This window comes from Marinomonas sp. UCMA 3892 (assembly GCF_012726345.1).
In the GTDB taxonomy this organism is placed as follows: Bacteria; Pseudomonadota; Gammaproteobacteria; order Pseudomonadales; family Marinomonadaceae; genus Marinomonas.
Genome location: NZ_PTXN01000005.1, coordinates 1 through 230,686, shown reverse-complemented (window position 1 = coordinate 230,686; position 230,686 = coordinate 1). Strand labels below are relative to the sequence as shown.

Sequence of the window (230,686 nt, the reverse complement as noted above, 5' to 3'; positions counted from 1 at the left end):
GCAACCGGAAGCGATTTCTATTCGTGTATTGGCCATAGATTCAGACAAAGTGCTCGCTACAATGAGCGAAACCAATGACAAAGGCCTGTTTCACGCCGAATGGCCAAAAGAAAACACGCGTTTTCATTATCGTCTTGAAATTACTTATAAAGACGAAAGCACTTATACGCTGGTTGACCCATACCAGTTCCCTAGTACGACCTTTGTTGACCCCAAACATCATCAAGCGAACCAGTACAAAAGCCAAGGCGCGATTCGCGCTGGTGCTAAGGTAAACGATAAGCTCACCATTCAAGGCACACGTTTTGCGGTTTATGCACCAGCCGCCCGATCCGTATCTGTCGTTGGCGACTTTAATGCTTGGGATGGTCGTATTCATCCTATGTCGAGCAACGGTGATGGTATTTGGCGACTGTTTATTCCAGACGTTAATCACGGTGCTCGTTATAAATTCGAGATTCGCGCGAAATCCGGCGAGATTCTTCCTCATCGCAGTGATCCATATGCACAGCGTATTGAACAATATCCATCCTTTGCCAGCGTAACCTGTTTTGATAATAAGCACGTATGGCAAGACGACGCTTGGGTTAAACGCCCTATCGAAGACATCTATGAAAGACCCATGAGCATTTATGAATTGCACATAGGTTCATGGCGTCGCAAAGGTGACAATCAACCGCTGACGTATCTTGAAATGAAAGATCAGCTGGTTCCTTATATTCAAGAAATGGGCTACACACACGTCGAATTATTGCCTATTACTGAATACCCATTCGATGGATCTTGGGGCTATCAGCCTGTCGGTTTGTATGCTGTAACATCTCGATTTGGTACACCAGAAGATTTCAAAGCCCTTGTCGATGCGCTTCATCAAGCCAACATTGGTGTGATCATGGATTGGGTTCCTGCGCATTTTCCAGCCGACAGCCACGGTTTAGCAAACTTCGATGGTTCCAAACAATACGAATACCCAGACCCTAAAAAAGGCTGGCATCCAGAATGGAATTCGCTGATCTATGATTTTGGTAAAGAGCATGTAGTGAATTACCTAATCAGTAATGCGGTTTATTGGTTAGAAGAATTCCACATCGATGGTTTGCGCGTTGATGCTGTGGCATCTATGTTGTATTTGGATTATTCCCGTGAAGACGGTGAATGGATACCTAACAAAGATGGTGGCAATCATAACTACGAAGCCATTGATTTTTTACGCCGTTTAAACGAAACCGTGTACTTGAATCATCCGCGCTGCTTTACCGTAGCCGAAGAATCTACCGCCTTTCCAGGTGTGTCTAAACCAACTTATATGAATGGTTTGGGCTTTGGCTTCAAATGGAACATGGGCTGGATGAACGACTCGCTTGCATATATAAAGCGCGATCCGATTTATCGCCAGCATCATCAGGGCGAGCTTAGCTTTAGTATGGTGTACGCCTTTGATGAGCAATTTGTTCTGCCGATATCTCACGATGAAGTGGTACATGGCAAAGGCTCGATGATCACTAAAATGCCCGGAGATGCTTGGCAGAAATTCGCTAATTTACGCGCATTTTCGGCTTACATGTATTTCCATCCTGGCAAGAAACTCAACTTCATGGGTAACGAGTTTGCACAAGGTCAAGAATGGAGCCATGAACGCTCTTTGGATTGGCACTTGTTAGACACAGATTTCCATAAGGCTCAGCAAACGCTATCAAAAGACCTAAACCATCTTTATAAAAATGAAGCGAGTTTGCAGTTTGATCATTCTTATCTAGGCTTTGAATGGATCAGCTACGATGACAGCGCCAACAGTATTTTGGCCTTTGCCCGTAAAGCCAAAGACAGTGATGAACACGCGGTCGCTGTGATTAACTTTACACCAACCCCCCATGGCAACTACCGAATTGGTGTGCCAAAAGCAGGTCGTTACCAAGTCATCATAGATACGGATGAGACAAGCTATACTGGCAGTGGCTTTGCCAAAAGCAAAGAATACGATACGCAAACTATTGTCAGCCATGGCCGTGATCAAAGTATTGAACTGCAAGTACCACCACTTGCTGGCGTTTTATTAAAATGGCTAGGCGAGTCTTAATCTCTAGCATTAACAACATTTAGTAATAACAACAGCAACATAAATAGCATCTAGAGGTATTAATGAACCAAGCACACCAAATTTCCGATGGCTCCCCTTTTCCTCTAGGTGCCACAGTGACTGAAAACGGTGTTAATTTCGCCGTTGTTGCTGAAGACGCTATTCAGTTGTATTTATGCCTTTTTGATCAAGAAGGAAACGAACAAAAACCTTTGCCTTTTATTAATAAAAGTAACGGCATCTGGTACATGGAAGTACTTGGTTTAAAAGAAGGCCAAAACTATGGCTTAAGGGCGGAAGGTGAATTCAAACCTGAGCGTCAATTGCTCTACAATGAGCGCAAACTACTTATTGACCCTTATGCAAAAGAATTAAGCAGCAAATTGGTTTGGCACGAAGACCAAGCAGCGATAACAAAAGAAGGTCAAGCACATCCTGCTGACTCCGCATATTGCGTTCCTAAATCTATTGTCCGTACTATCGAAGCCAAAAAAAATCGTCCAGCAAGAGTCAAAGTCACGCCTTCAAGCCGCGCTTTATATGAATTGCATGTCAAAGGTTTCAGTAAGAACCTACCTATTGAAGACGCACTGCGAGGTACTTACCTTGGTGTTATTTCTGCTCCAGGTATCGAACATTTAAAAAGCCTCAACATAACAACCATTCAGCTAATGCCCTGTTTTAGTTTTATGACAGAGAGACACCTGCAACAACTCGAATTAAGCAATTATTGGGGCTACAACCCCATTAGCTTTTTTGCCGTTGAGCCCTCTTATGCCATAAAAGACCCAGTTTCAGAATTCCAACAGATGATAGACGGGCTTCGCCAAGCTGGCTTTGAGGTAATTCTAGATGTTGTTTATAACCACACAGCAGAAAGCGAGATAGATCAATCCAGCGTGTGTTACCGCGGCTTAGACAATGCACGCTATTATCGCCATCAAGATGGACAATATTTAAACTACACGGGCTGTGGTAACTGCGTCGATACCTACAATCCCACCAGCATCCGTCTTATCTGCGACAGTATGCGTTATTGGGTTGACGTGATGGGCGTCGATGGTTTCCGCTTTGATTTAGGTGTGGATCTTGGTCGAACAAATCACGATTTCACAGCCAAAGCCCCCTTACTGCAAGCCATCTTGCAAGACCCTGTGCTAAGCGAAACATGTCTCGTCATGGAGCCTTGGGACATAGGTCCAAACGGCTATCAAGTGGGACAATTCCCAAGAGGTTTTCTTGAGTGCAACGACAAATACCGAGACACGGTTCGCCGTTTTTGGCGTGGCGATGATGGCTTAGTTCCAGAATTGGCAACTCGCCTTATGGGGTCAAGAGACTATTTCCATAAAGGCCAGAAAAGTGCGCTAAACTCGGTTAACTACATCACTTACCACGATGGCTACACAATGAAGGATTTGGTGTCTTATCACCATCGTCATAATCTTGCCAACATGGAAGAAAACCGTGATGGTCATGGTGAAAATATCAGTCAAAACTTTGGTGCAGAAGGAGAAACAGACGACAAAGATATTCAAGCACAGCGCTTGAATCAGCAGCTTTGTTTTATGGCGACGCTGCTATTAAGCCAAGGCACGCCACATATTTTAGGTGGTGACGAACTGTCCCATAGTCAACAAGGTAACAACAATGCCTATTGCCAAGACAACGACATTACTTGGCAAACTTGGCTAGACGTAGACACAGAAACAAGCCTTGCAAGAGCGGCAATAAAAAACACCATAGCAACACTTATGGCATTACGAAAAGCCTATCCAATTTTTGCAGAAATCCGCCTGGAAGATGATCCGCTATATCAGCATGCGTCATCGGATAAAATCCATTGGCTCAACGAACAAAGTGAGCCTATGACAATCGAAAATTGGGCCGATGACGGTCGGCATTTCATTGCATTAACACTAACACCAGCCGATCTTTCTAGCAGTTTTTGGATAATATTCTATAGTGACGATGTGCCACTTAGTATTCCGTTACCTACAGAAAACAACATAGAAACACTTTATCAAACTCCTGGGTTATCCATTACAGAAAACAGCACACTCCATTGTGCTTATCGTGGAGTGTTTGTTGCTAAATTTTAATCTGATTGAGCGTCATCATGTTGATTAAACTGTAAGTCGGCTAATCGTTTATACAAGGCACAGGTTTCGAGTAATTCACCATGCGTGCCTTGGGCGATAATTTCTCCTTGATCCATAACGATAATCCGATCAGCATTCAGAACCGTTGCCAAGCGATGGGCAATTACCAAGGTGGTTCTGCCTTTCATCAAGGGTTCCAGTGCGGCTTGAACCTTATTTTCGCTTTCTGCATCGAGAGCGCTTGTGGCTTCATCTAATAATAAAATGGGTGCGTCTTTTAATATCGCCCGAGCAATAGCAACACGCTGTCTTTGCCCACCTGAGAGTCGAACACCATCTTCACCCAAGCGCGTTTCGTAACCTTGGTCTAAACGCGTAATAAATTCATGAGCATTGGCTTGTTCCGCCGCGTACTGGATGGATTCTTTGCTGGCATTACGATTGGCATACCCCAAATTGTCGTAAACGGTTTGATCGAAGAGAACTGTTTCTTGTGGCACTAGAGCAAAGTGCTGGCGCAGATCGTCTAAGGAGTACGCTTTAATATTCTCTCCCGCCAGATAAATACCGCCCTGTTGGGGATCATAAAAACGCAGCAACAATTCAAACAAGGTAGATTTACCGGCTCCTGACGGCCCAACTAAAGCCAGCATTTCACCCTGCTTGATAGAAAAAGAAAGATTCTTCAACGCCGCATAATCCGGTCTTGTGGGATAACGAAACTCGACATTATCAAACTTAATAACTTCTTCACCCTGACGAATGTCAGCCATGCGCTGAGAAGGAAACTCACTAGAACCACTTACCACCGCACTTTTGGCACTGAGCAACTCCATAATGCGCTCAGCTGCCCCTGCTGCGCGCTGCAACTCGCCCATTACTTCAGAAATGGCACCAACAGCGCCAGCGACAATAATAGAATAAAACAAGAAGCTTGCTAGATCACCAGCACTGATCGCTCCTGAGATGACGTCTTTACCACCAAACCACAACATCACCCCAATGCCACTCATCGATAACAAAATGACCATCAGAGTGAGCCAAGAGCGCTGCTGAATGCGTTTCACACTTACGTTGAAGGCACGGTCAACCGTTGCTGAAAAACGCTGCGCATCATGTTTTTCATGAGTGAAAGCTTGCACCACTTTTATGTGACGCAATGCTTGCGATAAATAACGCCCGACATTCGCTACTTCATCTTGGCTATCACGGGATAAACGACGCACTCGACGGCCAAAATACACTACGGGAACAATCACAAAAGGTACGCAGGTCAGCAAAATAAGCGTTAATTTAAAATGCATCACCAGCAAGAATAAAATCCCACCAATCAACATCAAACTGCTGCGTAAGGCAATCGACAAAGAAGAGCCAATCACGCTTTGTAAAAGCGTGGTATCAGAGGTAATACGGGATTGAATCTCACTAGGAGAATTATCTTCAAAGAAGGATGGCGACAAAGTGAGCAAATGCGCGAACACGGCTTGACGAATGTCGGCTACCACGCGCTCCCCTATTCATGACACCAGATAAAAACGACAAAAACTGCCGATTCCCAACAGAAAAACCAAGCCAATAAATATCATTAAAGCCTGCGTTAACCCTGCTTCCGAACCTGAGGCCAAGCCTTGATCAATAAGCAACTGCACGCCTTTGCCTAAACTCAACATGGTGCCAGCAGTGACCATTAAAGCGACCAAAGCAAGCACTATATGACGTCGATATGGACGCAAAAACGGCAAGAATGTTTTTATTCCACTATCAACTCTTTCCCTATCAACAACTGTGCTCTCAACATTTTCCGGTTTGCTCATCAGTCATAACCACCATGAAGTAATAACGACCGTCACTATAGCGTATCTATGTCTACACAACTGGGTAAATACCAAGTAGAGATTTCTTACTAGCTTTCACTATTAGATGAAACTGAAGACTTGAACCCCATGCGGAAACCACCCCAATGCTTACCATTTACAAAAATGGGCACAGAAAGGTCATGGAGAATTTCTCCCGTATCGCGTTTATAAGTTTGCAATAAAAAACTGTCCGTATGAGCACCACATCGGCTGCCAGTGGCATCATTAAAAATGCGTTTGCTACGGTTGTTCACCAAGTCTTTTTCATAATCGCCGCTTAATGGCTGACTAAATTTTTTATTATGGGTTGGAAAGTAGCCATTTACATCCACCGCACCAGCAAACATAACCTGCTCATATTTTTCTAGAACCGCTTCTTGAATAGCTGGAAAAGCACGGTCGCTAAAAGCATCATAGGAAGTATTGTATTTCTGTGGATTTGTATTATTGACTGGTCGGTAGTCTTTAGAAAAAACAGCTTGCTCTGTTAGCTCACCCTTTTTGATTGCCTCTTCAAATAGCTGACCAATGGCTTGTGCAGATGTTTTGGCAACCATTAGTAACTCAGAAAAGAATAATGATTGATCAACTTTGTCTAGCTCCCTAAAAACCACTTCAGCTCCGTTGCTTAAACCTGATGCTTCTTTTGACAATTTATCGCTGCGCTGAGAGATATCTTGCAGAGAATGACGAATACGCGAAATAGAACCATTTATCTGTGTGCTGGCTGCGCCTAATTCCTCTCCTGCACTTTCGACTTCCGACAATACGGCAGAAGCAGTTTGAACCTCTTCTGTTAAAGAAATAAACCGCTGCGTTTCTCCTAACAAGGTCGTTGATAAAGATTCGGTTAAGCCTTTTAATGACGACATTTCGTGATTGGTTAATTCGCTGTTACGGCGTACATCTGTCAATAAACTAGAAATTTGCTCTGACGCACTAGCACTTTTAGCAGCTAGCGCTCGTACTTCATCCGCTACCACCGCAAAGCCTCGACCTTGCTCACCAGCGCGAGCCGCTTCAATTGCGGCATTGAGCGCTAATAGATTGGTTTGTTCAGAAACGCCCTTAATAACCTCTGTGATACTGTCGATGTCATCAGCACTTTTGGTTAATAAAGCTAATTGCTCACTAGCGGTTTGGACTTTTCCTGTGAGCTCATGGATCTGATCGGCACTTTGTGACAAAGCTGTTTGGGCTGTTCTACTCGATGCTGCCGTTTCACTCATAGTGCGAGCTAGCTGACCTAGGTTAGTCGACAGCGTCAATCCAGTATCAGACAGCGTTTCTACTGCTTGAGAAATCTGTTCGCTATCATGATGAGTAAGATGTATGTCTTTACTTAACGTATCGACAAAATGAGACACTTCAGCCGCCCCCATGGCCATCTTTGATGTGGCACGAGTAGCTGTTTTACTCACTTCAGAAAACGAAGTTGACGCATTATCATTGGCGGCATCGGCCTCCTTAGGGCTCGGAGTAGGTGTACTTCGCACTATTTTTGGCAAGACTAAAAAGACACATAATAAAAGACCAGAACCAACATATGCTTGAGGAACAGTGCCTTGTATGTAACCTAAAATAAAAATTACGAGAAGCCCTACAACACCACACCAATGGAAATAAACCATCGTCCTTTCCTTCCTTTTCATTATTATTTATTCCCAGTGTTTAACTATGGCTGTTGAAGGTCAATATAAAACGAAGAACATAAGACTAAAGTCGCACTGAAAAAACGTAACATGCTTGTTATTGGAAAAATCCTATTATCAAAGACAACTATTTCCACCTAGCAATATATCTTCTCTTTAGGAAAGTATTCATTTATAGAAGTGCACACAGCATTCCTCAAAATTAGATAAATAATGCACAAAAATAGATATAAATGAATTTTCAATCCCATAAATTCGCTTTTCTACACATAAAAAGCAGAAAAAATCTCTCATAATCCAACTACACTAGAAAGCAAGCTCACGAAGCACGACAAAAATAAAAACGCCGTTGCGCACAATCTGCCAACGGCACATATTGAGGATAAATGTCATGATCACTAACAAAGTTAAAACAGAATCCTTCTACCTTGAATTGGGACAACTAACCCCTGATAGTGTTGATCACCTAACGCCTTCTTTTGATCATTTGCCACCAAATCCTTACGCTGATGGTGAGTTCCGTTTGCGTCGTTATTCTCGCTTTACATTTGAACAAGGGCAGCTAAAGCGTTTGCCTTCACAAGCGTTTGTCCAAGATGAAAACATCAACCATTTCCAAGGTAACGTTGTGCGCAGTTATGAGGAAATTGACGACAGAATAGTCATAGATCTAGCCTTCATTGAATTATTTGAACACTTTCAGAAAATGGCTAGTGTGGTTGATGGCACACCAATAGAAGTACATCAATTACGTATTTTTGCTGATCATAAAGTCGCTGAAGTTGCACCTGAAGGAGTTCACCAAGATGGCTTTGATCGTATCGGTATTTATGTAATGCAACGTCATAATATCGAAGGTGGTAATATCAATATACATCTAGATAAAAACAGCCCAGCACTCATTAGCCATGATTTTGATAAAGGGGAGTTTGTCGTCCTCAACGATCGTAAGTTTTTCCACAGTGCTCAACCCATAAAACCAATTGATGGCGACCAAGGCTATATGGATATTTTTGTACTGACAGCGAACTTAATGCATTGAGCATAAGTGAGATGCTCTAAAAACATTACTTCCTTATTAATTACAACTTTTCCTAGTTAAATCAATCTAAAAACACTAGGGCGACTCAGCCAAGCATGATATAAAACGAAAATGTAACCATTTGTAATTTTATTAGTTGTTTTGTAATAGATCAGGCTGGGAAAGTTAAACAGTGATAGATATTCGTACTGCAGAGGATAGTAAGAAAAATAGTGTAGAAAGTACTACAAAAAAATCAGTACTAATCATTGAAGACATGAATGAAATGCGCCTAATGCTGAGATCAATGATGCTCTCATTGGGCTACACAAACATAGAAGCTGAAGCCTCTGGACAAAGCGCACTCAAGCGTATAGCAGCTAAACATTTCGACATTATCCTTTCTGACTATAACCTTGGTGGCCGTATTAACGGCCAACAGGTTTTAGAAACCTCACGAAGAAATAACATTTTAAGTCATTCTACTATTTTCATTATGATTACCGCCGATACGGGCTATGACAGTGTCGTCAGCGCAATAGAACATCGCCCCGATAGTTATATGGTGAAACCATTTACTCCTGCGACTCTCCACAAACGACTCAGTCGTATTAAGCTCCAAAAGAGTATATTTTCTGAGGTGGATGAATATAGAGGAAAAATGAATTTTGAGATGATGGAAAGTGAGGCCAAAGCAATCATGCTTAAGCACCCTCAATACAGCAGTTTATGCCTGAAAATTATTGGCGAATCATTGCTATCCAGAAAAGAATACAAAGCAGCAAAGATACATTACATGCGAGTACTCAAACACAAACAGGAGACCTCTTGGGCTCACTTCGGGGTTGCACAGTGTGATTTAGGCTTAGAGCAACCATTATCTGCAGTGAAAAGCTTAGAAAAAACGATCAGCCTCACCCGTCATTTTTTACCTGCGTATGACACTCTTGCTAATACACAAGAAAGGCTAGGTAACTTAAAAGGAGCTCAAAAAGCAATGATAGCAAGCCTAGAGATAACTCCTAGATCTCTAGCAAGAACAAAAAAACTTGGAAAGATTAGCGTTCGACTAAAAGATTGGAAAATGGCAGAGCAAGCCTATTTCCGCGTCATTCGCTTAACCAAAGACACTCAACATGAAAAAATAGAATATTATTATGAGCATTTAAAATGCCTCATTGCGATACAAGAAAATGACGATCAAGCACCACAAACTGCTGAAAAACTTAAACGCTCATTGACAAGATTACGTATGTTAGGAAAAGACGACCCTATTGTTGTCTCAAACTCCTTTCGTGTAGAAGTTCAGCAACATCTTCATCGTGAGCGTAAAAATGATGCTATTAAATCATGGAAGCAATGGAAACAATTAATACTATCAGGGAAAGCCTCATCGATTTCGCATGATCAAGAACTCACTTTGAAAAGAAAGCTTGGCCTATAAATAATTGGCGTAAGAAGCTACTGTCGTTTCTTACGCCAACTCTGATGATCACAGAAAAGTTCAATTTCCCAAAAAAGTCTTATTATTAGATAAATGCCCCTTATAAATTACATTCTGTAACAAATCTAAATATCTCTTACCCCATTGATATTAAATAAAAAAAAACGAAAATCTCCAGACTTGAGCTATAAAATTACGATCACTATAAGTTTTTTCGTTTTTCAAGTGATATAAATAAGGCATTAGACTTATTGCAAGTTCATTAAAGTCAGGTAGTACCTTTGACAGATGTAATCGCCCTTGGCGTTGAAAACACAAACGATATCCATCAAGGACTTATCGACCTATCAAAAAAGCGTGTTTTGATCATCGAAGATATCGGTGAGATGCGACTCATGCTGAAGTCCTTAATGACGTCAATGGGCTATTCTAATATAGACGTGGAACCTTCTGGACAATCTGCTATCAAGCGAATTCTAGAAAGACCTTATGATGTCGTGTTGTCAGACTATAATCTTGGCGGCAGCATTGACGGCCAGCAAATTTTAGAGACATCTCGTAAGAACTACTCCCAAGACCATTCTACTATTTTTATAATGATTACTGCCGACACAGCATATGAAAGTGTTGTCAGCGTGCTGGAATATCAACCAGATAGCTATCTTGTTAAACCCTTCCCACCAGCGGCTTTTTTTCGTCGTTTCGAGCGAGTACAAAAACAAAAGAAAACTTTCGAAAGCATTAATACTGCTAGAAAGGAAAATGATTTTGAAAAAATGGAAGCGCAAGCCAAAGCAGTCATGCTGCAATACCCTCATTTTGCTAGTCAATGTTTAAAAATCATTGGCGAATCACTCTATGCTAGAGGTCGATACAAAGACGCCAAAAGCCACTACATGCTTATCATTCAAAAAAGCAAAAACCTAGCTTGGGCACATTACGGCATTGCATTATGTGAACTCAAACTCGGCACAGTTGCTGCCGCTATAAAAAAGCTAGAACACACGATTGCTTTAAGCCGTCATTATTTATCCGCTTATGATTTACTTGCCGACGCACACGAAGATTTAGGCAATCTAGAAGATGCTCAAGCGGCTATGATCAGCGTTTTAGAAGTCTCTCCACGCTCTACAGAACGCGCTCTTCGACTTGCTCAAATCAGTATGCAATTAAACGATTGGCCCACTGCTGAACAAGCTTACTCAAAAGTCATTCGATTAACTCGTGAAACCAGTCATGAAAAGGTCGAATACTATTATGAGTATTTAAAGTGCCTAACCAATATGATGACGAGCAGCTCAGACAACTCAAAACTGGCAGATAAATTTAAGCGTACACTTATTCGTCTACGAACCTTTGGAAAGACCAACCCTGCTGCGATATCTAACTCTTTTCGCGTCGAAATTCAGCAATATCTGGCTCGAGATCACGTTGGCGAAGCCATTAAATCTTGGAAACAATGGAGCCGTCTGATTAAGTCAGGACAAGCAACGCCTCTTTCCGACGCTCAAAAACAAACACTGAAAAAACGCCTCGGCTTGCTATAATCCCTTCACACCGTTATGGTCATGCGCTAATTTTCAAATTGGCGTTATCGTCACTTACACATTTTTATCCTTTAATATCAGAGCATCCATTATGACGGCTACTCATTCTTTTTCGTCCCTTCTTCCAGATGCCATTTTAGACGCTGTAGAGTCCACAGGACTATGGAGTGACTCTCGAATTTATCCATTAAACAGCTACGAAAACAGGGTTTATCAGATTGGTATTGAAGAGGCATCTCCTGTCATTGCAAAATTTTACCGTCCTGATCGCTGGAACGAAGCGCAGATTAGAGAAGAACACCAAACATTATTAAAGCTCAAAGCCGCAGGCGTTCCTGTTGTCGCCCCATTGGAATTTAATGGTGAGAGTTTGCTTCGTCATAACGACATGTATTTTTGCTTGTCTCCACGTCTAGTTGGGCAACACCCTGAAGCAGACAACCTTGATCAGCTTTATCAAATTGGCGAACTCATCGGTCAGCTTCACAAAACTCTATCGACAACTCCTTTTAAAGAGCGCATCAGTGTCTCTCCTTTATCACAAATGGATGATGCAGCTAATCAAATTTTAACGGGGCGTACTGTATTTGGGCATTCAGAACTAGCAGAAGAATTACAGTTGCCAGAATAGCTCAAGCCTATTTATATTAGACAAATCGCTACGCTGCGAGATATGTGCGAGACCAGCATTAAGAGTTATTGGCCAACTCGGTTGCGTCCAATTCATGGAGACAGTCACCGCAGTAACTTAATGTTGCACGACGACCAATTTCATTTATTAGATTTTGATGATTGCCAAAATGGTGTTGCCGTTCAAGATTTATGGTTACACATTACTCAAACAGAAAATCCAAGACAACAATTAAGCGAAATCATTGAAGGTTACGAGACCTATTTGCCTTTTGAAACTCGTGAATTGGATTTAGTCGATGTTTTTAAATGTGTGCGTGTCATTAGTTACACTGCATGGCTACAAAGCCGTTGGCATGACCCTGCTTTTACCAAAGCTTTTGCTTGGTTTGGCAGTGAAGACTATTGGATAAATCACTTAAACGAACTAAAAAATTGCGAACTAGAATGGGGGCAAATTTCACGATGATGCCTTCAAATACAACACATCTAGAACACTCGCTTCATTCTTTGTTCGGTTTCGACCAATTTCGTGAAGGACAACAGCAAACCATTAAACAGCTTCTGACCGGGCACTCATCGCTCGCAGTTTTCCCAACGGGTTCTGGTAAATCATTGTGTTACCAATTCACCGCCACTCAACTGCCAAATTTGACGCTAGTTATCTCGCCATTGATTGCCTTGATGCATGATCAATTAACATTTCTAACCGCAAAAGGCATTCCCGCTGCTTGCTTAGATTCCAGTCAAAGCAAAGATGAAAGCCAGGCTGTTATGTCTGGAGTACAGAGTGGCGCTATTAAGATTTTAATGATCTCGGTCGAACGCTTTAAAAACGAACGTTTTCGTCGCTTTATCAAGCGCGTTCCGATTTCTATGTTAGTCGTCGACGAAGCTCATTGTATTTCAGAATGGGGTCATAACTTCCGTCCGGACTATCTAAAACTCCCCTCTTATCAACAAGAGTTGGCCATTCCATTAGTCTTACTGTTAACTGCCACGGCGACACGCAGAGTGCAAAGAGACATGGCGCAAAAGTTTGCCATATACCCTGAACATATAGTGCAAACAGGCTTTTACCGACACAACTTAGATATTGATCTTATCCCAATACAACGTTATGAAAAGCTAAACACTTTAAAAAATGTCCTCAATGATACCCAAGGCGCGAGCATAGTATACGTGACTCAGCAGAAAACGGCCGAAGATGTCGCTCGCGCTCTACAAGCCGATGGCTACTCAGCAGTCGCCTACCATGCAGGCTTGAATAGTGATATTCGCAGCGCTATTCAAGCCGACTTTATGAATAGTAAAACACGCATTATCGTTGCGACCATTGCGTTTGGCATGGGCATCGATAAATCTGATATTCGTTTAGTCGTGCATTTTGATTTACCCAAATCAATCGAAAACTACAGCCAAGAAATTGGTCGTGCGGGGCGAGATAACCAACCAAGCCGATGTGTAATGCTCGCCAGTTTGGAAGGTTTAAGTACCCTAGAAAACTTTGTTTATGGTGACACACCTGAGCCACAAGACATCGACACTTTACTACGTTGCATTACCGAGCAAACAGTTGAATACGAATGGGAAACACAAGTGTACGGATTATCCAATCTCACTAACATTCGCTCTTTACCGCTCAAAACCTTATTGGTGCAGCTCGAATTATTCGGTGCGCTCACGCCAAAATACAGTTTTTACGCGGATATCAAAATTAAATGGGAAGGCGATAGAATCGCTTTTGCCAACCAAATCCCAACCGAGTGGCAAGCTGCCTACCAAGCAATTCTAAAAGGCATCCAATACAAGAAAATCTGGGGCACACCTGATTTTGATAAGCTATTTAACGAAGCGGGCTTATCACGAGGCGACGTATTGCAAGTCTTGGAATTCGCTGCGGATCACAATGTTCTGACGCTAGAAAGCAAAGGCCTGACTGAAGTGTATCAAGTCCATAGCGAGCATTTTCACCATCAGACATTAGCAAACCAATTGCATCAATATGTGGAAGAAAAACAAAGTGCTGAAGTTGCACGAATCGCTACCATGATTCGTTTCTTTCAATTAGATCGCTGTTTGAATAATAATCTAGCTCGATATTTTGGTGATCAAAATTCACCAGAACACTGCGGCCATTGTTCGGTTTGTCGAGGAAAAATTCTGGTATTTTCACAGCAAGCAGACCTAGATAGTGATGTGTCGTGGCAGGATAATTTAGCAGAGTACGCTCGAGAATTCGCTCAACATGTTGGAAACAAAAGCCCAGCGACTCAAATCACAGCGATATTGATTACGCGCTTCTTAACGGGTTTAACACAACCCATTTTCACAAAAATAAAAGCCCGCCAACTTAGCGGGTTTGGTGCGTATGAAGAAAAAAGTTATTTGTCAGTTCTAAAAGCGATACAAGACTTATAAACTAGAAAAGACATAGTGCATTCTATGAATGCACTATGTCTTGAAATTCAACGAAGATAAGGATTAAAAACAGCATTAAATTTCTCATCTAATGCTGATTCATACACTTCTTTAGCAGACTCTTGATTCTCCAAAGATACTCGATCACGCAGCGCCTTATCACTTAGCAAAGCATCCATTAGATTAGCTAATACTTGATTACTTTCGCCATCGTAGATAAAACCAGCCGATTCATTTTTCATAAGTTCGCTCGCACCAACCCATTTAGTCGTAATCACAGGTGCACCACAAGCCATAGCTTCAGCAACAACGCGCCCGAATTCTTCTATTCTCGCCGGTAAAACAAAGATATCTAGAGCATTAAAATATTCTTCGTCATTATTAATAATAGGAAGTTGTCGCACTCTATTTTTGTAGGGAGAACGGTCTAAAATCGCCTGAAACTCTTGAGTCAATTGATCTTTTCCGACGAAAACAAAGTGAGTTTTGTTAGCTATCTCTTCTGGCAAGAGACGAATGGCTTCAAAAAAACGGTCAATACCACGTTTTTTAAAATTACCTGAGGTAACCAAACCAACTAAAAGCTCATCTTCTTTTACATCCAGGTCTTTTCGAATTCTAGCTTTAACCTCGTTAGACAAAATTTTAAACTGGCTTTCATCTATGGCAGGATAAATAACCGATATATCTTTTTCAGGCACAGAGAAACGTGCAATTAGCTCATTTTTTGTCAAATAAGAGTTCGCCACAATATGCTTAAACTGATGATTTTGAAAAATAGGCGTATGGGTTAAATACATTTCATCATTTTTAGATAGTGGCTTATTATGAATTTTTTCTGCTGCTAAATGTACGCAGTTATGAATAAAATGAACGTCTGGATGCTGTAAATCCCCATGACCTATAAGTAAATCCGCTTTGATTTTTTTAGCTAACTTTAAAGTTTCATTACTAAATTGAATTCTACGCTTAAATTTTTTCTGCCAGAAAAAACGCTTTGATTTATGTGAAATGCCTCCGCTCTTTTTTATATCTTCTACATTAGCATTTTCTGAAATAGTATGTACTTCACACCCAACTGAAGAAAAAAACTTGATCTCTTCATGAACACTACGACAAGCGCCTGAATAGGTTTTCTCAAGATTCTGTTTCGCTATTAATACAGTTTTCATAGTCTTGCTGGGAGTCCCTTCAATAAATAAAAAGTAAAAAAATTCATGATAACAAGAAGTACCAAAAAAAGCGGCGCATTAACAAAAAATAGTGCCTGCCTTACTGACTCTTAGATGGTTTTATTAAACGGTTACTCTGCTTTTTCAGAATAAACACTGACTTCGATTAGGTTATTGTCTGGATCATTGAAATAGACTGATTCGATTGGCCCTAGTGCACCAGATTTCGTCACGGGGCCTTCTAAGATAGTCACCTTACAAGCTTTCAAATGAGTGACAACGTCGTCAATGGTCCAGTTGGTAATCAGGCATAAATCGCCAGATCCTTCCATTGCATGATTTCGCAGCTCTTGCCCCAGTAATTGGAAGTTGATCTTTTGTTGGCCAAAACGCATAGCCTTACGCCCATTTGCAAAGGTAATCGGCTCCATTTTCAACACGGTTTCGTAAAAAGACACAGCTTTGTCGATATTTGCCACGGTCAAAACAATGTGGTCAAAATGACTTATCATAGCTCCTGCCTCCCAGAGCAAGTCTCACAAAATATACGACATGCTACGAATGATCGACAGGAAAAACAAGCTTATATTATCTATTAGAGACTAGTCTCTTTTCGAGGTGATTGGCTTAATGCGGTTAAGTCTATTTTGCCTTCTATGAGACTCAGTTTTTGGCGTCGATTCAATTTTTTAACTTTATGCTCCAATACTAAGGCATCACTCTTTGAACCAACAGATTGATGCCATACTAATTCAAGCGGCCCTTTGCCTTTCAGATAGCGAGCTCCTCGCTTACTTACGCCGGAATGCTCTTTAAAGCGTCGATCAACATCGGTACTAATGCCAGTATAAAGCGTGTTCAAGCGAGTCTTTATCATATAAAGGCTCCACTCGTGATCCTTAGAGACACTTTGCTCTTCCTGTTTATCTGTCACTTGATGCTCCTCTTCCGGGCGTTTAATTACCAATAATCAGTAATAATGTAGAGGCTGTGGCAATCCCCATACAAAAATTAAAGATTCGTTGGCGTTTTTGATCAGTTAACCAACGTCGAATACTCACTCCAGCCCACGCCCAAATTGAAATTGCAGGAAACCCCATCGCAGCAAACAATACGATCATCCAAAAACCAGACTGAACATATAAATCTCCAGCAATTGCGAACGAGCTGACACAACCAATCGCCATCATCCAAGCTTTTGGATTAACGTACTGAAAAAGCAAAGCCTGCCACCAATTCATTGGTGAAGATGGTGCTTTTTTAGTCTCTAAATTTCCCACTGGCGCACTGCCAATTTTCCATGCTAACCAAAGTAAGTAGGCACAACCAACCCATTTTAAAACGCTGTATAGAGGTGGATACCAGGTAAATAACGCACCAAGCCCCATTAAAGTAGACAGCAGCAGACTTGCGACACCAAGAACAATTCCTAGCATATGCGGTAAGGTTCGACGAAAACCAAACTGCGCCCCTGACGCCAATAACATAATGTTATTCGGGCCCGGTGTCACGGAAGTCACAAAAGCAAACATGGCAAGCGCTAAGAAAAAAGATACATCTATCATGACATCTGCCCTTTATTTTTAATAAGGAACATCACATCTCGCATAAATCCAACAATAGTCGCTTGTGACAACTCAGCCTGATGGCGTTCTTTTGTCATGCCTATGTCAATCATCTGCTGAGGAGTTAGAGATGCCAATTTTTTACGCGTTTGGAAACGCTCTATACTTTGTTGAAGACAAGAAAATAAACTGACAACTAACATGACTATCTCCTTTTAGACCACTTGTAAACTGCACAGACTAGGGCTTAACAAGCACTATGTGTATGAGTAACCACTTTAAGAGAAGATAGGAATACGATACAGATTCAAAAAATCACTTTATTAAACATACAGTGAGAGGTTTTTTTACACTGTATGGCCGAATAAACCTAAATCTGTATGGTCATAAATGGCAAATATACACTTTATAATCAATACAGATACCAAGAAGGCTTTAAGGGAGATGCTATGACACTTTATCAGAAACTTGCCAACCGCTTACGTGAACACATACAACATGACTTTTATAAGTCAGGTGACAAGCTGCCTTCTGTACGCCAATTAGCCCAAGAACATGGTGTCAGCATTTCAACTGTACAAGAAGCTTATAGGCAACTTGAGCAAGAACTACTGGTAGAAGCTCGACCAAAATCAGGCTACTTTGTTTGCTCACGCAAAAAGGACAATCTGCCCAGCATCTCAAGACCACCACAGCGCCCTTTGGAAGTTTCCCAATGGGAAGAAGTTCTCAATATGTTGATGAATCGCAGTGGTAATCAAGGCGTACAGTTGCAGCATGCTATGCCAGATATGAAAGCAACAACCTTGAAGCCCTTACTCAAAACGTTGTCAGATCTTACCAAGCAAAAACCAGAATTAGGATTAGGTTACGCGGATATTCGTGGTACGGAAGAATTACGCACCCAGCTATGTCGTCTTGCCGTCGCATCCGGTTGTCAGTTACACCCAGACGACTTAGTCGTTACCTCAGGCTGCCAAGAAGCGCTATCAGTTTGCTTGCGAGCGGTGACAGAACCTGGTGATATTATTGCCATCGAGTCTCCAAGCTTCTACGGTTCTATGCAAGCAATTAAAGCAGCGAACCTTAAAGCGATGGAAATTCCAACGCACCCAGAAACAGGTATCAGTTTAGAAGCTTTAGAATTGGCACTCGATCAATGGCCCATCAAAGCAATTTTTGTCACGCCGACATGCAATAACCCGCTGGGGTACACCATGCCAGAAGACAAAAAAGAGCAGCTCTATCGACTCGCACAAAGTTATGATATTGCCATCATAGAAGATGACATTTACGGTGATATCTCGTATCAGTTTCCACGCCCTAAAACCATCAAATCCTTTGATACAGATGGTCGAGTTTTATTGTGTTCATCATTTTCCAAAACTGTTGCCCCAGGCATGCGGGTTGGCTGGATTGCACCAGGGCGTTATCGAGACAAAGTTACTCACATCAAGTACGTAAGTAGTTCTATGTGTCCAGTTCTTCCCCAGCTTGCGATTGCGAAGTTTATTCGCTTAGGAGGCTACGCTAAGCACATCCGCAAAATGAGACAAGACTACGAGCAACAGAGAGACCATTTACTTAGCGTGATAAAAAACTATTTACCCAGTGACACCAGAGTTAGCTACCCTGTCGGTAGTTTTATCTTATGGGTAGAGCTTCATCCCAGTATTGACAGCATGAAGCTAATCGAACGTTGCCGCGAAGAAGGCGTAGGCTTTGCACCCGGCCCGCTTTTTTCTGCAACGGGTAAGTATCGTAATTGCTTTAGACTTAACTTCAGTGAGCAAAGTATGGAGAGGCGCGAATGGGCAATCAAAACTCTTGCAAAAATTCTGAAACAATTCGCAGACCAAACCAAGCCCGTCGTCAGTAATCTAATGGCGAGCTAAATAAGCAAACTAGGAATGTAAATAAACGAAAAGAAAGTTAAAAACGCTAACGAATGACATAATAATCAGGTAAAAATACCGTCTTGACTGTAAAGTAAACTTACAAACGTTTTTTAAAGACCAAGACGGTCTTAACACTTACCTCATTAGGATTTCATGAATGCAGAATCGGCCTTTACGATACCTAGGGCTTCTCTTTGTTGTACTCACTCTAGCTGCATGCAGCTCAAACGAACCCCGCAAGCATTTTGCCTCACTTGCACAACAAGAACTGGATGCCATAAGCAATAAAAAAACATCCCAATGGGATGCCTTAGATACTGTGGCGCCTGCCAGCTACCTCACGGATCTCATCCAAGATCCAGTGTTGGATGAACTAATCAAAACAGCACTTGAGTCTAACCCAAATATACAAAGCACCCTGCTCACTCTACAATCCAGCTTATGGGAGCTGAAAAGTACCCAAAGCAGCCAGCTACCTTCAGTTGATGCCAGTGTTTCTTCGAAAAAGTCCAAAGACTCAGACACTAACTACAGTGCCGACATCAATGTTAGTTGGCAATTAGACGTTTGGGGGAAACTAGCCAATACAGAGCAGGCCGCCAGCAAAACCTTAGCCAGTGACGAGGCTCTCTATCAAGCTAGCCGAGACACTCTCGTGGCGAATGTAATGAAAACGTGGTTATCACTAACTGCTAAGCAACATGCCATTAACATCGAACAACAAAGACTAGAACTACTTGAGTCTAATGAAAAACTTATTATACAACGTTTTAAAAATGGTTTAGATAATCTCGAAAAAATGGACGAGGCTCGAACATCGACCTCACAATCCAGAGCTAACCTTGTAGAATACAAAGAAGACTTAGAAACCCAAAAACGTGAGCTAAAACTCCTGGTAGGTACCACCGAACCTCTAGCGTTAGCACCTAATATAGATTACCCTCGCGTCAGTTTAACGCTCGATGAATTACCAAATCAAAGCTTACAACGTCGACCAGATTTAAAATCTGCGTACCTTTCCATTGAAGCGGCAGACCTTAAAACAACTCTCGCCTATAAAAATATGCTGCCATCAATCAACTTGAGCGCTGCTTTAAGCCAATCAGCAGACTCACCTCGCGTAGCGCTCTTTACCTCACCCGTCTGGTCATTAATGACTCAGCTTACCCAACCATTGTACCAGGGCGGTAAATTAAAGGCCGAGAGAGAAATCGCTAAATTGAATACCGCCAAAGCGTACCAAGCGTATCGTAATACCTTGTTAACAGCCGTAAATGAAGTGGACAATGCCATCGGACAAGAAAAAGTCCTACAGCAGCAAGTCAGTCATATTAGAGAAGCTCTTGAAAGCTCTCGCAGCAACCTTGCTCAGTATCAAAAAAAATACCGTAGTGGATTAGTACAACTAAGCGATTTAATTGCCGCTCAAAAAACCACGTTTGATCTCGAAGCTCAACTCGACAAACTCATTTTTAATCACTTATCAAACAGAATCACCTTAGGCGTAGCATTAGGCCTTGGAGTAAAACAACCATGAAACCCTCTTCCCAATGGATACTGCTTATCCTCTCTTTGCTCATCGCGCTTGCAACCTATTTTTATATAGACAACGCCCTAAGCAAAAAGGCTTTTAGCCTTAATAAAGCATTGCCAGAAAAAAAAGAAGAAGCCTTAGATGTCAGCGTCATTTCAGTTACCGCATCAAGCCATGAAGCCATGATTACGGCTTCAGGCATTGCGAACCCAAGATATCAGCTCACGCTCAACAGTAAAGTCAGTGGCGAAGTCGTGAAGATGTCAGATCAACTTGAAGTAGGTCAACGAGTTAAAAAAGGCGATGTGCTTGTCACTTTAAGCAACAAAGAACTCAACAGCGCGGTTGCTAATGCCAAAAAAACCTTAGCCAGTGCAGAACTAGCCCTGAAAGAAGAAATACGTCAAGGCGATCAAGCCCGTTCTGAATGGAAAGCAGCCGGATTCAAAGGGGACCCTGACTCCGATCTGGTATTACGTGTCCCGCAATTGGCCAATGCTTTGGCTGAAGTAGATTCTGCCAAAGCAACATTATTGGAAGCTCAGGACAATCTAAAACACACTCAGATCGTTGCGCCCTTTGATGCGCTTATAATCAGCCGTGCCATTGCTCCGGGTTCCTATTTAAATTCTGGCGGTGAAGTCGCCACCTTGTACAGTACTGACCGCGCTGAAATTACGATCAATCTTGCCAGTAGTGATTGGCAAAAACTGCCAGAAATGAAAACACTGCTTAACCGTCGAACACCGGTATTTGTTCATAGCATAGACTCAGATGATCAGTGGCAAGGGTATGTTATTGGTATCGATCAACACATAAATACTACCACTAGAATGCGCAGTTTGATCGTCGGAGTGGATTCGCCATTAGATCAAACACCATCGCTCTTACCCGGATCATTTGTCACCACACAACTGGAAGGCAAAGCCATTGCTAATTTATGGAAGTTACCTAGCACAGCGTTAAGTCAAAAAAGTGAAATTTGGTACGTCAATGACGAGAATCGTCTAGATGCCTTTGATACCACCCCCTTCTTTGTAGACTCCCAATCCATCTACATTTTGGCTCCTGAAAACCTTAGAAATCGGCCTTACTTGGTAATTAAAAAGCCTTTTAGTAGCTATATAAAAAACACCCTTGTTAATCCGTCAGAGCTGTCGCAATAATGAACCCATTAGATCAACCTAAAGGTATTATTCCATGGTTTGCAGGTAACCCTGTTGCAGCCAACTTGTTGATGCTGCTTGTTATTTCACTCGGCGTAATCAACATGGGATCACTTAATAAAAAAAGCTTCCCGACACTGCCACCCAATGGCATAGACATCAATGTTAGCTATGACAGTGGTTCTGCGAAAGAAAGCGAAGAAGGCATTGCCATTCCCATTGAGCAAAAACTGCAAGGTGTGGAAGGCATTAAAAACATTATGTCGACCTCTTCGGCCAGTGGAGCCGAAGTCAACATTGAGGTCAAAGATGGCTATGAACTGGATAATGTATTTTCAGATATCAAAGACAAAATCGGCGAAATCAACTCTTTTCCCAGTGAAGCCGATCGTGCAGTAATCACTAAGGACACACGTTCCGAGCTGGCTATTATTATTCAGCTTTACGGTGATGCTGATCGCCGCACCTTACAAACACTAGCAAACGATTTAAAAACAGACCTACTCGCAGATGAGCAAATTAACTCAGTGAGTATTTCTGGCACCTTAGACCAGACCATGCTAATTGAAGTAGACAAAAATAAGCTCGAGGCTTACGGCTTAACCTTAGCAAATATTCGTACTGCTATTACTGCGGAATCAGCGACATCCAAAGTTGCCACTCTAAGTAATAAAGATGTCTATCTTAAAATTAGCGCCGCTGAGCAAGCTTATTTTAAACAGCAGTTTAGCAACATTATTGTCAAAACCAACACCACCGGTGGCAATATCAAACTGGGGGAAATAGCGACTATTCGCGACACCTTTGATGACGATAAATTTGTGCTGTCCCGTTTTAATCAAAAAGATAGCCTTTCAATTCGCGTTAATACCACAGGTAATGACGATATTATCAATACTGTGGAAGCGACGAAAAAAGTTGTGGATACATGGAAAGACAGCGACAGATTGCCATCTCAAGTACAACTTACTACGTGGAATGATCGCAGCGAATCCATTAACCAACGTTTAGAACTCATGATCAAAAACGCCCTCACTGGCGTGTTATTAGTATTTGTATTATTAGCGATTTTCCTCAATATTACCGTGGCATTTTGGGTTGCCATGGGTTTACCTTTCATTTTCTTTGGCACCATTTTCGCCATGGGAACAAGCAGCATCGACCTCACTTTGAATATGATTACGACCTTTGGCTTTATCCTAGCCTTGGGTATTGTGGTCGATGATGCAGTGGTGGTTGGAGAAAGTATTTACGCTACCCGAGCTAGAGATGGTGACACATTAGGCAATACCATAAAAGGCACAATGGAAGTTGCCGTGCCAACGTTATTTGGCGTGTTCACAACAGTAGCCGCTTTTTGGGCGTTATCCAATATTGATGGCCGACTTGGCCAAATTTATTCTCAATTCGCCATCGTCGTCGCCATCTGCTTGGTGCTATCGGTAATCGAATCAAAAATTATTTTGCCAGCCCATTTGTCTCATTTAAATACACGAAAATCAAAACCGAATAATATTGTGTCTTCATTCTGGGCAATGGTTCAAGGTGGCGCAGATAAAGGCTTACAGTTTTTTAGCGACAAACTCTATCGACCTGCTATCGACTTTGCACTACAGCAGCGCTACGCCATGTGTGTTATTTTTATCACTTTATTTGCCTTAGTTATGTCAATGCCTTTTACTGGCGACATTCGCATGAGCTTTTTCCCTCGAATTCCCGGCGATTCTGTACGCACCACATTAACCATGCAAAGCGATAGCAGCTATGGTGAAACGCAAAAAGCACTATTAATCATCGAGCAAAAAGCGTATCAAGCGGATAAAGAACTCATCCAAGAAGCAAAGAAAAAAGGTAAAATCCCAGCAGATACATCACCGCAAGCCACTGGAATTAAACATATACAAACAGCTTCAAGTGGCGACCAAAGCGGTAATTTTCGTGTCGAGCTGGTCAGTGGGTCACCCTATTACAACTCAAGACAATTCACCAGCAAATGGCAAGAGATTTCCGCACAAGTAGAAGGCGTAAAAAGCTTACGCATTCGCTATGGCCAAGACACGGTAGATGCACTGTATGTTGAACTAACTAGTAGCGACTCTAGCGCTTTAGACGGTGCCATGGAAACCTTTATTGAAAAGCTAAAAGCCATTCCCGCCGTCACAGGTGTGGAAAAATTTGATACTCCACCGGAGTCACGTTTAGCGCTAAATTTAACAGAACAAGGACGACTATTAGGGCTCAGCTCTACCGAGCTTGCTAGCCAAGTCGCACAAAATTTCGATGGCACCGTAGTACAAAAATACCAGCGTGATAACGACGAAATTGAAGTTCGAGTAGGCTTTCCCAGAGACCAACAAGAATCCCCCGCAGCGGTGATGAGCACCAAAATCGTCCTTGAGAATGGGGCAAGAATCCCACTGTCAACAGTAGCGAGTTTAACAAAAACCGAAGTTCAGACTGACATTATTCGTATTGATGGCAAGCGCTCGTATTACCTTTCAGCCGAAGTCGATAAAGACGTAATGTCTTCGACCGAAGTCGTCGAATATTTACAAAGTGCCGTGATGCCAAATATGAAAAAACAATTTTCTAGCGTGAATTTTGACTTTTCAGGAGAAGCAGAAGAACAAGCAGAAACGGAATCCTCTTTAGGAAAAATGTTTATGTTGGCCCTGCTTATTATTTACGCTTTATTAGCCATTCCACTAAAATCTTACAGCCAACCTATTATCATCATGATGGCAATTCCATTTGGTATTATTGGTGCCCTGTTAGGACACTGGATGAATGACCTTGCTTTGAGCATTTTCTCGCTCAATGGCATCTTGGCACTAAGTGGCGTGGTGGTAAACGACAGTCTTTTGCTGGTATCTCGTTTTAACGATATTCGCAAAGACACAGTGCATGTGAAACAAGCCATTCGCCAAGCCTGCCAAAGCCGATTACGTGCAGTCTTACTAACCTCTTTCACAACCTTTGCAGGACTGATTCCAATCTTGTGGGAGACATCAAGGCAAGCTCAAGCACTCATTCCAGCGGCGGTCTCTCTTGGTTACGGCATTATGTTCGCAACTCTTATCACATTGATATTAATTCCGGTGTTATTAATGATTAAAGAAGATATTCACACATTAATAGCTCGTTTGAAGAGCAAAACAGTAGATGTATTGGAACCTGTGAACACGGGTGACGAAAGATAGACAAATACACGAAACAAAGCCTTTGCTTTGATAAAGCTGAAGACTTTGTTTCGTTTAAAGACTAGGCTTAAGCAACCTCTTGCCATTCAGGAAATGGATCGGGCAAATTAGCCCACGCATTTTTACCTGCCAGCAATTCATCATCGCTTAACAAACAGGCATCTAACGCTTTAATAACCGCTTCTTTTTTCAAGTTCTGACCGATAAAAACCAGTTCTTGGCGCATGTCACCGAAAGGCTCTACCCATTGATCTGCTATTGATTCAAGATATTCTGGATCTTGTGGCCATTTATCCTTAGGTACCGCCTTCCAAAACATGCCAGCAAAACCATAATGAGCAATACCACCAGCCTGACTCCATTGACCAGCGAACTCTGGACGAGTAGCCAACCAAAAATAGCCTTTCGAGCGCAGCAACTTCCCATACGCCTCAGTGTTATGAAGGAAATCAAAAAAACGCTGAGGATGAAAAGGTTTTCTCGCCAAATAAGAAAAACTGCCAATACCATATTCTTCCGTTTCAGGTACATGCTCGCCCCGCATTTCTTTTAACCAACCTGCCGCTTGCTGAGCTTTTTCGAAACTAAATTTATGGGTTCCCAACAAACGTTTTGGCTCAATTTGACCTTGCTGAATAGGGATAATGTCGGCTTCGGTATTAAAGCTTCGTAGAATGGATTCTAACTGTTTTAATTCTGTTTCACCTATTAAGTCCGTTTTGCTGATCAAGATGATGTCAGCAAACTCGACTTGGTCAATTAACAAGTCAGCCACACTACGTTCATCCTCTTCACCGAGGGATTCACCGGTTTCCTGCAGGGATATTGCCGCGTCATAATCCTTCATAAAATTCACTGCATCCACGACAGTGACCATGGTATCTAGGCGAGCGATGTCAGAAAGACTGATCCCATCTTCATCTGCAAAAGTGAAAGTCTCGGCTACAGGTAATGGCTCAGAAATGCCGGTAGACTCAATGACCAAATAATCAAAACGATTATCTTCAGCTAACTTTCGCACCTCAATAAGCAAATCTTCACGTAACGTGCAGCAGATACAACCATTGCTCATTTCGACGAGCTTTTCTTCGCTGCGATTTAGCGACACTTCCTGTTTAATGGTTGCGGCATCAATATTGATCTCACTCATATCATTCACAATAACCGCGACTTTCAGACCATCTCGGTTATTCAGTATATGACTTAATACGGTGGTTTTACCGGCCCCTAAAAAGCCAGATAACACAGTAACAGGTAATTTATTTGTCTTGTTGTTCATGACGGTCTCCTCAATAGAAATGTTATAATATAACATTTCTATCAATTCAGATAGAAGCATTTTTACACCGAACAACTGGAGCACAAAAAACCTCATCAAAAAGACTAAAAAACCCTCTATAAAAAGGGCTTTTGCTGTAAAGGTTTAATGGCGATTTACACACCTATAGATGTGAGTTTATTTACTCATCAACGGAAATTTCCGATAGTAAATCAGGGTTCGTAACCAAGTTTCGCACACCATGAGCATGATCCTCTTGATACACATTTTGGCTATCACACCACGCCCCCATTGATTGAATATTAACCTTGGCGACTTTAGGTCGAACATTCCATGTCACTTCAAAAGGTGAGACTTTTTCATTGTAGGAAGGACCTGTTGTTGAACCTACATAGGTCACTGATTGACCGGTATTATTTGGAATATCAGTCGCTTGATAAAACCCATTACGAACTTGGTGTGACGTCATATCTCTAAAATCTAAGGCATTGCGATCATTCACTGCAACAAACACGAGGGACTCAACCCGTAGCTTTGGTGTGGCTTCCTCTTTGTTAATACACGCCCCAAGTGTTGGCCCGGGCTCTACTTGCCCAGTGGAATACACATAATGCAATTCGATCGTATCGCCCGGAAGCACTTCGCTGTATTTACTTTTGCACACAGCGTCACCTTTTAAAGGCATTAACTCTGCTTGATTGAGTTGACCAGCATAAAGATAGCCGGTTTGGTAACCTTTACCGTCTCCATTGCCAGCATAACGAGTAAACTCCCCTCCTTTGTGTTCAGCATTCTTATGGAAATGAATATTACAAAGATTCATTTCATTAACTGCTGGAGCATTGACAAACAGTTTTTCATTACGCCCAAACTTGATATCAATATCCCGAGGCGATTGGGGCCCAGCACCTTGCTCCTTTGCGCTCATTTCCAGTGCTCGACGCTGTTTTGCCATTTCGTCATCTGCCACTATTGCTGACTCACCGGCAAGCGCCAGACTCGACAAAAATCCAATACCAATAATACGAGCAGCACTTTGCACAACCATTTAATACTCCTTTAATTGCTTTATCCAAGGGTTGTTCTTTCACTATGACCTTTGTATTTGGTCGATCACGATTATAAAGAGACAAGACAACATAGAAACACGCGAGCCATAAACTTTAGTCACCCCTGACATTTAACCCTTAAGAATCCTTTTTTATTATAAAAAACAATCTTTTCGAAAATAATTTCTTATTGTTAGAAAAAACATGATTCCTCTTAATTGATGCTTCAAGCAACCATATTGCTTAGCTCCAGAAAAAACGAGAGAATATGGAATTATTTTCTAATTAAATAACAATATAGAGAACAAAATGCACTTAGATGAGATAGATTTGCAACTACTTGCCTTAATTCAGAGTGATGATAGTATTTCCACAGAGTCGATGGCTCAGCAGGTTGGCCTATCAAAAACACCTTGCTGGAGACGAATTCAAAAGCTCGAAAATGCTGGTTTTATTAAACGCCGTGTCGCGCTTTTAGACGCGGACAAGTTAGGGCTTGGAGTTTCTGTTTTTGTCCAAGTGAAAACCAATCAGCATGATGCAAATTGGGCAGAAGAATTCGCCCGCGTTGTTGCCGAGTTCCCTGAAGTGGTGGAGTTTTATCGCATGGCAGGGGAATACGACTACTTACTTCGTGTGTTGGTAAAAGACATTCCAGCGTATGACAAATTTTATAAACGATTAATTAGTGCCACCGCATTAACTGACGTCACCTCAAACTTCGCGATGGAGCAAATTAAGTGGACAACTCAGTTGCCCTTGCCCACCCCGAAATCATAATGTGACAAAAGTATTTATCTATGCGGCAAGCCCAAAAGGAAAGAAACATGTCCATTGCTGCCGCAGAGAACATAACCGATCAAAATGCCAATACGTCATTAGATAAAGACGCTTTGTTTGCCCGCATTCGTGATGGCATTATTGGTAAAGACACGCAAATACCAACACCTTTTGGCACCAGAACTTTGACTTACGCTGACTACACAGCCTCCGGCCGTAGTCTAGACTTTATCGAAGACGCCATTCGCCAACATGTCTTACCGCTTTATGCCAACACGCACACCGAAGCCAATGCCACCGGCCAACAAACAACGGCATTCCGAGAACAAGCACGCCAACAAATTAGACAAGCGGTTAATGCCAGTGAAGATGACCTAGTCATATTTTGCGGCAGCGGTGCCACCAGCGCGATTAACACCTTGATTAGCCAATTAAGTCTGCGCCAATTGAGTCCGTCTGAAAAGTCTGAAATCTGCGTTTTCATTGGTCCATATGAACACCATTCCAATGAATTACCATGGCGAGAGTTGGGCGTTGAAGTGATCCGTATTCCCGAGTCCAAAGACGGTGGTGTGTGTCTAGCCACTTTAGAAACAGAGTTGCAGGCTAAACAAGGTAAACGTCTCATCGGTAGTTTCAGCGCAGCGTCCAACGTCACAGGCATTTTATGCGACCAAGGTGCCATTACCGCCTTGCTCCATCGCTACCAAGCGTTGGCTTTTTGGGATTTTGCTGCAGCGGCGCCTTATGTTGCACTGAACATGAACCCAAATGCGTCCTCAGATCTGGCTAAAGATGCGATCTTTTTCTCCACTCATAAATTCATTGGTGGCCCAGGTACTCCAGGGATTTTAGTGGTTAAAAAAACCGTGATTCATAATTCCAAGCCCAGTCTGATCGGTGGTGGCACGGTATCTTTTGTTACCCCAGACGACCATACTTTTTTACCCGTTGGTGAACGCCGAGAAGAAGGCGGTACACCCAGTATTGTCGAATCGATTCGTGCTGGTTTGGTATTTCAGCTTAAACAAGCCGTTGGTGAAAAGGCTATCGAAGTGCGTGAACATGAGCTGGTGAAGATGATCGACCAGCGTTGGCGGAACCACCCAAGGATTGAGCGGCTAGGACACGATCAAGCGGCGCGCTTGTCCATTACCGCGTTTCGCATCAAAACGGATTTTGGCTATTTGCATCACGGCTTTATCACCGCATTATTAAACGACTTATTTGGTATTCAAGTTCGCGGTGGTTGCTCTTGCGCAGGCCCTTATGGACACCAACTATTAGGCATTGGCAAAGCTGAGTCTGAACGAATCCAAGAAGCGATGAAAAAAGGCGAGAAGCTAGTCAAACCGGGTTGGGTTCGTTTCAATTTGAACTATTTCTTAGATGAAGCAGAAGCCACATTTATATTAGACGCCATCGATTTTGTCGCGAAACATGGCACGACATTATTACCCTACTACGCATACGATCAAAAAAGCGATTTGTGGCGTTTTCAAGGTAAATCGGCAACACCTAAATCGCTCAACGACTTGTTATGGAAGGCACCAATCAAGGAACCAAAACTAAGTCCAGTAGAAGATAAAATGGCTTATTTAATCGCCGCAGAAGCCGTTGTAACAGACTGCTTAGCAGGAAAATATCAACCGCAAATTCAACCATTTAATACGGAGTTCAACGATATTAAACGCTTTGTTCTGGCAACTGACTTCGCTTAAATATCCTATCCTTTGATCCCAAGAAATACTATTTGCTGTTTCTTGGGATCAAATTAAATTGCATGCCTGTTCTTAATATTCCAGTACTTAAAACATTGGCTCTTAAACCACCACGATGAAGCCAAGCTCTCACGACTTGTGGTGATGATATAGAATCATTGGCTAGCGATTTTCCCAGCGAGCCACAAGGCTCACACAGTTCAACTCCGTAAAAACGTACATCACCAATAGAGAACTCTTGACCAACTAATTGGTTCAGTCGCACGCCTTGGGTCACTATATTTCTTCTAGTCGCTGATAGAGCAATACTTTGTCCAAAGTTAGCATTAAAAGCTGCGATCTCTTCACTTTCGACAAAGGTAATATTAGGGCCGTCTGTGCCCTTTTTTCCGTAATATCGGTCGCCTACGATGCCTTTACCCGCATCCACTTTGACAGCATCAATCCCTATCTGGGATTGTTTGGATTTTTTCGACACGAAAATTGCTTGAATCACTCTTTGTCTCCTAAGACAAGTCTGTCACTGGTCGATTATGACATACGCAATGATTAAAAACCCTCACCAAAAGATCAGTCATCAAGAAGGCTATTCTTCTTTAGTAGGACTAATATGGTACAGATTTAATGTAACCACTCCAATCCTTCATAAGGTTTAGTTTTTAAAGACTCAAGACGTGTAGCAAGGGAACCTGAATGCAGTTCTAACTTATGACCATCAGGGTCTTCAATATATAAAGAATCCCCTTCACTGCTATTTACTTGCCATTGCTTCACTGCTTGAAAAGCATTTTTTTGCTGAACACGAGACATAGCTGATAAGTCAAAACTAAAAGCAAAATGCGTATAATCCCGACTAGGTTTGGCTTCACCCAGCGATAAACAAAGCCAACAATCCCTGTATGACAAATAGGCGCCTGTATTCCAACGTACTTCTGCTTTAAAACCTAGAAGGTGACAATAAAATTCAAGAGAGGAATCGAGATTCGCCACACTCAAGGTTAGATGATTAAGGCCTTTATTTTGTTCAGCATAAGATGATTGAAATACTGATGAGTCATCAAGCGATACCACCATGGCATAAATCTTGGTGGCTTTTTCGAAGTGATTCAGTTGCTGTTCTTCAATCCACCAACGGGCAACAGCCATCAAGGTGATAGGATCATCATTTTTATTGGCAAAAAAAGCATAAAACGATACCTGAACACCATCACCTTTTTGTTTTATTTTTTCAGCACAAACCGAAAGAATCTTTTGTTTAATATTTATGTTCATTTCTCTTACTCTCTTTCGAAAGGCAATGAAAGGCAATATTACGTAAATCCCGCCTAGACATATATTGATTAAAAATCACTCTATTCGACTAAAGTCTGACTTCTTATTAGACAACTGCCTGCTAAATTAATAGGGCGTATAACAATAATTATAAGGAGATCTACCGTGTCAGATCATAATATTAATGCAGAAAAATACTGGCAAGCAAACCTCAGGCTGATACTAGGCAGTTTAGTGGTTTGGGCATTAGCATCCTACGGTTGTGCCATTCTACTTCGTCCCATGCTCTCAGGCATTATGATTGGAGGTGCTGATTTAGGCTTCTGGTTCGCTCAGCAAGGCTCCATTCTTGTATTCATCGCTTTGACCTTCTTCTACGCTTGGAGAATGAACAAGCTTGATGAAGAATTTGGCCTTCAGGAGTAAGTCGCATGGATCAATTTACTATCAATTTACTTTTCGTCGGCGGCTCCTTTGCGCTTTATTTTGGTATTGCATTTTGGGCTCGAGCTGGTTCGACAAAAGAGTTCTACGTTGCAGGCGGTGGCGTCCATCCGGTACTTAATGGTATGGCAACAGCTGCTGATTGGATGTCTGCAGCGTCTTTCATATCCATGGCGGGGTTGATCGCAGCAGGCGGTTACGCTAACTCAACTTATTTAATGGGTTGGACTGGCGGCTATGTATTACTGGCTATGTTACTTGCACCTTACTTACGTAAATTTGGTAAGTTTACCGTGCCAGACTTCATCGGCGATCGTTTCTACAGTGGTACCGCTCGTTTAGTAGCGGTTGCATGTTTAATCATTGCTTCAGTTACCTATGTAATCGGCCAAATGACTGGTGCAGGCGTAGCATTCTCTCGCTTCTTGGAAGTAGATAACAACACAGGTCTTTTGATCGCTGCGGTTGTGGTATTCTTCTACGCAGTATTAGGTGGCATGAAAGGCATCACTTATACGCAGGTTGCGCAATATGTGGTTCTAATCATCGCTTACACTATTCCTGCGGTTTTCATCTCCTTACAATTAACAGACACATTTATACCTGCTGTCGGTCTTTTCTCTAACCACACTGAATCTGGCATGCCGTTGCTACAAAAGTTAGATGAAGTGGTACGAGAACTTGGCTTTAGAGATTACACAGCCGATGTTGATAACAAACTGAATATGGTTCTGTTTACGCTATCTCTGATGATAGGTACAGCAGGCCTACCACACGTTATTATTCGTTTCTTTACTGTTCCTAAAGTGGCCGATGCTCGTTGGTCTGCTGGTTGGGCGCTAGTATTCATTGCTTTGCTATACCTAACAGCACCTGCTGTTGCGTCTATGGCTCGTTTGAACTTGTTGACCACCATCTATCCTTCTGGCCCAACAGCGGCACCTATTGAGTATGCTGAACGTCCTGATTGGGTTCAAACTTGGGAAACTACCGGTCTTATCAAGTTCGACGATAAAAATGGCGATGGTCGAGTACAGTTCTATAACGATGTTCCAGCTTTCAAAGACGAGGCAACTGCGCGTGGTTGGGCTGGTAATGAATTAACGGTTAACGGTGATATTCTTGTATTGGCAAACCCAGAAATTGCAAACCTTCCTGGTTGGGTAGTTGGTCTGATTGCTGCCGGCGGTTTGGCGGCAGCACTTTCAACCGCTGCCGGTCTACTATTAGCAATTTCGTCTGCAATAAGTCATGACTTAATAAAAGGATCAATAAACCCCAATATTAGTGACAAAGGAGAACTCAGGGTTGCAAGGATATCCATGTTCGTCGCCATAGCATTGGCTACTTACTTAGGCATGAATCCACCGGGCTTCGCGGCTCAGGTAGTAGCATTAGCCTTTGGTATTGCTGCAGCCTCTATCTTCCCTGCTCTAATGATGGGTATCTTCTCTAAACGTGTGAATAGCACTGGGGCAATCGCTGGTATGCTAGCGGGTCTGATTTCTACCTTGGTTTATATTTTCTTATTCCTTGGCTGGTTCTTCATCCCCGGTACAGCGTCGTTCGCCAATACTCCAGATAATTGGTGGTTTGGTGTATCACCATTGTCATTCGGCGCCATTGGTGCGGTGATTAACTTTGTGGTCGCGTTTACCGTCTCTTCGATGACAGCGCCACCACCAAAAGAAATCCAAGACCTTGTTGAAAGCGTTCGTTACCCTCAAGGTGCAGGCGGTGCTGTTGACCACTAAAATTTAACAAAAAGCACTTCCTATCAATTGGGCCTCACTTCTTTGTGAGGCCCAATTTCCTTATAATAAAAATCTACAAAATATCAAAAAAGAGAACGCTTATGTTTTGGGAACTCATTGCTACCGTTTTTGCCGGTATTGGCGGCGCAGGTATTGCTCTGTTGTTAAGAAAAATAACCAAACAAACCGCGCCGAAATGGCTGGTTCCTGTGTTTGCTGGTGTTGCCATGCTTGGTTTTCAAATTCAAGGTGAATACGACTGGTACGATCATCAAACGAGCTTACTGCCAGAAGGCGTTGTCGTTATAAAAGCTGTTCAAGAAGAAGCCCCATGGCGTCCTTGGAGCTACGTATTCCCACAAACTCTTCGTTTTATCGCTGCCGATGTAGAGAATTCTGCAAAAAATAAAATTGATCCGAACCTTGTTCTAGTCGACTTGTACTTTTTTGAACGTCGCCACATGGCGAAACGCGTTCCACAAATAGTCGATTGCGTACAAGGCGCCAGAACAGATTTCACTCAATCTTTTACAGCCTCCCCAGATTCAAAACAGCCATCAACTTCAACTTGGTATCCACTTGAAAGCGATGATTTATTACTAAAGGCGGTTTGTAGCGATCAAGCGTAGAAAAAATCTCTTTAACCCAAGTTTTCCTCATTGGCATAAAACATCATAACTCCTCATAATATCGATCTATCCAATTGCGAAAGTCGATATTATGAACATCACTCCAGAAGAGCGCGACGCAGTTTACAAGACCATATTTTCTCGTCGAGATGTACGACGAGAATTCAAACCCGATCCTATTCCGAACGATGTTTTAGAGCGCATATTATTGGCTGCACACCATGCGCCAAGCGTCGGTTTTATGCAGCCTTGGGACTTCATTCTTGTCACCAAAGCAGAATCCAAGACGCAAATTAAACAAGGATTTTTGCAAGCTCACGCCGAAGCAACCGAACTGTTTGAAGGCAAGCGTAAAGAGCAATATAAGAGTTTCAAACTAGAAGGCATTGAAGAAGCGCCACTGGGTATTTGTGTGACATGCGATCGCAGCCGGACGGGCTCTGTTGTATTAGGGCGAACCGCGAAGCCAGAAATGGATCTATTCAGTTCGGTGTGCGCGGTACAAAATCTATGGCTAGCCGCAAGAGCGGAAAACCTCGGTGTTGGCTGGGTCAGTATTATTCATGACAAGGTCATACGCGACACGCTTAACATTCCTGAATCCATCGATATCATTGCCTATTTGTGCGTGGGCTATGTGGACACATTTCATGACACGCCAGACCTAGAAAGGGCTGGCTGGTTACCAAGACGAGATGCTAGCTCTGCAATTCATTATGATTCTTGGCCAGAACCAACTAAAGAATAATTCACGTAAAAAAACAGCGAGTGCAGAGACAAAATCTACCCTCGCTCTAGTCCTATGAAAGCGCCTTATCTAAAGCCTCGATCAACTGATCCATTTCTTCGTCATTCGTATAATGAACAAATGACAAGCGAACCACGCCTGTACTTGTGTCCACCCCCATCGCTTCTAGCAAACGCACGGCATAGAAGTGCCCTGCTCCACAAATAATGCCTTGATCAACTAATTTCTGCGCCAGTTCCTGAGGTGTTTGTCCTTTGGGAATAATCGACACCGTGGCGGCTCTCTTCGCAGGATCTGCCGTTCCAAGTAAGGTCAACTTAGGATGTTGATCGACAAAGCGAAGCAACTTGGCCAACAAGACTTGTTCGGCATCATGGAACAAATTTCTCACGCGCAGGGCTTTTTCAGCACCAGAGTCCGTTGCATCGAAATGATGATCGTGCAAGGCATCAAAATAGTCCAACACTCCACTGCTTGCCGCCACTTGAGCATGATCAGGTCCTGCAGGCACAAACCATTTTTGACGATAAGCTTTGTTAAAATAATGCGCCTGATTACCCAATTTATCAGCCATGGCATCGCGAATGACCATCACACCAAGATGCGTTCCATACGCTTTATAAAGCGAGAATAGATAAATATCCGCACCCAATGCATCCACATCTGGCAAACCATGACCGGCAAAAGATACACCATCAACCACAGTCGCAATTCCCGCCGCTTTCGCTCGTGCGCAAATATCCGCTACTGGATTGATTTCAGCGACAATATTTGAGCAATGAGTAAAAGCTAAAAGCTTGGTTCGTTCCGTAAAAAGGGTCTCTAAGTTATTAATATCTAATGATCCAGTCTGAGCATCCACTTGCCATTCTTTAATCACGATTCCACGTACTTCTAATGCACGCCAAACACCAATGTTTGCTTCGTGATCTTGATTAGTGACAATGATCTCGTCGCCCGCTTTTAGAATCTTGCCAAAAGCTTGCGCCAATACATACGTATTCTGAGAGGTAGAAGGTCCAAGATGCACTTCACTAGTCTTCACATTCAAATAAGATGCTAAACGCTCGTGAGATAAATCCATCTGAGCACCGGCTTTTTGTGCTGCAGGATGAAGGTGATAAGGCTGCAGTTTGGTTTCTCGATAATATTGATCTAAATGATCAATCACCGCCTGACAAGCATAAGAACCACCCGCATTATCAAAAAACGCCTGACCCGCTAAAGAAGGTTCTTTAAACGCTGGGAATTGAGAACGCACAAACGCCAAATCTAACCTAGGTGCCATTACTTTATCTCCTTATCGAATGCAATCTTAAGCTTGTCATCTACAACAAACTTATATGATAAAAGTATAGATAATATGCCGCACAAGTTGTTTGCTATTTACAGGGAGAATCACTAACGTAATACAAGATTTTTGTTTAATTAGAGCCTTTTATGAAAGAAATCACCTTAGACCGCACCGATTACAAAATAATCCAAGCATTAGAAAAAGATGGCCGCCTTAGCAATACACAATTAGCTGAGAGTATTAATCTCTCACAATCGCAGTGTTTAAGGCGCTTACGCCAACTAGAAGAAATGGACATTATTAGTGGTTATCGAGCGCAGGTGAATTACCAAAAACTTGGCTACAGTGTCATGGCTTGGACATTAGTCACAGTCAGTAAAGACGTCCCGAATGCACGTGATAATGTAATGCGCTTTCTGCAACAGCAAAGCGCTGCTATAAACGTTCATGGTGTGACTGGAGACGTAGATTTGATGGTAGAAATTCATGCTAAAGACATGGCGCAATTCACTGACTTAGTAGTCAAACAACTTTATGCCCATGCAGACGTTGTGAGCACAAAATCCTACATACGTTTAGACACAGCAAAGCAAAATGGTAGCCCTTTGGACAATATATAAATAAGCTGAAAGCCTTTATATATCTTGTGTCCACTAACTTACATAATAGTTAACTGTCCGATTGATTAGTTTTTTTCAGGTATAGGCGTATTTTTTATCGTTTGTCTTATTTACCCATAGTTTCTAATATACAAGCATCAAAACGGAATAAGTTTTGATGCTTTTTGAAACAACCATAAACGAGGAATACATCATGAAAAACACTAAATCTATTGCTGAGCTATTAGAAAGCGTAAACACTTCTTTTCTTACTGATGCTGAAAAATACGAAGCTATCGCTCGTGCAGAACGCGCTGAATTTATCATTGCTAGCATCTCTGCTGCTGCTCAAGCCGTTAAAAATGTAGCAATCAAATTGAAATCAGCACTTGTATCTTCTTCTGCTCAACACGCTTAATAGATCAATAAGCTGTAACAGTTAAGTACACTAGAAAGTTATTGGGTAAGCGTCTGTTTCAAAACAGATATTTTGGCTTACTCCAACAGGCTTGTAAGGAAATGGCGCTAGAATAAAAACATTAAGCGCTTCCTGTTCCTACCTTATCTATCTAATCCGCTCCAAACAATTCTACTTCAATCTTAATTATTTGCTATTCTCAGCTTTATTTTGTTTTTCGCAAGAACGTTCTATTGCTTGTTGCCAATCCCGTTTTAGCCCTAGTAAAAACAATAGTTCAACAAAGACAAACAAAGGTCCAATAATCAACCCTGTAATATCGTCCAAAAATGCCGGCTTCTTACCTTCAAAATAATGCCCTACAAATTGAAATATCCAACCTACGACAAACAAACCAATCCCCGTGATTAACCATACGAATGTGCTTTGAACTGCAACAAACTCGGCGAACCCAATTATCAAAGCCAACAATATTGTCATTACGATGCCAATCATTTTGTTTAAGCGGACATAAAAAACACTACAGGCAAGGGCAATGATGAGAGCGGGCGTGAACACTATGTCGAGCAAGGTAAAGTGTGGACGAGACAGTAAAACAGCAATTCCAACAACTATCATCGGAATGCCAACAAAATGCGTTGCAACATTACGACGATCTTGGTGGTAAAAAGCATATTGGGACAAGTGTTCAAGCATGGTTTTCATTTTACAGACCTCTATTTTTATTATTTTATTGATATCAGTAAAACGTATTTCTAATGAATATTGAAGAAAATAATTGATATATCTTTAAAGGAAAAATTCATTTACTTAAAAAGAACCGTACCTGCAAATCACAAACAACCTCTTCACTTCCGAATAGTGTCCACTCAAACCAATTATTCCATTCAAGCACTATCGTTTTCTTGCCCAACACCAACTCATAGCAGTCATAGTCGATACCTTTATCAAAGGCAAAAGGACTGTATTGTGATTTCAACTTCCAGCCTTCCTGCTTTAACCTATCGATAAAGAAATTACCTTTTTCTGTTTCTATATTTTCGATAATCATTCGCTAATACATATTTTCCCTTTCAATGTCGTTACCGCTGAACCAATCAACTTCACTCGTTTATTATCTAAAAGCTCAACTTCTACAAAACCACCACGAGCCGAGGCTTGATAACCTTTAAGTCTATTTTTATTCAGTTTTCCCTGCCAATATACCGCTAAGGCACAATGCGCCGAACCTGTCACAGGGTCTTCGTTCACACCTACCCAAGGAGCAAAGTAACGAGAAACAAAATCCACTTCATTGGATGGTGACTTTGCGGTAACAACAACGCCACGACCCGGTAATGCTTTTAAGCCATCAAAATTGGGGGTTAAATCTAATAACCTATCGTTGCTGTCAATTTCGATAATAAATTTTGCATCAAAGCGACCAAAGAACACGACGTTATTTGGATTAATTCCAAGATGCTCTAAAAGTGTTGCATGATCATCAACGACAGTGCTAATAGTAGCTGACGGAAAGTCCATATCAATCGTTTTATCTTGTACTGTGACCGATAGCGCACCTGACAAGGTATCAAACATCAATGTTTCACCACACGAAACAAAGCCATTTTCCTTTAAAATATGTGCAACCGCTAAGGTTCCATGCCCACACAAGTTGACTTCAACCTTAGGTGTAAACCATCTTAATCTCATGTTACTTACAGATAAAAATGCCGTTTCGGAAACAGCCATTTCTTCCGCAATGGAAAACATGAGACTTTCATCAAGTTCATTTTCTGTTATGCATACTCCAGCGGGGTTACCTTTAAAAGGAACAGAAGTGAATGAATCGACTTGATATATGTCTAGTTCCAAAATTGCATCCTTATATTGAACAACGAGGTTACAGAGTATCTAAATGACAATACAAAGAACAGATTATCAGAGGAGGCGCCATCTTTCATGTTTATAATGTGGCTTCCTAGGCATAATATTGACCAGTAAAATTGAACAGATTCGAATAGGAAAAAAGAAATGATCACATGGCACTGTCAGGCATTTAGCGAGCTATCCAATTACACCTTATATGACCTACTGAAGCTTCGAAGTGATGTATTCGTGGTAGAACAAAACTGCGTTTTTCCTGATATGGATAATTTGGATACACTGCCTAATACGAGACACTTGTTTGCCTTACAAAATAACAAAGTGGTCGCTTATGTAAGACTTTTGGCAAAAGGTGATTGTTATCCAGATCATAGCAGCATAGGTCGAGTGGTAGTTGCGCAAGAAAGCCGTAAAGATAAATTAGGTCACGTGCTAATGACGAATGCGATTAAAGAAACCCTTAACCTTTGGCCAGACAGTCCGATTAAAATCGGCGCACAATCTCATCTTGAACGCTTTTATCAATCCCACGGTTTTATCACAGTATCCGAACCCTATATGGAAGATGGCATAGAGCATTATCTTATGACGAGAGAAACCGAAGTAAGCCTTTAATCCGCAATCTCAGCTCAGGCAAGACATCTGACTCAAACCAAGGGTTCTGCTTGAGCCAGCGATTGTTTCTTGGACTGGGGTGAGGCAATACTAATTTGCCTTGCTCTAGCCAATAACGCCATTGCTTTACTTGCTCAGTCACATTACCAGACTGACCTAAATGGTAGGCTTGAGCATAAGCGCCTAAGACAATCGTTAACTCAATATTAGTCAGCTGATTAAGCACAGCTTCTCGCCATTTGATCGAGCATTCAGGACGTGGCGGTAAATCACCTGATTTCTTTCCAGTTGACGGTCCGCTTTTATGAATACTATTCCCAGGAAAACAAAACCCCATTGGGACGATAGCGACTTGCTGCTCATCGTAAAATTCATCAGCAGATAACCCCAACCATTCACGTAAGCGATCTCCACTTAGATCATCAAACGGCCGACCAATATCATGCGTCTTTTGCCCTGGCGCTTGACCAGCGATTAATAGTTTTGCATTAGGGTGTATTTGCAGAATCGGCTTGGGGGGATAAGGCAGAACATCAGCGCAATGCTGACAGGAAAGAACCGCGTCTTTTAGTACAAAAAATGCATCATGAGACATAAAAATTACCGTATAGAAAAGCACTGCTCGTGCGCAGTGCTTTTCTGATTTGAAAGGCGATTACATGTTGTTTAAGTAAGCCTCGATAAACTGACCTTGATTTGGTGCTTTAGGTGCGGTTTTAAAATTCAATACTTGATCATTAAGTCGTAACTTAAGCTCATCGGTAAAGTCACAGCTAATCGCTTTAAAATCTTTTGCTGTTTCTTTGAAGGCTGGTTTTGCTGCGCATTGATCAGCCACTTTTGATGATACTTGTGCGCAATAAGCGGCAATGGCATAAGTACCCAAATCACTGTCAGAGATTTTATTCCAATCTACTTTGGTTGGTATCTCTGTACCACACTGCTTAGCGACATTGTCATCGGCTTCTTGTATTTTGTTTTTTTGATACGCTAAATGTTTTTCACGATTAAACATCGCTAATTTTTCTTGCACACCTTGCTTTAATTGCTGGTCATAAAGTGCAGAAATGGCTTGAACGGTATCCGCTTTCACTTCATCTTTTTTGCCAAGGTAAATACCATCTTTGGTGTCTGGCAAATATAAGGTATAAGAGCAACAGCCGTAGTTATTAGCGATATAAATCAACGATCTTTTTGAACCGTCAAAGGTGTATTTGAGCCTTTGATCATCGCCCTGTTTGTTAATTTCGGTAAGAAAAACCACGCCATCAATTTCGTGATTCACACCAGTTACTTTCACCAAAGCCTGTTTATTGTCAGTGGTCGGCGCAATGACGACGTTTACACCTTCGCCAGAAGTTAATTCCGTTGGATATTTAGCCAAGTCTAACGCGAAAACGGAATGGCTTAAAAAAAGTAAAAACACAGATAACGTCTTTTTCATCTCAAGTCCCTTTTAGATTGCGGTGCATTATTAAACAAGTAGCAAAATCGCCACAATGTAGATTTGGGCGATATTTAAACACTTATCTTTCTGCCTTTCTAGGAGTTTGACAAAGTAGAGACTTCGCAAAGTTAACTATCAAATTATTAAATGCAAAAAAAACGGCTTCTGAAACATAAATCAGAAGCCGCTTAATTATTTATTTAGTGCTTAGTGGTGATGGCCACCAGCGCCGTGAACATGTCCATGCTCTAGTTCTTCAGCCAACGCCTCACGAACTTCAATGATTTCAACATCAAAGTTCAATGTTTTACCCGCCAAAGGATGGTTACCATCTAGCATCACGCCATCGTCTTCTACTGCGATAACGGTTACTGGCTGTTGGCCGCCTGGAGTTTGTGCCATGAATTGCATGCCAACTTGGATTTCATCAACACCTTGGAAATTTTCAGTCGGTACTTTTTGAATCAATTCTTCATGAACAGCACCGTAACCGTCTTCAGGAGCAACAGAAACTGCAAGCTTGTCGCCAGCGGCTTTGCCTTGAAGCGCTTTATCTAGACCATCAATGATGTTTTGAGCGCCACTTAGAAACACTAAAGGCTCCTGACCAACGGAAGAATCTAGTTCTTGGCCTTGTTCGTCAGTCAACGTGTAGTGCATGCTAACAACGGTGTTTTCTGTGATTTGCATTGTATTCTCCTAATGAACCAATAATAAATAATGAGGGAACGAGCGCTTGATACAAGCAAATCTTACATTTCAACAATAAGCGTTACACCGCCACAACACGAACCCAAACAGTAGTTTGTGGCATTATGATAACGTCCCATAAGCTCAATAACTACCGTATAACCCTAGAAGTTTGGTACGTTCGACGATTTTTAAAGGGATATTTGACAAATATTTTGAAAAAAACGCAAAAATAATCCGAGCTGATCAAATTTAAAGCGAAATTTGATCAGCGAGTTAATCCTAAAATTGCAGGTCAATCCTAAAGTTGAAAGACAGATTGAATTTTTGTAGTCGTAAAACCTAACGAGGCATAAAACTTTTTCGCGCCATCGCGTGTGTCATTGGTACGAACTCGTAATACTATCTTCTCACCTAAAGCCCATTCTTTTGCTTTTTCGACCAAAGCTCGCCCCGCGCCTTTTAATCTTACTTGATCCGCAACGGACAAACCTAGGATTTCTATAAAATCCGCAGAAGCCAATCGAAAGGCATGCTGAGCGTGCAGCCAACCAATCAGTTGTCCATTGAATTCAGCGACCCAGATTTTGTCATTGCTAGATGCAAGTAATCGCTCAAGACGCTTTATAGCAAGATCTTCTGAAACCGTATTTTGGTAACCTAATGCGGCAGCTACATCGGCAATAGCATTGGCGTCTTCTATATCAGCTAATCGGATTTCCATTGCTTCTTACTACTCCATTTATTCATCAGTTTGCATAAAACTCATTCACTTGATGATATGAACTGGGAGACATCCAGCTCATAAGATTTACCCAGCCAGCTAATACCTTGAGTATGATCGACATACTCATTGCCTGTAAGTGGATGCACAAACACGTCCAATGATTGGCGATTTAACATCAACCATGGAACGATCTTACCAAAGGTTTCTGTAGCGAATGAAAGCTGACAGCTCCAAACTGGATGTGGCCCTACTGGCTTTTGATGGAAACGCCCAACACGAATTTCGAACAGCTCACTAGCTTTCTTTGCCACGTCCTTGGCCATTTCAACACCCGCTTCGTCTGTGTAATAGAGATGCGCATGGAACGCTTTGATATCGTCATTTAAAGGAAGTTGGGTCATCGTACCGCCTAACGTTAATAAGTAGTCAACTGAAGAAAAACAAGTTTAGCATTAGTTTCTAGTCTGCAAGAGTCTCTTAGCAAAACAACCTTCCTAATGAATTACACGACCTAAGTCGTAGAGGATTGTTGTATCGGCTATGTTACATTTATATAAAAATAAGACCCAAAAGTCTTAAGACAAACAATAATGACGTATCAGCCTAAGTTCAGGTGATTTATTCAATGACTGTTTTCTGGATTCTGTTAGCCATTCTGTATGTTCTCGGTCTATTCTGGATCGCCATTTGGGGCGACAAAGAAAGTCCAACAGCAAAAAAACTGACTCGTCATCCGCTCGTCTACAGTTTATCTCTGGCTATATATTGTACAGCCTGGACGTTTTACGGTTCGATTGGTGAGGCTTCACGATCAGGCTGGAGTTATTTACCTATTCTTCTTGGTCCAATTTTACTGTATTTATTTGCCTTTCCTGTACTCAGAAAAATGATTACGGTTAGCCGTAAACAAAATATTACTTCTATTGCTGACTTTATCTCTTCTCGATATGGCAAACGCCCAATGACCGCACCTTTGGTCATACTGATTAGTATGCTCGCGGTGATTCCTTACATTGCCTTACAGCTAAAAGCCATCGGCTCGAACTTTGCACTTTTTGTCAATCAGGATGAGTCTTCAACCAGTCTTGTTGTCTTAGTGGCGACTATTTTAATTGGTATTTTCGCCATGCTATTTGGCACTCGAAAAGTCGAAGTTACTGAATATCGTTCAGGTATGATGCTAGCAATTGGGGCTGAATCCTTATTTAAACTGATTTCCATTGTCGCAGTAGGTATTGTTGCGGTTCTTATGACTCAAGAGTTTGATATAAACAAACTCAGCAAAAATGTCGATTTCACGGTATGGAACCCAGAGCAGTTTTTATCCTTCACATTTCTAATGCAAACCTTCATGTCGGCAGCGGCGGTGATTTGCTTGCCTCGCCAGTTCCATGTCACCGTAGTTGACCATCAAAATAATCGTCAATCCAACATGGCGCGTTGGTTATTCCCTTTATATTTACTGATTTTTGCAGTCCTCATCCCACCAATAGCCATTGCAGGTCAAAATCTTTTCTCTGCTGATATAAACCCTGATACCTATGTCATTCAGTTCGCCTTAACGTCTGACAGCCTTCCCTTACAAATGTTAATTTTCCTAGGTGGAATGTCGGCTACTACCGCGATGATTATCATCGCTACTTTTGCCCTAAGCATCATGATCAGTAACGACGTAATCTTACCTCTGATGTTGGCGCGAGCCAGCGCGCAGCAACAAGCCTTACCTCTATATCGTCGTCGAATATTGTTGATTCGCCGCTTAGCCATGATGGGGATATTGTTGTTATCGTTTTTGTATTATCAAAAAATGGCCAATGCTGAGTCATTAGCAAACACAGGCATATTGGCTTTCTCTCTCGTGTTACAGCTTATGCCTGCGGTACTAGGTGGTCTTTATTGGAAGCGCGCCCATGCCCACGGAGTTTATACCGGCTTAACCTTCGGTTTTTTGTGTTGGGTATTACTCATGATGCTGCCTCTAACAGGCAATATGGATTGGGACTTAGAGAGTGCCCAATCGCGCTCAGAACTTATTAGCTATGGCGCTTTTATCAGTTTACTAGCGAATATTTTTGGCTATGTGGTCGGCTCTTTATTATCCACCGAGCGCTTAATTGACCGAATCCAAGCCACCGCCTTTGTTAGCCCAACCACAGAGCTGGAAAAAGGCTTTTTCAAACCCAAAAGCAAGGCCACTAATGGCGATTTTTTTGTTTTGCTGGAAACTTTTTTAGGTAAACAAAAGAGCCAGCAAGTTCTGTCGAATTTTGAACAAGATTACAGCCAAACCATCCCACCAAATGCATCTCCAAATCGTTTATTTGTTGACTACTGCGAACGCATTTTAGGTGGTGTATTAGGCGGTTCTTCGGCTCGTACCATCATTAATTCCATCTTGATTGATAAACAAATCAAGGTAGAAGAAATGGTAACTTACTTAGATGAAACCACCCAAGCCATCCAGTTCAGCCAAAACTTACTTTTCGTTTCCATGGATAATCTAGACCAAGGCATTAGTGTGGTCGATAAAGACCTGCGCATTGTGGCTTGGAACAAAACTTACCTGTCTCTTTATCCTTATCCAGAAGGCATGTTAACTGTTGGGTTGCCTGTGGAAGAGCTAATCCGCTTTAATGCTGAACGCGGAGAGTGTGGCGTAGGTGACATAGAAGAACTGGTTAACAAGCGTTTAGAGCATCTTAAAAAAGGTAGCACGCACCGATTCTTACGTCGTCGAGCAAGTGGTCGTGTCATCGAAATGGTGGGTAATCCTCTACCTGACGGAGGCTTTGTAACCAGCTTTACAGATGTTACAGAGCACATAGAGAGCCAGCAGGCCTTAAAAGAAGCCAACATAGACTTAGAAAAGCGTGTCGAAGCTCGTACGGTAGAAGTGCAAGGCGTTAACCACGAACTCATGCAAGAGATAGAACGACGAAATCAGGCTGAAAAAGCCCTGATCAGCGCCAAAGCAGAAGCCGAGCAAGCCAATGCGTCAAAGACAGAATTCCTCGCCTTAGCCAGCCATGACATTTTACAGCCATTAAACGCCGCCAAGCTCTATATGGGGATTTTGCAATCCACAGAGCTGCCAGACAACACCAACCAAGTCATTGAAAAATTATCCGATTCACTAGAATCAACCGAAGCACTTATCTCAACCCTACTAGAGATCGCCCGCCTAGACCAAGGTGCCATTCAACCCAAGTTAGTGGATTGTAATCTGCAAGATATTCTCGCGCCTATTGTTGCTGAATTTGGAGTTATCGCAGACAGTAAAAACATCCGTTTAACCACACATTTAAGGCCTTTTAGAGTTCATACAGATCCTATTTACTTACGCCGAATCATTCAAAATTTTGTCTCTAACGCGGTGAAGTACACGCAAAAAGGACGCGTATTAATAAGCGTAAGACCACGTGCTGGCGTCGTGTATTTACAAGTATGGGACACGGGTGTTGGCATACCAGCCACCGAGCAAAAGAATATATTTGATGACTTCTATCGCTGGGAAAATACCCAAGAGCCCGGCATGGGATTAGGACTAGGGTTAGTTCGTCGGATGCAGAAACAACTAGGCTTAGGTACCGAAATACATTCTATACCTGGCAAAGGTAGCTGTTTTAGCATCGGTATTCCTTTGGCTCAAAGTGATCACATTATTGATTTCTCAACTTCCCAAGTCACAATTACACCGCAAGAAAAACTGGCTCATTGCTATGTTTGGTGTATTGACGACGATAAAAATAACCTCAACGCCATGAATACTCTATTAACTCATTGGCAATGTGATTGTCGAACCTTTAACCGCTTTAATGATGCCTTAGAGGCAGAAGGAGAAGCAGAGTTACTATTAGTGGATTATCATCTTGATGGGGATAAAGATGGCTTATCTTTGATTAAAGCACTTCGAGCTCGTGTTGGAAAAAACATTCCAGCTGTATTGATCACCGCCCTACGCGATCCTGAATTAGTTGAGCAATGTAAGCAACAGAACATTACCTACATGGCGAAACCTGCAAAGCCCGCAAAATTACGGGCTTTGGTTCAACATATTCATCAATTGAGAGAAGACGCGAAATAGCAGGTTTTAATTCGTTTTAGGTAGACTTAGACCACAACCGGCTAGAATAATACCGCTCACGGTATCACCGATGCGTTGTAGGTCTTCATCTCCCAAAGACTTAATTCCACTTAAGGCTAAGACTTGCGCTTCAAAATCTGCATAATGCTGAGTGGTTGCCCAAATCATGTAGATGACACTAGCGGGATCGCATTGGCGCATTTTTCCTGCATCCATCCAAGATTGCAGCAAAGCCACGCGAGATTTAAACCATGGCTGTAACTCTTCTTTTAGGTAGTCGCCAATGTGCAGTGCTCCACCAATCACTTCCATAGCGAACAAACGAGAAGCAACCCCTTTATCAAAGCTTTGCTTAAGTTTAACGCGGATAAAACTGTCCAATACAGCGGCTGGATCATCGTTGATAGTCGCCTTATCAAACAAATCATTCCAACCCATCAAGGTCTGATCAAGTACTTGCTTGTACAAGTTAGCTTTAGATTGAAAGTAATAAATAATATTTGGCTTGGGTAAACCTGCGCGTTCAGCTATGTGCTGAAGGCTGGCACCGTTATAGCCTTTTAAGCCGAATTCAATTTCAGCGGCTTCTAATATTTTAACAAAGACTTCTTCACGGTGATTTTGACGTTTGCTCATGGGGGAGTTAAGTCCTAATTTGGAAAGATATTCTAATAACCAGACATTCCCTCTCTATCTTCCTAATATAGAAGAAAGAAATTAACCCTCTCTTTGAAGCTCTATCCCTTTGCTTCAAATTAGTGAGCGATTAAGTTCCCTCCCTTTATCTTCAAAAAGAGGTCTGGAGAGGAGCTGTTTTAATTTCTAATGGATTAAGCCAACAGCGCAGTTAACTCTTCCGCTGTCGATAGCTTACCCTCGTCTTCAATATTTGGAAAAACAGCTACAGTAATCTTGTCTGCCGCAAGACTTGGTAGCCATTCTGTTTTAAACGTCTCAAGGGAAACAGACACAGGCTCACAGTCGTCCCAATCTTCAATAGCCCACTGGCTGGCAAATTCTGCATCTGGCCAAACCATCACACAATCGCCATCGTCAGTTTCAACCATGACGAAACCTTCTTCGTTGCTTAAACTCCAGACTAGCTCTGTGGCTTTTGCTTGCTCAACAAAATACGCTAAACGTTCGCTGTCAGGCGCAACTAACAGTTGAACGCGTTCTTCCATTGATAATTCTTTCATCATTTAATCTCTTTATTAAAAGTAAGCAACTTCTTCTTCGGTTAATTCGCGAAACTCACCAGCTTGAATATCTGCATCCAGTGACAACAGACCAATTTGATCGCGGTGAAGCTCTTCCACTTTATTACCAACGGCAGCCAGCATGCGTTTTACTTGATGATATTTGCCTTCTTGAATCGTCAAGTAAATATCACAATCGCTAATACGTTCTGCGATCGCAGGTAGTGTTGGTTGTGACTCGCCGTTCAACATCACACCTTCTTCCAATTGCTTCAAATCTTCATCACTAATTGGATCCGCTAACATCATACGGTAGCGTTTGTTACAAGCATTACGCGGTGAGGTAATTCGATGCAGCCATTGACCATCTGTGGTTAGAAGCAGTAAACCAGTGGTGTCTTTATCCAAACGACCAACGATTTTCAATTCTTGCCCTAGATGCGAAGGTAAAAGATCCAACACCGTTGGATGATCTGGATCTTGGGTTGCACACACATAACCCGCAGGTTTATGCAGTAAATAGTATCCCTCAGATGGCCATGCCAAAAGGATATCATCTAGGCAAATCTGATCCCCTTCTTGTACGGTGTAATTGGCTTTTTTAACCACTTCACCATTTACAGTTACACGGCCTTTTGATGCTGCAATTTTTGCAGCTTTACGTGCCAATTCGGTCACGTGGGATAAATAAAAATCAAGTCTCAAGGGTATCGCCTATGGCTTTGTTAATTAAATTTAAGAGAATACTTCGTGGGTGGTTTCAATTTCTTTGTAGAAAAACGTCGCATTATACAACATACCGTTTGCACTACGAGTGTAACCAGGCACTTCACCAAACGGAATATAGCCCATATTGACATACATGTCGTGAGCTATGTCATCGCTTCTAACTTCAAGCATTAGTAACTGTCGCTGCATCGATGCTGCAACGCGCTCAACACCTTGCATCAGCATACCACCCAAGCCATGTTCTCTTGCTTGAGTGTGAACCATTAGCTTTTCCACATCACAACGATGTAATGCATTGGCTTTTGGTGACATGGCAATTTGCACACTACCAACTACTTTATCGTCTTCACGGATCAATAAAACTTGGCGGGCATTGGCTTGCAAATCATCGTTAATAGATAACCAATAAGCTTTAGCTTCGGATTCACTCATTGGCGGTAAAAAACCAATTGGCGCACCTGAATCGACGGCATCGCATAACAACTCGACAAGATCATCTAGGTAGGGGTTAAGGTTGTCTACTTTGAGTAATTCCAAACTCTTTTCCTCTGTCTTTTTGATTGGCGTAATAATACCTGAGCGAGGCTCAGTTAGGAAACGCCAGCATGAGTTAAGCAACCAGAAGACACAAAAATGATAAAAATACAGAACATTAACTATTGGTTTCGACTCTGATAGTCCCTTAAGAGCAACCTGTGGAGCATAAAGAACACTAAGAGGCTGAGCTTCACCATTTTTATTACTTTAAGGCACCATAAAACGAAGGAGCTTCCATACAAAAAAACAAGAAATACAACCAAAGTGAGCTACTGACAAAAAGTTATTTTAAATTAATTTACTTTTAACCTTGATCAAAACCGTTACATTGATTAAATTTGTTCGCATAACAAAGATAAATTCGCATTGCGAACACAAATTACTATAGCCATCACTTTTATTGATACATAACCATCTAATAAAAAGAGAATAATATTATGGAAGCAATAACCAATTTTTCCGTGCGTATTGTACAGCGATACTTGCCAAGTGCTTTTGTACTCGCTGTCATACTCACAGCTATCACCTTCGTATTAGGAATTGCTATTGCTGGCCAAAGCCCCATGGCTATGGTTGGTTATTGGGGAGATGGATTTTCCAAATTATTTACCTTCGGTATGCAAATGGTTCTAGTCTTATTAACTGGCTATGTTCTAGCAATGACGCCAATTGTAAAAAAAGCCCTCAATACTTTGGCAAAACAGGCCAGCACCCCCAAACAAGCCTTAGCCCTTACCATCTTAGTTAGCTTCGTTTGCTATTACCTAAACTGGGGCTTTGGTATGGTGGCAGGTGCCATTTTAGCAAGAGCAATGGGACGTAGTGTAAAAGTACATTTCCCTCTTATTGTCGCCGCAGCTTATGGTGGCGAGTTAGTACGTGGCCCCTCTTCTTCCATCCCTTTAGTTATTGCTACTCCTGGCCACTTTATGGAGAAATCAATCGGGATTGTTCCTGTATCACAAACGCTATATTCAAGCTGGAATATAGTGCTAACCATCATCCTTTTAGTCTTATTGATTGCCTTTTTTATGCTACAGAAGCAACCAAAAGAGATCATTTTGCTGGACGATAAGGAAGATGAAGATGTTGAAATAAAAGCATTTGAGGGAAAAATGTGCTTTTCTGACTGGATCGAGCACAGCCGACTACCCACTTTGTTTTTAGGTTTATTAGCCGCAAGTTATTTAATCGCTAAGATCATAAACGGCAGCTTTAGTCTTAATCTAAACAGCATGATTTTAATCTTTCTGGCGCTTGGATTAATACTTCATAGAAACTCCGCATCTTACCTTCATGCAGCTGAATTAGCGGTAAAAGCTGGGCGAGGCATCATCGTTCAGTTCCCACTTTATGCAGGCATAGCAGGCATGATGACCAAAGCCGGATTAGTCACCATTTTTTCCAATGCCATTATATCGGTCGCAACAGTCAAGACATTTCCAGTACTTACCTTCTTATGCGCAGGTATTGTGAACTTCTTTATTCCATCAGGTGGTGGCCAATGGGCGATTCAAGGTCCAATTATGATGCAAGCGGCCTATGAATTGGGAGCAGATCCGGCCCTAACCATTATGGCCTTTACTTGGGGAGACGGTTGGACAAATCAAATTCAACCATTTTGGGCGTTACCATTATTAGGTGTAGCAGGGCTTTCTGCACGTGACATAATGGGGTATTTAGTTATTTGGCTAGGGATTTCCGGTATTGCGATTGCTGGAACCTTTATGATACTGATGTAAGTATTTTCTTGATAAAAAAGTGCCTAACTTTATGGGGTCACTTCTGCCGCTTCATAAATAGGCACTTTTTTATTTATTCATTAAATACTTTTTGCCCCATTACGGTTTCAATTAAGTCCTTACCGGTTGAACCTTCAAATTTTTTCCATATCAGAGGCAATGCCCCAAATAGATAGACTAGAAGACCAAGCATTAGATTTAGAGCAATAAGAGTAGTCTCTCCTGACTTATTTCAACTATATAGAGATATATAATTCATGAAACCTTTTGTTTACAACGCTCTTCCATCACGCGTGATTTTTGGCTCCAATACTTTATATCAAATTAAAGACGAACTAAGACTGCTAGGAAAAAATCGCGGACTAGTCTTATCTACAGCAGGCCAACATAAGGCAGCCAGTCAAGTTTCTAATCTACTAGGAGAGTTTTCCGTAGGTTGCTTTAATGGTGCAGCGATGCACACTCCTACCACAGTAACAAATGACGCACTGAAAATAGTAATGGAAACTAAAGCCGATTGTATAATTGCCATCGGTGGCGGTTCCACTATAGGTTTAGCAAAGGCAATAGCTCTTCATACAAACCTACCACAAATAGTTATTCCAACGACCTACGCAGGTTCAGAGGCGACTCCAATCATTGGTCAAACTGAAAATGGAGTGAAAACAACTCAGCGCACCCTTAAGGTATTACCTGAAGTCATTATCTATGATGTAGAGTTAACTAAAACGCTACCGGTAGCTATAACAATCACATCAGCAATGAATGCGATAGCTCATGCTATCGAAGCCCTTTATTCTAAAGACGCCAATCCTCTTATCTCTATGTTAGCCGAACAAGGAATAGAAGCTTTGGCACATGCAATTCCGGTTATCTACCATTCTCCACTAGATAACTCAGCTCGCTCTGATGCTTTATTCGGTGCATGGGCTTGTGGTACGTGTCTTGGGGCAGTAGGGATGTCTATTCATCATAAGCTTTGTCATACACTAGGCGGTAGTTTTGGCCTTCCTCATGCCGAAACGCACACTGTAATTCTTCCCCATGCAGTAGCCTACAACGAGAGCGCTACAACTGAAGTAATGGCAAAAGTCGCCAAAGCATTAGGGGTTAGTAATGCTGCACAAGGTCTTTACGATCTAGCAGCTCAACATGGCGCTCCAACATCTCTCAAAGAAATAGGAATGAATGCTTCTGATATAAATTTAGCTGTCGAAATAGCCTGCGCCTCGCCTTATTGGAATCCTCGACCTATAGAAGCAAATGCTATACATAATCTACTAAGTAATGCCTTCTACGGTAAACGTCCTTGAAAAAGACACAGTCAGCAATAGCATTAATACACTACCAACTCTTTGAAAAAAAAGAAGGTAATTTTGCCAAGTTGCATTATACAAAGCGATGGCCAGTTTTACTTGACCACTACACTATGCCACTACAATAAAAACTACTCTTAAATAGATGTTTATGAAACGGCTTAAACATTCCCCATGTAACGCCCTGGTTTATGGTTTACTGCGATAATCATATTTAAAGCAATGGCGCCGACAAACGAGATAATGATTAAGGTGTAATCCACCACAAAAACAGACAACATCACAATCATACAATCAACAGCCATCTGGAATTTCCCCATGGAAATACCATATTTTTCAGCTAAATAACGCGCCAAAATATTCATGCCACCTAAACTAGCATTGTGGCGGAATAGCATTAAAAAGCCTACCCCCATCAAAAAGCCACCTGCAATACTGGCATAAAATGGGTTAACCTTATCAAAAGTAACTAGCATAGGCGTGATATCAGCAAAAACCGACAAACAAAATACTGAAAGGAAAGTTTTAATGGTGAATTCCCAACCAAAATGTAGGATCGCCAAAATATAGAAAGGAAGGTTTATCAAGAAAAAAGCCTGACCAAAAGTCAAAGGAGTTGAATACTTCATCAAGAAAGCCAACCCAGCAGAACCACCCGTTAACAAACCGGCATGAGTGAAAAGGTTCACACCTAATGCAATGATCAAGGTGCCAAGAATTACTGCTTGAACATCCTCAAGACGAGTATGTTTTTTCATTTTTGGTAGTTCTGCTATCGACATGTATTTCTCTTTGGGTAAATCAATTATTGGTATTTCAGGGGCGTGGATTTTAGAGAAAAACAGGTCTAAGACCAATATCAAAACAGAAAGCAATTTTTAGCTAGTTTTCTAAAACTGTCTTATTTTATGTACACCTAATTATGTGGCACAAATTCGGTGAATGACCTTTCCCACAACACGCCTTGGAGACACCCACCCAATCCGTTCTGATTGCAGACTTTTATTGCTTTCACCCCCTAGCCAAAGCTGACCATCTGGGGCTATGTGCAATACTTTTTTGATAATAAAACCGTACAAAGCATGATCAACTACAACAAGATGGCCTATTTTGAGTTTTTTATGCCAACGGCTGGTAAATACAAAATCCCCATCATTTAAAAATGGAGCCATACTCTCGCCTTGCACCTTAATTAAGTGAAGCATGATCCCTCCCTTATGCAATTTCTTTATTAGATTAATTTTTTCAAGCGCGGTTTTTAATTTTCAAATCTGGATAAATCACATCTAACATAGGTGGATAAGGACAAGGTGCTCGATAAGTTAGAACGTCTTTCGTAAACCAAAAGGCTTCTGCAAAGTTATTCACCAAAGTAACCAACTTCTCCCCTTCTACGCGATCAATTCCCTGTTTGCACTTTGAAGCTTGCAACATGATGGAATGAACTAAGTCATGGACATTAGGAACTTGCTCAAATTGCGGCGCTTTAAAATAATCTCCCCAAATAATTCGAACAGCTTCTTTCACTTCTGCACAAGCTGACTCTTTTTCGCTTACCAAACGAGAGATCTGGGCAAAATCAGCCACACCTAAAGACGCTTTTTCCTCTACTTCTTTAATTAGGTCCATAAGACGAACACAGCTCAGCGCCGCTAATTGAGCAGCAGAAGGATCATAAATTTTACACGGAATATCACAATGGGCCTGTGCGGTTTTAAATCCGATCACTTTATCTAATGTTTTTATCACACTATGCATCATGACCAATATCCTCTTTCTCAAGTTGTTTGCAACGACGTAGTAATTGCTTATAAACAAAACCACCGACAATAATTCCCCCCACTGCAAATATCGTTAGCGTATGAATTAACTCACTCGACCAGTGAGTATGATCATGGCCAGGATGCGCCCGTACAATTTGACTTATAAAAAGCAAAGTACCTGACAACATAGCTGCAATAATCAATTTCATATCATCACTCCTTGCTTTAATAACTGAAAATTAATGGTGAATCATAGAAGCAGGCATAGCCACCACGTTAGACAAAGACTGCATCAAGACTCTACTTTGCGCAGACATCTCTTTGTTATAACTTTGAGTAAACAAATCCCACTCAAAACGAATATGAGTTGCCGTTCTCATAATGAGATCACGCTGTTCATCATCCATATCAGGTCGGGCAATAATGGTTTGTAAGAAATTTACCGCGCTTTCAAATTGAGTATTGGCAGAAATAAAGTCACCCAGAGCGGTATAAGATTCGGCAATATTCAAAAAACTCACAGCTGCGGCCGCCACAGCAGATTCAGCATCTCGATAGAAATCTTCATCGAATGAACGCTCAGCTTGCATCAATGCTTGTCGATTTAAATCGACAGCATCAGTAAAAGCATGGTTTGAATAAGCTCGATTAGCTTGTCTCGTTAAACGCTCCCAGTCTTGCATTGTTTTCTCCACGATATGTCATGATGCCAAATAAAACTTAATGAGAATCATTATCACGTAAGAATTTAGAAAAATCCAGATAATTTGAGAATAAATCTCATTTTTATGTATTTTTTACATTATGAAGAATCCGCTTGGATCAAAGCAGTAGATAGAAAGGATAGTTAAAGAGAGGGAAATAAAATGAATCAGAAAAAGTAGCTCGCGATGCGAACTACCATTCGATTCCGACTTGAGCTTTTACACCATTTGCAAACGCGTGACGTTCATTGCCAATTTTACTGTGCGTATCAACACTGTCTAACAAGACACGTGGCGCTGTACGACCTGTCATCATGACGTTTTGGTGAGCTGGACGCGCTGCTAATGTGGTAATCAAATCGTCTTCGTTTAAATAGCCGTATTTATACATGTAGGTAATTTCATCCAACAAGACAAAATGTACACTGGGATCAGACAAAACACTCTTAGCCAAGGCCCACGCTTGTTCTGCGGCTTCTTTTTCCAACTCTGGATTACGTGTTTCCCACGTAAAGCCATGTCCCATAACGTGAAAATCGACTAATGGATGAGAACCAAAAAACAATTGTTCCCCGGTAGCCTTACGCCCTTTTATAAACTGAATCACCGCACATTTTTGCCCATGCCCTAAAGCACGAGCCATGGTGCCAAAAGCGCTAGAGCTTTTGCCCTTGCCATTTCCGGTTAGCAAGATGGTGACACCACGTTCTTGCGTCGCAGCAGCGATACGCTCGTCAACAACCGCCTTCTTCTTCAACAAGCGCGCTTCGTTCTTTTCTGCTTGTTCTGCATTTTGCTCTGGAGAAAGATCCGTCATAATTTGTCTCTTTGATGTCATCTTGTATTTTTTCTTGTACTACTTTTTCTTGTACAACAACCAACTTGGGTAATACAAATCTTTATGTATCGCAAACACCCTTAGTATAAAGACTAAAGCCACAGCGTAAATCGAGTTAAACTCATGTGTCGGGACGTTTTTTTCAAGTAGCACCAATAACAAGGCACCTAAAAATGCTGGAGTTGCGTAAAACTCTCGCCCTAAAACCAAGGGAGGACGATAGCTCAAAATATCGCGAATAACACCACCAGCCACACCGGTAATAATCCCCATAGTAATAGCAATGGTTGGCGGAAAACCTAAACTCAACACCTTTTCTGTCGCTACAACTGTAAACAAAGCCAAACCAAATGAGTCTGCATAATGAAAAACCGTTTGTCTATCTTCAATAAAGCGTACAGTAAAAAATGCCAACGCCGAAAATAAAAACGCTACCCACAGATAAGATGTGTCTTTTACCCAATAAACTGTTTCCACGGATAAAATAGTGTCTCGGATAGTTCCGCCTCCCAATGACGTAACCATACCAAGAAACACGACACTAAAAAGATCCATGTCTTTTTTAGCAGACGAAATAACCCCTGTGATTGCAAACGCAGCAATCCCAAACATACCCAAAAGATATAGCAACATTTTTTATTGATTCTCAATCGAACTTAAGAAGACCTAGCGAATACCAAGCCCAACATTAAAAGGTACTCGCTACTGAATAGATACCCAATCACCAGCACCCAAACGCTTTAGCATGACAAAATCTTCCTGAATGGAAAACTCCGTCAAACTACTGAAACCCACATCTATTCGGTGACATTGATCCAAAGGCCACTGACAGAGCATGCTGACAAATACCTTGATAACACCAGAATGGGCAACCAATACGCAATTCTCCATCGGCATATCTTTCACAGAAAGCCACCATTGCCAAACACGATCTGCTACAACTTGTAGAGACTCACCATTATAAGGTGCTGAGCGCACAATGTCGTCAGCCCACAGATCTATTTCTTGCTTTGGAATATCTTGCCAACACAACCCTTCCCAATCACCAAAGTCTAACTCTTTTAGCGCATCAACAACTTGTGATTTGCCATCACCGATATGTTCAGCTAATCGTGCTGCTCGGCTTAACGGGCTATGAAAACATACGTTCGACTCGCCATCAAATTCGATCGATAGAGCATTTTTTAATGCTTGTGCTCCCTCCTCCCAACCTTCGGCAAGTGGTACATCCATATCCCCGTAACAAAGACCTTTTTTAACCTCTGGCCTTGGATGTCGAATCAAATAAAGCTTCATGAATAAGATACCAACAGACACATAACAACCAATATTTCACCTATCTGCTCGCTCGCTCCTAAGGTATCACCATTAAAACCATCAATTTTTTTACGTAAATAAAGGCGTATCAAAAAAACTAAAACGGCGGCCAAAATAAAGGTGAGGATCAAATCGAACAAATTAAACGCCAACACACCAACCAGCAAACATGGCGCCAATGCCACTAACCACTGACTAGGATTCAACTTAGCAATCATACTAGATGCTTTGCTTTGTCCCATGGTCACATAATCAAGCGTATTCATTAAAACCAGAGGTATGAATCTCGCAACAATATGCACAACACACCAACCACTTAAGGTATAAACAAAACCTAGAAACGAGTCTGGAATCACCTGCAATAATTCACTCAACAATAACCATTTGAGTGTCAAAGAAAACCAAATAGACAAGGCAGCATAACTGCCAATGCGCGAATCTTTCATGATCGACAAGCGTTGCTCTTTATTCCAGCCGCCAACCAAACCATCGCAACTGTCCATCATACCATCTTCATGAAATCCACCGGTTAATAACACAGCACTCAACAACATCACCAACGCTTGCAAAGAGGTCGACCAATCAAACCATAATGGCCAAGCACTCAATAAGCCCACCACCAAACCAATCCATGGCAAAAAGCACACCGCGGGGATGTGCTCTATCTCATCACTCCAATCCACCTTCAAAGGGATTCGAGTATAAGTGGCAAGGCTACGTTTAAAACCTTGCCAATAAGTGCCGATAATCATGCCTTTCATTCTATTTCTGCTTGTCTAGTTATTTCTATTGGCAAATCGAAAGCTATTTAGAATCACTCACACCAGCACTTTCAAAGCTCGCCATCTTATTCAAAAACAGACACGCACTGTTGATTAATGGATAAGCTAAAATAGCACCAGAACCTTCGCCCAAACGCAGGTCCAAAGACAAAATAGGTTCCGCATTTAAATGATCAAGTAGCAACTTATGAGCTTTTTCATTTGATTGATGAGCAAAAATCGCATATTCACGCACATTCGGGGCAACTTTTTGTGCAAACAGCAAAGCCACTGAACAGATAAAACCATCCACCACGAAGGCCGTCTGGCGCTGTGCAGACTGCAACATCGCACCTGCCATCGCCAAAATTTCAAAGCCCCCTACCTGCTCAGCAAGGGTTTGGGCGCTCCAATTTGCCATTGGCTGTCCGGTTTCTTGCTCGGCACGTTTTAATGATTGCTCAATCACCTGAGCTTTATGAGAAACACCAGCCTGATCCAATCCTGTTCCGCGTCCAGCACTGTCGGCAGCGCTCACACCAATTAACGCAGTCATCATGCAAGAAGATACACAGGTATTGCCAATGCCCATTTCACCAAACATCAACAAGTTCACGCCATCATCAATAGCAAAATTGGCTTCGTCAACACCCGCTTGAATCGCTTGTTCAAGTTGCTGTGTCGTCATTGCGGCTTGTTGACTAAAGTCCTGAGATGAAAATGCTACTTTGCGCGCACCTAATAAAGGATGAGCAGCGAGTTCTGCATTCACTCCCACATCAACAATTCGCAGCGGCACATTATGTTGCTCACAAAAAACACTCACGGCGGCACCACCCATCAAGAAGTTCATCACCATTTGCGGTGTGACTTCTTGAGGAAATAAACTAATGCCCTGAGCAACAACACCATGATCAGCAGCAAAGATGATCATCTTAGCTTTTGAGGTATCAGGTGTTAACGTTTGCTGAATCTTACCCAGCTGAAAAGCAATGCCTTCCAACTCGCCTAAGGCACCTAAGGGCTTAGTTTTGTTATCTATTTTGCGTTGCAACTCTTCGGCAATATCAGCTGAAGGAGCTTGAATATTAAACTGCTCAAACAAGGCTTGATGCCCCTTAACCTTTGGCCTTAACAGCGCGCTGACGCACCACTTCGTAGAGACAAACACCTGTCGCTACAGACACATTCAAACTAGAAACCACACCAGCCATAGGCAGTTTCACAAGATAATCACATTGCTCACGAGTCAAGCGACGCATACCGTCACCTTCTGCGCCCATAACAATGGCCGTCGGAATGGTTAAATCTTGCTCATAAATGGTTTGTGTCGCTTCACCAGCAGTGCCAAAGATCCACACACCTTGGTCCTGCAACTTCTTCATGGTGCGAGCAAGGTTTGTCACCGCGTACACAGGAATGCTTTCAGCGGCACCACAAGCTACTTTACTTACAGTAGCATTTAGCGGAGCAGAATTATCTTTAGGCATCACAACAGCATGGGCACCAGCGGCATCGGCACTTCGTAAACAAGCACCTAGATTGTGAGGATCGGTCACGCCATCCAAAATAATGATCAGCGGCGTTTCATCTAAACCAGCTACCAAAGTATGCAAGTCGGCTTCGTTACCCGCTTTGCTCATCGCGGTATAAGCAACCACGCCTTGGTGAACCACACGATCTTTATTTGACGTAAATAACTGATCAAGATCACGGCGAGCGACCACGCTATGGCGTACTTTATTGGCTTTACAAAGCTGCATTAAACGCTGAGTTTTCTTATCGTCACGGCCTTCTTGAAAACGTACTTCTTTAATACGTTCTGGCTGTTGGTTTAAGGCATTTTCCACGGCATGAATGCCGTATATCCATTCTAAATCTGACATTATCTACTCTATTAATTTGGGGGGCATACGCCCCCCTTTACTCATCGAAAAAGTTATTCATCTAGCAAGCTTGCTTCAAGACTTCAGATCAGTCTTTTGCTTTTGGCTTAGCATTGCTCTTTTTGGGCTTCTTAGGCTTTTTTGGTTTTTTAGCCGCTGCCGTTGGCTTACCATTTGCCGAAACAGTACCCGACTTTTTCTGTCTGATACGTTTACCCTTAGACGCAGGCGAACGACGTTTTTTCTTCGCCTTACCATCCGACTCTTTACCATCTTTCGATGACTTAGCGTCTTTCGACTTGTCACCTTCTATTTTTTCAGCAGACTTCGGCTTAGGACGACCACCCAATTCAATTGGCGGCAACTGAGCTAATTGCATTTCAAGTTCAGACATGTCATTGCGCTCCACTTTCTTACGTGGTTGACGCGCAGCACTTTCATCCAAACTCAAATCAATCTTGCGTTGCTCCAAGTTCACATTAGACACTCGAACTTTCAACGTATCGCCAAGGCGGAATACTCGACCAGTTCGCTCACCAATAATTGCCTGATGCTCCATGTCATGAACAAAATAATCTTGCCCAAGCCCTGAAATATGCACCAAACCATCAACAAACAAACCTTGCAGCTCAACAAACAAACCAAATGAAGTCACTGCGGTAACAACACCGTCAAACGGTTCGCCCAAGTGCTGTTCAACATACTGGCATTTCAACCACGCTTCTACATCACGAGTCGCTTCGTCAGCGCGGCGTTCAGTCAAAGAACAAGAATCCCCTAAACCATCCATATCCGCATGGGTGTAACCGTAGATTTTACGTTCTTTTAGTTCTGGGCTGCCTGCCACACGATGCGCCTGACGCACAGTTGGGCGGCCTTCACCACGAATCAAATAACGAATCGCGCGATGAACCAACAAATCTGGGTAACGACGAATTGGCGACGTAAAGTGAGTATAAGCTTCATAATTCAAACCAAAGTGGCCCAAGTTATCCGCTTGATATACTGCCTGCGACATAGAACGCAGCATCATTGTTTGAATACTACGAGCGTCTGCACGCTCTTTAATGCTTTCAGACAATGCCGCGTAATCTGCTGGGGTAGGTTTTGTGCCACCCGTTAATTCTAAACCCAGCAAACCAAGGTAAGTACGTAAGGTTAACAAGCGATCGTCTTTTGGTCCTTCATGGACACGATACAATGCAGGTAAATCTGCACTAATCAACAATTCAGCCGCCGCCACGTTGGCACACAACATACATTCTTCAATCAGTTTATGAGCGTCATTACGTTCAACCGGAATAATGTGTTCAATCTTAGAATTCTCGTCGAATACCATGCGGGTTTCGATCGTATCAAACTCCATCGCACCACGTTCATCACGAGCGCCTTTTAATACATGATACAAACCTTTTAAGTCGTCAATGTGCGACACAATAGACGCATAACGCTCACGCAGCTCAATACCTTGCTCTTCTGGCTCGTCATCGATCATCTTAGCGACTTTGCTGTAGGTTAAACGAGCATGAGAACGAATAATCCCTTCATAAAACTTGAAGCCGCGCATCTTGCCTTTCGTAGTCAAGGATACTTCGGCTACCATCGCCAAACGATCTACGTCTGGATTAAGTGAACACAAGCCGTTCGACAATACTTCCGGCAACATAGGAATAACGCGACCAGGGAAATAGACAGAGTTACCACGTACGATAGCTTCTTCATCTAACGCTGTGTCTTTTTTCACATAATGAGAGACATCAGCAATGGCAACAAATAACTTCCAGCCACCCGGCGTTTTTTCACAATATACGGCATCATCAAAATCACGCGCGTCTTCACCATCAATAGTAACAAATGGCGTATCGCGTAAATCAACACGGTGAGCTTTATCTTCTTCCGCCACTTCGGTACTGAAGTTTTTAATTTGCTTTTCAACCGCTGCTGGCCACTCGTTAGGAATTTCATAACGATGCATCGCCACTTCAATTTCCACACCTGGCGCCATAAAGTCGCCAAGGATTTTTTTCACCAAGCCTTGGGCTGGTTTGCCGCGCTCGGCATAAGACACGATTTCTGCTAATACATATTGACCATGTTTTGGTGTTAAACCAGAGTCAGTGGTAATCAGAATGTCTTGCGCGATACGTGGATTTTCTGGTGTAACGAAAGCAGTGCGGCTTTCTTCATAGTAGCGGCCAACCAATTGGCTGTGCTTTCGCTCTATGACTTCAACAACCACACCATCTAAGCGACCTTTAACACTACGTCCAGAAAGACGTACTTTTACTTTATCGCCATCCATCACGTTCTGCATTTGACGGGCAGATAGAAAAATATCGTCATCACTTTGACGCAACAAGAAACCATGACCTTCTTTATTGCCTTGAACGTAACCTTCAATTAGGTCACTTTCTAAAATCGGCGAGTATTCGTCATTTTGGTTGCTGGTCATTTGATTGTCTCGACACATAGCGATGAGACGACGACGGAGGGCTTCGATTTCGTCTTCGCCAGTCAGCGAAAACTCTTTGCATAAATCTAAATGACCCATGCTTTTATTTTGGGTGGCAAGAAACTCTAGAATGAATTCACGGCTTGGTACGGGGTTATCGTACTTAGACGCTTCTCGCTGCATGTGTGGATCGTTAATTTTTTTATTACTCAATGTATTTTTATCCTTGGTTTTTTCAATAAGACGCCCTTTTATAAAATAGAAATATGAACATCTCACTATTTAGAACATTTGCAGTACTCGCTATCACTTCTGATAAGCCATTTCTGACAAGTCACTTCTAATAAGCCACTTTTGCCGAGTCACTGTCGCGCTCAATTAATCATCATTATAGAGCATATTCACCAAATACTCTCGAAGTTAGCGTAGCTCTTAGCATTATCTGCACACTCTCTTCGAGTTAATTTGGTAATTACACAACAAATAGCCCTTATGACTCGATATTTGTCTGTCTTTTACAAGCATTTGTAATGCCATTTTAGCCTAAGCGAAATATTTTCATTACTTAATTGTCTAAATTTCAAGCAAAAACAATGAACCCATCGAATTATCTGATCATTCCGCCAAGCATTTTTATTGCCTATGACGCACCAAATTCATTTCAGCCATCACTTTGGTGGAAATTTCTTCCACAGACAGTTTTGTCGAATTCAAAAAAGGAATGCGTTCTTGGCGATATAAAGACTCCACTTCGTCTACTTCATAGCGACATTGACGAGCCGAGGCATACTTACTTGCCGCCATTCGACCAGTACGAATCTCATGTAAGCGCTGAGCTTCTATGGTTAAACCAAACAGCTTCTTCTTATGATCCTTTAACACCTTAGGCAAACCGGGCGTGGAAAAATCATCTTCAGTGATCGGATAGTTTGCTGCCTTGATACCGTACTGCATCGCCAAATACAAACTGGTTGGCGTTTTGCCAGAGCGAGACACTCCCAGCAAGATAATATCTGCCTCGGCAAAATTCTTCACTGAAGCCCCGTCATCATTCGCCAAAGCATAGTTAATAGCGTCTATTCGACCATCGTAAACGCCCTCTTTCATACCATGAGCTTTTTGTGCTGTCGGCTGAGCCTTGACACCTAAGGCTTGCTCAATCGGCGACAACAAATCACCAAACAAATTGTAACAATGGCAATTACAAGAATCGATAATCTCGCGGATTGCCACATCGGAAATAGTATAAAATACCAGCAAAGCAACACCTTGCTGCACTTCCAAATTGATCTGTTGCTTCAAGCCTTCTGCCCGATCTTTGGTGCCCAAGAAAGGCACACTTTTGGTCTCTACCGCCACATCAAAAAACGACAACATTGCTGACCCAAATACCTCAGCCGTGATCGCTGTCCCGTCTGATACAAAATACACTTTCATGCGTTTTTTCCCATTTTTGTTGTTATCTAACGACATTCGTTTTTTCGATTGAAATAAAACTACATCGAATAATCGATTTTATTCAAAGCAACTACCCTACATACAATGAACTCAGACCAAGCGCTTTGACAAGAGCACACAGCAATTTGATGAGCGTCTGAAGTCCACTTGGCAAACCAGCCATCTTTTGGCCAACCAGCCAAATTCTTTTAATAAGAAAAAAATAATTGGAGTCTCTTGTGAGCAAATTTATTAAGTGGTTTAAAGATCTTCATATGGAAGATGTCGGTGAAGTAGGCGGGAAAAACGCCTCTTTAGGTGAAATGATTTCCAACCTGACAGACCTTGGTATTCAAGTACCTAACGGTTTCGCAACTACTTCCTATGCTTATCAAAGCTTCATCACAGAAAGCGGCCTTGACGAAAAAATCCATCAAGCACTAGACGCATTGGATGTGGACGATGTTCACGCCCTTGCTGAAACTGGCGTAAAGATTCGCCAATGGATTGAAGACGCCACTTTCTCAGCAGAATTTGACCAAGAAATCGAAGCAGCTTTCGCAACACTTTGTGACGACAACGCAGACGATACATCATTTGCAGTGCGCTCTTCTGCTACAGCAGAAGATTTGCCAGATGCGTCTTTTGCAGGCCAACAAGAAACTTTCCTAAACGTGAAAGGCTTGGCAGACATCAAAGCCTCTATCAAACGCGTTTTTGCTTCCCTATTTAACGACCGTGCGATTTCTTACCGCGTTCACCAAGGCTTTGAACACCAAGGAGTGTCTTTGTCCGCAGGTATTCAAAAAATGGTACGCAGTGACATCGGCGCTTCTGGCGTGCTGTTCACTCTAGACACGGAATCTGGCTTTGACGAAGTGGTTTTCATAACTGCCGCTTATGGCCTTGGTGAAATGGTTGTACAAGGCACCGTCAACCCTGATGAATACTACGTACACAAACCAACACTGGCTGCAAACCGCCCTTCTGTTGTTCGTAAGAGCCTAGGCAGCAAAGCACAAAAAATGGAATACGCCGAAGCGGGCAGCGAAGAATTCGTTAAAATCGTTCCAGTCGCTTTGGATGACCAAAACCGTTTTGCACTGACTAACGACGAGATTCAAGATCTTGCTCGCCAAGCCTGCATCATTGAAAAACACTACAAACGTCCTATGGACATTGAGTGGGCGAAAGACGGCATCGACGGCAAAATCTATATTGTTCAAGCGCGTCCAGAAACCGTTCGTAGCCAAGCCAATGCCCAAAGCATGGAACGTTACAATCTAAAGAAAACCTCTCAGGTCATGATCACCGGCCGCGCCATTGGTCACAAAATCGGCACAGGCGCCGTGAAAGTATTGTCCTCTATTACCGAAATGGATCGCATCCAACCGGGCGACGTTCTGGTTACCGACATTACCGATCCAGATTGGGAACCTATCATGAAGCGTGCTTCTGCGATTGTGACCAACCGTGGCGGTCGTACTTGTCACGCGGCGATCATCGCACGTGAACTAGGTATTCCAGCAGTCGTTGGTTGTGGCGACGCAACAGATGTATTGAAAGATGGCCAAATCGTCACAGTCTCTTGCTCGCAAGGCGACATGGGCTTTGTTTACCAAGGCGAACTGCCATTCGACATCATCACCTCTGAAGTCGGCAACATGCCAGAATTGCCAGTAAAAATCATGATGAACGTGGGCAACCCAAACCGCGCCTTCGACTTTGCCATGCTACCAAACGCAGGTATTGGCTTGGCGCGATTAGAATTCATCATCAACCGCATGATCGGCATTCACCCGAAAGCCTTGCTGAACTACGCAGAAATGACACCAGCGCTGCAAGAAGAAATCAACCACCGCATCGCCGGCTACAACAGCCCAGTGGAATTCTACGTCGACAAACTGGTCGAAGGCGTCGCAACGCTGGCTTGCTCTTTCTCTAAAAAACCAGTCATCGTGCGCTTGTCCGACTTCAAATCAAACGAATACCACAACCTTGTTGGTGGTCCGTTGTTTGAACCAGACGAAGAAAACCCAATGCTTGGCTTCCGTGGCGCCGCGCGTTACATCGACGCCTCGTTCCGCGATTGCTTCGCTCTAGAATGTGAAGCCATCCGCCGAGTTCGTAATGAAATGGGCTTAACCAACGTACAAATCATGATCCCATTTGTTCGTACCTTGGAAGAAGCACAACAAGTTACCGAACTGCTTGCGGAACAAGGCTTGGCTCGCGGTCAAAACGGCCTGAAAGTCATCATGATGTGCGAACTACCGTCTAACGCCCTACTGGCTGACGAGTTCCTAGAATACTTCGATGGCTTCTCCATCGGCTCGAACGACTTAACTCAGCTAACACTCGGACTTGACCGCGACTCTGGGTTGATCGCCGACAAATTCGACGAACGTAATCCAGCCGTCAAAAAACTGCTAAAAATGGCGATCACCGCCTGTCGCGAACAAGGCAAATACGTCGGCATCTGTGGCCAAGGCCCATCCGACCACGCCGACTTCGCCGACTGGCTCGTAGCGCAAGGCATCGAAAGCATGTCTCTTAACCCAGACACTGTAATTGAAACTTGGCTACACCTTGATGAAGTATTGAAAAATACCGAATTGAACAACAAAGCCATTTAAAGAAATATTCCCGTTACGTCGCAGTAATACCAGACATGGCGTATCGGGAAAACAGTCTGCGTTTGGTGTTGTGTTTTTAATGCAGCACCAGATCAGAATGCTGTGTAAAAGCAGCACGTGACCTTATCGTAGTCACTCCCTAGTTTTATAGCCCCGCTCTGCGGGGCTTTTTTTTGAATCCCTTCCCCTTTCCTGTAGGTTGGGCTTTAGCCCAACAACCCCAAAACAAATCTAGACACAGCAGCTTCCATTCAAACACTTTGCATTCCCAACCTTTATTCCGCCCTGCTGGGCGGGTAACTTTTGTCTAGCGACACAAAAGTAACCAAAAGGTCGCTTTGTCGGGCTATCGCCCAAACGTCTCATTCACTTTTTTAAGATTGGTTTAGCATGACGATTTTTATCGTAAGGCATAGATTGTTTTGCAGACTTAAGGAAGGGTATTTTTAACGGACTCTGAAACGCCATAGGGTCGCGCAACTTCGTCGCGTCGAACTGACTTCATCGGTGATACCGCTATTTCGTACTTTTGGTTCCATTCAAACACTTTGCATTCCCAACCTTTTATTCCGCCCTGCTGGGCGGGTAACTTTTGCCCAGATCCGCAAAAGTAACCAAAAGGTCTCTTTATCGGGCTATCGCCCAAACGTCTGATTCACTTTGTTTATTATTAAGTTTGGCAAGACGATTTACATCGTAAGGCATAGATTGTTTTTACAGGATTGAGAGAAGATATTTTTAACTGGCTCTGAAACTCCATAGAGTCGCGCAACTTCGTCGCGTCGAACTGACTTCTTGGCTGAATCAGCTCTTTCGTAGGGCGTGATAAGGGAGGCACGACCGTAATCCGCCGCTGAAAGCGAAGCTTTCACTGTAGGTCGCGGCTTTAGCCCGACGCGCAATTCATGTTCCATTCAAACGCTTTTAATTCGTAAAGAAGGCGCCACTGTTTTTCAAAAAAACGGTGAGTCAGATCAAAGAAGCGAAGAAATAAGGCTTGCCAACTGCGTTAAGCCAAAGTAAAAAGAGACAAGAAACAAAGTAAAGATAACGTATTAAAGCTGCCAGCAACCAGAAAATGACAGTAATACACCAAAAACCAACAGGGAAGTCAGATGATAAAAAAAGCAAATCCCATATATAGACAACGCAGCAGTTCAACAGTGGGTTATAGTCGCAGCTACGCGGCTGTATAACCCTTAATTGTTAGGCATCAGGAAGGTTTATGCCAACTAGATACATTATCGATACAAGTGTTTTGCTTCAGCACCCACAAATATTGTCTAGAGCTGGCAATCGGAAACTTGTTATTCCAAGAGCTGTAATGGAAGAGCTCTCTCAAAGGGGGAAAGGGAGCAAATGGGCTGATATCGCGGAGCTAGTCACGTCTTCTGTTCCTACAGGTGTAAAAATTGCTGATGCGCCTGAAAAGCTAAAAAACGATCTTATCCAATCTGATAGAAATGCCCAGCGTCTAAGCGGAGCTGATTTTGACATTGCTCGGATAGCGATCGCTTATGCCGAGGAGCAAAGGATTGATACTCCGTGCGTAGTAACAAACGATAAAGCTTTGGCCTATTTTCTATCTAGTCGCAATATTATGTCTATTACCGGCTCTGAATTTATTGGTGCGAGTAAAGGGGATTCTTTAAATAAAGACATCGAGGACAAAGCAGAGAAAGTTGTTTCATCTCAGAGACGTTACATCTTTATAAGCTTTTTTCTTGGTGTGCTCGCTTCTGTAGCCGGAAACACTGTTTACTCGAATATAGACCTGTTGGTATCCACAATCACTGTTTGGGGAACGATGGTCGGATTGCCTATTCTGGGCTTGGCGTTATTCTGGTATAGAGAAAATTTCCGTCTTTCGTACGGTGCCTTCGAACTCTGCGTCGGTTTAATCATGTCCTATTATGTCTTCTTTCCGACATTTAGCTATTCCGGTTTAGGAGTCACTGAAGGAATCCAAATATTGGGCGGTTTGTATGTAATGGTTCGCGGGTTAGATAATGTTGGCAAAGGTGTAAGTGGTACGAGACTTGAGACTCTTTGGAAAAAGTTGTTCTAGAACCCAAAATGCCTAACAAAGCGCAGCTGTCGGACAAGTTTTCGCGGCGCTATAAACTTGCCGCAGAGCGCGGCGCTATGTGGTCGAAAAAATAAAGGAATTACTTGAATGAAACAAATAATTAGCATGTTGCTTATTCCATTAGCAATCGGCTTGATCATTACGTACTTTGCTTTCAATTTAAATAAGGAATTCGTTGATCTGCGTTACACAATTTCAGAAAAGATTCCCACAAAATATATCGAATCCTCTACAGCTGAAACAGTTCAACAACTAGTTGTAAAAAACAACGGAAACATTCCTGCAGAAAAAATTCAAATAAAAATTACGGGAGAAATTGTAGAATACGATATTCTTAAAAACTCAGTTTCTGACAACGTTGCGGAGCACTATTCAAATGGACATTTTGAAGCTATATATCCGTCTCTTCCACCTGGCGCTCAATTCTCCTACATATTTAAAACAAACGGAATGGGGTTAACCAAAAGCCTTATTGAAATCACACACAATAAAGGTAAGGGGACAGAAGCACTATCAAGCGATGTAGTTTCCACTGCAAGCAAAGTTGGCTATTTTAGCCTTCTAGCTATAATATTTTTTTATTTCGCATTTTTGGTTATTCAAGTGCGCTCAATGGCAATTGACCGTCTTGAATCTCGTGGGAGTTATACAGGTTTTTATGAATATCTTAACAAATCAAAACCATTCTATGTGTCACAGGAAAAATGGAACTCCATTCGAAGAAAGTATATAGAAAAAATGAGCAAAGTTGAGTACTTCCACTCAACTGATATTGAAGAACTCGAAAGTTATAAAATCCTTAATCAAGATAAGCCAGACTATTTATCTGCTGATGAATGGGAGCTAATAAAAGAGAAAACTACGAAATGCTTGGTAGATTTCTTATCATATTCCATTAAGACAAGCAGCCATCTTGATAACCTTTCAAAATATTTCACAATAAAAAAACCCGTCAATTTCCCTGATAATCAATGGAAAGAAGTTACTGAGGACATAAGTAAAAGTTTCATCGTTTCAAAAAAACTTAATGAGCGGTTTTACATAAGCTCTGAAGACATTATCAAAGAATTAAACACTGGCATGCCCGATGGTATGCCACCTATGCATTGTGCGAATTACAAAGAATATTTATTAAAAAGATACTATGAAATTATATACCGAGAAATGCTTCGAGAAAGAGAACCAATAGTATTTTTAAGAGAAGTCGATTTGTCAATTTTGGTGAAGGAACAACAAAATAGCTTAAATGACCTGGCATATAAAATCCAACTCACTAATTTTGACGATATTTCATCAAGTTACGAGGCCGAACATTTTCTAAAAGGAGAGAAGCCTGAATGGATTAACAGTAAGGACCTAGCTAAACTTGTTAAAAGAGCGGAAAAATATATAGATCTTGAAAAATCAATTACTAGATATCAATCCTTATTAGGGGCTCTACACAACATAGCAAATAAGATCCCTTTAAAAGAAAAATCAGATGAAACAATAGAGAATAAAGAGTGGAATGACATTAGAGAACTTGAGTCCAAAACATCAGCTATAGCTATTAAAATCGAAGAAGACAAGGCAGAACTAGAAATTTCCAAAGAAGAAACGCAAGAGCTAAAAAATAAGATACTAAAGCAACTTGAAATTGTGAACAACATCCTTACGGATCCTAATTCTATCGATAGAATAGAACCATATGACAACCCCTTCTCAAAAGGCAATTTTGAGAATCTTCAAAAAATATCTAATTCATTGAAAATAAAAGAAAACATCACATAATCGTGGATATTAGGGCCAGATGAAAAATAGTATCTTTCATCTGGCCCTAAATTCACTAAATTCATTACTTATTGCGATACCATTTACTAGCGCTGTCTTTAAAGAAGCTAATACATTTATTTTCAAAATTGAGAAATAGTATAAAGTTTGACTGTTTGAAAAACGCTCACTCTCTCGCCATGGTTACGGGGTGAGTCTATCGTGCCAGTAGCCGGGTTTTCTAGAATGATGGGCGAAAGCAACGACCGTAATTGTTTGACTACTTGCTGTAGTCACCAAGGAGAAAGGAAACCTTTGAAGAATCAATTTTTTGGCTCCAAACTTGGCAGCTTTACCAATGACCGGTACGAGCGGTGGGTTTAGTTTGCTGAGCTTTGCCGTAGCCTGCTCAAAACTAGTAATGAGCTGCTCTCCCAGACCGGGTATCTCAAGTTCTTACCAAGCAGCGGCTTCGGTCAATTCAAATCAATAGGGTCAGAGTGTTTGATTTTTGGCCTGCTCACGAAATCAAACACTCTGACCCTATTGATACAGATTTCATCAACGTCGTCATATTCTGTGGCAGGTAGGTCTCACTGTTATTTCTCATAGTTAATAAGAATACGCCATAAGTGAATGACGTATTCTTTTCTAAGACGGGATGGTTGTCACTATTAGATTGTCTGGCCGCCTGACACTTCAATGCGTTGCGCGGTGACCCAGCGATTATCCTCGCGCAACAGGCTAGCTACCATCGGGCCAATATCATCAGGAACCCCGACACGGCCAAGCGCAGTCATATCAGCAAACTGAGCATTCACTTCTCTGTTGTCCCGTACAAGCCCCCCACCGAAATCGGTTTCGATGGCACCGGGAGCCACGGTATTGACAGTGATGCCACGTGGCCCAAGTTCTCGGGCCATATAAATACTCAGAATCTCTACAGCCGCTTTTGCTGCAGAATAAGCTGAAAACCCAGGATAAGAAACGCGTGTCAGCCCTGAAGAGAAATTAATAATTCGTCCGTCATTGGCCAGCAACGGCAGAAGCGTTTGCACCAGAAAAAATACCCCTTTAACATGGACATCAAACAATCCGTCAAATTGTGTTTCCGTGGTATCTGCCAGCATAGCAAACTCGCCATGGCCAGCATTATTTACCAAATGGTCGAATGTGTCGCGACCCCAGACTTCTGAAAGCTGGGTGCGCAGCACGTTAGCAAATGCTGGGAAACTTGCGCTGTCGCCCAGGTCCAGCTGCACTGCAACTGCTTTGCGTCCCAGAGACTGAACTTTAGTCACAACCTCTTTAGCCTGGGCTTCGTTGCCTCTGTAGGCCACGATAACGTCCCCGCCACGTTCAGCGATGGAGATAGCGGTATTGCGACCCAGGCCACGATTAGCACCGGTTACGAGAGTAATTTTGCTCATTATATATTCCTTACTGTTACTGATTTTCGGTCCACATATAGTAGGGAATTCTTAGAGAGCTACGTTGCCTGAAATTAGGCATTTTTTGCCTAATAGTATTTTTATGATGTTTTAAATAGCGAATTAAGCCAAAATAGCGCTGAAAATTCTAGCCTAAAAAAGTGACATGAATAACGAACTTCTGAATCTTTGCCGACGTTATGCCGATATTCACGCAGATCATAACGGTGTTGCTGCCTCGCCTGTAGCTGGGCTAACTATTGTACGCTCCTTGCGCCCGGGAGAATTACAGGTGGCGATATCCAAGCCACTTGTTGCCATACTACTTCAAGGGTGCAAACGCGTCACAACCGGTTTGAACAATTTTGAATATGGCCCCGGTGAAGCGATGATTATATCCGCGGATATTCCAACCGTTAGCCAGATAACAAAAGCCAGCGCTGGCGCGCCGTACTACTCACTGGTGCTGGAGTTGGATATTGAGACATTGCGTGAACTTCAGGCAGCGATGCCGGTTGAAATTCACGACACCGCAAACAGTATTCACGTGGAACCTATCCTTAGCGATGTGGCAGATACCGCATGCCGACTAGTAAGGCTGTTCAACGAACGCGAAGCATTGAGCATCCTCGGCAAAGGTCTTCTACGTGAGTTGCACTACTGGTTACTTAGAAGTGAGCACGGGGAAGCGGTCAGAGCCCTTGGCGTGGTAGACAGTCATGCAGCGCGAATCAATCGAGCGATAGCAATATTGCGTCGTGACTTTATGCACCCAATTAAAATCAGAGAACTTGCCAGCACAGCAGGCATGAGTGTGTCTGTATTCCATAAACATTTTAGAACATTCACCACGCTAACCCCGTTGCAGTTTCAGAAACAGCTCCGCCTCATCCACGCCAGAAATCAGATGCTATCAAAAGGGGTTACTATCTCTCACGCAGCTTCAGCTGTTGGTTATAGCAGTATTTCGCAGTTCACACGCGAATATGCAAGAATGTTTAACGTTCCACCGGGGCGAGATATCAAACGGCTAAAGTCCAGCATTCTCCATGAGTAAGCCGCTAAAGTGCCTGCGATGAAATCAGCTAAAGCCTGAATCAATAGGGTCAGAGTGTTTGATTTTAAATAAAGGGATTAAATTAATTCGATATTTATTCTAGCAAGGATTGCTTATGGCACGTTTACCAAGATTGTTTATCAAAGGTTGTCCCCAGCATCTCATTCAACGGGGTAACAATCGTCAAGCTATTTTCTTTTCTGATGAAGATTACACCGTTTATTTAGCTAAACTCAAAGACTTCTCCAAGCAATATGAAGTAAGCGTTCATGCGTATGTCTTGATGACGAATCATGTTCATTTATTAGTTTCGACCGAACATGAGGGTGCCATCAGTAAGATGATGCAATCGATAGGGCGTTATTATGTTTTATACATCAATAAAAACTATCAACGAACAGGCTCTTTATGGGAAGGACGGTATAGATCAACCATTGTCGATAGTGATAATTATTTATTAACGGTAATGCGTTATATTGAGATGAATCCTGTGAGAGCAGGCATGGTAGAGCATCCAGCAGAATACCCTTGGTCGAGTTATCAAGCTAATGGAGTTGGGAAAGTTATCGAGTTGCTCACGCCACATGAACGATACATAAAATTAGGTGAAAGCAATACTAAAAGGCTTCAACGGTATGTTAGATTGTTTGATGACTATCTATCAGACAACACTATAGAGTTGATTAGAACGGCAACGAATAAAGCATGGGTTTTGGGTAGTGAGCGTTTTAAGCGAGAAATTGAAACTCAGGTTAATAGACGAATAGAGCCAGCTAATCGTGGTGGTGACAGAAAATCGGAGAAATTTCGTGAGCAGGCCAAAAATCAAACACTCTGACCCTATTGATTCATGAGTATAAAGAGTCACATAGCTGCAAATAAGTCTCGTCTCATTGTCAGTGCACTATTTGGGCTTATTGCTGGCTCTTTAATAATGTATGTATCTTGGCAGCACAACTCCCAATGTGAAATACATTGTGAGGGCGTAGTGTATTGGGGCTATTGGTTTTCGTTGGGTGCGTTTGCTTTTCTACCAGTGTTTTTGGTTATATTCGTACTGTCTTGGGTTTTCGGCTATGTCAAAAACACATAACAAAGCGTTCAAACTCGTTCCGGGCCTTCGGCCCTACACTGGACAGCCAAAGCTGCGCTACTTTTGTGCATTTGCTTCGCAAATTATCGCACAAAAGCATCACAACTTTGTCTGCCGTTTAACGCGGCGTTATAAATCAAAAGTGAGCCTTGAAGTTTTTGGAGTAATTACCCCAGATAATAATTAAACTTATTTGTCTGACCATAATGCCCAACGGCGCATCACACTCCGCTCATGGTGCCCTACGCTTTTACTCTCCATCCAACAAAACCTGTTCACGGGTTTTATGTTGGGATATTAGGGTCAGATGAAAATTAAACACATTACTCAATTTGCTGGCGCTGTCTTTAAAGAAGCTAATACATTTATTTTCAAAATTGAGAAATAGTATAAAGTTTGACTGCTTTAAATAACGCTCACGCTCTCGCCATGGTTATGGGGTGAGTCTATCGAGCCAGTAGCCGGGTTTTCTAGAATGATGTGCGAAAGCAACGACCGTAATTGTTTGACTACTTGCTATAGTCACCAAGGTGAAAGGAAACCTTTAAAGAATCAATTTTTAACAATTAGGATCAGATAAAAATTAAACATGTTTAGGCACATCACGCTTCGCTTATGTGGACTCCCCCTTGTCAACAACATTAAAGATCAATTAAAGAATAAATGCGTGCTTATGTACGAGCTCTAATTGGGGAAGCTATCCCAGGCTCTATGATATTTACGCGAACTTGTTGTCAAATCTCATGGACGAGCTAACGGCTCTAAGCGAAGCACTGACTAAACAAGCTGATTTTCATCTTTTATTGAGCATTATTGTTGTTTAACAACTCTTTTAAACAGCCAAAAGCTCTGCTTTATATTCTGTACCATTTGCCAACATAGCAAAGGCCGTTCGTACCGTTTTGTTGGCTAACGCGACAGCAGCACACCGTTTTCCTTTGCGCTCAACCATTTGCTGTATCCATAAGTCTTTTTTCGTTTTTGCAGGACGTTTAGTCGCTTGATTAACCGCCGCCATCGCACCACTGACTAAGCAACTTCGAATGCTACTGTTTTTAACATGCTTACCGATAGAGCCCAATTTCACTTTTCCCCCTGAAGAATGTTGGATGGGGGTTAAGCCAATACAAGCAGAAGCATCTCGACCTTTATTAAAGGTCCCCATTTCCCCACAGCCTAGAGCAATATAAAGATTAATGGCGTTCAATGGGCCAACACCTTCGATAGCTTGTAACGCTTTACAAGCTGGATGTTGGTTTGCTGCTTTTTCTAGGCACAAATCATACTGCTGTATCGATTCAATACAGAGCAAAAGTTGTTGCCACGCCATATGTAATGCTTGGCGAAAAACCATCGAAAAGCCATTTTCAGCATCTTCCAGAACCGATTGAACGACGCCGTTTAAGCCACCTTGGCTGGGTGATACCCTAATATTAAACTCTAATAACAATGACTTAATTTGATTTTGCATGGCAACTTTATGTTTTACAGCAAGTTCTCGTAATCGAACTAAGGTTTGCAGCTCTTGCTGTTCTTTTGATTTACCGTTGATAAATGAAACGTCTAAAAGTTGAGCTGCCTGAGCAACAGCCAAAGCATCATTTTTATCCGTTTTTTGATTTTGTCTCACCGTGGCAACCAGTTTGGCAGAAATAATTTGAGCGTCATGCCCATATTTCAATGCAGATTGCTTCCAATAATTTGATGTGCTGCATGCCTCAAATACAATCGTCATAGATTTTGAGGAAGCCAACCAAGAAGTAAATTGTGACGGTGTCATTGCCTGATTAGACTGCACCTTGTTGCGTTTAGAGACGCAAACTTGAATTTCTTCTTTTGCTAAATCAACACCTGTGATTATATTGTGCATGTTGGACTCCATAATATTTTGTGTGTGAGAGCCAAAATATTAACCCAGCTCTAGGAGTTGGGGGAGTCCAATTATCTTATGAATACAAACGCATCGTGAGTTATCGTGGCTATCAGCGTACTCTGATGGTGGTGGATGATGATCCTGTGGTGCGTGGTTTGTTGTCTGATATTCTCGTGCCGCTTGGTTTTAATGTGTTGGAAGCCGCCGATGCTGAAAGCTGCTTGGATGAGCTAGAGTCCTGCTCACCAGATTTATTTGTCTTAGATGTGTCGATGCCCGGAATGGATGGTTTGAGCTTGGCTAAGCTGTTACGAGATCGCGCTTACAGCACCCCGATTATTATGTTGTCTGCCGATGCCAAAGAAAATCAACGTAAGCCTGACGAGCAAGCGGCGTTTAATCAGTATTTAGTCAAACCGGTGAACAACAGTGCTTTGTTAGATGCGATTAAAAACTGGCTGGTGCTGGATTGGGTGTATCAAGAAACAGACTCTGATTTAGTTGTCCCGATTGCTATTGAGAAGCTTTCGAGCAGCAGTGAAAAAACGGATCAGATCGTGTTAGATGGGCAACAACCAGTCGCCATTCCAGACCATGAAAGTGTGCGCGAGTTGATGGCGTTCGCGGAAATGGGTTACAAAAAAGGCGTGCGTGGCGTGTTGGACCAGTTGGCTAAAACAGACGTGATTGCTCCGAGGCATTTGCAGCAATTAGAGAGCTTGTATCAAAGTTTTCAGTTCGATGCGATTGCTCAGTATATACAGCAACATTCTTCATAATGAGCTCTATAAAGTGGAACCAGTGATGATAACCCCAAGCAATAAAAGTGACATTGTATTAGTGGTCGACGACTCACCAGATGCGTTGAGCCTAATTCATGACACCTTGGAAGCGGCTAATATGGATGTGCTTGTCGCCCTTGAAGGAAAACAAGCCTTAACCATCGCCCGACGGATTCGTCCTGACATTATTTTGCTCGATGCCATCATGCCGAATATGGATGGTTTTGAAACCTGTCGAGCGCTAAAAGCCGACCAAAGCTTGGCGTCGATTCCGGTTATTTTTATGACAGGTTTGAGTGATACCGATGATATTGTGCGCGGTTTAGAAGCAGGTGGAGTGGATTATCTCACTAAGCCAATTCAACCTAATGAGCTTATTGCTCGCATGCGTGTGCACTTGTCTAATGCTCGTTTGAGCAACAATGCACAATCAGCACTTGATAGTATGGGACAGTATTTAATGACGACAACCTATGCAGGGGAAATTGCTTGGGCAACGCCGCAAACTTATGCCTTGCTTGCCAAAGCACGCGCCAGCACAGAATGGCAAGCTACGGAACTGGCCTTGCAAATACGTCTTTGGTTAGCTCATCAACCTGTGGTGGGTAACCTGTTGAAACTTAGCGGTTTGGAATATCCTCTGGCACTGAAAATGATGGGCGTCACCGAGCAAAAAGAAGTGCTGTTAAGGTTGGAAGATGGCGATAAACCGACGGGCCCTGCTTTACTAAAGAAAGAACTGGATCTAACTGATCGCGAGTCAGAAGTCTTGCATTGGATCGCCAACGGTAAAACCAACCGAGAAATCGCGGAAATTCTCGAAATGAGCCCGCGTACAGTTAACAAGCATCTAGAGCAAATTTTTCCAAAACTTGGTGTCGAAAATCGTACTTCAGCCGCTGGTGTAGCGCTGCGAGTCTTGTCGGCTGAGCACTAATTTAAAGGGGCGTTAGCTATTCGGGCTTTATCTCTGCATTTATCACGTCGGTGGTTAAGCTGTCTGCGCATAAATGAATGAAGTCATAGGCGTATTGGCGTAAATAATGCCCTCGGCGTAAGCCAATTTTACTCCAGCTCGGTTCGAATAAATGTTGTGATGGTAATATAACCAGATCTGTATCGCGTTTTTCATCGTAGGCGACGGAAGCAATAATCCCCACGCCCATGCCCAATTCCACATACGATTTGATGACGTCCGCATCTAACGCTGACATGTCGATATTCGGTTTTTCTCCCGCATGCCGAAAGGCTTTTTCGATATTGGCTCGACCAGTAAACCCATCGTGATAGGTCACTATCGGATAAGCGTTGATGGCTTTTAATGTCAGTGGTTGTGGATGCTGATTCAATGGGTGATCTTTGGGCACGACGACGGTGTGCGTCCATTGATAGTAAGGGAAGCTCGCCAATTCGGCGATGTCGCCCAGTGTCTCTGTGGCAATGCCAATGTCGGCTTCGCCGGCGAGTAACAGCTTGGCAATTTCGCTTGGACTACCTTGATGTAACTTCAAATGGACTTTTGGGTACTTTTGCTTAAATAAGGTGATTACCGCAGGTAGGATATATCGCGCTTGAGTGTGAGTAGTGGCGATGGTGAGTTCGCCACTGTCGTTGTCGCGATAGTGATCTGCTAAGTTTTTGATGTTGTTGGCATCCAACAGAATCCGCTCGGCAATTTTGATTAATTCTTTACCCGGCTCGGTGAGTCCGAGCAGTCGTTTGCCTTTTCTAACAAACAGCTCAACTCCTAGCTCGTCTTCTAAATCTTTGATGTGTTTAGAAACACCCGATTGCGACGTGAAAAGGTGGTTGGCCGCCTCCGTCAGATTGAAATCCTGTCTGACGGTTTCTCGCAAAATACGTAATTGCTGAAAATTCACTGGTCGTTATCCTTGTTGTTCGCTAAGTCGTTGGGCTTGTGCTGATGTTTCTAGTTCTCTTGGGAAGAGCGCTAAAGCCGAGGGAACCAATTTGACCATTTGTCCAATGTGTAGAGGTTGAGTTTTTCGTTGTTGCTGAGACAAATGTACCTCGTAATGTTGTCCCGAACTTTCGTTGAGACCGTCTAGTTCTACTTTGGTTTCGATACCAAAGGATAATACACGGCTTATTCGTGCAGATACGCCTTCGTGATGGTTATTATCGACGATTTTTAATTCATGGGGTCTGGCAAAGGCAAATACATCTTCGGCATACCCATAAGGCTCATTATGGTGGCGCAATTGTTCATTACCAACTTGTAAGTGCTCTTGCTCTGCGCGGCCATGAAATACGTTCACCGAACCTAAAAAACTGTAGACAAACGGCGTCTGTGGGTGATTGTAAACCGCTTCTGGTGTGCCGACTTGTTCTACTTTGCCGTGATCCATTAAGACCACTCGATCAGCGACTTCTAAGGCTTCTTCTTGGTCATGGGTGACAAAAATAGAGGTGATATGCAGCTCGTCATGGAGTTTTCGCAACCAACGGCGTAGCTCTTTTCGTACTTTTGCATCTAAGGCGCCAAAGGGTTCATCTAGTAGCAATACACGTGGTTCTACTGCTAAGGCTCTCGCCAAGGCGATACGCTGACGCTGGCCGCCAGATAGTTGTGCAGGGAAACGGTCAGCCAGCCAATCTAATTGTACAAGGTGCAATAAGCTGAGTACTTTTTCGCGTATTTTTGACTCAGACGGACGTTGTGCTTTAGGCTTCATTCTTAAACCAAAGGCGACATTGTCGAAAATCGTCATGTGCTTGAATAAAGCATAATGCTGGAAAACAAAACCGACCTGACGATCTCTTACATGCGTGTTTGAGGCGTTTTCTCCGTCCAAAATAATATCACCATGATCGGCTTGTTCTAATCCGGCAATTATTCGTAATAACGTGGTTTTGCCGCAGCCAGATGGCCCAAGTAACGCCACTAATTCGCCTGATGGAAAGTCCAGTGATATATCGTTAAGGGCGGTAAATTCGCCAAATTGCTTGTGTATGTTATTTACGTTGATGCTCATATATCACCTATTATCCATTCGTTCTTTTGCTGATTTTATGTTCGACATAGCTTTTGATGACCAAGGTCAGCAAGGCTAATAAAGCCAATAAAGACGCCACTGCGAAAGCCGCCGAGAAGTTGTATTCGTTGTAAAGAATTTCCACATGTAAGGGCAGGGTGTTGGTTTCGCCACGAATATGACCAGACACAACGGATACCGCGCCGAACTCACCCATGGCTCTGGCGTTACAGAGAATTACGCCATACAACAGGCCCCATTTGATATTCGGTAAGGTCACGTACCAAAAGGTTTGCCAGCCTTTCGCACCCAGCACAATGGCTGCTTCTTCTTCCTCTTTGCCTTGTGCTTGCATGAGTGGAATCAGTTCCCGCGCGACAAATGGAAAGGTCACAAATATGGTGGCCAGCACAATGCCCGGTAAGGCGAAAATAACCTTAACGTCGTTGGCGATTAACCATTCGCCAAACCAACCATGAACACCAAATACCAATACCAAACTTAAACCAACAATGACCGGCGAGATGGAAAAAGGCAGATCAATAAAGGTGATTAAAATCTGTTTACCTCTAAACTCAAATTTTGTGATGGCCCACGCGGCTGCCACGCCAAAAAACAGATTAAGCGGCACTGATATCAGCGCGGCGGTTAGTGTAAGAGCAATGGCGGACAGGGCATCAGCATCCGTAAATGCAAGCCAATAAGTTTCTAATCCTTTGCGCAAGGCTTCAGTGAAGACAGCGATTAACGGCAATAATAAAAACAGCGCAAAGAAGCTTAATGAGATTCCTAGCAGTAAGTATTTTACCCAGTTGGGTTCACGTGTTGCGGCGTTCTTTTCAAAACGTGTTGTTTGTGAAGCGTGCGTTTGTATAGCAAGTGTGCTCATTTAAGCGTTCCTTCCTGTTTGTTTGGCTGTCCATGACTGCAATAAATTAATCAATAGCAATAAGATGAATGACACAATTAACATGACGGAAGCGATAGCTGTCGCGCCTGTGTAGTCGTATTGCTCTAGCTTGCTGATGATCATTAAGGGCGTGATTTCGGACACCATAGGAATGTTACCGGCAATAAAAATAACCGAGCCGTATTCGCCCACCGCACGGGCAAAAGCTAGGGCAAAGCCCGTCATGATGGCGGGTAACAAGACTGGTAGAACTACATAGTGACAAGCTTGCCAACGACTCGCACCTAGGCTTGACGCGGCTTCTTCCAATTCGGTATCAATTTCTTCCAACACGGGCTGTACTGTTCTCACCACAAAAGGCAGGCCGATAAACACCAACGCAATCAAAATACCAATCGGTGTAAAAGCCACCTTAATGCCAAAATAACCTTCAATGATTTGTCCAAGCCAACCGTTTTGTGCGTATAAAGCGGTTAAGGCGATACCAGCAACCGCAGTAGGCAAAGCAAAAGGCAAGTCGATTAAGGCGTCGACGATGCGTTTACCGGGAAAGGAATAACGTACTAAACACCAAGCCAGCAACACGCCGAAGACGGCATTAATGGCAGCCGCTAAAAATGATGTGCCAAATGACAATTGATACGACGCCATCACTCGAGGTGAGGTGACGACTTGCCAATATTCAGACAGGCTTAACTGACTGGTGAAGATAAAAATTGCGCTGATGGGAACCAGTACAATGAGGGATAAATACACCAAGGTGTAACCCAGAGATAAACCAAATCCGGGTAACACCGAAAATTGACGAAGCGTGTTCATTACTGACTCCAGAATGTCTAAAGTCTGTAGTTTATGGAGATGGTTTATGCAGCAGAACTAAGAATAAATGGGAAGCTTATGAAGAAAAGTGATTTAGCTTTTCTTGTACAACGGTCTCGTAAAAGTAAAACGTTAAATGCAAAACGGACGCTGATGACGCGTCCGTTTTGCATTTATGGTTACGAGATTAAGAAGTTAGAAGGCGATTGGCTTTTATTTAACGGTATAGATCTGGTCAAACTCCCCACCATCACTAAAATGAGTTTTCTGTGCTTGCTGCCAGTTGCCGAATTTTTCTTTGATAGTAAACGTTCTAACGTTTGGAAAACGCGCGATGTCCTCAGGATCTGCCAGTGCTGGCAAGACGGGACGATAATAATGTTTGGCCGCTAAACCTTGTGCTTTGGGTGAATATAAATAGGCTAAATAAGCTTCTGCTACGGCTTTTGTGCCATGTTTTTCAGCGATTTTATCTACCACAGTAACTGGCGGCTCCGCCAAGATAGATACCGATGGCACGATAATTTCAAATTGTTCTGGGCCTAGTTCATTAATGGCTAGAAAAGCTTCATTTTCCCAAGCTAGCAATACATCGCCTATGCCACGTTGAACAAAGGTATTGGTTGCGCCACGAGCACCGCTGTCCAACACAGGGACATTTTTAAACAGCTGTTTAATATAATCTTTGGCTTTTTCCTCACTGCCGTACTTTTCTTCTGCGTAGCCCCATGCCGCTAAATAATTCCAACGAGCACCTCCAGAGGATTTCGGGTTCGGTGTGATGACTTGGATACCGGGTTTGACCAAATCGTCCCAGTCTTGGATGTTTTTAGGATTGCCTTTTCGAACTAAGAAAACGATGGTTGATGTATAAGGCGCGCTGTTGTTGGGGAGTTTTTTCTCCCAATTTGGATCTATGTTGCCAGTTTTTTCGGCAATCGCGTCGATGTCGTAGGCCAATGCTAACGTCACTACATCAGCTTGCAGGCCATCAATCACTGCACGAGCTTGTTTGCCTGCGCCACCATGGGATTGTTTGATCGTTACGTCATCACCAGTACGCTGCTTCCAATAGTCGATAAATAGTGGGTTAAACGCCTGATAAAGTTCCCGTGTTGGGTCATAAGACACGTTGAGCAAGGTGATGTCTTTTGCAATAAGCTGTTGGCTAGCCACCGTAGCACTAATAATTAAGGGCAATATACTGAGTCGTTTTTTAAAAGTCATTTTCTGTTTTCCTTGATGAAATGAGGTCTAGCCTGAGGTGTTAAAGACAAGGAAAGGTTAAGTAAACAGTTATACAAACAAAACCAATTTAAAATGGATTGTTTATACGAAAAAATGCTAAATAATATCTTTGACGTAGCACTAGCTAACTTTAAAGGAGTCTGAATAATGTCCGTTGAGCAATCCACAGAACTGGCTATTACATATAAGGTAAATCAGGCGATTACGGCGGCTCAGTTTATTGAGCTGCTGTCGAAAACTACACTGGGCGCGCGTCGTCCTATTGATAATTTAGAGACCGTAAACGCGATGCTGGAAAATGCTAATTTGTTGATTACAGCATGGCAGGGGGAAGCTCTGGTGGGGGTGTCTCGTTCGGTGACGGATTTTGCCTTTTGTTGTTATTTATCGGACTTGGCGGTGGATGAGTCTGTGCAGGCATCTGGTATTGGTAAAACCTTGGTGCGAATGACCAAGGAAGCGTTGCAGCCTAAGTGTTCTTTAATTCTTTTGTCTGCTCCTCAGGCGGTAGATTATTACCCTAAAATTGGTTTTACCCAGCATAACAGTGCATGGGTGTTAACGGATATCCAATCTTTAAAGTAAACATAATCGATAGGTTCTTGAATTACATAAAGAATAAAAGATATGCTTTATGTGATCTTTTGTTATGTTTTAATGACAGTTTTTTGCAAATTTTCATCAATTTACACACAAACGCTTGAACGAGATAAGAATGTTCATGATGCCTTGTGTGCATTGTTTTGAGTCATTTTTCTTTTTATTATGAGGTCCTGTTGAAGGCCTTTAGATCTTAAATATATCGTCTAATCTATCGAATGGACTCCCTTCAAACCTTTTGGATTTCGCGAGTTTGGTAAAGCTTTACCAGACTCGACAATGAACCTGTTCTCTATCTTACTTTGTAGTTTTTTCTATTTTTTAAGTAGCGTCAGTAGCCCTTTTTTAGGGTGATGTTTCTTTAAATCGCTAAAGATTCATTCTGTACTTCCCTTTTTTTGGTGATGTCTCATTTTTGAGTCATCACTTTTTTTTGCTTAAATTTTTAAAAGGTTCTTGATGATGTTTCTATTATCGCGAGCTTTCGTTGTAAAAAAGCCCCGTTTTGCAGCGGGGCTTTTGTTATTTTGATCTGGAACTATCTCTTTCTGAAAATAGTTCAGTCCAGCTTTTTTAGTGATTAGAATTTATATTTGGAACTGGCCGACTTCTGTGTCGACTTGTTTAGCGAGTTGGCTAAGTCGTTTCGATTGCTCTACACCTGTTTTGCTTTCATCAGCTAAATCAGCTGCCACTTGGCGAATGATCTCGCTGTTTTGGCTAATTTCATTAGTTACAGCCGTTTGCTCTTCTGCTGCGGTGGCAATTTGTGTTGCCATGTCTGAAATGCTGATGATGGCATTAGCAATCTCTTCAAGGCTTTCTGTTGCAGCATCGGCATCGGCCACACTGGTTTGGGCTTTAATGCTGCTGTTTTGCATCGAGGTAACGGCTTTTGATGTTTGTTCTTGTAATAACTCAATCATCTTTTGAATTTCTTCTGTAGAAGAGTGAGTACGTTGTGACAAGGTACGTACTTCATCGGCAACCACGGCAAACCCACGACCATGTTCACCAGCACGAGCTGCTTCGATAGCGGCGTTTAGTGCCAGCAAGTTGGTCTGCTCTGCGATGCCTGTAATGGTTGATAAAATACCGCTGATTTGTTGAGCATGGTGGTCCAGAGCTGAAATTTGCTCAGTGGCAAGGCTCACTTCGTTGGCCAGCTGGTAAGTTGAGTTACGGCTCTTTTGCACTTGTGTGCTGCCTTTTTGACCAAGTTCCACCGAGTGGCTAGCGGCTTTTGCGGTTTGTTCTGCATTGCCTGCGATTTCGTGAGTTGCGGCCGCCATTTCAGTGACAGCAGAAGCAACCATGTCAATTTCTTGTTGTTGTGTGGCTACACGAGAAGCGCTTTGAGTAGAGGAATTCGAGACGTTATGCGCTTCGTCCGCTACATCTTTAGACAGTACTTTTAGACGTTCGACAACGCCGTGCATATGGCTAACAAAGTCGTTAAAACCTTGTGCCAGGATGCCAATTTCGTCATCTCGTTTTACTTCTATACGAGCACGTAAATCACCTTTGCCCTTGGATATATCCTGCAAGGCTTTGGATACTCGAATTAAGTCGCTAAAAAGCACTTTAAACAACCAATATAAGAAACAACTAAAGGCGGCCAATAGAGCCAAGGCTGTGATAGTTTGACGAACTAATACCGCATAAACAGGGGCCATTAGTTCACTTTTATCCATGGTGAAAACTAAGGTCCAATCCGTGTTGGGGATATTTTGAGCGTAGGCAAAGACTTCATTCCCATCTAAGGTTTCTTCTACCAGCTTATCTTCTCTTGCTAGCTTTGATAGGAGTTTAGGCGCAAAAATAGGCGAAATAGCTTCGGCCTTTGTCATCACCATATTTTTGTCTGCATGCGCAATAATATCGTTGTTAGATGACACCATCATGGCAGAGCCCGAACCTGGAATATCAAGTTCTGCTACCTGTTTAGATAATTGATTCAAACTTAGGTTTGCACCAACCATACCGAATTTTTGGCCATTTTTAGTCACAGGATTGGTTAAGATAATAACCAGTTCTTTTGTGGTGGAACTTAGATTTGGTCCAAGGGTGCTGGCTTCACCAATGCTCATGGCTTCTGTATACCAGCTTTTTTGACGAGGATCGTAACCTGGGCGTTTTGCGTCTAAATCTGGGTCTTGACGATACATTTTGCCGTCGTTATTACCGTAATAGGTTAGGGCAAATTGGCCGCTGTCATAAGCTTGTTTAATGGCAATATAAGGTGATTGATCAGGTGCTCGTTCTAATGTGGTCGCAAGAGAGGCCGCGATGACTTTTCGGCTGTTTAGCCACTCACTGGCGTTATCGCCATAGGCTTTTGAAAAATGACGAACATCTTTTAATAACGAATCGCGCATTTGCTGAGTCAAAGAGAGTGTTGTTTCTGTGACTAAGTAAGTTGTCGTAATAACGACTGCGAGAATGCTGACGCTCAGGATCCGAGCGCGCAATGAAAGAGTCATTTGGATATCTCCAATAAAAAAAGGGCGCAGCATCAAGCGATGCATACGCCCAAAGAGGTTTTTGAGTACTAAAGCACGAAGGTGATTAGCAAGTTAAAGATTAGAGCTGCTGCAAAGCCCAGTGGGGCTGCACGAAACAGAAGTTGAGGGAACAGTTTTGTTCGGCTTTCTTCTGTTGGGCAGGCACCTAGAATCAAACTTCCTCCAGAAGAGAAAGGTGATATTGCCGTGGCTTGCGCACCGACTACGACACAGATGAATAGCATCATCGGATCCAGTGACAAGCTTTGAGCAATTGACGGTACGATTGGGAAAAGTGCTGGTGTAACTACGCCCAATGTACTGGCAAATAGGGACATAAAGGCAGCAACAATACCAATTACAACAGGTACTAAAGCTGCGGGGATTGAGGTGCCGATCCAAGATGCTAGATCATTGATGGTTCCAGCTTTTATCGCTACAGAAATCAACATACCCACACCACAGATCATAATAAGCGTTGACCATGGCACAGAAGCAATAGCTTTACGTTCGTCACCTAACTTAAGCAAGAGTGCGATCACGGAGAACACGCTAGCAATCAAACCAATATCCATTTTGGAATTAATGAAGGTGATCGTCTGATTGTCTGGAAATAACAGATGTGAAATTGGTGCAAGCAAGACTAAGCCCATCATTATCAACGTTAACGTCAATGTTTGGCGTTGTTCTTTATTAAACGCTGTAGGAAGGTCTGCTTGGTAGCCGCCTTTTGCAATGGTGCTACGATGCTTAGTAAAGAAAACCAATGCCGTAATTACGATTAAAGGAATAACTGCGGTACTTAGGAAAATGCCAATAGAGTTAATGAATGCTTGGTTTTCCGTCACGCCAGCGTTTGCCATTATGCCGCGGAAAATAATACCACTTTGACTAGACATAAAGTTTGCGCCAGTCAGTGCGCCATAACCTACAGACATAGAACCAATCACCATGCTCATGCCAGTTCGTTGGCAAAGTAATAAAGTAATAGGTGCCATAAAGGCCAGAACGGTGTAATAACCTGCGCCTAATGCTGAAATGATAGTCGTCGTAATATAAATAGCGTATGGCAATAGATGAGGAAAGCGGCGGCAACGATACATAAGATGCTCGGCCAGCTTTTCTAACGTGCCATTGATAATGGCAAAGCTATAAAACAAGGAAACAGAGAAGATGATAAAGAAAATCTTCAATGGCCACATTTTGATGATGTCGTTAGGGCTTAATCCAAGCGCAAAACTACCAATTAAATAGGCGAAAGCGATGGCGAAAAGCCCGATATTAATACGGGTTTTATAACCAAGGATGATAGATAGTAGGATTGCTCCAACAACAAGTAGACTCATTTTATAGTTCTCTTTTACATTTCTTATTTGGTTGCCGGTTAAAACTTAAACAGCTTGCTTGGATTGGTAATTAGTACTTTATTCCGCTCATCCGTGCTGGGTAGTAAGGCTTCCATAAAACCGTATTGTTCTGTGTAATTTGTTTGCATTTCAAATTGTGTGTTTGGCCAATCACTGCCCCACAATAAATAGTCTGAGTGACTATAGGCTGAACGTAAAATAGCTAACATTTCCTGTGCTTGCTCAATATTGGCATTACAGCGATATGCGGCTGAAATTTTTGTCCAGATGGGAGCGCCGCTGCTTAGTAAATCTAAAAAGTCTTGGTGTGCTCGATTAGCTGGTTGGATTCCCTCCAATGTCCGGCCAAAATGATCGACAATGATCTCAACACCAGATTCTAAAATAGCGGGTAAAAAGCTTGCCAAATCGTCTAGTTCGCGCTGAATTTCAACAACCCATTTACGATTTGCTAATTTAGCTAAAAATGTTTGCCAAAGAGGAGATGTGTAATTTTCCAGTGGCTTATTTATCAAGTTTAGGCGAATACCTACTACGCCAGCAGCGTCTAGCTCATCTAATTCGTTATCGCTAATACTAGGGTCTACGACCGCAATGCCTTTAAGTTTCTGAGGATATTGACATAAAGCTTGCAGCATAAAACTGTTGTCAGTACCTAAAAAACTAGGCTGAACTAAAACACCATGCGATATGTTGTAATTTGCTAGCTGCATTAAAAAGTCTTCAGGCAGCGCATTATAGTCTGGAGCGTACCTTCGTTCTGCTGTCATAGGCAGATCGGTACGAAAAATATGCGCGTGGGTGTCTATACCTTTTACTGGCGAATTAGTATCAGAAATCATAAAGAAACCTTTACATTCATGCGGTTAAGTTCGTTCATTATGAGGAAAATTGTATATTTATGTAATTCATATATATGAATATATGTTTATATGAATATTAAGTCAACAATCGTAGACGCCTTACAGTATGGGTATTAGAATAATGTTCTTTACAAATGAGGGATCAAAATGGCGTTATTTAAGCAGGGGCGAGACCAACGTTTACCGCTATATCAACAGGTACGTGATGAGTTGCTAGAAAATATTAGCGCAGGAACTTGGCTACCTGATGCCCCAATTCCTACTGAAAGTGAGCTGACAAAAACCTATGGTGTTGCCATTGGAACGATTCGTAAAGCGGTCGACACCTTAGTTACTGATGGTTTACTTTACCGTAGTCAAGGTCGTGGCACTTTTGTGCGTCGCCCCGATTTTAATGCCTCTTTATTTCGCTTTTTCCGTCAGATGTCTTCTGACGGGCGTTTTGTTATGCCTGAAAGTCAGTTGCTATCCAGAACACTTAAAAAGCCCCCACAGCCAGTTGCTGATGCGTTAAAAATAGATGTGAATGACAAGGCTATTTGTCTTGAGCGTTTGCGCTTTTTGGAAGATCGAGTGGTATTAACAGAAGAAATTTGGCTGCCAGCGCCACTTTTTACCCGTCTTATCGAGATAGAAATATCTGAGTTTGGTAACTTGCTTTACCCATTTTATGAGCAGCAATGTGGCCAGCTTGTCGCTTCAGCGAAAGAAACCCTAACTATTAAATCTGCTAATACATATATTGCTGAAGCATTGAAAATTACAGAAGGTAGCCCTGTTGCCGTCATTGAGCGAGTGGCTTATGGTTATGACAAAAAACCTTTGGAATACCGTATTTCTCATGGTGCTGCAGAGACGTTTTGTTACCAAATAGAGATAGCTTAAACATCTTAAATATTGTTCTAATCTATTAATATAGTGCTTGACCAAAGTTCTTTGCTAACGCTTACTACTTAATATGTTATGCCGCTCAAATGGTGCGGTATTGTCTTGTTAATAGAAGGATTTTAAGGCGTTTTTATGAAGATTACAGATTTACCCTTTGGCATTACTGATTGGCAAGGTGTCGAAAAAACGACCCACAAAGGCGAAAGTGGATTCGCGTATTGGCAGACTAAACAATTTGGTGATATTCGTGTGCGAATAGTTACTTATTCTGCGGGCTACCTGGCAGATCATTGGTGCACCAAAGGGCATATTCTGTTTTGCATGAGTGGCGAATTGAAAACCGTATTAAAAGACGGTCGTACTTTTGTGTTATCCGCAGGCATGAGTTACCAAGTGGCTGATGATGCCGAACCACATCGCTCTTCAACCTCTGAAGGCGCAACGCTATTTATTGTAGATTGAGCGTTTTTGATCGAGAGCTGTAGATTGAACATGGCTAATAATAGATAGAAAAAGCAAAATCACACCTGAGGGTTTGCTTTTTTATTTTGTGCTACATAATTGCTTGATTAGCTTGTTATAGAAGATACAAAACGTTGGCGAAAAGCACTGGGAGTTAATCCCATAATCTTCTGAAAGGCTTTACGGCAACTGCCAACATCTTCATATCCTACTTGCAGGGCGATGCTCTCGAACGGCAGCGTTGTTTGTTCTAAGGCATCGCAAGCCGTTTGAATACGGATACGTTGCAAATATTCATTTGGGTTGAATCCAGTGCATTTAGCGAAGCGTCTTAAAAAGGTTCTCGGCGTTAATTTAGCAAGAGCGGCCATGCTTTCAGTGCGTTGCAGTTCGGCATAATGTCCTTGTAAATAATGCTGAACCGCCAGAATCGCCGCATCACCATGGTCGAAATTAGGTTGAAACTGCTGGTAGTAGCGTTGCTCTCTTTTACCTGTATCAATCACTAATGTTTTTCCTAACTGACGAACGATATTAGCATTCGTCAGTACTTGTACTAGTTCCATGGCCAAATCTACCCAAGACATCATACCGCCAGCACTGACTATATCGCCTTGATTAATCAATATCTTCGAAGTATCCATGGCTTGCTGAGGAAAACGTTCTTTAAACAAACCTTCCAACGCCCAATGTGTCGTCATTACGCGTTTATCTGTGAGGCCGGTGTAAGCTAAGAAAAACGCGCCTGCGCAGGCACTGCAAAGTATGGAGCCTTGTTGATGCTGTGCGATTAAAAAATCATTGATGCAGGTATTTCTCTCGCTGTAACTGGCTTTTTCTAAACTGGGAGGCAATAGCACCGCGTGATAAGGTTGTTGAGTCTCTTGGTTTTTGAGAAGGTCGGCTTCATGCAAAATATGGGTGGTGATACGAACTTCTAAGCCTGCTTCTTCACAGGCTTCATTGGCAAGCTTGAACGTCTCGGTAAAACCATAAACAGCGGATAAAAGAGAATGGGGGTAAGCAAGTACAGCGATTTGATAATGTTTCAAGGAATCACCTGTTTGTCATTTTAAGCCCTTAATATGTCAAATTTGACACTGTAATGGAATGCATGGTTTTGCGATTCTATATAGAGGCCTTTGCACGACGACTGTGCTTGCCAATACTATTTTTAATAGGAGCCAATTTATGAGCCGCACTGCATTATTAGTCATCGATCCACAAAACGATTATTTTGATAAAGGTAATTTTCCACTGTGGAATACTGACAATACGTTAAAAGAAATTCTTAATGCCATTAACGCAGCAAAAGAACAAAATGCCGCCATTGTACTTGTACAGCATGTAGCAGCTGGCGAATCGCCATTTTTTGTTGAAGGTACCGAAGGGGTGAAACTTCACCAAGCGATTCTAGACGCCGCACCTGATGCGCCAGTGATCACCAAAAAACACGCCGATGCTTTTCAAGAGACAAACCTAACGCAAGTGCTAGAAGAGCTAGCAGTAGATCGTCTAGTGATCTGCGGCATGATGACGCAAAACTGCGTGACTCATACTGCGATTTCTAATGCCGCCGATCTTTATCAAGTCAGCATCTTGCCAGATGCTTGTACCACTCGTGAACAGCTTTTACACCTGATCGCGTTAGAAGCCATTAAGACGAAAGTTACCTATACCGACATTCAACACGCTTTTGAGCGAGTTTAAATGAGTCGTTAACAATAAATAAAAATCGAGTAAAATGCAGAAAATTAGAGGGCTGAGTAATTATTTGGTTAAAAAATAGCCGGATAATCAACCACTTTCGAAGATTTATTACATATAATTTGCATGCACTTCTTGGCAAGCGGCAAGCATATCGATATAATCTGCAACGCTTTTAGGGCCTGTAGCTCAGTTGGTTAGAGCATCCGACTCATAATCGGCAGGTCCCCAGTTCAAGTCTGGGCAGGCCCACCATATAAAATAAGCCCCGATAGGTTAGTGAAAACTGACATATCGGGGCTTTTTTATTGTCTGTTAAATATAGTCAAGTAAGAGATAGGTTACCGCCTATTGCTAAGGTCAAATTTTATACATATCTCTCTGAAAAAAATTTTCTACATGGCTACTAAGTGTAGTAGCTCAGACCTCCCTTACTCGATCTTGTTTGATGACACCCTAGAGTTCAAATCTAGTTAAGCAAGGTATGTAATACTTATAAATAGTTTATTAAAATATATATTTTAATACTTTAAGTATTAATATTTGGTTTATAGTAAACAATATGGTTTGATATAAAGATTATTTTGATACTTAGAGTGTGAAAATGTCATCTAAAATAAACTGGCTTGTTACCCATACAGCTCCTGGGGCGCTTGTTCTTCAGCAGTGGCTGATTGAAAATGGCGTTAGCTACTCTTTAGCTCAGAAGTATGCACAGAGTGGTTGGCTGAAGAAGCTGTGTTCTGGTGTTTATTATCGTCCTGATGGAAATGATGAACTCAAGCCTAGCTGGGTTGATGCCATACAAGCTATTGATGGGCAGTTGCATTTCCCTGTTCATCTGGCTGGTTTGAGTAGCTTAACTCACCAAGGGCTAAGCCATTATTTACAGCTGAGCAAAGAGCAGGTTTGGATTGGTGTAAAAAATAAGCAATTGTTGCCTAAATGGTTTCGCGAGTTTCAAAATCAGAATTGGTTTTATTGTGGTAATTATAAACTACAAGTCGTTCCTGATAGAGACTTGAAGACAGTCGTGGTTAAAGGAAAAGAATTACCTGTGAGTTGTCCCGAGCTTGCTGCTTATGAAGTGGTTGATGCAATCGGCAAGCAAATTTCGTTTGAGCATGCGGCAGAACTTTTTCAAGGTTTAGTAAATCTTAGTCCTAGGAAGGTTCAATCTCTTCTTGAGCGAAGTAGTTCAGTTCAAACTAACCGAGTGTTTTTGTTTTTAAGCCATTATTACGGTCATCAGTGGGTTAAACGTCTTGATGAAAAAATGATCAAATTAGGTTCTGGTAAGCGACAAGTTGTAGAAAACGGGCGGTTTGATGAGGCTTATCAAATCACAGTGCCAGAAACGTTTAGTATCAAAAAAGGAGAGTAGAGCAATGGATAGGGATAGTCCGTATTACAATCAGGTTTCGTTACTTATTAGGGTGTTGCCAGTGGTAGCAACAGAGCCGGTATTCGCACTTAAGGGTGGTACGGCTATTAACTTATTTGTGAGAAATTTTCCTCGCTTGTCAGTGGATATTGATTTGGCTTATCTCCCACTTGAACCTAGAGATGAAGCATTAGCAAATGTAAGAGCGGCTCTGCAACGGATTACAGACTTAATCAATGTTCAGCCTTTGATTCGTGCCGTATTACAGGATCAAAAGATAGACGAGCTTCGGATTGTTGTAACAAGCCCAAATGCAACAATCAAAATTGAGGTTTCTCCTGTTGCGAGAGGTACATTACATCAACCTGAGACAATGTCTGTTCAGCCCTCAGTAGAAGACGAGTTTGGTTATGCCGAGGTGCAGGTTGTTAGTATTCCGGATCTTTATGGCGGTAAGCTATGTGCTGCAATGGATCGTCAGCATCCTCGAGATTTATTTGATGTCCGTATGTTACTTGAAGAGAGCGGTATTTCTCGGGAAATCTTTGTAGGATTTCTTACTTATGTTTTAAGTCACCCAAGGCCCATAAGTGAAGTGATGGCGCCTAATTGGCAGTCGCTTGATGAGACATTTTACAAAGAGTTTGATGGGATGACTTTTAAAACTGTTGATCTTGAAGATTTAGTTTCTGTAAGACCCGCTATGTTGATAGCTCTACAAACACACTTCACACTACAAGATCGCGCATTTCTATTGTCTTTTAAGCAAGGAAATCCTGATTGGTCATTGTTTGATTTTCCAGAAGTAGCAGAATTACCAGCCATACGTTGGAAACTACAAAACATTGCTAAGTTGGCTGAAAATCAAGACAAACACGCAGCCCAGCTACTTAAGTTAGAGGCAGTACTAGATGGGTGGCAGAAGCTGGCAAGCCCCAAAAATGGTAAATCCTAGTGTTCCGCAATGACTGCATACCTGTAAACTGACGGGCACAATTGGCTATTATTTCTAAGTGAGCGCTCCATGGATAATACAAAAACAGCGTTGGCTGGGTTGAAGGGGGAGGTTTTCCTATTAACCGAGCAGCATAAATCTTTTGCATCTGCGCAAATTGAGTTGTTGGCAGCTATTGATGACTGTGGTTCGATTTCTAAGGCGGCAAAGCAGGTGGGAATCAGTTATAAAACTGCATGGGATCGTATTGATGCGATGAATAATATGTCGGCTCAGCCTTTGGTAGTTCGTTCTACCGGCGGCGCACAAGGCGGCGGAACTTTGTTAACTGAGTTGGGCCATCGGGTTATTTCGGGCTTTCAATCTCTACAGGAAGAGCATCGGAAATTTATTGAGCGTTTAGGTGATAAGCTGCATACCTTGAATGATATCGCGGGTTTTATGAGGAGTGAGAGTATGAAAACTAGTGCAAGAAATCAATTTCGAGGTACGGTTAGTAATATTACTTTTGGCGCGGTGAATGCTGAGGTTGAGTTGGATATCGGTACTAATCAATCGATCATTGCGATGATTACTCAGGAAAGTGTTGAGCTACTTGCGCTGAATAAAGGTTGTGACGTAGTGGCTTTGATCAAGGCTTCTTCAGTGATTTTGAGTACTGATACAGGTGTTATCACCAGTGCTCGAAACAAGCTGGTTGGTACGATCTCGCGTTTGTTACCAGGTGCAGTCAATACGGACGTGACGTTAGATATTGGGGGCGGAAAGTCAGTATCTGCGATTATTACCAACATCAGTGCAACGGAATTAGCGCTAGAAGTGGGTAATAAAGCTTGTGCGTTATTTAAGGCTCCAAGCGTGATATTACTCAGAGACGAATAGATTCTCTTCGCTTCTGAGTCTCTTTAATCTCTTTTTCTGTTTATGTGATTACCTTACAAGAGCCACACTTTTAATTTGAGCCCATAGTACTTTTCCTTCTGTTAAGGCTAGGTGCTCAACGGATCGATAGGTCAATCTTGCTATAAGCGTATTTTGTTTTGTTTGTAATCGGACTAGCGCCATGGCCGGGTCCTTGTCTGCAACAATTTCGAGGACTTTTACTGGCAGTCGATTTAATATGCTGGAATCTTCATGATAAGTGAGCGTTAAACTTACGTCAGTGGCGAGTATTCTTACACGAACATTTTGTCCGAGAGTGTCGCCGTTGTTACGAATCCATAAGTCGCTACCTGCACAAGATACTTTTGATAAGTGCCACTTATCATCTTGTTCAATAATCTTGCCTTGCCAGATGACGCCAGTGTCACTATTCACCAGCAGAGGTGATTTAAGCTGCGAAAAAACCTCCTCTACATGCCCTTGAGTGGCCACTTTGCCGTCTTGCATCAGCACCACATGATCAGCCAGGCGCATGACTTCTTCCACCGAATGGCTGACATATAAAATGGGGGTTTTGAGGGTAGAACGAAGCTTTTCTAGGTAGGGCAGGATTTCTTGTTTTCTTGCGTTATCTAGTGATGCTAAGGGTTCATCCATGAGTAATATTTTTGGTTGAATCAATAAGGCTCGGGCGATGGCAACACGTTGTTTTTCACCGCCAGACAGTTGCTGTGAATTATGCGCCAGTACAGATTCAATGCCCATTAAGTCAATAACTTGTTCGTATAAATTGGGTGGTAAAGGAATGCCACTGCGTTTTATGGCGTAATCTAAATTGCCTTTTGCGGTTAGATGGGTAAAGAGGCTAGATTCTTGAAACACATAGCCTAATGGCCGTTTATGAGTCGGTAGGAAAATAGTATCGTTTTGCCATATCTCCCCTTTCATCATGAAGTGCCCTTGTTGTGCTCGCTCTAGTCCTGCAATACAGCGTAGTAGGGTGGTTTTCCCAGAACCGGATTGTCCAAAAATAGCTGTTACACCACTTTCCGGAAGAGTAAGGTCGACATTTAAAGCAAAACCTGATGATTTTGTATTTGAGTGTTGTAGGTGGAATTTGGCATACAGGCCTTTTTCGGTAGTTTCTATGCTTTCTGTATTCTCTGTTGTGGTGTTGTTTGTTGGCATGCTCACTTCGCTCCCCACAGTGTATTTTTTCGTTGAAAGCTATACAGACCGAGCAACACCAAAAATGAAAAAATCACCATTATAGCGGCAAGTTTATGGGCTTGGTCATATTCCAGTGCTTCAACATGATCGTAGATTTGCACTGATACAACGCGAGTCTGTCCGGGAATATTGCCGCCAATCATTAAGACAACACCAAATTCGCCGACAGTATGCGTAAAACCCAAAATCGCCGCAGTAATAAAACCGGGCTTTGCTAATGGTAATACAATAGTGAAAAAGCGATCCCAGCTGCCAGCTCGTAAAGTGGCTGCTACTTCTAATGGTCGTTCTCCAATTGCTTCAATGGCGTTTTGTATGGGTTGTACGACAAAGGGCAGAGAATAAAACACTGATGCGACTATCAGACCCCAAAAAGTAAAAGGTAGTGTTCCTATCCCCAATTCTTGAGTTAGTTGTCCAATAAAGCCATTGGGTCCCATTGCTATCAAAAGATAAAACCCCAGCACAGTGGGTGGCAAAACGAGTGGCAATGCGACTATGGCACCGACTGGGCCTTTTAGGCGAGAGCGGGTACGAGCCAACCACCATGCGATTGGGGTTCCAATGAGCAGTAAAATAACAGTAACAGTTGTTGCTACTTTAAAGGTTAGCCAAATGGCTTCTAGGTCTGACGCAGAAAGCATGTTGTGGTGTTATTCCGTTTTATAACCGTATGAATGAATGATGCTACGAGCTTTATCACTACGGAGGTAGTTAAGAAGTTCTTTTGCTGCAGTGCTATTTTCTGCACTTTTTAATAATACGGCATCTTGGCGTATAGGGCTGTATTGATCAGTGGGAATTATCCAACTTGAGCCTTTTGTAATTCGTCCTTCGCTCATTATTTGTGATAGCGCGACGAATCCTAAGTCTGTATTGCCTGTACTTGCAAATTGATAGGTTTGTGAAATATTTTCACCCATTACCCATTTGGATTTAGTTGATTCTGTTAGCCCTAATCCCTCCAATACTTCTGTTGCGGCAATGCCATATGGCGCAAGTTTTGGGTTGGCTAACGCCAATTTATTAAAATCACCGCTTTTTAAACGAGCATCATTGTTATCGATAAAATCAGGCTTGACTGACCATAATGCTAGGGCACCAATAGCATAGGTGAAACGAGTACCTGTAACGATTAATCCTGCTTTTTCTAAGGCATCAGGTTTGTTTTCATCAGCTGATAGAAATATCTGAAACGGAGCGCCATTTTGGATTTGGGCGAAGAATTTACCTGAGGAACCAAAAGATAGAATGACTTTGTTACCCGATTCTTCTTCGTACTGTTTGACTATGTCTTTCATAGGGGCAGTGAAGTTTGATGCTACAGCCGCATGAATTTCTTCGGCGTAAGTTGAGGAGTTAAGTGTCAAGAAGCTTAATAGCATGATGCTTAGCGAGGTGAATGACCGCATGAGTTTTATCCTTATAGAGTTGTCTGAAAGTAGGATTTATATCAATTCGTTATATATTGAACTATATAACGAATTGATGCAAGAGATCGGTGTTGCTCTATTTGTTTACAAGATGTGTTTTAAGTTAGTCTTCTAAGATGTGTTCTAGGTTAGTTTTCTAGGTTAGTTTTCTAGGTAAGGTTTTATGTTAACTATATCTATTTGCTCTTCTGGTAAGAATTTCTCGGCGTATTTTAAGTAGGTATTACTTTCTAAAAAAAAGCGGAATAGTTGTAAATCGAGATGCCCCTCTTGGCACATATTAAACATGATATCGATAGCGATGCTTATTGGTTTGGCTTTTTTATAAGGTCGATCTGAGGCTGTTAGAGCTTCGAATACATCGGCGATCATGAGGACTCTATCAGGAATACTGAGTTGTTCTGCATTGAGTTTTCGTGGGTAACCTTGGCCGTCCATTCTTTCATGGTGAGTGGAAGCGTAATGAGGGACTCGGCTTAGTTCAGGCGGGAATGGCAAGCTTTCCAGCATAGTAATGGTGCTAATGATGTGTTCATTTATTTTAAATCTATCTTCTTTTGTAAGCGTGCCTTTTTTTATTGTTAAGTTGTAGATTTCACCTTGGTTATATTGATGTTTTGGTATGGACATTTTTATGCCCAAGGAAGGTGGATAATAGATGTTTTTAACTCGTGGGATAATGTGCTCTAGTTTATCGGACAGTAAGGTTTCTATCACAGCTTGTTGGCCTAGCTGTTCACTTTCTAGATTGCCTGCTTGATCTTGTTTGACGAGCATCATTTCTTCTGCAGGGGATAAACCTAAGCGATTACTAAAATGCCGTGTCCATTTTTGCGCGCCAATTTCTTTTATTTTCTGTCTGTCTTTTTCGCTCATTAATTCACTGCCGATGTTTGCCTTGGCAACTAAAGCGAATTCTTCTTGAAGTATTGTTTGGCGTTCCTCCCATGTCGTTAAGGCGATGGTAGGATCTTGCTTTTCAATATGTACTTTATGTAAGTAATCTATTTCTGCATCACGCCATAAGACTTCGAAACGTGTGCGAATTTCATGAATGCGATTGTAAGTACATTCGAGCTTTGAGCCTTTGTCTATGATGTGTTCTGGCATAGTGATTTTCCCGCAGTCATGTAACCAAGCGGCAATGCGGAATTCTAGACGTTCATTGTCATTGGCAAATTGGAAGTTTTTATAAGGGCCTTCTTCGGCTTTTTCTAAAGCGTCAGAAAGCATCAACCCAAGCTCAGGAACCCGATAGCAATGACCGCCAGTATGTGCCGACTTGTCATCTATAGCCGTTGCGATTAGACGAATTAATGCCTCCATAAATCCTTTTTGGCTGGCTTCGTGCTGTTTAATATCTTGTGACATGGAGACAAAGGAGTTGGACAGTTGCCAGAGTTCTTTGATATTGGAATCGACAAATGCTACATCGTCAAATTGACGTAGTTTGATTTTCTCTGTTACTCGCTGTAATTGTCGAATGGGACGGACTATTGGTGTACTAAAAAGCCAGATAATCGGTAATAGGATTACCATTACTAAAGCACTTAATAATGCTGAGTGAAAAGCTTCTTTAGTTGCTTGTTGGAAAAGCATTTCCTCTGTTATGACAGCGGTAAAGTATTGTTTGGTGAATATGTCATTACCTATATTTTTGATGAAAATATAGTAGCGGGTATCGTCATTTTTTTTGATGATCAAGGGTTGTTTAGCGTTTGAATCATCGGCAGTTTTGATTAATTTTTTAAAGGGGATATCAAGATGATTCTGCATATATTGAGTATGCTGTTGTAGCCAAGCAGCATCTAGAGCATCTCGTTGAGCAGGTGTAATTTGACTTAATGCCTGATTTATTAAATCGAGCGCAAATTTTTGCTTTTCTTTTGTTACTAAATAAAAGTGATTGGGTACGAAATTGTTGATTTCTTTTAATTCATCGTACACTTGTAAGTCTTCAGCTTCCATTATGCTTATTGTTGATTTTAGGACAGGTGATGCACCTATAATGGCGTCATTTTGTCCGGATTGTAGGCGTGAAATGAGATCTTGTTCGGTGATAGACTCTTGCCATTTTATGTTGGGAAAGTGTGTTTTGAGCGTTGGGAGGACTGACCAGCGGCCAAGAAAGCCGACGTTTTTTCCATTTAAGTCACTTAATGACTTTGGTTCTGGCGTGATATTCTTTGTTGCAATGGCATACGGAATATCTAGCAATGGAACGCTGTATAATCCTTCAATATCTGTGTGTTGAGCTTTTTGTACAGACAGTAAAATATCAATCCCATCATCTTTGTATTTTTGGACAAGTTGTTCGCGGCTGAAGCCATTTATGTAGTCAAACTTAAGGCCTGTCATGGCGCTAATCATTTGCATCAACTCGATAAAGTAGCCTTTTGGCACTCCTGATTCGCTGAAGTCAAAAGGGCGCCAATCATTCTGATTAGATACTTTAAGGCGACCTAGATTGGTGATGGCTTCCTTTTGTTGCTGACTTAATAGTATTGGCTGTATTTCCGGTGTGATAACAGAGTGGGTGCTATTGATGTTCGAGGCAATAATTTCTCCATTTTGGCTAAACAAAAAAGCTTGTTCATGCCCATTAATTAATTTTGATGAAGACTGCGACAGTTGATCGGATAAAGACGATAAGAGAATGTCTAAGCCAACTACTTGGTCTGAATTACGTATTCGCTGAGCGTAGGTTTGCCCAGATATTTGTAGATGCTGAAAAAGGTAAGGCGGGGTTTTATAGATATCATTTTGTGCTGAAGCTGCGAACCATGGCCGTTCAGTTGGGTAGAAATTGCTGTTTTCCGTTTGCTGGTGATTAAGGTGAAAAGTAGAGGTGTAAAAGTAGGTTTGTCGTATACGTTTTTCATTACTGCCTGAGACTTCGACAACAGCCCAACGATCATCTGGCTGAGCACCCATTCGTTGTCTTATATCTTTGGCTGAGTCTAGGTTGATGAGCTGAAAAAAATGTTCTTGTTTGTCACCAATGTAAAGGCTGTATAACTCGGGGCGTTTATTTAAGAACTGAGCAAATAAACTGCTTTTACGTTCGATACTAGCATCTGATAGATTCGTGTCGATTAATTCTGCAAGTAAGCTGACAGTCTGTTTTGCATCATTCTCTAGGCTATAAACGCTGTCGCTCATATGGTCAGAAAGTAAATTCATGCTAGATAGCATATGACTGACGGCGATTCTTTTGTTGGCGCTGTACTGCAGTGAAATAGCAACAGAAGCTGTAATAATAATTGCCAGTAGGAACATATTAGCGACTAGAATCCTGATAGATAAGCGTTTGAATATCCGTTTTTTTCTAGTCACCATTCACATCCTTATAATAAGTTTTGAATGCCGAGTCAGGGATGGGGATTTCTACTTTCTTTAATACAAACCGAATTCATTCATTTGTGCAAATTAATATGTGTGATGATTTGTGATTTTGCGGGTTTTGTAATGCGTTCAAGTTTCATCCTTATACATTTTTCTTATATAAGTTAATCATATTTCCTTCTTATCCATTTAGTCAGCATTTTGTTAAGATAACGGCAACTTATCGATTCGCCTTGTTTATTGTTTTTTAGGTAGGCAGGAGGTCGGTGTTCTATGACTTGTTTTTTTAAGGTTTTCTTTCCATGTTGTATCCCATTATTAACTTAGCAGTTTTCGCTTTGTTGATCGCATTGTTGTTTAGACAGCAAAAAGCGAAAAAGACGTTATCCACACAGGTATTTACTGGTTTGGGCTTAGGTGTTGCTTTTGGTGCTGCATTGCAGTTTATCTATGGTGTTGGCAGTGCTGAAGCTAATGAGACCTTAGAGTATGTAAATATTGTTGGTTATGGTTACGTTAGTTTGCTGAAGATGATCATTATGCCGTTAATTCTGGTGTCTATTATCGGCGCTATTATTAAGGTGAAGGATACTGGTTCTTTGGGCAAAATGTCCGGTGGTATTATCGGGATTTTGTTAGCAACGACAGCTGTTTCTGCCTTGATCGGTGTTTTTGTTAGTAACTTATTTGGTTTGTCTGCGGACGGTATCGTACAGGGCGCTCGCGAAATGGCGCGTGGTGCAGCATTGGAAACACGCCTTGATGGACTAGCAAGTGTGTCGTTTGCTGACATGATTACCTCTTTCTTCCCTGGCAATCCTTTTGCCGATCTAACAGGTAGTCGTCCAACCTCGACTATTGCTGTGGTTATTTTTGCAGCTTTTGTTGGCATTGCTGGCGTGACGGTTGCTAGAACTGAACCAAAGTTAGGTGCAAGTTTTGAGCATTTTATTGATGTAGCTCAATCTATCGTTAGAACTTTAGTTCGTATGGTGTTAAGCCTTACGCCATACGGTATCCTTGCGTTGATGACCAAGGTTGTTGCGGGATCAAATGTTTCTGATATTTTGACTTTGCTTAACTTTGTTGTGGCGTCTTATGTTGGTTTGGCGTTGATTCTTGTTATGCATCTATGTTTGTTGGCATTTAATGGCATTTCACCGCTTCGCTACTTTAAGAAAGTATTGCCTGTATTGTTGTTTGCCTTTACGTCTCGTTCAAGCGCAGGAACGATTCCACTGAATATCGATACTCAGGTTAAACGTCTAGGTAACGGTGAAGGTGAATCCAATTTCTCTGCTTCTTTTGGTGCGACGATGGGGCAAAATGGCTGTGCTGGCTTATATCCTGCGATGTTGGCAGTGATGATTGCTCCAACAGTAGGCATTAATCCATTAGATCCAAGCTTTATTATTTCACTGGTTGCTATCGTAACCATTAGCTCATTTGGTATCGCAGGCATCGGTGGTGGCGCGACATTTGCGGCTTTGATTGTATTGTCTGCTTTAGATATGCCTGTTGCATTAGCTGGTTTGTTGATTTCCATCGAACCTTTGATCGATATGGGGCGCACTGCTGTTAACGTAAATGGTGCGATGACGGCCGGTAGTATTACCTCGAAGTGGCTTGGTCATACTGATTCGAGTGTGTTTGAACAGGATGAGGTGCCAGAAGCTGAGCTGAAAAATAGTTAATAGCAAAGCGTAACAACATCTTATTTATAGAAAACCACCTCCGGGTGGTTTTTTTTCGCAACGTATTAAATAAACTAAGAAAGAAAGTATAGGAGGTTAAGGGGAACGTAGCGAAATTTGGTTAATTTAAAAATTAAGTTCTGGGCATGCAAAATGCATAATTTGATCTAAGCTTGCTTAATAACAACGACAAGGAGAGGCTCGTGTCCTTATTTTCAAATCTTAAAGTATCTCAATCGGTGGCCATTGTTGGCATTTTACCATCTCTGTTTGCCATTATTATTGTGGCGTTTTTAGTTAAAGATTTAAATGCACGTGTTCATGAGGGACGTATTGCCGAAGATATGGTGAAGTTGTCGACTATTTTAGATGGTGTAGCGCATAACTTTGCGGTTGAACGTGGTTTAAGCGCTGGTTTCCTTGGTAGTAAGGGAAGCATAGGTAAAGACGCCTTGTTGGCGCAGCGTAAAGTCGCTGATAATGCAGAAGCGGCGCTTAAAAATATCGATAGCAGTGCTTTTGAGGTGTTAACACTGGATAGGTTAGATAACCTGCGAGCTCCTGTTTTAACAATGTTACAGGACAAAAATAAAGTTCGACAAAAGATTGATGTTTTAGCCGCTGATAATGGCGCTTTTGATTTTTATTCAGAGGTAAATCGCCAAGCGCTAAATTCAATTCAACGCGTCATTCTAGATATTAGCAATCGAGAAATTGCTAAAGCACTTGAGGCTCGTTTAAGCTTATTGTGGATGAAGGAACGGGTAGGTCAGTATCGCGGTGCGTTAAACGGTGTATATGTTGCTAAGTCTACAACCTTAAAACGTCAGTCTCAAATTGCGGCATTTATCGAGGATGAGAGTCATCAGCTAGAACATTTTACAGTGACGGCATCAGATAAAGAGGAAGCGTTACTGAATGCTGCCATGAAAGATGATAAATGGAAGGCGGTTGTTCAGGCGACTGATGTCTTTTTAGCGATGAAAGATGTTTCATCAGTGAGTGGTCCTGCTGATTGGTTTGCACTTGCCACTGCAAAAATAGGCTTGATAAAAGGTGTTGCGGATAAAATTAGCTCCGAAATTAATGTCCTTAGTTCATCATTAACCTCACGTAGCGAGCTTTATCGTAATGGCTTGATTATTGGTTTTATTCTATTAATTACTCCTGTTATTTGGTTGGCTTTTTCTCTTACTCGATCTCTTTCGAAACGTGTTGAACGTATTAGTGAAGCGTTATCGAACGTGTCTTCTGATCGTAATTTGGTCGGAAGAATTGAAAATACTTCTAAAGACGAGTTGGGTGAAATTATTCAGTACTTAAATATTCATTTGGACCACTTGAGTGAGTCTTTCCATCTGATGGTTGATATGGCGTCTGAATCCAAAGAAAGTATGAATGTTCTGAGTGGCTATTCAAGAAGTGCATTACAAGAAACTAAAGATCAGTTTAATCAAACCGATCTTATGGCGTCGGCAGTTGAAGAGATGTCTTTAACGAGTAATACCATTTCCCAAGATATGCAGTCCTCGGCAGAAGCGACGGAGAATATTCGAGAGCAAAGTACTCAAGGTTCAGCGCGGATGCAGACTATTCTGCAGTCTATCGCCAATTTATCTTCAGAAGTGGATGGCGGATATAAAGCGGTGCAGTCGGTTACTGGTCATACAGAGCAAATTAGCACTATCTTGCAAACTATTGAATCTATCGCTGAACAGACCAATTTATTGGCATTAAACGCAGCGATAGAAGCAGCTCGTGCCGGTGAACAAGGACGAGGCTTTGCTGTAGTTGCCGATGAAGTAAGAACGCTTGCTCAGCGTACACAAAACTCGACTGAAGAGATTCGTTCTATGATTGAAGCCTTGGTGGGGGCTGGTAAGAGTGCCCTACAATCCATGGATAAATGTTCCAGCATGGCAACACAAACGTCTAGTGTGGTCGGTGAAAATGTCACCATGATGCAAGGCTTATTTGATGCTATTGAGTTGCTTACTCAGACTATAGAGCGAGTTGCTACAGCCTCAGAAGAGCAATCTCAAGTATCTGAAGAAATTAATAAGAACATTCAGAATGTCAGCGAGCGTTCAGAGCGTATTTTGGACTTGGTCAATAAAACGGATGAAGGGTCTACTCAAGCCAAACAGCGTTTTGAAAATGTGCTGAAAGAGATCAGCTCATATAAATTGAGTTAGCTACATAACAGATCAAGCTTTCACGATAAGAGCTTGATCTGCTTTTAGACCTAATGAGTGCGCTTTATTTCGAAGGTCTTCATGAAAACATCATTACTAAATGTGCCTATAATCGCGCTAAACGTAACGGTAGCGTTTATGATGAAGATCAACCCGTTGGCGTATTCTTGGTCTGGCGGAGCTCCTCTTAAAATGTAAAGGCAAAGCGATAGTCCATATAGAAACAAGCTAATTTTGTTGGTTACGAAAAAGAAGGGAATCTCAAATGCCCACAACTCTTTTTTATTGCCAAATCGAATGACTAAATTCAGCAAAACATAAACCAATGTTGTTATAACCACAATCAAATAGGCTATAAATGATTGACCATCCTCTAATAGAGTATTTCCCATATAAATGGAAAATCCAGCAGCAATAATCCAAAAAATTAAAAGTGGTCCTAAAATCAATCCCATTATTTTACCCTTCTTTAGTTCATAGGTTTTCACCTATATTCACTTTGTATCTATTCGTCGGTGTTCTACTTCTATTTCTGCTTATTCAAACTCAATAAGTTTGCTCGATGTTGTGTTTTTCCATGAAGCTTTCACTACTAAATGAGCCAAGCAGTGTTCCTAATGAAATAGATAACGCGATAATGAAAATTAGAGATTTAATTGATGGGTTTTTAATGCGTTTTTTAAGAAAAAAGTAGGCTAACAACGCAGCGCAGTATAAAAGAGCGGCATCTAGGTTAAATAAGAAGAAAAATATTATTTCAAATACCCAGAGCGATTCTTTACCTTCAAACTGATTGATAGTGTGAGTCTTATACATAATAGCGAGAAGAATGGCGGCTATCGTTGGCAGTATCTTGTAGACAAATAGCTTCTCTTCTTTCAATAAGACATAGCCGATTCGAAGCGAGAAAAGAAAGCAGATTACCCAAAATAAAAAAAGAGGGAGGATTACTATTCCCATAACACGTCCTTGATGTTGGTGAATTTCGTTTATTATTTTTTCAAAAAAGCCACAGTGAGATAGTCTCACTATGGCTTTATTGATTCTAGCAGATTAGTTGGCGAGAATTAATCTGGTTTACGATTTCGACGTGCTGGCGCTAAAGGCTTGCTTCGAAGGCCTTGGCCTGGTGTCATTTCAGCTTTTGGTGCGCTAGGGCGACGGTTGCCAGACTTAGGCGCATTGCCTTGTTTCGCTGGATTACCACCTTGTTTCGCTCCATTGCCTTGTCTTGGACCATTGGTTTGCTCACGTGGTCTTTTGGGCTTGTTAGGCTTAATTGGACGTGTATCTAGAGTGGTATCAGGTAACATGTGCGTTGGCATGAAATCATCTTCGTAACGACGTTCAATTAGCTTCTGAGTCAAACGCTCGATGGCGCGTAATTGATCTAGCTCGTCTGCTGCCACCAAGGAAATTGCTTTGCCAGTTGCACCAGCGCGACCAGTACGGCCGATACGGTGAACATAATCTTCTGCTACATCTGGTAAGTCAAAGTTGACTACATGAGGTAGCTGTTCAATGTCCAATCCACGGGCCGCGATATCTGTCGCAACAAGAATACGTATACGGCCTTCTTTAAAGTCAGCTAGAGCGCGAGTACGTGCGCCTTGGCTTTTGTTACCGTGAATGGCGCTAGCACGAATGCCTGCGTCTTCTAATTGTTTGGTGATCTTGTTAGCGCCGTGTTTGGTGCGAGAAAAGACCAATGCTTGATCCCAACGACCGTCAGCGATAAGTTGAATTAATAGCTCGGTTTTGCGCTTCTTATCCACCGGATGCAGCCACTGCTCTACAGAGACCGCCGTCGCATTGCGTGGCGTAACGGAAATTTCGATTGGGTTGTTTACTAAGCCTTTTGCTAGCTGGCGAATTTCTGGGGAGAAAGTCGCAGAGAACAATAAGTTCTGACGTTTTTTCGGCAGGATAGCGAGGATTTTTTTGATGTCATGGATAAAGCCCATGTCCAGCATGCGGTCGGCTTCGTCTAACACTAGGACTTCTAGCTTGTCGAAACGTACAGCTTTTTGATTGTATAAATCCATCATGCGGCCAGGCGTTGCGATCAAAATATCCGCGCCGCGACGTAGTGCCATCATTTGAGGATTGATTTTGACGCCACCAAATACGACTGTTGATTTAAGAGACAAATGCTGACCGTAATTTTTGACGCTTTCTGCGACTTGTGCTGCTAATTCACGAGTTGGTGTTAATACCAAAGCGCGAACTTGATTGCTTTGTGCATTTTCGCCTTTACTTAGTATTTCAAGCAAGGGTAAGGTAAAACCGGCTGTTTTGCCTGTCCCAGTTTGGGCTGCGGCCATCACATCTTGGCCTTCAAGAATGGCTGGTATTGCCTGAGCTTGAATTGCAGACGGCTCAGTATAGCCTTGATCTTCAATGGCTTTTAGGATGGGGGCAGAAAGCCCAAGTTTGTTGAAACTCATAGATGTTCTCATGTTTTATAAAGGCAGGTGCAAAGCTGAAAGGTCAGGTTATGCAAGAATTTCGCGAAGCTTACCTTATATCGGCTCTACATGCTATGTAGTATGATCTTTGTGTGATAATTGCCATGGCTCAAATTGCAGTTAAAAACGAGGGAAAAGGGTCCTTGCATCGGCTTACCATGTCGAGCAAAGACTATTTGAATCTCCCCTAGTTTTTTGTTTAGACTCGTTTTACATCCACTGAAACGGCAAGCTGCTGAGAGCCGCCGCCTTCAAAGATAACGCCTTGCAGCGGTGTAACGTCGGCATAATCTCGACCCCATGCAGTGACGATATGCTGATCGCTTGGCATGAGGTCATTGGTTGGATCAAATTCCACCCAGCCTAATTCAGGGATAAACACCGCGAACCAAGCGTGGGATGCATCCGCACCAACCAATTTTTCTTGTCCTGGTGGAGGCAAGGTTTCTAGGTAGCCACTCATATAACGAGCTGGAATGCCAACTGAACGCAAGCAGCCAATGGCTAAATGAGCAAAATCCTGACATACACCGCTACGCTGTTTTAGTACTTGCTCAAGCGGCGTGGCAACGGTTGTGCTAGCCGGATCGAATTTGAACTCGGTGAAGATCTTATGAGTAAAAGCCAGCGCTGCCTGCAAGACAGGTTTGTCATCTGTAAAAGTGCTTAGAGCGTAGGCTTTTAAATCTTCTGAACAACGTATTTGCGGAGAATCCAGTAGGTACTCTTTTGCCATACGCAGTTCAGGTGTATTTGGATTAGTTAGTTGCGCGCGTAATTGACCACAAGTGAGCGTGCTTTGCATTTGCCATTGCAGTACATCCAATGGTGAAATTTCAAAGTCAGTGGTTACATCAATTACCAGTTTTTTATGAGCTTCTTGAATCGAAAAATAAAATGTTTGATTGCCGAAATAATCTTCGCCATCATTTTGATAAACGGGTGGCGGATTAATTTGTATTTTTTGATTCAGGCAGCGCTGATTGCGCGTATCTCGCGGTAGAAGGTGAGCCATGTTGTAGCATAAGCTCACTGGCGCTCCATAAGTGTATTCCGTTATATGGCGAACGCGGTATCTCATACATTTGTTCCTCTGATGGCTTCAGTCAATGACTGCGGGCCAGCGGTATGGTCAAAATACTTATCGCTAATGAGAACGGTGAATTGCTCAAGTTGAGCTAAAAGCTCGGTCATGAGTTGCTCGAGTTTTAGACGGCTTTGGCTATCAGGATCAATCTTGGCAAGTTCTTCCAAATCGGCAAGCTGAATATCATTTAGCGATTTTAAAATGATTTTATTTTCAGGGCTTAGGCCAGCTGTTGTTGTCTCATTTCTAGGTAATTCTCTGATGTATTTACGTAGCTGTTCTACTTGATAAAGTAAAGAGCGTGGATTCGTACCATCAATCATTAATAGATCTAATCCGTATGCAACGCGTACACGATTACGGTAACGGCGACGGAAGGAAATAAGGGCTTCTACACTTAATAAAACGGATTCTAAAATTTGCTGTTGAGGCCCGGATGATAGTGGCGTAGTGAGCGCAGAGCGTAACAAGGTTGCCGTTTGCAATGCGCGTTCGGTACGGCGACCAATTTCCTGAAACGTCCAGTCGAGACCGCGTAACATGCTTTCATGGTTCAAACCGGACAGCGCCAACAAAGAGGTAACAAGACTGTCTAACGATTCTTCCGGTGCAGAAGGCAAGCCATTGGTATAAGCGCGATCTAACTCATGGATATGGTCGCGCAGCTCATTGATGATGATACGTGTATCGGCAGAAAGCATTTCTTTCACTTGCTCGCCACAACTTAACATGGCTTGCAGGTTGGCTTTGACCGATCCCGCTCGGCTGCCATCCGTGATGATAGAAACGAGTTCAGCTTCAGGGTTGGTGAGCAATTTTTCGTCAGCTTCCATAAAGCCTGGCAAGCAGCCTGTTTGCGTAGATGCCATTTCAAGTAACATACGGCGGCTTTCTTCTGGTAATGGATCAATGCCATTCATCTGTTTAAAAATGGTCCGTAGTAAACGCATACTGATTTCTGCGCGTTCGGCATAACGGCCCATCCAGAATAAATTTTCTACCACTCGGCTTGGTAAATTTGATTGTAAGGCTTCGTCCTGCAGCATAACTTGATCTGTGATCAAGTTACTTGGTACTTCCGGCTCTGCTGCAATGATCCAAGTGTCTTTACTTTTTGAGCTAGACATATTGGTGACAATGGAATCTTTTGTTGATTCGCCAGCACGAGATAAACCGCCGGGCATGACAGTGTAGCCGGTTGGGTTAGCAACGGTGAAAGCCCGCAATAGGCTTGGCCTAGCTTGTATTTTTCCATTTAACCAAATAGGCGACATAGAGCCGGGAACATAACTTTGCGCTGCATATAGATGCGGGGCTTTTTTGATTTTTTCTATCGTATTAAGTTTTTGCTTTTCGCTTAGCGTGTGGCCATAAATACTGTTGCTGCTATGGCTACGAATTGCAGGCTTGATAATTAGGTTACTAAGATTGGCGATAACATAATTTAAATCGTCTTTATCACCACACCACCAAGTTGCTACAGAAGGTAAGGTAAGTTGTTCGCCTGTCAAAAACTCACTGATGGCAGGCAAAAATTTTACTAATGCTGGCGCTTCTAGAATGCCGCTACCTAATGGGTTAGCAAGTACGACGTTACCTGCACGAACTACTTCTAATAAACCTGGAACACCTAGGAAAGAGTCGGCTCTTAGCTCCGCTTGATCGCAGTAGGCATCATCGACACGACGTAAAATAACATCGACACGAGCCAATCCATTTAAAGACTTCATCCATACCGCACCATTACGTACGGTTAAATCACTGCCTTGGACTAATGGAAAGCCAAGATAGTTTGATAAGTAGGCTTGTTCGAAATAGGTGCTACTGTAAGCACCGGGAGACAGCATGACGATACGTGGAGTATCTGTCCATTGACTGGCAAGAGACGTCAGCATATTTTTGAAGGATTGGAAAAATCCTGCAAGACGACGCACTTGGCTGTCGCGGAAACTGTTCGGAATAACGCGCGATACAACGGTACGGTTTTCCAATGCGTAGCCTGCGCCATTTGGAGCTTGGGTACGATCGCCAATGACTTGGAATTGACCCGCATGGTCACGGACTAGATCTACCGCATGATGCAATAATTGATGAGCACCGGGAACCATAACACCGTGGCATTGACGTAAAAATCCTGGATGGCTAAAAATAATCTCAGAAGGAATAATGCCGTTTTTCAGTAGTTCTTGCGGACCATAGAGGTCTTTTAAGATCAGATCGAATAAGTTTGAGCGCTGAGCTAAACCTTGCTCTATCTCAAGCCATTCATCGGTCGGAATAATATTGGGAATAAGATCCAGCGACCAAACACTTGGCGTGAGTGGGTCGCTGGTTAAATTATAGGTAGCTCCGTCTTCACGAAGGATACGCTGAGCACGACGTTGTCGGTCGAGCATTTCCTCGTCTGAAAGATTGCTTATGTTACGCAGCAGGGCTTCCCAATGTGCGCGCGGTTGGCGATCTTCCGTGAAGGCCTCATCATAAGCATTTATCGGTTTATCATAGGCGGAAGATAACGTCGGTTTTTCATCTATCACCGACGTTATAAAAGTACCTGTTTGAAGTTGCATAATGTGCTTGAGCCTAAAAAAATTAATTATTAGAGAACATTATACTGCTTCCTTAGATCTAATGTATGCGGATATTCATTCATTGGCTCTTCTGCTGGTGGCGACATGGCACGAGGCTCGTCTCCATTTGGGTAAAAAGAGCGCAATGCACTGAAGGCTGGCGGTGGAGATAGCGTGCCTTGAGTGAAGCCGTGATCCCAAAAACGGTTCACACGACGAGCTTCCGCTTCGTTGCTATTGACCGGTACATTGTCATACGTACGTCCACCTGGGTGAGACACATGATAAGTACAACCGCCCACAGATAAGCCATTCCAGGTATCGATTAAATCAAATATTAGTGGCGTGTCTGTCCCTAGTGTTGGGTGCAGAGCAGATGGTGGTGCCCAGGCTTTGTAACGCACTGCACCCACGTATTCGCCTTTGCGACCGGTAGAACGAATCGGCACACGACGGCCATTACAGCTAAGTACATAACGTCCATCGGTTAAGCCAGATAATTTTACCTGCAAACGTTCTACGGAAGAATCTACGTAGCGAGCAGTACCCGATCCGGTGATTTCTTCACCTAGAACGTGCCAAGGCTCAATTGCCCAACGAAGTTCAATTTCCATGTCATCGATTTTTTGACGGCCATAATGCGGGAAACGGAACTCTTCAAACGGCGCTAGCCATTCTAGTTTGAATGGGAAACCATGGCGCTGAAGATCTTCGACCACTTCTTTCACGTCCTGCCACACAAAATGCGGCAACATGAATTTGTCATGCAAACTAGTGCCCCAACGCACCAAAGGCTTTTTGTACGGTTCTTTCCAGAAACGGGCCACGAGACAGCGCAACAGCAGCATTTGTACGAGCGACATATGCGGATGCGGTGGCATTTCAAAACCACGGAATTCCAATAAACCTTGTCTACCGCTGGCGCTGCCAGCTGCGTAAAGCTTATCTATGCAGAACTCAGAACGATGGGTGTTACCTGTGATATCAACCAGTAAGTTACGCATTAAGCGGTCAACTAACCAAGGATCTTCAACAAAGCCTTCAGGCATATTTTGGAAAGCAATTTCCATTTCATACAGAGCTTCATCTCGTCCTTCGTCTGGGCGAGGTGCTTGGCTAGTTGGGCCAATGAACATGCCAGAGAAAAGATAAGACAAACCTGGATGATGCTGCCAGAAGGTCACTAAACTCTGTAACAACTCAGGGCGGCGCAACAGCGGACTGTCTGCTGGTGTGCGACCACCTAGCGTTACGTGATTACCTCCACCTGTGCCAGTATGGCGACCATCTAGCATGAATTTTTCTGCGCCAAGGCGAGAAAGGTAAGCTTGGTGATACAAGGTTTCGGTATTGTGAACCAGTTCTTTCCAGCTCGCGGCAGGATGAATATTTACTTCGATAACACCTGGATCTGGCGTGATCAGGAACTTTTGCAAGCGCGGATCTTTTGGAGGCTCATAACCTTCGACAACGATTGGTTTATCAAGGGTTTTCGCAACCGCTTCAAGCTGCTCAAGAACATCTACAAAGTGCTCAAGATGTGTCATTGGCGGCATAAATATATGCAAGCGGCCATCGCGTGGTTCGATACACAAGGTAGTGCGAATTACGTTTTTCAACGTTTTTTCTGGCGCTAAGGCAGGTGCTGCTGGTTTTTTAGCGAAATGCTGCTTGGCAACGCTTTCTAATACCGCGTTGTCTTTTTTGTTCGCCAAAGGTTGGCGAGGATCAAACGGGTCACGCTCAGGTATGCGATCTTCTTCAGCTTGAGCAGGTAAAGAATTCAGTGGTAAACGATAACCCATTGGGCTGTCGCCCGGAATTAAGGTGATAACGTCACTGCGCATTGGCCAAAGGGAGCTATTCCAACGATTGTTTACCGTATCGAATTCTAACGGCAAAACGAAACCTGTTGTGGTGCTTAAACCACGGCTAAGCAGTTTTGCTAGACGACGGCGTTCTAGATCATCTTTTAAATCGGCTTTGGTTGGATCTGCATCCGCAGGAAGCGATTGCTCCATCCATAAATAATACAGCGTGTCTTCGTAGGTGCTTTGAAGGTATTGCTTATCCAAGGCGAGTTTTTCACACAACAATTCACCAAACGCTTGGGCGTCTTTGATGGTGTGTTTGTAGTCTTTGTCTACACGAGCTAAATATTTTGGATCATTCCACAAGGCTTCGCCGTCAGTGCGCCAGAAACAACCCAGCGCCCAGCGTGGTACTTCTTCGCCCGGATACCATTTGCCTTGCCCATAATGGAGTAGGCCGTTAGCACCAAATTCTTGCTTCATTTTAATTAGCAAATCTTTGGCTAGTTTTAATTTTTCTGCGCCCAATGCGCCAGTATTCCATTGTTCTGAATCCATGTCGTCGATTGAGACAAACGTCGGCTCGCCACCCATGGTTAGGCGAACGTCTCCGTCTTCAAGTTGCTTATCGACCGCAAAGCCAAGAGCTTTGATAGTGTCCCATTCGCCTTCTGCATAGGGTTTGGTCACACGCGGATCTTCATGGATACGAGTAACAATGTTGCTGTAGCTAAACTCACATTCACATTCGTCAACAAAACCTGTGATTGGGGCTGCCGAAGCTGGTTCTGGTGTACAAGCCAGAGGAATGTGACCTTCGCCAGCGAATAGGCCTGAAGTAGGATCTAAGCCAACCCAGCCTGCACCTGGTAAAAACACTTCACACCATGCGTGTAAGTCGGTGAAATCTTCTTCTGGGCCAGATGGACCGTCGAGAGCTTTTACGTCCGCAGTGAGCTGTACTAAATAACCTGACGCAAAGCGTGCAGCTAATCCAAGGCTACGAAGTATTTGAACCAGTAACCATGATGTGTCACGACAAGAACCTTTTTTCAGGGTCAGTGTTTCTTCACAGGTCTGAACGCCTGGCTCTAAACGAATTCCGTAACCAATATCCGCTGCTAAGCGACTATTGATCGCCACGAGAAAATCGTTAATCGGCGTATTTTTACGATCAACTGTTGATAACCATTTATCTAATAACGGGCAAGATTCGGTTACTTGTAAGTAAGGCTCGAGCTCTTTTTTAAGCGCTTTGTCGTAGGCAAATGGATATTCTTCTGCGTAGCTTTCAACGAAGAAATCGAATGGGTTGATTACCGTCATATCGGCGATAACTTCCACGTAAAACTCTAACTTATTAGTCTTTTCAGGAAACACTAAGCGAGTTTGGAAGTTGCCAAACGGATCTTGTTGCACATTGATAAAATGTGTTTCAGGCAAGACTTTAAGCGAGTAAGCATGAATTTTTGTGCGTGAGTGCGCCGCCGGTTGTAGTCTTAGTACGTGGGGAGCCACGTTGATAAAACGATCAAACTCGTAGGTAGTCTTGTGCTGTATTGCGACTCTAATGGTCATGCAGCGTCTCCTTGCCGAAAATGAAACCAGTTTTCGGTGATCTGGTGATTTATTTCGATAATGGCAATCTGTATATCATTGAGATGATTATGGAAGTCTTCATCCAAATCTTCTGAACTATTGATTGGGTAATCAAATTCTAAAAGTTTATCTACCTTAGCGGTAATCAAACCAGCGCGTGGTAATTTTGTCGCCGCTTCACCTATTTGACCTAAGCAGTAAGCTAAGGATCGTGGGAAACAAGGGTCATTCATCAAGAATGTAGTGGCCTTTGCTCCGTTGATAGACGTTCTAACAGTGCGGCGATAATCCAAATACGCACTTTGAGACTTTAATACTTTTGACCAAGTCACTTGTCCAAGTTGAATTCTTGCTTCGGGCTCAGATTTCAACATTAAAGACACGGCCGCATCGAGAATACGTGTTCCCATGTCAGCACGTTCTAAATAGCGTCCCATAATGAGGAAATGCCAGCCGGAATCACGACTCATTGCTCCAGCAAAGAGGCCGATGATTTTTTGGCAGCCTTCAATAATGGTATTCAAGAAAAGGTGACGTTCTGAACGATTAATCCCTTGCTTGATATTCTGTTGTGCGTATAGATCTAGTTCGTTTATTAGTTCCCATGTTTCTTTAGGAACCGCATCACGTGTGGTGCGGATGTTTTCTCGGACCATTTTTAATGATGACAGCATAGAGCTTGAGTTTGTGTCATCGGCTAAAAGAAACTTCACTACGTTACGTTCGTCTTTTACTTTATAACGTTGTTCGAAAATTTCTTCACCACTGAGTATCTCGATTAAGTTATACCAAGATACTTCAATGTTTTTTGGAAGGTCGAATAATAGGTCGTCATAAACACTGACCAAGCGGGCTGTGTTTTCAACGCGTTCCAAATACCGTGCGCTCCAATATAAGCGTTCTGCGACTCTAGATAACATGATTACTGCCCCTTTGTTTCAACAATCCAAGTGTCTTTACTACCACCACCTTGTGACGAATTAACGACCAAGGAACCTTTTTTCATAGCGACGCGAGTTAGGCCGCCAGTGGTGACGTAGGTTTCCTTAGCTTGCAAGATAAATGGACGAAGGTCTAAGTGACGAGGTTCTAAGACACCTTTGGATATAAGCGTTGGTGCGGTGGATAATTTCAACGTTGGTTGAGCAATGTAATTACGCGGATTTTTAGTAATTAACTCGGCAAACAGTGCTTGTTCTTTCTTCGTTGAATGAGGCCCGACTAGCATACCGTAACCGCCAGATTCGTTGGCCGGTTTAACAACCAGTTTGTCTAGGTTGGCGAGAACATAGGCACGCTGCTCTGGGTCATCGCACAAGAAGGTCTCGACGTTGTTAAGAATCGGCTCTTCGTTCAAGTAATAACGAATGATGTCTGGGACATAAGCGTAAACCACTTTGTCATCGGCAACACCAGCACCCGGCGCGTTTGCTAGTGCGACATTACCTGCTCGCCATGCGCGCATTAGACCAGCAACACCTAGGACAGATTCAGGGTCAAAGGCTTCTGGGTCGATGAATAAGTCGTCAATACGACGATAAATAACATCTACGCGCTCTGGACCATCAATAGTTTTCATGTAAACGCAGTCGTCGTTGTCGACAAATAGGTCGCTGCCTTCAACGAGTTCGGCACCCATTTGTTGTGCCAAGAAAGCGTGTTCAAAGTAGGCGGAGTTATAAATCCCTGGTGTTAATACCACGATCTCAGGGTTTTCTATGTCTCTTGGTGACAAAGAGGCTAAGGTGTCAAATAATTGCGAGGTATAAGAATCGATCGGCAAGATGGATTCGTTTTCAAACAGTTCTGGCAAGACGCGCTTAGTAATGGCGCGGTTTTCCAACATGTAAGACACACCAGAGGGTACGCGTAAGTTATCTTCTAAAACAAAGAAGTCGCCATTTTCATCTCGTACTAGATCGGTACCACAAATATGCGCCCATACGCCGTAGGCTGGTGAAACGCCAACGCATTCTGGTCTAAAATTTTTGGAATCTTTGATGATGTGTTCTGGGATGATGCCGTCTTTGATGACGTTTTGGTCGTGGTAGAGGTCGTTGATGAAAAGGTTAAGAGCGGTAAGACGTTGTTTTAATCCTGCTTCAGCTATTTTCCAGTCTGAAGCTTTTATAGTTCTAGGGACGATATCGAAGGGCCATGCTCTGTCTATATTGCCTTCTTCTGTGTAGACCGTGAAGCTGATGCCCATTTCTTGTATCGTTGCTTCTGCGGTGAGACGCCTCTTTTCTAGTTCGTCTTCTGAGAGACTATCTAAATATCCCAAGAGTTGTTTTGCAGGAGATCTTGGGGCGCCTTTGTCATCTATTAACTCGTCAAAAAAATCAGATGACTGATAATGGCTGGTTAGTTTTTCCATGTATACCTCGTTCTCTTTATCAAGCCGGAGGTGGGTGCCTTAAACTTGCACACGTTTGTGGGCTTTTTTTGTGCATCCGCCCCACATTGGGGAGACTTCTTTACTTTGTAAGGTTAAACCTAGCGATATCATTACCTTGATTTACTAGGCTGCCAGTAATGTTTTCGCACTACTGAAAGAATAAAGCAAGGATCGAGCCATAGTATTTGAAAAGTATTTTCACATTTTTTGTTCCATCATAAGTGATATAGATCGGTTTTATTTAGGTGGGAATTCGCTACTATGGCGCCTTTAATTCTTGCAAAAGCATCATTAACAAAGAGGAAAGATGAGTGGGTCAGGTTGATTGTGTTGTGATTGCTGGTGCTGGTATTGGCGGATTATGTGCAGCATTGGCATTGGCCAAGCAAGGTATTCAGGTAACAGTATGTGAGCAAGCTGCAAGTCTTGGAGAAGTTGGTGCAGGCCTGCAAATAAGCCCTAATGCTATGAGGGTGCTACGAGAACTTGGTTTAGAATCTGAGTTAAGTCAGTTTGTTTTTAAACCTCAATATGCTGCTATTCGCGATTATAAAACCGGCGAATATTACCTCAAATCGCCTTTAGGTAAGCAAGCTGAAGCACGTTATGGTGCGTCTTACTGGCATTTGCATCGTGCTGATTTACATCAGGTTTTAGCAGAAGCTTGTGCACAAGTTGGTGTTAAAATGGTGCTAAATGCGACGGTTGCGGGCTATCGTGAAAATACTGAGCTCGAGCAAGTCTATTTGTTGCTCGAAGATGGTCGTGAATTTAGTGCAGATTTGTTGATCGGTGCGGACGGTATTCGCTCAAAAGTACGCGAGCAAATGTTAGGACAAGAGCGTCCAACTTTTATGGGGCAAGTAGCATGGCGCGGCGTTATTCCTGTTAGTGATCTGACTGTTGATGTCAAACCTGATGCGTGTGTTTGGGTAGGGCCAGGCCGTCATTTTGTGACCTACTATTTACGTGGTGGAGACTATGTCAACTTTGTTGCTGTAGAAGAACGCAGTGATTGGCGGTCTGAATCATGGCGCGAAGAAGGTGATGTTGACGAATTAAAGCGCGTGTTTGCAGATTGGCATCCTGAAGTGAGGGAGTTGATAAAAGCTGCGAGCAGTACGTTTTTATGGGCATTAAATGGCCGCGATGAACTGCCTACCTGGCACAAAGGTCGAGTGGTTTTGTTGGGTGATGCTTGTCATCCCATGCTGCCTTTTATGGCGCAAGGCGCCGCAATGGCGATTGAAGATGGATATGTTTTAGCTAAGTGTTTGTCTAATTATGCTTTGGGCGATGCTTTGCTGAAATACGAGCAATCTCGTAAACCCCGAGCGACTAAAATTCAGCAAATGTCTAAAGCCAATGTTGGCTTATATCATATGCACGGAGGTGTACTGGGCATAATGAAATTAAAAGCGCTTCAAGCTGCCGGACGGTTTGTTCCTGATGTTATTCAATCTAAATTAGATTTCGTATATGGTCATGATGTGACTAAGAATTGAGCATTATCGCGGGTTATTGCTTTATAAATATGTAAGAAAAAAGTCTATTTTGTCATTTTATATTCTACACTTTTTCTTTGAGTTGTAATCATCTATGGTGAATAGGTGGTGCGATGGCTGCTCTGCGGTCGTTTTGCTACTTTTTCCTGAATTAATAAACGCACGAATTAAACTCGAAGGGATTGTGTCATATGATTGTTCTCTCGGTACTGTTTTTAGTCATTGGTTTGGCTTTGCTATTGGGTGGTGGCTGGCTTGTGTCACTTGATGGCAGTCTCTATTATGTTGTTGCTGGCATTGCTTTTATCGCCGTTGCTTTGTTGTTAAGAAAGCGTAATAAAATAGCGAATCTAATTTACGCCTTGCTACTAGTAGGAACCTTAATCTGGTCGATTATGGAATCTGGTTTGAGTTGGTGGCCTTTAGCATCTCGAATGGGGCTTTTCTTAATCCTCGCCGTTCCTCTTCTCTTACTGGCTTTCTTTAAGCGACGCAGTGGTGGACGTGTGTTATTGCCAGTTTGGTTAGCAACAGCTTTAGTTACTATTTCTCCTTTGTTCATGACGTCACCAACGACGGTTGAAGGCACAATGACGCGGTCAGTTACCATGTCTGACGCGGATACTGGTGATGTTAATCAGGGGGAGTGGAATGCATACGGACGTAGTAATTTAGGTCAGCGATTCTCGCCATTAGGTCAAATTACACCTGATAACGCTGATCAGCTGCAACTTGCTTGGCAATATCAAACAGGTGATAAAAAAGGTCCTAAAGATGTGGGTGAAACTACCTACGAAGCGACCCCTCTAAAACTCGGAAATGCTCTTTATGTTTGTACACCGCATAACTGGATTGTGGCATTAGATGCGGATACGGGTGAAGAGCAGTGGGTCTATGATGCGAAAGTGCCCGCAGAAAGTCAGCGTCAGCATCAGACTTGTCGTGGCGTATCTTATTTACCGCCCACTAATTCTGTAAAACTCCCACCTATTCAAAAATCATCTGTACCTGCTGAAAGTTTAGAAAGTATGCAGTGTGATGCACAGTTGTTCTTACCTACATCTGATGCACGTTTAGTGGCTGTTGATCCTACAACGGGGGCGCGTTGCGCTAATTTTGCGGATAATGGCGAACTAGATTTGATGCACAATATGCCGTTTAAGCAGTCGGGTTACTATTATTCTACGTCGCCGCCATTAGTGGCTGGTGGTGTGGTGATTGTCTCTGGGTCAGTGAATGATAACTATGATGTGAATTCTCCATCAGGTGTGATTCGCGCTTACGATGTGAAAACGGGTGAGTTGAAATGGAACTGGGATTCTGGTCACCCAGACGATACAACGCCTATAGGCCCAGATGAAACTTATGCGACAAGCTCGCCAAATAGCTGGTCTGTTGCCAGTGCGGATGAAAAGCTTGGTTTGGCCTATTTCCCCATGGGGAATCGCACTCCGGATCAGCTAGGTATGTATCGTACTCCAGCGGAAGAAAAGTATGCGACTTCGGTTGTGGCTTTGAGCCTCGAAACTGGTCAGGTCGCTTGGGTTCAGCAGTTTGTTCACCATGATCTATGGGATATGGATACGCCAGCTCAACCTGCTTTGTTGGATTTAGATACACCAACGGGTAAACAGCCTGCTTTGGTGGTACCAACCAAACAAGGTGATGTGTACGTGTTGAATAGGAAAACGGGTGAACCTATTTTTCCTATTACTGAGGAGCCAGCACCACAGGGGACAATTCCTGGTGACTATGCGGCGAAAACTCAACCTACTTCGGCTTTATCCTTTAAGCCTGCTAAGTTAATGGAAGCAGATATGTGGGGCGCGACACCATTGGACCAACTAATGTGTCGTATTCAATTTAAGCAATTACGCTATGAAGGGCGCTACACGCCACCATCAGAGCAAGGCTCTATTGTTTACCCTGGGAACTTTGGGGTATTTAATTGGGGAAGTATTGCTGTCGACCCAAAACGTCAACAAATGTTTGGCATGCCTTTGTATCTCGCTTTTACTTCTACCTTGGTGCCAAAAGAAGGTGTTGATTTAGGGGGAGCGAATAAAGGTGAGCAAGGGTTAAACTCAAATGAAGGTGCAGATTTTGCCGTTGAATTGAAACCTTTCTTATCGCCATTAGGTGTGCCTTGTCAGCAACCACCATGGGGTTATGTGGCTGGTGTGGATCTTAAAACGGGCAAGACCGCTTGGAAGCATAAAAATGGCACCATCGAAGACATGACACCTCTTAAGTTGCCAATAGAAATGGGCATGCCTGGCATTGGTGGCCCAGTGATTACAGATGGCGGTGTTGTTTTCATGGCAGCGTCAGTTGATAACTATTTGCGAGCTTATGACATGTCTACTGGTGAAGAGTTGTGGAAAGGCCGTTTACCTGCGGGTGGTCAAGCTACACCAATGACTTACTTAAACAGCAAAGGTGAGCAAATGGTCGTTCAGGTAGCTGGTGGTCATGGTTCCATTGGTACAACCATTGGTGATTATGTGGTTGCTTATAAACTTAAAAAGTAGCTTTTTAGGGCTTTCTTTATATCGATTAGTCGTTTTATAGAGAAGCGGTCTTTATAAGTTACAACAAGCTCAGTATTGAAGTTGCTAGAAATAGTGGCAGCTTTAATTACTGGGCTTTTTATTGCTTCAATATCCTATATATCCATTTTGAATAATTAGTTATTTTATTTGTATTTTTGGTTATAACGTTTTGTGACAACGACATCGCGATTTATTATTGGTCTCATGCATTACTTTTTACTATTATTCGGGCCTTTCTTCCCTAAGACCACAAGTCGCGGGGCTAACTTAATCTGGAACCCTCAGACGATATGACTTCTAAATCTCCTTTGGCATTGTTGCCATTGTTACTTTTCCTCGTTCTTTTTGTTGGCAGTGGCCTTTGGTATCAGTCCGAAGGTGTGGACTTTGCCTTCTATCAGATCTCTGCCCCTGTCGCTATTTTGCCTGCTATTGCCTTGGCAATTTTATTAGGCAAAGGACATTTTAATCAACGCATCGAAACCTTTATTGAGGGAGTGGGTGATAACACTATTGTCACTATGGTGTTGATTTACTTGTTGGCCGGTGCGTTTGCTAGTGTGGCTAAAAGTGTTGGTGGTGTTGATGCGACCGTTAACTTTGGTCTGAGCGTGGTGCCTGCTTCGCTTTTATTGCCTGGTTTATTTGTGATTACAGCGTTCGTTGCAACTTCCATGGGAACGTCGATGGGAACGATTGCGGCCATTGCTCCAATAGCTATTGGCGTTGCGGAAGCTGCAGATTTATCCTTGTTGTTGACTGTTGGTACCGTTATTGGTGGTGCTATGTTTGGCGATAATTTATCGATTATTTCTGACACCACAATTGCCGCGACACGAACTCAGGGTTGTGACATGCGTGATAAATTCCGCATGAACTTCAAAATTGCTTTGCCTGCGGCCTTGGTTACTTTAGTTTGGTTGTTTTTCCAGAGTAGTGATGCGCACATTACAGATATTAAAGACTATGAGCTGATTCGCGTTTTGCCTTATGTTGTGGTTTTGGGCTTGGCAGTCGCTGGTGTTAACGTAATGTTAGTGTTGTTTAGCGGCATTATTTTGGCTGGTGTGATTGGTTTGACCATGCAGCCTGATTATTCGGTGGCGTCTTGGTCCTCTGATATCTACGCTGGCTATACTGGGATGCAGGAGATTTTGATTCTTTCTTTGTTGATTGGTGGTCTTGCTGCACTAATGAAATCTCAAGGTGGTCTGGAGTGGTTAGTTGGTGCTATCGAACGTATGAGTAAAGCTTTGGGTGCAAAAGCAGGTTCAACGCGCGCGGGTGAGTTGAGTATCAGCGCTGCAGTAGCATTAACTAACCTATGTACAGCTAACAACACTGTGTCTATTTTAATTAATGGCTCAGTCGCAAAAAACATTGCTGAACGCTACAATGTAGACCCTAAACGCAGTGCCAGCTTGTTAGATATTTTTTCATGTGTGGTACAGGGTGTATTGCCGTATGGCGCGCAAATATTATTAGCATCTTCTTTGGCTAAAGTATCGCCATTAGAGCTTGTTGGATATGTCCAATATAGCTGGTTGTTAGCTGTTGCGGCTTTGATTTCTATTTTTATTGCTTGGCCAAAAGGCGCGAGGTAGGTCTTAACAAAAGCAAATTATTGATAGGAAAGCTCGCACTCTAAGTTGTTTATCACGAAGGGCGCGGGCTTTTTTTGCTTTCTGGTTTAACGTTGTAAACTTTATTTAGTAAGCTTTTTTTATTAAGGACTATTCTTGAAACAAGGATCACATTTAAAGGCCGAATTGATACTGGTATTTGTTACTATTTTGGCTGGCTTCGGTTGGATATTTTCAAAAGAAGCGCTCGCAGGATTACCTCCACTTTTTTTTATGGGGGTGCGTTTTATTGTTGCTGGCTTTGTATTGTTTCTTGCAGGGCAAAAGTATTTTCGCGGTTTAGATTGGCAAAACGTTAAGCAAGCGAGTTTGGTTGGTTTGGTAATGGGCATCACTATGATGTTTTGGGTAACTGGATTGGATCAAGGCTCAAACTTAGGAGTGGGAGCTTTTATCACTAGTCTTGGTGTTGTACTCGTTCCAGTGGTTGCTCGTTTTCTATTTGGTGCTAGACCGCCGTTAAGTATTTGGATTGCTTTACCTATTGCGGTTGTTGGTTTGGGCTTTTTAGCGTTGAACGATGGGTTGAATTTTGAGTTTTCGCACTTGTATTTTTTGGGGGCCGCTTTAGGCTCAGCATTTCAGTTAAACTTATTGTCTCGCTTTTCAATGCGCATGCATGCTCTAGTGTTAACAGCCATTCAATTAAGTGTAGCTGGGTGTTTTTTACTTTTCCTTTCCCTGTTAACAGAAACGCTTCCGCACAGTATTAGTATTCCAGTGGCAGGGTGGTTTTTAGTTAGTACTTTGGTGGCAAGTAGTTTACGTTTTCTATTACAGACCTATGGGATGAGTATGACTCCAGTGAGTCATGCCGCAGTGATTATGAACCTGGAACCCGTTTGGACGGCTATTTTTGCTGTTTTTTGGTTTAGTGAGACCATGGCTTCAGGTCAAGTCTTTGGCTGCTTTTTGATTTTTATTGCTATGTTAGTGAGCCGCTGGTCTCAAATTAGAGCGATTTTCAAACCAGTTAAATCTTTTTAATTAAATTACATCTGGCAAAATAGTATCTAATGTTTGTCGATAAATTTGATGCATTTCTTTAGTAAAGGGCCTCGTTTGAAAATCCCAGCGAACGAGTAACCCTTCTGTTAAAGTGACCAGCATTTCAATACGAGCAATGGCCTCTCTTTCTGTAATAGTCGGATAGCGTGACATTAAAATAACGACTGCGCGATTTTGTAAACGAGTATGAGATTCTTTGTAGATTTTGGAGATAACTGGATTACGTGTTGCCTCCGCTTGAATCTCAGTATGCATTATTCTCATATTATGAGTTTCTTGATTTTCTTCAGAAAAGTGTCGCTCTAGCCAGTCTTTTTTATCTAAAAAAGACGCCATAAACTGTAATCTTTTTTGTGTAAGCTGTTCAACTAATGCACAAATAATGTCATCTTTATGGGCATAGTAACGGTAAATTTGGCCGACACTCAATCCTGCCGTTTTTGCAATCTCACTCATGCTTGCTTTATGGAAGCCTTTAGTCAGAACGTGTTGTTCTGTGGCATCAATAATGCATTGTTTTCGTAGATCACTTTTACATGGTAATTTAATAGTTCTCATTTATTTGCACGTTTTGTCATATATTTAGAGAGATTGCTTATATTATAGTGCTTGTGAATGATCATTCTCAATATGTCGAAAGGAAGTCTCCTCAATGTTGTCTAAATTTAAATATGCTTCAAGTATGTTACTTGTTTTGTTGCTGGTTGGCTGTCAGGAGGAGGCCCCTAAGTCAGCGGTTGCACCATCAGCCCCTCCTAAAGTGCAAGTGGGCGTTGTAATTATTGAGCCTCAAAAAACAGACTTGATGACTGAGCTGCCAGGTCGAACTACTTCTAGTTTGGTCGCTGAAATTCGTCCTCAAGTTGGCGGAATAGTTAAGAAGCGCTTTTTTGAGGAGGGTCAGGATGTAAAAACTGGCGATTTACTTTATGAATTGGATGATTCAACTTATGTTTCTTCTTATAAACAAGCGCAAGCTGATTTAGAGTCTGCGAATGCTAGCCTTAAGTCTGCGCAACTGAAAAATGAACGTTACACTCAATTGCGTAAACAGAATAACGTTTCTCAGCAAGATCTTGATGACGCGCATGTTGCTTATTTAGAAGCAATTGCTAAGCAAAAAGGTTCTGAAGCTGCGTTGGAAAACACCAAAATTAATCTAGGTTATACCAAGATTAAATCACCGATAGATGGTCGAATTGGTATTTCTCAAGTTACGGTGGGGGCATTGGTGACAGGTAGTCAAGCAACAGTGATGACAACAGTTCGCTCTTTAGATCCTATCTTTGTCGATTTAGCACAAACCAGTTTAGATCAGCTTAAGCAACGAAATTTCTTATCTCAAGATGATGTTGTAAAAGGTTCTAATAAAGTGTCTTTGATACTTGAGGACGGCACTAAATACCAATATGAAGGTAACTTAAAAGCGCGAGAAGTTAGTGTTAATGAATCTACTGGCAGTGTGACTTTACGCGCAGAATTTCCGAATCCAGATAATCTTTTGCTACCAGGTATGTTTGTACGTGGTTTGATTCATGAGTTAACTCATAATGCGGCTCTTTTAGTACCACAGCAGGGTGTTTCTCGCGACGTGAAAGGTAATCCTATCGCTTTAGTTGTTAATCAAAATAATGTAATTGAAAGCCGCATTTTAACAGTTGAACGTGCTATTGGTAATCAGTGGTTGGTGCTTTCAGGTGTTAAAGCTGGTGAAAAAGTGATTGTTGAAGGTTCCTTGAAAGTGAAAGCGGGGGCTGAGGTGGTGCCAGTTGAGATGACAAGAGACCCTGAAAGCGGCGCTATTGTTGCAAAGAATGCTAATGCATCTTCGGCTCAAGGGAATTAATTTATGCTAGCTCATTTTTTTATAAATCGTCCGGTTTTTGCGTGGGTGATTTCTATCGCCATCATGCTAGCTGGTTTGGCATCGATATTGAATTTGCCAATATCCCAATACCCTAATGTGGCGCCGCCTACTATCAGTATTTCTGCTACGTATTCTGGTGCTTCTGCTGAAACGGTTGAGAACAGCGTTACGCAAATATTAGAGCAACAACTGACTGGTTTAGACGGCTTGTTGTATTTCTCATCATCAAGTAGTTCAAGTGGTCGTACCAGCATCAATGTAACCTTCGAACAGGGTACGGATGCTGATATTGCGCAAGTGCAGGTTCAAAATAAGATTCAACAAATTACCTCTAATTTACCTGAATCAGTACAGAGAAATGGCGTGACTGTTAGAAAGTCGAATTCTGATTTCTTAATGGTTGCGGCTATTTATGATGAAACGGATACGGATACTGCAAACGATATTTCCGACTTTCTCGTTTCTAGTGTGCAAGACCCTGTTTCTCGCGTTGATGGGGTAGGTAGTATTCAGGTGTTTGGCGCAGAGTACGCTATGCGTATATGGTTAGATCCATTGAAGCTTGCGTCATATAAATTAATGCCTTCTAACGTATCTTCTGCTATCAATGCTCAAAATACCCAAGTGGCAGCTGGTAGCTTAGGTGCTTACCCAATAATAAAGGGTCAAGAGTTGAATGTGACGGTAACTGCTCAGTCTAAATTACAGACAGCAGAGCAGTTTAGAGACATTATCTTGGCATACGATGACAGCGGCGCGACGGTTCGTTTGAGCGATGTGGCGAAGGTTGAGTTGGGTAGTGAGTCTTACGGGTACATTCCACGTTTGAATGGTCACCCAGCCTCAGGCATGGCTGTTATGCTAGCTCCTGGAGCTAATGCGCTATCAACATCTGAAGCCGTTAAGAAAGTATTGAATGGACTATCTTCAACCCTACCTGATGGCTATAAACTCTCCTTTCCTGTAGATAATACCGCTTTTATACGCATATCAATTGAAGAGGTAGTGAAAACCCTTTTTGAAGCCATCGTCTTGGTTGTTATCGTCATGTTCATCTTTTTGCAGAATTGGCGCGCAACGTTAATTCCTGCGATTGCTGTTCCTGTTGTGCTTTTAGGTACGTTTGGTGTATTGGAGATATTTGGTTTCTCGATAAATACCTTAACCATGTTTGGTGTTGTGTTGTCCATTGGTCTGCTAGTTGATGATGCCATCGTAGTGGTGGAAAACGTAGAGCGGGTTATGGAAGAAGATAAGTTGTCTCCAAAAGAGGCAACAATCAAATCCATGAAAGAAATTACCAGCGCCTTAGTGGGTATTGCGGTTGTTTTGTCAGCGGTGTTTTTACCAATGGCTTTCTTCAGTGGTTCAACAGGTGTTATTTACCGTCAATTTTCTATTACCATCGTAGCGTCTATGACTTTGTCTGTAATCGTTGCATTGACATTAACGCCAGCGCTTTGTGCGACTCTGCTAAAAGCGAATCATGGTGGTAATAATAAAGGCTTGGGTGGTTGGTTTAATCGTAATTTCGATCGCGCTACGGATAAATATTTTGGTAGTGTTAGTAGCATTATTAAGAAACCGGTTCGTTGGATGCTAGGCTATGGTGTTATTGTTGCTGGTCTAGCTGGTTTGATGGTGACATTGCCGTCAGGATTCTTGCCAACAGAAGACCAAGGCCGAGTGATGGTTATGGTGTCTCTGCCTGAAGGTGCTGCTATGTCACGCACAGATAAGGTAATGCGTGACGTAGAAAGTTACTTCATGAATCAAGAAAAAGATAATGTTGAAGATATTTTTACCATTTCAGGTTTTAACTTCATGGGTAGCGGGCAAAATGCTGGTATGGCGTTTGTTGCCTTAAAAGACTGGAGTAAGCGTGTTGGTCCTGCTAATAGTGCGAGTGCGATTGTTGGTCGTTCATATGGTGCTTTTGCGGGAATTCGTGATGCAAGAATTTTTTCTTTGATACCGCCATCTATTCAAGGTCTGGGTCAGAGTAATGGCTTTACTTTCCAGCTTCAAGCATCAGGGAATACAGATCGTGCAACGTTACTCGAAATGCGTAATGCCTTGCTGCAAAATGCCAATACAAGTCAGTTGCTAACTGGGGTTCGTTTAGGCTCGGATTCAGAAGCTCCACAATTACATATCGATATAGACCAAGAAAAAGCATCAGCTTTGGGCTTGTCTATGTCAGATATCAGCTCGACTTTGAGCAGTGCTTGGGCAGGATCTTATATTAATGACTTCATCGACCGTGGCCGCGTTAAAACGGTTTATATGCAAGGCGAAGCTCAATATCGCTCTTCTCCTGAAGATCTACAACATTGGTATGTGCGCGGTAATGATAATACGATGACGCCATTTTCTGCTTTTGCTAAGAGTGAATGGACGTATGGACCGAAAAGCTTAACTCGTTTTAATGGCTTGGCTTCTTATGAGATTCAGGGTTCTGGTGCCCCAGGTGTAAGTTCTGGGGCTGCCATGGATGAATTACAAAATATAGCTGATGCTTTGCCAGGCGGTGTTACTGGCTCTTGGAGTGGTTTGTCGTATCAAGAACGCCTATCAAGTGGTCAAACACAGATCCTTTATGCAATTTCTATTTTGGTGGTGTTCTTATGTTTGGCTGCCTTATATGAAAGCTGGACAGTGCCATTTTCTGTTATCTTGGTTATTCCTCTTGGGGTAATTGGTTCGGCGGCGGCGGCGCATTTACGCGGTCTAGAAAACGACGTTTACTTCCAAGTTGCCTTATTGACAACCATTGGTCTTTCGTCGAAAAATGCTATCTTGATTGTTGAGTTTGCTGAGGCTGCTTATCGCCGAGGTTTGAATGTCTGGGATGCTGCAGCTCAAGCTGCACGTCTGCGTTTACGACCTATCATCATGACGTCTATGGCGTTCATGGTGGGTACGTTACCATTGGCACTTTCTTCCGGTGCTGGTGCGAACAGCCGAATCTCGATTGGTTCTGGTATCGTGGGCGGTACATTAACCGCTACGGTATTGGCGGTTTTCTTCGTACCTTTATTCTTTGTAGTCGTCCGTCGTATTTTCCCAAAACGTCCTGAGGCTTTATCTAGTAACGAAAACACTGAGTGATTCGTAAAAGGGGATGAATGAAAAAGGAGCCAATTTCGGCTCCTTTTTTATGATGAAATACTTAGATTAAATAATGATACTAGATAGTGAGTTTAGATTAAGCGTTTACGAATATTTATTACGACTATTTCAGCCAAAATAACGATGATAAAAATAGCTAATAGGGACATAGCAACCCGATCCCATTGGAATAGATTCATCGAATCATCAAGCACTACGCCGATACCGCCAGCTCCTACCAAACCTAGCACAGCAGATTCTCGGACATTAATGTCCCAACGAAACAATACGATACTAAAGAAAGCAGGTAGTACCTGAGGCCAATAGCCTTTCAGCAAAATAGACATCCAAGACGCGCCAGTGGCTTTAAGTGCTTCAATAGACCCCATATTTACTTCTTCGATTGCCTCGCCAAGTAGTTTGCCGACAAAGCCGATAGAGCGGAAGGCAATTGCTAAGACACCAGCGATCACGCCTGGGCCAAAGATAGAGACAAAAAGTAATGCCCAAACCAGTGAGTTTACCGAGCGAGAAGACACTAGGAAAAATCGAGATATCCAATGACACCAAACCGAATTAACAATGTTGCTGGCATTCATTAAAGCTAAAGGAATCGCAAAAATTAATGTAATGAGCGTACCTAACGTAGCGATATTTAGTGTTTCAATCATAGCGTCGTGTACTGCAATCGGATAGTACGCGAAATCAATGGGCCACATACGGGAGAACATGTCTGCCATTTGTTCTGGTGCATCCAGTAAGAACTCAGGGATGACTTCGACGGATTGAATGGATTGTACAAACGCTATAACGAGAACAAGATAAACAGCATAACGAGATAGCTTTTGTTTTAGCGTAAAACGCTGCCAGTGATGGTCTATTGTGTTCATAAAAATAGGCTCCTAGGTCAAACTAGCGAAAAATGCTTCGAACGATGTTTGATAGAAACTCACCAAACATGATTAGAGCGATAATGATGATTAGGATGGCCGCGACAAAATCGTAATCAAAGCGCTGGAACGCAGAGAATAATGTACCGCCTAAACCGCCCGCGCCGACAATCCCCACCATGGTGGAGTTACGCAAGTTAGAGTCGAGCTGATATGTGGAGAAGCCAATAAAGCGAGAAAACACCTGTGGCATAACGGAAAATAAAATGATGCTAGTAAAGCCAGCGCCAGTGGCGCGGATTGCTTCGACTTGCTTAAGAGAAATTTCTTCTATGGCTTCAGCAAAGAGTTTGGCGATAAAGCCAACCGATGCGACAACCAGAGTTAAAATCCCTGCCAAAGCGCCAAATCCCACACTCTTAACAAACAAGATCGCAATGATCACAGGATGAAAAGTACGGCAAAGTGCGATAAGTGTTCTCACTGGTGTACTGATCCAGCTTGGCATCATATTACGAGCAGCAAATAACCCTAGAAACAATGAAATAAAAATTCCGCAAATACTTGAAATAACTGCAATTTCAAGGCTTTCAATCAGTCCGCTCATTAGCAAAGACCAGCGACTAAAGTTAGGCGGAACCATGCGACCTAGTAGGTTACTGGCGTGGCCTAAGCCTTCGTTAAAACGTTCCCAACTTAGACCCATCGCATTAAAAGAATAAACCACATAACAGATGACTAGCAGCCAAATTGCAGTAACAAACCAGTTCTGCTTGAATGGATTTTCTCTATTTTGTGAAGAATTTATACCAGCCATGATTCACCTCCATAAATTTGTTTTAGGTGCTCGTCGGTAATGCCTTCTGGTGGGCCGTCGTAAACCACAACGCCATTGCTCATGCCGATCATACGTTTAGCAAAACGACTGGCCAGTTTTACGTCATGAATATTGACCAAGGCTGGAATGTTCTTTTCTGCAGAGAAGCGTTCAAGTAGCTCCATGATTTCCACCGCGGTTTTTGGGTCGAGAGAAGAGGTTGGTTCGTCAGCCAATAGAATGCGTGGGTTTTGCATTACAGCTCTAGCGATGCCCACACGCTGGCGTTGGCCACCAGAAAGGCTATCGGCGCGTTTTTTTGCATGTTCGGTTAAGCCCACAGCGTCTAATAATTCAAATGCAGTATTAATGTCTTCTTGGCTGAACTTTCTGCGCCAAGCTTGCCATGCAGACATGTAACCTAGACGGCCTGTTAAGACGTTTTCAATAACGGTTAAGCGTTCAACAAGGTTGTATTCTTGGAACACCATGCCAACTTGTCGGCGTAGCTTGCGCAGTTGAGCTCCTTTGGCTAAGCAAAGGTCAGCATCATCAAATAAAATTTGCCCATCTGTAGGATCAATTAAGCGGTTAATACAACGCAGTAGGGTACTTTTACCTGTCCCTGAGGGTCCTATAATGGCGACGATGCCGGGCTCTGTGATGTTAATATCTATCCCTTTTAAAATGGGATTTCCTGCTGTGTATTCTTTTTTTAAATTTCGAATTTCTAGAAAGTTTGAATGCTCTGCTGTGTTTTGAGTGACAGACATGATGATTTCCTACAGGCGAAGAGGTCCAACAACCTGATGGCTCAGGCTGTTGGTATTTTTAAAAATAAGTCTTTTTAAACGAATTAGACGATTAGAAATAACTGCTTATTGGCTTTTACTAGCAGCTTCTTTTTTACGCTTGTCTGCAGCGGCTTTAGCAGCGTCAGCTTCCGCTAGCTGTTTAAGTCCAGCTTTGGTGTAAGCGGTACCTGATGAGTGGGCGATATCGCGAATAACTTGCCAATCTTCTTTATATGTCACTGGGAAGAAACGATCAGCACCACCGAAAGTTTTTTGCATTTCTGGTGGGAAACGGAAAGTGAAAAAGGCTTTTTTGATTTTCTCAACTAGCTCTGGATTGAGGTCATAAGCGTAGCCAAAGGACGAGGTTGGGAAGCGAGGGCTAGTATAGATGATACGGAAATCATCTTTGCTCACGCGTTTCGCATCAACCATGCGTTTGAAAACATCTGAGGCAACTGGTGCTGCATCATAGTCACCAGATAGAACCCCCATGACCGATTGATCGTGCTTACCTGAGTATTTTACTTCATAGTCTTTATCAGGCGTTAAACCCAATGCCGGAAAAATAGCGCGAGGTGCTAAGTTGCCTGAGTTTGATGACGCAGATGTATGAGCAACTACTTTGCCTTTTAAGTCTGCCATTTTAGTAATGCTGCTGTCTTTGCGAACTATGGTAATTAGGTTGTAACCTTGAAATTCTTCTTCTGTACCCTTTACGGCGATTGGAACTAAACCGCCTAGGTTAACAGCATAGCCCGTTGGGCCAGTAGAGAAGCCAGCAATGTGCAATCGACCAGAACGCAATGCTTCGACTTCTGCCGCATTTGAGTGGACTGTGTAATACACCACTTTTTTGCCAGTCACTTCACTGAGGTATTTTTGGAAATCACTGAATGCGTCTTTATAAACCGCAGGGTCTTCTACCGGTGTGTAAGTGAAGACTAGAGTGCTTGGGTCGCGCCATTGGCTTGGGTCTTTTGGTAGGTCGGCAACAAGGTCGTAGTTTTCGTCACAGAACTTATCGTCCAGAACGCCACGATAGCTGCAATCATCGGCTAGAGCGGCGCTTGCACCGAATAGCAATGAACTTGAGAGCACTAAACCCGTTAATAATTTAATAGGCATTATTATTTTCCTCGTGATGTATTTTTATTGTTATCACCGGTCGGGAGGTTCCGTTGTCGGAGATGGTTCAATCCTACATAGGAGAAGGATTGACTCATCTAGAGCAAGGCTGATGCCAATGTTAATAAATCCTTTAAAAACAAATGCTTAATATTACTCTTTATAAAATGGCCATATTTTTTGGGACGATTTAGTCTCATGTTAAACTAGGTAATGGGTCATTCTTGTCCTTCGTCTTCTGGTGTTTTAAATTGCTCTTTGTCTAGATGGTGCTTTTTCATCTTCCGATACAGCGTCTTGCGCGACATATCAAGTAGCTCTGCAGCTTCATTTAATAGGCCATTTGTGGCTCTTAGTCCTTCTTCAATGATGTGACGTTCGAATTGATCCATGCGCTCTTCATAGCTGCCATTTATGTCGTCTTCGCGCTTAATCGACGCGAGGGAATTTTCGCTAATGCCAAGTACAAATCGATCCGCTGAATTTTTTAGCTCTCGAACGTTGCCTGGCCATTGATGCTGGATCAAATAATCTAAATATGAAGGCGTGATGCTGGGTAATTCTCTAGAAAAATGCTCAGCGGCTTTTCGTGCATAATGATGGAATAGTGGCAGAATATCTTCTGGTCGATCTCTAAGTGGGGGAATGGTCAGGCTGGCAACGTTGAGCCGATAGAATAAGTCTTTACGGAATTTTCCTTCATCACCTAGTTGTGCAAGGTTGTCTTTACTGGCGGCAATAACTGTGAGCTCGACGGGAATTGGCATGGTGCTGCCAACTCGTTCAATGGTTCTGTCTTGTAGCACGCGCAATAGTTTTATTTGTACCGGCAGTGGCATGGTTTCTATTTCATCTAAAAATAGCGTGCCGCCATTGGCCGCTTCAATCTTGCCAATATGACGTTTATTGGCGCCAGTAAAGGAGCCTGCTTCATGGCCAAAAAGTTCACTTTCAATCAAGCTTTCGCTAATGCCGCCACAGTTAATTGCAATGAATCGGCCTTTATTGCGTAGGCTGAATTGATGCAAAGCTCTGGCAACCACGTCTTTGCCACTGCCTGTTTCGCCATAAATAATGGTGTCGACGTTAGCTTGTGCCAAAGAGGAGATGTGTTGGCGTATATTCTTTATGGCAGCCGATTCGCCAATTATAAAGGCTTCTAAGCCTGTTTGTTGGGCTAGGTTTTGCTTTAGTTTTCGGTTTTCTAGAACCAGTTGTCTTTTTTCAGCGGCGCGTTGTAACTGATTAATCAGTTGAGCAGGTTGTAAGGGTTTTTCTAGGAAGTCGTATGCGCCTTCTTTCATCGCTTCGATAGCCATAGGAATATCGCCATGGCCGCTCATTAAGATGACAGGCAATTCATTGTCTAATTGTTGCAGGCGAGCCAGTAAATTCATTCCATCCATTTTGGGCATTCTGACATCGCTAAGTATCACCGCCGCACTATTTTTATCGAGTAAAGCAATGGCTTTGTCTGCTCTGCTATGACTTTCTATTTGAAAACCTTCGAGTTCAAGCATTTCGGTCAATGCTTCAATGATGGTTTGATCATCGTCGATAATGATTATTTTTATTGTATTAAGCATTTATTTTTCTGCCTTTTTTAATTCTAAGGTAAAGCGGCTGCCTGCTTCTGGTGTTGATGACACTCTAATTTGGCCGCCAAAATCTTGAACTATGTTGTAGCTTATTGATAAGCCTAGACCGAGGCCTTGACCAACTTCTTTTTGAGTAAAAAACGGATCGAAAATTTGTTCTAATTGACCTTCCTCAATACCTATTCCAGTGTCATGTACGTCAATCATTATCTTGTCGTCTTGTTCATAAACCCTGATTGATAGCTGTTTCACCGACGCACTTGATAAGGCATCAACAGCGTTGCTAATTAAGTTCACCATGACTTGTTCTAGGCGAATTGGTTCGGCGAGTACATAAAATGACGCTGAGCTTGCTTTATAATTAAGTGTGCAATGTTGGTCGGTAATCTGGCTGGACATTAGCTCGATAGCATCTTGGATGACGGCATCTAGACAAACAGGTGTAAGTTCCGTGCCGGCAACGCGAGCGAAGGCTTTAAGGTGCTTGGTAATTCGCGCTATTTTTGTGAGTAACAGGCCAATTTTATCTAAGCTATTTTGAGCCTTGTCCACTTGGCCTTTTTCCATATGTCGCCCAGCCGTATGCAAATGGCTGGCGATAGCGGTCAAAGGTTGGTTTATTTCATGGGTGATTCCCACGCCAAGTTGACCTAATGCAGCGAGTTTTCCTGCTTGGACTAATTCATTTTGTGCGGCTTTTAGTTGCGCTTCGGCAGCGACTCTTTCTTCTATTTCAGCGGCGAGAGCTTGATTGGTTTTCTCTACTTCTATCGCCGTTTGTTGGAAGTATTGTAAGTCTCTGGCCATGCTAGAGACTTCATCATGACCAACAATGCGTATTTTGGTATCCAATTGAGAGCTAGCAATGGCACGCATGTTTTTTTGCAGTTCAATGATGCGTTGTAATACATTGCGACGTACGTAAAACCAAGAAATAGCACAAGCGACGCTTAAGCTTATAAGAGACAGCAATAGAATGTTACGAATACTATTATTGATGGATTTGATGGCACCTTCGAGAGAGCTGCGAATACTGGTATTGGTATAATTCGTATATTGATTGATTTGTGCCGCTAACTGTTGAATGTGCTGCTGGCTGTTTTCTAACAGAAAACTTTGTTGGTAGAGCAAGTCCAGCTCTTCGTTTTTGAGTTGAAATAGCTCGCCTTGCCGAGAGCTCATGGTGAGTAAATCGAGCAAGGATTGACGTAATGGCAGTGGCACCTGTGGCAATAAGGTGAGGTATTGGGCAATCTCATAGCCTAACTTTTCAAGCCGCAAAAATGTGTAATCTAGCTCATTAAAAGAAGCATCATTACTGACTTTTTCTATTAAACCTGAGAAGTAATACAGCCGACTAATAACTTGCTCTAATTCTGCTGAGCGCTCCAATTGATCCACTTGAAAAATGAGATCCTGAAATAAAGGAAAAATTAGTAATGACTGTGCGGCCAGTTCGCGCCTTATGACCTCACGGCGTTCAACACTTTGATTTAAGAGTGTTAGGCTGTTTTGAATTTGCGTAATTAGCTCAAGAAAATAACGGTTGTAGTCCGGCAGGTTGCGCATGAGAGAATCCATATCACTGATGGCGGCACTCAGTTCATTCATGGTTTTTTCTCTAGAAATGGATGCATCACTGGTCACGAGCATAGGTGCCGTAGCAACGATTTGACGGCTTTTATCGTTTAATCGAGCCGCAGCATCTAGCCCTGGGATGTCCTGATACTTCAGTAAAAGAAGTCGATCGCTTAGCTGTAGGTATGTGTTTGTCGCCAAACCGCTAGCAACAATCGTGATAGAAGATATCAACACAAAGGCTAAAAACAGCCTGCCGCCAATACCAATATTGCGAAGCCAAAAAAGCGTAGGAATGCCCATTAATTTATATCCTATTATTTTTATAATTGAATAACCTAATGAAAGATTAATGCCAACTTTAAGGCCTTAGAATCGCTAGGTTTTGGCCTATATTGAGGACAAAAATGTCCCATCACAAGCTTTTACTATCTTTTGTTACCATCTTAAGTTTTTAGGAATCAATCTCATCTTTGCGTGTTATTATTAACGTGTTTTATGACATCTAACCTTGCATGGCTTGATATGCTTTATAGAAGGAACAAATAGAAAATGGATGCTATTGATGCATTGATGACGCGTCGTTCTTATTCACGAGGCAGTCTTTTACAACCAGCACCAAACAGAGCTGAATTAGCGCAAATTTTACAGGCTGCGATGACTGTTCCTGATCATGGTAATTTAAAACCTTGGCGATTCGTGGTGATTCAGGGACAAGGTATGAAAGATCTGGAGGGCTTGCTCCGTACTATTTACGATGGCGAAGTGGAAAATGAAGAATATTTCCAGCGTTTTATTGAAGAGATCATTAATACGCCAATGATGATTTGTGTCTATTCCGCTATAAATCAAGACACGAGTGTTTCGGTATTGGATCAACAGTTGGCAGGAGCCGCCGCCTGCGAACACATATTGCTGGCTGCTCACGCAATGGGGTTTGGTGGGATTTGGCATAGCCAAGAAACGGATGATGCTTTGCGTCAAATGTTGCAAATGGGTGAAGAAGATCAAGTGCTTGGGGTTATATCCCTAGGTACGCCAAAACGTACCTCTCTGGCTAAACGAAAATCCTTTGTGGATTATACTTTTGAATGGAATCAAGAGGATGGATTACAACCTTGGAAGTAGCGTGGTATTGACGATCGCATTTAGTAAAAAAGCTTTTCCTATAGATTGCACTCTTGATGACAGTGAAAAAAAGCGTGCCTCAATGTTTCGATTTGAACACCTACGTGAGCAATATATTTTTGCGCATGCTTTTAAACGACGGATTTTGAGTCATTACTTTCCATTTAGAAAAGCATCTGAATGGTATTTTGCCCAAACATCATCTGGTAAGCCTTATATAAAAGAAGACATTGCCTTTAATCTTAGTCACAGTTCCAGCTCCGTTGCGATTGCTCTTGTCGAATCTACTGATAAAAGTGCTGTTGGTGTGGATATTGAGTGTTTTCGGGAAATGGATGATCTTGAGTCAATGATTGAGATGGTCTGTCATCCTGACGAGAAGCAGCAACTTGATATATGTGATGATCGAAGCAAAGGTTTCTTTAAGCTTTGGACTGCGAAAGAAGCACTGCTAAAAGCCTGTGGAAGTGGTTTGATAGATGACTTGGATCGTATCAATTGCCGACAAAGTTTATTGAGTGACCAGTCTTATTCATTGCATTGGCAGGGCAAACAATATTGCCTGAAAAGCTTTTCTTTTGAGTGGGGGGTGATTGCAGTTGTGTGGTCTGCAGATCTATTGGTGTCGGATATTCGACTCGATGATTGGGCTTCTGGAGTGCCTGTATCTGAGGCTTTTTGCATTTAGTTAATTCATCAAAAAAAGGGCCTCGAACATTATTATTCGAGGCCCTTAGATTTGAACCGCTTTTAAAGTTAGAAGCGCTCTTAAAGTTAGAAGAGCCTTTCAATTAGAACGCTTACCAGTCGTAAGTCACGCTGGCCATGATGTTACGGCTGTCACCATAGTAACAGAAACCATCACCACAAGTAGCGACGTATTCTTTATCAAATAAGTTCTTTGCCACTAATTGGAACTTGTAATTATCAACTTGATAGCTTGCCATGGCATCAACAAGGGCGTAAGACGGTACTTTGTTTGTTTCAGTGTTATCCGCATAGGTCTCACCGATATAACGTACACCAGCACCGACTTTTAAACCATCGAGTATACCGTCAATAAAGCGGTAGTTACCCCATACAGAAGCTAGTTTGTTAGCGATTTGGGCCGGTGTTTTTCCTACATTAGAACTATTAGTGTCTTTGGTTATTTCGGAATCTACATAGCTCAATGTGCCGACTAAAGTGACCGCTTTGTTTAGATTGGCAACAGCTTCAAATTCAATGCCTCGATTACGTACTTCTCCTAACTGACGGAAGTTAGCTGTACCACTGGATCCGCTGCTTAGATTTTCTTTAGTGACTTGATATGCCGCGATACCAAATTGCCCATCAAAGCTTTGTGGTTTGAATTTTACACCCAGTTCGTAACTGTCTGCTTTTTCCGGTTTTGCTGGATTGTTGTTCGCATCTAGAGCAAGAATAGGGGTGAAGGATTGAGCGTAATTAACATAAGGCACCAGACCGTTATCGAGCTGATAGGAAGCGCCTAAGTTCCCTGTCCACTCGTGAAGGTCTATGTCTGTTTTGCTATTGGTCGACGTGTTGTTGGTTTCGTTACTGGTATCATCATAACGAACGCCAGCCATCACGGTGAATTTGTCTGTGATATTGGCTTTATCTTGAAGGTAGAAACCTAACTGGCGGTTTTTAGTCTTTGTAGTTTGCAGATCGGCATCAGTGAGGGGGGCGAATGTGCTGGAGTTGAGTAAAACGATATTGTTGCTGTAGCTTGGGTTGTAAATATTAAAGTTTGGGTTACCTGTAAGCCCTAGCCCAGCTATAGGATTGTTTCCATCAGCAATGATAGGGTCTGCTGCATAGTCTTTATTGTTAACGTCGATACTTTGATAATCGATACCTGCTAGCAAGGTGTGTTTTGTACTGCCTGAGTTAAATGTATAAATAAAGCGGTTATCAATATTAAATGCGTCGGAATCACCATCAGCGGTGGTGGCGGCTCTGATAATGTCGCTTCTTGATCCAGTAGGATCAAGAAGCGCGCCTACGCTGGGAGCATCGGCTGAATATCGTCCAAAATATGCTTGGCGTAGATTAATATCCATATGGCTAAAACGCGCAGACTGCTGGAAGCTTAAGCTGTCATTGAAGGCGTGTTCTAACTCGTAGCCTACAGAGGTTTGCTCACGTTGGAAGGTTTCCCAATCAGCATTTCCTAAGGCTGTATCATAGCCAATTTTACCATTTGGGTTAGATGTTAAAGTGCCTTCTATCGGTAAAAATTGCAGATAGGGATCAGAGTCGTCTTTTTGGTAGCTGGCTAGCACAGTCAATTTGGTATCATCACTTATTTTCCATGCAAAAGAAGGAGCAAGTAGTGTTCGGTTTGCTTCAACTTCATCGACCTTGGTACCATTTTCACGGGTGATTGCTACCATGCGAAAAGCTAATTTGTCATTGATGACTTTATTGACATCAAGGTTAATTTCTTTGCGGTCATTAGAACCTATGGTGCCTGTAACAGAGCCAAAATCTTCTTCAAGCTGAGCGCGTTTACTGATGACATTAATGACGCCGCCTGGTGGTGTTTGGCCATTTAGTGTTGATGCAGGGCCTCGTAATACTTCGATACGCTCTAGCATGAAAGGGTCGATTTGCCAGCTATAAAAGCTGGAAGAATATAGGCGAGTGCCGTCTTGGTATAGACCGTTGTTAGCTTGTTTAAAGCCACGAATTACAAACCAATCTTGTTTGTTGTCTTCACCATAAAAGTTGGTTTGGATGCTTGGCGTATATTGTAGTGCGTCAGAGATGCTGATCGGCGCTCGATCATCCATTTGTTCTCTAGTAACCACAGAAACGGCGCGAGGAATCTTAGTGATTTGTTCGTCTGTTTTTGTCGCTGTTTGAGCAACTTTACTGACATAGTTAAAGTTATTCGATGTTGAACTTTGTTCTGTATCACCTTCTACTACAAGTGTTCCCATCTCTTCCGCATGGGCAATGTTTGTTGATAGTGCCAAAGCAATAGCAAATGACAGCGGGGTCAGTGTAAAGCGTGGTTTCATGTCCTTTCCTTTCTTGTAGGTTGTTGGTTTACATTTCTAAGAAATGATGTGAGAAAAAATAGAGTGGTTTTGTTGCGGTTCTGAAATGTTTAGTTCATTTAGTTTGCCCATATCCATTTTGAAAACCCGATCAGCAGTATCGAAGTATTTATCATCATGAGTAATCGCGATAACGGTCACGCCACGTTCTTTTAGCCGAGGCAGTAATTTTCGGTAGAAAAATTTTCGAAATCTTGGGTCTTGGTCAGCTGCCCATTCATCAAGTAGGATGCAGCCACGCTGTTCCATCACAGCCATAAGTAATGCGAGTCGTTTGCGCTGCCCTTGGGAGTAGCGAGTGTCTGATAGATGGCCATTTTGATGTGAGACTTTATGAATCATTTCTAGGTAGGTTAACCACTCATCAATGATGTCATCGTCGATGTTGTTGCCATAGCTATCGGCAATCTGATGAAAAAGGTAGTAATCGCTAAAAACAGCAGAGAATTGCAGTCTGTATATTGGCCATTGTTCTGCTTTAACCGTTTCACTGTTGAGAATGATTTCTCCTGAATGAGGGCGGTAAAGGCCAGTTAATAAACGTGCAAAAGTAGACTTTCCACTGCCATTACCACCGACAATAAAGAGAATTTCTCCTTGTTGGACCGAGAAATCAATTGGACCAACTTGAAAGGGTTTATCTGCTGAGTGTGCCTTGTATTGATAAGTAACTTGCTTCAGGCTAAGTGTCTTGAACGGATGATGTTTTGTTTGTTGCGGAATGAACTCAGCTTTTTTATTAAGAGACAAAGATTCAAGCTTTTTGATTGAAATGTTTGCTGTGACCAAGGTGGGGAGAGAAGCTATTGCCGTCATCAAGGGGGCGCGCATAAAGAGGATAACGAGAGCAAAAGCAGAGGCAACTTCTAAACTTGCCCAGTGCAAACCTAGCGCGGCGTAATAGTTCATGCCAACAAGGGCTAAGATTAAGGTGTTTGCCATATTAGCGGCAAAGCCATTATAGGTATCTGCTTGCGTTATCTGATTTCGATAATGCTGTGCATTCGGATCAAACTCTTCTTCGAAGTAGCGCTTTGCTTTGCTTGGGTTGAGAGCAAGCTCTTTTCGACCATCAATAATCGCTTGATAATCCTTATATAACCTATCGTCATATTCACGTACTTGTCTGATATGAAAAGTGATTTTACCGACGAGGCCAAAGCCAATTAAGCCTGTAAGAGAAAGTATGATTAAGCTGATAGCAAATAGCGGAAATGATAAAAATGCAAGGTAGGTCATTGCTGCTATGGATAGCACAATACCATAAATGAGCTGAGGTAGATGGACGAACCCCACAGTGACATTACGAATATCAGTACTTAATGATGCTAGAAGACGAGCGCTACCAATATTGTCGACTTGTTCAATGTCGGTGTTAATCAATTGCTTGATGAGTTGACAACGTTTTAAGTAGACAAATTGATGTCCTAATTTATGCAGAGCAACTTGAGCCCATGTCGCTATGGTTAGTAACGCTACTAATAACAATAAGAACTGCCACATAACAGTCGATGTTAGATTGTTTGTATTTAATAGTTTGTGTTGGATAAAGGCAATGACGCCTAAGGTAAGTAATGCACTTGCAATACTAAGTAATACGACAAGAGAGAGAGCCTTTAATTGGTTATTGGCTAGCTGTCGAAGTAAATTCATAGCGCCTTCTTTAAATTAATATTTTTGATTTGTGTTATTATTCTCATTTGATTTTTACTCTACCTCTGGTTTAGAAACGACACCTTTTAGAGTCGGCGTAGTCCCCACATCAAATAGAGTCCGCCGATAATAGAAGCAACCATGCCGGTTGGAATGTCTTGGGGATAAAGAACCTGCCTTCCAAGCCAATCAGAAAAGAGCATAAGTGTGCTGCCAACTAAAATAGAAGCGATAAGGTGTTCTTTAGCTCGGCTGAAACCTAATAAACGAGCTAGGTGTGGGGCCATTAAACCGATGAAGCTGAGAGGACCGACAACTAATGTTGCGCTGACAGTTAGTCCTGAAACGAGCAGCAATAGCAGCATTCTTGAGCGAGAGACGTTCATTCCTAAAGCGCGAGCGCTGGCTTCACCCAAAGGCAAAATGTCTAGCCAGCGATGACAAATAAAAGTAATAGTGAGCAAAATGAATGTCACCGAGAATAGTGGGATGAGGGCATCTGCCGTGACGTAGTATGTCGTGCCAGCCAACCAGGCAAGTAACTGATAGCTTCTCGGGTCGCCGCCAGCTAAAACGATTGTTTGCACTGCTCCCATTAATGCTGTTATGGCAACACCAGTTAACAAGACCTTTTCTGGTTGGAAGCCAGATTTTCGATTGAGCAATATTATTAAACTAACAGCGCAGAGTGCGCCAATTAGACCACCAATATACATTCCTAGTAAGTTTGTACTTAGGCCTGAAAATAGTGCCGCAATAACACCTAGCGCAGTTCCTGAGCTTATGCCAATAACTTCAGGGCTAGCCATTGGGTTGCCGCTTAGGCGTTGAATTATGGTTCCTGCGGTTGCAAGCATGGTGCCTGCCAAAATGGCTGCCAGTAGGCGAGGGAGTCGCCAGTCTAATACAGACCAATCTTGTGTTGTAAATATCCAGCTCCAGCCATGGTTTCCAATAGATAGGCTTGAGAAAAGAAATAAGCCAATGACAAGGCTGCTAAGAACAATCCATATGGTGTATTTGCTAAGGTATCGTCCTTGCTCGCTGTGACGAGTTAGAACGGTTTCTGTGTGGGTTTGATTGCGCATTGCTAATTTGGGAAGCAACCAAAGCATGAGAGGAGCACCTAAAGCAGCAGTAGCGGCGCCTGTCGGTAACATGATAGACATAAGTCCAGGTAAGTGCTGTATTGTTAAATCTGTTAGGGTAAGTAATAGCGCGCCGATGAACATGGAAACGAGAAATTTTGGCAGCAACCTATGAATACCAATAAGGCGAGTAATGGCTGGTGCAGCCAGCCCAATGAAGCCTATTATACCAACGGTGGCAACAACCAAAGAGGTTAATAATACGGCAAGGCCTAGACAGATGACTCTAAGTTTAGCGAGCGATACGCCTAAACTTTTTGCACCAGACTCAGACAGTTGTAAGAGTGTTAAAGGTTTGACGAAAAGAAACGCAATAAGAATGAGAACAAAAATTCTAGGAGTCAAATAGAAAACATTATCCCAACCTGTTTGCACTAACGAGCCAACCCCCCAGATCATCAGCCCTGCTAATTTTTCTTGGTTCATAATAAGTAAAACTGAGCTGAAAGCGCCAAAGTAGAGGTTAAGGATCAACCCTGAAATAACCACAATAGTCGGCGAGAGTGCACGGCGCCAAGAAAGAGTAAAAACAATCCCCATGGCAATTAAGCCGCCTGCCATAGCAACTAAACTGTAGGATAGTTCAATCAACCATGGAGCGTAGAGTGTTGCCATCATTAGGCTAAAGCTAGCGCCACTTGCTACACCAAGTGTGGTTGGTGAGGCTAGAGGGTTTCTTAATACCTGTTGCATTAATAGGCCTGCTATTGCCAATGCAGCACCGCAAATTAAAGTGCTAAAGAGTCGTGGCCACCAAGTCAAATGAAGTTTGATTGAGTTGTCTGACAGCCAATTCGGTCGCAGTAAGCTTGCTAGGTTATTGGTGAATGAGTCATTGAGTGATAGCTGCCAACCCGCCAGTAATGCAACACCTATGGTGAGTATTAGGATAAAGCTAATAGGGAAAACTCGCATTATTGTTTCTCTTTATGGCTTAAAGTATTGGTGAGTAATTCAGCAAAGCGAACGGTGGAAGGGATAGCACCAAAACTCCATGCAGGTTCGACTATTAAAGCGGGTTGGCCTGATTGTTTTACTAGATATTGCCAAAAAAGATCTTGCTGTAAGTTTTCTTTAACACCAACTGGTATTGGTTTAATTATGATGATTTGGCTTTTGGTGTTCATCAGCTTGTCTAGGCCCACAAGCGAAAATCCCCAAGCATTGGTTTCTTCTTTCCACGCGGTTTCTAGGCCAATTTTATTCGCCGCAACCTTGTACATACTGTTGTCCCCAAAAACTCGGACATGGCGACTGTCCATAAATTGGATCATCAGTAATGGTGGTGTATCTTTGGTGTTTTGATCTGCTAGATTTGCGAGTTTTTTTTCTGAGGAGGTAATCAGAGTTTCCGCTTCTGCTTGCGTATTGGTCTCATTGGCAAGCCTACGAGTGAAGTCCTTAAAACCATCCCATGAGATGTTACCTTGTTTATAAAGGGTGAAGTTAGTAACAGGGGCGATATGGGAAAGCTTAGGAACAAGTGAAGTAAACATAGGTGAAATGAAAATTTTATCTGGCTTGAGTTCTGATAGCCTTTCTAGATTTGGTTGGGTTCTTAACCCCACATCAGCCGTTGAGCTTGGTATGGCAGGTTCTTTAACCCAAGTGTCGTAGCCTGATTGTTGGGCCATGGCAATTGGCTGTACGCCAAGGGCAATAAGTGTTTCCGTTTGGGTCCAGTCAATTGACATAATCTTAAGCGGTTTATCTTGTTCCGCGTGAAGAATGTTGGCGGTGCAACAAGCAAAAAATAGAGTCAAAAAAGTAAATGGCTTTGTTTTCATGAAGACTTTTTTCATTAGTAGGGCATAGCAATAGGATAGCCAGCGGGATGATCTGAAATATGCATTTTGATACCGTAGATCTTTTGTAATTGATCTTGATTGAAAATACTTTCCACAGAGCCTGAGGCAATCATTTTACCGCTATGAAGAGCCACTATGTGATCGCAAAAGCGTGCCGCCATATTGATATCATGGATAACGATAATGACTCCTAAGTGGAGTTTTTTACTGAGTTTTCTTATGAGATCGAGCATGTCTATCTGATGGGCAATATCTAAGGCAGAAAGTGGTTCATCAAGAAGTAAATATTGTGTCCGTTGAGCTAGTAACATGGCTAGCCATAAGCGTTGACGCTCGCCTCCAGATAAAGTGTCGACCAGTCTATTTCTATAGCTTTGCGTATCTGTCAGCGTCATTGCTTCGTTAATATATCGTTCATCATCTTGGTTTAATCGTCCAAGTAACCCATGCCAAGGGTAGCGACCAAAGCTGACTAAGTCTTTTCCAGAAAGGCTATCTGTAGAAGGTGTTTGTTGAGGCAGATACGCCACTTGCTGAGCGAACTTTTTTTGAGACCATGAAGTAATCCTTTTACTGTTTAATAAAATATTGCCTGCAGTGGGTTTTTGTTGCTGAGCAAGTAACTTTAAAAGGGTGGATTTGCCCGATCCATTGTGACCTACCAGGGCGTAAATTTTCCCAGGCTCAAATGTCATTGAAAAGTTTGTTAATAGTGAACGGTCACCGATACTAAATTGCAGTTCTTTAGACTCTATCATTCTTAAGGCTCTATTATCTTTAAATCGAAACTTGCATGTGCTTAAAAAAACAGCACTGGAGGATTTGCACTAGAATTTATTTGGGTGGTTATTTTATTGTTATTAGTAATGGTAATGCAAATCATTTGTAAGTGTTGGTTTTATTATGCTTTTAGTAACTGAATGTTTAAATAGTAATTAATTCCATAGGCATTGATTGTTTATAAAGCCGAGATCAGCGAAAATAGTCGCCAACGAAATCACGATTAACATAACGGGGTTGAGCGCTGGCTTTTATGTCGAGTGCTTATAGAACTCGCGTATAACCTAAAAGAACACTTTAATGGCAGACCAGAATTTTCTTAATGAAGTAAGCGATAGACGTACCTTTGCGATTATTTCTCACCCTGATGCCGCCCAGCCTTTCAACGCTTAAAACCACCTTTCATTGCACACCACTATCACATCTCTACGTACTGAATTTAAAGGCTTTTTGTCTTTTTCTCGTTTCTTTGCTTTTCAATGATGTTCAAGCGTAACCTCGGAAAGTGTGTACAAACTTGAGTACAAATCGCCATATTTACCGTTTTTAGCGAAATTCCATGACACAGCCCTAGCTGTAGGCCTTGTAGCGACTGGGTTTTGGCCAAAACTTACCTATATTTTTCCTGCTAAAAATCGAGAAATGATGGTAAGACGTTCGCGATTATCTCTAATTGTTTGCCGGTCGAATTGGTTAACGGTTGCTTTCCTGCTGTCCTAAAAGTTCATTTGTATGGACCTGATCTTCTGAACAAATCATGCATCTTTCTGACCATCAACAAGTGATTAATCAGGCGATGATAGCTTTACATTGATTTTCAGGAGAATGCAGATGACAGCAGTAGCGCACCAGGTAACCCCTTTTCTAACGTCTTACGAAGTGATGGCTCGTTACCACATTAGCTATACGACGCTCTGGCGAAGAATAAAAGATGGCAGCTTGCCGCAACCTCGTATCAACCGAAATACACGAAACAAGCTTTGGCACATTGAAGACTTGGAGGAGTATGAGAAGAAAGAGGACTGAGCCTCTTTCTTTTATTTTACTGTCCGAAACGCCAGTTGAATGGAAAGCCTGTCGGCTCGATGATGGTTTCTAGCTGTTGATACCAAACGTCGTAAGCATGACGCATTTCATCCAGGTACTGATATTGGTTGTAGATAGCATCCAACCCTTTTTTGCTGTGGCCAATCATCAACTCGGCAACTTCTTGCGTCGTGATGGCAGACATTCGCGTTCGCATCGTTCTGCGAAGATCATGCATAGACCAGTGTTCCATCTCAATACCAAGCGACCTGCGAGCCCAGATTTTCACATTGTTAGGAATAGTGGTATCAAAGCCATTTGTGGCAAGCTCTTCTTGTCCGTTCGCGGGAAACAAGTAAGTTGATTTGCTCATCTGCATCGCTAGTTCAATCAGCTCAATAGCAGGCCTTATCAATGGCCGCATGATCGGCGCTCCAATTTTCTCACCTTGTTTGCGGATCTCTATGGGCACTGTCCACATTGCAGATTGCAAGTCAAAGTGATGCTTTTCAGCTTGAATGAGTTCGCCCTTGCGACCGCCCAATAAGAGAAGCAGTTTTATGTAGATGCGATTCTTCTCAGTGATTTTTGACTCGTGCAAATAGCGCCAAAGTATCCTGATCTCGTTGTCATTTAGCACCCGAGTTCGTTTGCCTTTTTTACCGCCAACCTTTTTTGCTGTGATCCCAGCGGCAGCGTTAATTTCCAAAATTTGTTCATCAATCAGCCAGTCATAAAACTTGTGCAGCACAGACACCAGACGTTCTGTGTTTGAAGGGGACGACTCCGAAACCTCACGAAGACAGTTTCGCAAGGACAATTCATTGATGTCAGTTAATGGGTACTTGCCAAGTCGGGGCAGCAAATATATTTCACTGCTGCGTTTTTGGTAGTGCCACGTTTTCTCCTTTAGCCCTTGCTTACCGGCAGAGTCTATCCAGTCTCGAAAAATCGATTCGAAGCTTTGATTGGCAGAATACTTGGCCCGTTCCTGCTGTAGGTAGAGCTTGGGGTTTCTGCCCTGGTCGAGTACCGCCCTTAACCTATCCAGCTCATTCCTAGCTTCAGCAAGCTTCATAAGTGGGTAAGTACCAATGTCTACCCGCTGTTGCTTGCCATCGAAACGATAACGAAACTGAAAAACAATTTTGCCCTTGGGCGATACCCGAGCACTTAGCCCATCACGGTCGGCTTTTACTACGGTTTCTTTTGCTTCTTTATTTAACCTGGCATCGAGCCAGCTAACTGATAACGCCATGTTATAAGCCCAGCCCTAGTTTGGATTTTAATGATTGTTTACGTGATTCTTCTTTGGGTTCTGGCGCTGTACTCATAGAAGTAACTTCACCATCTGGTGCAATGCCATCCACCGGTACAGATATCGTGGATAGATTGGGTTGGCTCATGTGAATTAACCCAAAGGTGGCCAGCATCCGCAGACGCTCAGCGCGTTCCCGTGGCGGCGTCTTTTCTAATTCTTTGAGCAGTTCAGGGTGGCTCCCTGGGGGAATGTTGACGACAACTCTCATGATCAGGCCCCATAAAACCAGAAGCCTCGGACGTTCGCCAAAACAGACTGTTCCGGCACGATGATCTTGCTTCGTGAAAAAATCTCCTTGGCCGCTTCCTTATAAGCCAAGGCTCCACCCCCAGCGATCAATACCAAGTCCGCATTAATGCTTTCGTCGCGCATAGATTGGCGCATGGCTGTGAGAGCAATAGGCGCTACCTTTTTCGTGGCAGCATTCAGATAAGGTGAAATATCGACTTTTTCTCCAAATAGCAGGACCTGCAAGTCGCCGGTTCTCATGGCTTTTTCAAGTCGATCCATTCCGACTTTGGCACCATGATCTTCTGAAATCAGCTTATCAATCGTTTCCAGTAGCACGGACATTGCCTGAAGACTGGTTCCTGATGAGCTGTAGCGAATTTCTCCGGCCTCAAGGGCAACCCAGTCAACAGAGAAGAAGCCGGGATCTATGACGACGACGCGACCTTCTTCAATCAAGCCCAAATCACCACCTGTTTGAACCAGATCCATATAGGCACCGGCAGGCTGCGGCAGCACTTTGACATCATGAACTGTGATGCTGCGCTTAGGCGTTACTTGATGGACACCTTTTAAACGCTGCACAAGGTCAGACTTACGTTGTGGTTCATGAAACTGGGAAACCGGTAATCCAGTGACAACCAAATCGATGGACTCAGTTTCAGCCATTAACAAGGCGGCATGAAAAAGCGCCTTATAGGTTTTTGTGGTCGGATATTCCGGGTGAAGCTCTCGTTCCCAGCCTTGAAGGCGTCCAGCAGGCACACCAGCGGCCCAACGCTCATTATCGACAGATACATACAAACAAGTTTCATCATCGCCTCCACCGATACGCTCTGGCATACGATCCGCAGGACCGGCACCCGCAGGCAGAATAATGGTTTTCGGTTCACTGCCTGATTGGCCAATTGCCAGCTTCAGGTTTGAGTAACCGATATCTACGCCTAGTACAAACATACTTATCTCCTGTGCACTCAAAGTGCTCTAACGGTTTTCAATCAACCGCACTGGCCACGCTTGGGCATTTCCAAGTGCTCTGGCGGTTCACTCAAATGTCATTATCAGGATTCGGTGCATTGGCGGTGGGCAGAAAGGTGACAAATCCTTTCATCTATCTGCCTATTGCATTTTCGCAAAAGTATGAGAATAGGCGCTGTTTGGCGGCGGATGACTGAGCCAAAAAAATCGAGACGCCAAACGTCGTTTGCATTCTGGCCTGAACTCGCCAAACGGTTTGTATCTTCATGACGATACGTCTTTTTAGGCGTTTTTAAGTGAAATCGGGCTGTATCCCTTGTCAGGTATGGGATTGCGCGAGTTGATTTATATCGAGACGCCAAACAGTGATTGTGACGGTAGTTTTACGTTTGGCGTTTCGATCCAAAAGCCAAACGGATAGTGGTTTTGGCTTTTGGGGTTAATTGGGTGAGGAAATTGGTTTGGTAGAAATCGTCAATGAACAATGGAAAGCAGAGGTATCAGATTTACTTCAGCAAGAAACGGACAGGCTAAAAGCACTGGCAAGAGCTGAAGTTGATGACTTTTGGGTTACCCATTACAAGGTTCGAGAGAATGAGCCCTTTAAAGATTGGGGCCTGCTTGGTGTCCGTATCAGAGACTTTAAGTATGGCTTTGGCATAGAGTGGTACATCAACAGTTTTCACGGTCAACGAGGCAAGCGCGTGGTCTTTAGTAAGGGACTGCGTATTTCAAAGACGAAGCTGAGATACGCATTTTTGGACTGCCAAGGTCTAGCCAAAGAATGGGAGTTAGCGCTGGCCATGGAGAAAGAAGAATTCTTCAGTGATGTTCGACGCCAAGTAGATAAGCTCAACATGCTGCGTCGCAGAGTGAATGCCTATTGAGTTAACTGCGCTACTTCACTCTCGGCAACTGGTCCCAGCGTGTTGTGTAGGCGGGAGACAAATGCTCTCGCTTCATCGACCAATCTTTCTTCGTACCTTGTCCAGCAAAGAAAACCTTTCCGGCACCGCTTTGGTTAATGGTGTCCAATACAGACATTAACTGTTGGCTATTAGAGCGGGTCGATACGTCATCGAATAGTCCTGGTTGAAACATGCTAGGATCGTAAAAGTCAGACAGCATGACGCCCGCTTTGGCATAACGAAAACCATCCTTCCAAATTCGCTTGAGTAAGTGATTGGCCAGCTCGATAAAATCCCGCGTATCGCAACTGGGGATCAGTAACTCACCGGATGCGGAATTGCTGTACTGCGGCTCGTTGTCCTTAAAGGGGCTGGTTCGTATGAACACGGTCATCACTTTGGCTTGCTGCTGTTCTTTGCGTAGCTTCTCCGTGGCGCGGGTTGCGTATTCGCATACGGCCTCACGTAACAATTCAAATTGCGTTACTTTTGCGCCAAATGAACGGCTACAGACGATTTGCTTCTTAGTTGGCGGGATCTCTTCAAGTTCAATGCACGACTCACCATTGAGCTCTCTGACGGTTCTTTCTAAAACCACCGAAAACTGGTCTCTGATGGCTCTAGGAGAGGCATTGGCGAGGTCTAAGGCTGTGGTGATACCCAACGTATTTAAACGCTTAGAAAGCCGTCTACCAACGCCCCAAACATCATCAACCGGAACTAATGCGAGCAATCGACGTTGCCGTTCTGGATTGGTCAGGTCTACAACGCCCTGAGTGGCTGGATACTTTTTAGCGGCATGGTTTGCCAGTTTGGCGAGTGTTTTAGTCGGTGCAATCCCTACACAGACGGTGATCCCAATCCAGTGGCCTATGCGCTCTCGCACTTGTTGTCCGAACTCGACAAGAGATATGGCAGACTCAATACCGGTTAAGTCCAAAAACGCTTCGTCAATGGAGTAAACCTCTACTCGTGGTGCCATCTCTTCCAAAGTGCGCATCACTCGACTACTTAAATCTGCATACAGCGCATAGTTGGACGAGAATGCCAAAATACCATTGCGCTGCATTTCAGCTTTTATTTGAAAAACGGGTACGCCCATTTTAATACCGAGTAACTTAGCTTCACGCGAGCGTGCAACCACGCAGCCGTCATTGTTGGACAGCATCACAACCGGCGTATCTTTTAAATCAGGACGAAACAGCTTCTCACAACTGGCGTAAAAGTTGTTGCAGTCCACCAAGGCAAATACAGGCATGGGCTAGTCACGACTTGCGGCGCATGTTTCGCACCACATTGGTAACCACGCCAAATATCTCTAACTCTGTCCCTTCAGGAATATGGATGGGCTCATACGCTTGGTTTCTTGGGATCAACTTGACGCACGGCCTTAGTTGAAGCTCCTTTACCGTGAGTTCACCATGGATACCCGCGATGACAATGTCACCGTGTTCGGCTTGGACAGAGCGATCAACCACCAAAATATCATCTGGGTGAATCCCGGCATCAATCATTGAATCACCTTCAACACGCACAAAGAACGTTGCAGCCGGTCGCTTGATGCACAGCTCGTTAAGGTCGAGCGTTTGCTCAACATAATCCTGCGCTGGTGAGGGAAAACCAGCAGAAACACGTTCCATAAACAATGGAATACGAAGGCGCTTGGCTTTGATGAAGGCAAGTGCGCCGCTACGGCCTATCAGCGAGACACTCATGACGAACCTCGAAAAATCACAATTAGTACTGTTTGTTTATACAGTATCTAATGCTATGCTGATTTCTACAAGTAAAATTGTAGGTAAAACTGTAGTTGTTCGAGTAAGACGTTGTGTCGTGGGTGATTTCTTTTTTGTGATGAAAAACTAGATGTGGGGATTGCTCGCGCTCGCCAAAGCCTGCAAGGCTTGGACAATACTGCTTCTGCCTACTGCTCTTGTTTCTGTTACTGATCCTGTTACTGCTACTGGTTAACGCATGGGTCAAGTAACCGTCAAACAAGGCTTGTTGAACCCTTTGCAAAGGGTTTAAAAACAGTTAGTAAAATTCTGCTTCGTATTGAATTTACTGGCTTAAAGCGAAGTCAGGAGCATCATTAAAATGCTCAGTCGAACTCAGTTAAAGCCTTTTTCAACCGTTTGAAAAGGGGTTGGCTAAGCCATACGTAAAGGGTATCGGTAAGGGTTACCTAAACGGTTTAGCTAAGGCTTTCTGAAAGGCTTAGTCAAAGCCTTCATACATAGGTTCACCCAGTAGAAAGATTAAAAAAACGCTGAGGTATCCAAGGTGCATTTTGTACAACCTGTGGCACAGTTAAATAACCCAAAGCGAACAATAGAATTGAAGAGGAACCATCAATGACAAGAGCCCCTGCGCCATTTCCGCTAGAGCGCCTCGCGGATATCCCAGAAAGACCAGAAGATTTTAGATTGCTGGAGCGTATTCCATTAACGCGTGAGCCGCAGACTTGGCCACTTGAACTTTCTCCTGTGGTCGGTGATGAACGGCCAATGGTGCTGCTCGATACAGAGACAACCGGACTGTCTGCCGATGACGAGTCCATTATTGAGCTTGGTATGGTTAAGGTGCTTTACAGCCCCTCTGCTAAGCGGATTGTGTCGATTGTTGATGTGATCAGCCTGTATGAAGATCCCGGCAAGCCAATCCCCGAGCTGATTACCGAGTTAACCGGTATTACCGATGATATGGTTCAAGGCCAGCACATTGATGATTCACTGGTAGCGAGTTGGTTATCCGATGATCCGCTGGTGGTTGCACACAATGCGCAGTTTGATCGTCCTTTCTTTGAAAAGCGGTTTGCTGCATTAGGACATCTATCTTGGGCCTGTTCAGCCAGTGGCATAGATTGGAAGGCGCTGGGTTTTGAAAGTCGAAAGCTTGAGTACCTGCTGCTTCGCTTAGGTTGGTTTTATGAAGGACACCGAGCTGCAACTGATTGTTTCGCGATGGCCTGGTTGTTCCATTTGTTGCCCGAGTCCGTTGCAAACTTGTTGTCTGAAGCAGACAGGCGAACTGTGTTAGTTCGTGCGTTTGGTGCGCCGTTTGACGTAAAGGACTATTTGAAAGAGCGTGGTTACCGCTGGCATGACGGTGTTAAAGGTGCCAACAAACATTGGTGGCGCGAAATCAGCGAAGACGAGTTGCCGCAGGAACAAACTTACCTGGATGATTTGTATCATCGTGGCTCAGAACATGCCCACTATGACTACAAAGATGCCCGTAATCGATTTAAAGCTTTGTAGCTCTCTACAAGGTAAGCCTTGCATATTTGAAAACCTCTGGAAAATGGAAAGTGAACTCATGGTTTAACCAACAAGAGGAATCTTTCCATGTACCAAGACACCTACATTGAATACTGGGGCGAAATCTTCGTCTCTGCCCGCATCATTGAATTTGGCATCACGTTCGAGCGCTTTCTTAAAGATCCATGGAAGCACTTGATGTCTTGTGGCCAAGAGTCTGCACCAGACGCGATTGCTGAAGGGATGCTGCCATTGCTGCCTGCCCAGGCAGAAGTTGCCAGGCGCGTTCGAGAGAGTGAGCAACGAGTCCTGATGTCTACAGAGTCGGACAAAGGGGGATCTCAGCGCGGTAACATCGTGGTGTCACTGGTTCGGGTAGCGCATTGATTGATAGCAACTATCATCGATGGCACCAAACAAGGTCTTCACGCCCATACCTGAGCGGCAATTGCAATCCAGATCAAAAAGTTGCCGCTTAGTCTTCCCTACAAAATAATTTGTGATAGGATGATACCTAATAAAATTAATTAGGTTGAAGCCTATTCAGTGTTTTATGACCATCTGTCCAGCTTCAACCGTTAGAGATTGCTAAGTCATTGCGGATTAAGAGCAGCATTGAGTGACACTATTCAATGTGATTACGCCATGACGGTCCTTACTTTATAAGCAGAGTATTAAGAATCTGGTTGAATTGGATAAACAAGACGCATGACAAATGATGGTCTGAAACAAACGGTAGTGGCGAAGTCAGATAGGCTTTCGCAGATAGCGCAGTTGCCACAAGCAACCAGGGATCGCATTGCCCACATCGATTTCACCTTATTGTTTAAGGGAGAAGCGGTACGGGCGGATTTAGTCGATCGCTTCAGCATAGCCGCTGCACAAGCAACGAAAGACTTCACAATGTACCGAGAGCTTGCACCAGGCAACATTGAGTATGACCAAAAGCTCAAATTGCATAAGCGTGGTGAAGCTTTTGCCCCATTGTTCGAGTACGACGTTGTGAGAACACTGGCAACCATTAGCCAAGGGTACGGTGATGGCTTCACTGGCAAGGTAAAACCACCCCTTGCTTGTGAAGCGCCTTATCACCTCAACAAGCCGAGTTTATCGATAGTGGCGAAAGTCACCGAGGCCATAAACAAAGGCAAAGCCTTGAGCATCACCTATGTGTCGTTATCGAGCGGTGAAACAACGCGTGAAATTGTACCGCATACGCTGGTGGACAATGGCCTGCGTTGGCATGTTCGTGGTTTTGACCGCAAGCATGGTGAGTTCCGTGACTTTGTATTGACCCGCATTAAAGCTGCGGTTGTGCTTGAAGATTCCACTTTGTCTGAAACGGAGCTCGAAACCCAAGACCGGCAATGGAACAGATTTGTAGAGCTTGAGTTAGTGCCACACCCACGTATTGAGCACAGCGAAGCGATAGAGCTGGACTATGGCATGACGGGTGGCGTTCTAAAGGTTGAGATTAGAGCAGCAACCGCTGGCTATTTGCTACGCCAATGGCATGTGGATTGTTCTACGGAACACTCATTAATGGGCTTTGAGTATCAGCTTTGGTTGCGTAACAGCCAGGCTCTTTATGGTGTCACAAACTTAAGTATTGCGCCGGGTAGAACAAGTTAATCGAACGATGTAGCGACCATTGAGACGTTACATAAAGAACAGAATTTTAAATTTATAGTGAAGCCGTTGCAGCAACCTAGTGGGGTGCAACCAACACTGAACAGGAAAAGAAAATGGATCATAGTGTACATAACAAGCTCATCTCATTTATTTGGAATATTGCCGACGACTGTTTACGGGATGTGTACGTTCGCGGTAAGTACCGTGATGTGATTTTACCTATGGTGGTATTACGACGTTTAGATACGTTACTTGAACCCACCAAAGAAGCGGTGCTTGAAGAGGTAAAGTTCCAAAAAGAAGAGATGCAAGCCACGGAGCTTGATGATGAACCATTGAAGGCGGCCAGTGGCTATGTCTTTTACAATACATCTAAATGGACGCTGAAATCCCTATTCAACACCGCAACAAATAACCAACAGATATTACTCGCCAACTTTGAAGAGTACCTGCTTGGCTTTAGCGATAATGTTAAAGAGATCATTGAATGCTTTAACCTTAAATCGCAAATTCGTCACATGGCCTCAAAGCAAGTCCTTCTTGATGTCGTCGAAAAGTTTGTTTCCCCTTACATCAATTTAACTCATGAAACGGTCGAAGACCCGGATGGCAACAAGATGCCAGCCCTTACTAACCTGGGTATGGGTTATGTGTTCGAAGAGTTGATCCGCAAGTTCAACGAAGAAAACAATGAAGAAGCAGGCGAACACTTTACGCCACGTGAAGTTATTGAACTGATGACGCACCTGGTGTTTGACCCTGTGAAAGACCAGTTGCCGCTTACCATGACAGTATATGATCCTGCGTGTGGTAGTGGTGGTATGTTGACTGAATCTCAAAACTTCATTGAAGAGAAATACCCTAACGACAGCCGTGATGTTTACCTTTACGGCAAAGAGATCAACGACGAGACCTACGCGATTTGTAAATCGGACATGATGATCAAAGGCAACAACCCTGAGAACATCAAAGTAGGCTCAACCTTGTCTACCGATGAGTTCGCGGCTTCACGCTTTGACTTTATGTTGTCTAACCCGCCATATGGTAAGAGTTGGGCGTCTGAACAGAAGCACATTAAAGACGGCAGTGATGTGATTGACCCGCGTTTTAAGGTTAGCCTGAAAGACTATTGGGGAAATCTCGAAGTGGTGGATGCCACGCCACGTTCAAGTGATGGCCAGCTGCTCTTCTTAATGGAAATGGTCAACAAGATGAAAGATCCAAGCGTAAGCCCATTAGGCAGCCGGATTGCTTCTGTTCATAATGGCTCATCGCTCTTTACCGGTGATGCGGGCGGTGGCGAAAGTAACATTCGTCGCTTCATCATTGAAAACGACATGCTAGATGCCATCGTTCAGTTACCTAATAACCTGTTCTATAACACCGGCATTACCACTTACATTTGGGTGTTGAACAACAATAAACCCGAGGCACGTAAAGGTAAGGTGCAACTGATTGATGCTAGCTTGCTATACCGTAAGTTGCGTAAGAACTTAGGTAACAAAAACTGCGAATTTGCGCCTGCGCACATCACGGAAATTACCGATACTTACCTCGCGTGTGTGGGCGTTGAAAGAGCACTTGATGCAAACAATGATCCTGTTGGCATAGCCAGCAAAGTGTTTAGCAATGACGACTTTGGCTATTACAAAGTCACTATCGAGCGCCCAGACCGCCGAAGAGCCAAGTTCACTCAAGACGCAATAGCCCCACTGCGTTTTGATAAGCAGCTTAGTGAAGTGATGGAGTACGTGTACGCAGAGCACGGCGAACGTGTTTACGAAAAAACTGGCTATGGTACTGAAAAGAAAAAGAGCTTCTTGAAATCCATTGAGAAAGACATTCTTTCTTGGTGTGAAGATAACGACATCAGTCTCAATGCCAAAGCTAAAGCAAAACTGCTCGATGTGAAACATTGGCTGGCGCTTAAAGCATTGCTTGAAACGGCAGAAACGCTGATGGCTGACATCGGTAGCATTGAATTTGATGACTTCAATAGTTTTAAAACCCAAGTTGATAAATCGCTAAAAGCCCATGCTATTAAGCTTTCAGCACCTGAGAAAAATGCCATCCTGAACGCGGTGAGCTGGTATGACGAAACCGCCAAGAAAGTGGTGAAAAAGATCGTTAAATTAACGGGTGATAAATTAAACGACCTGCTGGAGCGCTATGAGTGTGAAGTCGCTGACCTGCCAGATTTTGGTTATTACCCCGTTCCTACAACAGAAGGCGGCAAAAAAGGCGAGTTCATTACTTACGAGACCAACTCAGACCTGCGTGACACAGAATCTGTCCCACTGAAGCAAAGCATTTACCTGTACTTCCTAGACGAAGTGAAGCCTCATGTTGATGAAGCATGGATAAACCTAGATACGGTAAAAATTGGCTATGAAATCAGCTTCAATAAGTATTTCTACCGTCATAAACCGCTGCGTAGTTTAGAGGAGGTCGCAACCGATATTATCAACCTAGAACAAAAAGCCGAAGGTCTTATTGCGCAGATATTGGGCGTCGCAGTAGAAAAGGTTCAGGGGTAAGCAGTTATGATAAATATTGCTGAAATGCCTAAATATCAAACTTACAAGGACTCTACCGAGGGCTGGATTGGTGATGTACCGGAACACTGGGATATTAGAAAGTTAAAGCATCTCTTTTATGAAAAGAAGCATCGGCCAAATATGAGCTTGAATAGCGGTGCTATTAGTTTTGGAAAAGTTGTTACAAAAGATGATGAAAAGATATTACTGAGCACTAAAGCCTCTTATCAGGAGGTATTATCTGGTGAGTTTTTAATAAATCCGTTAAATCTAAATTACGACTTGATTAGTTTGAGAATTGCTCTTTCAGAAATCGATGTGGTTGTTAGTGCAGGATATATCGTCATTAAAGAAAAGGAAGAACTGCAAAAGCAGTATTTCAAATATCTTTTGCACAGATACGATGTTGCTTACATGAAGCTATTGGGTTCAGGGGTACGACAAACAATTAGTTTTAACCATATTGCGAATAGCTTGCTGGTATTTCCACCTCTAGAAGAACAATCCCTTATTGCCAACTACCTCGAAAAGAAAACAGCACAAGTAGACGAAGCTATAGCTATCAAAGAACAGCAAATTAGCCTGCTTAAAGAGCGTAAGCAGATCATCATCCAACAGGCGGTGACCCAAGGGCTTGACCCCAATGTGCCAATGAAAGACTCCGGTGTGGATTGGATTGGTAAGGTTCCAGCGCATTGGGAAGTCCGTCGTAGCAAGTTTGTATTTACTCAAAGAAAAGAGCGGGCTTGGAAAGATGACGTACAGCTTTCTGCAACTCAAGCTTATGGTGTTATACCGCAAGACCAGTATGAAGAGTTAACGGGTAAACGCGTTGTCAAAATTCAGTTTCATTTAGATAAAAGAAAGCACGTCGAAAAGGACGACTTTGTAATCAGCATGAGAAGTTTCCAAGGCGGCTTAGAGCGTGCCTGGTCGCAAGGATGTATCCGGTCCTCCTATGTAGTCCTGAGAGCATTAGATGAAATTGATCCTTCTTTCTATGGGTATTTATTAAAGCTACCCTCTTACATCGCAGCTTTGCAGCAGACAGCAAGTTTCATTAGAGATGGTCAAGACCTAAATTTTGACAACTTTTCAAAGGTTGACTTGTTTATTCCGCCCATTGAAGAGCAAAAAGAAATAGCTAACTACGTCAGCGCTTTTATGAAGTCTTCTGATGAAGGCATTGAGTTGCTATTTGCACAAATCGAAAAGCTCAAAGAATACAAAACCTCCCTGATCAACAGCGCCGTGACAGGGAAAATAAAAATCACCCCAGAAATGATTGAGCAATAGGACGCGATTATGTTCACGGTAAATCATCAAACCAACAGAATCAGTCCTGTTAGGACAAAGAAGTTCAGTGAGTTGGGCTTTACAGAGCGCAAGCATCTTCAGGAATGGTTGGCACACGAGCCTTCCGCACTGGGTGAAGAGCTACTGATTATTCAAAAGGAGTTTGATGGCTTTGATGATACCCGTGAACGCCTAGATTTACTGGCACTGGATAAAGATGGCAACTTGGTCATTATTGAAAACAAGCTGGACGACAGTGGCCGAGATGTGGTGTGGCAGGCGCTTAAATATGCCTCGTACTGTGCAAGTTTAACCAAAGCGCAAATAGTTGAAATTTACCAGCAGTACTTAGACCGCTATGAGCCTGTAGCAGGAGAGGTTGACCTGTTAAATACCCCTTCAAGTGCTTCGGCGAGAATATGTGAGTTTTTGGATGCGCCCGATCTCGATGAGTTAAAACTCAACCTGGGTAACAGCCAGCGCATTATGTTGGTTGCGGCAAACTTTCGCAAGGAAGTGACCAGCACAGCGCTATGGTTATTGGGTCAAGGCATTAGCATTGCCTGCTTCAAAATCACTCCTTATTCACTGGGTGAACAGCTACTGATTAATATTGACCAGATCATCCCAACGCCAGAAGCGAAAGAGTTGATGATCGGTATTAATGCTAAGGAAGCGGAAGAAAAAACCACCGAAGTGGTACTAAAAAACCGCCATACCGTGCGTCGCGAGTACTGGGAGCGTGCCTTAGAGGCGTTTCAGAAAAGCTCTTGCCAACTCTATAACAATATTAGCCCAAGCAAAGATCATTGGTTATCAGCAGGCTCAGGGCTAAGTGGGTGTCCGTATAACCTGATATTTCTGCAAAAAGAGCTTCGAGTAGAGCTTTGGATCAGCCGTGGGGTTACCGAAGAGAATAAATACCTTTTTGATTTGTTGAGTCAGTCCAAACAAGACATTGAGCATACTTTTGGTGCAGAACTTGAGTGGATGAGACTGGATGAGAAGAAATCTTGCCGTATCCAGTTTTCGACCAAAGCTGATGGGTTTAACAAAGAGACTTGGCCCCAAGCGGTTGCGTGGCACTTAGAGCAGATGACAAAGTTAGAAAAAGCCTTGAAAGGACCGCTGCAAAAAGCGGCTGAGGCAATGAAACAGAAGAATTTTGATTAAGGGAACTTACAATTATGGTCAGTCAAACCAATGAACAAGCATTAGAGTCGGCCATTGAGAAATGTCTGGCTGGGATCAGTACTGAAGAGCTCAAAGAGGGGCTGAGTCAGCAGTCACTGGGTGCTGGATACTTCATTGGTGCTGCTAGTGACTTTAATATGCAATATGCCATTGATGAGCGTTTTTTCTGGCAGTTTCTGCAAAAGACACAAGAAGAAGAGTTGGCCAAACTGCAAAAGAACAACCCCTCAGATTGGCAGCGTAAGTTACTTGAACGATTTGACCGACTGATTAAGAAGCATGGCATTCTGCATTTACTTAAGAAAGGGCTAAGCGTAGACGATGCTCATTTCAATTTGCTCTATCCAGCCCCTTTGGCGAGCAGTAGTGAGAAGGTAAAGCAAAACTTTGCAGACAATGTGTTTAGTTGTACTCGCCAAGTGCGCTATTCCATGGCAAATCCCCTACAAGAAATCGACATGGTATTGTTTATCAACGGAATACCATTGATAACGCTGGAGTTGAAGAACGCATGGACGGGGCAAACAGCACGTTATCACGGCCAAAAGCAGTATCGAGATGATCGAGATGCAACGCAAGCCTTGCTGACCTTTGGCCGCTGCCTAGTGCATATGGCGGTCGATACCGACGAAGTGTATATGACCACCAAGTTATCAGGTGGCAGTACCTTCTTCTTGCCGTTCAATAAAGGACACAATCTTGGACAGGGTAATCCACCTAACCCAACTGGCCATAAAACGGCATACCTATGGCAAGAAGTATTCACTAAAGAAAGCTTGGCGAATATTATTCAGCATTTTGTGCGTCTGGATGGGTCAAGCAAAGATCCATTACCAAAGCGAACCTTATTCTTTCCTCGATACCACCAATTGGATGTGGTGAGAAAATTGGTAGACCATGCCGCCCAGCACGGTGTCGGTCAGACTTACTTAATTCAACACTCTGCCGGGTCAGGTAAGTCTAATTCGATTACCTGGGCTGCTTATCAGTTAATTGAAACCTATCCTGCATCGTCTGATGTGGCCGGTGGAAAAAGCCTGGAGCAGCCGTTGTTTGACTCTGTGATTGTGGTCACCGATAGACGCCTATTGGACAAGCAGCTGCGGGATAACATTAAAGAGTTTTCTGAAGTAAAGAACATTATTGCCCCGGCGAACAAGTCATCTGAGCTTAAGCAGGCGCTGGAGAATGGCAAAAAGATCATTATAACGACGATTCAGAAATTCCCGTTCATTATTGATGGTATCGCCGATCTTAGTGACAAGCGCTTTGCGGTGATCATCGATGAAGCACACAGCTCACAGTCTGGTTCGGCGCATGACAATATGAACCGAGCGATGGGCAAGTCTGAAATCGAAGAGGCAGAAGATGCTCAGGATAAAATCCTTCAGGCGATGAAATCGCGCAAGATGCGCGGGAATGCATCGTATCTGGCATTTACAGCGACACCAAAAAACAGCACTTTGGAGAAATTTGGTCAACGCCAAGAAGATGGCTCTTTCAAGCCGTTTCACTTGTATTCGATGAAACAAGCCATTGAAGAAGGCTTCATCTTGGATGTGCTGGCAAATTATACGACGTACAAAAGTTATTATGAGATTGAGAAATCAATCGCTGATAACCCTGAGTTTGATACCAAAAAGGCGCAGAAAAAACTCAGAGCTTATGTAGAGCGAAGCCAGCAAACGATTGATACCAAGGCAGAGATTATGCTGGAGCATTTTGTTCCACATGTCGTGAATGCGAAAAAGCTCAAAGGTAAAGGTAAGGGAATGGTGGTCACTCAAAATATTGAGACGGCCATTCGATACTACAAAGCGATTAGGCGGATACTTGAGGAGCAAGGAAACCCGTTTAAAGTTGCCATTGCTTTCTCAGGAATCAAAGAAGTTGACGGTATTGAATATACCGAAGCGGATATTAATGGTTTTGCCGAGTCAGATACCAAAGATATGTTTGATACCGATGAGTATCGACTTTTAGTGGTTGCGAACAAGTATCTGACAGGCTTTGACCAGCCTAAGCTTTGCGCCATGTATGTGGACAAGAAGCTCGCCAGTGTCTTGTGTGTACAGACATTATCTCGTCTCAATCGAAGTGCGCCAAAATGGGGTAAAAAAACTGAAGACTTGTTTGTTTTAGATTTTTTCAACTCGGTTGAAGATATTCAGTCAGCATTCGATCCTTTCTACACAGCAACTTCATTGTCCCAAGCTACAGATATAAACGTACTGCACGAGTTGAAAGATGAAATGGACGATGTCGGTGTGTACGAGTGGTATGAGGTTGAAGACTTTGTGACGCGTTATTTCAAGAATGAAGACGCCCAAACACTCAGCCCAATCATTGATGTTGCAGCAGCCCGGTTCGACCATGAGCTGGAGCTTGAAGCTGAAGCTAAAGTGGACTTTAAGATTAAAGCCAAACAGTTCGTTAAAATCTATGGGCAGATGGCTTCTATCATGCCTTATGAAATGGTCAGCTGGGAAAAACTGTTTTGGTTCCTGAAGTTTTTAATACCGAAATTGAAAGTGGAAGATCCTGATGCAGATGCTATTGATGAGCTTCTTGATTCTGTCGATCTGAGTTCATACGGTTTGCAACGTGTGAAGCTTAACCACAGCATTAAACTTAGTGACCAAGAAGCGGAGCTTGATCCTCAAAATCCGAACCCACGTGGGGCGCATGGCGGTGAAAAAGAAACTGACCCGCTGGATGAAATCATTCGCACATTTAATGAGCGATGGTTCCAGGGCTGGAGTGCCACACCTGAAGAGCAAAAAGTTAAGTTTGTGAACATCGCTGAGAGTATCCGCAATCACCCAGATTTCGAATCTAAATACAAAAACAACCCAGATCCTCATAATCGAGATTTGGCTTTCGAAAAAATGCTCAAGGAAATTATGCTGCAACGCCGTAAAGATGAACTTGAGCTCTACAAGTTGTTCGCAGGAGATTCAGCATTTAAAGCGTCGTGGACGCAAAGTATGCAACGAATGGTAGGTATGTAGGTAGGAAGAAAGGAGTGATGGTTTGCTGAAGGCAGTCTCAGAGTTGTTAAATGGGTCACCAGGCCTGAAAGGACGTCAAATTGCCAAGGAGCTGGGACTGGATAAGTCTCAAGTGAACTCGTTTCTTCACAAAAACCAGGATACGTTTGTGAAAAATTCAAATCATGAATGGTGCTTGATACGGGCTCAGCATGTGGAAATTGATTTCGCTACAGGTTGGATTGATGATAAAGCCTTTGAGAGTGCTATCGGTAAGCTTGCGTATCAAAAAGATGCAAACAAGATAACATTTAGATTCGGCATCGATTGTAAGTTTTTGCTGATAGCATTGGCCCGTTTTCTTGCTCTCGCGAATCAGCTTACTGCGAATGGTAAAGATGTGGTGATGGATACTACAGCATGTCCTAATACTCACAGTTTTTTCAGCAGAAATGGCTTCTTTGATTATCTTAATCAAAGTGTCACTTGTCTTCCTGAAAGGCCCGTTTTGTCAGCTGCTAAAACTTATCGGGATAATAGCGATACCTTGGTCGAACTAGGAGAAATTGCACAGCCAACCCAAAACAAGGAGCTTGTAATTCGTTTGGGCGACAGGTTTGTAGAGCATTCTTCAGTTAGCTATTTCTTAGCGGCTAAGACTGTTTTTTCAGAGCTTGTAGGCAACGTTACTGATCACAGTGAATCCAAAATACCTGGACTAGCAGGTCTGCAAGTGTATCGACCGTATAATAAACCAAAGCATATTCAAACAGTCATATCCGACTCTGGTTTAGGTATTGCCGCTACCTTGAGAACAACGTTACAAAGTGAACATCCGAAGTTGTACGCACAGTTTTCAGCGGAAAGTGTTGAGAATGACATTGCGCTCGTTCAAAAAGCATTTACATCTGGTGAGGTTAGTCGCTTTGGTAAAGGCCGGGGGCTAGGCTTTAAGAGTAGTCGAGAGCACGCTAGCAAAGAGAAAGTTATCATTGTTATTAGGCAGCTAACTTTCTCATTGGCTTTGGAATACTCGAAGGGACAACTTATCAATGTTTCTGAAGATCGAGGGTTGGTCCCTATCACAGGAACCCACATCTGTTTTGACTTCTATGTTGACAATTTCTGATAAATAGTGTCAACTTAAGCAGATGAAACAGTTAACTCATAAAATTCTTCTTTCAGAAGTCGTAGGTTCTGACCATGCCTTTGGTAACGATGAAGGTAGTGAAGCCTATGTGAAGATTAAAAAGATCGTTGATGGTCACCCATCATGCGATATTTTTGCTATCAGCTTGGAAGGCATTCGATTCACTGATGCTTCTTTTCCTCGTGAAAGTGTAATCTCGTTGGCTAAAGCATTGAAAGGAGAAAAAGGTTTTTACCTTTCTAATGTACCGAGTCGTGACCTTCTGGATAATTGGTCTTATGGCGCTACAGCCAAGGATCAACCTCTTCTAGTCAAGAGCGATAGCGGTTACGAAGTGCTTGGTGTAAAACTCAGTGCGACTGTCAAAGAGCTTCTAGATTTTGTTATTGCAAAAAAGACAGTGACTTCGTCACATGTATCTAAGCACTTTGACATTTCAGCACAGAATGCCAGTGGTCGATTAAAGAAGCTTCATGCTACAGGTCTTGTGTTAGGTCAAAAAGAAGTGGCAGAGTCAGGTGGACTGGAATTTGTCTACCGATCAATTGTGTAGTTTTTTTGGTTTTCTGGTTAATCTGCTTGCGTTAATCAGAATATAAGTTTATTATTTGATCAGATCCTTTGGATCTTTTTTATTAATATCTGATAAATGTGATTAAGTTAAGCAGAATAGGAGGCTTTATGGCTACAAATCCCCCATCAGGTGACGGACACAGAAACGGTGCCGTTAAAGGTAGATCTCAGACTCAGACGCCAAGCGGACATTGGGTAAAGCGAGATGCTGATACTGGTCGATTCATGGATGTAAAGACATCTGACAAAACGCCTTTTAAAGGCGTCAGGAAGGAGAAATAGTTTGGCTAATGGTAAAACCCATTTGGTCGTCGGGGCTGCGGTTGGTTTAACCGTTGCCCTAGCGGACAACAAAAAACAAGCTGTCAGTCACCATCCTGTAACTGCCATTACGGTTGGCTCTCTATTTGGCAAGCTTCCAGATATTCTGGAACCCTCTTTGGGTAACCCTCACCATCGCCAGTTTTGCCACAGTCTATTGGTGTTAACTGCACTAGGTGTTGGTCTCAAACATTTGTATGAGTGGCAACCGGAAGAGGCAATTGATAAGTGTCTTCGCGGGCTTGGGCTAATCGCTGGATGTGCTTATGTCAGCCATTTGCTCTGTGATGCGACAACACCGCGCTCACTTCCTTTAATTGGCAAACTATAGGAGTTTTGAATGGTCGCTAAAGTCACAAGACCCATAGACCGTAAAGTTGAGCGAGAACTTTGGGCTCGTGCCGCTGCTCGTTGTCAGTTTAGCGGGTGTAATAAATTGCTATACAAATCAGCGGTGACTCAGGAATCGGTCAATGTCTCTCAAAATGCTCATATTTACGCATTTTCTGAGAATGGGCCTCGTGGTTGGGGACTCTTTAAAACTAAGCCAACCAGTTTGAATGACGTCAGCAACCTCATGTTGCTGTGCTATGACTGTCACAAAAAAATTGACCAGAAAGGCAGCGAAGATAGGTATCCAGCCGACCTCTTGATTAGTTGGAAAATGCAGCATGAGCAACGTATAGAAATCCTCACAGGCATTGCTCCTGATCGCAAATCAAATGTTGTTTTATATGGTGCCAATATTGGAACTGAAAGATCACCGATTAATTATCACGGTTGTGTTGAGGCAATGTTTCCGAATTGGTATCCGGCAACTGAAAAGCCAGTGACCCTATCCATGGTATCAGAGCTGAAGGATCACTCTGAACAATATTGGCAAGCAGAGTCGCAACACCTAACGAAGCGTTTTCAAAGTAAAATTTCATCGATCATCGAAGAAGATTCTTGTAAGCATTTTTCATTGTTCGCGTTAGCTCCTCAACCATTGTTAATAAAACTTGGCGCTTTGCTTACCGACAAAATTGAGGTTGAGACTTATCAGCTGCATCGAGAGCCTAAAGGCTGGTTTTGGCAAGACTGTTCAGATGATTTTGAGTACATCATCAACAGACCTCAAAATATGGAGGGAAAGCCAGCCCTGCTACTTTCTTTGAGTGACCATGTGTCGCATGAGCGAATTACTGGGGTTCTAGGGCCAGATACATCGATTTGGGAAGTGACTATCAAGCAGCCTCATAATGATTTCATGCAGTCAAAGCAGCAGCTCTCCTTGTTCAGAAAGTGCATAAGAAAGCTGATTGTTGAAATCAAAAATACACACGGGGCTGCCACGCCACTGCAAATTTTTCCTGTGATGCCAGTATCGTGTGCCGTCGAATTAGGACGGGCCAGAATGCCTAAGGCTGATATGCCATGGCTTATTTATGACCACGACATAAAAACACAACAATTCGTAATGGCAGTCGAGCTTCGAGGAGATCTACATGAGTAATACTAAAAGTAACGACGTTCTAAACACAATTCTGGAAAAAATTGAGCTACCAGACAGTGCTTATGAAAAGGCTGAAAAACGCTATAAGGATCTAGGTGATTGGTTACATCGCCCAGAGTCAACATGCGTGAATTTTGATCCCCACGTGTTTTCTCAAGGTTCCTTTCGTCTAGGTACGGCGATTAGGCCCGATTCAGAAGAACAGTATGACCTAGATATGGGGTGCAATCTTCGGCGTGGCCTGGATAAAACGTCTATCACTCAAAAGCAACTAAAGCACCTAGTCGGTCATGAATTAGAGCTTTATCGAAACGCCAGAGGCATTAAGGAAGAGCTAGCCGAGAAGAAACGTTGTTGGCGCTTAGAGTATGCCGATGGGCTTAGCTTTCACATGGACATAGTTCCGTGTGTGCCAGAGAGTGATACAGGAAGAGGACTGTTGAAAAAGCGGATGGTCGAAAACTCTAAGTTTGATGAAAACTTGGCTCAAAACGTGTCTCAGCTTGCAGTTTCGATTACCGACAACACAGATTCCACTTATGCAGTTGTGGATGAAAATTGGCGTATCAGCAATCCTGAAGGATATGCTCGATGGTTTGAAACGCGCATGAAGACGGCACGGTTAGTAATAAACGAACGTGAAATGCGATTTAAAGCCAGTATAGATAGTCTGCCATATTATCAATGGAAGACACCCTTACAACAGGTGATCCAATTATTGAAGCGTCATCGTGACACTATGTTCAAAAACAATGAGGATAGTAAGCCAATATCGGTAATCATCACTACATTGGCAGCTAAATCATATAAAGGTGAAAGTGATTTGGCTTCAGCGTTGAATACGGTGCTCTCCGAGATGGATGACCATATTTCTGCACAAGCGCCAATGATTCCGAACCCAGTTAACCCAGCCGAAGATTTTGCAGACAAGTGGTATGACGAAAAATCTGCTCAATACCGATTACAAGAAAACTTTTATAAATGGCTGTATCAAGCTAGAGCTGATTTTAGTGCTCTTTGCTCAAGTGATGATACGCAACGAATAGTAAATGCGGCGCAAAATGGTTTGGATCTGAAGCTTGATTCAAGTTCGGTAGCACGTCTCTTGGGGATTCCTGCGGTGACAGCAAAACCAACTTTCGCAATTCAATCATCTGATCCAAAGCCATGGTTTAAGCAATAGATGAAGCACTGGAAGGCTGTAGGCCTAGAGGCTTTTCTCTCGGCCTATCCGAACATTAGATTGGTAGATGTCCATGCAGATAAGGTTGAGTTGCAGGGAGAGTATCTGTTAAAAGCACAGCTAGCTGGAAGTCGGTTTATAGAGCGAACATTTTCTCTAAGGATTATATGCCCAAGTAATTATCCTAGGGCTTTACCAGTGGTGTTTGATACCGCTGGTTACTTTCCTCGTAATCAGGACTTCCATACTTACTCTGATGGATCATTTTGTCTTGGCTCAGACCTGAAAATTAAGTCAATTTTGAAAACCGACTCGTCATTGACAACCTTTTTCGAAAAGATTGTTGTCAGGTTTCTTTATTCGGTGTCCCATAGGGTTGAATTTGGCAACTTTCCCTATGGCGAACTGGACCATGGTGAGAAAGGCCTGATTGATGATTATTCTCAGTTGTTCAATGTCAATGGTAAAGCATCAGTTCTACGGGCACTGAAAGCGTTAGGTTTGCGCAAGCGTGAGGCAAATAAATTACCGTGTCCATGTGGTTGTGGTGATCGTCTTGGCTCGTGTGACTATCGGTTTGTCTTGAACGAGTTTCGCCAAGTTGAGCGACGCCGATGGTTTCGCGATCACCTACAAGAAGCTTTTACACCGATTGAAAAACCCAAAAGGAGAGTTGGAAAAAAAACTAAAAGGCCAAGTAGAAATACGCCTTAGCTTGATAAGCTCTCTCGGGCATTTTATGGCATATGTGTTAATACATATCGGATTTTTGAGTCTAATGAACCGGCAACAGCAGATTGAACCTTCACACTATCGTGTCGGAGGTTCATCATGTTCAAAAAACTATTTTTTCAAGCCAAAGCAATACCAGAGCTGTCATCTCAACTGGATGCAGACATTCCACGCTATCCGCCATTTCTGAAGGGGTTGCCTGCTGCGTCACCCGAGGAATTGCAGTCCACACAAGACGAGCTAATTGCCAAACTGCGCCAGGTACTTGGCTTCAACCAGCGTGATTTTCAAAAGCTGATTCAGCCCTGCATTGATCATCTGGCTGCTTATGTTCATTTGTTGCCAGCTTCTGAGCATCATCATCACAGTGGCGCTGGTGGTTTATTACGTCATTCTTTGGAAGTTGCTTTCTGGGCGGCACAAGCAGCTGAAGGGATCATCTTTGTTGCCAGTGGCACACCGGTTGAGAAAAAAGAGCTAGAGCCAAGGTGGCGTGTTGCGGCGGCATTAGGCGGTTTGTTCCATGATATTGGTAAGCCCGTTTCAGACTTGTCTATCACTGACGAAGATGGACGCTATCAGTGGAACCCTTTTTTAGAAACCTTATCTCAATGGACCACAAATAACAGCATTGAACGCTATTTTATTCGCTGGCGCGACGGACGGTGCAAGCGGCACGAGCAATTTTCAATTCTGGTGTTAAACCGGGTGATGACACCTGAGTTGCTCGCCTGGTTAACCCAGCCGGGCCCAGAGATTTTGCAAGCCATGCTAGAAGCAATTGGCAATACCGATCCCGAGCATGTCCTGTCTAAACTGGTCATTGAAGCTGACCAAACCAGTGTCCAGCGAGACCTGAAAGCTCAACGAATTTCCGTTGACGACAACGCCCTTGGTGTCCCAGTCGAACGCTATCTACTTGATGCCATGAGGCGATTGCTTGCCAGTTCTCAGTGGTTAGTTAATCAGCGAGACGCCAGAGTCTGGGTACAAAAATCCAATCAATCAACCCATCTTTACCTGGTTTGGAAAAGCGCGGCTAAGGACATCATTGAGCTATTGGCCAAAGACAAGATACCTGGCATTCCAAGAGATCCCGATACCCTTGCGGACATCCTCATTGAGCGGGGATTGGCCACAAAATCAGCCTCAAATGAGCGATATGAAAGCCTTGCCCCTGAAGTGCTGATCAAAGACGACAAGCCAATCTGGTTACCCATGCTGCATATATCTGAGGCCGATTTATTGTTCAGCTCGAATGTACCAAGTAGCGTGACACTGTTTAGCAAATCTGAGTGGGAAGCAACACAGCAAACACAAGCAGAACCTCAGAGTCGTTCCAGTGAGCATCCAGACTTGCCTGAAGCGTCATCATCAATCGAACATAGCAATTCGGCACAGTCGCCATCAACAAAACCGTCCGACCAAGATGATGAACTTCGTCTTGCTAGTGATGTTAATAACCACCAGGCAACTGAAAACGTTCCGGGTGATGGATGTGAAAAGCCTAACAATTCATATGATGGCGCTATCTCAAATAACGTAAACCAGTACGATGCAGATTCATTGAATCTCCCTGAATCTTTGGCGTGGCTCCCAGAGGCCAGCAGTGCGTTGATTATGGTTGGTGAGCAAGCCCTGATCCGCTATCCCGATGCCGTAAGACCTTGGTGTGCCCCCCGAAAACTACTTGCTGAACTCAGTCGATTAGATTGGCTTGAACTAGATCCCGCAAACCCGACACGTAAGGCCAGAACTGTGACTACGAAGGATGGCGTTCAGGAGCAAGGGTTACTACTGAAAGTATCGATTTCTAAGGGGCTTACTGCACTGATAGACATCTCCAAACAAGACGAAGAATCAGTGGCAGCAATTCAGAACAAAGAGGCTTCACAGCGTCCGAGTCGAACTGAGACAACCAGTGCCCAAGCAAAAGAGCTCGCCACAAGAGCTGAGCGCAAGCAAACGCCGATTGCGCCCAATGCGAACTCAAGTACAGACCCCAAACACGCACAGCGGCAACAGATGGTTAATTTTGTGAAAGATTTGCCCATCTTACTGACCGATGGCGATTACCCAGACGTGGATCATAGTGCCGATGGTATTCGCGTCACGATTCAAACCTTACGTCAAGTCGCCAAGGAGCATGGCATTCCAGCCGGACAGCTGCTTCGGGGGATCTCGGCCAGTGACCAATGCCAGTTTGATGAGGGGGAAACGGTTCTGTTTACCGCTCACGCTAAACGTTAATCCATTTGAAATTAAGTGGATTGCAAACGGTTATTTTGCGGAGCATGAATGAAAGAAAACGCATACGAAATGCCCTGGCGCACGAACTATGAGGCCATGGCAGCAGCAGGTTGGCTGGTGGTTGGGGCCACTGGGGCGATTGCCGCAGAAATGCTGACTGAGCTACCACCTGAGCCATTTTGGTGGATGACAGGGATTTCCTCGGGCATGGCGTTGTATCGCCTGCCTGAGGCTTACCGTCTTTATAAGTTGCAGAAGGGGCTAAAAGGCAAACCATTGGCATTTATGGCGCTGTCGCATTTGCAAAAGGTAATGGCAAAACATCCTGATGAATTGTGGTTAGGTTATGGCTTTGAGTGGGACCAACGCCATGCCCAACGCGCTTATGAAATCCTAAAGCGGGATAAGCAAACCTTGCTTAACCAAGGTCACGGCAAACAAATGGGTTCGACCTGGATTCATGGTGTCGAGCCCAAAGAAGAAGATGTGTACCAGCCAGTTGGTCACACCGAGGGGCATACCTTAATTGTCGGTACGACCGGTGCCGGAAAAACCCGATGCTTTGATGCGATGATCACTCAGGCCATTTTGCGTAATGAAGCCGTGATTATTATTGACCCTAAGGGAGACAAGGAACTTAAGGATAATGCGCAGCGAGCCTGTATTGCCGCCGGTAGTCCTGAGCGCTTTGTGTATTTTCATCCGGGTTTTCCTGAGCATTCGGTACGGCTTAATCCCCTTAGAAACTTTAACCGGGGCACTGAAATTGCCAGCCGAATTGCGGCACTAATCCCATCTGAAACCGGTGCTGATCCATTTAAAGCCTTTGGCCAAATGGCATTGAACAACATAGTGCAAGGTCTGTTGCTTACGTCACAACGTCCTGATCTGAAAACACTGAGGCGATTCTTGGAAGGTGGCCCAGAAGGCTTGGTAGTAAAAGCCGTCACAGCCTGGGGTGAGCAGGTGTATCCGAACTTTAGTGTGGAGATCAAGCGCTTTACCGAAAAGGCCAATACCTTGGCTAAACAAGCCATGGCGATGCTGCTTTTCTACTACGAACGCATTCAGCCCGTTGCCGCCAATACCGATTTGGAAGGACTTTTGAGTATGTTTGAGCATGACAGAACCCACTATTCCAAGATGGTGGCCTCACTGATGCCGGTGCTCAATATGCTCACATCAAGTGAATTAGGGCCACTGTTATCACCGATTGCAAACGATGTGGATGACAGCCGGTTAATTACGGATTCTGGCCGTATTATCAACAATGCCCAAGTGGCGTATATCGGCTTGGATTCATTAACTGACGCCATGGTTGGCAGCGCCATTGGTTCGTTGCTTTTGTCCGATCTCACTGCTGTGGCCGGTGATCGCTATAACTATGGTGTTGAAAATCGTCCCGTAAATATCTTCATCGATGAGGCGGCTGAAGTCGTCAACGATCCCTTCATTCAACTGCTCAACAAAGGCCGTGGCGCAAAAATGCGTTGTGTAATTGCTACTCAGACCTTTGCTGACTTTGCAGCTCGTACAGGCAGTGAAGCTAAGGCTCGCCAGGTGTTAGGTAACATCAACAACTTGATAGCCCTTCGGGTGATGGATGCCGAAACGCAGCAGTACATTACCGACAATCTGCCTAAGACTCGGTTGCAGTACATCATGCAAACTCAAGGTATGTCGTCCAACTCGGACAGCCCCGCGTTGTTTACCGGCAATCATGGCGAACGCTTGATGGAGGAAGAAGGCGATATGTTTCCACCGCAGTTATTAGGCCAGCTTCCCAACCTGGAGTACATCGCCAAGCTTTCAGGTGGCCGCGTGATCAAAGGCCGCATTCCTATTTTAACCAGCTCTACACAGGCAGCATAAGGAGTCTGTATGCATCATTCTGTCTGTCTGAAAATGACAACACTTACCAGTAAAGAAATGCTCGCTCAGTGGCAGCAACATAATCCCCAGTTCAAGGAAACCTTAAGACTACTTGAAACCGACTGGCCTCATGCTTTGGCCTCAGTGCACTGTTTGGCGGACTATTTAACAGATGCGCTCACTTTAGATGGCCATTCCATCTTTGATTTGTGTCTGTGTAATGGCTTGGGCAGTTATGAAGAAGTCAGTTGTGATGATGATAGTGTACGCCTTTGGCATTTCATTGAGGCACTGACCTGGGCTGCCGCCAGTGCTTTAACGGGGATTCGCCTGCGTGATCCTGACCATTTCGAGTGGGCCGCCGTGGATGGTGTGTATTTCCACACCTGGATTCGTAATCGTCCAAATCGGATGGCGTATTTGGCTGAAGGACGTATTGATGTGCGTTATGTCAGTGACCATACATCGACAAAGCGGCTTCAGCAAGTGATTAAAGCTCGGATTATGACGCCAACCGTTGCAGCCATGCTGGCGCGAGTAGAAGAGGATGTTTGGCATGAGCAAGCATAAGTCCGTTTGGCTGCTGTGTCTGGCACTGATGCTGGAGATTATTGCCATTGGCGTGTTAGTGCCCGGTGATTGGACTGGCCGGGTCATCAGTAAAGAGAAGCAGATGATCCAAAACCAATTGGGCGCACAAACAAGCTATTGGATTGGTCAAACTAGCCATCGCTGGTATCAGTCATGGATTGTGGATACGCAGATGGAGCAATCTGTGCGTGATTTTCTAATCCCCACTGAAGAACAGCGACTTCGTTCTAAAGGGATGGAGAACATGGGAGGCTTTTGGTTTGTGTGGGTAGAAGACCGTATTCAGGCATTTTTTGATGTGCTGTACCAAGTGTTCACTCGATTTGCGTTGCTGATGGTCTGGTTGCCCTTTGCGCTTATTCTCATGTTGCCGGCGTTGTGGGATGGCTTAATGACCTGGAAGATTAAGAAGACAACATTTGATTTTTCGAGCCCTATCATTCACCGCTACAGCATGATTATCCTGGGCTCAGGTGTCATTTTGCTGTTTATGGGATTGTTCGCCCCACTGGCTATTCCACCGGTGGTGTTACCGTCGCTGATCATCGGTTTGGCATTGATGGCGGGGTTGGCGTTAAGTCACTTGCAGAAGAAGATATGAGGCCCATCAGGCCTCATCTTGTAGAGCTAAAACCTTACGCCTACGGTATTGCCGTTCTCGTCTTCAGCAGGCAAATGGTAAGTATCAATAAGGTGGCCTTGAAGCCAAATATATTGAGGCATCCAAAAAGAGTACTGTCGTATAAGAGCCAATACTTCTTTTAACGGTTTGTTTGCATGAGGCTCGGCAAGACGAAAGTACATGAATGAGCAATCATCTCGAAAATACTCATGAAGCTCTGAATCCGATAGCGTTTCTTTTAGCGGCCTGTTTTGTTCGTCGTCCTCATCAGGGGAGTTGGCATAAATTTCAAATAGCTGCTTTTCAGTAAGTATCTCCAATAAGTGGTCTTTAATTAAAACCCCATCACTGGTATCGACATCCATACCATCTTTGACATCAAAAGCCATGACACATCCAGAAGATAATGCCACTTCTGATGGTTTCAGTACGTCATTAGCTTGTACAACCTGATGCCAATGATTAAAACCAGCAGATACTGCAATTTCATCGAGTGCTTCAGTGTGTGTAATGGATTTTTCACGTTTAAGCTTTCGTGCTTTTTGCTTTAAACGTTCAACCGAGGCAGAGGAAATGATTTTAGTAATTTGCATTGAGTTTCTCCTATTAGCGAATACGGTGCCCACTGCCGAGGTCGCAGAAAAAACCTAAGCAAAAAATAAATTTGATATGCATGTCGTCCCGTCCGGGTTTGCTAAAGTGGGCAGCTGGTCTCGACACGACCAATATCCCCATCATATCAACCGCATCAAAAAGATCAATTGTTAGTATTGTCTGATTAGAACCCTCAAAACCTTCAAGAATTCGGCATCTAGCTGACCACTGAAGCTGCCAATCCCGAGGCATCCTTCACTTCTCAATTCAAACAACGAGGAGTGACTATGGAACCTGTAAATATTCCATCCTATATCGATGACCCGCCGCACTTCCTGCTTTGGAGTGCCGATGAGATGGCTCCCATTCTGTTGGGGCTAGTGATCGGCATTTTTACCGGTAATGCCTTGGTTTTATGCCTGTTGGGGTTGGTAACAACCAAGCTCTATCGGCGTTTTCGTGATGGCCGCCCAGATGGTTTTATTCTTCACGCCATCTACTGGGGCGGACTGTTGCCAACCAAAGCCAAGACGATCCCTAACCCATTTATCAGGAGCTATCTGCCGTGAAGTTCGACGTGTTTTTAAAATCATGGCAAGGCACGCAATTAGAGAACCGATGGCAACGGTTCCTGATTGCAGTGCTGGTGCTATCTAACTTGCTGCTTGCGGTAGCGGCATTTTCTCGCAATACCGTGGTAGCCATTCAACCGCCAACCTTGTCTGAAACGGCTGAAGTGTCACGAAACCAGGCTACTCAGCCTTACTTGGAATCCTGGGGGCTCTACCTGGCTGAGCTTATGGGCAACGTGACGCCGGGTAATGTGTCTTTTATCCGGGTTGCTATTGAGCCGCTACTTTCTCCAGCGGTGTACCAGCAAGTGGTCGATGCACTGGAGATTCAGGCAAGACAAATCCGGGAAGACCGAGTCACGCTCAAATTCCAACCCAGACAAGTGGAGTATGAGTATGAAACCGGCCATGTCTTTGTGACCGGTTATTCCTTGGTCTCTGGACCATCTGGAGATGAACAGCGCCAAACTCGCACCTATGAGTTTGACATCGATATTGAGCAATACCGTCCAAAGCTCAGTTGGATGGATACGTATGAGGGGCAAGCTAGAACGAAGCGAGTTCGTGAAAAGTTGACCCAAGAGCAAAACCGGAGGGTGAATGATGCGAACCAAAATTAGTCGATGGATGATACCAAGCTTAATCGCAATGAGCTTGAGTGGCGTCCTGTTATCTCAAGCTTCTTATGCAGACGTGGAATTGCCGATTGTACCAGCCAGTGTGATGAAGCAGTCTGCTACTGCAAATCCACCGGTTCAAAGCAATTCGGTTGCAGCGGATACGCCAACAATGCTACTGATGACACCGGGGGTTAATGAACTGATCCCTGTAGCACTTGGTCATCTGAATCGGATTGTGACGCCGTTTGAATCGCCTCAGGTGAGAACAACCAGTGATGCTCAGACGCAAATCAAGGGGAATGTTGTATATGTAGCCACGGACAAAGAATCACCGGTTTCACTTTACATCACTCCGCCTGGTCAGGAAGCTCCCGCATTATCTGTCACCTTAGTACCTCGTCGTATTCCACCGCGTGAAATCACCTTAGCTATTGATGGTCAGCAGTGGCCTATTAAGGGCGTCGTGAACCGAAAAGCCGCCACTTGGGAAACGGCTCAGCCATACGTCGATAGCTTACGTGATTTACTCAGACGCCTTGCACTAAATGAGTTACCACAAGGCTATGACATCCGTTTAGCTGGCCAAACTGACACAAGCCCGAAATGTTTTCAGCCTGGCTTAAAGTTTGGTTTTAAACAGGGGCAAATTGTGACGGGACATTACTTCACCGTCTATGTAGGACTGGTTGAAAGCTTTGCCGATGAGCCGATAGAAGCCAGTGAGATAGCCTGCAATGCACCAGGTATAGTGGCAAGCGCCTACTGGCCTCGCAATATCTTGTTGCCGGGCGAAAAGACTGAGTTGTATGTGGTTGTTCGCAATCATCGTGAAGAAGCGGTGGAAAGTCAGCGACCTTCGCTTCTTGTAGGAGGTGAATAACGATGAAAGCACAATGGGAGCAATTGAGCCCGAACATGAAGCGGGGCCTATCGGTTGCAGGTATTGCTGGTGGTCTCATCCTTATGGTGATGGTGTTTTCACCTAATCCTGACGATGGCGCGAACAGTCGGAACCGGCAGGAAACGATCCGGCACATTCTTACGGATACCAATACTCGTGATGTTGGGGTCGATAGTTTGGCTGCGAACGTAAAACTACTCAGTGAGCGCAATGAACAGTTACGTCGTGAAGTTGAGCGCTTGCGTCGTGACGTCGATTCAGGACGGCTAAGCCCAGGTTCGCCTTCTATACCAAGTGAGGTCAATGCGGAGTTGGTTCGCCTTCGAGCGGAACTTAATGATGTTCGCGCTGGAGGTGATGCAGCAGTTGAAGGCACAAATAGCCGTTTTGAAGTGCCTTTATCTGCCATGGAATTGCCTAAAGACGAAAAGCCACTGCCGTCTAACCCAGACGACTATTTTGCCAATGCGCCGCTGCCAGATCCGCTCTATCGGCAGCCAGCCAGTGGCCAAGGTTCACGAGCACGGGATGTTCCATTGCCGCCAATCACGATTCGTATGATTGAGCCTGAAGTGGTTGCTGAACCAGAGGTTGTTGTGCAAGAAGCGCCGCCTTTGTATTTACCGGCGGGCAGCATCATCTCAGGTACTTTGATCACAGGTTTGGATGCACCTACTCACGAGTCCGCAAGACGCGAACCTTTTCCTGCATTGCTGAGGATTCAAAAGGAAGCCATTTTACCCAACCGATTTAGAGCGGATATCAAAGAGTGTTTCTTGATCGCCGCAGGTTACGGTGATTTGAGCTCTGAGCGTGCTTATTTGCGAGGCGAGACCATTTCATGTGTGAGAGAAGACGGTGGCGTCATTGAAACACGACTGGATTCTTATGCTGTAGGTGAAGACGGCAAAGCCGGCATTCGTGGCCGATTGGTGTCGAAACAAGGCCAGCTGGTGGCCAAGTCGATGATGGCCGGATTCCTTCAGGGCTTGGCTGGCGCATTTGATGTAAATCCTGTTCCGACGATTCAGACGGGTAATGCCGGTGATACTCAGCTGTACCAGCAAGTCATGAGCCAAGAAGCATTACAAGGCGCTGCGATTAAAGGCACAGGTAAAGCATTGGATAGAGTGGCCAAGTTCTATTTGGACATGGCTGAAAATATGTTCCCAGTCATAGAGGTAGACGCTGCAAGGAAAATTGAAGTCATAGTCACTCGTGGTGCCTCGTTGTCGTTGGCCACTTCTCAAGGGGGTGGTGCAAGAAGATGAAAAAATCCTGCATGTTGCTAACCGATCGAAGTCCGTTTCAGACAATAAGATGTGTATCCAGAGGAGAGTTAACCATGACGACATCAATGCAGAACAACCCAAAGCACCAGTCAAAACAGTGGTCTAAAGCTGGATTACTTTTATTGGCAGTCGGCTCAACCTTATTGTCTGGCTGTAGTTCATTGGGTCTTGGGAGTAGTGAATATGGATGCCCAGGTATGCCTGACGGTGTGCGCTGTTTATCTGCTCGTGAAGTCTATGAGCTTACCAGTTATGGCGCTGCACCCAAGACGATTGATGCTGTGGCGACTCGAATTGGTTCTCCCTCTGGGTATTCACAATCTGATTTAGAGACAGGACTGCTGAGCCATCCAGCATTACCCGAGACGCAGCAATCTGCACCTATTCGCATTCCTTCAAGGGTAATGCGGATTTGGATTGCGCCTTGGGAGGATGACCGTGGAGATCTGAATTTATCCAGCTACGTGTTTACCGAAATTGAACCGCGCCGGTGGGATATTGGGGTGTCAGCACCTCGAACGGTTTCGCCAGTGCTACGTCCACTTCAGACTCAAAGCGATTCAGCCTCAGCGGGAGCTGATGGTAAGCGCGATAACTTGAGTATCTACGGAGAAACTAACGAATGACAAATGCAGTTCGCAGCATTCAGACTCAGCGCCTAATGACCATTGGTGCGCTTGGTTTAATGGCGTTAATGATTTCGGAGCCCTCATTTGCAGGCACCGGTGGTGATGCTTTCACCGATGTGTGGGATACCCTAAAAGATTGGACCCAAGGTACTTTGGGACGGATCGTAGCGGGAGCCATGGTTCTGGTGGGTATTGTGGGCGGTATCGCTCGCCAAAGCTTGATGGCCTTTGCCTTGGGCATTGGTGGCGGTATGGGTCTCTACAACACACCAACAGTCGTTGAAAGTGTCATGTCTGCAACTTTACCTGTTGTTGCTAGCACTCAAGAAGTCATTGGCACAACAATTCCAGCAATCAGCGCCGTTTTACTGGGCACCTTATAACAATAAAAAACGCCCAAGCGGCCAGATTTCTGACGGCTTGGGCGTCATCCCACCCCGTCCCCGATTACCATGACGGCGTTTCAGTTAATAGGTTTCCCATTCACTTAGCTTGATTACAAGCAGCGGCCATGAATACCGAAAAGAATGCTAGCGCCGCCACTGCAAAAGGCAGTTAGCGGGGCTTTTCTTGAGGGAGCACATTCAAACAGGCTACTAGCCTGATATTTTGAGATTTAGGCGCTCGTTTCTTTTGAGTTAGAGTTACACACTACCAAACAGCTGGATGAATATCAGGAATGATGGCGCTTCATTTGTTGTGTTCATGAGGTTAAAAATAATACGCTTGACCTTCCCATCATGGTAAGCCCTAGACTGTTTAATATCTGAACCAACAATGAGAAATACATCATGAGCATTCATAAAAACCAGCTCTCCAGCAATGCTGAAGCCCGGGTTAGCTTACCTATTGAGGGTATGACCTGTGCAAGTTGTGTAGGACGAGTTGAAGCAGCTTTAAACAAAGTTGAAGGCGTCGTAAACGCAAGTGTCAATCTTGCGACTGAGCTGGCGGATATTCATCTTAAAGCTCCTGTTGATCGACTGAAGTTAATCGAAGCAATTGAAAAGGTAGGATATGAAGTTCCTGTAACATCCGTTGAACTTTCAGTGCAAGGTATGACATGTGCTTCGTGTGTTGGCCGTGTTGAAAAGGCACTCTTAGCGGTTGATGGTGTAAAGGCGGCAACGGTTAACCTTGCAACTGAGAGGGCAACTATTCGCGGAGTGGCTGGCATAGACGATCTCATATCTGCTATTCAAAAAGTTGGCTATGAAGCCCGTGTCATCGATACCCAAAATCAGGTCAGTAATGAGTCTGAAGTAAGAAAGGACGCAGAGAAGGCTTTATTAAAGAAAGATTTAGTTATTGCAACAGCACTGGCTCTGCCGGTATTTGTTCTCGAAATGGGATCTCACATGATTCCAAGAATGCAACACTGGGTGATGAATACCATTGGGATCCAGGAAAGCTGGTACGTCCAGTTTGTATTGACATTGTTAGTCTTAGTGGTTCCAGGTCGTCGATTCTACATGAAAGGCATTCCTGCTCTTACGCGGCTTGCTCCTGACATGAATTCACTGGTCTCTGTCGGGACTATTGCTGCTTTTGGTTATTCTGTGGTTGCTACGTTTGTACCATACCTTTTGCCTGAGGGTACCGTTAATGTGTACTACGAAGCTGCTGCAGTGATTGTCGCTCTCATTCTTTTGGGACGATTTATGGAGGCGAGAGCTAAGGGGAGAACGTCTGAGGCTATCAAACGCTTAGTAGGCTTGCAGGCTAAGGAGGCGCACGTGCTCCGTAATGGCGTAATGAATGATATTCCTGTCAAAGACGTTGTGCTTGGAGACATTATCGAAGTTCGCCCGGGAGAAAGGATTCCGGTCGATGGAGAGGTAAGTGAAGGTACCAGTTTTATAGATGAATCGATGATAACTGGTGAGCCTATACCAGTGGAAAAAATCGTTGGCAGTGGAGTTGTCGGAGGGACTGTGAACCAGAAAGGAGCACTGAGGTTGCGTGCTACTGCGGTTGGTGGTCAGACAATGCTGTCACAAATCATACGGATGGTAGAACAGGCCCAGGGGTCAAAGTTACCTATACAAGCTGTTGTGGACAGAGTGACATTGTGGTTTGTTCCAGCTGTGATGTTGGCAGCACTTTTTACATTCCTGATTTGGTTAGTATTTGGTCCATCACCAGCCCTGTCTTTCGCATTGGTTAATGCTGTGGCAGTGCTAATCATTGCATGTCCATGTGCAATGGGACTCGCGACACCGACATCTATCATGGTTGGTACAGGTCGTGGTGCAGAAATGGGAATTTTATTCCGCAAGGGAGAAGCCCTACAGTTACTCAAAGATGCCAAAGTTGTTGCTGTAGACAAAACCGGAACTCTGACTGAAGGTCGTCCAGTCATGACAGATCTGGAACTAGCTCAGGGTTTTGAACGTAATGAGGTATTAGCAAAAGTTGCCGCAGTTGAATCACGTTCTGAGCACCCTATTGCTCGCGCTATTGTTGAGTCGGCAGAAGGAGACGGCATTTTACTGCCAGAGCTTACTGAGTTTGATTCAATCACTGGTATGGGAGTACGAGCGACTGTTGAAGGGAGCCTTGTAGAAGTAGGCGCTGATCGATTTATGCGTGAGTTAGCATTGGAGGTAACGTATTTTTCCCGGATTTCTGAACGCCTCGGGAATGAGGGGAAATCACCTCTCTATGTTGCTATAGATGGTCGGTTGGCTGCAATTATTGCTGTAGCTGACCCTATTAAATCAAGTACTCCAGTAGCTATAAAGGCATTACATCAGCTTGGTCTCAAGGTCGCCATGATTACCGGTGACAATGCGAATACAGCTCAGGCTATTGCTAAACAATTAGATATTGATGAAGTGGTTGCGGAAGTGTTACCTGAAGGCAAAGTTGAAGCGGTGCGTCGACTGCAAGAAAATTACGGTAAAGTTGCTTTTGTCGGCGATGGGATAAACGATGCCCCGGCACTTGCAGTTGCAGATATTGGACTTGCAATTGGTACAGGAACAGATATAGCCGTGGAGTCAGCTGATGTTGTCTTAATGTCAGGAAACTTGCAGGGAGTTCCTAATGCTATTGGATTGTCTAAGGCAACAATCGGTAACATCAGACAAAATCTCTTTTGGGCATTTGCTTACAATGCAGCATTGATTCCAGTGGCTGCAGGACTGCTATACCCAGCTTATGGAATACTGCTCTCTCCAATTTTTGCAGCAGGGGCGATGGCGCTATCAAGCGTGTTCGTTCTGGGAAACTCATTGCGTCTGCGTCGGTTCCAGCCTCCTTTGGTTGAGGACGCTGAGCATTAACGCTGAGCATTAACAAGGTGGGCTTATGAATATCGGAGAAGCATCGCGTAAATCAGGAATATCCACCAAGATGATTCGTTATTACGAGCAAATTGGATTAATCCCTGCCTCCGAGCGTACGGAGTCAGGTTATCGTAAGTATGCTCTCAATGATGTTCATAGATTGGTTTTTATTCGTAGTGCCCGAGATCTCGGGTTCTCTCTGGAAGATATAGAAGGCTTGCTTACGTTATGGAATGACAAATCTCGCCAGAGCATTGATGTTAAACGCCTGGCTCAGGAGAACATTGCTGACTTAGAACGACGTATGGAAAGTATACGTCAAATGACTGAGAAACTACGAGTTTTAATCCGGAGTTGTGCTGGGGATGAGCGGTCAGAATGTCCTATTCTTAGGACATTAACCAATGCTTCGGGCAAAGCCCGCACCGTAAACCGAGGAGGAGCGGTACAGCGCCGCTCTGGAGATAAGCTGAGCGGCAAAATGTAGTACTTTAAATTGGCCCATAATGGTGTAAGACTACGCAGTTTTAACACCATCACATTTTTTTCATTTTAAACAAGCGCGTGGCATCACTAATGCCCCCCTAAATGGTTGGTTGGTGCGGTTAAGGAAAGATCGCTATCACTTTCATCAGCTGTCAATTTTTGGACTATGCAACATTTATCTATGCTGCGGTCAGCGCTACAAAAAGCATTCAGCTCCTTACGTTGCTCTTCTAACGCTACTAATTCTTTGATTCGATGCTGAATGTGAATTAGGTGGGCGTTGATGATTGCATCTATCGGGCCACATTCTTTACCCTGATTATTGATTGCTAACAGCAAAGCGCGAATTTCCTCATGGGTCATATCGAGAGAACGGCAGCGGCGGATGAATAGTAGTTTTTCAAGACGGGTTTTGTCGTAGTGACGATAATTATTTCCTATGTCTCGTAAAGGTGCCTGCAGTGGACCTTCTTTCTAGTAGTAACGAATCGTTTCTACCGGACAGCCTGCTTTACGCGCCAACTCACCAATTTTCATATATCCCTCGTTTGAACTTGACTCTGTAGTTAGATTAGGGTCTTCAGTAGTCAGTATAGTAAACATATTGGGCAAGTGGTCCCGCAAAAAAGTAAAACTCTAGTAGGAAGGAAGCTGCTAGTTGTATTTAAAAATTAAGCTTGGTTGTGGGAGGCAAGATTCAGAAATCAGGCGAATTGAACAAGGCGAATGGTCATTTGTATGTTCATAATGATTGCAACCATTCGCATGTTGAAAAAGACCTAAATCATGATAAGCCTACTTACAAAGGTTGTGGCCATGACCATGACCAGAAATCGCATGATCAAGATGATCATGGCCTTAGTGGAGACTGTTGCGCGGCTGCGCCTACAAAGATTAAATAATCTGGGGGGGGCGAACTGAAATCCGCATTATGCAAATGGATTGTCCTGTAGAGGAAAAACTGATTAAAAAGAAATAAGGGGATGTATATGGCAGTTATGGGTGCGTAAACCGCTGAAGGTTGCCACCCATTCCATGTGAAGCCTGCCACCCGGACCGGAGCAAGGCTGCCACCCATCGGAGCGTAGCGACGCGGGGTTTCTCTTCTTACTCCGAAGTCTCGGTGGCCGTCAACTTTGCCTGTTGTTTTCGCATGGATTCGCCCCGCAGGTTGATCTTGTAGGCGTTGTGTACGAGCCGATCCAGAATGGCGTCTGCCAGAGTGGCGTCACCGATTACGCCATGCCATTCCTCGATGGGTAATTGGCTAGTGGCAATGGTGGAGCGCCTGCCATGCCGGTCTTCCAGCACCTCCAGCAAGTCTCGCCGATTCTCGGCGCTCAGTTTCATCAGCCCCCAGTCATCCAGGATCAGCACGTCGACCTTGGCCAGATCCGTCAGGAGTTTTGAGTATTGGCCATCGCCTTTGGCAATGGTCAGCTCCCGTAGCAGTCGGGTCAGGCGGACGTACTGGGCGGTGTAACCCTCCCGGCAGGCTTTGTGTGCCAGAGCACAGGCCAGCCAGGTTTTCCCGACCCCGGTGGGACCGGTGATCAGCGCGTTCAGGTGTTCCTTCACCCACTGGCAGCTGGCTAGGCCCTGGATAAGCCCTTTATCCAGGCCGCGTGAGTTCCGGTAATCAATGTCTTCGAGGATGGCGGCGTGTCGCAGTTTGGCCCGGCGTAGCCGGCTGCTCATGCGCCGGTTGTCCCGTTCCGTCATTTCCCGGTCGACCAGCAGCCCGAGGCGCTCCTCGAAGCTCAGATCGGTGATGTCGGGGGTGGCCGACTGATCCTCCAGGGCGGCGGCCATGCCGGTCAGTTTGAGGGCGTGGAGCTTATCCAGTGTGGGATGTTTCAACATGTCAGATTCCTTCAGTGGTAGTAGGCAGGGCCGCGGATGTTGTCGTGTGTGTCAGGTAAGGCCAGTTCTTGTTGCTCTTCCAGGGGCTGCTCATCCAGGCGGTGCTTGAGGATGGATTCGATGCTCTTGTATCGGCAGCTGCCCAGCATCAGGGCGCGTTGGCAGGCGGCCTCCAGCCGCGACCCGCCGTAGCTCTGCCCCAACCGGAGAATGCCCAGACAGGACCGATAGGCCTGTTGCGGATGCTTTCTTGCCCCCAGCGCGGTACGGATAAGCTTTTCAGTTGCCGGTCCAGTCTTGGCTGCCCAGGCGGTCAGTCGCTCTGGGTTCCACTCGCCGGCTTGGCGGTGGGACTCCGGCATGTGAGCGGCGATGGTGCTATGCCGACCCTTCTGATCCGAACGCCGGTGGCTGGCGATCCGGTTGCCTCGGTGGAAGCATTCGATGGTGTTGTGGGTGATCCGGACCTCCACCTCTTTCTTGATCAGGGTGTAGGGCACCGAGTAGTAATGCCCATCGATGGCCACGTGGTAGTCGATGTGTACCCGGGCTTTTTTCCACTCGGCGTAGACATACGGCTCGGCGGGTAGCGGTTGTAGAACCGGCTGGTCCAGCTGTTTGAAGTGATCAAGCCGGCACCCGGGCAACTTGCGGAAGGGGCGGCTATTGAGCTTCTCCAACAGCTCACGGATGGTGGCGTTGAGCTGCCCCAGGGAGAAGTGCTGACGGTGGCGCAGGGCCGCCAGGATCCAGCGCTCAACGATCAATACGCCACCTTCCACCTTGGCCTTGTCACGGGGCTTGCGAACCCGTGTGGGGACAACGGCCACGCCATAATGGCTAGCCATATCCTGATAGGTCGGATTGAGATCCGGCTCGTAGCGATGGGCCTTGCTGACGCCGGAACGGAGGTTATCCGGAACCACCAGTTCCGGCACGCCGCCCAAGAACTCGAAAGTCCGGATGTGAGAGCCGATCCAGTCCGGCAGTGTCTGGCTCCAGGTGGCCTCGGCGTAGGTGTAATTGGACGCACCCATCACCGCCACAAAGACTTGCGCCTCATGGATCTCACCGGTGGTGCGATCAATGACGGGCACCGTGTGCCCAGCATAGTCCACGAACAGCTTTTCACCGGCTCGGTGGTCCTGACGCATCACCAGATCCAGCTTGCCCTGCCAGGCCCGGTAGTGCTCGCAGAACCAGCTGTACTGGTAGCCATCCGGATTGGCTTCCCGGTACTCCTGCCAGAGCAGGAACAGGGTGACGTTCTTGCCCCGGAGCTCATCGTGGATCCGCTGCCAGTCTGGAATGCCTCGGACCTGTGCCGGTAGATCCGGTGGTGGCGGGAACAGCCGTTGCTCCAGCTGGGCTTCACTCAGATCCTCTGGCAGCGGCCAGCCAAGCTCCGCCTCAGCAGCACGCCGCAGATACTCGCTCACAGTGGGGCGACTGATGCCGCAGGCTGCGGCAACCTGTCGGTTGCTAAGCCCTCGCTCCCACTTGAGGCGAAGGACTTCTTTGATTTTACGCATGGATAACCTCTTCGCTGGCATCTGGCCCTCTCCGGATGAAAAGGAGCAGAGTACCGTTAGTTATCCCGCGCCGGACGTTTTGATGGGGGAATCAGGCAGCCTGCCAGGGTGGCAGCTTTGCCGTGGAATCAGTGGCAGCTTTCGCGTGGAATGGGTGGCAGGCTTCGTCTGGAATCAGTGGCAACCTTGGTCTGGAATACGCAGTTATGGGCCTTAATTCTAGACAGTGGCCAGAAGCTGCGATGATTATGGTGCTCTTTACTATTGCTGAACTCATTGAAGCAAAATCACTCGATAGAGCTCGAAATGCAATCGGATCTCTAATGAATATTGAACGACAATTAACTTGTCCGGTCGGCGACAACTATGTTGGCCGGTTGATCTGATACCGTCCGTCACGGATTCCATTAGGAGATAACCGTGTCGGGCAAACCCATCACAGATCAACAAATCAGGTTATATATGAATGAACGTAAACAAGGTCAAACCCAGCTTGCCGCTTCGGCAAAGTCTGGTTTATCAGAGCGATCAGGTCGCCGCATAGACAGCGGTGAACTGAACACAGAACCAACCCCCAAGCGTCAATGGCGCACTCGCAAAGACCCGCTTGCTGAGGTCTGGTCATCGGTGCTGGTACCACTACTCGAAGCGAACCCTGAACTATTGCCGCTCACGTTGTTTGAATACCTTCACGACAACTACCCCAATCAGTATGACAACACCGTACTGCGCACGTTGCAGCGACGTGTCAAAGCATGGAAGGTCAAACATGGCCCCGCAAAGGAAGTCATGTTCCGCCAAACTAAAGTGCCTGGGCGTTTGGGTTTATCGGACTTCACGCTCTTGAAAGGGGTTACGATTACAATACTTGGGCAGGTATTTTGCCATTTGCTATACCACTATCGCCTTGCCTTTAGCGGCTGGACGTACGCCAAAGTCATTTGCGGTGGTGAAAGCTATACCGCCTTGTCTACAGGGCTTCAGAATGCCTTATGGCGCAGTGGTGGCGCACCCCTTGAACACCGCACCGACAGCTTGAGTGCCGCCTTTAACAATCTGGCCGAGAAGGAACAGCTTACCGTTCGGTACGACGCCTTATGCCACCACTATCAACTCAAAGGCAGTCGTAACAACCCCGGCAAGAGCCATGAGAACGGTACAATAGAAGCGGCACACGGGCATTTAAAGCGACGTATGACTCAGGCCTTGCTGCTGCGAGGCGATACTGATTTTACGTCCCTTGAGGCCTATCAAGCCTTCGTGGATGGTATTGTCACCAAGATTAACCAGCAATGCCGCACCCGCTTTGAACAAGAGCGGCCGTTATTGCAGACACTGCCAAAACGGCGCACTCATGATTATGCGGAGCACAGTGTTCTGATTAGCAGCAGTAGCAGCTTTGACCTCAAACGGGTGACCTATACCGTACCGTCTCGCTTTATCGGCGAGCGGCTGTATGTTCAGCTGTATGACGAGCGCTTGGATCTGTTCAGTGGGCATGAGCAGATACTCAGCTTACCGCGTGTTTATGCCACCACAACCCAGCGCGGACGCAGTGTCGATTATCGCCATGTTATCGACTCCTTGGTTAAAAAGCCGGGGGCCTTCCGTTACTCGCAGCTGCGCGATGACTTATTACCCACCCCGGACTACCACCGTATCTGGCAGTATGTTGACGGCACACTGAATCCCCATGATGCCTGCCGTTACATCGTGCGCCTGCTGCACTTGGCCGCGACAGCTCAGTGCCAAGATAGCCTTGGTCGTTACGTACTCAAAAGCATTGAGGGGGGTGAATTACCCAGCAACTTACAGTGCAATAAGCGCTTTAGTACAGACACGGCCGTGATTCCACTCATTACGGCAAAGCAGCACCTGCTGGCTGATTACGATCAGCTGTTATGTGTGGAGGTGCAACATGGCTGATCTTGCCTCCCTCCCGATTCTCTTGAAGGAATTAAAGTTAAGTAGCTTCGCCCAGCACTGGGAAGGCCTTGCACAAAAGGCGCTGGATGAACAATGGTTACCGCAAACCTACCTTGCGGCTTTGTGTGAACACGAAGTGGGTGAGCGTCATCACAAGCGTTTACAACGCTATACCCGCGAAGCACAACTGCCACCGGGTAAGCCGTTGAGCCAATTTGATTTTAGTGTGGTAGAGGGGATTAATAAAAATCAGCTTATTGCCCTGGCGGATCAACAGCAGTGGGTTAATCAAGCCGAGAACGTGTTGTTGTTTGGTGCCAGTGGTGTGGGTAAAACCCATCTTGCCTGTGGTATTGGCTATGCCTTGTTGGCGCAAGGGGTGCGAGTAAAGTTCACTAGCGCTACCCATCTTGCTCAAAGCCTTCAGCAAGCAAAAGCGGCGTTGGTATTGACTGACGTGCTGGCTCGCATGGACAAATATACGGTGCTCATCATTGATGATATTGGCTACGTCAAAAAAAGCAGCCAAGAAACACAGGTATTGTTTGAATTGATTGCGCACCGCTATGAAACGGGCAGTTTGATTATCACCTCAAATCAGCCTTTTAGTGGGTGGGATCAGATCTTCGACGACAACATGATGACGGTGGCGGCGATTGATCGGTTAGTGCATCACGCCACTATTTTAGAGATAGGTGGCGAAAGCTACCGTAAAAAGGCGTCAATGATGAGAAAGGAGATGCCTATCGCTAACGACAATTAAACATCGTCAACCGGACAAGTTAATTGACGCGAACCGGACAAGGTAGTTGACGTTCAATAAATGAATTTGACTCTCAAAACTGCAATGGTCCAACTATCAGTATGAACGATGACACCTTGAGGCTGCCCTCGCCAGAACAGCGCCATGGTCAGCACATCGCATATGATGATGATTTGGTTAAAGCAATGGTTCAATGGGTAGATAATTTTTTGAACACTAGATGATCAGTGGAGTCAGATGAATTAAGTCGGCATTTATTTTTGAACTTTAAGAATTATTTATTATTAAACCATGTGGGAAATCTAAACGATCAAGATTTTAATATCATACAAAAAATCTATCGACTTCTCTTGACCTTCCGGTTAGGGGAAGGTTTAACCTGAAGTTAGGTGGGGGCTGGTGAGATTTTTGGGAACAGGTTAATGGTTACTTGGTTCAATGGATTAGGAAATTTCCTTCAATAAATGTTACCCGAAACTATGTTACTTAAAGCTAACTACAGTATTAGTAAAAATCATTTGGGAGGTGAAGATGAACATTGGTGATGCAGCCCGCTTATCGGGAGTTTCGGCGAAAATGATTCGTTACTATGAGGAGGTTGGGCTAATACCATCAGTCTCCAGAACAGAGGCTGGTTATCGGATCTACAAAGATGCCGATGTTTATAAGTTACATTTTATACGTCGATGTCGAGATCTCGGTTTTTCTCTGTCACAGGCAGGAGAGTTACTTTCTCTTTGGGGAAATCATTCGCGTCAGAGTGCAGATGTTAAAAGTATAGTTGAATCTCATATTAATGATTTAACCTTAAAAATTGAAGAATTTCAACGTATGGCATCAATTCTTACCACACTCTCTGCTTGCTGCGCGGGAAATGAAAAACCCGACTGCCCAATACTGAAGGCTCTCTACCTCGCGGATACTTCCCATCTGCAGGACATAGAAAGCTGCCCTTAAACTTTCGACTCCCTTCAATGTTATTAGGTGATCGCCATGGGTGGGAATACGCAGTTTAGCTCGAAAGCTAGACCTTTGTCGTCAGGATGAGGTCGCATGCGGCCTGATTTTTAATTTATTAAAATTCATATGATTAAAGTCAACTTTATTTAATCAGTGCTAACAAGTAAGTTTGTGAGTGATTGGAAGCTGCTGTGGTCAAAAGTCGAAAAGAAAAAAGTACCGAAGCGAACTCCAAGTGTTTATTGGGTTTGTATAAGTCTCGGAAAATTAGTGGGTTGGTTTGATTCAAAAAGGACGGGACGAGTCGGCAGGGAGCGGTTATGGGAAGGATAGTTTTACCACAAACCATCCTTGAAGGTTACCTGTTAGCCAAGTCTCTTGATCAATGAGATGTGATCAAGAGACAGGCACCTTGGTCAGGGCGCACTCGATTCGGACGATGCAGCTCGTGCAGGTCATGCCCTCGATGGGCAGGCTGATCGCTGCTACGGTGGCACGACCAGCACTTGTTAATGGCATGCTCAAGGTGTCTTCTCAAAATTGAAATTAGACATACAGGGTACTTGAGGGTTACTATGTTGTAAGGTTAAGCCCTATTTTGAGCGCTGCTGGTTTGGACGATTTCGCTGCGCATAGACGCGGCGCGCCTTGGCTCGCAGGCTGTCTCCTGATCTTTGTCGGCGAGTGCGATCAAATTATCGCAGCCTCGTTAATTCTGAACGGCATGAGTAGCTGTTCGAGAGTTGGAATTTTTGAGAAATGACTTTACGCAAACAAGTTAACGCGCCCCGCGGTGCAAGCGACGATCTGGCTTCTTTGTCACAGAATGACGTTACGATCCTGGCCGAGACCTTCCGCCTACTGGGCGACCCGTCTCGGTTGAGAATAATGCTGTGCTGCATGAAGGGTTCCTCCTCGGTTGGGGACATCGCGGAATCCCTCGAGCTTTCGCAGTCGCTGGTCAGTCACCACCTGCGGCTGCTGCGTGGAGCCCGCCTTGTGAAGGGGGTGCGCCAGGCCAAGCAAATTTTCTATGAGGTGGACGACAAGCATGTGAACCAAGTGCTGCTGGACATGTCCACTCACATCGTCGAAGAGCACAACGACGATTAGCCGCGGGCGAAGCGCTCGTTGCGATGCGGATTGCGATCTATTACAAGCTGGGGCCGTATGACCGCCCGCGGCTACACTCAATGAGATGAATGCGGGTCCAATTCTGATCAATCAGAAGTTCAGCGCGCTTATCGACCGCAAGTGAGGCCTTATTGAATGCCATCGCGATGACCGCCTCAGCCACAAGTTCGCTGATCTGCGGGCCGACTACATGTACGCCGAGGATTTCGTCTGTCGTAGGATTTGCGATCACCTTGACGAGACCCGCTGTCTCGCTCAATGCACGCGCGCGACCGTTAGCCATGAACGGAAATGTACAGCTACGATATGCTGCGCCCGCGTATTTGAGCTGCTGCTCGGTGCGACCTACCCAGGCGATTTCCGGGCTGGTGTAGATGACGTTGGGGATCGTGTTGAAATCGACATGACCGCGATGGCCTGCAATGCGCTCGACCACAGCGACACCTTCTGCGCTCGACCACAGCGACACCTTCTTCCTCTGCCATGTGCGCTAGCATCAGGCCGCGCACCACATCGGCGATGGCCCAGATACTGGGCACGCTGGTGCGCCATTCGCCGTTCACCACGACGGCTCCGCGCCCATCCAGTTCAAGGCCGACGGCGGCCCGAGTCATAAACGCCAGACCGTTTAAGAACTGCACCTTGTTTTTTCGGAACAGATAGAGTTTGCCTTCGTTGCTCGACTTCACGACCTGATTCTTGCGCTCCAGCATCACAGCCACGTCCATGCGTAGCTCGCCCGTGGACATGATGCCGAGCGCGCCGAAGTGGTGCTTGGCTTGGTCTAAGTTTTTGGACGACTGCAGCAGCGCCTTTGACGGGATGCACCCGATGTTGTTGCATGTACCGTCTTGGGTAGGCTTGCCTTCCTTGGTTTTCCAGGCATCGACGCAGGCGACATTCATGCCTAACTGCTCGGCGCGAATCGCTGCGATGTCGCCACCAGGCCCGGCGCCAATGACGATGACGATGACGATGACGTCGAAGTTCGTGTCCATGATTGAAATCTCCTAGATGTTTTCAGGCGCTTTCCTGCGTGGTGCTCGCGCTGCGGTTTTGGCCAGCCAGCGCCCCGTCCGATCTGGCTCACGACCATCCGAACCTTCCGGCGGGTCATCCTCTATCTGCGTCAGCACTTGGATCTGGGCCAACATCATCACGACCTGATTGTGGACGACCTGCACAGGGTGTGGCCAAGAGGATAGGCGTACTAAATAGCCGCATCGCCGCCACTCATCTTTCGCAGTCCTTAGTATGGTTTGCTAAAAATACATTGCATAAACATATGTTCATGTATTATATTTTACGTACAGTCAACCACCTAATTTCTGCGCGAGGCCCTGATGTCCCAATCGCACGATGAACATGGTCACGACCATGACCACACTCCAAAAGTGACCGGCGCTAACGAACGCAAGGTCTTGCTGTCCTTCTTCCTGATCTTCGGCTTCATGATCGTGGAGGCTGTCGGCGGCGTGCTGTCGGGCTCGCTGGCCCTTCTGGCCGATGCGGGCCACATGCTGACCGATGCAGCAGCGCTGGCTCTGGCATACGCGGCATTCCGGTTCGGGCGCCGACCAGCTGACAGCAAGCGCACCTTTGGCTACCTTCGGTTCGAGGTCATCGCCGGCTTCCTGAACGCTGTGACGCTCTTTGTGATCGTGGCATGGATCGCCTATGAAGCATGGGAGCGACTGCAAGCTCCGCCCGCCATCCTTGCCGGCCCGATGATGATCGTCGCCGTGCTTGGATTGTTGGTAAACGTTCTGGTGTTGTGGATCATGACCCGCGGAGAGACCGATCACGTCAACGTGAAGGGGGCCATCCTGCACGTGATGGGCGACCTGCTGGGCTCGGTCGGTGCCATCGTCGCTGCAGTGGTCATCTATCTCATTGGTTGGACGCCAATTGACCCCATCCTGTCGGTGCTGGTGGCAGCCCTGATCCTGCGCAGCGCCTGGAAGCTCCTGGCGAAATCGATCCACATTTTGCTCGAAGGTGCGCCCGAGGACGCTTCTCCGGAGCAGGTGGAACAAGGCCTGATGGGCGCGGTGCCTGGCTTGGCGGCCGTCAGTCATGTGCATGTATGGCAGCTTACCTCTGGTCGCACGATGGCCACGCTGCACGTTCGCCCTAGTGTGGCTGAGGAAGCGCGCACCGTGGTCAAGTGCGTAGAGGTGGTGCTTCGAGAGCAATTTGGCATCGAGCACGTGACGGTCGGGATCGAATGGAACTCTCCTGGTGAAAAGAACCTTTGCAGCTTGCAGCCGACAGGTGGGCCGCAAGGGCACACCCCACATGAGCATGACACTAGCCACAGCCATGAAAAGGGTCATAAGCACGACCATTCCGTCCCGGGTCATCAACACTGATGCTGCAGCCAGCGTAGTGCTGGCAGCTCAGGGACAAGAAATCCATGACTTCTCGAAAACACGCCAATGGCGACAATGCTCAGAATTGCGCCACCAATGCTCAGCGTTCGGCCCCAGAGCTCTTGGCGCTCTCTCATAGTGACGTCGCTGTTCTCGCTGAGACTTTTCTCCTGTTAGGAGATCAATCGCGCCTGAAGATCCTGCTACAGTGCATGCGCGGATCAGTCGCGGTGGGCGACATCGCAGAAACGCTCGATCTATCCCAATTCTTGGTCAGTCATCATCTGCGGCTCCTGCGTGGAGCTCGACTTGTGCGTGGATAACGTCAGGCGAAACATATCTTCTACGGCATCGCGGATGAGCACATCAGTCAAGTGTTTCAGGACATGGTCTGTCACTTCTCTGAGGAATGATTGCGAATTGCGTCGAACGCAAAGATGCCTACTTTTTGCTGGGCATTTTCGCGATTGCGCAAGAGAGGTGCCAGCCCGTCAGCAACTGTAATGCGCCATCCCAGTCCTGAGTAAGCGCGACTTCGCCCATGCGTGATGTTTGGGTGACGGTTGTATGAATCTGACCGCACTCAATCCCCTGGGCCTCATCAGCCGACGCCAGCTTTCACTCCCCCCCATCGTGAGCGTAGAAATTAACCATGCTAACTTCATGAATTAAATAATTGAACATATCTTCATATGTGTGCTAAAATTCAATCTGCATTTTGAAAATGTGTCGAAACTGTAAGCACGTGCGCCGCACGCCGCACGCCACAACCACAGACGATCGTAAACAGAAGGACAACAGCCTTCTTTTTTAATGATTAACACATGGATGTATGTTCATGTGTTTGTTATATTTAAGCAGTATGTGCGGCGTGCGGCGAACCTAACTTGCAAAGTGTTCAGAGAACTTGGAGGTAGATATGACAAGGGAAATAACGGAGTACCAGGACAAGGCTAGGGAGCAGCTGAGCTTCCGTGTGGAGGGCATGGATTGCGCGAGCTGCGTCGGCAAAATCGAGAAGGCCCTTTCCCGAATGGATGGGCTGACGGACGTGCAAGTCAATTTTTCTAGTGAAACGCTGACGTTGACTCGCAATCTGAAAAGCCGCTTCACTGCTCGCGATGTAGCTAAGAAAATCAAAACTTTGGGGTTCGGTGTGGAAGAACTGCCAGTGTCGTCGCTCTCGATTGCGGCCGTATCGCGCCAATCGGTCCATGCACATGACCACAGCGAAGATCACAAGGATGGTCACGCTTGCGGCGGTGATCATGGGCACGGCCACACGCAAAAGACAAACGGCGGGCATGAACACGGCTCCTGCAGTGGACATGATCACACCTCACACGCTCGCCGCGAGCCCCCTGGTAACCCACCCAACGTTTCGATGCACGTGGAAGGCATGGACTGCGCGAGCTGCGTTGGCAAGATTGAAACGGCTCTTGCTCGCATGGCGGGCGTATCAGATGCCCGCATCAACTTCACGGCAGAAACGCTTGAGCTGACGCTCGCGTCTGGAAGTCCTACACATATTGGCGACATCGAGAAGACCATCAAAAGCCTGGGTTTCGGCGTCTCCGACGTGCGCCGCCTTGATGGATCCTCGCCTGCCGCGCCTGCCCGCGTGCCCTCAGCTATCACTCAACGCTGGTGGCAGACGAAGAAGGGTAAGCATGTGCAGGGCCTAGCAGCTCTCATGGGCTCGGCCTATGCAGTTGCTCAATTTATCCCCGGCTATGCGGAATGGATCTTCGCCGCTGCCGTGATCGCTGGCGTACTCCCGTTCGCGCGCAAAGCCTTCGCGCTGGCCATATCTGGCTCCCCGTTCTCCATCGAAACACTGATGGTTGTCGCCTCGCTGGGCGCGCTCGTGATTGGCGAGGCCGAGGAGGCCGCTGCTGTGGTGTTCCTGTTCGCGGTCGGCGAGCTGCTTGAAAGTGTGGCCGCTGGCCGCGCCCGCGCCGGCATTAAAGCGCTGGCTTCTCTGGTGCCTAAAACTGCTGTCTTGCTCGACGCCAATGGTGGGCAGCGCGAAGTGCCCGCTGCCTCCCTGAGCGTGAACGACCGGGTTTTGGTGCGCCCGGGTGATCGAGTGCCCGCTGACGGCAAGATCTTCCGCGGCGAAAGCAGTCTCGATGAATCTCCGATCACAGGGGAGTCCGTGCCGCGTCAAAAGGCCGGTGGCGATGACGTATTTGCCGGCTCGATCAACGTCGACGGTGTGCTTGAAGTTCTGGTTGAGAAGGCTGCATCGGACAACACCATCTCGCGCATCATCCAGCTCGTCGAGCAAGCTCAATCCTCCAAGGCGCCGACGGCACGCTTCATCGAAAAGTTCAGCCGTTACTACACCCCGGCCGTGATGGCCATCGCGGCGCTGATCGTCGTGGTTCCCCCGCTTACCATGGGTGGTGATTGGGGCACTTGGCTGTACCGTGGTCTTGCTTTGCTGCTAATCGCGTGCCCGTGCGCCTTGGTTTTGTCAACGCCGGCGGCCATTGCCTCGGGACTGGCTGTTGCTACTCGCCGAGGTTTGCTGATTAAAGGTGGCAACGCCTTGGAAACCATTGGTCGCGTTCGCACAGTCGCCTTCGATAAGACTGGCACGCTGACAGAGGGCAAGCCGCGCATCACTGAAGTCGTGCCTTTCGGGCAATCCAAGCAGCAACAGGTACTGGCGCTCGCCGCCGCCGTCGAGTCTGGATCGAATCACCCGTTGGCGAAGGCAATCGTTGCCCACGCCAAGAGCCTCGATGTGGAGGTTCCACAAGCCACCGAAGCATTCGCTATCCCGGGCAAGGCAGTTCGCGCTACCGTGAACGGCAGCAAGCTAGCCGTGGGATCGCCCGTCCATGCAGGGCAGATGGCCACGCTGACCCTCGCGCACCAGCAGGAAATCGCCAAGCTGGAAGATGGTGGCAAGACGGTGGTGGTTCTGTTCGACGAAGCAAGCAAGAATGTCATGGGCCTGTTGGCCTTGCGTGACGAACCTCGCCGTGACGCCCGCGAAGGCGTGGCCCAGCTCAAGGCGATGGGTGTGCGCTCGGTCATGCTCACCGGTGACAATCGGAGAACTGCGCAGGCCATCGCCGGCAAGCTGGATATCGAGTGGGAGAGTGAGTTGCTTCCGCAAGACAAGTTGCGCCTGGTCAACGACTTGAAGCGCGACGCGAAGGTGGCGATGGTCGGCGACGGCATCAACGACGCGCCGGCCTTGGCGACCGCCGATGTAGGGATCGCCATGGGCGGCGGCACCGACGTGGCCCTAGAGACCGCAGACGCTGCTCTGCTCAAGAGCCGCGTCACGGACGTTGCGCACCTGGTGGCGCTGTCCCGCGCGACGATGGCCAACATCCACCAGAACGTAGTGTTCGCCATTGGCCTCAAGGGCCTGTTCCTAGTCACCAGTGTGCTGGGTATCACTGGCCTTTGGGTTGCTGTGCTGGCCGACACCGGTGCCACCGCTTTGGTCACGCTCAATGCGCTGCGCCTACTCCGCTTTAAGGGTGCCCAAGAGCCAGCCGATGGCCAGAACGGAGGTCATCAAAGCTCTGTGTCCGTACAGGATGCCCATTGAGGTATTGCAGAGGGCTTGAACTGCCGTTGTTGCGGCGCCAAGCCCTTCCATATCTTCATCTGTAAATCGATCTCCGAAAACATCGATGTTAGGCGATAAACGAATGCCTTTAGAACAACGAGTTTAAATAGATGGGATGATCGGACGTGGATAATGGGCTCAGATGCGTCCCTTTCGGCCGTAACTGCATCTCATGCGTTCACCGGGAGGCCGGAAGGTTCCTGATCTGATCCGCTAACTCTGGACACTTAACTAAGCACTGTGTTTCAGTTCAAAATTCTCAGGGCTTAAATAGCCAAGTGAACTATGCCTTCTGGTTTTGTTGTAATCAACTTCTATGTATTCAAAAACGGTCTGTCGCATGGTTTCCCGGTCCATGATTGGCTCGTACTGAATCGCCTCAACCTTCAGTGAATGGAAGAAGCTCTCTGCACAGGCATTGTCCCAGCAGCAGGCTTTGCGGCTCATACTTTGGGTAAGTTGATGTTTTTCAATCAGATTTCGATAGGCATGTGAACAATATTGGCTACCGCGGTCGCTGTGAACAATTACATTTTTCGGGAACCCACGGCGGAACAATGCCATAGTCAGTGCATCACAAGCCAACTGAGCCGTCATACGATTATTCATTGACCAGCCAATCACAGCTCGCGAGTACAAATCAATAATCACCGCCAGATACAGCCAGCCTTCGCTTGTCATCAGATACGTGATATCACCGACCCATTTTTGGTTCGGGCCAGTGGTATCGAAGTTCTGCTCCAATAGGTTTGGCGCTACCGGAAGCTGGTGATCGCTATCGGTTGTGGTTTTGAATTTACGCGCAGCTTTAGCCACTAAATTCTGCCTTGTCATGCTGTTCATAATGGTTTTCAGATCAGCGCATTCCCCATCCTCCGCGAGGTCGGCTTGAATACGCCGAGCGCCTGAGCGCTCTTTGCTCTGGACAAAAAAAGCTTTGATTTGCTCATCACGGCTGTGCTGTTTGAGCAAGCGCGCACTCGGTTCTTTGCTTGATTTTCGCCAGGCATAATACCCACTTCGCGTCACGCCAAGCACCGCCGCCATTGGTTTTAGGCGGAACTGGTGCTGGTGTTCGAGCATAAATTCGAATCGGTTTACTTTTGATTCTTCGCGAAGTAGGTGGCCGCCTTTTTTAGGATGGCTAAATCCTCGGCTTGGTCAGCTAACTGGCGTTTTAACTTGGCAACTTCAGCAGCAAGTTCTGCTTCGCGTTGGCTGGTTGTCGATTTCTTTTCAATGGCAGAGCGCCAGTTATAAAGTTGTGATTCGTAGATTTTGAGTTGCCTAGCCGCTTCAGCAACACCGACACGTTCGGCTAGTTTAAGGGCTTCTGCTTTAAATTCAGCAGTGTGAGTCTTGCGGGTCTTTTGGGTTGTCATATTCACCTCGTTAAGTCATTTTACTCACTTAGCGTGGTGTCCAAAAGTATTGGATCAGATCATCCAGAGCTTGTAGTCCAGTCCCATGCTCGTCATGGTCATCGAAAAAGGCTTGACCTTGACGTGGTTGTAAGGGCTAGCCTTTAGAAACATATGCGAACCGCTTCGGATGGACCGAAGCCCCGTAATAAAAAAGGTAACTTCCATGCATAAAAAAATCAGGATCATTTTGGTAGCTAGCGTCATCGCGGCCGTCGGGGGGATAGCGGTGGCTGCCCGAGATGGCAAGGATGAAAGTAAACCAGCAGCACCACCAGCTGGCGCACCGATGGCACCGCAGGTGCCTGTGGCTGAGGCCATCACGCGCACAATCACGCCGTCAACTGAGTTCACCGGCTTTTTGGCCGCACCGAAGGTGGTCGAGTTGCGCTCGCGTGTGGGGGGGGCCGTCGACGCGGTGAGCGTGCCCGAGGGAAGTCTGGTACGCAAGGGGCAATTGTTGTTCCAGATTGACCCACGGCCTTTCCAAGTCGCGCTCGACACCGCCACGGCGCAGTTGCGGCAGGCTGAGGTGCTGTCCAGTCAGGCTCAGGCCGACTTTGATCGTGCCGAGCGGCTTGTTGCCACTGGCGCCCTGTCTCGGAAGACCTATGACGATGCAGTCTCCGCACGCAATGCGCGTCAGGCGCAGGTACAGGCGGCAAAGGCCACAGTCGCAGCGGCGCAGCTCGACCTGTCCTACGCGCGGGTATCGGCACCAATTGCCGGGCGCGTGGACCGAGTGCTGGTGACCGAGGGCAACCTGGTCAGCGGCGGCGGTGCAGGAGCAGCCACGCTACTTACCACGATCGTGTCCATCGATCCTGTGCACGTCTATTTCGACATCGATGAGGCAACCTACGTCAATGTGGTGAGCCGCTCGAGACCTGGTTCAGGGACTCATGCTTCGTTGCCCGTTCAAGTAGGCTTGAGCACTGACAGAAACTTTCCGTACAAGGGCGTGCTCGACTTCGTCGGCAATGCGATTGATAGAAGTACCGGCACGATCCGCGCTCGCGCGGTCGTCCCCAACCCTGATGGACGGCTGACGCCTGGGCTGTTTGCGAGGGCCAAGCTCTCCACCGCAAGCTCTCGGCAGGCCGTCCTCATCGACGACCAAGCGGTTGGCACCGATCAAGGCCGAAACTATGTTCTGGTCGTGGGTGAAAACAACCAAGCTCAGTATCGTCCGATTGAGCTGGGTCCCGTAGTCGACGGTCTGCGCGTTATAAACGGTGGCCTGCAGGGTGGCGAAAAAATCATAATCAAAGGCCTCGTACGACCTGGTATGACTGTCACGCCGCGCATGGTGCCCATGCAGGGGCCGGCAGCACCGGCCGCCGGCGCTCCCGACGCGACTAAGACTGCGGCTAGTGCCCCGGCAGTCCCTGCGGAGTCTGCCAAGGCCGCTGGGGCGGCTGGGGCCGATCAGGTCAAGGCTGACAGCGCAGCTGGCTCAGCGGAGGCTCGCAAATGAATTTCCCCCGTTTCTTCATCAACCGCCCTATCTTCGCAATCGTCCTTTCGGTGCTGATGCTGATCGCGGGCGCGATCAGCTACTTCCAGTTGCCACTGAGCGAGTACCCTCAGGTTACCCCCCCAACGGTACAGGTCACGGCGAGCTATCCCGGCGCCAATCCGCAAGTGATTGCCGACACCGTGGCATCGCCGCTAGAGCAAGCCATCAACGGCGTGGAAGGCATGATGTACATGCAGTCCCAGATGTCCACGGACGGAAAGATGGTGCTCACCATCTCTTTCGAGCAACACATCAACGCCGATATCGCGCAAATCCAGGTGCAGAACCGGGTGTCGCGTGCGCTACCCCGGTTGCCACCCGAGGTCCAACGCATCGGCGTTGTGACTGAGAAGACCGCGCCCGACATCCTGATGGTTGTGAACATGCTATCGCCAGGGGATCGTTACGACCCGCTGTATGTGTCCAACTACGCGATGCTCAACGTCCGTGACGAACTGGCACGCCTGCCGGGCATCGCCAACGTGTTGCTTGGTGGTGAGGGTGAGTACGCGATGCGGGTCTGGCTCGACCCCGAAAAGGTTGCGTCTCGTGGCATGACCGCTAGCGATGTGGTCGCCGCCATTCGGGAGCAGAACGTGCAGGTTGCGGCCGGCTCTATCGGTCAGCAGCCTAACGCCTCGTCTGCCTTTCAGGTCACCGTCAACGCACTCGGGCGTCTCACCACCGAAGAGCAATTCGGCGATATCGTCATCAAGGCTGGCACCCACGGCCAGGTTACACGCTTGCGCGACGTGGCACGTGTGGAGTTAGGTGCGGAGAACTACACCATGCGCGCCCAACTTGATGGCGGCAACACGGTTGGCATTCAGATCCTGATGACGCCTGGCTCCAATGCACTAGATGTGTCTAGCGCGGTACGCGCGACGATGGATCGTCTACAAGCAAGCTTTCCAGAGGGCATCGAGTACAAGATCGCCTACGATCCTACGGTCTTCGTGCGGGCCTCGCTTCAGTCTGTAGCGGTCACGCTGCTAGAGGCGATTCTGCTGGTGGTGATCGTGGTGGTGCTGTTCCTGCAATCCTGGAGAGCGTCGATCATCCCGCTGATCGCCGTGCCGGTCTCGCTGGTCGGCACCTTCGCCGTAATGCACATGTTCGGCTTCTCGTTGAACACACTGTCATTGTTCGGCCTCGTACTCTCAATCGGCATTGTTGTGGACGACGCCATCGTCGTGGTAGAAAACGTGGAGCGCCACATGGCACTTGGCGAGTCGCCCAAGGACGCAGCGCTCAAAGCCATGGACGAGGTTACTGGCCCGATCCTGGCCATCACCTCGGTGCTGGCGGCGGTCTTCATTCCCTCGGCGTTCCTGTCTGGGCTGCAAGGCGAGTTCTATCGCCAGTTCGCGCTGACCATCGCGTTCTCGACCATCCTATCGGCGATCAATTCGCTCACACTGTCGCCCGCGCTGGCCGCCATCCTGCTCAAGCCGCATCATGGCGCGGCCCAGCCCGATCGAGTCACGCGCCTCATCGACGGCCTGTTTGGTGGCTTCTTCCGCCGCTTCAACCGCTTCTTTGACAGCGCCTCGAATGCTTATGTCGGAGGCGTGCGCCGCGCAGTTCGCGGAAGTGCTGTGGTGCTGCTGCTCTATGTCGGTTTCCTGGGGTTGACGTGGCTGGGCTTTCATAAGGTACCTGCCGGCTTTGTGCCCGCACAGGACAAGTATTACCTCGTGGGCATCGCCCAGCTTCCGACTGGTGCCTCGCTGGACCGCACCGACGCGGTTGTCAAGGAAATGAGCAAGATCGCGCTTGCCGAGCCTGGCGTCGAAAGCGTGATGGCATTCCCCGGCTTCTCCTTCAACGGCCCAGTGAATCAGCCCAACACCGCGCTGGTGTTCGCCATGCTCAAGCCCTTCAACGAACGAAAGGACCCGTCGTTGTCGGCGTTCGCCATTCAAGGCAGGCTCATGGGCAAATTCAGTCAAATACCGGACGGCTTCGTCGGGATTTTTCCTCCGCCACCGGTGCCTGGCCTGGGTTCAATGGGCGGCTTCAAGTTGCAGATCGAAGACCGTGCGGGCCTGGGGCCAGACGCACTTGCACAGGCCCAAGGTCAGATCATGGGCAAAGCCATGCAAGCGCCTGAGCTGGCCAACATGTTGGCCAGCTTCCAGGCCAATGCTCCACAGTTGCAGGTGGACATCGACCGCGTAAAGGCCAAGTCGCAAGGTGTGTCGCTGACCGAAGTTTTTGACACGCTGCAGATCAATCTGGGCTCGCTTTATGTCAATGACTTCAATCGATTTGGCCGAACTTACCGAGTGATGACGCAGGCCGATGCGAAGTTCCGTATGCAGGCTGAAGACATTGGCATGCTGAAGGTGCGGAACGCTTCGGGGGACATGATCCCGTTGAGCGCGATCGCGACGATCTCACGTAGCTCCGGTCCCGATCGAGTGATGCACTACAACGGGTTCCCATCAGCTGACATCAGCGGCGGACCAGCACCGGGCTATTCGTCTGGCCAGGCTACTGCCGCGATCGAGAAGATCGTGAGCGAATCGCTGCCGGACGGCATGACCTACGAATGGACTGACTTGACGTTCCAAGAAAAGCGGGTTGGCAACACCTCCATCTACATTTTTGCGTTGGCAGTGCTGTTGGCATTCTTGTTCCTGGCAGCTCAGTACAACAGTTGGTCGCTTCCATTCGCTGTTCTGTTGATCGCGCCCATGGCGTTGCTTTCGGCGATCGCCGGTGTTTGGCTTACGGGCGGCGACAACAATATCTTCACGCAAATTGGCTTCGTGGTGCTCGTAGGCCTGGCAGCCAAGAATGCAATTCTGATCGTGGAGTTTGCCCGTGCCAAGGAGAGTGAAGGTGTCGATCCGTTGGCGGCCGTGCTTGAAGCGGCGCGGCTGCGGCTGCGCCCGATTCTGATGACGTCACTGGCTTTTATCGCTGGCGTGATACCGCTGGTGCTCGCGAGTGGAGCGGGTGCCGAGATGCGTCACGCAATGGGTATCGCTGTGTTCGCCGGCATGTTGGGCGTGACGGCATTCGGTCTGGTGCTCACGCCGGTGTTCTACGTCGTAGTGCGCAAGCTGGCGTTGCGTCGTGAAGCCAGTCAAGCCCGCGTCGGTATGAGCGACAAGCATAACGGCCAGGAGGAATTTTGAGATGAAGAAACCTTTCGCACTCACACAACCTGCCAAGAGCTTGGCACCGGTAGCTTTCGCGATAGCGTTAGCCGGTTGTTCCATGGCACCCAAGTACGATCGGCCGCCAGCGCCGATTGATATAGTATATCCTTCGGGCGCGGCCTATGCAGAACCGGCGAAAGCGACGCCAGAGGCCCCAGTCACGGACGCGGCCGATATCGGCTGGCGAGATTTCTTCCGCGACCCGCTGTTGCAACAATTGATCGGTATCGCGCTGGAGAGCAACCGCGACATGCGCAAAGCTGCGCTCAACGTTGAGGCGGCGCAGGCACTGTACCGCATTCAGCGCGCTGAGGTGCTCCCGAACTTGGGGGTATCCGGCAGAGGGGCCGCAGAACGACTGCCAGCCGATCTCAGCAACACCGGCGCTGCCGACGTCGTGCGTCGTTACGAGGTTGCTGGGGTGACCGCTGCCTGGGAACTGGACGTCTGGGGCCGTATCCGCAGCCTCAGCAACCAAGCGCTGGCTTCCTACTTGGCTATGGACGAGACTCGCATAGCGACGCAGATGAGTTTGATCTCTGAGGTTGCTAACGCCTATCTCACGTTGCGGGCTGACCAGGAGTTACTGCAGTTAACAGGCGAGACGCTCGGCACGCAAAAGCGTTCGCATGAACTTACTGCCCAACTGTTCGAGGCTGGCAATGCCACGCAACTTGACGTGCGCCGCTCGGAAATTGTACTGCGTACAGCCGAGGCCAACTTCGCGGACTACACACGTCAAACGGCCAAAGACCGAAACGCGCTAGTGCTACTGCTCGGCCAGCCGCTGACGCTTGAGCTGTCGCAGCAACTTGACAAAGCCATAGTGCTGCCGGATGGCATCGTGCCGACCGAACTGCCCAGTGGCCTACCTTCTGAGTTGCTCGTGCGCCGACCGGATGTGCGCGCGGCCGAGCAGGTACTTCTGGGTGCCAACGCCAGTATCGGAGCAGCGCGAGCCGCTTTCTTCCCCACCATCAGCTTGACGGGTTCGGCGGGGACGGCAAGCGCATCGCTTGATGGGCTCTTCGAATCGGGTTCGCGCGCCTGGAGCTTCTTGCCGCAGATTACGGTGCCTATTTTCCGGGGTGGCGCGTTGCGCGCCAATCTGGATGTGGCGCACGTAAAAAAGCGCATCGAGATCGCCAACTACGAGAAGTCCATTCAAGTTGCTTTTAGTGAAGTGGCTGATGGCCTTGCCGGCAAGCGAACACTTGATGAGCAGATTCGTTCAGAGCAATTCCTGGTTGCTGCTAGTCAGGGCATGTATGACCTGGCCGAGCAACGTTTCAGGGAAGGTGTGGACGATAACCTCACCTTGCTTGACGCGCAGCGTACGCTGTACAGCGCGCAGCAGACGTTGGTGCGTACGCGTCTGGCTCGGTTGAGCAACCTTATCGCGCTCTACAAGGCTCTGGGAGGCGGGTGGACAGAGAGCACACCAAGTGGTGTGGCGCAAGCGAGTCGATAGTTAGTTTTTCCCTACTGGCACTGGTATTGGATATTCGTACCAAGAAATGACGCATGGTGGCAGTCGCCTCCATGCGTGTGTAGATGAGTATGAAAACCGGCGAGCTTGCAAAGCTAACGAGGACTCCCTGGGTTCTACGAGGCTCAGGGTCTTTTACCTGCTCCTGATCGTTATAGCAACAACTAAAGGCAATAAAGGCAGGAGCAAGTTGAGCGGTTGCAGCTTATACTAAGTTGCAAAGTATTAGGTATCAGTCTGGAGCAGATCCGGACTATCTCAGGGGGTAGCTTTGACCGACATTTTTGATGTATTACAGGTAAATTTGGGATCGCTTTACGTCAATGATTTTAATGGATTTGGCCGTACCTACCGTGTAATAACTCAAGCTGATGCCCCATTCCGTATGCAGGCAGACGATATTGGATTATTGAAAGTCAGGAATTCTGCTGGTGATATGATCCCTTTATAAGTATTGATCAATATCAAACTAACTTCAGATCCTGATCGCGTTATGAGATACAACGGCTATCCATCCGCTGATATTACGGGAGGTACTGCATCAGGATATTCTTTTGGTCAGGCTACAGATGCTATTGAGAAAATAGTTAAGGAAAATCTACCTGAAGGTATGGCGTACGAATGGACTGATCTGACCTATCAGGAAAAATTAGCGGGCAATTCCGCACTGTATATTTTCCCATTGGCGGTATTCTTTGCATTCTTGATTCTTGCCGCTCAGTACAACAGTTGGTCGCTTCCATTTGCTGTGCTGCTTATTGCACCAATGGCACTCCTTTCTGCAATTGGCGGTATATGGATCTAAACGGTGATAATAACATCTATACTCAAATTGGCTTCGTTGTTTTAGTCGGGCTGGCCGCAAAAAATGCCATTTTAATCGTTGATTTTGCAAGGACTCAGGAGAATTAGTGACGATCACCGCTTGGGGCCGTACTCGAGGCAGCGTACTTACGTTTGCGTCCTATTTTGATGACTTCTCTTGTATTTATTGCTGGTGTGATATCTCTTGTACTAGCTAGTGGTGCTGGAGCAGAAATGCGTCACGCCATGGGTATTGCAGTGTTTGCCGGTATGCTTGGTGTAACCTTCTTTGGATTACTACTTACGCCGGTGTTTTACGTTATAGTAAGAAATCTGTCATTAAGAAAAAACGCAGAAAGTATAGTCAATCTTTAGTGAAAAGATATCAGAGTGAAATGAGTTTAGACCTTGACCTTACAACAGTGGAAAGCCCTACAATCAGAAGTACTCAAACCAAACTGGAGGTATATAAATGCAATTTCATTTAGAAAATATGACATGTGGGGGCTGCGCCCGGACGGTAACTAAAGCAATTAAGGATATAGACCCAGAGGCTACAGTTTTAACTGATCCTCCGACTCGTAAGGTGACGGTAAAAACTTCATTATCAGTTGAAAAGGTCTCCTATGCTCTAATTGAAGCAGGCTTCCCTCCTCGGGATTAGTATTTTCCTTTTACGGTTGCCTCCTGAATGAGGCAACTTTAAATTTCGCATTCAGGGCATTCATTCATAGACTGGACCTTAAGAATTAAGCCCATGCAGTATCCCATCTAACGTGATGTTTTGTTTGTCTTTTGACTGTTGGGCTTTTTGGGCGTTCTTCGTTATATAACGGGTCGCCCAATCTATCCTCTCCGCTATTTCTGACCATGCGTGCTGGCTGATGCTTTCAAGATCGGCAACAGCCAAATTTCCACATTTTTGGCGGCCTTGAATAGCTAGACTGATGGCATGATTTGAAGAAAGACGCTTCGCCGAATGATCAGAGCGAGCAGGCTTGACCATACCAAACCATCTACAATCGCTTTCTGTGCCGCCATAAATTTCTGCAAGTTTGTATGGGATTTCAACTCTTTGAATCGCAACTTCACCTGCCAGCGACAACGATAGATTGCCATAACATCATCCGCTTAGTAGGTTTCCCGCGGGAGGTTGATAAGCCAGATGCAAAATCGTATTTCTCCGGCAAAACAGAGCCTTATTACTCTGAATATCTGCTTTCCTCGACGAACTTGCAAATCGAGCGTAAGCGCCTCATAAACCGCGCATTCTAATCACCTAACACGCAGAATAAGATCAAGTCTCCAACCATAAGGAGATTTAAAATGGCAAACGATGCACCAACCAATAATGGCAAACGCTAATCAAGCAATCTGAATCGAGTTCATTATCAACACTCACATTTTGTAAGCTCAATCAACTCAATCCCTCAACGTTCTCTGCCAAGCGCCAGCAACTCAACAACACTGGCGCATCTCAAGGTTTTGTTAGAGCAGAAGTCGTTGAAAAGATAACTCAGTATCAGGCCCAAGTGGCAACCGCCAACATGACACTCTTCGTCAATGATATCGAACTGCGCAATCCCCAATGCACGCCAGTAAGTAACCTGGCTGAACTCATCGGTGCGCTATCATGAAAGGCATGCTGAGCTCACTAGAGATTTATCTGTATCGTGAAAGTGTCGATTTTAGAAAGTCCATCAACGGCCTTGCCGCGATTATCGAAAGTGACACCGATTTACCGTTAGTAAGTGGCGCATTATTCCTGTTCACCAAAAACAGCGCGATAAAATCAAAGTGTTGTGCTGGCGTGTGCCACGAACAAAAGGTTAATACCTTTTGGATCTGTATTTCTGATGAGAGAAGGCCTCTCGAAATCTACCTGTAGGGGGCGGTTTCAAAACCACCAAGTGCTTCTGTAAAGTGCGGTTTGGAGACTTATCTGATCGCTCATTCAACACTGAGTTCACCTTCGCAGGTGATCTACACTTCGGAGCAGCTATTTAGTAAGGTATTCAATTCTTCAATCTATCTAACCGAGTCCACATAGGACAACTGCATAGACTGGAGCCTCGATTTACATTAACGAGGACTCCTCATGCGAAAACTATCTCCAATTATTCTGGCGCTTGCGCTGTCTCCATTGGTTCAAGCTGAACCTGTGTCTGAAGTGTCGCCCGTTGGCAAAATTGACGGCATGGTTTCTTTACCTGTCACGGGTATGAAAGCGGTCGAAAGCAATGGCCGTATTGTTTTCATGTCAGACAGTGGCCGGTTCGTCATTGATGGCACGCTCTATGATGCCTGGTCCAAAAAGCCGCTTACCAGTCTTGAAGAAATTCGTGAAGCGGGGAACACGCTGGACTTAAGTCGTCTTGGCTTAAAAATGGATGATTTGAACCCACTGACGCTGGGCGAAGGCAAAAAGAAAGTGGTGGTCTTTGTTGATCCACGATGCCCGCACTGCCATGAGCTTTTGAAACAAGCTTTACCGCTAACCAAAGAATACACCTTCCAAATACTCCCTGTGCCAGTGCTTGGTCCTGATTCAGAGCGTCAGGTTCGCCAGCTTGGCTGTGCGCGTGACAAGAAAGCGGCCACCGATGCATTGCTCAATGGCCGGATTGGTAACCTAGAACAGGATGATGCCTGCAACTTAGAGCCAATGCAGCGTACCTTGGTGACGGCTCAAATCCTGGGCATTCAAGGTGTGCCTTTCATCGTCGCCAATGATGGTCGCATCAGTCGAGGCCGTCCTTATGATCTTTCTGCTTGGTTGGAGGGGCGTTAATGAAAGCCTCTCTGTATTCAGGGCAACGCGCTTCAGAGCTGTTGCCAGTATTGGCCTATTCAGACGATGAGCAACTGTTTTTCATGGAAGACCAGAGTGTTGGCTTTGGTTTTCTATGTGACCCATTGCCGGGTGGTGATGAGTCTGTTGCAGATAGGGTTAATGTTCTACTCAACAACGACTGGCCAAAAGACACTTTGCTGCAATTTGGCCTGTACGCCTCGCCTGATATTCAAACCGACCTTCAACGCATGATGGGCTTACGGCATCGTCAATCCGATCCATTGCTCAGGGCGTCGATACGCAAACGTGCGGATTTCCTCGATGGGGGCACGGTTCAACCGATAGAAGAATCGACCCAGACTCAGGTACGCAACTTTCAACTGATCGTCACCTGCAAATTGCCTTTGGAAAGTCCTATACCGACGGAGCGTGAGTTGAGTCGAGCATCCGCGATTCGGGCTTCTTTCTCGCAAGCGCTGGCAACGGTTGGTTTTCGCGTCACTGAGATGACTGACCGAAATTGGCTCGCGGCATTAAGTTCGCAACTTAACTGGGGAAAAGATGCTTCTTGGCGCAATCCATCTCCAATCCGCAGTGAGGCAGATAAACCACTTCGAGAGCAAGTGTTGGATTATGACCGAGCTATCAAGGTGGATAGCCAAGGTCTGATGCTGGGCGATTACCGAGTTAAAACCTTATCGTTTAAGCGCTTGCCTGAGCGGATCTGGTTTGGTCATGCCGCAAGTTTTGCGGGCGATATGATGACGGGCAGTCGCGGTTTACGCGGCAGCTTTTTGCTGAATGTCACCATTCACTTTCCTTCAGCCGAGGCCATGCGATCTCGTTTAGAGACGAAGCGTCAATGGGCGGTCAATCAGGCCTATGGCCCGATGCTCAAGTTTGTGCCGGTGCTTGCAGCCAAGAAAAAGGGATTTGATGTTCTTTTTGAAGCCTTGCAAGAAGGTGATCGTCCTATTCGGGCAAACATGACCTTAACGCTGTTTTCCCAAACGGAAGAAGCGTCCATCAGCTCTGTTTCAAATGCTCGAACTTATTTCAAAGAACTCGGATTTGAGCTGATGGAAGACAAGTACTTCTGTTTGCCCATTTTTCTGAATGCCCTGCCATTTGGTGCCGACCGCCAGGCGATGAACGACTTGTTTCGATTCAAGACCATGGCGACACGGCATGTGATCCCTCTGTTGCCTTTGTTTGCGGATTGGAAAGGCACGGGCACGCCAGTGATTAACTTTGTTTCCCGTAATGGCCAGATCATGAGTGTGTCCCTTTATGACTCGGGCAGTAATTACAACTGTTGCATCGCGGCGCAATCGGGGTCGGGTAAGTCATTCCTGGTGAACGAAATCATCTCCTCCTACTTATCTGAAGGCGGCCAATGCTGGGTGATTGATGTTGGCCGCTCTTATGAAAAGCTGTGTGAAGTCTATGACGGTGAGTTCTTACAGTTCGGGCGGGACAGTGGCATTTGCTTGAATCCGTTTGAAATTGTTGAGGACTATGACGAAGAAGCGGATGTGCTGGTTGGGCTATTGGCTGCAATGGCCGCACCTACGCAGTCATTAACTGATTTTCAGATGGCCAACCTAAAGCGTCAGACCCGTGAACTTTGGGAGAAAAAAGGTCGTGCCATGTTGGTTGATGATGTGGCTGAGGCCTTAAAAAATCATGAAGACCGTCGTGTGCAAGACGTGGGTGAGCAGCTCTATCCGTTTACGACACAGGGCGAATATGGCCGTTTCTTTAATGGTCACAACAATATTCGTTTCAAAAACCGTTTCACTGTTCTGGAGTTAGAAGAGCTCAAGGGGCGCAAGCACCTACAACAAGTGGTGTTGCTTCAGCTTATCTACCAAATCCAACAAGAGATGTACTTAGGTGAGCGGGATCGTCGCAAGATTGTGTTCATTGACGAAGCCTGGGATCTGCTGACTCAAGGTGATGTCGGTAAGTTTATCGAGACGGGTTACCGTCGATTTCGAAAATATGGCGGCAGTGCTGTAACGGTAACGCAGTCGGTCAACGATTTATACGACAGCCCTACAGGTAAAGCCATCGCTGAAAACTCGGCCAATATGTACCTGCTTGGCCAAAAAGCTGAAACCATCAACGCGCTCAAAAAAGAAGGCCGCTTGCCACTCGGTGAAGGCGGTTATGAATACCTGAAAACCGTTCATACCGTCACTGGTGTCTATTCCGAAATTTTCTTTATTACCGAGATGGGCACCGGGATTGGCCGCCTCATCGTCGATCCGTTTCACAAGCTGTTGTACTCGTCCCGTGCAGAAGATGTAAACGCGATTAAGCAGTTAACGCGTAAAGGCCTTTCTGTTGCTGATGCCATCTCCCAGTTGTTAAAGGAGCGAGGCTATGAATAAGTCCACGCTTTGGCCATTTATGGCCTCTATTACTTTGTCTATTGCAGGCAGCGGTTTAATGACCAGCTGGCTCTTAATGAAAACACTCGAACCTATCCACAGCCAGTTGGCGTTAAGTACGCCCATTGCAGTCGTGGATTTTGGGGAGGCGGTGCTGTCACTGGGCCCCAATGCCAGCGAACAAGACATCGAATCCAGGTTGCTTCAGACCAATCAGCAAATTGAAAAGCTAAAAGCAGCCGGTTTTATCGTGCTGGATGCCCAAGCGGTGGTGGGTGCTGATGATTCCATATTTGTGCCAGTAGGCTCAAAGGAGGTGTCTCATGCAGATACTCCGTAAAAGAATGCCTTGGCGGCCATATCTCATCCGGTTGGCCGCTCTTGCGTTAATCATGGCCTTGGTAGGCACCTACGCCATGATGCGCTACCGAATAGGTATTGATACCCAGCAAGAGCGCTGCCTGCCTGATACCACGGTGTATCTGATTGACCTATGGAATAAAGAGCCCGTTAAGGATGGTTTGTATGCCTTCCACTCAAAAGGACTTGCTCCGTTATATAACGACGGTACTCGTATGCTTAAACGCCTAACAGGGATGCCAGGGGATGAAGTCAAGGTGACGCCTGAGCATGTGCTGGTGAACGGTGCTGAAGTCTCTACTGGCATGGCATTAGCCCAGCGTCTTGGTGTGGCTGAAACAGAATTTAGCCGTTCATTGATGCTGCAAGAAAACGAATATTGGTTTTCCGGCGAGGCCGCAACGAGTTTCGACTCCCGCTATTGGAATGCCGTTAAGCGCGAGCAGATTGTCGGTCGCGCTTGGCCGCTTTGGTAGGAGGTGGAAGATGAGAAGACTATACCTCTTATTTTTGTTGGTTGCGCCATTGGCTTGGGTTCAAGTGTCCTGGGCACAAGAGCCTTATCCGTTGTCTGACGAGGACAAAAAGATCGTCGAAATGAGCCGCAGCATTTTACAAAGTGCTGTGGATGGTTCATCTGAATTTATCGAGCCTTTTTCACCGATTGAACAACCTGCGTCGCTCAAAAACAACGATGAATGGTTGATATTTGCGTCGTCCTCACTGGGAGATTCCTCACTGAAGCAGCTATTTAAAGAGGCCAGTGCTACCGGCGCTATTGTGTTGTTTCGGGGAATTCCTGAAGGAAAGAACTTGGGGGCGGCTATCCGTGATTGGCATACGCTGATGGTGGGACTTGATCCTGTTCCTCAGGTTCGAATCGATCCGAAAGCCTTTGTGCACTGGCGGGTGACTAGCGTGCCTGCCATTTTCCGCATAGAAGATGACAAGGTGACTGCAAGTGCACTAGGGGTTTACAGCAAGGACTGGTTGCAGCGTCAAATTGAAAAAGGCAATACCGGTTCATTGGGTCAACGCGGTCCTATTCATTCCATTTTAGAACCGGATTTGATGCAAGTGGCGATGCAGCGTTTACAGTCGATTGACTTGGGCGCGTTAAAGAAAAAAGCCATTGAGCGATTCTGGTCTCGCCAAACTTTCACTGAGTTACCCAAAGCCACGCAGTATCGGATAAGAATGGTTGATCCAACCATCGTCATGCAGCGGTCACTATTGGATGCCAGTGGCCGAACATTGATCCCAGCAGGAACGCGTATTAACCCGCTAAAAGCCTTGCCGTTTACTCAGCAGCTTGTGGTGTTTAATGCGTCGAACGCTGAAGAAGTGGACGCAGTAGCGCATTGGCTTGAGACGCAAGATAGGACACTGCGCCGCATTACGCTTATCACCACGCAGCTCGACCGTGCCCAAGGCTGGAATCGCCTCAATGCGCTCGAAAAGACATTGGACAGTCCGGTTTACCTTCTCAATGGCTCGCTAAAGCAGCGCTTTGATTTGCAAGTCACCCCGTCGTTTGTTCAAGCAAAGGGGCTCGCGTTTGAAATAGAAGAAATTCCAGCAAAGGAGCTTGTTCATGAAAAAGCTCAATAATACGTATCGTCTGTTGCGGACTCTCATTGTCATGTTTGTCCTTGGCGCATCTATTCCTGCAAAAGCCGAACTGACCTGCCCAGACGCGGGTTTATTGTCGGGTAAGTTGCTGACGGATGTTTGCTGGTCATGCATTTTTCCTATCCGAGTTGCGGGTCTTCCTCTTGGCTCTGGCAGTGTCCCAAGCGGCGCATCAAACAAGTCATTTTGCTTATGTGAAGATAACTTAGGCGTGCCAAGGCCAGGTATTGTTACCAGCATGTGGGAGCCAGCGCGTTTAATTGAACTGGTCAGAACGCCGGGTTGCTCGCCTTCCCTGGGAGGGATTCGTTTACCGTTAGGTGATAGGCGGCTGCAAGGTGGTCATGGCGAGGGTGAATACGATACCGGTGATCTCGCTTTCTACCATTACCATTATTACGCCTTTCCGCTTTTGGTCATGCTCGATTTGTTCATGGATGGCAATTGCAATGCCGATGGTTACATGGACTTTGACTTGATGTATTTGTCCGAATTGGACCCCACATGGATGAACGATGAACTGGCCTTTTTTACTCAGCCTGAAGCTGCTGCCGTTGCCAATCCATTGGCTATATCTGCTTGTACCGCTGACGCTGCTTCATCAACGCTTGGTAAACCCATCGATCAGTTGTTTTGGTGTGCTGGCAGTTGGGGCCATCTCTATCCCTTATCTGGCCACACCTTAGCCTTTGGCTCATTAGCAGAAAACACCAGCCATTTAGCAGCGCGAGCAATCGCGGCTCAACACAGGCGTGGTCTTGCAAGGCGAACAATGGGGAACAGTGCGCTATGCCGACCTGTTATCGAACCCATGCTGCCGAAATCCCAATACAAGATGAGTATGTTCTTCCCTGTACCGGAAACTGAAAGTGCGCATGTCATCGGTGAAAGCACCATGAAATGGGGAGAGTGGCGAACGATCCCCGGTGCCGGTGAAGATGCGCTCTACATTTTGTGGCGCTGGCAAGACTGCTGTAACTCGGGAGGTTAACCATGAAACCAACACTTTTTACCCGAGTTTTAGCGGGTATTTTATCAATCACTATGGCGTGCCTGCCCTTACATGGTGTGGCCGCTGATGTGCAGCGCCAATCCGGCCTAAGCGGACAACAAGAAGGTAAGCAATTGCTGCAAAACTGGACGATGCCCGCACTCAATGGCAATACATTGTCGGTGCCGAATGGCAGTGGTAATGAGTCCATTAACTTGCAAGAGCTTTTCCCTGGTATGGATCAGGGCTCATTGGATGTCTTAACGGGCGTTTATGGCTCTGATGCCAGCATGAATCAAATGGGGACACAGCGCCAAGAGAGCATGGCATCCGAAAGTGGCGCTACGGGTGAGGCGTTTCGTTCGCTACAGCAAATCAAAGACAGGTCTCGGCCAGATATGGTCAATGATCCGCTTTGGGCATTAACTGATGCGGTTCAAACTGCCCCCAATCTATTAACGCAAAGCTTCCCCGGCTGTGAGTCTCAAGGTGAAGGTAGCCCAAATTACCAGCAATGCGACAGGCTCAATACAGCGGTTAACAGCTGCACTATTACTCACGATTACACGGCAGGCATTATTGAGCATGTTTCAGGACCAATGAACCTTCGCTCTTGTGGTGAGGGATGTCTTGAAGTTTGGATTGGACGAATTGGCGACAACTACTGGAGTGGCCGTTGTAAAGTGTTTGAACAGGCCATCACACTCAAAGTCGTGAACCCCGATGCGATTACTTCAGCCGTTCTTGAGTACGCCAAATGGGATGACTACATGCAGGTGTGGCTTGGCGATCAGAAAGTCTGGTCTGGGCCGAACAATAACTTTCCACCAGAAACGGCAGGTCGCTGCGAGCTCAGTACCAGTTGGGAGCGCAATCCAAATACCGATCTCACTGCCAGGCTAAAAGCGGTAGAACCAGGTTTAGAAGTGCCGGTAAAAATTCGCGTATCGGTCACTGGTAGTGGTGAGGGGTATGCACGCATCAAGGTGCGCTTTGATCCAACCAAGGTGGTGATGAATGATAGTTGGTCGCCACAATCCTGTATCGAACAAGCAGCGGATATCCCGACGAAGTTTTCAGACTACAGCATTCAATGCACGGATCAGCCTTCTTCAACCAACGGATGTACGGTGGTCAATGGTGTTTCAGTTTGTGAATCCTACTTTGCCCCAAGCCCAGTGGCTGGCATATCGCCTTTGTGTCGGCGTGTTCAAGTTAGTGTGGATGATGAAAGCTATAAGGGGATTGAAAATCAGGCCTGCCAAGTGCTTGAAGCGAATCCTTCCTGTGGATTCATGTCGTCAGAATGTGCCGAGACCAATGATAAAGGTGAATGCATTCGTTTTACCGATACCTATGACTGTGGATTGCAAACCAGCGATCCAAAGTGTGTGGTATCCAACCTTATGCCAAGTAGTTTTGAAGCTTGTGAGCCTACTCAGACGATTACGCCATTTACTGAAACCAAGCATGTACCGGATTACCAGGTGTGCGAGAAGATCAGCACGCTTACTGAGTGTCAGTTAGAACGACGTATATCCGCCCAAACCCATCAACAAAGCTGGTCCATTGAGCGTGGTTGCTTTAGCTCCGAAACGCTCAGTTTTGTTCCACAGCACAGCAGCACTATGCAAACTGGAAACGCGACGCTGAGAGTGTTTGATAATCAAAATACTGAGATAAAAATCACCGAGTCGCCGTCCAAGGCAAATGGCTGGAAAACGACACTCTCATTGACGGGCAACAAGGAGACGGTCACAGAGACGAAACCGTCCATTAAATACCCTGAAATGACCTGTCCAAAAGGAACCTTAGTTGGTTCATTGTGTAAGGTCGTTAATGGGTCGATTATTTCGTGGCATGAACCTCAGGAAGTTACTCGTTCCAGATGTGAATCCGGCTGGAACAAAGTCGATTTCGATACTTGCAGCCGAGAAGTTCAGAAGTGTTTGGCTCCTGCGAAACTGAGCGCTTCATTGACCTTCTCTGGCAAGTACTTAGAACAGGACGTTGTTCATCAATCAAGTGATCCGGGCATAGACCAATGCTTGATGCAAACGGATCAGTTTACTGCCGTGCAGTGGCAGTGTTTGGATACGGGCACAAAACGAATCGACGGGTTAACGGTTGGTAGTGGCGAGTTGGCCAATCTTGGGAGCCTTTATCCAGCGGTTGTTTCGTCTCCTGTTCATTTAACCAGTCGCGGCAGCTCTGATGGACTGGGACTCTCATGCTGGAGGGCAAGAGCAACCTACAATGCTTCGACTGCTCATCCAGAGTTCAACATGGGCAGCTCAGATAGCTGGGTAGATGCCAATGGTAATACACAAACCATCGTTAATAACGGACAAAACACGACCACCAATACGTGTGCCGCGCTGGAGCAAAACCTGGCCTGCCAGTACGTCAGAACCGAATGCACTGAAGGCGGGGCTGGTCATGAAGGCTTCTGCTATATCCAAAGTTTGGTGTATGACTGCGGACAAAGCGTTGAAGTGCAAAATGCACGAATGGAAACTCAATACAACTGTGAGGGGCCAGTTCGCTGTATGGGCACAGATTGTTTAGAGCCAGAGTCAATCAAGCAGGCTAACTTTGCAGAAGCCGCAGCGATGCTTAATGCGGCGCAGTTTATGACCAATGATATGTCATGTACGGGAGCTGATGGCCAAGATAACGTCGAGTGTACGGTCTTTAAAGGTAATGCTGGCCAGTGCAAAAAAGCCGTTGGTGGCATAGTGGATTGCTGTGAAAAGCCAAGTGGCGTGTCGTTATCGGACTACATCACGATGATAGTGGCGGTTAACAAGCTTGATACGGCAGTCATGGCTATGAATCCGTCTTCGGCAATCTATGGTTCCTGGAATACGCTTAGGGAGCCAATCACGAGTACTTGGAGTGCGGTCCAAGAGCCTTTTGTGTCTGCATGGGACTCTCTCATGGGGGCTGGGCCATCAACGGCTGCTGGCGCGGGAGCGGAGCAAGCTGCGACTGGCTTCATGCAGGTGTTGACCAACAAAACGGCTGAATGGGTAGGCTCTACCTTTGGTTCGGGGGCGCAATCGGCACTGTTTAGTAACGTTGGTGGTGCTGTCGGAGCCGATGGTGTTGTTTCGGGCGGCAACTTTGCGCTGGGTGGCGCTGCGGGCGCGGTTCTGAGTACGGTTATGACGGCCTACATGATTTATTCAGTCACCATGATCCTCATTCAGCTTATCTGGAAATGTGAGCAGAGTGAGTTTGAAATGAACGCCAAGCGGGTATTGAAGAGTTGCCACTATGTAGGCTCTTACTGCAAGTCTAAGTTCTTAGGTGCCTGTGTTGAAAAACGGCAGTCATATTGCTGCTTTACTTCGCCACTTTCACGGATCATTCAAGAACAAGTACGTCCTCAATTGGGCCTTGGTTGGGGCAGTGCGAAATCTCCCAACTGTGAAGGATTGACCGCGAGTCAGTTAAACCAGGTGGATTGGAGCCAAGTCAATCTGGATGAATGGATAGGTATCTTATCGATAACAGGCAACCTACCCGAAGTACCGTCACTGGATTTGGAACGACTCACAGGCTCAGGAAGTACGCTAAACGTTGATGGAAACCGTCAAAGTGCCGCAGATAGAGCTATTGAAAGGCTAAACGGAATGGATGCCCAGAAACTGCGTCAGGAGGCGACGGAAGAAATTTCGGGGAATAATTGAGCGCACTCATAGAACAGAAGGCTTTGTGATGCAAAGCCTTCTATATCGATATGAAATAACCATTGAACTTCTGAGAAAACATTACCCAACCTTGGAATTTGTATTCCTTGCGTGCTGAGCTGTACAGTTCTCAATTTACATTCAACGTAAAAAATCTAGACAAATAGGTCTAGGGTGTTGACATGTTAGACTTAGTTGTCTAAATTGATGCTGTATTAGTCATATTTGTCTAGAGGTTGGTATGGAAATGGAAGATAAAGCGAAAGTCGCTGGTGCTGTTGGTGGCCTCGGCGGTGTAGGTGGTTCAATTGGTGCCGTATCAGCGGCAGGTTCCGTTGCAGGTTTAAGCGCTGCTGGTGTCACTTCCGGTCTTGCCGCCATAGGTGGTGTAGTTGGTGGTGGAATGGTTGCCGGACTTGCAATTACTGCGGCAGCTCCATTGGCGATTGGTGCTGGAACTTACGGTATATACAAGTGGCTGAAATCATAGGTCTGAAAAATGAAACACGATGAACTAAATGAGCGTTTAAGAACTTTCTTAATTTCAAGCCGAGAAAATGCGGGTTTGTCCCAAAGTGATGTTGCTGCAAGATCTGAGGTTTTTGGAATTGGAAGAACACTGGATCAACGGGCTGTTTCAAGAATTGAAAGTCAACCAATGAATGCTGATGCAATTAAGATTGCTGGGTATTTATCAGCTGTTGGGATTCAGCCAAGCAAGTATTATGAAATTTTAACGGAATACACTTATAAAGAGGATGATTACATTATGTCAGAAGTTGGTGAGCAAACTATCAAAATTAAGGTAGAGGCAGCGAAGTCGCTTATTTCATCAGTGAAAGATAGTATCGATTGCTACAATCATGAATATATCGATTCAATAGGGCTTAAAAGTAAGGTTGAACAGCTTGAGGCTGTAGTAGATGGACTTAATAGAAAGCCTGTAATTGGATGTTTTGGTCATTTTGATGCAGGTAAGTCAACACTGATTAACACTGTTATCAATCAGTCATTGCTCCCGACCAAATACCAACCAGCAACATGTGTTGTTAATCTTCTTATGCACGAATCAGATAAGCCTGAAACAATTTCAGGAAATGTGGCTGTGTTTAAGAAGGGCTTTAAGCCGCATATGGTTCATTCACCAGTTGATGTCGAAAAATATTTAATTGAACAAGGTGGTTCAGAAATATTGGATAGATTAGGAGTACACAATCATGAAGATGATGTATTAAATGAGGCTTATATCGCAATTGTTTTTTCAGATTCCGAGATACTTCGTTCGGTTTGGTTGTTGGATACCCCAGGGGATCTTAACGGTTCAGATGAGTCTGATACTGAGAAGGCTCTCGGTGGTGTAGAACTTGCTGATGGTGTTGTTTTTGTTTCAAATCATACCGGGTTTTTCAAAGATAGTGATTTAGGGTTTGCATCAAATATCATCAGGCAGAGACCACCAGTGGATAAGGAGAAACCACTTGATCATTTAATGTTCATTCAGTCTCATTGTCACTCTGAAATAAGCAGGGATGATGTGGAAGCTGTAGGTCGTGTAACCTTCAAGAGAATTAAAAAGCAACTAGATAATTTAATATTTTCATCATGGATGGAAGATGGATTTATTACGCAATTACCAGAAAGTTCAGAACTAACAGCACGAGTTCAACCATTTTGGCGTGAAAATAATGACTATCGTAGTGATACATTGCGAAAAATCACCGAAATGGCTTCGTCTCTAACTTTGAACCAAGAATCAATAGTAGATAAGTATATTTCTAATATTCTAAAGAATATCGAAAATATGCTATTGAGTGAGATTGAAAATCTAAAAAACAAGAAATCGGAGACTTTCGAAAGAATTAAGGAGGTCAACGAGAAGGATGCGCGATTTCGTGAGTTGTCTACTCAGTTGATAAAAGATTTTAACTCTCTCATTGAATCATGTAATAGCCACAAAAAACACGACTTGGATGTTATTAGTACCTATTACAAATACAACACTTCTGTTGAAGGTCTCGAAGAGCTTATCAATGACACCTATTCGGACAAGAAAGAGGCTCAATCTGAGTTAGGCAATTATATTGGTCAGCTTTTGACTACAAAATTAGAAAGCACATTAAAGACTAGTGGTAAAGCCGTATCGACGGAATTAGATTCTTTGTTGCTGAGATGGCAGGAAGCTGCCCCCACAATCTCAACTACAGGAATTGATACCCAAATATCTGGATTGGGTGCAGAGTTTAGTGCATTTAACTCGAGAGCGGCTTTTGTTGGAGGTCTTGCGGGATTAGGAAGTCTTGGAGCTATGGCATTATATGTATCGACTATAGCAAGTAATTTAGGTGCATATATTTTAGTTGGAAAGGCAGCTGGAGTATTGGTGTCTTTAGGGTTGGTTGGAAGTGTTACTACAGTAACTTCATTCGTTGCAGCCATCGGTGGTCCTATTACCATAGGTATTGCTCTTGCTGCGGCAATTGGTTACATAATATATCGACTAGCTGGTGGTAGTTGGCAAAAATCACTCGCAAAAAAAGCCGCAGAAGCAATTCGTAAAGAGTCGGTGTTTGATGACATAGAGAAAGCTGTAACTGAGTATTGGAATAGTACATCTAAGGCAATCAAAGCTGGTTTGGATGAGCTAATCATCAAAACTGATGAATATATTGAAAATTTAAAGGCTGATGCGAAAGTTGAATATGATATTGATGAAGTTGATGTATGTGTCTCACTTATCGATGACACGTTATTAATTCTTAAGTCTAGCGACTAACTCTTGATGGGAGGTATTTATGGCTTGGTGGTTCGCTGCTCCTCTTGTTATATGGGGGGCAAAAAAAATATATGATGCTGTTACTGAAGATGATGAGCCATCATATAGCTCAAGTTCAAGTAGTACACTATCTTCTGCGAAGTCTACTCGTACAAAGTTAAGGAAAAAACTCATACGAGAAGCAATACTTGAGAATAGGAAGTCGCTAATATCAAAGGCTTTTAGCGATAGAGAGTCTGAACTTGTTAAGTTGGATGGCTCAAGTAAAGCCGATGCGATCTTAGACGTTTCCGGTTTTAATGCGGCTTTAGGTAATTTGTCTAGCACTGTAAGGTTGTTAAATCCTACTTATAGTGAGAGTTTTGAGGAAGTTGATGGTTCGTTGTTGGTTTTCACAGATTTAAACTCGGAGGTCAACAATGTTGCAAAAAAAGCTGACGATGAATATGGTTCAATGGCGGGCATTGATCACTACAATGAATACGATAGATCCATAGATCCATTCATAGCTAAGTTGCAAAGTGAGATTTCAAGATAAATACAGTTTAATTAGTGGGATCTAAAATAGGGGCATACTGCCCCTATTATTTTATTATCTATTTTATATGGTGGTTTTTATTGCCTTGTAAGGCTTTAATTCGATTGTCTCGTGTAATTTCCCATTCATCAACAGGGTCCATTCTTGACCAAGCTTCAAAAAGCTGAGTTTGTTGCCTGCTTAGTCTTAGGCCGTATTGATCTCGCATGTAGAAATAAATTCTAGCAATATCACCCTGACGGTTAGCTGGTGGTTCTGCTCGACGGTCTTTGAAATAAACTTCGAAATCACATAGACCATAGGCTCTTGGTTCATTCGGAATCATGCCAAATCGAAAATTTGATCTATCCCCATTGAGTTCTCTACCTAGTAAAATCATAGTTGACATCTACCTATAAAAATATACAAATGAACATATGATTTATTAAGAGGCAATTTAGTGGCTAGACGAAGATTTAATTCCTCCAAACACTTTCGTTCACAAGCAAGAGTTGTGTATATAAAGAAATTTCAAGAAGGAAAAGCAATTTATACAAATCCAGCAGGTTGTCTTGAAGATGGTTGGCAATGGGAAAGAAAGCCTGGGTTTTGGCCAGAGATGCCAGTAATTTTGAATGGGAACGGAGTTCCATGGGATCTGGGCAATGCTTACCTTCTTTGCCACCTAAACACTGCTCTTAGATCAAAAATGGAATCAATCAAGGATCGAGCAAAAAGCTTGTGTTTTTATCTAAAGTTCATTGAAGACGAAGATCTAGATTTACTTGAATTCCCAGCGCAAACGAGAAGACGACCAACCTATCTTTTCAGATATAAACTACAAGAACTTATTGATCTAGGAATGGCTCCAAGTACCGCAAGTAAACATGTCGGCCATGTCATTGCTTTTTATAGAGGTATACTCAACCACAATCTTGTAGATGAGTCTCGTATTGGATCTAGACCATTTAGAAGCTTTAAGAGGTATGTTCAGACTTTGAATAATGAGGGTTTATCTCGATTTAAAGAGGTCCAAACAACCGATATTTCTATCAAGGTTACAAAAGCAGAAACTCGGCCAGACAGAATAATGGATGGTGGAGAATTGCGCCCTCTATCCATAGCCGAGCAACAGGCAATAATGTGGGGCTTGGAGCGAAAGTATTGCTCAGTAGCAACCGAATTAATTATGCTGACTATGCTCAATACGGGAGCGCGGATTCAATCAGCATGTACCCTTCGTGTAGGCCACATTAAAGAGGCATATGACGAACTTAAACGTACTGGTAAAAGTTGGGTTTTTATTCATTCTCACAGAAGTAGATTCCCAATCGATACTAAGTTTGGAAAGCCTAATAACTTTAGGTTCCCCAAGACCCTTATTGAGAAATTGTTCGTCTATATAAATAGCGAACTAAACGCTAAAAGAATGAAAAGCAGCTTCTTCGGTTTGAGCGATGAAAATTATGTATTCTTAACAGAGCAATCTAATCCATTCTATTCCTCGCGAAGTGAGATCAGGAAGAGGCAAGATGAAGCTGCTCATTGGGTTGTCAATGCTCCTGCATTCAGTCCTCAAAACGGAAGCACTTTTCGGGCAAATATTCGCAATTTCATTGCTCGTGTAAGACAAGATCGGCCTGAACTTGATGAGTTTGCGCCGCACGACCTTAGAGCTACCTTTGGTATGAACATTGTTAGAAAGCTTGCCAACGATCCTGAAAAAAGATTCACAACAACTCATATGGAACTAGCTGTCAAAACCGCTCTTAACCATAACGATATTGCTACTTCTAGACTATATGTCAATTTTGACGAAACGCTGCTTAACGTTAATTCGATTAATGAAATGCATGAAGCTATTATTCTTGACGGATACAAAGTTCTCGAAGCTATCTACGGGGAGAATCGAGTTTGATGGAGTATCGTCCAGAAATAATCATCCACATTACAGACAAGATAACAGAAGTTCTGAAACCCGAAATGACAGTGCTTGAATTCGATATCGACAACTCATGCAGAACTTGTGATGTAGGAAGTTGGTGTTACTCAGTAAGGAGTAATGCAAGAAACCCTAACCATAAGAGCCGTTCTGTCGCTAAGGAATCTATCGTTAAAGACAGGCTAAAGTATGTCGAACGAATAATCGAAGGACTACGAGCTAGCACATACAATCAAGCTACTGTTTATAGCCATGCAGGCAAGATAGCCAGGTTTATTGATTTCGCTGATAGTAAAGGGATGTCGTTATCTAATGATAAGGATTGGATTGAGTCGGTATATAGCTATTATGAACATCTAGTATTGAGCACGCGTTTAGCTGACGGTACGGAAGGTAGTTTGAAAGAGCGCTCTGCTTCAGCTGAACTATCATCTACCAAAAAAGCATTGGCATGGGCCTTGGAGTTAACAGATAACGAGGTCAGCTTAAAGATACCTCATATTAAAGAAGGTAAGTCAGAATCTCTTCCAGGAGACGACTTAGAACGCAACCAATTTGTGCAAGTATTGCTTGCTATTTTTGAGCGCTTCACAGACATACTAATCAATGAAAAACCGTTTCCTTTTGTATTAGACTTAAGTCATTGGGGCTTTGGTAAACATGTTTTCTCAAGATCTAGTCACCTGAGCAAAGCTTCATATACAAAATCTTTTGTGAATGATGATGCTGGCATTGTATCTAGAGAAGAAGTGCGTGGTCGATATACAGATTGGCGAGAATGCGTTGGTGTAATGTCTGTTTACGATAACTGGATCAAACGCCTAGACAAGACCAATAGCCTAAATACAGACTTACAGCGAAAGTCGCTCTATAACTCTGCAACGTATTGCTACTATCTTGCATTTATTGGGATTGTAGGTACCAATAATGGTGTCACCTCTGCATTAAGATTAAGCTCTTGTGAGAAATCTGAGCCGATCAATTGTAAAGCGCCTAGAGGCTACAGTTTCACTGGGCTAAAGGTTAGAGCGGGTAATAAGACAGTTTACCCAACAATGGGGAAAGAGTTTTACCAATTCCACAAGAAATATGAAAAGCTTCGTCAGTGGGGAGAAATTGAATTCGATTTAGATGTTCAAAGAGTAGGATTTTTTAGAATCTCTGGAATCGGTAAATGCGCCCCTTTGAATAAAGTCTCCATTGATACTCTTAAAGAATGGCTAATAGGACATTTACCTAATGTTAAGTGGCATACCCCTAGAGAGCTAAGAAAAGGTGTTTCATGGTCTTTTTGGAATCTAAGTAATGGTGACATCAATACCGTTGCTTGGAAACTACAGAATGACGTGAAAACTACCCTCAAGAGCTATTCCAATCCACCGAAGATAGCTGGATTAAAAGAACTTTCTACATTCATGAACGAAATGTGGAATGAAGCAATAGATTCATCGAGAAGCGCCAAATACATTCCTGTACAGATAAATAACGGTCTACATAAAACGCCTGCTGGCCACTGTAATGCTAACGATTTATCTCAAGCTAAGCGTAGCGAAGGTTTTACCGACTCAGCACCCGAGCCAAACTGCAGTAGAAGCGAAACATGCTTTTTCTGTAGGCATTATGTTTTACATGCTGACGAAGAGGATATTCACCTTATAACTAGTTTAAAGGTATTGCTTCCATACGCGCAGAAACGCGCAGCAAACGAAGCTTCCTACGCCATTAAGTTTGCACCAATACTCTATAGAATTGATGAAATACTTGAAGAGCTAATAAAGCAATTTCCAGCTAAAAAATCTTTAGTTGATGATGCTATGAATAAAGTAAAGCAAGGAGATTTGTCAAAGCATTGGCAGAGTCATTTTGATCTACTAGCTGATTTGGAGGCATACTCGTGAATGTTCAACTAGTACCCTATGACACTATAGGGATTGCTCAGCATACTTCGCCTGATTCACTATCTACTGATGTTTCTACCCCTGATTCTAACCATGTTATAAGTCGGCGAAGAAACGGAGACATTCTGTCTGTTTTTGCTGATAATGTTTGGGATTTTTCTCTATACACGTCAAGACCAAATGCTCGTATATATTTCGAAAGTATATTTTCCGAAGATCATGGAGTCTTTGAAAGACAGAGTCCGCTCGCCAATTCTATCATTCAAGATTCTAAATTAATCATTCTAAATTTATGGTATCGAAGACAGCTATCAGTAAACAGCGTAATGGCGCTATGGATACAAATAAAATACTTAGCAAGATATGCTCTATCTTCTGGAATTAAGTTCGCAGATGTTTTAGGTAAAACCGAATTTATCGAATGTAGATTGGAAGGGGCGGAAAGTCGGTACCAAGAGTGGGTTAGGCTTGCAAGTCTATACAATCTGATTAAACACCTCTCGCAACTATCGCATCAGGTAAACGATTTCAACCTTATACCCTCTGTGGATTTAACTAAACTGGTAGCTGAACAAGCTCAGGAGCGCGTGGATGAAGCAATTAGAGAAAAAATCCAAACACCTGTCATTCCAATAAGGTTGCTCAGCGAGCTTATCGAACAAAGTACCGAGACCTGTTTTAAGTTTATGGAGGTCGTAACGGAAGTAGAGAAAGCCTGGGAACATTACGAAGTGACTAAGGAGAGAGCAGAAAAAGGGGAAATCAAATTCGGGAAATGGCGTAAGAGTAACGCTACTATCGCTCGACAGGTATGGAAATATATTAAAGAAACATATCCAGATATCGCTAACCTATTAGAAGAGTTACAAGTTGATAGCATTCAGGAATTAACAAACTATATTAGCTATATTCAAAAAACTTCAGCAGCTATGATTTCTCAATTTACTGGCATGAGGGTCTCTGAAGTACGAGCAATCCCTTTAAATAGCTATCGAAGGGTTACTTATGGGGAAGAAGTAATTTGCGGGTTTGATAGCTATACATTCAAGTTTGCTGGTAATTCTCCAAAGAAACAGTTCTGGGTTACGGCAGATCAAGCAGAACTTTACTATCAGTGCGCTCTTGCCAGTGCAAGGTTAATCTACAGGTTCTATTATTCGCTGAATATGGATTCTGTGAATCAAGATAAGTACCCTCTTTTTCCTAACCATAGTTCGAGGGTTGACAGCGAGACGCCTATATTTGTTGTGAACCCTCGGCCATTCAAAGAGGGATGGAGAGCCAGTACTAACAATACACTGCGTCGAGAGGCCTTTGTCATTACAAATGAAGACCTAGAAGAGATGCAGAGTTTCAACCCATGGGTCGACTTTTCTAAAAAAGGTATAGATGTCGGCAAGGAATTCCCTTTTGCATGGCACATGTATCGCCGTTCATTAGTTGTATATGCTGCTCGTGGAGGAGTATCAATTCCAGTAATTGCCAATCAACTCAAACATCCAATAGAAAAAATGACGGTTTATTATACTGATGGAAGTGCCTATGCGAATAATTTTGTAGAGAGAGGTACCAATCAGAATGAAGGATTATTCGATTTTATAAATGAACTTCAAGAAGAAGTTTTAACCATGAAGGTTGATGCTATTTGTAATGACATTTCTGATTATGAAGGAATCCTATTTGGTGGCGCAGGTGCAACTCTTCAGAGGCAAAAAAATAAAGGTATACTCCCTTCAATCTACGAAGACCGCGCTCTAACTGAGAAAGAAGTAAGATCAGGCAGACTATCATATCGGAGAACTGTAGTAGGAGGGTGCTCTTCCATAGAGCCTTGCGATAGAGTCGCATTTACCTCGATTCTTCCATGTATCGATTGTAGTGATGCTATTTTCAACGATGACACTGCCGAAATCATGGCTGATCAAATCGAAGTATGGAAAGAAGAAATCTCCATATACGGTGAAAAAAGTCCCTTTTCACTTCAGCGAGAAAAAGAAATATCTGTTGTAGAGCAACACCTTGCAGCACGAAACAATTTAATTCCTGTTAAGGAGATCATCGAGTGACTGAATTAAGAGGCGAAGCTTTATACTGGGAAGCTTTTGAACGACTGAAGTCTGGGAAAGCTCAGATCATTGATACTAATTCTCCTTCCTTTAAATTCACTAAAGATAATGTAGCGATTGAGGCGGGTAAGAAGAAAGGGTTTGTAAAACAGGAAAGATACCCTGATTTGTGTGATTCAATTGAAAATACTGAAAACACGAGATGTTCTGCCGCTAGTAGAGATCCAGAAAATTCCGATTCGATAAAGCTTATTACATCTCAAAAGAAGAAGGCAAATGCTCGATATTCAAAACTTAAGGCCGAACATGACCTCTGTTTGGAGAAGATGATGAATCTTCTTAGAGAGAATTTCGAGCTACGTAGAGAATTACAAGAATTAAAGAAATCTAGTATGCAATAAAGTGTATCGGCCTTACAATTTTAATATGTGTCGTGACTAAAGCTGACAACCCCACTATGGCTTATTGGTCCGCAAAGCTGCCGCTCGGTAGCCTTATTTTAGATAGAGATAAAACAGCCAGTTTGAATCTTGAACCCGCCACCTAAAACAATCTCTTCTCTCTTGCCTGTTTCAGTATTAACTTAAACGGCTATCTTTAAATGTCGTAGTGACCAAATCTCCCAATATTTGCTCGAAAATAAACTATTCTGACCCAATGATCCTAAGAATCATTTGTGTTTTTAAAGTGCTTGCCTAGTCATACGTTGGGTGAATCTATATTTGCGTGGGAGCAGTATCATATTTTTTGTTAAAGATTGACCTATGAACTGAGTAAATATTCAACAAATTGCGGCTGTTTTTGCTGAATGGTCGATTGCTGCCGCCAGACCAGCTGGATGTCTTTTGTTAGCGCATGATCCTCTAAAGGGATTGCACATAAACTTCCATGTTGCACCTCATCAACAACAGACGATGCAAATACCAGCGATATTCCTATGCCTGCCCGAACCGCCTGCTTAACGGCCTCTGTGCTGCCCAGTTGCATTGATACAGTGGGAAAATGCTGGCATTCCTGCAAGTAGTTTTTGAGTATCCTTCCTGTTCCGCTGCCAGATTCTCCGCCTAACAAATTCAGCCCGGACAATATTGATTTACTGATCGATGACAGTTTTGCAAGTGGATGATCTGGAGGCGTAATCAAGACTAATGCTTCAGTTTTCCAGATTTGAGATTCAAAACCAGCTTTACCTGGCCACCATTCCATCAAGGCGATATCGATTTCAGCATTTTCCAGTTTTTCGGCAACGACTGGGTTGCTGTCTATTACGATATCCAGTTTGTCATTTATAAACGCTTGTTTATGCCGGTAATTCTGCAGGTAAGGCTGCAACAGATAAATGCCGATATTTGAACTGGCTCCAATTCTCATGGAGGGTTGATTCACAGCCAGCAAGGCTCTGTCTTGTAGTCGCAACATGCTCTGCGCATACGGCAAAAGACGAAGGGCATATTCAGTCGGCTGGCAACCGCTACGCACACGATGAATCAAGGATACGCAGAGCGTTTCTTCCAGCTTCTGAATATGCTGCGAGATAGTTGGTTGGGCTAATCCCAGCTGCTCGGCAGCTGCCTGAAAACTGCGCTGCTCAATCACCATGATCAAACTTTTCAGCCAGATCAGATTGAGCATGCTATTTCCTTTTGTGCGGGTAATTGGTTGGCCGGATCCAATGGAGGCTCGCCGTTCAAAACCCTGAGAATATTTTCAGCCGCACGTGTTTCAATGGCTAACCTGACCTTGCTCACCGCTGAACCGATATGTGCCGTGAACAAGGTGTTGGGATGTGTTAATAAATTGGGATTGATTTCCTTTGGCCTGTCGAGACGTGCCCAGTCTTCCATTTCAAAAACATCACTGGCATATCCGGCTAAATGGCCGCTATTAAGCTTATCTAAAATGGCACTTTCATCAACAATAGACCCACGGCAGGGATTCACCAAAAATGAACCGGGCCGCATCTGCTGTAAACGTTGTGTATTTAAAAGATGTTGCGTTTGCGAGTTTAATGGCAGTGCCATAATCACGATATCGGCCTGAGCAAGGGCGTCGTCCAAAGACAAAAATTCAAGTTTTAATGCTGCTTGTTGTTCTGCATCCAGAGGCTGAGTGTCGGTATAGACTAAGGTTGCACCCCAACCGCTCAGCCTTTGTGCAATGGCCTGACCAATTGCACCCATGCCGATAATCGCAATAGTGGATCCTTCAATTCCCATTCCGTAAAACTGTGGAAGCCAGCCCTTAAAGTTTCCAATACGTACATGTTGATCCGCCGCCCGTATATGCCGAATTAATCCGACCATTAGGCCGATGGTTAATTCAGCTGTGGGTACTGTTAATAGGTCTGGTACAAAGGTCAGCCAGACATTGTGTTCAGTGCAGGCATCGACATCAAAATTATCATAGCCCTTTAATGCCGCACCAATGACCTTCAGTTGCGGGCAAGACTCTAAAAAAATGGTATCTACCCGATCCGGCATGAATACCATCAAGGCTTCTGCATCCTTCGCCCGTTTCATTGTATCGTTGCGTGATAAGCTGAACGGGGTCTGATTCGTGATCAACTCACAATGCGGTGCTAATATGGCCAACACCTCTTCATGTACTTTATGCGTAATTACCAATTTTGGTTTCATCGTTATCTCCTACTTGAATTTTTTGCGTAACAGGCCGCTCAAGGCATCGACCAATGTGACCATCAGCAGAATCACTAGCAGGATAGCCAATACTTCCTGATATTGCATAATGCGTAGTGAACCCATAAGTTCAAAACCGATACCGCCAGCGCCTACCATGCCCATGATTGTCGAAGCTCTGAAGTTATATTCCCAGCGATAAATTGCGACATCGGCAAACTGCGGCATCACTTGGGGAAGAATTGCGTGATAGAGCACCTGCATCGGTGAGGCACCAGCGGCACGGGCGGCTTCCACCGGAGCGTCATCCACGTGCTCAATCGCTTCGGCAAAGAATTTACCTACCATGCCGATGGAATGCAGCGCTAAAGCCAGCACACCGGGTAAGGCACCGAAGCCGACGGCAGCCACAAAAATAATCCCCATAATCAGTTCCGGAACGGATCGAAGGGCATTTAGAACGATGCGCGCCAGCTGAAAGATCACACCATGAGGTGAGGTATTACGCGCTGCCAGAAATGCCATAGGCACAGAAAATATAACTGCAATTGCGGTACCGGCAATACTCATTGCTAGCGTATCCAGCAAGGGTGAAAACCAGTTTTGAAGGTTGGTAAAGTCCGGTGGGAAAGACTCGCCAGCCAACGTTCCTATTGCAGGCAAGCCATTTGCCAAAATTTCGAAGTTCAGTACATTCACATACCAGGCTGCCAGCAGAACGATGACCAATAAGGTCACCACCTGCAGGGTTTTACGTTTCCAGTTCTTGCTGTAACTTTGCAGCACATCTGTTTGTGTAATCAGGTAGGTATTCATAAATCATCCTTACATCTTGGAAAAATCAAGATTCAGTAATTTACCCATAACACGTATCACGTCATAATCAGCATCGGTAATCGGTGCAAATCCCTCTGCTTTGAAATTCTTCAATATCTCTTTGTCATCCAGGCTGACAAACGCATCTTTAATTTTCACTTTGAGATCCTTATTAAGGTTGGAGCGCATTGCCCAGGGATATTGTGGATAAGGTTTGCTATAGCCCAAAACTTTAACTTTTGCCGGGTCAATGAGTTTACGTTCCACCACATACTTAAAAATCACCTCAGAGAGCCCGCCTGCATCTGCATTACCATTGGCCACATTGACAGCCACAGCATCATGCGAGCCGACGAAGTGTTGTTCGTAATCGGTTTTCGCTTCGATGCCGCCTTCCTCTAAAAGAACCGTTTTCGGGATGAGATGACTGGACGTTGAGGCGCGATCGCCATAGGCCATTTTTTTACCTTTAATGTCGGCATAGGAATCAATGCCTGACTCTGTATTGGCGATCAAAATGGAACGGTATGTCGGTACACCGTCGATTATCATTGCCGCAAACGGTTCAATATCGCTTTTTGATTTGGCCATCACATAAGACAGCGGGCCGAAATAGGCCAGATCAATACGGCCAAAGCGCATCGCTTCAATCATGGATGAATAATCGGTTGTGACTATTAATTCCACCTTTTTGTTTAACTTGGCTTCCAGATAATTTTTTAAGGGTTCATTGCGCTTGATTAGTTCGGAAGCGTTTTCATCCGGCAGCAAGGCGACTTTGAGCATATCCGGATCGGCATCTGCTGCCATACAGGGGCTTATGGCTGTCACCAGCAAGGTGGTGGCTAAGAGTATTTGTTTAAACAGTTTCATTTTGCTATCTCCAGTTGTGTTGCCGTTTTAGTGGGTAAATGTTGATAAGAAGAATTGGATTGCGTATCGGCGGTTTGTTTATCTTTTCTTTTGGGGTTGGCCGATTGTTGATAAATCAACTTGAGCTGTTTGTCATCGAGCTCTTGCGGAGCGGCATCAAACACCACTTGGGCTTGAGCTAAACCAATGATGCGATCGGCAAAACGTTTGGCATATTCAAGCTGATGCAATGAGACGATAGAGGTAATGCCGTCTTCGGCACAGATTTGTTTCAATTGAGACAAAATTTTTTCGGATGTGGATGGATCCAGGCTGGCGACAGGTTCATCCGCCAGAATAATACTCGGCTGCTGAGCCAAAGCTCGGGCAATACCTACTCGTTGTTGCTGGCCACCTGATAATTGATCGACCCGCACCAGGGCTTTGTCAGCAAGGCCAACGCGATCCAGACAATGCAATGCCAATTCAAGATCGGTTTTGGGTGGCGGCAATAAACTACGCCAGAATGAATGATATCCCAGTCGCCCCATGAGTACATTCTGCAGGGCTGTGTGACGCAGAATCAGTTGATGGTGCTGAAACACCATCGCGGTTTTGCGTCGATGCCGGCGCAGTATGCCTTGATTATCCAGTATTCCGAATTCAGCAGAAATCACTTTACCCGAGGTAGGTTTCACCAAATGATTCAGTGACCTCAATAAGGATGATTTTCCCGCACCTGATAAACCTAGCAGCACTGTGAATTCACCACGTTGAAAGTTGATTGAGGTTGCACGTAATGCTTCAATTCCGCCGGGATAGATTATGCCAAGATCGTCTGTGGACAGAATTGGCTGAGGTGAGTGGCTTAACGTCATATCATTACCTTTCGCAATAATTGTCACCGCTGTATTGCGGTTCACAATCGAATACTAAGGTTTGAATATGACAGAGAAATGAAGCTTAGATGACTATTTTATTTCATAGCTTGACTGACTGGAGTGAAAAAGAACTCACGGGGACAGTACTCTATATGGGGGGTTGAGCACAAAACTAACATTTTAAGAATGCAGGAATATTAATGACTCTTTGTTGAAATCGATCATTTTTGGTTGCACTAAATACCACTGGCATCGAGCACAAAGCGCTACCTATTAAATCCTCAGAAAACAGCGAGCAAGAAGGTTGGAAGTTAGCTAGTTTTTTTTCGGTTCATAATGATCGCTTTGCTCTTGAAGTAAGCTGTTTTTGGGTCAGTCAAACATGAACGCTTTTGAAGCAAAGCCTTAATTTTCCAGCACCCTAATTCATGACGATTAGGCCACGCTCTATTTAACCTTCAACGGCAGTTCATGGCACTAGGATGCCCAGAAGTCGACCTTCGAAAGAAATCTGATCAGACTTTTTTGCTCTTGTGCCTGTGAAGTCCGCAAAGTTGCCGTTCAGATACATTGTTTAGATAAGGACAAAACAGCCAGTTTGAAGGTTGGGTCAATAGTGGCTTATGGTCGAAAGAGACCAATTCGGGGACGCTAAAGACCAATGATTATGAACATTAACCACCCATTTTAATTAAAACTGATGATTTAGAGTTAAGAGAAAACACAGCAGTAGATGGCTCCAACCAGAGTTGATATTGAGTGACTACTCTTACTAATATTTTTCACCTTATCAGATGTTGACATGAGCTCCTCAACCAGAAGTTCGATATTCTATTTGTGCTACCCACTTATTCATTACCTTGCGCAACCATTTCGTTCATAGCCTATGCGCGTTGCTCTAGTTAAAGTGCCTGTTTTTCCGTTTGATCAAAGGTATTACGATAAACGGCAAACGAATTATCAGCTTCAATTTCAACCTCTTTTGTCGAGCTGGCTACTCTCCAAAGCGCTGTTTCTAAATGGTTACTTAAAAATTTTTGTCCTAGATTAATCATTCATTCTTCCTGTATAAATGAACTCTCCAAAATAATTTTGATAGAGCGCTTTTCGCTTTAGGAACATACGAACAAGTAAGACAATTTTTAGCTGACTTTCAGCTTGTGACAGTATTTCCTCAGAAGCGACATTTAATCACCACTTAACCCACTTGTAAGGTACTTCAAGCACCTTACAACCGTTATTTGGACGGATTAACCCCGTGCAGAACGTATCATCTGATCTACTCGTAACAAATTTCCAAGTGCAAACAGCACGGCGAGTTTGTTGTCATTTTTAGACAGGCCTTTGTAGACGACTTTGCGGAACCCAAACTGGCATTTCAGTATTCTAAACGGGTGCTCGACTTTCGCTCGGATACTCGCCTTTAAGTATTCCGTTCGGATCAGCTGCTTGTTGAGGCGGGGGTGCTTTTTCCAAGCACGTATCTTGCTGGGCATCTCAGCTACTAACCAATCGACATTCTTATCTTTTGTTTCTGTGCGCTTTTCTACGCCACGGTAGCCAGAGTCCGCCGATACAAATGACTCATTGCCATGAAGAAGTTCCGTCAACTGGTTTAAATCGTGATCATTGGCAGGCGTCGTGGTGAAGCTGTGAACTAACCCACGCTTTGCATCAACACCGATGTGAGCTTTCATGCCAAAGAACCATTGTTTTCCCTTTTGCGTTTGGTGCATTTCGGGATCGCGTGCATTAGATTTATTT

Annotated in this window: 196 protein-coding genes, 1 tRNA gene and 7 pseudogenes (1 of these 204 cut by a window edge); 107 read left to right on the top strand and 97 right to left on the bottom strand. The window is 44.5% G+C overall.

The window, feature by feature from the left end; translation table 11 throughout:
• Nucleotides 1-2,077, top strand: partial view of a 1,4-alpha-glucan branching protein GlgB gene (gene glgB, locus B6N13_RS08880; RefSeq protein ID WP_012069177.1) — the 3' portion only. It extends 119 nt beyond the left edge of the window; 2,077 of the gene's 2,196 nt are visible here — the last part of the coding sequence; its start codon lies off the left edge, out of view; the stop codon is at nucleotides 2,075-2,077.
• Nucleotides 2,078-2,139: 62 nt separating this feature from the next.
• Nucleotides 2,140-4,179, top strand: coding sequence for a glycogen debranching protein GlgX (gene glgX, locus B6N13_RS08875; protein ID WP_169459123.1), 2,040 nt, complete (start codon nucleotides 2,140-2,142; stop codon nucleotides 4,177-4,179).
• On the opposite strand, the gene B6N13_RS08870 is transcribed toward glgX, so the two are convergent.
• From B6N13_RS08870 to B6N13_RS08865, 3 genes are all read right to left on the bottom strand, one after another.
• Nucleotides 4,176-5,684: an ABC transporter transmembrane domain-containing protein gene (locus B6N13_RS08870; protein WP_348981533.1), complete on the bottom strand. Its 1,509-nt coding sequence runs from the start codon at nucleotides 5,682-5,684 to the stop codon at nucleotides 4,176-4,178. The two genes, glgX and B6N13_RS08870, sit on opposite strands and share 4 nt — an antisense overlap.
• A 12-nt stretch (nucleotides 5,685-5,696) precedes the next feature.
• Nucleotides 5,697-5,993 (bottom strand): hypothetical protein, encoded by a 297-nt coding sequence (locus B6N13_RS23670; protein WP_348981532.1) that lies wholly within the window; start codon nucleotides 5,991-5,993, stop codon nucleotides 5,697-5,699.
• An 89-nt stretch (nucleotides 5,994-6,082) separates the two neighbouring features.
• The gene (locus tag B6N13_RS08865) at nucleotides 6,083-7,666 is read right to left on the bottom strand and encodes a methyl-accepting chemotaxis protein (RefSeq protein WP_248280274.1); all 1,584 of its coding nucleotides are present in this window, start codon (nucleotides 7,664-7,666) and stop codon (nucleotides 6,083-6,085) included.
• 412 nt (nucleotides 7,667-8,078) lie between these two features.
• On the opposite strand from B6N13_RS08865, the gene B6N13_RS08860 reads away from it, so the two are divergent.
• The 6 genes from B6N13_RS08860 (at nucleotide 8,079) to B6N13_RS08840 (ending at nucleotide 14,750) form a co-directional block, all read left to right on the top strand.
• Nucleotides 8,079-8,729: a 2OG-Fe dioxygenase family protein gene (locus B6N13_RS08860; protein WP_012069173.1), complete on the top strand. Its 651-nt coding sequence runs from the start codon at nucleotides 8,079-8,081 to the stop codon at nucleotides 8,727-8,729.
• Nucleotides 8,730-8,901: 172 nt separating this feature from the next.
• Entirely contained in the window at nucleotides 8,902-10,152 is a 1,251-nt protein-coding gene (locus B6N13_RS08855) for a response regulator (protein ID WP_169459121.1), read from the top strand.
• Nucleotides 10,153-10,433: 281 nt separating this feature from the next.
• Nucleotides 10,434-11,699, top strand: coding sequence for a response regulator (locus B6N13_RS08850; RefSeq protein WP_169459120.1), 1,266 nt, complete (start codon nucleotides 10,434-10,436; stop codon nucleotides 11,697-11,699).
• Nucleotides 11,700-11,790: 91 nt separating this feature from the next.
• Complete coding sequence (locus B6N13_RS23355) at nucleotides 11,791-12,330, top strand: serine/threonine protein kinase (RefSeq protein WP_248280273.1); 540 nt, start codon at nucleotides 11,791-11,793, stop codon at nucleotides 12,328-12,330.
• A 42-nt stretch (nucleotides 12,331-12,372) separates the two neighbouring features.
• The gene (locus tag B6N13_RS23350) at nucleotides 12,373-12,798 is read left to right on the top strand and encodes a phosphotransferase (RefSeq protein WP_248280272.1); all 426 of its coding nucleotides are present in this window, start codon (nucleotides 12,373-12,375) and stop codon (nucleotides 12,796-12,798) included.
• A complete protein-coding gene (locus B6N13_RS08840; RefSeq protein ID WP_169459119.1) occupies nucleotides 12,795-14,750 on the top strand; it encodes a RecQ family ATP-dependent DNA helicase in 1,956 nt (651 codons plus the stop codon). Before B6N13_RS23350 ends, B6N13_RS08840 begins: the two co-directional genes overlap by 4 nt.
• A 47-nt stretch (nucleotides 14,751-14,797) precedes the next feature.
• On the opposite strand, the gene B6N13_RS08835 is transcribed toward B6N13_RS08840, so the two are convergent.
• The 5 genes from B6N13_RS08835 to B6N13_RS08815 form a co-directional block, all read right to left on the bottom strand.
• Nucleotides 14,798-15,922, bottom strand: coding sequence for a glycosyltransferase family 4 protein (locus B6N13_RS08835; RefSeq protein WP_169459118.1), 1,125 nt, complete (start codon nucleotides 15,920-15,922; stop codon nucleotides 14,798-14,800).
• A 131-nt stretch (nucleotides 15,923-16,053) separates the two neighbouring features.
• The gene (locus B6N13_RS08830) at nucleotides 16,054-16,434 is read right to left on the bottom strand and encodes a VOC family protein (RefSeq protein ID WP_169459117.1); all 381 of its coding nucleotides are present in this window, start codon (nucleotides 16,432-16,434) and stop codon (nucleotides 16,054-16,056) included.
• Nucleotides 16,435-16,517: 83 nt separating this feature from the next.
• Nucleotides 16,518-16,856, bottom strand: coding sequence for a GIY-YIG nuclease family protein (locus B6N13_RS08825; RefSeq protein WP_169459116.1), 339 nt, complete (start codon nucleotides 16,854-16,856; stop codon nucleotides 16,518-16,520).
• Nucleotides 16,857-16,878: 22 nt separating this feature from the next.
• Entirely contained in the window at nucleotides 16,879-17,487 is a 609-nt protein-coding gene (locus B6N13_RS08820) for a LysE family translocator (protein WP_012069165.1), read from the bottom strand.
• On the bottom strand, nucleotides 17,484-17,690 hold the full coding sequence (locus B6N13_RS08815; RefSeq protein WP_048813957.1) for a hypothetical protein: 207 nt from the start codon (nucleotides 17,688-17,690) through the stop codon (nucleotides 17,484-17,486). Before B6N13_RS08815 ends, B6N13_RS08820 begins: the two co-directional genes overlap by 4 nt.
• A 246-nt stretch (nucleotides 17,691-17,936) precedes the next feature.
• On the opposite strand from B6N13_RS08815, the gene B6N13_RS08810 reads away from it, so the two are divergent.
• The 4 genes from B6N13_RS08810 to B6N13_RS08795 all read left to right on the top strand — a co-directional run bounded on the left by B6N13_RS08810 (nucleotide 17,937) and on the right by B6N13_RS08795 (nucleotide 25,285).
• Complete coding sequence (locus B6N13_RS08810; RefSeq protein WP_048813956.1) at nucleotides 17,937-19,382, top strand: PLP-dependent aminotransferase family protein; 1,446 nt, start codon at nucleotides 17,937-17,939, stop codon at nucleotides 19,380-19,382.
• 160 nt (nucleotides 19,383-19,542) lie between these two features.
• Nucleotides 19,543-20,922, top strand: coding sequence for a TolC family protein (locus B6N13_RS08805; RefSeq protein WP_169459115.1), 1,380 nt, complete (start codon nucleotides 19,543-19,545; stop codon nucleotides 20,920-20,922).
• Nucleotides 20,919-22,085 carry an efflux RND transporter periplasmic adaptor subunit gene (locus B6N13_RS08800; RefSeq protein WP_169459114.1) on the top strand — a complete coding sequence of 389 codons (1,167 nt, stop codon included), beginning with the start codon at nucleotides 20,919-20,921 and terminating at the stop codon, nucleotides 22,083-22,085. The genes B6N13_RS08805 and B6N13_RS08800 overlap by 4 nt, the downstream gene beginning before the upstream one ends.
• On the top strand, nucleotides 22,085-25,285 hold the full coding sequence (locus tag B6N13_RS08795) for an efflux RND transporter permease subunit (RefSeq protein WP_169459113.1): 3,201 nt from the start codon (nucleotides 22,085-22,087) through the stop codon (nucleotides 25,283-25,285). Before B6N13_RS08800 ends, B6N13_RS08795 begins: the two co-directional genes overlap by 1 nt.
• A 67-nt stretch (nucleotides 25,286-25,352) precedes the next feature.
• Here the strand turns inward: B6N13_RS08795 and zigA are convergent, their stop codons facing one another.
• Both zigA and B6N13_RS08785 read right to left on the bottom strand, forming a co-directional pair.
• The gene (gene zigA, locus B6N13_RS08790; RefSeq protein ID WP_012069160.1) at nucleotides 25,353-26,564 is read right to left on the bottom strand and encodes a zinc metallochaperone GTPase ZigA; all 1,212 of its coding nucleotides are present in this window, start codon (nucleotides 26,562-26,564) and stop codon (nucleotides 25,353-25,355) included.
• Nucleotides 26,565-26,745: 181 nt separating this feature from the next.
• A complete protein-coding gene (locus B6N13_RS08785) occupies nucleotides 26,746-27,612 on the bottom strand; it encodes a delta-class carbonic anhydrase (RefSeq protein ID WP_169459112.1) in 867 nt (288 codons plus the stop codon).
• 310 nt (nucleotides 27,613-27,922) lie between these two features.
• On the opposite strand from B6N13_RS08785, the gene B6N13_RS08780 reads away from it, so the two are divergent.
• A complete protein-coding gene (locus B6N13_RS08780; RefSeq protein ID WP_169459111.1) occupies nucleotides 27,923-28,393 on the top strand; it encodes an Lrp/AsnC family transcriptional regulator in 471 nt (156 codons plus the stop codon).
• Between the two features lie 47 nt (nucleotides 28,394-28,440).
• The gene (locus B6N13_RS08775) at nucleotides 28,441-30,114 is read left to right on the top strand and encodes an aminotransferase class V-fold PLP-dependent enzyme (protein WP_169459110.1); all 1,674 of its coding nucleotides are present in this window, start codon (nucleotides 28,441-28,443) and stop codon (nucleotides 30,112-30,114) included.
• 28 nt (nucleotides 30,115-30,142) lie between these two features.
• Here B6N13_RS08775 and B6N13_RS08770 read toward each other — a convergent pair whose 3' ends face one another.
• From B6N13_RS08770 to B6N13_RS23200, 3 genes and pseudogenes are all read right to left on the bottom strand, one after another.
• The gene (locus B6N13_RS08770) at nucleotides 30,143-30,610 is read right to left on the bottom strand and encodes an MOSC domain-containing protein (RefSeq protein ID WP_169459109.1); all 468 of its coding nucleotides are present in this window, start codon (nucleotides 30,608-30,610) and stop codon (nucleotides 30,143-30,145) included.
• Between the two features lie 125 nt (nucleotides 30,611-30,735).
• Nucleotides 30,736-31,188, bottom strand: coding sequence for a VOC family protein (locus B6N13_RS08765; RefSeq protein WP_169459183.1), 453 nt, complete (start codon nucleotides 31,186-31,188; stop codon nucleotides 30,736-30,738).
• 6 nt (nucleotides 31,189-31,194) lie between these two features.
• Nucleotides 31,195-31,386, bottom strand: a pseudogene (locus B6N13_RS23200) (DUF6500 family protein); the annotation flags it as partial.
• A 165-nt stretch (nucleotides 31,387-31,551) separates the two neighbouring features.
• Here B6N13_RS23200 and B6N13_RS08760 point away from each other — a divergent pair.
• The 4 genes from B6N13_RS08760 to bluB all read left to right on the top strand — a co-directional run bounded on the left by B6N13_RS08760 (nucleotide 31,552) and on the right by bluB (nucleotide 34,961).
• Nucleotides 31,552-31,812 carry a DUF4212 domain-containing protein gene (locus B6N13_RS08760; protein ID WP_012069154.1) on the top strand — a complete coding sequence of 87 codons (261 nt, stop codon included), beginning with the start codon at nucleotides 31,552-31,554 and terminating at the stop codon, nucleotides 31,810-31,812.
• Nucleotides 31,813-31,817: 5 nt separating this feature from the next.
• The gene (locus B6N13_RS08755; RefSeq protein ID WP_169459108.1) at nucleotides 31,818-33,584 is read left to right on the top strand and encodes a sodium:solute symporter family protein; all 1,767 of its coding nucleotides are present in this window, start codon (nucleotides 31,818-31,820) and stop codon (nucleotides 33,582-33,584) included.
• Between the two features lie 101 nt (nucleotides 33,585-33,685).
• Complete coding sequence (locus tag B6N13_RS08750; protein WP_169459107.1) at nucleotides 33,686-34,213, top strand: hypothetical protein; 528 nt, start codon at nucleotides 33,686-33,688, stop codon at nucleotides 34,211-34,213.
• Nucleotides 34,214-34,304: 91 nt separating this feature from the next.
• Entirely contained in the window at nucleotides 34,305-34,961 is a 657-nt protein-coding gene (gene bluB, locus B6N13_RS08745; protein ID WP_012069151.1) for a 5,6-dimethylbenzimidazole synthase, read from the top strand.
• 52 nt (nucleotides 34,962-35,013) lie between these two features.
• Here the strand turns inward: bluB and B6N13_RS08740 are convergent, their stop codons facing one another.
• Nucleotides 35,014-36,249, bottom strand: coding sequence for an aminotransferase class V-fold PLP-dependent enzyme (locus B6N13_RS08740; RefSeq protein WP_169459106.1), 1,236 nt, complete (start codon nucleotides 36,247-36,249; stop codon nucleotides 35,014-35,016).
• A gap of 152 nt (nucleotides 36,250-36,401) precedes the next feature.
• On the opposite strand from B6N13_RS08740, the gene B6N13_RS08735 reads away from it, so the two are divergent.
• On the top strand, nucleotides 36,402-36,875 hold the full coding sequence (locus tag B6N13_RS08735; RefSeq protein WP_169459105.1) for an Lrp/AsnC family transcriptional regulator: 474 nt from the start codon (nucleotides 36,402-36,404) through the stop codon (nucleotides 36,873-36,875).
• A gap of 193 nt (nucleotides 36,876-37,068) precedes the next feature.
• The gene (locus B6N13_RS08730) at nucleotides 37,069-37,272 is read left to right on the top strand and encodes a hypothetical protein (protein WP_157035945.1); all 204 of its coding nucleotides are present in this window, start codon (nucleotides 37,069-37,071) and stop codon (nucleotides 37,270-37,272) included.
• Between the two features lie 186 nt (nucleotides 37,273-37,458).
• Here B6N13_RS08730 and B6N13_RS08725 read toward each other — a convergent pair whose 3' ends face one another.
• From B6N13_RS08725 to B6N13_RS08715, 3 genes are all read right to left on the bottom strand, one after another.
• Nucleotides 37,459-37,977, bottom strand: a complete 519-nt coding sequence (locus B6N13_RS08725; protein WP_169459104.1) for an Mpo1-like protein — start codon at nucleotides 37,975-37,977, stop codon at nucleotides 37,459-37,461.
• A 97-nt stretch (nucleotides 37,978-38,074) separates the two neighbouring features.
• On the bottom strand, nucleotides 38,075-38,323 hold the full coding sequence (locus B6N13_RS08720; protein WP_169459103.1) for a hypothetical protein: 249 nt from the start codon (nucleotides 38,321-38,323) through the stop codon (nucleotides 38,075-38,077).
• The gene (locus tag B6N13_RS08715) at nucleotides 38,320-39,126 is read right to left on the bottom strand and encodes a PhzF family phenazine biosynthesis protein (RefSeq protein ID WP_169459102.1); all 807 of its coding nucleotides are present in this window, start codon (nucleotides 39,124-39,126) and stop codon (nucleotides 38,320-38,322) included. The genes B6N13_RS08720 and B6N13_RS08715 overlap by 4 nt, the downstream gene beginning before the upstream one ends.
• Nucleotides 39,127-39,285: 159 nt before the next feature.
• On the opposite strand from B6N13_RS08715, the gene B6N13_RS08710 reads away from it, so the two are divergent.
• Entirely contained in the window at nucleotides 39,286-39,753 is a 468-nt protein-coding gene (locus B6N13_RS08710) for a GNAT family N-acetyltransferase (RefSeq protein WP_169459101.1), read from the top strand.
• Here B6N13_RS08710 and B6N13_RS08705 read toward each other — a convergent pair.
• The 5 genes from B6N13_RS08705 to B6N13_RS08685 all read right to left on the bottom strand — a co-directional run bounded on the left by B6N13_RS08705 (nucleotide 39,722) and on the right by B6N13_RS08685 (nucleotide 43,018).
• Nucleotides 39,722-40,348 (bottom strand): uracil-DNA glycosylase family protein, encoded by a 627-nt coding sequence (locus B6N13_RS08705; RefSeq protein ID WP_169459100.1) that lies wholly within the window; start codon nucleotides 40,346-40,348, stop codon nucleotides 39,722-39,724. The two genes, B6N13_RS08710 and B6N13_RS08705, sit on opposite strands and share 32 nt — an antisense overlap.
• 60 nt (nucleotides 40,349-40,408) lie before the next feature.
• Nucleotides 40,409-41,197, bottom strand: a complete 789-nt coding sequence (locus B6N13_RS08700) for a hypothetical protein (RefSeq protein ID WP_012069142.1) — start codon at nucleotides 41,195-41,197, stop codon at nucleotides 40,409-40,411.
• A gap of 210 nt (nucleotides 41,198-41,407) precedes the next feature.
• Complete coding sequence (locus B6N13_RS08695) at nucleotides 41,408-41,890, bottom strand: peptidylprolyl isomerase (RefSeq protein ID WP_012069141.1); 483 nt, start codon at nucleotides 41,888-41,890, stop codon at nucleotides 41,408-41,410.
• A gap of 301 nt (nucleotides 41,891-42,191) precedes the next feature.
• A complete protein-coding gene (locus B6N13_RS08690) occupies nucleotides 42,192-42,614 on the bottom strand; it encodes a GNAT family N-acetyltransferase (protein ID WP_169459099.1) in 423 nt (140 codons plus the stop codon).
• A gap of 41 nt (nucleotides 42,615-42,655) precedes the next feature.
• On the bottom strand, nucleotides 42,656-43,018 hold the full coding sequence (locus B6N13_RS08685; RefSeq protein WP_169459098.1) for a DOPA 4,5-dioxygenase family protein: 363 nt from the start codon (nucleotides 43,016-43,018) through the stop codon (nucleotides 42,656-42,658).
• Between the two features lie 224 nt (nucleotides 43,019-43,242).
• On the opposite strand from B6N13_RS08685, the gene B6N13_RS08680 reads away from it, so the two are divergent.
• A complete protein-coding gene (locus tag B6N13_RS08680; protein WP_169459097.1) occupies nucleotides 43,243-46,701 on the top strand; it encodes a PAS domain-containing hybrid sensor histidine kinase/response regulator in 3,459 nt (1,152 codons plus the stop codon).
• A 6-nt stretch (nucleotides 46,702-46,707) separates the two neighbouring features.
• Here the strand turns inward: B6N13_RS08680 and B6N13_RS08675 are convergent, their stop codons facing one another.
• The 4 genes from B6N13_RS08675 to B6N13_RS08660 form a co-directional block, all read right to left on the bottom strand.
• Nucleotides 46,708-47,337 carry a TetR family transcriptional regulator C-terminal domain-containing protein gene (locus B6N13_RS08675; protein WP_169459096.1) on the bottom strand — a complete coding sequence of 210 codons (630 nt, stop codon included), beginning with the start codon at nucleotides 47,335-47,337 and terminating at the stop codon, nucleotides 46,708-46,710.
• Between the two features lie 194 nt (nucleotides 47,338-47,531).
• Nucleotides 47,532-47,903 carry a DUF2750 domain-containing protein gene (locus B6N13_RS08670; protein WP_012069136.1) on the bottom strand — a complete coding sequence of 124 codons (372 nt, stop codon included), beginning with the start codon at nucleotides 47,901-47,903 and terminating at the stop codon, nucleotides 47,532-47,534.
• Between the two features lie 12 nt (nucleotides 47,904-47,915).
• Nucleotides 47,916-48,605: a pseudouridine synthase gene (locus tag B6N13_RS08665; RefSeq protein ID WP_012069135.1), complete on the bottom strand. Its 690-nt coding sequence runs from the start codon at nucleotides 48,603-48,605 to the stop codon at nucleotides 47,916-47,918.
• Nucleotides 48,606-48,635: 30 nt separating this feature from the next.
• A complete protein-coding gene (locus tag B6N13_RS08660) occupies nucleotides 48,636-49,166 on the bottom strand; it encodes a GNAT family N-acetyltransferase (protein ID WP_169459095.1) in 531 nt (176 codons plus the stop codon).
• A gap of 437 nt (nucleotides 49,167-49,603) precedes the next feature.
• On the opposite strand from B6N13_RS08660, the gene B6N13_RS08655 reads away from it, so the two are divergent.
• Nucleotides 49,604-50,908, top strand: coding sequence for a TIGR00366 family protein (locus B6N13_RS08655; protein WP_169459094.1), 1,305 nt, complete (start codon nucleotides 49,604-49,606; stop codon nucleotides 50,906-50,908).
• 257 nt (nucleotides 50,909-51,165) lie between these two features.
• Nucleotides 51,166-52,221, top strand: coding sequence for a maleylacetate reductase (locus B6N13_RS08650; protein WP_169459093.1), 1,056 nt, complete (start codon nucleotides 51,166-51,168; stop codon nucleotides 52,219-52,221).
• Nucleotides 52,222-52,385: 164 nt separating this feature from the next.
• On the opposite strand, the gene B6N13_RS08645 is transcribed toward B6N13_RS08650, so the two are convergent.
• The 13 genes from B6N13_RS08645 to B6N13_RS08585 all read right to left on the bottom strand — a co-directional run bounded on the left by B6N13_RS08645 (nucleotide 52,386) and on the right by B6N13_RS08585 (nucleotide 63,418).
• Nucleotides 52,386-53,006 (bottom strand): YitT family protein, encoded by a 621-nt coding sequence (locus B6N13_RS08645; protein WP_169459092.1) that lies wholly within the window; start codon nucleotides 53,004-53,006, stop codon nucleotides 52,386-52,388.
• A 138-nt stretch (nucleotides 53,007-53,144) separates the two neighbouring features.
• The gene (locus tag B6N13_RS08640; protein ID WP_012069130.1) at nucleotides 53,145-53,447 is read right to left on the bottom strand and encodes a S24/S26 family peptidase; all 303 of its coding nucleotides are present in this window, start codon (nucleotides 53,445-53,447) and stop codon (nucleotides 53,145-53,147) included.
• Nucleotides 53,448-53,469: 22 nt separating this feature from the next.
• Entirely contained in the window at nucleotides 53,470-53,985 is a 516-nt protein-coding gene (gene sodN, locus B6N13_RS08635; RefSeq protein WP_012069129.1) for a superoxide dismutase, Ni, read from the bottom strand.
• Nucleotides 53,975-54,196, bottom strand: a complete 222-nt coding sequence (locus B6N13_RS08630) for a hypothetical protein (RefSeq protein WP_048813954.1) — start codon at nucleotides 54,194-54,196, stop codon at nucleotides 53,975-53,977. Before B6N13_RS08630 ends, sodN begins: the two co-directional genes overlap by 11 nt.
• 30 nt (nucleotides 54,197-54,226) lie before the next feature.
• Nucleotides 54,227-54,670 carry a tetratricopeptide repeat protein gene (locus tag B6N13_RS08625; RefSeq protein ID WP_169459091.1) on the bottom strand — a complete coding sequence of 148 codons (444 nt, stop codon included), beginning with the start codon at nucleotides 54,668-54,670 and terminating at the stop codon, nucleotides 54,227-54,229.
• Nucleotides 54,671-54,884: 214 nt separating this feature from the next.
• Complete coding sequence (gene cobO / locus B6N13_RS08620) at nucleotides 54,885-55,508, bottom strand: cob(I)yrinic acid a,c-diamide adenosyltransferase (protein WP_169459090.1); 624 nt, start codon at nucleotides 55,506-55,508, stop codon at nucleotides 54,885-54,887.
• Between the two features lie 39 nt (nucleotides 55,509-55,547).
• Complete coding sequence (locus B6N13_RS08615) at nucleotides 55,548-56,162, bottom strand: trimeric intracellular cation channel family protein (RefSeq protein ID WP_012069126.1); 615 nt, start codon at nucleotides 56,160-56,162, stop codon at nucleotides 55,548-55,550.
• Nucleotides 56,163-56,231: 69 nt separating this feature from the next.
• Nucleotides 56,232-56,825 (bottom strand): histidine phosphatase family protein, encoded by a 594-nt coding sequence (locus B6N13_RS08610; RefSeq protein ID WP_012069125.1) that lies wholly within the window; start codon nucleotides 56,823-56,825, stop codon nucleotides 56,232-56,234.
• Nucleotides 56,822-57,607: an adenosylcobinamide-GDP ribazoletransferase gene (locus tag B6N13_RS08605; protein WP_169459089.1), complete on the bottom strand. Its 786-nt coding sequence runs from the start codon at nucleotides 57,605-57,607 to the stop codon at nucleotides 56,822-56,824. The genes B6N13_RS08610 and B6N13_RS08605 overlap by 4 nt, the downstream gene beginning before the upstream one ends.
• A gap of 43 nt (nucleotides 57,608-57,650) precedes the next feature.
• Nucleotides 57,651-58,712 (bottom strand): nicotinate-nucleotide--dimethylbenzimidazole phosphoribosyltransferase, encoded by a 1,062-nt coding sequence (cobT, locus tag B6N13_RS08600; RefSeq protein WP_169459088.1) that lies wholly within the window; start codon nucleotides 58,710-58,712, stop codon nucleotides 57,651-57,653.
• 13 nt (nucleotides 58,713-58,725) lie between these two features.
• Nucleotides 58,726-59,493, bottom strand: coding sequence for a 23S rRNA (guanosine(2251)-2'-O)-methyltransferase RlmB (gene rlmB / locus B6N13_RS08595; RefSeq protein WP_169459087.1), 768 nt, complete (start codon nucleotides 59,491-59,493; stop codon nucleotides 58,726-58,728).
• A gap of 88 nt (nucleotides 59,494-59,581) precedes the next feature.
• Nucleotides 59,582-62,158 carry a ribonuclease R gene (gene rnr / locus B6N13_RS08590; protein ID WP_248280271.1) on the bottom strand — a complete coding sequence of 859 codons (2,577 nt, stop codon included), beginning with the start codon at nucleotides 62,156-62,158 and terminating at the stop codon, nucleotides 59,582-59,584.
• Nucleotides 62,159-62,578: 420 nt separating this feature from the next.
• Nucleotides 62,579-63,418, bottom strand: a complete 840-nt coding sequence (locus B6N13_RS08585) for a pyruvate, water dikinase regulatory protein (protein WP_282434073.1) — start codon at nucleotides 63,416-63,418, stop codon at nucleotides 62,579-62,581.
• Nucleotides 63,419-63,621: 203 nt separating this feature from the next.
• Between B6N13_RS08585 and ppsA the strand changes: the two genes are divergently transcribed.
• The 3 genes from ppsA (at nucleotide 63,622) to B6N13_RS08570 (ending at nucleotide 69,877) form a co-directional block, all read left to right on the top strand.
• A complete protein-coding gene (gene ppsA / locus B6N13_RS08580) occupies nucleotides 63,622-66,018 on the top strand; it encodes a phosphoenolpyruvate synthase (RefSeq protein WP_169459085.1) in 2,397 nt (798 codons plus the stop codon).
• 1,225 nt (nucleotides 66,019-67,243) lie between these two features.
• Nucleotides 67,244-68,086: a PIN domain-containing protein gene (locus B6N13_RS08575; protein WP_169459084.1), complete on the top strand. Its 843-nt coding sequence runs from the start codon at nucleotides 67,244-67,246 to the stop codon at nucleotides 68,084-68,086.
• Between the two features lie 108 nt (nucleotides 68,087-68,194).
• Nucleotides 68,195-69,877 carry a hypothetical protein gene (locus B6N13_RS08570; protein WP_169459083.1) on the top strand — a complete coding sequence of 561 codons (1,683 nt, stop codon included), beginning with the start codon at nucleotides 68,195-68,197 and terminating at the stop codon, nucleotides 69,875-69,877.
• A 653-nt stretch (nucleotides 69,878-70,530) separates the two neighbouring features.
• On the opposite strand, the gene B6N13_RS08565 is transcribed toward B6N13_RS08570, so the two are convergent.
• The gene (locus tag B6N13_RS08565; protein WP_169459082.1) at nucleotides 70,531-71,286 is read right to left on the bottom strand and encodes an SDR family oxidoreductase; all 756 of its coding nucleotides are present in this window, start codon (nucleotides 71,284-71,286) and stop codon (nucleotides 70,531-70,533) included.
• 166 nt (nucleotides 71,287-71,452) lie between these two features.
• On the opposite strand from B6N13_RS08565, the gene B6N13_RS08560 reads away from it, so the two are divergent.
• Complete coding sequence (locus tag B6N13_RS08560) at nucleotides 71,453-72,343, top strand: AraC family transcriptional regulator (protein WP_169459081.1); 891 nt, start codon at nucleotides 71,453-71,455, stop codon at nucleotides 72,341-72,343.
• 115 nt (nucleotides 72,344-72,458) lie between these two features.
• Entirely contained in the window at nucleotides 72,459-73,181 is a 723-nt protein-coding gene (locus B6N13_RS08555) for a transposase (RefSeq protein ID WP_169459080.1), read from the top strand.
• 1,087 nt (nucleotides 73,182-74,268) lie between these two features.
• On the opposite strand, the gene B6N13_RS08550 is transcribed toward B6N13_RS08555, so the two are convergent.
• Nucleotides 74,269-75,306: an IS110 family transposase gene (locus B6N13_RS08550; RefSeq protein ID WP_169459079.1), complete on the bottom strand. Its 1,038-nt coding sequence runs from the start codon at nucleotides 75,304-75,306 to the stop codon at nucleotides 74,269-74,271.
• A 20-nt stretch (nucleotides 75,307-75,326) separates the two neighbouring features.
• Here B6N13_RS08550 and B6N13_RS08545 point away from each other — a divergent pair, with 20 nt between their 5' ends.
• Together B6N13_RS08545 and B6N13_RS08540 are read left to right on the top strand one after the other, a co-directional pair.
• Entirely contained in the window at nucleotides 75,327-76,088 is a 762-nt protein-coding gene (locus B6N13_RS08545; protein WP_348981531.1) for a response regulator, read from the top strand.
• A gap of 25 nt (nucleotides 76,089-76,113) precedes the next feature.
• Nucleotides 76,114-77,028, top strand: coding sequence for a response regulator transcription factor (locus tag B6N13_RS08540; RefSeq protein WP_169459078.1), 915 nt, complete (start codon nucleotides 76,114-76,116; stop codon nucleotides 77,026-77,028).
• A 16-nt stretch (nucleotides 77,029-77,044) separates the two neighbouring features.
• Here B6N13_RS08540 and B6N13_RS08535 read toward each other — a convergent pair whose 3' ends face one another.
• The 5 genes from B6N13_RS08535 to B6N13_RS08515 all read right to left on the bottom strand — a co-directional run bounded on the left by B6N13_RS08535 (nucleotide 77,045) and on the right by B6N13_RS08515 (nucleotide 82,043).
• Nucleotides 77,045-77,971, bottom strand: coding sequence for a CysB family HTH-type transcriptional regulator (locus B6N13_RS08535; protein WP_169459077.1), 927 nt, complete (start codon nucleotides 77,969-77,971; stop codon nucleotides 77,045-77,047).
• Nucleotides 77,972-77,977: 6 nt separating this feature from the next.
• Nucleotides 77,978-79,087, bottom strand: coding sequence for a sulfate ABC transporter ATP-binding protein (gene cysA / locus B6N13_RS08530; RefSeq protein ID WP_169459076.1), 1,110 nt, complete (start codon nucleotides 79,085-79,087; stop codon nucleotides 77,978-77,980).
• 10 nt (nucleotides 79,088-79,097) lie between these two features.
• The gene (cysW, locus tag B6N13_RS08525) at nucleotides 79,098-79,976 is read right to left on the bottom strand and encodes a sulfate ABC transporter permease subunit CysW (protein WP_169459075.1); all 879 of its coding nucleotides are present in this window, start codon (nucleotides 79,974-79,976) and stop codon (nucleotides 79,098-79,100) included.
• Nucleotides 79,977-80,816 carry a sulfate ABC transporter permease subunit CysT gene (gene cysT, locus B6N13_RS08520; RefSeq protein ID WP_012068684.1) on the bottom strand — a complete coding sequence of 280 codons (840 nt, stop codon included), beginning with the start codon at nucleotides 80,814-80,816 and terminating at the stop codon, nucleotides 79,977-79,979.
• 213 nt (nucleotides 80,817-81,029) lie between these two features.
• Nucleotides 81,030-82,043 carry a sulfate ABC transporter substrate-binding protein gene (locus tag B6N13_RS08515; RefSeq protein ID WP_012068685.1) on the bottom strand — a complete coding sequence of 338 codons (1,014 nt, stop codon included), beginning with the start codon at nucleotides 82,041-82,043 and terminating at the stop codon, nucleotides 81,030-81,032.
• A gap of 168 nt (nucleotides 82,044-82,211) precedes the next feature.
• On the opposite strand from B6N13_RS08515, the gene B6N13_RS08510 reads away from it, so the two are divergent.
• Nucleotides 82,212-82,649, top strand: coding sequence for a GNAT family N-acetyltransferase (locus B6N13_RS08510; RefSeq protein ID WP_012068686.1), 438 nt, complete (start codon nucleotides 82,212-82,214; stop codon nucleotides 82,647-82,649).
• A gap of 602 nt (nucleotides 82,650-83,251) precedes the next feature.
• Here B6N13_RS08510 and B6N13_RS08505 read toward each other — a convergent pair.
• From B6N13_RS08505 to B6N13_RS08495, 3 genes are all read right to left on the bottom strand, one after another.
• Nucleotides 83,252-85,147 (bottom strand): methyl-accepting chemotaxis protein, encoded by a 1,896-nt coding sequence (locus tag B6N13_RS08505; protein ID WP_169459074.1) that lies wholly within the window; start codon nucleotides 85,145-85,147, stop codon nucleotides 83,252-83,254.
• A gap of 68 nt (nucleotides 85,148-85,215) precedes the next feature.
• Entirely contained in the window at nucleotides 85,216-86,514 is a 1,299-nt protein-coding gene (locus tag B6N13_RS08500; RefSeq protein ID WP_169459073.1) for an SLC13 family permease, read from the bottom strand.
• Between the two features lie 38 nt (nucleotides 86,515-86,552).
• The gene (locus B6N13_RS08495; protein WP_169459072.1) at nucleotides 86,553-87,377 is read right to left on the bottom strand and encodes an amidohydrolase family protein; all 825 of its coding nucleotides are present in this window, start codon (nucleotides 87,375-87,377) and stop codon (nucleotides 86,553-86,555) included.
• Nucleotides 87,378-87,545: 168 nt separating this feature from the next.
• Between B6N13_RS08495 and B6N13_RS08490 the strand changes: the two genes are divergently transcribed.
• Together B6N13_RS08490 and B6N13_RS08485 are read left to right on the top strand one after the other, a co-directional pair.
• Complete coding sequence (locus B6N13_RS08490; protein WP_169459071.1) at nucleotides 87,546-88,283, top strand: GntR family transcriptional regulator; 738 nt, start codon at nucleotides 87,546-87,548, stop codon at nucleotides 88,281-88,283.
• Nucleotides 88,284-88,418: 135 nt separating this feature from the next.
• Nucleotides 88,419-88,748: a DHCW motif cupin fold protein gene (locus B6N13_RS08485; RefSeq protein ID WP_072840237.1), complete on the top strand. Its 330-nt coding sequence runs from the start codon at nucleotides 88,419-88,421 to the stop codon at nucleotides 88,746-88,748.
• Between the two features lie 107 nt (nucleotides 88,749-88,855).
• On the opposite strand, the gene B6N13_RS08480 is transcribed toward B6N13_RS08485, so the two are convergent.
• Nucleotides 88,856-89,800: a helix-turn-helix domain-containing protein gene (locus B6N13_RS08480; protein WP_012068692.1), complete on the bottom strand. Its 945-nt coding sequence runs from the start codon at nucleotides 89,798-89,800 to the stop codon at nucleotides 88,856-88,858.
• A 139-nt stretch (nucleotides 89,801-89,939) separates the two neighbouring features.
• Here B6N13_RS08480 and B6N13_RS08475 point away from each other — a divergent pair, with 139 nt between their 5' ends.
• The 5 genes from B6N13_RS08475 to B6N13_RS08455 all read left to right on the top strand — a co-directional run bounded on the left by B6N13_RS08475 (nucleotide 89,940) and on the right by B6N13_RS08455 (nucleotide 93,676).
• Complete coding sequence (locus tag B6N13_RS08475) at nucleotides 89,940-90,458, top strand: cysteine hydrolase family protein (protein ID WP_169459070.1); 519 nt, start codon at nucleotides 89,940-89,942, stop codon at nucleotides 90,456-90,458.
• Nucleotides 90,459-90,633: 175 nt separating this feature from the next.
• Nucleotides 90,634-90,710 (top strand) — tRNA-Ile (locus B6N13_RS08470).
• Between the two features lie 349 nt (nucleotides 90,711-91,059).
• The gene (locus tag B6N13_RS08465) at nucleotides 91,060-91,839 is read left to right on the top strand and encodes a type IV toxin-antitoxin system AbiEi family antitoxin (RefSeq protein ID WP_169459069.1); all 780 of its coding nucleotides are present in this window, start codon (nucleotides 91,060-91,062) and stop codon (nucleotides 91,837-91,839) included.
• A gap of 4 nt (nucleotides 91,840-91,843) precedes the next feature.
• Complete coding sequence (locus B6N13_RS08460; RefSeq protein ID WP_169459068.1) at nucleotides 91,844-92,794, top strand: nucleotidyl transferase AbiEii/AbiGii toxin family protein; 951 nt, start codon at nucleotides 91,844-91,846, stop codon at nucleotides 92,792-92,794.
• A 69-nt stretch (nucleotides 92,795-92,863) separates the two neighbouring features.
• A complete protein-coding gene (locus B6N13_RS08455) occupies nucleotides 92,864-93,676 on the top strand; it encodes a TOBE domain-containing protein (RefSeq protein ID WP_169459067.1) in 813 nt (270 codons plus the stop codon).
• Between the two features lie 48 nt (nucleotides 93,677-93,724).
• Here B6N13_RS08455 and modC read toward each other — a convergent pair whose 3' ends face one another.
• The 4 genes from modC to B6N13_RS08435 all read right to left on the bottom strand — a co-directional run bounded on the left by modC (nucleotide 93,725) and on the right by B6N13_RS08435 (nucleotide 99,675).
• Nucleotides 93,725-94,864: a molybdenum ABC transporter ATP-binding protein gene (modC, locus tag B6N13_RS08450; protein ID WP_012068695.1), complete on the bottom strand. Its 1,140-nt coding sequence runs from the start codon at nucleotides 94,862-94,864 to the stop codon at nucleotides 93,725-93,727.
• Nucleotides 94,865-94,866: 2 nt separating this feature from the next.
• Nucleotides 94,867-95,550 (bottom strand): molybdate ABC transporter permease subunit, encoded by a 684-nt coding sequence (gene modB, locus B6N13_RS08445; RefSeq protein ID WP_012068696.1) that lies wholly within the window; start codon nucleotides 95,548-95,550, stop codon nucleotides 94,867-94,869.
• 9 nt (nucleotides 95,551-95,559) lie between these two features.
• Complete coding sequence (gene modA / locus B6N13_RS08440) at nucleotides 95,560-96,318, bottom strand: molybdate ABC transporter substrate-binding protein (RefSeq protein WP_012068697.1); 759 nt, start codon at nucleotides 96,316-96,318, stop codon at nucleotides 95,560-95,562.
• A 162-nt stretch (nucleotides 96,319-96,480) separates the two neighbouring features.
• Nucleotides 96,481-99,675 carry an HD domain-containing phosphohydrolase gene (locus B6N13_RS08435; RefSeq protein WP_211172816.1) on the bottom strand — a complete coding sequence of 1,065 codons (3,195 nt, stop codon included), beginning with the start codon at nucleotides 99,673-99,675 and terminating at the stop codon, nucleotides 96,481-96,483.
• A 311-nt stretch (nucleotides 99,676-99,986) separates the two neighbouring features.
• Between B6N13_RS08435 and B6N13_RS08430 the strand changes: the two genes are divergently transcribed.
• Together B6N13_RS08430 and B6N13_RS08425 are read left to right on the top strand one after the other, a co-directional pair.
• Nucleotides 99,987-101,378 carry an L-cystine transporter gene (locus B6N13_RS08430; RefSeq protein WP_169459065.1) on the top strand — a complete coding sequence of 464 codons (1,392 nt, stop codon included), beginning with the start codon at nucleotides 99,987-99,989 and terminating at the stop codon, nucleotides 101,376-101,378.
• A 203-nt stretch (nucleotides 101,379-101,581) separates the two neighbouring features.
• Nucleotides 101,582-103,573 carry a methyl-accepting chemotaxis protein gene (locus B6N13_RS08425; RefSeq protein ID WP_169459064.1) on the top strand — a complete coding sequence of 664 codons (1,992 nt, stop codon included), beginning with the start codon at nucleotides 101,582-101,584 and terminating at the stop codon, nucleotides 103,571-103,573.
• Nucleotides 103,574-103,623: 50 nt separating this feature from the next.
• Here the strand turns inward: B6N13_RS08425 and B6N13_RS08420 are convergent, their stop codons facing one another.
• From B6N13_RS08420 to B6N13_RS08385, 8 genes are all read right to left on the bottom strand, one after another.
• A complete protein-coding gene (locus B6N13_RS08420) occupies nucleotides 103,624-104,061 on the bottom strand; it encodes a hypothetical protein (protein WP_012068701.1) in 438 nt (145 codons plus the stop codon).
• Nucleotides 104,062-104,119: 58 nt separating this feature from the next.
• Nucleotides 104,120-104,533 carry a hypothetical protein gene (locus tag B6N13_RS08415; protein ID WP_169459063.1) on the bottom strand — a complete coding sequence of 138 codons (414 nt, stop codon included), beginning with the start codon at nucleotides 104,531-104,533 and terminating at the stop codon, nucleotides 104,120-104,122.
• 107 nt (nucleotides 104,534-104,640) lie between these two features.
• A complete protein-coding gene (locus B6N13_RS08410) occupies nucleotides 104,641-106,020 on the bottom strand; it encodes a DEAD/DEAH box helicase (protein ID WP_048813919.1) in 1,380 nt (459 codons plus the stop codon).
• A 220-nt stretch (nucleotides 106,021-106,240) separates the two neighbouring features.
• Entirely contained in the window at nucleotides 106,241-107,122 is an 882-nt protein-coding gene (locus B6N13_RS08405) for a transglutaminase family protein (RefSeq protein ID WP_012068704.1), read from the bottom strand.
• Nucleotides 107,119-109,698 (bottom strand): circularly permuted type 2 ATP-grasp protein, encoded by a 2,580-nt coding sequence (locus B6N13_RS08400; RefSeq protein ID WP_012068705.1) that lies wholly within the window; start codon nucleotides 109,696-109,698, stop codon nucleotides 107,119-107,121. Before B6N13_RS08400 ends, B6N13_RS08405 begins: the two co-directional genes overlap by 4 nt.
• 29 nt (nucleotides 109,699-109,727) lie before the next feature.
• On the bottom strand, nucleotides 109,728-113,087 hold the full coding sequence (locus B6N13_RS08395; protein ID WP_169459062.1) for a transglutaminase family protein: 3,360 nt from the start codon (nucleotides 113,085-113,087) through the stop codon (nucleotides 109,728-109,730).
• Nucleotides 113,084-114,028, bottom strand: coding sequence for an alpha-E domain-containing protein (locus tag B6N13_RS08390; protein WP_012068707.1), 945 nt, complete (start codon nucleotides 114,026-114,028; stop codon nucleotides 113,084-113,086). The genes B6N13_RS08395 and B6N13_RS08390 overlap by 4 nt, the downstream gene beginning before the upstream one ends.
• Nucleotides 114,029-114,030: 2 nt before the next feature.
• Entirely contained in the window at nucleotides 114,031-115,485 is a 1,455-nt protein-coding gene (locus tag B6N13_RS08385; RefSeq protein WP_012068708.1) for a circularly permuted type 2 ATP-grasp protein, read from the bottom strand.
• 332 nt (nucleotides 115,486-115,817) lie between these two features.
• Here B6N13_RS08385 and B6N13_RS08380 point away from each other — a divergent pair, with 332 nt between their 5' ends.
• The 4 genes from B6N13_RS08380 to B6N13_RS08365 all read left to right on the top strand — a co-directional run bounded on the left by B6N13_RS08380 (nucleotide 115,818) and on the right by B6N13_RS08365 (nucleotide 122,193).
• Nucleotides 115,818-117,011: an FAD-dependent monooxygenase gene (locus B6N13_RS08380; RefSeq protein WP_169459061.1), complete on the top strand. Its 1,194-nt coding sequence runs from the start codon at nucleotides 115,818-115,820 to the stop codon at nucleotides 117,009-117,011.
• Nucleotides 117,012-117,202: 191 nt separating this feature from the next.
• Nucleotides 117,203-119,542 (top strand): glucose/quinate/shikimate family membrane-bound PQQ-dependent dehydrogenase, encoded by a 2,340-nt coding sequence (locus B6N13_RS08375; RefSeq protein ID WP_169459060.1) that lies wholly within the window; start codon nucleotides 117,203-117,205, stop codon nucleotides 119,540-119,542.
• 311 nt (nucleotides 119,543-119,853) lie between these two features.
• On the top strand, nucleotides 119,854-121,167 hold the full coding sequence (locus tag B6N13_RS08370; RefSeq protein WP_012068711.1) for a Na+/H+ antiporter NhaC family protein: 1,314 nt from the start codon (nucleotides 119,854-119,856) through the stop codon (nucleotides 121,165-121,167).
• A 135-nt stretch (nucleotides 121,168-121,302) separates the two neighbouring features.
• On the top strand, nucleotides 121,303-122,193 hold the full coding sequence (locus B6N13_RS08365) for a DMT family transporter (RefSeq protein ID WP_012068712.1): 891 nt from the start codon (nucleotides 121,303-121,305) through the stop codon (nucleotides 122,191-122,193).
• Here B6N13_RS08365 and B6N13_RS08360 read toward each other — a convergent pair whose 3' ends face one another.
• Nucleotides 122,194-122,772, bottom strand: coding sequence for a TetR/AcrR family transcriptional regulator (locus B6N13_RS08360; protein WP_169459059.1), 579 nt, complete (start codon nucleotides 122,770-122,772; stop codon nucleotides 122,194-122,196).
• A 94-nt stretch (nucleotides 122,773-122,866) separates the two neighbouring features.
• On the opposite strand from B6N13_RS08360, the gene B6N13_RS08355 reads away from it, so the two are divergent.
• Nucleotides 122,867-124,060, top strand: a complete 1,194-nt coding sequence (locus B6N13_RS08355) for an efflux RND transporter periplasmic adaptor subunit (RefSeq protein ID WP_012068714.1) — start codon at nucleotides 122,867-122,869, stop codon at nucleotides 124,058-124,060.
• 3 nt (nucleotides 124,061-124,063) lie between these two features.
• Nucleotides 124,064-127,192 carry an efflux RND transporter permease subunit gene (locus tag B6N13_RS08350; RefSeq protein ID WP_169459058.1) on the top strand — a complete coding sequence of 1,043 codons (3,129 nt, stop codon included), beginning with the start codon at nucleotides 124,064-124,066 and terminating at the stop codon, nucleotides 127,190-127,192.
• A 92-nt stretch (nucleotides 127,193-127,284) separates the two neighbouring features.
• Here the strand turns inward: B6N13_RS08350 and phnE (B6N13_RS08345) are convergent, their stop codons facing one another.
• The 6 genes from phnE (B6N13_RS08345) to B6N13_RS08320 all read right to left on the bottom strand — a co-directional run bounded on the left by phnE (B6N13_RS08345) (nucleotide 127,285) and on the right by B6N13_RS08320 (nucleotide 134,300).
• Complete coding sequence (gene phnE, locus B6N13_RS08345) at nucleotides 127,285-128,082, bottom strand: phosphonate ABC transporter, permease protein PhnE (RefSeq protein WP_169459057.1); 798 nt, start codon at nucleotides 128,080-128,082, stop codon at nucleotides 127,285-127,287.
• Between the two features lie 22 nt (nucleotides 128,083-128,104).
• Nucleotides 128,105-128,899 carry a phosphonate ABC transporter, permease protein PhnE gene (phnE, locus tag B6N13_RS08340; protein ID WP_169459056.1) on the bottom strand — a complete coding sequence of 265 codons (795 nt, stop codon included), beginning with the start codon at nucleotides 128,897-128,899 and terminating at the stop codon, nucleotides 128,105-128,107.
• Nucleotides 128,887-129,672 carry a phosphonate ABC transporter ATP-binding protein gene (phnC, locus tag B6N13_RS08335; RefSeq protein ID WP_169459055.1) on the bottom strand — a complete coding sequence of 262 codons (786 nt, stop codon included), beginning with the start codon at nucleotides 129,670-129,672 and terminating at the stop codon, nucleotides 128,887-128,889. Before phnC (B6N13_RS08335) ends, phnE (B6N13_RS08340) begins: the two co-directional genes overlap by 13 nt.
• 105 nt (nucleotides 129,673-129,777) lie before the next feature.
• Nucleotides 129,778-130,821 (bottom strand): phosphate/phosphite/phosphonate ABC transporter substrate-binding protein, encoded by a 1,044-nt coding sequence (gene phnD / locus B6N13_RS08330; protein WP_012068719.1) that lies wholly within the window; start codon nucleotides 130,819-130,821, stop codon nucleotides 129,778-129,780.
• A 218-nt stretch (nucleotides 130,822-131,039) separates the two neighbouring features.
• Nucleotides 131,040-132,407, bottom strand: a complete 1,368-nt coding sequence (locus tag B6N13_RS08325) for a sigma-54 dependent transcriptional regulator (protein WP_169459054.1) — start codon at nucleotides 132,405-132,407, stop codon at nucleotides 131,040-131,042.
• Entirely contained in the window at nucleotides 132,408-134,300 is a 1,893-nt protein-coding gene (locus B6N13_RS08320; protein ID WP_169459053.1) for an ATP-binding protein, read from the bottom strand.
• A gap of 249 nt (nucleotides 134,301-134,549) precedes the next feature.
• Here B6N13_RS08320 and B6N13_RS08315 point away from each other — a divergent pair, with 249 nt between their 5' ends.
• Nucleotides 134,550-135,125, top strand: a complete 576-nt coding sequence (locus B6N13_RS08315; RefSeq protein ID WP_169459052.1) for a nitroreductase — start codon at nucleotides 134,550-134,552, stop codon at nucleotides 135,123-135,125.
• A complete protein-coding gene (locus tag B6N13_RS08310) occupies nucleotides 135,103-135,813 on the top strand; it encodes a 4'-phosphopantetheinyl transferase superfamily protein (RefSeq protein WP_169459051.1) in 711 nt (236 codons plus the stop codon). Before B6N13_RS08315 ends, B6N13_RS08310 begins: the two co-directional genes overlap by 23 nt.
• 112 nt (nucleotides 135,814-135,925) lie before the next feature.
• Here B6N13_RS08310 and B6N13_RS08305 read toward each other — a convergent pair whose 3' ends face one another.
• From B6N13_RS08305 to B6N13_RS08285, 5 genes are all read right to left on the bottom strand, one after another.
• Entirely contained in the window at nucleotides 135,926-138,154 is a 2,229-nt protein-coding gene (locus B6N13_RS08305) for a TonB-dependent siderophore receptor (RefSeq protein ID WP_169459050.1), read from the bottom strand.
• Nucleotides 138,155-138,190: 36 nt separating this feature from the next.
• Complete coding sequence (locus B6N13_RS08300) at nucleotides 138,191-139,846, bottom strand: multidrug ABC transporter permease/ATP-binding protein (protein ID WP_169459049.1); 1,656 nt, start codon at nucleotides 139,844-139,846, stop codon at nucleotides 138,191-138,193.
• Nucleotides 139,847-139,932: 86 nt separating this feature from the next.
• Nucleotides 139,933-141,909: a Fe(3+)-hydroxamate ABC transporter permease FhuB gene (fhuB, locus tag B6N13_RS08295; RefSeq protein WP_169459048.1), complete on the bottom strand. Its 1,977-nt coding sequence runs from the start codon at nucleotides 141,907-141,909 to the stop codon at nucleotides 139,933-139,935.
• Nucleotides 141,909-142,781, bottom strand: a complete 873-nt coding sequence (locus B6N13_RS08290) for an iron-siderophore ABC transporter substrate-binding protein (protein ID WP_248280270.1) — start codon at nucleotides 142,779-142,781, stop codon at nucleotides 141,909-141,911. The genes fhuB and B6N13_RS08290 overlap by 1 nt, the downstream gene beginning before the upstream one ends.
• A 14-nt stretch (nucleotides 142,782-142,795) precedes the next feature.
• Nucleotides 142,796-143,560, bottom strand: a complete 765-nt coding sequence (locus B6N13_RS08285; protein WP_012068728.1) for an ATP-binding cassette domain-containing protein — start codon at nucleotides 143,558-143,560, stop codon at nucleotides 142,796-142,798.
• 853 nt (nucleotides 143,561-144,413) lie between these two features.
• Between B6N13_RS08285 and B6N13_RS08275 the strand changes: the two genes are divergently transcribed.
• On the top strand, nucleotides 144,414-144,608 hold the full coding sequence (locus B6N13_RS08275) for a DNA-binding protein (protein WP_000127614.1): 195 nt from the start codon (nucleotides 144,414-144,416) through the stop codon (nucleotides 144,606-144,608).
• A 16-nt stretch (nucleotides 144,609-144,624) separates the two neighbouring features.
• Here B6N13_RS08275 and B6N13_RS08270 read toward each other — a convergent pair whose 3' ends face one another.
• The 3 genes from B6N13_RS08270 to B6N13_RS08260 all read right to left on the bottom strand — a co-directional run bounded on the left by B6N13_RS08270 (nucleotide 144,625) and on the right by B6N13_RS08260 (nucleotide 147,114).
• Nucleotides 144,625-145,866: an integrase family protein gene (locus tag B6N13_RS08270; RefSeq protein ID WP_008305558.1), complete on the bottom strand. Its 1,242-nt coding sequence runs from the start codon at nucleotides 145,864-145,866 to the stop codon at nucleotides 144,625-144,627.
• Between the two features lies 1 nt (nucleotide 145,867).
• Entirely contained in the window at nucleotides 145,868-146,014 is a 147-nt protein-coding gene (locus B6N13_RS08265; protein WP_169459043.1) for a hypothetical protein, read from the bottom strand.
• Nucleotides 146,015-146,139: 125 nt separating this feature from the next.
• Nucleotides 146,140-147,114 (bottom strand): ParM/StbA family protein, encoded by a 975-nt coding sequence (locus tag B6N13_RS08260; protein ID WP_011788451.1) that lies wholly within the window; start codon nucleotides 147,112-147,114, stop codon nucleotides 146,140-146,142.
• 464 nt (nucleotides 147,115-147,578) lie between these two features.
• Between B6N13_RS08260 and mobI the strand changes: the two genes are divergently transcribed.
• Nucleotides 147,579-148,022 (top strand): conjugative transfer protein MobI(A/C), encoded by a 444-nt coding sequence (gene mobI, locus B6N13_RS08255; protein ID WP_011788453.1) that lies wholly within the window; start codon nucleotides 147,579-147,581, stop codon nucleotides 148,020-148,022.
• Between the two features lie 10 nt (nucleotides 148,023-148,032).
• Here the strand turns inward: mobI and umuC are convergent, their stop codons facing one another.
• Both umuC and umuD read right to left on the bottom strand, forming a co-directional pair.
• Complete coding sequence (gene umuC / locus B6N13_RS08250) at nucleotides 148,033-149,301, bottom strand: translesion error-prone DNA polymerase V subunit UmuC (RefSeq protein WP_169459045.1); 1,269 nt, start codon at nucleotides 149,299-149,301, stop codon at nucleotides 148,033-148,035.
• 7 nt (nucleotides 149,302-149,308) lie between these two features.
• Nucleotides 149,309-149,758 (bottom strand): translesion error-prone DNA polymerase V autoproteolytic subunit, encoded by a 450-nt coding sequence (gene umuD / locus B6N13_RS08245; RefSeq protein WP_011788455.1) that lies wholly within the window; start codon nucleotides 149,756-149,758, stop codon nucleotides 149,309-149,311.
• Between umuD and B6N13_RS23345 the strand changes: the two genes are divergently transcribed.
• Together B6N13_RS23345 and B6N13_RS08235 are read left to right on the top strand one after the other, a co-directional pair.
• Nucleotides 149,757-149,909 carry a hypothetical protein gene (locus tag B6N13_RS23345; protein ID WP_169459042.1) on the top strand — a complete coding sequence of 51 codons (153 nt, stop codon included), beginning with the start codon at nucleotides 149,757-149,759 and terminating at the stop codon, nucleotides 149,907-149,909. The genes umuD and B6N13_RS23345 overlap by 2 nt on opposite strands.
• Nucleotides 149,910-150,397: 488 nt before the next feature.
• Nucleotides 150,398-151,303 carry a 3'-5' exonuclease gene (locus B6N13_RS08235; RefSeq protein WP_011788456.1) on the top strand — a complete coding sequence of 302 codons (906 nt, stop codon included), beginning with the start codon at nucleotides 150,398-150,400 and terminating at the stop codon, nucleotides 151,301-151,303.
• Nucleotides 151,304-151,366: 63 nt separating this feature from the next.
• On the opposite strand, the gene B6N13_RS23665 is transcribed toward B6N13_RS08235, so the two are convergent.
• A complete protein-coding gene (locus B6N13_RS23665; RefSeq protein ID WP_262593537.1) occupies nucleotides 151,367-151,498 on the bottom strand; it encodes a hypothetical protein in 132 nt (43 codons plus the stop codon).
• Here B6N13_RS23665 and B6N13_RS08230 point away from each other — a divergent pair.
• The 17 genes from B6N13_RS08230 to B6N13_RS08150 all read left to right on the top strand — a co-directional run bounded on the left by B6N13_RS08230 (nucleotide 151,445) and on the right by B6N13_RS08150 (nucleotide 171,720).
• Nucleotides 151,445-151,690, top strand: a complete 246-nt coding sequence (locus tag B6N13_RS08230; protein ID WP_348981534.1) for a hypothetical protein — start codon at nucleotides 151,445-151,447, stop codon at nucleotides 151,688-151,690. The two genes, B6N13_RS23665 and B6N13_RS08230, sit on opposite strands and share 54 nt — an antisense overlap.
• Before the next feature lie 321 nt (nucleotides 151,691-152,011).
• The gene (locus B6N13_RS08225) at nucleotides 152,012-152,935 is read left to right on the top strand and encodes a WYL domain-containing protein (protein ID WP_011788458.1); all 924 of its coding nucleotides are present in this window, start codon (nucleotides 152,012-152,014) and stop codon (nucleotides 152,933-152,935) included.
• Between the two features lie 113 nt (nucleotides 152,936-153,048).
• Nucleotides 153,049-155,472, top strand: coding sequence for a class I SAM-dependent DNA methyltransferase (locus B6N13_RS08220; protein ID WP_011788459.1), 2,424 nt, complete (start codon nucleotides 153,049-153,051; stop codon nucleotides 155,470-155,472).
• 6 nt (nucleotides 155,473-155,478) lie between these two features.
• Entirely contained in the window at nucleotides 155,479-156,768 is a 1,290-nt protein-coding gene (locus B6N13_RS08215) for a restriction endonuclease subunit S (RefSeq protein WP_011788460.1), read from the top strand.
• A gap of 9 nt (nucleotides 156,769-156,777) precedes the next feature.
• Nucleotides 156,778-157,941 carry a DUF4268 domain-containing protein gene (locus B6N13_RS08210; RefSeq protein ID WP_011788461.1) on the top strand — a complete coding sequence of 388 codons (1,164 nt, stop codon included), beginning with the start codon at nucleotides 156,778-156,780 and terminating at the stop codon, nucleotides 157,939-157,941.
• Nucleotides 157,942-157,955: 14 nt separating this feature from the next.
• Nucleotides 157,956-160,973: a type I restriction endonuclease subunit R gene (locus tag B6N13_RS08205; protein WP_011788462.1), complete on the top strand. Its 3,018-nt coding sequence runs from the start codon at nucleotides 157,956-157,958 to the stop codon at nucleotides 160,971-160,973.
• Between the two features lie 22 nt (nucleotides 160,974-160,995).
• On the top strand, nucleotides 160,996-162,081 hold the full coding sequence (locus B6N13_RS08200; RefSeq protein ID WP_011788463.1) for an ATP-binding protein: 1,086 nt from the start codon (nucleotides 160,996-160,998) through the stop codon (nucleotides 162,079-162,081).
• 22 nt (nucleotides 162,082-162,103) lie between these two features.
• Nucleotides 162,104-162,655, top strand: coding sequence for a helix-turn-helix domain-containing protein (locus B6N13_RS08195; protein ID WP_000811851.1), 552 nt, complete (start codon nucleotides 162,104-162,106; stop codon nucleotides 162,653-162,655).
• A 128-nt stretch (nucleotides 162,656-162,783) separates the two neighbouring features.
• Complete coding sequence (locus B6N13_RS08190) at nucleotides 162,784-162,957, top strand: hypothetical protein (protein WP_000224748.1); 174 nt, start codon at nucleotides 162,784-162,786, stop codon at nucleotides 162,955-162,957.
• 1 nt (nucleotide 162,958) lies between these two features.
• Nucleotides 162,959-163,327, top strand: a complete 369-nt coding sequence (locus tag B6N13_RS08185; RefSeq protein ID WP_011788464.1) for a metal-dependent hydrolase — start codon at nucleotides 162,959-162,961, stop codon at nucleotides 163,325-163,327.
• A 9-nt stretch (nucleotides 163,328-163,336) separates the two neighbouring features.
• Nucleotides 163,337-164,491 carry an SAVED domain-containing protein gene (locus B6N13_RS08180; protein WP_011788465.1) on the top strand — a complete coding sequence of 385 codons (1,155 nt, stop codon included), beginning with the start codon at nucleotides 163,337-163,339 and terminating at the stop codon, nucleotides 164,489-164,491.
• Nucleotides 164,484-165,674 carry a nucleotidyltransferase gene (locus B6N13_RS08175; protein ID WP_011788466.1) on the top strand — a complete coding sequence of 397 codons (1,191 nt, stop codon included), beginning with the start codon at nucleotides 164,484-164,486 and terminating at the stop codon, nucleotides 165,672-165,674. The genes B6N13_RS08180 and B6N13_RS08175 overlap by 8 nt, the downstream gene beginning before the upstream one ends.
• The gene (locus tag B6N13_RS08170; protein WP_011788467.1) at nucleotides 165,675-166,388 is read left to right on the top strand and encodes a hypothetical protein; all 714 of its coding nucleotides are present in this window, start codon (nucleotides 165,675-165,677) and stop codon (nucleotides 166,386-166,388) included. It begins immediately after the preceding gene.
• 117 nt (nucleotides 166,389-166,505) lie between these two features.
• Nucleotides 166,506-168,656 carry a MobH family relaxase gene (mobH, locus tag B6N13_RS08165; RefSeq protein ID WP_011788468.1) on the top strand — a complete coding sequence of 717 codons (2,151 nt, stop codon included), beginning with the start codon at nucleotides 166,506-166,508 and terminating at the stop codon, nucleotides 168,654-168,656.
• A gap of 48 nt (nucleotides 168,657-168,704) precedes the next feature.
• A complete protein-coding gene (gene traD, locus B6N13_RS08160) occupies nucleotides 168,705-170,528 on the top strand; it encodes a conjugative transfer system coupling protein TraD (protein WP_011788469.1) in 1,824 nt (607 codons plus the stop codon).
• Between the two features lie 9 nt (nucleotides 170,529-170,537).
• Nucleotides 170,538-171,098 carry a hypothetical protein gene (locus tag B6N13_RS08155; RefSeq protein ID WP_011788470.1) on the top strand — a complete coding sequence of 187 codons (561 nt, stop codon included), beginning with the start codon at nucleotides 170,538-170,540 and terminating at the stop codon, nucleotides 171,096-171,098.
• Nucleotides 171,085-171,720 carry a DUF4400 domain-containing protein gene (locus B6N13_RS08150; protein ID WP_011788471.1) on the top strand — a complete coding sequence of 212 codons (636 nt, stop codon included), beginning with the start codon at nucleotides 171,085-171,087 and terminating at the stop codon, nucleotides 171,718-171,720. Before B6N13_RS08155 ends, B6N13_RS08150 begins: the two co-directional genes overlap by 14 nt.
• 26 nt (nucleotides 171,721-171,746) lie before the next feature.
• On the opposite strand, the gene B6N13_RS08145 is transcribed toward B6N13_RS08150, so the two are convergent.
• Nucleotides 171,747-172,334 (bottom strand): hypothetical protein, encoded by a 588-nt coding sequence (locus B6N13_RS08145; protein WP_011788472.1) that lies wholly within the window; start codon nucleotides 172,332-172,334, stop codon nucleotides 171,747-171,749.
• 288 nt (nucleotides 172,335-172,622) lie between these two features.
• Between B6N13_RS08145 and traL the strand changes: the two genes are divergently transcribed.
• The 8 genes from traL to cueR (B6N13_RS08100) all read left to right on the top strand — a co-directional run bounded on the left by traL (nucleotide 172,623) and on the right by cueR (B6N13_RS08100) (nucleotide 180,126).
• Nucleotides 172,623-172,904, top strand: a complete 282-nt coding sequence (gene traL, locus B6N13_RS08135; RefSeq protein WP_011788474.1) for a type IV conjugative transfer system protein TraL — start codon at nucleotides 172,623-172,625, stop codon at nucleotides 172,902-172,904.
• Nucleotides 172,901-173,527, top strand: coding sequence for a TraE/TraK family type IV conjugative transfer system protein (locus B6N13_RS08130; RefSeq protein WP_000667170.1), 627 nt, complete (start codon nucleotides 172,901-172,903; stop codon nucleotides 173,525-173,527). The genes traL and B6N13_RS08130 overlap by 4 nt, the downstream gene beginning before the upstream one ends.
• Nucleotides 173,508-174,407: a type-F conjugative transfer system secretin TraK gene (locus tag B6N13_RS08125; protein ID WP_011788475.1), complete on the top strand. Its 900-nt coding sequence runs from the start codon at nucleotides 173,508-173,510 to the stop codon at nucleotides 174,405-174,407. Before B6N13_RS08130 ends, B6N13_RS08125 begins: the two co-directional genes overlap by 20 nt.
• 2 nt (nucleotides 174,408-174,409) lie before the next feature.
• Nucleotides 174,410-175,699 carry a TraB/VirB10 family protein gene (locus B6N13_RS08120; protein ID WP_011788476.1) on the top strand — a complete coding sequence of 430 codons (1,290 nt, stop codon included), beginning with the start codon at nucleotides 174,410-174,412 and terminating at the stop codon, nucleotides 175,697-175,699.
• Between the two features lie 74 nt (nucleotides 175,700-175,773).
• Nucleotides 175,774-176,346, top strand: a complete 573-nt coding sequence (locus tag B6N13_RS08115; protein WP_015066557.1) for a TraV family lipoprotein — start codon at nucleotides 175,774-175,776, stop codon at nucleotides 176,344-176,346.
• Entirely contained in the window at nucleotides 176,343-176,732 is a 390-nt protein-coding gene (traA, locus tag B6N13_RS08110) for a TraA family conjugative transfer protein (RefSeq protein WP_011788478.1), read from the top strand. Before B6N13_RS08115 ends, traA begins: the two co-directional genes overlap by 4 nt.
• A gap of 408 nt (nucleotides 176,733-177,140) precedes the next feature.
• Nucleotides 177,141-179,636, top strand: a complete 2,496-nt coding sequence (locus B6N13_RS08105) for a heavy metal translocating P-type ATPase (RefSeq protein ID WP_011788479.1) — start codon at nucleotides 177,141-177,143, stop codon at nucleotides 179,634-179,636.
• Between the two features lie 25 nt (nucleotides 179,637-179,661).
• Entirely contained in the window at nucleotides 179,662-180,126 is a 465-nt protein-coding gene (cueR, locus tag B6N13_RS08100; protein WP_011788480.1) for a Cu(I)-responsive transcriptional regulator, read from the top strand.
• Nucleotides 180,127-180,212: 86 nt separating this feature from the next.
• On the opposite strand, the pseudogene B6N13_RS08095 reads toward cueR (B6N13_RS08100), so the two are convergent.
• The 3 genes and pseudogenes from B6N13_RS08095 to istA (B6N13_RS08085) all read right to left on the bottom strand — a co-directional run bounded on the left by B6N13_RS08095 (nucleotide 180,213) and on the right by istA (B6N13_RS08085) (nucleotide 183,541).
• Nucleotides 180,213-180,662, bottom strand: a pseudogene (locus B6N13_RS08095) (Cd(II)/Pb(II)-responsive transcriptional regulator).
• A 570-nt stretch (nucleotides 180,663-181,232) separates the two neighbouring features.
• Nucleotides 181,233-181,988, bottom strand: coding sequence for an IS21-like element ISSpu5 family helper ATPase IstB (gene istB / locus B6N13_RS08090; protein WP_011788481.1), 756 nt, complete (start codon nucleotides 181,986-181,988; stop codon nucleotides 181,233-181,235).
• An 11-nt stretch (nucleotides 181,989-181,999) separates the two neighbouring features.
• A complete protein-coding gene (gene istA, locus B6N13_RS08085; protein ID WP_011788482.1) occupies nucleotides 182,000-183,541 on the bottom strand; it encodes an IS21-like element ISSpu5 family transposase in 1,542 nt (513 codons plus the stop codon).
• 101 nt (nucleotides 183,542-183,642) lie between these two features.
• Between istA (B6N13_RS08085) and B6N13_RS08080 the strand changes: the two genes are divergently transcribed.
• From B6N13_RS08080 to B6N13_RS08055, 6 genes and pseudogenes are all read left to right on the top strand, one after another.
• Entirely contained in the window at nucleotides 183,643-183,906 is a 264-nt protein-coding gene (locus B6N13_RS08080) for a hypothetical protein (RefSeq protein WP_011788483.1), read from the top strand.
• A 34-nt stretch (nucleotides 183,907-183,940) separates the two neighbouring features.
• Nucleotides 183,941-185,446 (top strand): IS21-like element ISSpu15 family transposase, encoded by a 1,506-nt coding sequence (istA, locus tag B6N13_RS08075; protein ID WP_063529287.1) that lies wholly within the window; start codon nucleotides 183,941-183,943, stop codon nucleotides 185,444-185,446.
• On the top strand, nucleotides 185,439-186,209 hold the full coding sequence (gene istB / locus B6N13_RS08070) for an IS21-like element ISSpu15 family helper ATPase IstB (protein ID WP_063529288.1): 771 nt from the start codon (nucleotides 185,439-185,441) through the stop codon (nucleotides 186,207-186,209). Before istA (B6N13_RS08075) ends, istB (B6N13_RS08070) begins: the two co-directional genes overlap by 8 nt.
• 531 nt (nucleotides 186,210-186,740) lie before the next feature.
• On the top strand, nucleotides 186,741-187,166 hold the full coding sequence (gene cueR, locus B6N13_RS08065; RefSeq protein WP_011788488.1) for a Cu(I)-responsive transcriptional regulator: 426 nt from the start codon (nucleotides 186,741-186,743) through the stop codon (nucleotides 187,164-187,166).
• A 183-nt stretch (nucleotides 187,167-187,349) separates the two neighbouring features.
• Nucleotides 187,350-187,499: pseudogene (locus B6N13_RS08060) on the top strand (IS4 family transposase); the annotation flags it as partial.
• A 429-nt stretch (nucleotides 187,500-187,928) separates the two neighbouring features.
• The gene (locus tag B6N13_RS08055) at nucleotides 187,929-188,282 is read left to right on the top strand and encodes a metalloregulator ArsR/SmtB family transcription factor (RefSeq protein ID WP_011788489.1); all 354 of its coding nucleotides are present in this window, start codon (nucleotides 187,929-187,931) and stop codon (nucleotides 188,280-188,282) included.
• A 40-nt stretch (nucleotides 188,283-188,322) separates the two neighbouring features.
• Here B6N13_RS08055 and B6N13_RS23340 read toward each other — a convergent pair whose 3' ends face one another.
• Together B6N13_RS23340 and B6N13_RS23335 are read right to left on the bottom strand one after the other, a co-directional pair.
• Entirely contained in the window at nucleotides 188,323-188,661 is a 339-nt protein-coding gene (locus B6N13_RS23340) for a hypothetical protein (protein ID WP_231401330.1), read from the bottom strand.
• On the bottom strand, nucleotides 188,603-189,301 hold the full coding sequence (locus B6N13_RS23335) for an FAD-dependent oxidoreductase (RefSeq protein ID WP_015066563.1): 699 nt from the start codon (nucleotides 189,299-189,301) through the stop codon (nucleotides 188,603-188,605). The genes B6N13_RS23340 and B6N13_RS23335 overlap by 59 nt, the downstream gene beginning before the upstream one ends.
• A gap of 345 nt (nucleotides 189,302-189,646) precedes the next feature.
• Between B6N13_RS23335 and B6N13_RS08040 the strand changes: the two genes are divergently transcribed.
• Nucleotides 189,647-190,675 carry a cation diffusion facilitator family transporter gene (locus tag B6N13_RS08040; protein WP_011788490.1) on the top strand — a complete coding sequence of 343 codons (1,029 nt, stop codon included), beginning with the start codon at nucleotides 189,647-189,649 and terminating at the stop codon, nucleotides 190,673-190,675.
• Here the strand turns inward: B6N13_RS08040 and B6N13_RS23330 are convergent.
• Nucleotides 190,666-190,812, bottom strand: coding sequence for a hypothetical protein (locus B6N13_RS23330; RefSeq protein WP_248280286.1), 147 nt, complete (start codon nucleotides 190,810-190,812; stop codon nucleotides 190,666-190,668). The genes B6N13_RS08040 and B6N13_RS23330 overlap by 10 nt on opposite strands.
• On the opposite strand from B6N13_RS23330, the pseudogene B6N13_RS08035 reads away from it, so the two are divergent.
• Nucleotides 190,798-191,088: pseudogene (locus B6N13_RS08035) on the top strand (metalloregulator ArsR/SmtB family transcription factor). The gene B6N13_RS23330 and the pseudogene B6N13_RS08035 overlap by 15 nt on opposite strands.
• 506 nt (nucleotides 191,089-191,594) lie before the next feature.
• On the top strand, nucleotides 191,595-194,249 hold the full coding sequence (locus tag B6N13_RS08030; RefSeq protein ID WP_011788492.1) for a heavy metal translocating P-type ATPase: 2,655 nt from the start codon (nucleotides 191,595-191,597) through the stop codon (nucleotides 194,247-194,249).
• Nucleotides 194,250-194,501: 252 nt separating this feature from the next.
• Here B6N13_RS08030 and B6N13_RS08025 read toward each other — a convergent pair.
• A protein-coding gene (locus B6N13_RS08025) for an IS3-like element ISShes1 family transposase (protein WP_086022277.1) occupies nucleotides 194,502-195,652 on the bottom strand; the annotation gives its coding sequence in 2 pieces (ribosomal slippage) (nucleotides 194,502-195,409 and nucleotides 195,409-195,652; 1,152 coding nt in all).
• A 205-nt stretch (nucleotides 195,653-195,857) separates the two neighbouring features.
• Here B6N13_RS08025 and B6N13_RS08020 point away from each other — a divergent pair.
• The 5 genes and pseudogenes from B6N13_RS08020 to B6N13_RS07980 all read left to right on the top strand — a co-directional run bounded on the left by B6N13_RS08020 (nucleotide 195,858) and on the right by B6N13_RS07980 (nucleotide 203,337).
• The gene (locus tag B6N13_RS08020; RefSeq protein WP_011788493.1) at nucleotides 195,858-197,168 is read left to right on the top strand and encodes an efflux RND transporter periplasmic adaptor subunit; all 1,311 of its coding nucleotides are present in this window, start codon (nucleotides 195,858-195,860) and stop codon (nucleotides 197,166-197,168) included.
• Nucleotides 197,165-200,356, top strand: a complete 3,192-nt coding sequence (locus tag B6N13_RS08015; protein ID WP_011788494.1) for an efflux RND transporter permease subunit — start codon at nucleotides 197,165-197,167, stop codon at nucleotides 200,354-200,356. The genes B6N13_RS08020 and B6N13_RS08015 overlap by 4 nt, the downstream gene beginning before the upstream one ends.
• 1 nt (nucleotide 200,357) lies before the next feature.
• A complete protein-coding gene (locus B6N13_RS08010) occupies nucleotides 200,358-201,851 on the top strand; it encodes an efflux transporter outer membrane subunit (protein WP_011788495.1) in 1,494 nt (497 codons plus the stop codon).
• A gap of 274 nt (nucleotides 201,852-202,125) precedes the next feature.
• Nucleotides 202,126-203,048: pseudogene (locus tag B6N13_RS23325) on the top strand (efflux RND transporter permease subunit); the annotation flags it as partial.
• A gap of 97 nt (nucleotides 203,049-203,145) precedes the next feature.
• Nucleotides 203,146-203,337 carry a heavy-metal-associated domain-containing protein gene (locus B6N13_RS07980; protein WP_015066565.1) on the top strand — a complete coding sequence of 64 codons (192 nt, stop codon included), beginning with the start codon at nucleotides 203,146-203,148 and terminating at the stop codon, nucleotides 203,335-203,337.
• A 78-nt stretch (nucleotides 203,338-203,415) separates the two neighbouring features.
• Here the strand turns inward: B6N13_RS07980 and B6N13_RS07975 are convergent.
• A pseudogene (locus tag B6N13_RS07975) lies at nucleotides 203,416-203,918 on the bottom strand (IS4 family transposase); the annotation flags it as partial.
• A 388-nt stretch (nucleotides 203,919-204,306) separates the two neighbouring features.
• On the opposite strand from B6N13_RS07975, the gene tnpB reads away from it, so the two are divergent.
• The 11 genes from tnpB (at nucleotide 204,307) to B6N13_RS07915 (ending at nucleotide 217,852) form a co-directional block, all read left to right on the top strand.
• Complete coding sequence (gene tnpB / locus B6N13_RS07965) at nucleotides 204,307-204,561, top strand: IS66 family insertion sequence element accessory protein TnpB (protein ID WP_011788498.1); 255 nt, start codon at nucleotides 204,307-204,309, stop codon at nucleotides 204,559-204,561.
• A 210-nt stretch (nucleotides 204,562-204,771) separates the two neighbouring features.
• Nucleotides 204,772-205,464: a DsbC family protein gene (locus B6N13_RS07960; protein WP_001228924.1), complete on the top strand. Its 693-nt coding sequence runs from the start codon at nucleotides 204,772-204,774 to the stop codon at nucleotides 205,462-205,464.
• Nucleotides 205,464-207,863 (top strand): type IV secretion system protein TraC, encoded by a 2,400-nt coding sequence (traC, locus tag B6N13_RS07955; protein WP_011788499.1) that lies wholly within the window; start codon nucleotides 205,464-205,466, stop codon nucleotides 207,861-207,863. Before B6N13_RS07960 ends, traC begins: the two co-directional genes overlap by 1 nt.
• A complete protein-coding gene (locus tag B6N13_RS07950) occupies nucleotides 207,856-208,203 on the top strand; it encodes a hypothetical protein (protein WP_011788500.1) in 348 nt (115 codons plus the stop codon). Before traC ends, B6N13_RS07950 begins: the two co-directional genes overlap by 8 nt.
• Nucleotides 208,187-208,699: a S26 family signal peptidase gene (locus B6N13_RS07945; RefSeq protein ID WP_011788501.1), complete on the top strand. Its 513-nt coding sequence runs from the start codon at nucleotides 208,187-208,189 to the stop codon at nucleotides 208,697-208,699. The genes B6N13_RS07950 and B6N13_RS07945 overlap by 17 nt, the downstream gene beginning before the upstream one ends.
• 10 nt (nucleotides 208,700-208,709) lie before the next feature.
• Nucleotides 208,710-209,834, top strand: coding sequence for a TrbC family F-type conjugative pilus assembly protein (locus tag B6N13_RS07940; RefSeq protein ID WP_011788502.1), 1,125 nt, complete (start codon nucleotides 208,710-208,712; stop codon nucleotides 209,832-209,834).
• Nucleotides 209,818-210,846, top strand: coding sequence for a TraU family protein (locus B6N13_RS07935; RefSeq protein ID WP_011788503.1), 1,029 nt, complete (start codon nucleotides 209,818-209,820; stop codon nucleotides 210,844-210,846). The genes B6N13_RS07940 and B6N13_RS07935 overlap by 17 nt, the downstream gene beginning before the upstream one ends.
• A gap of 2 nt (nucleotides 210,847-210,848) precedes the next feature.
• Entirely contained in the window at nucleotides 210,849-214,541 is a 3,693-nt protein-coding gene (gene traN, locus B6N13_RS07930) for a conjugal transfer protein TraN (protein ID WP_011788504.1), read from the top strand.
• Between the two features lie 241 nt (nucleotides 214,542-214,782).
• Nucleotides 214,783-215,031 (top strand): hypothetical protein, encoded by a 249-nt coding sequence (locus B6N13_RS07925; protein WP_011788505.1) that lies wholly within the window; start codon nucleotides 214,783-214,785, stop codon nucleotides 215,029-215,031.
• 9 nt (nucleotides 215,032-215,040) lie between these two features.
• Nucleotides 215,041-217,314 carry a dynamin family protein gene (locus tag B6N13_RS07920; RefSeq protein ID WP_011788506.1) on the top strand — a complete coding sequence of 758 codons (2,274 nt, stop codon included), beginning with the start codon at nucleotides 215,041-215,043 and terminating at the stop codon, nucleotides 217,312-217,314.
• Nucleotides 217,315-217,333: 19 nt separating this feature from the next.
• Nucleotides 217,334-217,852, top strand: coding sequence for a hypothetical protein (locus B6N13_RS07915; protein ID WP_011788507.1), 519 nt, complete (start codon nucleotides 217,334-217,336; stop codon nucleotides 217,850-217,852).
• A gap of 58 nt (nucleotides 217,853-217,910) precedes the next feature.
• Here the strand turns inward: B6N13_RS07915 and B6N13_RS07910 are convergent.
• A pseudogene (locus B6N13_RS07910) lies at nucleotides 217,911-218,213 on the bottom strand (endonuclease); the annotation flags it as partial.
• A 78-nt stretch (nucleotides 218,214-218,291) separates the two neighbouring features.
• Between B6N13_RS07910 and B6N13_RS23660 the strand changes: the two are divergent.
• From B6N13_RS23660 to B6N13_RS07890, 4 genes are read left to right on the top strand one after another with little or no spacing between them, the layout of a single operon-like run.
• Nucleotides 218,292-219,749, top strand: coding sequence for a site-specific integrase (locus B6N13_RS23660; protein ID WP_007146129.1), 1,458 nt, complete (start codon nucleotides 218,292-218,294; stop codon nucleotides 219,747-219,749).
• Entirely contained in the window at nucleotides 219,746-221,671 is a 1,926-nt protein-coding gene (locus B6N13_RS07900) for a hypothetical protein (RefSeq protein WP_139248925.1), read from the top strand. Before B6N13_RS23660 ends, B6N13_RS07900 begins: the two co-directional genes overlap by 4 nt.
• The gene (locus B6N13_RS07895) at nucleotides 221,668-223,737 is read left to right on the top strand and encodes an integrase (RefSeq protein WP_014611288.1); all 2,070 of its coding nucleotides are present in this window, start codon (nucleotides 221,668-221,670) and stop codon (nucleotides 223,735-223,737) included. Before B6N13_RS07900 ends, B6N13_RS07895 begins: the two co-directional genes overlap by 4 nt.
• Nucleotides 223,734-224,138 carry a hypothetical protein gene (locus B6N13_RS07890; protein ID WP_014611287.1) on the top strand — a complete coding sequence of 135 codons (405 nt, stop codon included), beginning with the start codon at nucleotides 223,734-223,736 and terminating at the stop codon, nucleotides 224,136-224,138. The genes B6N13_RS07895 and B6N13_RS07890 overlap by 4 nt, the downstream gene beginning before the upstream one ends.
• Nucleotides 224,139-224,499: 361 nt before the next feature.
• Here the strand turns inward: B6N13_RS07890 and B6N13_RS07885 are convergent, their stop codons facing one another.
• The 7 genes from B6N13_RS07885 to B6N13_RS07855 all read right to left on the bottom strand — a co-directional run.
• A complete protein-coding gene (locus B6N13_RS07885; RefSeq protein WP_007146136.1) occupies nucleotides 224,500-225,369 on the bottom strand; it encodes a LysR family transcriptional regulator in 870 nt (289 codons plus the stop codon).
• A complete protein-coding gene (locus tag B6N13_RS07880; protein ID WP_007146137.1) occupies nucleotides 225,357-226,373 on the bottom strand; it encodes a phosphonate dehydrogenase in 1,017 nt (338 codons plus the stop codon). Before B6N13_RS07880 ends, B6N13_RS07885 begins: the two co-directional genes overlap by 13 nt.
• A 9-nt stretch (nucleotides 226,374-226,382) precedes the next feature.
• Complete coding sequence (phnE, locus tag B6N13_RS07875) at nucleotides 226,383-227,189, bottom strand: phosphonate ABC transporter, permease protein PhnE (RefSeq protein ID WP_007146138.1); 807 nt, start codon at nucleotides 227,187-227,189, stop codon at nucleotides 226,383-226,385.
• 9 nt (nucleotides 227,190-227,198) lie between these two features.
• Entirely contained in the window at nucleotides 227,199-228,062 is an 864-nt protein-coding gene (gene phnD, locus B6N13_RS07870) for a phosphate/phosphite/phosphonate ABC transporter substrate-binding protein (RefSeq protein ID WP_007146139.1), read from the bottom strand.
• Nucleotides 228,059-228,919, bottom strand: coding sequence for a phosphonate ABC transporter ATP-binding protein (gene phnC / locus B6N13_RS07865; RefSeq protein WP_007146140.1), 861 nt, complete (start codon nucleotides 228,917-228,919; stop codon nucleotides 228,059-228,061). Before phnC (B6N13_RS07865) ends, phnD (B6N13_RS07870) begins: the two co-directional genes overlap by 4 nt.
• A gap of 905 nt (nucleotides 228,920-229,824) precedes the next feature.
• Nucleotides 229,825-229,977 (bottom strand): hypothetical protein, encoded by a 153-nt coding sequence (locus tag B6N13_RS07860; RefSeq protein ID WP_007146141.1) that lies wholly within the window; start codon nucleotides 229,975-229,977, stop codon nucleotides 229,825-229,827.
• 195 nt (nucleotides 229,978-230,172) lie between these two features.
• Nucleotides 230,173-230,686 (bottom strand): IS5 family transposase (locus tag B6N13_RS07855; RefSeq protein WP_169459044.1); only part of this gene is annotated, 514 nt, incomplete at its 5' end.

What these genes read in the sequence shown, in the direction of transcription:
- glgX (WP_169459123.1), top strand. Translation starts at nt 2,140, where the DNA reads ATGAACCAAGCACACCAAATTTCCGATGGCTCCCCTTTTCCTCTAGGT.
- B6N13_RS23670 (WP_348981532.1), bottom strand. Translation starts at nt 5,993, where the DNA reads ATGAGCAAACCGGAAAATGTTGAGAGCACAGTTGTTGATAGGGAAAGA.
- B6N13_RS08865 (WP_248280274.1), bottom strand. Translation starts at nt 7,666, where the DNA reads ATGGTTTATTTCCATTGGTGTGGTGTTGTAGGGCTTCTCGTAATTTTT.
- B6N13_RS08860 (WP_012069173.1), top strand. Translation starts at nt 8,079, where the DNA reads ATGATCACTAACAAAGTTAAAACAGAATCCTTCTACCTTGAATTGGGA.
- B6N13_RS23355 (WP_248280273.1), top strand. Translation starts at nt 11,791, where the DNA reads ATGACGGCTACTCATTCTTTTTCGTCCCTTCTTCCAGATGCCATTTTA.
- B6N13_RS23350 (WP_248280272.1), top strand. Translation starts at nt 12,373, where the DNA reads ATGTGCGAGACCAGCATTAAGAGTTATTGGCCAACTCGGTTGCGTCCA.
- B6N13_RS08840 (WP_169459119.1), top strand. Translation starts at nt 12,795, where the DNA reads ATGATGCCTTCAAATACAACACATCTAGAACACTCGCTTCATTCTTTG.
- B6N13_RS08835 (WP_169459118.1), bottom strand. Translation starts at nt 15,922, where the DNA reads ATGAAAACTGTATTAATAGCGAAACAGAATCTTGAGAAAACCTATTCA.
- B6N13_RS08830 (WP_169459117.1), bottom strand. Translation starts at nt 16,434, where the DNA reads ATGATAAGTCATTTTGACCACATTGTTTTGACCGTGGCAAATATCGAC.
- B6N13_RS08820 (WP_012069165.1), bottom strand. Translation starts at nt 17,487, where the DNA reads ATGATAGATGTATCTTTTTTCTTAGCGCTTGCCATGTTTGCTTTTGTG.
- B6N13_RS08815 (WP_048813957.1), bottom strand. Translation starts at nt 17,690, where the DNA reads ATGTTAGTTGTCAGTTTATTTTCTTGTCTTCAACAAAGTATAGAGCGT.
- B6N13_RS08810 (WP_048813956.1), top strand. Translation starts at nt 17,937, where the DNA reads ATGACACTTTATCAGAAACTTGCCAACCGCTTACGTGAACACATACAA.
- B6N13_RS08805 (WP_169459115.1), top strand. Translation starts at nt 19,543, where the DNA reads ATGCAGAATCGGCCTTTACGATACCTAGGGCTTCTCTTTGTTGTACTC.
- B6N13_RS08800 (WP_169459114.1), top strand. Translation starts at nt 20,919, where the DNA reads ATGAAACCCTCTTCCCAATGGATACTGCTTATCCTCTCTTTGCTCATC.
- B6N13_RS08795 (WP_169459113.1), top strand. Translation starts at nt 22,085, where the DNA reads ATGAACCCATTAGATCAACCTAAAGGTATTATTCCATGGTTTGCAGGT.
- zigA (WP_012069160.1), bottom strand. Translation starts at nt 26,564, where the DNA reads ATGAACAACAAGACAAATAAATTACCTGTTACTGTGTTATCTGGCTTT.
- B6N13_RS08785 (WP_169459112.1), bottom strand. Translation starts at nt 27,612, where the DNA reads ATGGTTGTGCAAAGTGCTGCTCGTATTATTGGTATTGGATTTTTGTCG.
- B6N13_RS08780 (WP_169459111.1), top strand. Translation starts at nt 27,923, where the DNA reads ATGCACTTAGATGAGATAGATTTGCAACTACTTGCCTTAATTCAGAGT.
- B6N13_RS08775 (WP_169459110.1), top strand. Translation starts at nt 28,441, where the DNA reads ATGTCCATTGCTGCCGCAGAGAACATAACCGATCAAAATGCCAATACG.
- B6N13_RS08765 (WP_169459183.1), bottom strand. Translation starts at nt 31,188, where the DNA reads ATGGTGGTATCGCTTGATGACTCATCAGTATTTCAATCATCTTATGCT.
- B6N13_RS08755 (WP_169459108.1), top strand. Translation starts at nt 31,818, where the DNA reads ATGGATCAATTTACTATCAATTTACTTTTCGTCGGCGGCTCCTTTGCG.
- B6N13_RS08750 (WP_169459107.1), top strand. Translation starts at nt 33,686, where the DNA reads ATGTTTTGGGAACTCATTGCTACCGTTTTTGCCGGTATTGGCGGCGCA.
- bluB (WP_012069151.1), top strand. Translation starts at nt 34,305, where the DNA reads ATGAACATCACTCCAGAAGAGCGCGACGCAGTTTACAAGACCATATTT.
- B6N13_RS08740 (WP_169459106.1), bottom strand. Translation starts at nt 36,249, where the DNA reads ATGGCACCTAGGTTAGATTTGGCGTTTGTGCGTTCTCAATTCCCAGCG.
- B6N13_RS08735 (WP_169459105.1), top strand. Translation starts at nt 36,402, where the DNA reads ATGAAAGAAATCACCTTAGACCGCACCGATTACAAAATAATCCAAGCA.
- B6N13_RS08730 (WP_157035945.1), top strand. Translation starts at nt 37,069, where the DNA reads ATGAAAAACACTAAATCTATTGCTGAGCTATTAGAAAGCGTAAACACT.
- B6N13_RS08725 (WP_169459104.1), bottom strand. Translation starts at nt 37,977, where the DNA reads ATGAAAACCATGCTTGAACACTTGTCCCAATATGCTTTTTACCACCAA.
- B6N13_RS08720 (WP_169459103.1), bottom strand. Translation starts at nt 38,323, where the DNA reads ATGATTATCGAAAATATAGAAACAGAAAAAGGTAATTTCTTTATCGAT.
- B6N13_RS08710 (WP_169459101.1), top strand. Translation starts at nt 39,286, where the DNA reads ATGATCACATGGCACTGTCAGGCATTTAGCGAGCTATCCAATTACACC.
- B6N13_RS08705 (WP_169459100.1), bottom strand. Translation starts at nt 40,348, where the DNA reads ATGTCTCATGATGCATTTTTTGTACTAAAAGACGCGGTTCTTTCCTGT.
- B6N13_RS08700 (WP_012069142.1), bottom strand. Translation starts at nt 41,197, where the DNA reads ATGAAAAAGACGTTATCTGTGTTTTTACTTTTTTTAAGCCATTCCGTT.
- B6N13_RS08695 (WP_012069141.1), bottom strand. Translation starts at nt 41,890, where the DNA reads ATGCAAATCACAGAAAACACCGTTGTTAGCATGCACTACACGTTGACT.
- B6N13_RS08690 (WP_169459099.1), bottom strand. Translation starts at nt 42,614, where the DNA reads ATGGAAATCCGATTAGCTGATATAGAAGACGCCAATGCTATTGCCGAT.
- B6N13_RS08685 (WP_169459098.1), bottom strand. Translation starts at nt 43,018, where the DNA reads ATGACCCAACTTCCTTTAAATGACGATATCAAAGCGTTCCATGCGCAT.
- B6N13_RS08680 (WP_169459097.1), top strand. Translation starts at nt 43,243, where the DNA reads ATGACTGTTTTCTGGATTCTGTTAGCCATTCTGTATGTTCTCGGTCTA.
- B6N13_RS08675 (WP_169459096.1), bottom strand. Translation starts at nt 47,337, where the DNA reads ATGAGCAAACGTCAAAATCACCGTGAAGAAGTCTTTGTTAAAATATTA.
- B6N13_RS08670 (WP_012069136.1), bottom strand. Translation starts at nt 47,903, where the DNA reads ATGATGAAAGAATTATCAATGGAAGAACGCGTTCAACTGTTAGTTGCG.
- B6N13_RS08655 (WP_169459094.1), top strand. Translation starts at nt 49,604, where the DNA reads ATGGAAGCAATAACCAATTTTTCCGTGCGTATTGTACAGCGATACTTG.
- B6N13_RS08650 (WP_169459093.1), top strand. Translation starts at nt 51,166, where the DNA reads ATGAAACCTTTTGTTTACAACGCTCTTCCATCACGCGTGATTTTTGGC.
- B6N13_RS08645 (WP_169459092.1), bottom strand. Translation starts at nt 53,006, where the DNA reads ATGTCGATAGCAGAACTACCAAAAATGAAAAAACATACTCGTCTTGAG.
- sodN (WP_012069129.1), bottom strand. Translation starts at nt 53,985, where the DNA reads ATGATGCATAGTGTGATAAAAACATTAGATAAAGTGATCGGATTTAAA.
- B6N13_RS08630 (WP_048813954.1), bottom strand. Translation starts at nt 54,196, where the DNA reads ATGAAATTGATTATTGCAGCTATGTTGTCAGGTACTTTGCTTTTTATA.
- B6N13_RS08625 (WP_169459091.1), bottom strand. Translation starts at nt 54,670, where the DNA reads ATGCAAGACTGGGAGCGTTTAACGAGACAAGCTAATCGAGCTTATTCA.
- cobO (WP_169459090.1), bottom strand. Translation starts at nt 55,508, where the DNA reads ATGACGGATCTTTCTCCAGAGCAAAATGCAGAACAAGCAGAAAAGAAC.
- B6N13_RS08615 (WP_012069126.1), bottom strand. Translation starts at nt 56,162, where the DNA reads ATGTTGCTATATCTTTTGGGTATGTTTGGGATTGCTGCGTTTGCAATC.
- B6N13_RS08610 (WP_012069125.1), bottom strand. Translation starts at nt 56,825, where the DNA reads ATGAAGCTTTATTTGATTCGACATCCAAGGCCAGAGGTTAAAAAAGGT.
- B6N13_RS08605 (WP_169459089.1), bottom strand. Translation starts at nt 57,607, where the DNA reads ATGAAAGGCATGATTATCGGCACTTATTGGCAAGGTTTTAAACGTAGC.
- rlmB (WP_169459087.1), bottom strand. Translation starts at nt 59,493, where the DNA reads ATGTCAGATTTAGAATGGATATACGGCATTCATGCCGTGGAAAATGCC.
- B6N13_RS08585 (WP_282434073.1), bottom strand. Translation starts at nt 63,418, where the DNA reads ATGTCGTTAGATAACAACAAAAATGGGAAAAAACGCATGAAAGTGTAT.
- B6N13_RS08575 (WP_169459084.1), top strand. Translation starts at nt 67,244, where the DNA reads ATGCCAACTAGATACATTATCGATACAAGTGTTTTGCTTCAGCACCCA.
- B6N13_RS08570 (WP_169459083.1), top strand. Translation starts at nt 68,195, where the DNA reads ATGAAACAAATAATTAGCATGTTGCTTATTCCATTAGCAATCGGCTTG.
- B6N13_RS08565 (WP_169459082.1), bottom strand. Translation starts at nt 71,286, where the DNA reads ATGAGCAAAATTACTCTCGTAACCGGTGCTAATCGTGGCCTGGGTCGC.
- B6N13_RS08560 (WP_169459081.1), top strand. Translation starts at nt 71,453, where the DNA reads ATGAATAACGAACTTCTGAATCTTTGCCGACGTTATGCCGATATTCAC.
- B6N13_RS08555 (WP_169459080.1), top strand. Translation starts at nt 72,459, where the DNA reads ATGGCACGTTTACCAAGATTGTTTATCAAAGGTTGTCCCCAGCATCTC.
- B6N13_RS08550 (WP_169459079.1), bottom strand. Translation starts at nt 75,306, where the DNA reads ATGCACAATATAATCACAGGTGTTGATTTAGCAAAAGAAGAAATTCAA.
- B6N13_RS08540 (WP_169459078.1), top strand. Translation starts at nt 76,114, where the DNA reads ATGATAACCCCAAGCAATAAAAGTGACATTGTATTAGTGGTCGACGAC.
- cysA (WP_169459076.1), bottom strand. Translation starts at nt 79,087, where the DNA reads ATGAGCATCAACGTAAATAACATACACAAGCAATTTGGCGAATTTACC.
- cysW (WP_169459075.1), bottom strand. Translation starts at nt 79,976, where the DNA reads ATGAGCACACTTGCTATACAAACGCACGCTTCACAAACAACACGTTTT.
- cysT (WP_012068684.1), bottom strand. Translation starts at nt 80,816, where the DNA reads ATGAACACGCTTCGTCAATTTTCGGTGTTACCCGGATTTGGTTTATCT.
- B6N13_RS08515 (WP_012068685.1), bottom strand. Translation starts at nt 82,043, where the DNA reads ATGACTTTTAAAAAACGACTCAGTATATTGCCCTTAATTATTAGTGCT.
- B6N13_RS08510 (WP_012068686.1), top strand. Translation starts at nt 82,212, where the DNA reads ATGTCCGTTGAGCAATCCACAGAACTGGCTATTACATATAAGGTAAAT.
- B6N13_RS08505 (WP_169459074.1), bottom strand. Translation starts at nt 85,147, where the DNA reads ATGACTCTTTCATTGCGCGCTCGGATCCTGAGCGTCAGCATTCTCGCA.
- B6N13_RS08500 (WP_169459073.1), bottom strand. Translation starts at nt 86,514, where the DNA reads ATGAGTCTACTTGTTGTTGGAGCAATCCTACTATCTATCATCCTTGGT.
- B6N13_RS08495 (WP_169459072.1), bottom strand. Translation starts at nt 87,377, where the DNA reads ATGATTTCTGATACTAATTCGCCAGTAAAAGGTATAGACACCCACGCG.
- B6N13_RS08490 (WP_169459071.1), top strand. Translation starts at nt 87,546, where the DNA reads ATGGCGTTATTTAAGCAGGGGCGAGACCAACGTTTACCGCTATATCAA.
- B6N13_RS08485 (WP_072840237.1), top strand. Translation starts at nt 88,419, where the DNA reads ATGAAGATTACAGATTTACCCTTTGGCATTACTGATTGGCAAGGTGTC.
- B6N13_RS08475 (WP_169459070.1), top strand. Translation starts at nt 89,940, where the DNA reads ATGAGCCGCACTGCATTATTAGTCATCGATCCACAAAACGATTATTTT.
- B6N13_RS08465 (WP_169459069.1), top strand. Translation starts at nt 91,060, where the DNA reads ATGTCATCTAAAATAAACTGGCTTGTTACCCATACAGCTCCTGGGGCG.
- B6N13_RS08460 (WP_169459068.1), top strand. Translation starts at nt 91,844, where the DNA reads ATGGATAGGGATAGTCCGTATTACAATCAGGTTTCGTTACTTATTAGG.
- B6N13_RS08455 (WP_169459067.1), top strand. Translation starts at nt 92,864, where the DNA reads ATGGATAATACAAAAACAGCGTTGGCTGGGTTGAAGGGGGAGGTTTTC.
- modC (WP_012068695.1), bottom strand. Translation starts at nt 94,864, where the DNA reads ATGCCAACAAACAACACCACAACAGAGAATACAGAAAGCATAGAAACT.
- modB (WP_012068696.1), bottom strand. Translation starts at nt 95,550, where the DNA reads ATGCTTTCTGCGTCAGACCTAGAAGCCATTTGGCTAACCTTTAAAGTA.
- modA (WP_012068697.1), bottom strand. Translation starts at nt 96,318, where the DNA reads ATGCGGTCATTCACCTCGCTAAGCATCATGCTATTAAGCTTCTTGACA.
- B6N13_RS08430 (WP_169459065.1), top strand. Translation starts at nt 99,987, where the DNA reads ATGTTGTATCCCATTATTAACTTAGCAGTTTTCGCTTTGTTGATCGCA.
- B6N13_RS08415 (WP_169459063.1), bottom strand. Translation starts at nt 104,533, where the DNA reads ATGGGAATAGTAATCCTCCCTCTTTTTTTATTTTGGGTAATCTGCTTT.
- B6N13_RS08410 (WP_048813919.1), bottom strand. Translation starts at nt 106,020, where the DNA reads ATGAGTTTCAACAAACTTGGGCTTTCTGCCCCCATCCTAAAAGCCATT.
- B6N13_RS08405 (WP_012068704.1), bottom strand. Translation starts at nt 107,122, where the DNA reads ATGAGATACCGCGTTCGCCATATAACGGAATACACTTATGGAGCGCCA.
- B6N13_RS08400 (WP_012068705.1), bottom strand. Translation starts at nt 109,698, where the DNA reads ATGCAACTTCAAACAGGTACTTTTATAACGTCGGTGATAGATGAAAAA.
- B6N13_RS08395 (WP_169459062.1), bottom strand. Translation starts at nt 113,087, where the DNA reads ATGACCATTAGAGTCGCAATACAGCACAAGACTACCTACGAGTTTGAT.
- B6N13_RS08390 (WP_012068707.1), bottom strand. Translation starts at nt 114,028, where the DNA reads ATGTTATCTAGAGTCGCAGAACGCTTATATTGGAGCGCACGGTATTTG.
- B6N13_RS08385 (WP_012068708.1), bottom strand. Translation starts at nt 115,485, where the DNA reads ATGGAAAAACTAACCAGCCATTATCAGTCATCTGATTTTTTTGACGAG.
- B6N13_RS08375 (WP_169459060.1), top strand. Translation starts at nt 117,203, where the DNA reads ATGATTGTTCTCTCGGTACTGTTTTTAGTCATTGGTTTGGCTTTGCTA.
- B6N13_RS08370 (WP_012068711.1), top strand. Translation starts at nt 119,854, where the DNA reads ATGACTTCTAAATCTCCTTTGGCATTGTTGCCATTGTTACTTTTCCTC.
- B6N13_RS08360 (WP_169459059.1), bottom strand. Translation starts at nt 122,772, where the DNA reads ATGAGAACTATTAAATTACCATGTAAAAGTGATCTACGAAAACAATGC.
- B6N13_RS08355 (WP_012068714.1), top strand. Translation starts at nt 122,867, where the DNA reads ATGTTGTCTAAATTTAAATATGCTTCAAGTATGTTACTTGTTTTGTTG.
- B6N13_RS08350 (WP_169459058.1), top strand. Translation starts at nt 124,064, where the DNA reads ATGCTAGCTCATTTTTTTATAAATCGTCCGGTTTTTGCGTGGGTGATT.
- phnE (WP_169459057.1), bottom strand. Translation starts at nt 128,082, where the DNA reads ATGAACACAATAGACCATCACTGGCAGCGTTTTACGCTAAAACAAAAG.
- phnE (WP_169459056.1), bottom strand. Translation starts at nt 128,899, where the DNA reads ATGGCTGGTATAAATTCTTCACAAAATAGAGAAAATCCATTCAAGCAG.
- phnC (WP_169459055.1), bottom strand. Translation starts at nt 129,672, where the DNA reads ATGTCTGTCACTCAAAACACAGCAGAGCATTCAAACTTTCTAGAAATT.
- phnD (WP_012068719.1), bottom strand. Translation starts at nt 130,821, where the DNA reads ATGCCTATTAAATTATTAACGGGTTTAGTGCTCTCAAGTTCATTGCTA.
- B6N13_RS08325 (WP_169459054.1), bottom strand. Translation starts at nt 132,407, where the DNA reads ATGCTTAATACAATAAAAATAATCATTATCGACGATGATCAAACCATC.
- B6N13_RS08320 (WP_169459053.1), bottom strand. Translation starts at nt 134,300, where the DNA reads ATGGGCATTCCTACGCTTTTTTGGCTTCGCAATATTGGTATTGGCGGC.
- B6N13_RS08315 (WP_169459052.1), top strand. Translation starts at nt 134,550, where the DNA reads ATGGATGCTATTGATGCATTGATGACGCGTCGTTCTTATTCACGAGGC.
- B6N13_RS08310 (WP_169459051.1), top strand. Translation starts at nt 135,103, where the DNA reads ATGGATTACAACCTTGGAAGTAGCGTGGTATTGACGATCGCATTTAGT.
- B6N13_RS08305 (WP_169459050.1), bottom strand. Translation starts at nt 138,154, where the DNA reads ATGAAACCACGCTTTACACTGACCCCGCTGTCATTTGCTATTGCTTTG.
- B6N13_RS08300 (WP_169459049.1), bottom strand. Translation starts at nt 139,846, where the DNA reads ATGAATTTACTTCGACAGCTAGCCAATAACCAATTAAAGGCTCTCTCT.
- fhuB (WP_169459048.1), bottom strand. Translation starts at nt 141,909, where the DNA reads ATGCGAGTTTTCCCTATTAGCTTTATCCTAATACTCACCATAGGTGTT.
- B6N13_RS08290 (WP_248280270.1), bottom strand. Translation starts at nt 142,781, where the DNA reads ATGAAAACAAAGCCATTTACTTTTTTGACTCTATTTTTTGCTTGTTGC.
- B6N13_RS08285 (WP_012068728.1), bottom strand. Translation starts at nt 143,560, where the DNA reads ATGATAGAGTCTAAAGAACTGCAATTTAGTATCGGTGACCGTTCACTA.
- B6N13_RS08275 (WP_000127614.1), top strand. Translation starts at nt 144,414, where the DNA reads ATGACAGCAGTAGCGCACCAGGTAACCCCTTTTCTAACGTCTTACGAA.
- B6N13_RS08270 (WP_008305558.1), bottom strand. Translation starts at nt 145,866, where the DNA reads ATGGCGTTATCAGTTAGCTGGCTCGATGCCAGGTTAAATAAAGAAGCA.
- B6N13_RS08265 (WP_169459043.1), bottom strand. Translation starts at nt 146,014, where the DNA reads ATGAGCCAACCCAATCTATCCACGATATCTGTACCGGTGGATGGCATT.
- B6N13_RS08260 (WP_011788451.1), bottom strand. Translation starts at nt 147,114, where the DNA reads ATGTTTGTACTAGGCGTAGATATCGGTTACTCAAACCTGAAGCTGGCA.
- umuC (WP_169459045.1), bottom strand. Translation starts at nt 149,301, where the DNA reads ATGCCTGTATTTGCCTTGGTGGACTGCAACAACTTTTACGCCAGTTGT.
- B6N13_RS23345 (WP_169459042.1), top strand. Translation starts at nt 149,757, where the DNA reads ATGACGAACCTCGAAAAATCACAATTAGTACTGTTTGTTTATACAGTA.
- umuD (WP_011788455.1), bottom strand. Translation starts at nt 149,758, where the DNA reads ATGAGTGTCTCGCTGATAGGCCGTAGCGGCGCACTTGCCTTCATCAAA.
- B6N13_RS08235 (WP_011788456.1), top strand. Translation starts at nt 150,398, where the DNA reads ATGACAAGAGCCCCTGCGCCATTTCCGCTAGAGCGCCTCGCGGATATC.
- B6N13_RS08225 (WP_011788458.1), top strand. Translation starts at nt 152,012, where the DNA reads ATGACAAATGATGGTCTGAAACAAACGGTAGTGGCGAAGTCAGATAGG.
- B6N13_RS08220 (WP_011788459.1), top strand. Translation starts at nt 153,049, where the DNA reads ATGGATCATAGTGTACATAACAAGCTCATCTCATTTATTTGGAATATT.
- B6N13_RS08215 (WP_011788460.1), top strand. Translation starts at nt 155,479, where the DNA reads ATGATAAATATTGCTGAAATGCCTAAATATCAAACTTACAAGGACTCT.
- B6N13_RS08210 (WP_011788461.1), top strand. Translation starts at nt 156,778, where the DNA reads ATGTTCACGGTAAATCATCAAACCAACAGAATCAGTCCTGTTAGGACA.
- B6N13_RS08205 (WP_011788462.1), top strand. Translation starts at nt 157,956, where the DNA reads ATGGTCAGTCAAACCAATGAACAAGCATTAGAGTCGGCCATTGAGAAA.
- B6N13_RS08195 (WP_000811851.1), top strand. Translation starts at nt 162,104, where the DNA reads ATGAAACAGTTAACTCATAAAATTCTTCTTTCAGAAGTCGTAGGTTCT.
- B6N13_RS08190 (WP_000224748.1), top strand. Translation starts at nt 162,784, where the DNA reads ATGGCTACAAATCCCCCATCAGGTGACGGACACAGAAACGGTGCCGTT.
- B6N13_RS08180 (WP_011788465.1), top strand. Translation starts at nt 163,337, where the DNA reads ATGGTCGCTAAAGTCACAAGACCCATAGACCGTAAAGTTGAGCGAGAA.
- B6N13_RS08175 (WP_011788466.1), top strand. Translation starts at nt 164,484, where the DNA reads ATGAGTAATACTAAAAGTAACGACGTTCTAAACACAATTCTGGAAAAA.
- B6N13_RS08170 (WP_011788467.1), top strand. Translation starts at nt 165,675, where the DNA reads ATGAAGCACTGGAAGGCTGTAGGCCTAGAGGCTTTTCTCTCGGCCTAT.
- mobH (WP_011788468.1), top strand. Translation starts at nt 166,506, where the DNA reads ATGTTCAAAAAACTATTTTTTCAAGCCAAAGCAATACCAGAGCTGTCA.
- traD (WP_011788469.1), top strand. Translation starts at nt 168,705, where the DNA reads ATGAAAGAAAACGCATACGAAATGCCCTGGCGCACGAACTATGAGGCC.
- B6N13_RS08155 (WP_011788470.1), top strand. Translation starts at nt 170,538, where the DNA reads ATGCATCATTCTGTCTGTCTGAAAATGACAACACTTACCAGTAAAGAA.
- B6N13_RS08150 (WP_011788471.1), top strand. Translation starts at nt 171,085, where the DNA reads ATGAGCAAGCATAAGTCCGTTTGGCTGCTGTGTCTGGCACTGATGCTG.
- B6N13_RS08145 (WP_011788472.1), bottom strand. Translation starts at nt 172,334, where the DNA reads ATGCAAATTACTAAAATCATTTCCTCTGCCTCGGTTGAACGTTTAAAG.
- traL (WP_011788474.1), top strand. Translation starts at nt 172,623, where the DNA reads ATGGAACCTGTAAATATTCCATCCTATATCGATGACCCGCCGCACTTC.
- B6N13_RS08125 (WP_011788475.1), top strand. Translation starts at nt 173,508, where the DNA reads ATGATGCGAACCAAAATTAGTCGATGGATGATACCAAGCTTAATCGCA.
- B6N13_RS08120 (WP_011788476.1), top strand. Translation starts at nt 174,410, where the DNA reads ATGAAAGCACAATGGGAGCAATTGAGCCCGAACATGAAGCGGGGCCTA.
- B6N13_RS08115 (WP_015066557.1), top strand. Translation starts at nt 175,774, where the DNA reads ATGACGACATCAATGCAGAACAACCCAAAGCACCAGTCAAAACAGTGG.
- traA (WP_011788478.1), top strand. Translation starts at nt 176,343, where the DNA reads ATGACAAATGCAGTTCGCAGCATTCAGACTCAGCGCCTAATGACCATT.
- B6N13_RS08105 (WP_011788479.1), top strand. Translation starts at nt 177,141, where the DNA reads ATGAGCATTCATAAAAACCAGCTCTCCAGCAATGCTGAAGCCCGGGTT.
- cueR (WP_011788480.1), top strand. Translation starts at nt 179,662, where the DNA reads ATGAATATCGGAGAAGCATCGCGTAAATCAGGAATATCCACCAAGATG.
- istB (WP_011788481.1), bottom strand. Translation starts at nt 181,988, where the DNA reads ATGTTGAAACATCCCACACTGGATAAGCTCCACGCCCTCAAACTGACC.
- istA (WP_011788482.1), bottom strand. Translation starts at nt 183,541, where the DNA reads ATGCCAGCGAAGAGGTTATCCATGCGTAAAATCAAAGAAGTCCTTCGC.
- istB (WP_063529288.1), top strand. Translation starts at nt 185,439, where the DNA reads ATGGCTGATCTTGCCTCCCTCCCGATTCTCTTGAAGGAATTAAAGTTA.
- cueR (WP_011788488.1), top strand. Translation starts at nt 186,741, where the DNA reads ATGAACATTGGTGATGCAGCCCGCTTATCGGGAGTTTCGGCGAAAATG.
- B6N13_RS08055 (WP_011788489.1), top strand. Translation starts at nt 187,929, where the DNA reads ATGACTTTACGCAAACAAGTTAACGCGCCCCGCGGTGCAAGCGACGAT.
- B6N13_RS23335 (WP_015066563.1), bottom strand. Translation starts at nt 189,301, where the DNA reads ATGGACACGAACTTCGACGTCATCGTCATCGTCATCGTCATTGGCGCC.
- B6N13_RS08040 (WP_011788490.1), top strand. Translation starts at nt 189,647, where the DNA reads ATGTCCCAATCGCACGATGAACATGGTCACGACCATGACCACACTCCA.
- B6N13_RS23330 (WP_248280286.1), bottom strand. Translation starts at nt 190,812, where the DNA reads ATGAGAGAGCGCCAAGAGCTCTGGGGCCGAACGCTGAGCATTGGTGGC.
- B6N13_RS08030 (WP_011788492.1), top strand. Translation starts at nt 191,595, where the DNA reads ATGACAAGGGAAATAACGGAGTACCAGGACAAGGCTAGGGAGCAGCTG.
- B6N13_RS08020 (WP_011788493.1), top strand. Translation starts at nt 195,858, where the DNA reads ATGCATAAAAAAATCAGGATCATTTTGGTAGCTAGCGTCATCGCGGCC.
- B6N13_RS08015 (WP_011788494.1), top strand. Translation starts at nt 197,165, where the DNA reads ATGAATTTCCCCCGTTTCTTCATCAACCGCCCTATCTTCGCAATCGTC.
- B6N13_RS08010 (WP_011788495.1), top strand. Translation starts at nt 200,358, where the DNA reads ATGAAGAAACCTTTCGCACTCACACAACCTGCCAAGAGCTTGGCACCG.
- B6N13_RS07980 (WP_015066565.1), top strand. Translation starts at nt 203,146, where the DNA reads ATGCAATTTCATTTAGAAAATATGACATGTGGGGGCTGCGCCCGGACG.
- tnpB (WP_011788498.1), top strand. Translation starts at nt 204,307, where the DNA reads ATGAAAGGCATGCTGAGCTCACTAGAGATTTATCTGTATCGTGAAAGT.
- B6N13_RS07960 (WP_001228924.1), top strand. Translation starts at nt 204,772, where the DNA reads ATGCGAAAACTATCTCCAATTATTCTGGCGCTTGCGCTGTCTCCATTG.
- traC (WP_011788499.1), top strand. Translation starts at nt 205,464, where the DNA reads ATGAAAGCCTCTCTGTATTCAGGGCAACGCGCTTCAGAGCTGTTGCCA.
- B6N13_RS07950 (WP_011788500.1), top strand. Translation starts at nt 207,856, where the DNA reads ATGAATAAGTCCACGCTTTGGCCATTTATGGCCTCTATTACTTTGTCT.
- B6N13_RS07945 (WP_011788501.1), top strand. Translation starts at nt 208,187, where the DNA reads ATGCAGATACTCCGTAAAAGAATGCCTTGGCGGCCATATCTCATCCGG.
- B6N13_RS07940 (WP_011788502.1), top strand. Translation starts at nt 208,710, where the DNA reads ATGAGAAGACTATACCTCTTATTTTTGTTGGTTGCGCCATTGGCTTGG.
- B6N13_RS07935 (WP_011788503.1), top strand. Translation starts at nt 209,818, where the DNA reads ATGAAAAAGCTCAATAATACGTATCGTCTGTTGCGGACTCTCATTGTC.
- traN (WP_011788504.1), top strand. Translation starts at nt 210,849, where the DNA reads ATGAAACCAACACTTTTTACCCGAGTTTTAGCGGGTATTTTATCAATC.
- B6N13_RS07925 (WP_011788505.1), top strand. Translation starts at nt 214,783, where the DNA reads ATGGAAATGGAAGATAAAGCGAAAGTCGCTGGTGCTGTTGGTGGCCTC.
- B6N13_RS07920 (WP_011788506.1), top strand. Translation starts at nt 215,041, where the DNA reads ATGAAACACGATGAACTAAATGAGCGTTTAAGAACTTTCTTAATTTCA.
- B6N13_RS07915 (WP_011788507.1), top strand. Translation starts at nt 217,334, where the DNA reads ATGGCTTGGTGGTTCGCTGCTCCTCTTGTTATATGGGGGGCAAAAAAA.
- B6N13_RS07885 (WP_007146136.1), bottom strand. Translation starts at nt 225,369, where the DNA reads ATGCTCAATCTGATCTGGCTGAAAAGTTTGATCATGGTGATTGAGCAG.
- B6N13_RS07880 (WP_007146137.1), bottom strand. Translation starts at nt 226,373, where the DNA reads ATGAAACCAAAATTGGTAATTACGCATAAAGTACATGAAGAGGTGTTG.
- phnE (WP_007146138.1), bottom strand. Translation starts at nt 227,189, where the DNA reads ATGAATACCTACCTGATTACACAAACAGATGTGCTGCAAAGTTACAGC.
- phnD (WP_007146139.1), bottom strand. Translation starts at nt 228,062, where the DNA reads ATGAAACTGTTTAAACAAATACTCTTAGCCACCACCTTGCTGGTGACA.
- phnC (WP_007146140.1), bottom strand. Translation starts at nt 228,919, where the DNA reads ATGACGTTAAGCCACTCACCTCAGCCAATTCTGTCCACAGACGATCTT.
- B6N13_RS07860 (WP_007146141.1), bottom strand. Translation starts at nt 229,977, where the DNA reads ATGATTAATCTAGGACAAAAATTTTTAAGTAACCATTTAGAAACAGCG.